This window comes from Rhodocyclus tenuis (assembly GCF_014197755.1).
Classification (GTDB): Bacteria; Pseudomonadota; Gammaproteobacteria; order Burkholderiales; family Rhodocyclaceae; genus Rhodocyclus; species Rhodocyclus tenuis.
On the sequence record NZ_JACIGE010000004.1, the window covers coordinates 1 to 230,686 of the forward strand.

The window sequence follows — 230,686 nt, forward strand, 5'->3', positions numbered from 1 at the left end:
CTGTTCTTCGGTAAAGCGCTTCTTCATGTCCAATCTCCTTGTCGTCGTGGATTGGACTCTAAAGTCACGCGCTACTCAATTCGGGGGGGACGTCGAGGGACTCAAATGCAAACGCCCCCAAGAGTCATTCTGGGGGCGTTTGTATTTGGGGAGTCCAGAAAATCTGGGTTAAGAATTCTTCGCGATGACGCCTTTGCCCGGATGGTTCCTGTCGCCGGCAACGGGCGGGCCTTGGACGCATATGTTCCGGGTGACGGGCCGGTGCGGGGCAGGCTTACCCGCGCATTGCTGAATGAGTTGGCCAACAGGACCAAAGGCCGAATTCTGGACTCTGTGAGCGACAACAGGCTGCTACTCGGCCTTTGCGGACGTCCGCTTAGACCATCGACACCGTCGGCTAACGTCCTGAAAACTGACATGCAGGCAACCTGGTTTCGATCTACTGGTTGGCCTGTAACTCCGGCTCATTCAGTACGAATTCTGATTGATTGCCAAGCCGATCAAGCGCGAATTCAATAAACCGACGAACTCGTGCCGGTTGGGCACGGCGGCTACCGTAGTAGAGGTAGACCCCCATATGGTCGGTCATGTGCTGAAGAAGCAAAGGTCTGAGTCTTCCAGCCCGGATATGCGGCGCTGCCGAGATCGCCGACAACTGCCCGATCGCCTGACCGTCCAGCACCGCTCGCAGTTCGAGTTCGATGTCGTTGGTAGAAATTGCGGGCGGCAGGTCGCGGCTGACTAACTCGCCATCGACTTTCACGTACCACGGATAGACCTTCCCGGTCGCCGGATGGCGAAAGACGCTACACCGATGCGCGGCCAGGTCTTCAAGGCGCAGTGGCAAGCCATGCCGCTCCAGATAGGCCGGCGATGCACAGATGATCAACTGGATGGGGAAGAGCTTTCGGGCAATCAAGCCTTCTTCGGGGGGCGCACCGATCCGGAAGCCAACATCGGCCCGCTCCAGCACCCAGTTGCTGATGTGATCATCGAGATGCAGGTCGGGCTGTATCTCCGGGTATTGCTCACAGAACGCATTGAGTACCGGCCATATCACCGGAACAAAGCCCGAGCGGGGTGCGGCGATGTGGAGTGGCCCGGCGATTTCGTCCTTGGCGCTGCGGACGCGTTGCAGGGCTCGCTCCAGCATCGCCAAGGCGGGCTGCGTAGCCTCCAGGAGTTGCTGCCCTTCGTCGGTCGGGGAAATGCTGCGGGTCGTGCGATGCAGCAAGCGGACGCCCAGACGCTGTTCCAGTTGCGACAAGGCCTGACTGGCTGCCTGCGGACTCATGCCTTGAGCGGCGGCGGCCTTGCGCAGGCTACCCAGTTCGACGGCCTTCGCAAAGATTTCCATCGCCCGTAATTCGTTGATTGGCACCGTAGCTCAAGAGGTTGTTCAGAACAGGTCGATTATCAACTTTTAATTGCTACTGGTTCAAGCTTTTTGACCCTATTAAATGGACAGTGAGATGGCTAATCTTCAGCCCAACAGATGAGCACCACGGAAAAGCCGGCACGGCGGAACCGCAACCAAGTATGGCAAAGGACTAGGGCGATGAACTGCACAGATCAAAACGATCGCCAGGATATATCACCGGGGCGCCGGGACTTTCTGACGGCGTCAATGCTGCTGGCAGCCATGACGCTGGTTTCAGGCAATGTGACCGCGGCCGGTAGGGCGGCCCGTGCGCGCAAGCTCGAAATGCCGATGCGTCAGTTGGGCGCCCTCAGGGTCTCGGCGATTGGCTTGGGCTGCATGAACGTGGCCTGGGGTTTTGCGCCGCCGATTCCGAAACCCGATGCCATTCGCCTGATCCAGGACGCCTATGAACATGGAGTCACATACTTCGATTCGGCCGAGGTCTATGGTCCCTACATCAGCGAGGACTATGTCGGCGCCGCGCTCAAACCGGTACGCGACAATGTGGTGATCGCCAGCAAGTTTGGCTTCGATATCGACAGTGCTGGCCAGATTCGTGGTCTTAACAGCCGGCCGGAGCATATCCGAACGGTGGTCGAAGCCTCGCTCAAGCGCTTGGACACCGATGTCATCGACCTGTTGTACCAGCACCGCGTCGATCCCAATGTGCCGATAGAAGACGTGGCGGGCGTGGTCAAACAGCTGATCCAGGAAGGCAAGGTGAAACACTTTGGTCTGTCGGAAGCGGGGGCGGCGACGATACGCCGTGCCCATGCCGAACAACCGGTGGCTGCTGTCCAGAATGAATACTCCATCTGGTCGCGTGACCCAGAGGGCGAAGTGTTGCCGGTCTGCGAGGAATTGGGCATCGGCCTGGTCGCCTGGGGACCACTCGGCAAGGGCTATCTGACAGGAAGCATCCCGGCCTCGGCAACTTTTGCCAAGGGTATCGACCTGCGCGCCACCATGCCACGCTTTACCCACGAAGCGATGATCGCTAACCGGTCCGTGATCGCATTACTGGAAAGGGTCGCAGAACGCCATGGCGTTCTGCCCGGCCAGATTGCGTTAGCCTGGTTGCTCGCCCGGAAGCCATGGATCGTTCCCATTCCCGGCACAACCAAGATCGCCCACCTCCGGGAAAACGTAGCGGCAGTCCAGGTCAAGCTTACTGCCAAGGACGTTGAGGACATCGACACGGGCTACGCCAGTCTCAATATCGTCGGCGAGCGTTCCGCGGAAGCCGTGATGGGGCTGATCGACATCGGCGCCCGTGCCGGTACCTCTTCCGTTGGCGGACACGGCATTTCCCCGCTCCGCCAAACATCGTCCGCGAACTAGGAACAAGGAGAAAGCCATGAGTGAGCAAAACAACGTAAGCGGGGCGCCCATCGAAAGCGTTGGCCGTCGTCAATTCATGGCTGTTGGTCTTGCCATGGCCATGGCAACGATGCCAATCGCTTCGGCTCAGGCTGCTCCCAGTCGTCCACAGGGCCGCATGCCAAAGAGAAAGCTCGGCACTCTGGAAGTGTCCGCGATTGGCCTCGGCTGCATGACCATGAATGGAGGGCAGTACAACCCGCCGAAGGATACGCAGGAGATGATCGCCCTGATTCATCAGGCGGTTGAACGCGGGGTGACCTATTTCGACACAGCCGAGGTCTATGGCCCCTTCGTTAATGAAGAACTCGTTGGCAAGGCACTGGCCCCGTTCAAGGGCGATGTGGTGATCGGGACCAAATTCGGCTTTGACATCGACGCGAACGGGCGTCGGACCGGCGCTCTGAACAGCCGCCCGGAACATATTCGTCAGGTAGTCGATGACTCCTTGAAGCGTCTGAACGTTGAGGCCATCGACCTGCTGTACCAGCATCGCGTCGATCCCAAGGTGCCCATCGAGGATGTGGCTGGTACGGTCAAAGACCTGATCGCCCGCGGCAAGGTCAGGCACTTTGGCCTGTCGGAACCCGGCATGAAAACCCTGCGCCGGGCACATGCCGTTCAACCCGTGACAGCAGTGCAAAACGAATACTCGCTGCTGTGGCGAGGCCCGGAACGGGACGAGTTGTCCATCTTCGAGGAACTGGGCGTTGGACTGGTGTCTTGGAGTCCACTGGGACTGGGCTTCCTGACCGGCAAGCTTGGCCCTAACTCCCGTTTTGACGGTCCTGGCTATACCGACTATCGAAGCTTCAACCCGCGCTTCACCCCGGAAAACCTCAAGGCGAACATGCCCTTGGTCGAAATGTTGCAGTCCTGGGCCAAGCGCAAGGAAGCGACTCCCGCTCAGGTGGCGCTCGCCTGGTTACTGGCCCAACGCCCCTGGATTGTGCCGATCCCAGGTACAACCAATCCGGCCCACCTGGATGAAGACTTGGGAGCGCTGTCGGTACATTTCACGCCTACCGAACTGCATGAGTTCAATACCGCGTTCGCATCCATCACTGTTCATGGTGAGCGCTTGCGCAAGGAATTGCTGGTCATGTCGGGCCAAGAAGCTCCAACCAAGGAGTAATCCCCATGAAAAACATCATTGCCACCGTGGCCACGGCTGGCTTGATTGCAAGTGCTGCTGGTGCCGAAGAACTGGCGGGCGTTCAAGTCACCCACATTGGTACGCAAGCGTCTGCCGCCGGCCCCACCGAGTTCTTTTCAGGGGTTGTCCGCATTGACACCCCTTTCAAAGGCAGCGGCCAGGCACGTATCAGCGGTGCCACCGTCACCTTCGAGCCTGGTGCGCGAACTGCCTGGCACACCCATCCGCTAGGACAGACCCTGATCGTGACCGCGGGCTCAGGGAGGGTACAGCAATGGGGTGGCCCGGTGCAGGACATCCGGGCCGGCGATACGGTCTGGATTCCACCCGGGGTCAAGCATTGGCACGGTGCTTCTGGCAGCACCGCGATGACGCATATCGCCATCGCCGAAGTGCTCGATGGCAATGTCGTCGAATGGCTGGAAAAGGTCAGCGACGACCAGTTCGGAAGTCGATAGGCCAAGCTGAATAACGAAAGGAACACATCATGGGCAAAGTTGTTGTCGTCATTGGCCCGGGTTCGATTGGCCAAGCCATCGCAAGAAGGGTTGGAGCGGGCAAGAAAGTTCTGCTGGCCGATCTGCGTGAAGAGAATGCTCTGGCTGCAGCCAAGACTCTCCACGATGCCGGGTTTGAGGTCAGCACCGCCGTGGTCGATGTTTCGTCACGGCAGTCAATCCATGAGTTGGTCGAGCAAGCGCAGGCACTTGGTGACATCAGCGGGCTGATTCATGCCGCGGGTGTCTCGCCAACGCAGGCATCTCCCGAAACCATCCTGAAGGTGGATCTGTACGGTACTGCCGTCGTGCTGGAAGAGTTCGGAAACGTGATTGCCCGGGGTGGTTCCGGTGTCGTTATCGCCTCGCAATCCGGCCATCGTCTGCCGGCATTGACCGACGAACAGAACAAGGCGCTGGCGCTTACCCCAGCCGATGAACTACTGACGCTGCCGATGCTTCAGCCGGATCAAGTGAGCGATCCACTCCGTGCCTATCAGTTATCCAAACGCGCGAATTCGCTACGGGTCATGGCCGAGGCGGTTCGCTGGGGCAAGCGTGGCGCCCGGATCAACACGATCAGCCCCGGAATCATCATCACACCGCTCGCCAGGGATGAACTCACGGGCCCGAGAGGGCCGGGCTACCGGCGGATGATTGACCTGTGTGCCGTCGGCAGAGCCGGAACGCCGGATGAAGTAGGCAACGTCGCCGCCCTGCTGATGGGGCCGGATGGCGCGTTCATCACTGGCAGTGATTTCCTGATGGATGGCGGCGTCACGGCTGCCTACTGGTTTGGTGAACTGGCCCCCGCCACATGAAGCTCGCTCTTGCGAAATTAACCGACAGAAACAACGGAGGAATCAACATGGAAAACTTCACCTTCTTCAATCCGACCAAGATCGAGTTCGGCACGGGCAAGGAGCAGCTGATTGGCCAGATTCTGGCCGGGCATGGCATCAAGAACGTCCTGCTGTGCTACGGCAGCGACCGGATCAAGCGCGACGGACTGTTTGCGACGGTGAGTGACAGCCTGAACGAGCGTGGCGTGCGATACGTCGAATGCGGCGGAATTGTCAGCAACCCGGTGCTTTCCAAAGTCCGCGAAGCCATTGCGCTGGCCCGCACGCATCAGGTCGATGCCGTCCTCAGCGTGGGCGGCGGCTCGGTGCTCGACAGCTCCAAGGCCATCGCCGCCGGCGCGCTTTACGCTGGCGATGTGTGGGACTTGTTCATCGGCAAGGGCAGCATCGAGGCTGCTCTGCCGGTTTTCGACATCCTGACGCTGGCAGCTACCGGCAGCGAAATGAACAACGGCGCTGTGGTCACCAATGAGCAAACCAAGGAAAAGTTTGCCATCAGCTCGGTACACACCTTCCCCAAGGTTTCCATCGTCAATCCCGCGCTGATGCAGACGGTGTCGCGCGACTATCTGGTGTATTCCGCTGCCGACATCATCGCGCACGCGATCGAGGGCTATTTCACCGCTACGGAGCAGCCCAGATTTCATTCGCGCATGGTCGAAGCCATCATCAACACGGTGATCGAAACGACCGAGACCCTGCTCGAAAACCCGCAGGACTATCACGCCCGCGCCGAATTCGCCTGGGCCTCCACACAAGCCCTGAACGGTCTGATCTATGCCGGCACGGCCGGATTTAGCTACCCCAACCACATGATCGAGCACTCCTTGTCGGCGCTCTTCAATGTGCCACATGGCGCCGGCCTGTCGGTGGTCATCCCGGCCTGGATGAAGTGGTATCACAGCCGCAATCCGCAGCAGTTCCAGCGTTTTGCCCAACACGTATTCGGCGTGGATACCCCCGAACAGGGTATCGCTGCGCTGGAGGCGTGGTTTGACAAGATCGGCACACCCACCCGTCTGTCCCAGTTGGGGATTAGCGAGGCTGACTTGCCGAAGACCATCGAAAACATCCTCGGCAACGCCCAGTGGTTCGGCATCGCCGAGATTTACACGCGCGACGTCGTTACCACCATTCTCAACCACGCACGGCAATGAGCCTGAACGTATTGATCCTGGGTGCCGGTGGCCAGATCGCGCGGGTGGCCACCGAGCTGTTTCTAAAGACAAGTGATGCCCACCTGACGCTGTATCTGCGCCAGGCGCAACGTCTGGGTCGGGCAAATACAGACCGTGTCCGCGTAGTGGAGGGCGACGTGCTCGATCTACCGGCCCTCACGGCAGCCATGGCTGATCAGGATGTGGTCTACGCCAATCTGGATGGACCTTTGGAACAGTTGGCGCTGAATATCGTGGCGGCCATGCGTGAAACCGCGGTGCGTCGCGTGATCTTCGTCAGTTCGATGGGCATCTACCGCGAAGTCCCCGGGGAGCACTACCGCAGCATTCTTGACCCGTACCGCGACGGTGCAGCGGTCATCGAGGCGTCCGGGCTCGACTACACCATCATCCGGCCAGCGTGGCTCAACAACCGGGATGAAGTCGCTTACGGCACAACGCAAAAAGGTGAGGCCTTCAAGGCCAAGGATGAAACCGTATCGCGCAAGAGTGTCGCCCACCTGATCATCAAGCTGGCGACCACGCCTGGACTCGAAATCGGCAGCAGTCTGGGTGTCCACCGAGAAGACAATTAATGCGAATACTCGACATGAATACACCAATGCAAACACGCAAACTTGGCAGTAGCGGACTTGAAGTATCGGCCCTCGGTCTGGGTTGTATGGGCATGAGCATGGCCTACGGCCCTCCGGCCGAGAAACGGGAAATGATTTCTCTAATCCGCCACGCCGTCGAATGGGGCATCACCTTCTTCGACACGGCGGAGCTCTACGGCCCTTATGTCAATGAGGAACTGGTGGGTGAAGCGCTAGCTCCCTTCAAGGGAGAGGTGGCAATTGCAACAAAATTCGGTATCCGTATGGAGGGTGGTCAGCAAATCCAGTGCAGCCGTCCCGAGCAAATTCGCCTGAGCGTCGAAGGTTCTCTGAAACGACTGGGCGTCGAAGCCATCGACCTTTACTACCAGCATCGCGTCGATCCTGATGTGCCGATTGAGGAGGTTGCAGGCACGGTTAGACAACTGATTCTTGAAGGCAAGGTCAGGCATTTCGGAATGTCGGAGGCAGGTGTCAATACCATCCGCCGTGCTCATGCCGTTCAGCCGCTGACTGCGGTTCAAAGCGAATACTCCTTGTGGTGGCGTCGTCCGGAAGAAGAACTGCTGCCGACGCTGGAAGAGCTGGGTATCGGCTTCGTTCCGTTCAGTCCGCTCGGCAAGGGCTATCTGACCGGAACGATTGATGAAAACACCCACTTTGACAGCTCTGACTTCCGAAACCTCGTGCCTCGATTTGCGGTTGATGCGCGCAGGGCAAATCGCTCGTTGGTTGATCTGCTGAAGGGGATTGCCGTGGCGAAAGATGCAACACCGGCACAGATTGCCTTGGCCTGGCTGTTGGCAAGGAAACCTTGGATCGTTCCGATACCAGGCACCACCAAGTTGCGGCGTCTGGAAGAAAACCTGGGGGCAGCCTGGGTGGGGTTGACGCAGAGTGATCTGGCTCGAATTGACGCCGCGGCTGCCAACATCCCCATCCAGGGTGAGCGCTACCCAGAGGCACTTGAAAAACGGACAGGACTTTGAGCAGCAAGCAACTTCAGTCGGCTACTGCCGTCACTGACTCAACCGAAGACAAAGGGCTCAGGGTGCTCGTCATCCTGAGTGCCTTGATGTCTTTCGCGTCAATCTCGACCGACCTTTACCTTCCAGCCCTGCCGGCCATGGGCGAGTCGCTGCATGCTGATGCCGGCTCGGTCGAGCTGACTATTTCCGGCTATCTGATCGGTTTCAGTATCGGTCAGCTTTTCTGGGGACCTATCGGTGACCGTTACGGTCGGCGCCTGCCGATCACCCTCGGCTTGCTGCTGTTTATCATCGGTTCGGCCGGCTGTGCCATGTCGGACAGTGTTCCGACGATGATTGGATGGCGCATGGTGCAGGCTGTCGGGGCCTGTGCCAACGTCGTTTTGGCCAGGGCAATGGTTCGTGATCTTTACGTGGGTCACCAGGCGGCCCGGATGCTGTCCGTTCTCATGACGGTGATGGCGATAGCCCCGCTGATCGGGCCCAGTGTAGGCGGCATGATTCTCCACCTGTCGTCATGGCATGCCATATTCTGGACGCTGGTCGGTGTCGGCATGGCTACCCTATGGGCGCTAACCATCCTGCCCGAAACCTTGCCACCCGAGCGGCGTAATCCGCAGTCGATCACGTCGGCTGTCCTCGGCTACGGGCGGCTACTTCAGCAACCTCGTCTTCTGGCCTATGCCGGCGTCGGTGGGAGTTTCTATGGGGGAATGTTTGCCTATGTGGCGGGCACGCCTGTTGCCTACATCTCACACCACCACGTTTCTCCTCAACTCTATGGCCTTCTATTCGGACTGGGAATTGTCGGAATCATGGTTGCCAACCAGATCAACGCCAAGTTGGTTTGCCGCTTTGGTATTGATCGAATGATCAGCTTCGGGGCTGGCCTGGCCACCTACGCTGGAATTGTTGCTGCCCTTAATGCTTGGCAGGACTGGGGCGGACTATGGGGCCTGGTTGTGCCACTGTTCTTCTTTGCGTCCGCAACGGGCTTTATCGTGGCCAATGCCATTGTAGGGGCAATGGACGGATACCCTGAGCAAGCTGGTGCGGTTTCCGCACTGATCGGAGCCATTCAGTACGGCACGGGAATCCTTGGTTCGGCGTCTGTCGGTTATTTCGCCAACGGCACGCCATTCCCGATGGGAATAACCATTGCCTGCTTCGGTATAGGGAGCCTGTTTTTTTCCTTCGGGCTTAAATCACACCGCAAACCGCTAGCCAATACCGCTTGATTCAAATTCAATGGGATTTATTGGGAGCAGGCAGCGCACTTCGACGCTTACGACTTAAGTAATTCTGAGGCAATACCACGGGTATCTTTTGGCCTTCCGCGCCACCACTCTACGGGAAGTGAAGATGTTTTTTCAGACGAACATAAAAATCAATGGCATGGCCTGCGTGGCAGCCGCTATTGGACTTTTTTCGGGGACTATCATGGCCGCAGACTACACGAAGAATCCGTTCACTTTGGCGTATGACGGAGCAATCACGGAGAATGTCAAGGGCGCCGTAAATATCAATCCGGTCAAGTACAAGCTCAACGGACTGGATATCGCCGCGAATGTATATACCCCGGCCAACTACGACCCAAACAGGAAATATCCGGTGATCGTAGTCGCGCATCCTAACGGTGGCGTCAAGGAGCAGGTGGCAGGCCTGTACGCGCAGCGCTTGGCTGAACAAGGCTACATTACGATCACCGCGGATGCGGCGTACCAAGGGGCAAGCGGCGGGCTGCCGCGCAGCGTGGACAAGCCTGCGAACCGTATCGAGGATATCCATGGCATGGCCGATTTCATTACTCAGTATCCCGGAGTCGATGCGAAACGCCTGGGGCTCCTCGGCATCTGCGGCGGCGGTGGCTACTCCTTGGCCGCTGCGGCAACCGACAAGCGGTTCAAGTCGATCAGCACCGTAAGCATGTTCAACTCCGGACGGGTTCGTCGCAATGGCTACGTCGATTCCCAACTTGGCAGCATCCAACAGCGCTTGCAGCAGGCTGTCGACGCCCGCGCTCAGGAGACGGCTGGAGGGGAAGTGCTTTATTCCGGCGACGCCAATCTGACGGATGAGCAGATCGCCAAATTGCCGTTCGACCTTTATCGACAGGGTTATGCGTACTACTGGAAGACGCATGCGCACCCCAACTCGACGTTCAAGTACACCACGAGCAGTCTGCTGGACCTGATGCGCTTCGACGCTACCGACCACCTCGAACTGATTCAGCAGCCGTTGCTGATGATCGCAGGCAGCAAGGCCGATAGCCTGTACATGAGCGAGGATGCGTTTGCCAAAGCCACCGGCACGAAGGACAAGGAATTGTTCAGGATCGATGGTGCGACACACATCGAAACGTACTGGGTTCCGAAGTATGTCGATGCAGCCCTTACCAAGCTGACGGCGTTCTACGCGAGAACCCTGTAAACCTTGGTGCGCTTTGCTTCAGCTTGTCACCATCAGATGAGAGGGAGTTGTCGATGTGTCACGTAACGTTGAACAACGGAATTGCGATGCCGATCCTTGGCTTTCGCGTGCCTTGGAAGAGGCGCATCGAGAAGGCAAGCTCCGCGTGATCGGTGTGAGCAATTTTCAGCCGGACCGCCTGATGGACATCATTGCGTTCAACGAGATTCGCCCTGCGGTCAATCAGATCGAAGTCACCCCTTCCACCAGCAAGCCGAAAGCCTGTTATTCATGGGCGAGAATGATGTACAGGCGGAAGCGTGGGCTCCGTTTGCCGAGGGCCGTAATAGCCTCTTCCAGAACGAACTGCTCGCCGCCGTTGGTGAAAGCATGGCAAATCTGTTGGCCAAGTGGTTCTGCGCTGGTTGATCCGGCGTGACATCGTGACACTCGCCAAATCGGTACGCCGTGAACGCATGGCTGAGAACCTGAATGTGTTCGATTTCACGCTGGACGAGAAAGACATGGCCAGCATTGCCACGCTTGAGACGGGCACCTGCAGCTTCTTTTCGCACCGTGATCCGGCAATCGTCAAGTGGATGCAGGAGCGTCAGCTCGACATTTGAAGCAGGACGGCCATTTCAGCATGTTCGTGAGGGAGCCAGCACAACTCGGCCATCAAGTCGTAGTTTGCGGCTCACTACTGGTCGCTTTCGTTGTGCTCAGTGTTGCGCGAAATGGCCCCTGTTGAAGTTCCGAACTGGTGGGTTAGGGGCGGAAGTATGCGCCCGCCGGAACTGGGAGCGGACGTTCAATCGTCCAGTACTGACATTGTCAGCAACCCGACCGCATTGCAGACGTAGCTCGGTAGGTGCGCCAACGTCCGCACTGGCCGAAATCCGGCCTCATGCTGTGACAATAGGCAGTTCCTGGGCCAAAGCGAATACTCGACGCGATGATCATCGCTGCAGTTAAGGCGAATGCTTGGGCCCAAAAAAATCCCCGGTGCGCAGTTGATCACCGGGGATTCTTTACTTATGCGCCAACGCACAGCACATCGGCGCATATTGCCTCGATAAGTCTAGCCGCAGGCACCGACTGCGCCGCAGGCGGTGCAGAAGTCGCAGCCGTCCTTTCGGATCACGGTGTGGTTGCCGCACTCGTTGCACAGCTTGCCGGCGGTCGGCTTGGCGGCGGTGCTTTCCTTCGGCGTTTCGAGAATGCCCATCTGCGTGATCGGCAGGCCGTTTTCGTCGAGGATGCCGAGCATGGCGTAGCGGTGGATGATCAGGTGCGCGAGGTAGGCAACGGTCGACGGGTAGGTCTGCTGCTTGCGCGTGCCGGGGACGAAGGCCATGAAATCGCCGAGCGGTTCCGGGTAGTCGAGCAGCTTCCTGAGCTTCATGCCGATCCACGCCGGATCGACGACGCGCATGTCGAGCGACAAGAGCTTGGTCAGGCCGTCGAGCGAGCGCGGGTAGTTGCCGGAGAGCCACACCGAGTAGGGGCGGGTGACGCCGTCGGGCAGCGTGATTTCCTTGAGGCCGAGGACGAAGTCTTCGCCGGTGGCCGGGTTGAAAACGTCGACCGTCCACGACAGCGTGCCGTCGGTGCCGGTCTTCGGTTCCTTGAGGCTGAACAGCGCGTCGAGCACCGGCGTCGGGCCGTCGTTGCGGAAGGTGCCGATCTGTTCAACGCGGTACTGGATCAGCTGCGCCAGCGCGGCGACGATCGAGGGCATGCGCTTGTGCTCGCCGTGCGGCGGGAAGGGCATGTCGAAGCCTTCGTCGCTCGCCGTCTTGGCGAGCGATTCGAGCTTGAGCTTAAGCCAGCCCGAATCGTTGGCGCGCATGTCCATCGACAGCGTCTTGGCGACGGCGCCGAGGCCGCGCGGTGCGGCCGGGCCGTTGACCCAGACTTCGAAGGGCCAGGCGCGGCCTTCCTGCTCGACATGGCCGACGAAGAGCGCGAACTTGCCGTGCGGCTGGTCAATCATGTAGGTCCACGCCAGGTTGCCGTCGGCGAGGTTGGGGCGGTTCGGCCAGCGCAGGCTGGAGAGCACCGGTGCCGGCAGCGTCTTGATCGTCAGGCGACGGTTGGCGTCGCCATTGACGAAGTCCTGCGGCTGCTTCTTTTCTTCGGCCTGCTTCTGCGATTCGACCGAGAGCACCGAGCCGAGCACGCTGTTCGGACGGTAGGTGGCGAGCCCCTTGAGGCCCGACTTCCAGGCGCTCATGTAGAGATCCTGGAAATCCTCGTAGGGGTAGTCGCCCGGCACGTTGACCGTCTTGGAAATGGCGGTGTCGATGAACGGCGCGACGGCGGCAACCATGTCCTTGTGCGCCTGCGCCGAGATTTCCAGCGCGGTGACGAAGAAATCGGGCAGCTTTTCAACGTCGCCGCCGGTGTGCTTGTACAGACGCCACGCGTAATCCTCGACCGCGTATTCCTTGAGCGTGCCGTCGGGCATGCGCTTCTTGCGGTTGTAGGTCCACGAGAAGGGCGGTTCGATACCGTTCGACGCGTTGTCGGCAAAGGCCAGCGAGATGGTGCCGGTCGGCGCGATCGACAGCAGGTGCGAGTTGCGCAGGCCGTGCTTGCGAATCTCGGCCTTGATCTCGGCCGGCAGGCGCGAGGCGAAGTTGCCGCCGGAGAGATACAGCTCGGCGTTGAACAGCGGGAAGGGGCCACGTTCCTTGGCCAGCTCGATCGATTCGAGATAAGCCGTGTCGCGCAGGAATTCGGAGATGCGCGAGGCCATCGCCATCGCTTCCGGACGGTCGTAACGCAGGCGCAGCATGCACAGCGCGTCGCCCAGACCGGTGAAGCCGAGGCCGATGCGGCGCTTGTTGGCGGCTTCTTCGCGCTGGCGATCGAGCGGCCAGGCGGTGACGTCGAGCACGTTGTCGAGCATGCGCGTCGACACGCGGATCACCTCGGCAAAGCCGGCGAAGTCGAACTCGGCGCGGTCGCTGAAGGCGTCCTTGACGAACAGCGTCAGGTTGATCGAGCCGAGGCAGCAGCAGCCGTAAGGCGGCAGCGGCTGTTCGGCGCAGGGGTTCGTGGCCTCGATCAGCTCGCAGTAGTAGAGGTTGTTGTCCTTGTTCATGCGGTCGAGGAAGAGGATCCCCGGCTCGGCATGGTCGTAGGTGGAGCGCATCACCTGATCCCAAAGGTCGCGCGCGCGCACCTTGCGATAGACCCACAGGCCGTCTTCACGCTGGTAGGCGCCGGCGCGGCGCATGTCGGCGTTCGGCTCGGCGCGATGCGTCAGCTCGATTTCGGCGTCGGCTTCGACCGCCTGCATGAACGGGTCGGTAACGCCGATCGAGATGTTGAAGTTGGAGAGGTCGCCCTTGTCCTTGGCGTGGATGAACAGTTCGATGTCCGGATGATCGCAGCGCAGCACGCCCATCTGCGCGCCGCGGCGGGCACCGGCCGATTCGACGGTTTCGCACGAGCGGTCGAAGACGCGCATGTACGACACCGGGCCGGAAGCACGCGACTGCGTGCCCTTGACGCGCGCGCCCTGCGGCCGGATCGACGAGAAGTCGTAGCCGACGCCGCCACCGCGACGCATGGTTTCGGCGGCCTGCGCCAGTGCGGTGTAGATGCCCGGCTTGCCGTCGACGACCTCGACGATCGAATCGCCGACCGGCTGCACGAAGCAGTTGATCAGCGTTGCCGCCAGATCGGTACCGGCGGCCGAGTTGATGCGTCCGGCCGGGACGAAGCCGGTTTCCTGCGCCCACTGGAAGCGCGCTTCCCAATGCGCGCGCTGCTTTTCGTTTTCGTTCGCGGCGAGCGCGCGGGCGACGCGGCGGCGCACGTCATGGACGCTGTTTTCCTTGCCTTTGGCGTACTTCTCGATCAGTACCTCGACCGAAATTTCCTGTTCCGGCAGTGGCGCGAATTTGGGGGCTTCGGGGATGGCGGTCAGGGACAACTGCTGTGCTTCGTGGCTCATGTGCGGCTTCTCCGTATTCGGGGTGGGGCGGGCGTCGCGGCGAGGCGACGGGCGCCGGGAAACTGTGCTGCGCTCCGGGCTCGCGTGGCATGGCGAGAAGCGGGCAGGGGTCGTGTGGACGCTGACTAAGCTACTACAGGTAGTGTTGTTGCGCAATCGGTTGACTAGATGTAGTTTTTTTGTGTGTCGCTTTCCGGTGCCGGGAAATGCCGAAAAATCAAGTCATAGCGTGCAACCGTATGTTTTCGCGCCATGAAAAAGACGCCCCGCGGGGCGTCTCTTTTTTGTTGCACCAGCGCTGGTTTTCAGAGGCCGAGCAGCGTCTGTGCGTGGTAGGCGATCATCCATTCCTCGTTGGTCGGGATGACCAGAACGTCGACACTGCTGTTGTGCGCGCTGATGCGCAGGTCATGGCGGGCGTTGGCCTCCGGATTGAGGTAGATGCCCATCCAGGCGCAGTGCAGGCAGACGCGGCGGCGGACTTCGGCCGCGTGTTCGCCGATGCCGCCGGTAAACACCAGCGCGTCGATACCGCCGGCGGCAGCGGCCAGCGAACCCAGTTCGCGCACGATGCGGTAGCAGAACAGATCGACCGCCTGCTGCGCTTCCGGCTTGTCGCTGGCGAGCAGGGTGCGCATGTCCTGCGAGATGCCGGAAACGCCGAGCAGACCGGAATCCTTGTACAGCATCTGCGTCATTTCCTTGACGCCGAGACCCTTGGTTTCCATGAGGTGCAGGACGACACCGGGGTCGAGCGTGCCAACGCGGGTGCCCATCACCAGACCGTCGATGGTCGAGAAGCCGAGCGTCGTCGCGACGCTCTTGCGTCCGACCAGCGCCGCCATGCTGGCGCCGTTGCCGAGGTGGGCGACGACGACGCGGCCCTCGGCGCGCGAGGAGTGCGTCGCCAGCGTGCGCGCAATGTACTCGTAGGAGAGGCCGTGAAAACCGTAGCGCTTGATGCCTTCGGCGCTGATCGAGCGCGGCAGGCCGAAAAGCTGCGCGATTTCCGGTTGGCTGCGATGGAAGGCGGTATCGAAGCAGGCAACTTGCGGCACTTCGGGCAGCAGCGACTGGATGGCGCGCACACCGGCGACGTTATGCGGCTGATGTAGCGGCGCCAGCGGAATGTAGCGCGTCAGTTGCTCAAGCGCCGCTTCGTCGAGCCTGACCGGTCGCGAATAGCGGTCGCCGCCATGGACGATGCGGTGGCCGACGCCGACGATGGTCCATTCCGCCTGGCTGGCGGTGAACCAGCGCAGCAGCTCAGCGAAGGCTTCGGTGTGGCTGGCATGGGCGCCGGTCAGCGTGTGGTCGGCGACGCTGTCACCGGCGTGGTTCTTCGCCTGCAGCCGGATTTCGGCGGTACCGATGCCGTCGATCTGGCCGCAAACCGCCGCTTCCCGCGCCAGCGGGTGGGTGTGCGGAAAGAGCGCGAACTTGATCGACGACGATCCCGCGTTGATGATCAGGATGCCCTGTTTCATTCGGTGACCGGCTGCTTCTGGCGGTTGGCGTGGGCGATGAGCACGGCGACGACGCACGAGGCGAGGCGCGTTTCGGTGGTGTCGGCGCGGCTGGTCAGCACGATCGGCACCTTGGCGCCGAGGACGATGCCGGCGGTGAGCGCGTTGGCCAGGTACTCGAGCTGCTTGGCGATCATGTTGCCCGACTCGATGTCGGGGACGACGAGAACTTCGGCACGGCCCGCTACCGCCGAATGGATGCCCTTGGTCTTGGCGGCGACGATCGACACGGCGTTGTCGAAGGCGAGCGGACCGTCGAGTACGCCGCCCTTGATCTGGCCGCGGTCGGCCATCTTGCACAGCGCCGCGGCGTCGAGCGTCGACTGGATCGCCGGATTGACCGTCTCGACCGCCGAGAGGATCGCCACCTTCGGTTCGGGAATGCCGATCACGTGCGCGAAGTCGATCGCGTTCTGGATGATGTCGACCTTGTCCATCAGCGTCGGCGCGATGTTGATTGCTGCGTCGGTGATCAGGATCGGGCGCGGGTAGGTCGGCACGTCCATCAGGAAGACGTGGCTGATGCGCCGCGCGGTACGCAGGCCGCTGGCGCGCGCCACTACTTCGGCCATCAGTTCGTCGGTATGCAGGCTGCCCTTCATCAGCGCTTCGGCGTCGCCGTTGCGGATCAGCGTCACCGCCATCGCCGCCGCCTCGTGACTGTGGCGGACGTTGACGATGCGGTGCAGGCCGAGATCGAAGCCGTTTTCGGCGGCGACGGCGCGGATCTTGGCTTCCGGACCGATCAGGATCGGATCGATCAAACCGGCGTCGGCCGCCGCCAGCGCGCCTTTCAGCGATTCGCGGTCGCAGGGATGGACGACAGCCATGTCGATCGGCGGCAGTCCGCGCGCGCGCGCCAGCAGTACCTGCAGCCGGGCGTAGCGGTCGGACAGCGGTCCCGGCGGCAGTTCGACCTTGCGCGTACGGTATTTCTCCGGCGGCGCCATCACCTCGGTCGTGCCATGCACGACTTCGAGGTCTTCCTGGTTGGTGCAGCTGCAGTTGAAGATGATGTGCTTGTTGTGCTCGAACTTCTGCTTGACGGTGAGCGTGATGGTGACGGTGTCACCAATGCTCACCGGCCGCGAGAAGTGCAATGCCTGGTCGACGAGGATCGTTCCCGGCCCGGGAAACTGCGTACCCAGCGTCGTCGAGATCAGCGATGCGCTCCACATGCCGTGCGCGATGACTTCCCGGAACATGCCGCTGTGCGCGAATTCAGCGTCAGCGATGGCCGGGTTGCCGTCGCCGGACATGATGGCGAACAACTGGATGTCCTCGGGGCGCAAGGTGCGCGTCAGCGTCGTCGAATCACCGACGTGGATTTCCTCGTAGGTATGGCTTTCGAGGTATTGCTGGGTTTCCTGGGTCATGAGCGAACCTCTGTTCCCGTCAGGCGACGATGTTGTAGCCGCCGTCGATGAAGATCGTACCGCCGGTGAGCGAACGCGCCAGATCACTGACGAGGAAGGCCGACAGCGCGCCGATGTCGTCGGTCGACACCAGTTTGTGCAGCGGTGCGCGCTCGATGGCGTCCTTCATCAGTTCATCGAAGTGCAGGATGCCCGAGCCGGCACGCGTTGCCAACGGTCCCGGCGAGATGGCGTGCACGCGGATGCCGTGCGTGCCGAGTTCCGAGGCGAGGTAGCGCGAAGCCGACTCGAGCGCGGCCTTGACCGGGCCCATGATGCCGTAGTTTTCAACGACTTCGTCGGCGCCGTGGTAGCTCATGGTGAGCAGGCAGCCGCCATCCTTCATCAGCGGTTCGGCAAGCTTGGCCAAGCGGATCAGCGAATGGCAGGAAATGTCCATGGCGCGCAGGAAGCCGTCCTTGCTCGAGTCGACGACGCGTCCGTGCAGGTCGTCACGCGGCGCGAAGGCGATCGAGTGCACGACGAAATCGAGCTTGCCCCACTTCTTGTCGATGGCCTCGAAGACTGCCTCCATCTGGCCGTCGATTTCGACGTCGAGCGGCAGGATCAGTTGCGAGCCAAGCAGTTCGGCGAGCGGCCGGACGTAGGATTCGGACTTCTCGTTGAGGTAGGTGATGGCGAGTTCGGCACCGCAGACATTGAACGCCTTGGCGCAGCCGTAGGCGATGCTTTTGTTGTTGGCAACGCCGACGACGAGTCCCTTTTTGCCGTGAAGATTGAACATTTATTGCTCCCGATAGAGACGATTGGATTTCCGGTTGCTGCCACGCAGCAATCAACGATGTGCCATTAAATCAGCAATGAGGGCGTTTGTGGTGAATGATTTGTTGCACTGCACCCAAGTATTTTCGGGCATGGCACCATTTGCCGCCGCCGGCGTATAATCTGCCTATTTACTGACTCTTCGGTCATTAGCGAGGCTTCGTATGACATTCCCGTTTTCCCGTGGGCAGTGGCTGGTGGCGCTGGCCGTCGCTGGAGTTGTCGCCGTGGCGCTCTATTTCCTTGCCCGGCCGGCGGCTTTGCCACCGGGTTTTGTCAGTGCCAGCGGACGTCTTGAGGCAACCGAGGTTGATGTCGCGACCAAGATCGCCGGCCGGCTGGTCGCGCTGAAAGTGCGCGAAGGCGATAGCGTGCAGGCGGGCGACATCGTCGGCGAGTTCGACGCGGTCGATGTCGATGCGCAGTTGCGCGCAGCGCAGGCGCAGGTGCTGCAGGCACAGGAAACGGTGCGCGAAGCGCATGCCGGCGTGCGCAAGAGCGAGTCCGACGCCGTTCTCGCCGGCCGCACGCTGGCGCGTTCGCAGGAACTGGTGCAGCGCGGTTTCGTCAGCGGCGACCGGCTCGACCGTGACCGCAGCGCGCAGGATGGCGCGACGGCAGCGCTGAGCGCGGCGCGCGTGCGCGTCGCCGAGGCCGAAGCCGGCGTTGCCAGCGCCGTGGCGCGCGCCGACAGCTTGCGTGCGACCGTCGGCGAAACGACGCTGAAGGCGCCGATCACGGGCCGTGTGCTCTATCGGCTGGCCGAGCCCGGCGAGGTGCTGGCAGCGGGCGGCAAGGCGCTGACGCTGCTTGATCTTGGCGACGTCTATATCAACGTCTTCCTGCCCGCCAACGACGCCGGGCGCATCACGATCGGCAGCGAGGCGCGCATTGTCGCCGATGCCTGGCCCGACGAACTCGTTCCGGCGCACGTCAGCTTCGTTTCGCCGAGCGCGCAGTTCACGCCGCGCGAGGTGGAAACGCGCAACGAACGCGAAAAGCTGATGTTCCGCGTGCGGCTCAAGGTCGACCCGGCGTGGCTGCAGGCCAAGGCGCAGCGCATCAACGTCGGCATGCCCGCAGTCGCCTGGCTGCGCCTTGACCCGGCGCAAGCCTGGCCGGAGCGTTTCGGAAAACGCTAGTGGCCGCCTCGGGAGCCCCGCAGATGTCGGCCACCGGCGACAAGCAGCGCCTGGATGGCACGCCGGCGCCGGTCGTGCGCATCGTCGGCGTCAGTCAGCGCTACGGCGCGACGGCTGCGCTCGAGCAGGTGACGCTCGATCTGCCGGCCGGCGGCATGCTCGGCCTGATCGGCCCGGACGGCGTCGGCAAATCGACGCTGCTGGCGCTGATCGCCGGCGCGCGCGTCGTGCAGGCCGGGCGTGTCGAGGTACTCGGCGGCGACATCGGCGACCGCCATCACCGCGCCGCGGTGCAGCCGCATATCGCCTACATGCCGCAGGGCCTTGGCCGCAATCTGTATCCGACGCTGTCGGTGTTCGAGAACGTCGATTTCTTCGGTCGCCTGTTCGGCCAGGATCGCCACGAGCGCAGCGCGCGCATCGACGATCTGCTGCAGAGTACCGGGCTGACGCCCTTCCGCGACCGGCCGGCGGCGAAGCTCTCCGGCGGCATGAAGCAGAAGCTCGGCTTGTGCTGCGCGCTGATCCACGATCCCGACCTGCTCATCCTCGACGAGCCGACCACCGGCGTCGATCCGCTCTCAAGGCGGCAGTTCTGGGAGCTGATCGACAGCATCCGCGCGCGCCGGCCGGGGATGACCGTGCTTGTCGCCACCGCCTACATGGAGGAGGCGGCGCGCTTCGACTGGCTGGCGGCGATGGACGCCGGCCGCGTCATCGGCACCGGCGCGCCGGCGGCGTTGCTCAAGCAGACCGGCGAGACGACGCTCGAAGGCGCGTTCGTCGCGCTGCTGCCGGAAGAAAAGCGGCACGACCACCATACGCTCGCCATCCCGCCGCGTCCGCCGAGCGCCGAGGGCGCAACGCTGGCGATCGAGGCCGACGGGCTGACGCAGCGTTTCGGCGATTTCACCGCCGTCGATCACGTCAGTTTCCGCATCGGGCGCGGCGAGATTTTCGGCTTCCTCGGCTCCAACGGCTGCGGCAAGACGACGACGATGAAGATGCTCACCGGCTTGCTGCCGCCAAGCGAGGGCCGCGCGCTGCTGTTCGGCCAGCCGGTCGACGCGCGCGACATCGAGACGCGCAAGCAGGTCGGCTACATGTCGCAGTCTTTCTCGCTCTACGGCGAGTTGTCGGTGCGCCAGAACCTCGATCTGCATGCGCGCCTGTTCCACCTGCCCGAGTCCGCCATTGCGCCACGCGTCGACGCGCTGGTCAGTCGCTTCGACCTGACCGCCTATCTCGATGCCGCCGCCAGCGAACTGCCGCTCGGCATCCGTCAGCGCCTGTCGCTGGCCGTCGCGGTGGTACATGAGCCGAAGCTGCTGATCCTCGACGAGCCGACTTCCGGCGTCGATCCGGTGGCGCGCGACGAGTTCTGGGCCTTGCTGATCGAGTTGTCGCGCCAGCAGGGCGTCACCATCTTCATCTCGACGCACTTCATGAACGAGGCCGAGCGTTGCGACCGCATCTCGCTGATGCACGCCGGCCGCGTGCTTGCCAGCGATACGCCGGCCGCGCTGTGCGCGGCGCGCGGCATGGCGACGCTGGAAGACGCCTTCATCAGCTATCTCGAGGAAGCCAGTGGCATCGGCAGCAAGCCGGCTGCGCCGGCGGGCGGCAAGGCTGTAGCGGCAGACGTGGCAGAGGATGGTGCGCGCGCGCCGGACGAAGGCGAGGGATCGTCGGCCACCGCGGATGCCGGTTGCGCCGGCAAGGGCGGTGCCGGGTCGCCGGCGCAGCCACCGCCGTGGTTCAGCCTGCGCCGGTTGCTTGGCTATTCCTACCGCGAAGCGCTCGAACTGCGCCGCGATCCGATCCGTCTGGTGTTCGCGCTGCTCGGTTCGGTGCTGCTGATGTTCGTGCTCGGCTTCGGCATTTCCTTCGACGTCGAGGGACTGCGTTTCGCTGCGCTCGACCGCGACCAGACGCCGGAAAGCCGCGAATATCTGCACAACATCGCCGGCTCGCGCTACTTCATCGAACAGCCGCCGCTACGCGATCAGGCTGATCTCGACCGGCAGATGCAGCGCGGCGAACTGGCGCTGGCGATCGAGATCCCGCCGGGATTCGGCCGCGATCTGCGGCGCGGTCGCGCCACCGAGATCGGCGTCTGGGTCGACGGCGCGATGCCCTACCGTGGCGAGACGATCCGTGGCTACGTCGAGGGCATCCATCGCCAGTATCTCGCCGCGCAGGTGTTTGCCAAAACCGGTGCTGAAGCGCCGGCGGTGGCGAGCATCGAATCACGTTACCGCTACAACCAGGACGTGCGCAGCATCTACGCGATGGCGCCGGCGGTGATTCCGCTGCTGCTGATCTTCATTCCGGCGATCCTGATGGCGCTCGGCGTCGTGCGCGAGAAGGAACTCGGTTCGATCACCAACCTCTACGTGACGCCGGTGACGCGGCTCGAATTCCTGATCGGCAAGCAGTTGCCCTACATCGCCATGTCGATGCTCAGCTTCTTCCTGCTGGTCCTGCAGGTGATCGTCTTCTTCGACGTGCCGGTGAAGGGTAGCTTCCTCGCGCTCAGCGTCGGTGCGCTGCTCTACGTGACGGCAACCACCGGCATCGGCCTGCTGATTTCGACCTTCACCAACACGCAGATCGCCGCGCTGTTCGGCACCGCGATCCTGACCATGTTGCCGACCGTGCAGTTTTCCGGGCTCACCTCGCCAGTGAGTTCGCTCGAAGGGCTCGGCTACTGGATCGGCCAGTGCTTCCCGGCGACCTATTTCCTGATCATCAGCCGTGGCGTGTTCACCAAGGCGCTCGGTTTCAGCGAGCTTGGCACGCAATTCCTGGCGCTGGCCGCGTTCATCCCGGTGCTGACGCTGGCCAGCCTGGCGCTCTTGCGCAAGCAGGAGAAATGATGAAGCCGAGCCCCACTTTTTCCAGCCGTTTCCTCGGCCACTTGTCGAACATCTATCGCCTTGGCCTCAAGGAGCTGCGCAGCCTCGGCGCCGACAAGGTCTTGCTGATCCTCATCGCCTGGGCGTTTTCCGGTGCCATCTACGAGGCGGCGACCGGAACCTCGCTCGAACTGCGCAAGGCGCCGGTGGCCGTGGTCGACCTCGACCAGTCGCCGCTGTCGCGGCGGCTCGCCGACGCGCTCTATCCGCCGTACTTCCGCGCGCCGGACAAGATCACGCTGGAAGAGGTCGATCCGGCGATGGACCATGGCCGCTACTCGTTCACCATCGTCATCCCGAGCAATTTCCAGCGCGACCTCGTCGCCGGCCGCCAGCCCGAGGTGCAGCTCAACATCGACGCGACGATCATGAGCCAGGCCTTCATCGGCGCCGGTTACATCCAGAACATCGCCGCAGCCGAAATCGGCGAGTTCCTCACCGGCCGGCGTGACGGTAGCGAGGCGGCGATCAAGGTGGTGACGCGCGCGCGTTTCAATCCCAATCTCAACGGCTTGTGGTTCGGCGGCGTCATGGAGGTGATCAACAACATCACCATGCTGACGATCATCCTGGTTGGCGCGGCGCTGATCCGCGAGCGCGAGCACGGCACCATCGAGCATCTGCTGGTGATGCCGCTGGCGCCTTTCGAGATCATGCTGGCGAAGATCTGGGCCAACGGTCTGGCGGTACTTGCCGGCGCAAGTTTCGCGCTGTTCGTCGTCGTGCAGCAGGTGCTGCAGGTGCCGATCGCCGGCTCGACGCTGCTTTTCCTGGCCGCGGCGGCGCTCTACCTGTTTGCCGCGGCGTCGATCGGCGTTTATCTGGGGACGGTTGCGCGCTCGATGCCGCAACTGGGTCTGCTGATCATCCTGGTGATCATCCCGCTGCTGCTGCTGTCCGGCGGCGTGACGCCGCGCGAGAGCATGCCTGCGGCAGTGCAGGACCTGATGCTGCTGGCGCCGACGACCTATTTTGTGCGTCTGGCGCAGGCGATCCTCTACCGTGGTGCCGGCCTGACGGCGGTCTGGGTCGATCTGTGCGCGATGCTGGCACTGGGCAGCGTGTTCTTCACGCTGGCACTGCTGCGTTTCCGCCGCTCGGTGACGCAGACACAGGTCTGAGCGGCGGGTCCGGCGATGAATTTTCGGGATTAGCGATAGACGAGAACCGGGATCTTCGAATGCGTCAGTACCTTGTTCGTTTCACTGCCGAGCAGCAGGCCGCTGAAACCGCGCCGGCCGTGCGAGGCCATGAAAATGAGGTCACAGCCACTGCGCGTTGCCGCTTCGATGATCGCTTCGTAGGGAACGTCGCTGGTCAGCGACAGCGTCTGGCAATCAACGCCGGCTTCGGCGGCGATCTGCTCGACAAAGGCGAGATTCTCGCGCGCCTGCTGTTCGGCGAGCTCGGAAAATTTTTCCGGCGAGGTCGGGTCGATCAGCGCCCCTTCGCCGTAGTAAGTTACCGGGTAACCGGGTTTGGCGAAGAAAGCAGTGATACGCGCGCCGGTTTCCTTGGCGAAAGTAACAGCACGACGGGCGTTTTCCTGCGACAGCGCGGAACCGTCCGTGGGAACGAGGATGTTTTTGAACATGGCGTGAATTCCTTGTCTGGGAGAGCGGCGGCAAGCCGCAGGGGAATGCTACGCCTGGCAAGGGCCGGCCTACAACCGGGCAGGCTTTAGGGGCGCTCAATGGGCGCAGCAATGCAGCGAAGTGTGCATTGAAGGGAGAGCAAATAATGAAAATCACGTTTCACGGTGCCGCCGGCGAGGTGACCGGCTCGTGCACGCTGATCGAGAGCGCGACGGCGACCTTTCTCATCGATTGCGGCATGTTCCAGGGCGGCGGTGAGGCTTACGCCAAGAATCTGCGCGCGCTGGCCTTCGATGTGCGCCGGCTCGATTTCGTCATCCTGACACACGCGCACATCGACCATTCCGGTCTGCTGCCGCGGCTGGCGATGCTCGGCTATCGCGGGCCGATCTACACGACGCCGGCGTCGATCGACCTGGTCGAAGTGCTCCTGCTCGACAGCGCGCACATCCAGGAGAAGGAAGCCGAATGGCAGCTACGGCGCCGTCACCGCAAGGGCAGCCCGGCGCGTGTCGCGCAGCCTCCGCTGTACACGGTGACGCAGGCGCAGGCCTGCCTGACGCAGGTGCGTCCGGCCGAATACGACGAGACCTTCTCGCCGGCAACCGGCGTGCGCTGCCGCCTGCGCGACGCTGGACACATCCTTGGTTCGGCGATTGTCGAAGTGTGGCTGGAAGAAGCCGGCCGCACGCGCAAGCTGGTGTTTTCGGGCGACCTGGGTCAGCCCGGTCGGCCGGTGCTGAACGACCCGAAGCTGATCGACGACGCCGATGTGCTTTTCGTCGAATCGACCTACGGCAACCGTCTGCACCGGCGACTCGACGAAACCGAGGACGAGATCGTTGATCTCTTCCAGCGCACGCTGCACCAGCGCCACGGCAACGTCATCATTCCGGCTTTTGCCGTCGGCCGCACGCAGGAAATGCTGTTTGTCCTTGCCGATCTGGTGCGGCGTGGGCGGCTGGCGCCGCTCACCGTGCATGTCGATTCGCCGATGGCGAGCAAGGCAACGCAGATCACGCTGCGCCACGAAGAGTTGCTTGATGGGCCGACGCTCGATCTGCTCGACTGGCAGCGCGCGCATCCGGAGCGGATGCGTGTCGAGTTTGTCGCCGACGCCGAGGAATCGATCCGCCTCAACGAAGTCCGTTCGGGCGCGGTCATCCTTTCGGCGAGCGGCATGTGCGACGCCGGACGCATCAAGCACCATCTGCGCTACAACCTGCCGCGTGCCGAGTGCGCGGTGCTGATCACCGGTTTTCAGGCGGCGGGAACGCTCGGTCGGCGGCTGGTCGATGGGGCGCGTCTGGTACGCCTGTTCGGCGAGCCGACGCCGGTACGCGCCGAAATCTGCACCATCGGCGGCTTGTCGGCGCACGCCGACCAGGCGGCGCTGCTCGGCTGGCTCGGTGGCTTCAAGCGGCCGCCCGGACGCACCTTCATCATGCACGGCGAGGCGGAAACCGCGGCGCTGTTCGCTACCGTCGTTCGTCAGCAGCTCGCTTGGGAGCAGGTGGAAGTTCCCGCCTTGCTGCAGAGTTTCGTACTTTGAAGCACGGCGTATGATGCAGCTTGCCCGCATCCACTTAGCATGGAGAGTGAAATGAACACGCCCGATTTTTCTGCACGGAATCATCACGGAATTGATGTTGCCGGTGCCAGCTTTCTTGAGAGCGTCAATACCGCGGTGCAGGAGCGTATTGACCCCTTCGGGCTGAGCAGCTCGATCGTCAATGCCTATGCGGCGTGGTTGTTGCATCCGCTGGAGCTGTCGCGCGCGCTCAGCGGCCTGTCCGGCGACCTGCTCGCGCTGCAGACGCATATCGCGTGCCGCTCGCTCGGTCTGCCGGCCAGCGACGTGGTGACGCCGCATGCCGACGACACGCGGTTCAGTGATCCGGTCTGGAGCGAAGTGCCGACCTGGGACATCGTCAAGGAAACCTATCTGGCGCTGACGCACCGCCTGCAGGACATGCTTTTCGCCACCCCCGGCCTGTCCGAAAAGGAGCGTCGGCGTGCGGCTTTCTGGGTGCGCGAATGGCTCAATGCGGTGTCGCCGACCAATTTTTTCTGGAGCAATCCGGTTGCGCTGAAAAAATTCGTCGATAGCCGCGGCGAGAGTCTCAATCGCGGCTTCGCCGCCTTTCTCGACGACGTCAAGGCGAAGAACATCCGCATGGTCAACGAGAACGCGTTCAAGGTCGGCGTCGATCTGGGACTGACGCCCGGTCGCGTCGTGCTGAAGAACCGCCTGCTCGAACTGATCCACTACACGCCGACGACTCCGACCGTGCATGCGACGCCGATTGTCATCGTCACGCCGTGGATCAACAAGTACTACATCCTCGACCTGACGCCGAAGAAGAGTCTGGTCAAGTTCCTCGTCGACCAGGGCTACACGGTCTTCATCACCAGCTGGAAGAACCCGACTGCCGACATGTCCGAGGTGCGCTTCGATGACTACCTGCTCGAAGGCGTCGATCAGGTGGTGCAGGCGGCGCAGCGCTTCTGTGCCGTCGACCAGGTGCATCTGGTCGGTTACTGCATCGGCGGCACGCTCAGCGCGACCTACATGGCGTGGGCGAAACGGCAGTACGGCGAGGAGAAGAACCCGGTCGCGCACTGGACGCTGTTCGCGACGCTGACCGACTTTTCCAAGCCGGGCGATATCGACGTCTTCATCGACGAGCCATGCATCCGCGCCATCGACGAGATGATGGCGAAAAAGGGCTACCTCGACGGCAGCGAGATGGCCTCAAGCTTCCGCCTGCTGCGCTCGAACAGCCTGATCTGGCATTACTTCGTGCATAGCTATCTCTACGGCGAACCGCCGCCCGACTTCGACGTGCTGTTCTGGAACGTCGACGCGACGCGCATGCCGCGGGCGATGCATTCGTTCTACCTGCACGAGATGTATCTCAAGAACAACCTGATGAAGCGCGACGCGCTCTCCATCGCCGGCCAGCCGATCGACCTCGACCGCATCGACCAGCCGCTCTACGCCGTCACCGCCGAGGACGATCACATCGCGCCCTGGCAGCAGTGCTACCGCATCCGCAAGTTCGTCAACGTCAAGGCGCCGGTGCGCTTCGTCCTGTCGTCGTCAGGACACATCCTCGGCATCGTCAATCCGGTCGTCAATCCGCCGAAACGCAGCTACCACGTCGCTGCCGCCGAACGCAACGAGCACTTCGAGCACTGGCAGGCGCGTGCCGAAGCGCACAAGGGCTCGTGGTGGGAAGACTGGCTGGTCTGGCTGGCGCCGCAATGCGGTGAACAGGTGGCGCCGCCCGACGGTGTCGCGGCGGGATTCGCCGATCTCGGCCCGGCACCGGGCAGCTACGTGCTCGAACGCTAGCGCATATGGGCCAAGTGCGGGCCAAGTGCGGACCGGGCGCGGCGCCGGGCTGTTCGCTCGTGTCTTGCCGGCTCCCCTTGCTGCGGGCAGCAGAAGCGGAATTCTCCGGCCTGGATCATGGTCTAGCGCTGGCTTTGGCAGCGAGCCCGAATACTGATACCGGATCTCTGTTGGTTCTATAAAATGGAATCATTGCTGCCAATAATACGAATTTACTTGAGTGCTTGATGCTTGTAGAGTCGCCCGCTCGCGTTGAGCCGTTTTGCCAACACCTGTTTTGCCAAGGAGGTCGTTCATGAACACGCAAAGACAGTCACCCCTGTCGCTCGCCCACTCTGCTGAAAGCGCGCGTCCGTCGCTGCTGGCGACGCACCGCGTGCTGCGCAACACCTATGCGCTGCTGGCAATGACCCTGCTTTTTTCGGCCGGCGTCGCCGGCTTGAGCGTTGCGCTGCGCTTGCCGAATCCGGGAATCATCCTGACGCTGATCGGCTATTTCGGCCTGCTTTTCCTGACCACCAAGCTGCGTGACAGCGGCTGGGGCCTGCTCGCCGTCTTCGGCCTCACCGGCTTCATGGGCTACACGCTCGGCCCGATCGTCGGCCACTACCTCTCGCTGCCGAACGGCGGCCAGACCGTGATGCTGGCGATGGGCGGCACCGGCGCGATCTTCCTCGGCCTGTCGGCGTATGCGCTGGTCAGCCGCCGCGACTTCAGCTTCATGGGTGGCTTCCTCTTCGTCGGCATGCTGACGGTTTTCCTCGCCAGTCTGGCCGGCGTATTCCTGCAGATTCCGGCGCTGTCGCTGGCGGTCTCGGCGGCCTGCGTGCTGCTCATGTCGGGGATGATCCTGTTCGAGACCTCGCGCATCGTCAATGGCGGCGAAACGAACTACATCATGGCCACCGTCAGCCTGTTCGTGAGCATCTACAACCTGTTCATCAGCCTGCTGCAGCTCACCGGCGCCGTCAGCGACGACTGATACCCGCTGCCAGCGTCCTCAAAGATGAAACGGCGCGCCTTCATGGCGCGCCTTTTTTTTTGCGGGTTCGCAAGGCAGAAGCGCCGATCGTAAATTTCTTGATTCGGCTCAAAGCCCAGCGGTCGCCTGCTTGCCGACAATGGGCGCTCTTTTCAAGGGAGTTCTCACATGCTGTCAATCCGCGATTTCATGAGCAGTGACCATCGGCATTGCGACGATCTCTTCGCCGCCGTCGAAGCAGTACTCGAACACGCGCAGGCTGAGCGACTGCCGGCGGCGCAGGCGGCTTTTGCCTCGTTCGCTACGGCGATCGAGGCGCACTTCACGGCCGAGGAAACGCTGCTCTTTCCCGCTTTCGAGGACGCCAGCGGCATGCGTTTCGGCCCGACTGCAGTCATGCGCGATGAGCACGAACAGATGCGCGAGCAAATCCGGCTGGCCGGCGACGCGCTGGCGGCGGGCAGCGCCGATGATTACGCCGGCGAGGCCGAAACGCTGCTGATCCTGATGCAACAGCACAACGTCAAGGAGGAGGGAATCCTCTATCCGATGTGCGACCGTCAGCTCGTCGCGGGGGCTGAGCGGCTGGTCGGGCAGATCGCCGGCTGCATGAGTGGAGCCGGGGCATGAGCGCAGCGGACGAGAAACCCGCGGTGCCGAGCTGCGCCGACTGCTTCGCCGAACCGGCGGCACCGGCCGCGGCCGAACTCAGCTGTGCCGAGGCCTTTGCGCTGGCTGGCGGGATTCTGCCGGGCGTCACTGCCGACCCGGCGGCGGCCTACCCCGGCGTCGACCTCGTCGTTGATGCCTGTGGACTGGAGCCACCCGAGCCTTTCGTTCGCGCCATGGAAGGGCTCGACGCTTTGCCGCCGGGCGGGCGCTTGATGCTGCTGCTGCCGCGGGTGCCGCATCCGCTGTACCGCGTGCTCGCCGAGAACGGCTATGCCTGGCAATGCACGGCGACGCCGCGTGGCGTCTTCGAAATCCTCATCTGGCAAGCGGCCTGAGCATGGCAGTCATTCTCTCGCTCGAGCAGGCGCCGCCTTTTGCCGCTCCGCTGCGTTTCTTTCTCACCGCGCCGCTGTTCGGCATGGCTGTCGCCGCGCTCGTCGTAGTCAGCGGCGAAGAGCTGTTTGCCTCGCGCTGGACGCCGGCGGCGCTGGCGGCAACGCACCTGATCACCGTCGGTTTCATGCTGCAGATCATGATTGGCGCGCTGTTCCAGCTGCTGCCGGTGGTCGCTGGTGCACAGATGCGGCGGCCGCTGGCCACGGCGCGCGTTGTGCACGCGCTGCTCGCCGCCGGAGCCCTGCTGCTCGCCGCCGCCTTTCTCACGCAGCAGGCGCAGCTGTTCGTGCTGGCCGGTGCTTTGCTCGGCGGCGGTGTGCTGCTGTTCGTTACCACCGCGCTGTTCGCCCTGCGCGGACTCGGCGCCGATAGCGCCAGCGTGCGTGACATCCGGCGGGCGCTGTTCGGGCTGACGGTGACGCTCGCTTTCGGGCTGATGCTGGTCGGCGGTTTGGCCGGCGCGTTCGCGGTGCCGTTGCCGCAGGTCGCCGACATCCATCTGAGCTGGGGGCTGGTCGGCTGGGGCGGTGTACTGCTGGCGGGCGTCGCTTATGTCGTCGTGCCGATGTTTCAGCTGACGCCGTCGTTTCCGGGCTGGTTCGAACGGCATTTCTCGCTGGCAGTGCTCGTTTTCCTGATCGCGTGGAGCGTTCTCGATCTGGCCGGCTGGTCGCTGGCGGCGCGCCTGTTTGCCTCTGTCGTCGCGCTGGCGGGTGGCGTGCTGGCAGCGATCACCCTCCGGCTGCAGACGCAAAGCAAACGCGCGAAACTGGACAGTACACAGCAATGCTGGCGCTTCGCCATGGGCAGTGCGCTGGCCGCGGCGATTCTGTGGCTGACGATGTCGGCACTGGTGCTTGCCGGCGATTCGCGGCCGGCGTGGTTTTCGTCACTGTTGGAGGAAACACCGGCGCCGACGCAGTTTGTCGATGGCTCGGGCTGGGTGCTGCTCTGCGGCGTGCTCGTCCTTGTCGGCGCTTTCATGACGGCGATGAACGGCATGCTTTACAAGATCGTTCCCTTTCTCGTCTGGCTGCATGCGCGCAATGCCGGCGGTCGCGGCACGCCGGCGCCGAACATGCGCCAGGTGCTAGGCGAGCCACTGATGCTGCGCCAGGCGCGGACGCATTTCCTTGCCTGCGCCTTGCTGGTGCTGGCGGCGTTCGGGGTGCCGTTCTTGGCGCTCGCCGGCGGTGTCGCGCTGTTCGTCGCGCAGGCGCTGCTGCTTGCCAACCTGCTCAAGGCGGCGGGCGTCTATCGCCGTCATCTACGCGCCAGCATGGCGGCGGCAGCGGCTTAGCGGGAAGGGCCGCGCTACGGCCCGGCGGTTCGTGTGCGGGGGCTCAGCCGCGCTGATGCGACATCAGCTTCTTCAGCCCAGCCGTATCGAGGATGCGCACGTATTTCTGCTGCACGGCGATCAGGCCTTCTTCCTGGAAGCGCGAGAAGGCGCGGCTGACGGTTTCCAGCTTGAGCCCCAAGTAGCTGCCGATCTCGTCGCGCGTCATGCGCAGGTAGAACTCGGCCGGCGAGTAGCCGCGCGCGGTGAAGCGCTGGGAGAGATTGAGCAGGAAGGCAGCGAGGCGTTCTTCGGCGCGCATCGTGCCTAGCAGCATCATGACGCCGTGGTCGCGCACGATCTCGCGGCTCATCACCTTGTGGAAGTGGTGCTGCAGCGTGCGGATTTCGCGCGACAGTCCTTCGAGGTGCGAGAAGGGGATGACGCAGACTTCGCTGTCCTCGAGCGCAACGGCGTTACACGAGTGCGTCTCGGTGCTGATGCCGTCGAGACCGAGCAGTTCGCCGGTCATCTGGAAGCCGGTCACCTGGTCGCGGCCGTCCTCGATCAGCACGTCGGTCTTGAAGAAACCGCTGCGGATCGCGTAGATGGCGTCGAAGCGCTGACCGGCGCGGTAGAGGTGTTCGCCACGGCGGATGCGGTGGCGCGCCGAGACCATTTCGTCGAGCTTTTCCATCTCGCGATGGTCGAGGCCGAGCGGCATGCACAGCTCGCGCAGGTTACAGTTGGAACAGGCGGTCTTGACGACCTCAAGCATCACTTTGTTCGTCGCGCTGCGCTGCGGCATGGTTTTCCTCAAGCAATCCTGGCGAACGAGCCGGTTTGATCCACGTCAAACCCGCTGTTTACGGTTAGTCGCATACTGCGCCCCACTCAGGCAGGCCTGATTCAGGCCGCCGATCCCCGCGAGCAAGACCCAGATTAACGCGCAGAGAGACGCTATGAACAACCCCGTTGCCAACGTAGTTTTCGATCCCGACATGCTCCGCCGCTTCGACGTGAACGGCCCGCGCTACACGTCCTACCCGACGGCTGACCGCTTTGTCGAGGCTTTCGACCCCGAGGCCTACAAGGCCTGGCTCGGCAAGCGCAACATCGGCGGTGTCAAGAAACAGCTCTCATTATACTTTCACATCCCCTTCTGCAACACGATCTGCTACTACTGCGGCTGCAGCAAGATCATCACCAAGGATCACAGCCGTTCGGCCAAGTATCTCCAGTACCTCGACAAGGAGATGGCGTTGACCAAGCAGTACCTTGAAGACGGCGACAACGAAGTGGCGCAGCTGCACTGGGGCGGCGGTTCGCCGACCTTCCTCAACGACGAGGAAATCGCGCAGCTGATGGGCAGCATCAAGAAGCATTTCAAGCTGATCGACGACGGCGAGTACTCGATCGAGATCGACCCGCGCAAGGTCTCGCGCGAAACCGTCGAATTGCTCGGCAAGCTCGGCTTCAACCGCATGAGCATCGGCGTCCAGGACTTCGACGAGGACGTGCAGAAGGCGGTCAACCGCATCCAGAGCGAGGAAGAAACGCTCAACGTGATGCAGGCGGCGCGTGACAACGGCTTCAAGTCGATCAGCGTCGACCTGATCTACGGCCTGCCCAAGCAGAACGTGATCAGCTTCAACCGCACGCTCGACCGTGTCCTCGCCATGAGCCCGGATCGTTTCTCGATCTACAACTACGCGCACCTGCCCAGCCTGTTCAAGCCGCAGCGCCGCATCCTGCAGGAAGACCTGCCGAACGCCGACCAGCGCATGCAGATCCTGGCGCTGGCGATCCGTCGCCTGACCGAAGCCGGCTATGTCTTCATCGGCATGGACCACTTTGCCAAACCCGACGACGAGCTCGCCGTCGCGCAGCGTCAGGGCCGTCTGCACCGTAACTTCCAGGGCTATTCGACGCACGCCGATTGCGACCTGCTCGCCTTCGGTGCCACTTCGATCGGCAAGGTCGGTCCGACCTACAGCCAGAACGTCAAGACGATCGAGGAGTATTACGACCGTCTCGACAACAACATGCTGCCGGTGCTGCGCGGCATCGAGCTGAACGCCGACGACATCCTGCGCCGTTCGATCATCCAGTCGCTGATGTGCCACTTCGAGCTGTCGCTCGAATCGATCGAAATCGCCCACCTGATCGACTTCAAGAAGTACTTCGCGCAGGAACTCGAAGACCTGCGCGAGCACGAAAAGGCCGGTCTGGTACGCATCGACGACAAGTGGATCACCGTGCTGCCGGCTGGCCGCATGCTGGTGCGCGCGATCTCGATGGTGTTCGACCGCTACCTGCGCGCCGACCGCCAGCGCACGCGCTACTCGAAGGTGATCTGACGACGGATCAGCGTCCGCCGTAATGGCCGATCACGGCCTGCTGGCGCTGTTTCTCGTCGGCCTGCTCGGCGGCGGGCACTGCGTCGGCATGTGCGGTGGCATCGTCAGCGCGCTGGCGCTCGGTGCCACCGGCAAGGATTCCACCAGCGGCGGTGATGCCGGACAGAAGCTTCCTCCGCACAGCCAGCCGATCGGCTTTGCCCCGGCAGCGGCAGGAACGTTCTCGGTCTTGCCGCTGCACCTCGCTTACAACGCCGGTCGCATCAGCAGTTACGTGCTGGCCGGCGCAATTGCCGGCGCGCTCGGCGGCGCCAGTCTGGTGCTGGCCGGGCAGTTGCCGCTGCGCCTTGTCCTCGCGGCGCTAGCCAGCCTGATGCTGATCGCGCTCGGCGCGCATCTGGCCGGCATCAGCAGCGTCCTCACCCGCGTCGAACAACTCGGTCAATCATTGTGGCGGCGGATCAGCCCGCTGACGCGACGTTTCCTGCCGGTGCGCAGCGTCGCGCAGGCTTTCCCGCTGGGCCTGTTGTGGGGCTGGTTGCCTTGCGGGCTGGTTTATAGTGCACTGGTAACTTCGCTCGGCAGCGGTTCGGCCGTAAACGGCGCGCTGTCGATGCTCGCTTTTGGTCTGGGGACGCTGCCCAACCTGCTGCTCGCCGGACTGCTGGCGGCGCGTCTGCGCCACTGGCTGAGCCAGCGGAGCGTCCGCGTGGCGGCCGGTCTCGTCGTCGCCGGCTTCGGCATTTCCGGGCTGCTTGGCGTCTGGCGGCTGTGGCCGGCCCTTTAGGAGAAAGCCATGAAGGTCTTGCTTCCCGTTGATGGTTCAGCGCATTCGCTGCACGCGGTCGAACAATTCATCACGTTGGCAAACGAACTCGCCGCTGCACCGGAAGTGCATCTGCTGCACGTGCATCCGCCGGTGCCGGTCGGCGGCGTGCAGAAACATCTCGATCACGGCGCGCTTGACGCCTACTACCGCAGCGAGGGCGAAGCGGAACTCGCTCCTGCGGCGGCGCGGCTCGACGCCGCGGGGCTTGCCTTCCAGCGCCACCTGCATGTCGGCGAGCCGGCGCTGGTGATCGGCCATCTGGCGCAGGAACTCGGCTGCACGCTGGTCGTCATGGGTTCGCATGGCCGCGGTCGTGTGGCGACGGCGCTGCTCGGCTCGGTGGCCGCCGAGACCTTGCGCCACTGCGCCTGTCCGGTCCTGCTGACGCGATGAGCGCGCCGGCCGGCCGCAGGCGCCGGCTCGATCTGCCGGTGAGCGGCATGAGTTGCGCCGCCTGCTCGGCGCGGCTGGAGAAAGTGCTCAACCGCCTGCCGGGCGTGCAGGCATCGGTCGATCTCGCTAGCGAGCGAGCGCGAGTTGATCTGCTTGTGCAGGAGGAGGGCGCGGCGCCGTCGAGTGACAGCGTGGCGACGCCGCAGCAGGTGCTCGATGCGGTCGCCGAGGCCGGTTTCAGCGTTCCCGAGCAGACGATCGAACTCGGCGTCGAAGGCATGAGCTGCGCCGCCTGCTCGGCGCGGCTGGAGAAGGTGCTCAACCGCCTGCCGGGCGTGCAGGCGTCGGTCGATCTCGCCGGCGAACGCGCGCGCATCCGTTACGTGCCGGGGCTGGCCGATCCGGCCAGTCTGGCGCTGGCGATCGGCGGTGCCGGTTTCGTCGGCCGCGTGCTCGACGCGCATTCCGGACGCGCGCGCGCCGAGGAAAAGGCGCGCAAGCTCGCCGTCTGGCGTGGCGAACTGCAGCGTTTCTGGATCGCCGTCGTGCTTTCCGTACCGCTGGTCGCGCCGATGCTGCTGATGCCTTTCGGCGGCAGCGCGCACGAGGAATGGCTGCCGCGCTGGCTGCAGCTGGCGTTGGCAACGCCGGTGCAGTTCTGGATCGGCTGGCGCTTCTATGCCGGCGGCTGGAAATCGCTGCGCGGCGGCGGCGCCAACATGGACGTGCTGGTGGCGCTCGGGTCGACGATGGCCTGGGCGTTCAGCGCCGTCGTCACGCTGCTCGGGCGGCACGATCTGCACGTCTACTTCGAAGCGTCGGCGGCGGTGATCACGCTGGTGCTGCTCGGCAAGCTGCTCGAAGCGCGCGCCAAGCTGCGCATGTCCGAGGCGATCGAGGCGCTGCTGCGCCTGCAGCCGAAAACGGCACGCGTCGAGCGCGACGGTCGCCTGCTCGAGATCGACGCCGGCCTGCTCATTCCCGGCGACATCTTCGTCGTCCGCCCCGGCGAGAGCGTTCCCGTTGATGGCGAGGTGATCGACGGCGCCTCAAGCGTCGATGAAGCGATGCTCTCGGGCGAGAGCATGCCGCTGGCCAAACGTGCCGGCGACCGCGTTTTTGCCGCCACCGCCAACGGCGAAGGCATGCTGCGCTGCCGCGCCACCGGCGTCGGCGAACACACGCTGCTCGCCGGCATCATCCGCCGCGTTGCCGAGGCGCAGGCGTCGAAGGCACCGGTACAGGCGCTCGCCGATCGCATTTCGGCGGTGTTCGTTCCCGTCGTCTGCGTGCTGGCGCTGCTCACCTTCGTCGGCTGGCTGATGGTCGCCGGCGATCTGGCGCAGGCGCTGGTCAATGCCGTCGCCGTGCTGGTGATCGCCTGCCCCTGCGCGCTCGGGCTGGCGACGCCGACCGCGGTTGCCGTCGGCGTCGGCCAGGGCGCCCGCGCCGGCATTCTGGTGCGCGACGTCGGCGCGCTCGAACGTGCCGCCGATCTTTCGGTACTGGTCGTCGACAAGACCGGCACGCTGACGCGCGGCGAGCCGGAACTGAGCGATATCGTGGTGCTGGGGGCTGGCGAAGCAGCCGGCGCGGCCGGAGAAAGCGGGCCGACGCCGCTTGTGGCTGGCGCCGCAGGCGAGGAAACGGATAGCGTCGCTGGCCGGGATGGAGGGGATAGTGTCCTTGGTCGCGAGACTGCGGGCGCCGCCACTTCGCTGGCGCCAGCTGCGCGCGCCATGCTCGGGCTGGCCGCTGCGCTCGAACAGGGTTCAGAGCATCCGCTGGCGCGTGCGGTGTTGCGCCGCGCCGCAGCCGAGGGCCTGCGCCTGCCGCCGGTAAGCGAGTTCCTCGCCGTTCCCGGTCGTGGTATCGAAGCGCGCATTGACGGGCGCCGGCTGCGTCTTGGTGCGCCGGACTGGTTTGCCGCGAGCGAACTGCCGCAGGCGCAGATCGACGCACTCGCCGCCGGCGGCAAGACCGTCGTCGTGCTGGCTGACGACGCGCAGCTGCTGGCTCTGTTCGCCGTTGCCGACGCGCTGCGCGAAACCTCGCGCGCCGCCGTCGCGCGGCTGCGCGCGACGGGAATCCGCGTCGTCATGCTCACCGGTGACAATGCGGCGACGGCGGCGGCGATTGCCGCAGCGGCCGGCATTGATGAATTCCGCGCCGGCGTGCTGCCCGGCGACAAGGCGGCCGCCGTCGAGGCGCTGAAAGGCGGCGGCTCGCTCTGCGTCGGCATGGTCGGCGACGGCATCAACGACGCGCCGGCACTGGCCGCTGCCGACGTCGGTTTCGCCATCGGCGCCGGTTCCGACGCGGCGATCGAGGCGGCCGACCTGACGCTGGTACGCAACGATCTTGGCGGCGTCAACGACGCGATCCTGCTGTCGCGCGCAACGCGGCGCAAGATCCGCGAAAACCTGTTCTTCGCTTTCATCTACAACGCGCTCGGTCTGCCGCTGGCGGCCTTCGGTTTCCTCAATCCGGTCGTTGCCGGTGCGGCGATGGCGATGAGCTCGCTGTCGGTGCTCAGCAATTCGCTGCTGCTGCGCCGCTGGCACCCCTGAGGCGCGGCCGGGGCGGGCGGCGCTGGCAAGTGCTGCCGCGCATTGCCGGGATTCGTTGCCGGCGGGTCGGACAGGCCGGCGGGGCAACGCCAGCGCGGCACCGCCGACGGCGTTCGCGTTATGATTGCGCCTGCGTCGACCGGGCGTCCCCGGCGGCTGGTAACCGAACTGGAGTCTGACTGAAAATGGCAACTATCACCCTGGCTGTCGAGGGAATGATCTGCGATACCTGCGTCGCCAACCTGAACGGTGTCATGCGCGCAATGGCCGGCGTCAATCATCTGCATGTGACCCTGCATCCCGGTCAGGTCGAAATCGATTACGACCCTGACATCACCGGTCTTGATGACTTCCGCGAAGCCATCGAGATGGCTGGTTTCGAGCTCGGCTGAGGGCGGGCGGCGGCCGGTGCCTGCGCTTCTCCGGCCTTGACTGCCCACTTCAGCCGCTCAGCCCATGCGCCGCAGAACGCCACCCCTCATTCCCGGAAAAGTCGAGTCGGCCTGGCTGACGACTGCGCTTTCGGCCACTGACGGCGCGTCTGCGACCGCGGCGACGGTGAGGGAACAGCGCGCCACGGCCCTCATCAGCGATGGCGACGCCCTGTCGCTGGCCGGTGATCTTGTGCAGTTGCTGCGTTTTCCGGGATCGCTGCCGGAATTGCCGCCGGATGCGCTGCCCAGACTGATGCATGAAACCGCGGCAACGGTGCTGGCCGCACCCGCCGGCGAAGGGCGGGCGGCACGGCCGGTCACCATCGGCGGTTTCGGTTCGCTGCTCCTTGCCGCTGCCTGTCTGCCGCTGCTGCCGGAGGCGCCGGCCGCTGTCGGTGGTATTGTCGCGACGCAGGCCCTGTCGGCGGTACTTGGCCTCGGCGTACGGCCGATGCTGGTGCTGGCCGGAACCGCGAGCGATCTGCCCGAAGGCATGCGCGAGCAGATTGTTGCCGGCGCGCGCGCACCGTGCGCGGCCTCGTCGCTGGCGCTGGCCAGCGGGCGTCGCCTGCAGGCGGGAAGCCCGGCCTGCGTGGTCCTGGCGGTGGGCTACGTGCCGCCGGCGCGTTTTGGCTGGCGCGGCGCCTTGCCCGGTGACTGCCTGATCGTCGCCAAGGCGCTCGGTACCGATCTGCTGCTCGCTGCCTGGCGTGCCGGCAGATTGTCGCCGCAGGAACAGGCGCTGCTGCTGGCGACGGCGACGCAGCCGCTGACGCCGGGGCCCTTGCTCGCTTGCCTCGAGCGCGTTCACGCGCAAGCGGTCGCCGGCCAGCGCGGTTTGCTTGGCGCACTGCTCGAGCTGTGCAGCGATGCTTCTCTCAGCGTTGGCGCGTTGATCAACATCACGGCCTTGCCGGTGCTGCCCGCTGCACATCCGCTGGCCGCTGACGGGGTGGATGGCGCTGCGCGGCGTAATCTCGAGCGCGACGGTGCCCGGCTTGCGGTCGACGCGGCCTGGTCCTGCGCCGCGAAGGATGCTGCCGGCGATGGCGATGGCGCCGTGGCGGCTGCGCGCCTCTTCCTCGCCGGTGCAGCGCCGGGTGGCAACCTGCTGGTTTGCTGCGCAGCCGAGGCTGCGACCGAGGTATTGGCGGCATTGCTCGAATACGATTTCGGCAACGCCGCGGTGATTGGTCAGATCGTCGCCGGCGAGCGCCAGGTGACGCTTGCCGGCACGCGCGCCGGGTGGTGCTGACTAGCGCGGACTACTGCGGCGGCGCCGCGCTTCTGCGGGTTTCCGGGCTGCTCACCGCCGCTGGCAGGAGGCTGCCGGGCGCGCTCGTTAGCGGCGCTGGCGAGCTCACCGGCGGAAGTGCGGTTGGCGCAGCAGACGGCGCCGGCGGAAGCGGCAAGGCTGCTGACGGCATTTCTTCCACCGTTTCTGCCTGAACCTTTTTCGCTGGATCGGTGACGATGCTGTCGATCGTCTGAAGAATCAGGTAGGTCAGCGAGGCAAAGACGGTGAATATGATGACCAGCGTCGATTTGCCGGGATTGTTTGCATGGAACTGCTTCAGTGCGCTGCCGATGCCCATCGTTTTTTCCGGGAGAGAGTGGTGGGCGCCTGCGTGCTGCGCCGGCGCCAGCGGTGGCGGACGCCGCCGTTGGCGCCGATTCTATCGCTGACGCCCGCGCGCGTCACCGCCGCGACTATTCCCTAGACTCCGCCCGTCGTCTTGTGGATGAAGCTGGCGCGTTCGATGTCGGTCATCCACACTAGTCCATCACCGATGTGGCCCGTCTGCGAAACGCGCACGATGGCATCGACAATCGCCTCGGCGACATCGTCGGGAGCGACGATCTCGATGCGCACCTTGGGCGTGAAGTCGGTCAGTTCCTCGCGGATCGAGTTGGGCGCGTGACGCGAAGGCGCCGAGCAGCCCTCGGCCTTGCTCACGGTCATTCCAGGAAAACCGGGAATGCCGCGCAGCGATTCGCGCAGGGTGGTCAGCTTGTTCGGGCGGATGACCGCCTTGATTTCCTTCATGGGGTTTCCTTTACGCTTCGGCCGGTTCTTCGTCGAACCAGCGGTAGAGCGTCGGCAAGACGACGAGGGTGAGCAGGGTCGAGGTGATCAGCCCCCCGATGACGACAATGGCGAGCGGTCTTTGCACTTCCGAACCGGGGCCGGTGGCGAAGAGGAAGGGTATCAGGCCGAGCATGGCAACGGTGGCCGTCATCAGCACCGGACGCAGACGCAGGCGCGTACCTTCGATTACTGCCTCGCGGATGTTGCGGCCTTCATGGCGCAATGAGCGGATGCAGGTGATGAGCACGACACCGTTGAGCACGGCGATCCCCCATAGCGCGATGAAGCCGACCGACGCCGGCACCGACAGGTATTCGCCCGAGATGAACAGCGCCACCAGCCCGCCGATCGAGGCGAAGGGCAGCACGGTGATGATCAGCGTCGCGTAGCGGATCGAGCCGAAGAGCAGGAAGAGCAGGAAGAAGATCGCGCCGATGGTGATCGGGATGATGATCGCCAGATGCGACAAGGCGCGTTCCATGTTCTGGAACTGGCCGCCCCACTCGAGGTAGTAGCCTTCGGGCAGTTTGACGCGCGCGTCGACCTTCTGCTGCAGTTCGGCGACGAAACCGCCAAGGTCGCGGTCCTTGACGTTCACGCCGACGACGATGCGCCGCTTGGCCGTTTCGCGCGAGATCTGCGCCGGGCCGTCGGCAACGCTGATGTCGGCGATGTCGGTCAGGCGCAGCTGCGCGCCGTTGGCCGCCGAGACAAGAATGTCGCCGATCGCCTCGACATCGTTGCGGAAGTTCGGCGGCAGGCGGACGACGGCGTCGAAGCGGCGTTCGCCTTCGAAGATCTGTGTCGCGCTCTTGCCGCCGACCGCCGTCTCGATGACGTCGTTCACGTCGGAGACGTTGAGTCCGTGGCGCGCGATCGCCTGACGGTCGATGACGATCTGCAGGTATTGCTGGCCGCTGACGCGTTCGACGCGCAAGTCCTGCGCACCGCGTACCGATTGCGCCAGACGCGAGATTTCCTCGGCCTTCTTCTTCAGCGTGTCGAGGTCGTCGCCGAAGATCTTGATGGCGACGTCGGAACGCACGCCGGTGACCATTTCGTCGACGCGGTCGGAAATCGGTTGCGCCATGACGATCTGCACGCCGGGCAGCGTCGCCAGCTTGGCGCGGATCTCTTCGGCGATGGTGTCCTGCGTCCAGCCGTCGGGCCACTCGCTACGGTCCTTGAGACTGACGATCGGCGTCGACTCGTTCGGCCCCTGCGGGTCGGCCGGCGACTCGCCGCGACCGACACCGGAAACGGCCGATTTGACGCCGGGCACCTGCATCACGCGGCGCATCGCCTCCATTTCCATCTTCACCGACTCGTCGAGCGAGATATTGGCGACGCGGTTGATGCCGGGGACGATCGAGCCTTCCTTCATCTCCGGGATGAAGGCGGTGCCGAGGAAGGGGAAGAGCGCCAGCGCGCCGACGAAGGCGGCAACCGCCAGAAGCACGGTACGGCGTTCATTGTCGATTGCCAGCGTCAGCATGCGGCTGAAGACAGGCTTCACCTTGGCGATCAGCCAGGTGTCGTGTTCGGCGCCGCCCTTGAGCAGGTAGGACGAGAGCACCGGCGTCAGCGTCAGCGACAGCAGCAGCGACATGGCGAGGGCGATGGCGATGGTGTAGGCGAGCGGCGCGAACATCTTGCCTTCCATGCCCTCCAGCGTCATCAGCGGCAAGAAGACGAGAATGATGATGCCGATACCGAAGATCACCGGCGTCGCCACTTCGACGACCGAGCGCAGGATGATGCGGATCGGACTCTCGCCCGAGTCCTTGCGGTGGCCGAGATGCGCGAAAGCGTTCTCGACGACGACCACCGAGCCATCGACCATCAGGCCGATGGCGATGGCCATGCCGCCGAGCGACATCAGGTTGGCCGACAGCCCGTAGCGGTTCATCACCAGGAAGGTGAGCAGCGGCGTCAGTACCAGCGTGGCGACGACGATCAGCGACGAGCGCACGTCGCCAAGGAAGAGGAAGAGTACGACGACGACCAGCAGCACGCCTTCGATCAGCACCTTGATCACGGTCCACATCGCCGCATCGACCAGTTCGGAACGGTCGTAGTAGGGGACGATCTGCAGGCCGCCCGGGAGTATTCCCTTCTCGTTGATTTCCTTGACGCGTTCCTTGATGCGGCCGACGATTTCCTTGGCGTTGCCGCCGGCCATCATCATCACCACGCCGCCGACCGATTCGGTGACGCCGTTCTTGATCAGCGCGCCCTGCCGCACGTCGTGGCCGAAGTCGACGTTGGCGACGTCGCGCACATAGACCGGAACGCCACCGACTTCCTTGAGCACGATCGAGCGGATGTCGTCGAGGTCGCGCACCAGACCGACGCCGCGGATCAGGTACTGCTCGGCGTAGTGCGGCAGCACGCCGCCACCGGAGTTGGCGTTGTTGCGGCCGACCGCCTGATAAACGTCCTGCACGGTCAGCTTGTAGTAGCGCAGCTTGTCGGGATTGACCAGCACCTGATACTGCTTGACGTAGCCGCCTTGCGAGTTGATTTCGGCGACGCCCGAGATCGAGCGCAGCAAGGGGCGCACCACCCAGTCCTGCGCGATGCGGCGCTGCATCAGTTCCTCGACGCTGAGCGTGCGGTCGCCGTCGTCGGGCCGGTCGAGCGTGTATTGATAGACCTCGCCGAGGCCGGTCGACACCGGGCCGAGTACCGGCGTGACGTTTGCCGGCATGCGGCTGCCGACTTCAAGCAGGCGTTCCATCACCAGCTGGCGCGCGAAATAGACCTTGGTGTCGTCGGTGAACACCAGCGTGATCAGCGACAGCCCCGGCTTGTTCAGCGAACGCATCTCGGTCAGACCAGGCAGGCCGGTCATGCCGATTTCCAGCGGCGCGGTGATGAAGCGCTCGATTTCCTCGGGCGAACGGCCGGGCGATTCGGTGGCGATCTGCACCTGCACGTTGGTTACGTCGGGGAAGGCATCGACCGACAGCTTGCGTGCCGCGTCGAAGCCGAAAACGAGCAAGGCCGCGGCGACGACGATGACGATCAGGCGCTGCTTGAGCGCCGCACGGATCAGTGATTCGATCATGAGCCTTCCAGCTCCTTGCGTTTGCGCTCGTTGTTCAGATGGAAAGCGCCGTCGACGACGATGCGCTCACCGGGCTTGACGCCGGAGAGTACCGCCCGCTGGCCGCCGCTTTCCGGGCCGAGCGATACCGGTGTCAGGCGGAATTCGATGGCGGTGGGCGCCTTTTCGGCAGCACCGGCGGGGGCGGCCGCCGGGGGCTTGGCGTCGCCGGCGCTGCTGCCATCGCCGCCAGTGGCGACAAAGACATAGTCGGCGTCGTTCTCGCGTACCACCGCGGCGTTCGGCACCACCGGTCGCTCGACCGGCTTGCCGGCGATGAGCATGGTGGCGAGCATCGCCGGCTTCAGCCGCCGGTCGCTGTTGTCGAGTTCGGTACGCACGAGCACGGTGCGTGTCTCCGGATTGACCGTTTCGCCGACATGGATCAGCCGGCCGGTGATGCGCTCGCTGTCGAGCGCCGGCACTTCGATGCTGACGCTCTGCCCGGCCTTGACCTTGCTGGCCTGTTCTTCCGGCACTTGCGCGACGGCCCACAGCCGCGACAGGTCGGCGACGGTGAACAGGGTATCGGTCGGTCCGACGACCTGGCCTTGGGTGACGCGGCGGTCGACGACTATACCGGCGATCGACGAAACAACCGGGCTCAGCGAGTTGATTGCGCCCTGCTCGTCGAGGCGGCGGATCGACGCCACCGGCAGGCCGAGAACGCGCAGCTGGTCGCTGGCGGCACGCCGTTCGGCGGCGGCAATCGATTGTTCGCTTTCGCGCCGTTGCAGTTCGGCAGCGCCGATGACGTCGCCCTCGAACAGCGAACGCGCACGCTCGGCGGCGCGGGTGGCCAGATCGGCCTGCGCGCGTGCCTTCAGGTAGGCCAGCTGCGCGGCGCCGAGCTCGGTACTGTTGAGCATGGCCAGCGGTTCGCCGGCGCGGACCGCCTTGCCCGGTGCGGCGATCAGTTCGGTGACGCGGCCGGTAACGGTGGCGCCGATGCGCGCCAGCCGCTGTTCGTCAAAGTCGATCTTGCCGGCGACGCGAACCATTTCCGAAACCGCCGCCGTATGTACCGGCTCGATTTTCAGTTGCGGCAACAGGGTCGCCGGGGCCACCACCAGCATCGGGTCTGCCGGCGCCTGTGCGGCGGTGGATGTCTCTTCCTTGTTGCAGGCGGCAAGCAAGGCCAGCGAGCAGAGCAGCAGCGGCAAGTGGCTGATTTTCATCGGGTCTATTCTCATTTGATCGTCGGTTGATGCAATGTAATCAATGGCTTGCGCGCAGTCGTTCGATCTCGATGCGCGCCGCGGCGAGTTCGAAGCGGGCGCTGATCAGTTCGTTGCGCGCGGCGCGGTAAACGCGCTGTGCGTCGAGGTAGTCGAGAATGCCGCGCTCGCCGAAGCGGTAAGCCGCCTCGGCGACGCGCAAAGCCGCTTCGGCCTGGCGGATGATCCCGGCCTCCAGCGCATTGACCTGCGCCGCGGCGATCTCGTACTGGCGGTAAGCGGCTTCGACCGACTGCGTCAGCGCGAACTCCTGTGAAACCAGGGTGTTGCGCGCGCGCGCGAGCTGCGCGGCGGCTTCGCCGACCGGCCCGCTGCGCTGGTCCCAGAGGGGAACGGTGAGGACGACACCGACGCGCGATGAATTCAGTTCCGGGTCCTGCTCCTTGCTTGCGCGCACCGCCAGTGTCGGCAGGCGCAGGCTGCGTTCGAGCGACAGCTGCCGTTCGGCGCGCTGCGTCTCGGCGCGCGCGCGCGCCAGCTCCGGGTTGCGCGCGAGCACCTCTTCGCGCAGCGTTGCCAGTGCGGGGAGCGGGCTGCTGCTGGCGGCGGGAGCGCCGCCGTCGAGCTCGCCGCGAACGCGGAAGCTGGCCGGCAGCGCTTCGCCGACCGCCTGACGCAGCGCGGCACGCGCTTGCTGCGCACGGAATTCGGCGCTGGCCGCCACCTTGCGCGCGTTGAGCAGCTCGGCGTCGGCCTTGATCAGCTCGTAGCGTGGCGCTTCGCCGGTGGTCACGCGCAATTCGATGCGCTTGCGGATCTGCTCGGAGAGCGCTGCGTCTTCCTGCGTGGCGCGGATTTCGGCGTCGCGGCGCAGCACATCGTAAAAGCCGAGTTTGACGCGCGCTGCGGTTGCGGCTTCGAACCCGGCGAGATCGGCACCGACCGCGTCGGCGACCGCTGTCGCCGCCTCTTCGCGCAAGCCACGCTGGCCGGGCAGTGGCAGTGGCTGCGTAACCGTGATGGTGCGCAGATCGCCGGCGTTGGCACCGATCTGGCGCGCGCGCGATTGCCCGGAGAGGTACTCGATTTCGGGGTTGGGGAAAGCACCGGCGGTGCGGATGCCGGCACGCGCAGCTTCCAGCTGGTTGCGTGCGGCAAGCACGGCGCGGTTATCGCTGTTGGCCATGCGCAGCAACTCGTCGAGCGTGTAGGCGTTTTCCGCGAGCAGCACCTGCGGCGCCAGGCCGATGGCAAGGGCGGCAAGCAGGGCCTCGCGGCCCGGGAAGCGTCGCCGGGGCGTGGCGACCGGGTGCGGGGTTTTACACGAGCTGAATAACCGGGACAGCGGCGAGAACATTACCGTTCTTTCTAAATTGCGACCGGCGCCGGAGCGACCTGCCGCGAGGTTGACTTCATGGCGCGGCGATGACGCCGGCGCCCTGCATTGAGCGCGGCCGCGCGCCCGTCGTGAGCGGCACTGCCATCGTCAGAGCAATAGCCGTTCCATCGCCGAGCGCCGGCCGTGCCCCCGTCAGCCGGGTGCCGGCCAGTGCCAGCGCGCTTCTCAGTCCGATGGCCAGCAGCGCAGCAAGGGCGAGCATGCGCATCAGGTCTTCGGGCGGGGCGAAGTCGGCCAGCAGCAGCGCGCTGGCGAAATCGCCGGGCAGTGCGAGCAGGACGACGGGATCAAGCATTCTTGTTCAGCTCCGTGCGGCCTGCAGAGCGGCGATGCGCGCTTCGATCGGCGGGTGCGACATGAACAGCGCGGCCAGACCACCGGTCGTCTTGCCGGCGATGCCGAAGGCCGCCATCTGCGCGGGCAGCGCTTCCGGCTGCGCGGCGCCGAGACGCCTGAGCGCGCCGATCATCTTGTCACGACCGGCCAGCGCCGCCGAGCCGGCGTCGGCGCGAAACTCGCGCTGACGGCTGACCCACTGCACGATGATCGTCGCCAGGACGCCGAGCACCAGTTCGGCGACGATGCTGGCGACCCAGTAACCGGCGCCATGACCTTCTTCGTTCTTGAGAATGACGCGGTCGACGAAGTAGCCGATGATGCGGGCGAAGAAGAAGACGAAGGTGTTAACCACGCCCTGCACCAGCGCCAGCGTGACCATGTCGCCGTTGGCGACGTGGCTGACTTCGTGCGCGAGCACGGCTTCGACCTCGTCGCGGCTCATGCTGTGCATGAGGCCGGTGCTGACGGCCACGAGCGCCGCGTTGCGGCTCATGCCGGTAGCGAAGGCGTTCGGCTCGGGGCTGTCATAGACTGCCACTTCCGGCATCTCGATGCCGGCCGCCGTGGCTTGCCGGCGCACGGTGTCGACCAGCCAGCGTTCGGCTTCCGAGGTTGGCGTTTCGATGACGCGGGCGCCGGTCATGCGCTTGGCCGACCACTTCGAGATGGCCAGCGAAATGAACGAGCCGCCAAAGCCCATCACCAGCGCAAAAACCAGCAGCGAGCCGAGGTTGAGGCCGTTGGCGCTGAGGTAGCTGTCGACGCCGAGCAGGCGCAGCGAAATGCTGAGCACGGCGACGATCGCGAAGTTGGTCAGCAGGAAGAGGAAGATCCGTTTCATTTTTTGCTTGCTCCTGTCGGAAGAGTTCCGGTGCCGCGCATCATAGAACGACCATTTGTTAAAATAAAATCGTATGTTTGGATGAAAAGAATCCAGAAAACAGAACAGTCGCCGGGTCCGTGTGCCGCAGCTTGGGCAGCGGCCGGAAAGGAGCGTTCATGAATTTCAAGCATCTGCACTACTTCTGGGCAGTCGCCAAGTGGGGCGGCATCGCCCGTGCCGGCGAGCGCCTGCATCTGACGCCGCAAACCCTGTCGACGCAGCTGCGCCAGTTCGAGGAGCGTTGCGGCGTCAAGCTGTTCCGTCCGGCGGGCAAGGGAATCGAGCTGACCGAGGCGGGGCGGATGGCATTTTCCTACGCCGACGAGATGTTTTCCATCGCCGGTGAACTGTCCGACGCACTGCACAGCCTGCCGGCCGACCGGCCGCGCAGCTTCCGTGTCGGTGTATCCGACGTCGTGCCGAAAAGTCTGACCTATCGCATTCTCGCGCCGGCGCTCGCCGGCGCCGAGGCGCTGCGCTTCGTCTGTCGCGAAGGCAAGCTGGAAAGCCTGCTCGCCGACCTGGCCTTGCACCGCCTTGATCTGGTGCTCTCCGACAGGCCCTTGCCGGCAGGGATCAATGTGCGCGGCTACAACCACCGCCTTGGCGAGAGCGGCACCGGTTTCTTCGCAACGCCGGCGCTGGCGCAGCAGCTGGCGGCCAGCCCGTCACCTTTTCCGCAGTCGCTGCACGGCCAGCCGCTGCTGCTGCCCGGCGACGACTCGGCGCTGCGGCAGCGCCTGCTGGCCTGGTTCGAGCGCGAGCGCATCGTGCCGCGCGTGGTCGGCGAGTTTGACGACAGCGGGCTGATGAAGGCTTTCGGGCGCGCCGGTGCCGGCGTCTTTCCGGTGACGCTGGCGGTGCGCGAGGAAGTGATCGCCAATTACGGCGTCGAACTGGTCGGCACGACCGACGCCGTGCGTGAGAGCTATTTCGCGATTTCGGTCGAACGCCGCGTTACCCATCCGGCGGTGCGCGCGGTCATCGATGGCGCTTCCGCCCGTCTGGACGGGCCGGCGTCGAAAGCCTGAGGCGCCGCTGCCGGGCGCTCTCTTGCGCTGTTCCGCGGGCGCTGGCGCAGCGCTTATTTCGTCAGGATCAGCTTGCCTTGGCGGGTCTGGCGCAGGCGATACTCGGCACCCATGTGGCGGATGACGATTTCGTCGCTGTTGCCGAGTAGCAGGCGGCTGTCGATCGCCTTGCGCTCGGCTGCGAGTGCGCTCACGGCGGGCAGCGGGAGGGTCGATTCAGGTGCGGGCGTCATGGTGGCTTGGCATCCGGTCAAAAGAGGTGGCGAGTTGCGCGAGCGCCAGCGCGAACGCGGCCTGATCCTGCGCCGGCAGGCGCAGGCAGGGTTTGCCGGCGAGCGAGCAATGGCGCTGCAGGAGACGGCCGGAGCTGCCTTGCGCCTGCCCTTCCTCGCTGAGAACCGCATCGGCGCAGCCGAGCAGCGCCGGCAGCGTTTCCGGTGCAACGGCTCCCGGCGCCTGATGCAGCAGACGAAAGCCCAGACGGCGGGCCAGCGCGCGGTAGTGCACGAGTTGCGGTGCGCAGGGGGCGGCATCGCTGCTTAGGTAGAGCAGGCAACGCGTGCTGTCTTCATTGACGCACTGATCACAATTGCCGCTGCAGTCGGAGACAGGCTCACTGTGCAGTTGCGCCAGCGCCGCGCATTCGCTGGCCAGGCGGTCACGCTCTGCTGCCAGCGTGAGTGCCTCGCGATGCGCTTCGCGCAGCGCCTTTTCCAGATGCCAGCGCTGTTGCGCGGCTTCACGCAGCGGGGCGACGACGGCTTCCAGTTCGTGCAGGCGCCGTCCGGTTTCACGAAAAACTTCTCCTGATTCGAAGGCCTGCAGGCGCTGACGCAAGGCCGTGGCCTCGCTCGCCTCCAGCCGCAGCTGATCGCAGCGCTGCTGCAGGTGTTCGATGCGCGTGCGCAGCGCTGTTTCGCTGCGCACGCGCCGCCAGCGTTCGCGCGCCAGTTGCGCACGCAAGCGCGTGATTTCGGCGTGGCTGCCTGACGCGTTCGCGGCAGTCGCCAGCGCCATGTTCTCGGCGCTGCTGATGGCGTTCATAGCGAGTGCTCCAGTGGCGCCTTGCTGCTGGCCGTAGCGCAGGGCGCGGTATTCCTTACCCTGATCGCGCCAGCTTCGGCGAAGGCGGCCAGTTGTGGATCGGCGTCGAGAATCTCGGCCAGTTGTCTGGCGTGCTGACGCAGATGGACATCGGCACGGGCGTCGCTTGCCAAGCGTTCGAGCAACATCGCCGCCAGTGCGCCTGAGCGCTGGCAGCCGGTCTGCATGTGCTGCGCCAGATAGGCAAGTGCCGCGGTGATCAACGCGGATGGAGAGTCGGCGCCGCCGACTGTTGCTTGCGTGCCACCGCTCACTGCGTTTTCCTGCGGCAAGGACTGGTCGTTGCTGGCAAAGCTCATGGCGGCTCCTGCTGACGGTTGAGGTATTGGCGGAATGTTTGCGCGGGTGCTCGGGCGGGCCTGGACTCAGTGTCTGTCGCTCGGGTCGGTGACGAAGCCGATGCGCGTCAGTCCGTGGCGGGCGGCCTCGGACATCACCTGTGCGACCTTCTCGTACGGCGTGCTGCGTTCAGCGCGGATGTGCAGTTCGGGTGCCGGCGTGATCGCTGCCGACTGCGCCAGACGCTCGCTGAAGGCCGCCGCGTCGACGCTCTCGCCGTTCCAGAACAGCTGTCCTTGCGCGTCGATCGCCAGTTGCACGTTTTCGGCGCGCGTTTCGTTCGGCGCCGAGGCGGCGCGCGGCAGTTCGACCTTGACCGCGTGCGTGAGCAGCGGCGCTGTGACGATGAAGATGATCAGCAGCACGAGCATCACGTCGATCAGCGGCACCATGTTGATTTCGGCGAGCGGTGCGTTTTCGTCGCTGCTGTCGAGACTGGCGAAGGCCATCGTCGTCTCCTAACGCAGCGCGAAGCTGGAATGGGCGGGATGGCTGGCGTCGCTGCGCGTCATGGCGATCACTTTCTCGCTGGTGGCGCGCGCGTCGGTCAGCATCGGCGAGGTCTTGACGCCGGTGGCCATGAAGGCGAACACGTCGTAGGCGAAGGCATTCAACTGCGCCAGCGTGTTGCGGTTGGCGCGGGCGAAGGCGTTGTAGGCGATGGCGGCGGGAATCGCTGTTGCCAGGCCGATGCCGGTCATGATCAGCGCCTCGCCGACCGGGCCGGCAACCTTGTCGAGCGTCCCCTGGCCGGAGACGCCGATGGCGATCAGCGCGTGGTAGATACCCCAGACGGTGCCAAACAGGCCGACGAAGGGCGCGCTTGAGGCGACCGTGGCGAGGAAGGTCTGGCCGAATTCGAGGCGGCTGCGGTCTTCGTCGATGGCGCGCTTCAACGCGCGGGTCAGCAGATCGTCGGGCGCGCCGGCCTCGATCAGGCTCGGCGCCTCGCCACCGATGTGGCGGCGTTTGTATTGTTCGATAGCGGTGAAGCCGTGGTGCACCAGATGCGCAAAGGGCTCGGTGGTGCCTTTTTCGCGGATGCGCGAAGCGACCGCTTCGAGGTTGGGCGCGTCCCAGAAGGCATTGATGAACGAGGCACTCTCGCGCTGCATGCGCAGGACGCGGACGCCCTTGCTGAAGATCAGGTACCAGGTGCCGATCGATGCCACCAGCAGCAAGCCGATCACCACGTAGGCAACGGCGTCGGCATTGTTGATGAAGTGGGCCAGGCCCATCGGGTTTTCCATATCAACCTCGCAAATTGAAAACGATAGGAACCAGCACCCAGGCGCCGACGCTGTCGTCGCCGCGGCGTGCGGCAACGAAGCTCCAGCGCCAGACGGCTTCCTGCGCGGCGGCATCGAGGCGCGCCGATCCGCTGCTGCTGTTCAGTTCGATCTGGGCCGGGCGGCCGGTGGCGTCGACGAAGACGCGCAGCATGACGCGGCCTTCCTCGCCCATACGTCGGGATAGCGCCGGATAGACCGGCGCCGGGTTGTGCAGATAGTCGGCGTCGAAGCGTGGCGGCGAGACCGCGGCGGCCTTGGCGCTGCTCGGCGCTGCGGCAGGTGCCGCCGGCTCGCTCGGCTTGCTGCTGTCGACCGTTGCGGTCGGCGCCTCCGTTTGCGCAGCGAGCATCGGCGCCTGCACGCGCGGCGGCTGCCGCGGCGTGACTGGCGCCGGTTTTGCCGTCGCTGGGGTCGGCGGTTTTTCCGCGGCTACCGGCTGCACTGCCGCCGGGATCAGGTCGACCGTAAGCGTTGCCATCGACGCTCTGATCGGTGTCACGTCGAGCGTCGCCAGCAAACCGAGCAGGGCGGCATGAGCGAGGGCAATGCCGATTACGCCGCGCCCGGAAATGCGCGGCATTGCCGGGTAGCTCGACCGTAGCCCGCATGCTGATCCAGAGCTTGAAACGGACATCTTGGCTTTCATTTAACGCGAACGAATCGCATTATAAATGAAACCGGTTCGCAATAATAGATTTCAGGCGCTATTGGACCTGAGTTTCGACTCGGCCGAGTACTTCAGTCGTGGTTTGCATTTGCGGCACAAGGCATCGCTGCCAGACCGCGAGGCAGATCGCAGCGATGTTGCCTCGGTAGCAGCGAGCGGCCGGACGCTGGTTCCGCTCTTTCGCCGTTTCAGTGACGCCGGCCGGGCGAACGTTTGTTCTCTTCGCAGTGAACTTCGCTCTCGGATTCCTGCGGGCCGTCGCCGGAGAGCATGCTGCAGCAGAGCAGTGCACAGATGAGGACGATCAGCGAAACGCCGGCGGCCGCGGGCTGGCCGACGACGATGAGAGTGATCGGCAAGACCGAGATGCCGCAGGCAAAAAAACCCGAAAGCTCGTCGGCACTGCGCCAGCCGAGCTGCTTGGCGAGTTGGCGGAGGAGGCGAATAGTCATGACTTCTCCTGATTTCCGGAACACCGTTCTGCCCGCGGTCTGCCGGTCCGGGGGGGGCGTGCGCCCTGCCTGCGCTGCTGCCATCAGTTGTCTCCCCGGGCGTTCTGCTTTGGCAGTGGGCGCGCGAGCCGCTTCTTTATAGCAGCTTCATTCTGTCCCGCCAGGCAGCAGCGGGAGGGGCAGGAAAACCGACGCGAAGAGCATTCGCTGCCGTAGGTTCAACGCCAGCCTGCGCGCGTTCCGCGCTATCATTCGCCCCCTGCGATCAATACAAATCATCAATGTCGGCTGGCCGCGAGGGGCGTGGTCAATGCGCGTTCGGTGATGAACGGGGAAGAGTGTTATGAAGCGTGTGGATGACTTCCGTCTGAAGCTTGGCGGCAAGGAACTGGTGCCGATCATGATCGGTGGCATGGGCGTTGATATCTCGACCGCCGAACTGGCGATCGAGGCGGCACGGCTGGGCGGGGTGGGCCACATTTCGGATGCGATGATCAAGACGGTCGCCGATCGTCGCTTCAACACCAAGTACATCAAGGAAAAGGCGCAGCTTTACAAGTTCAACCTCGACAATTCCGACAAGTCGATGATCCGTTTCGACCTCGGCCGCATCGCCGAGGCGACGCGCATGCACGTCGCCAGCACCATGGAAGCGAAGCGTGGCGATGGCATGATCTTCATCAACTGTATGGAAAAGCTGACGATGAACGCGCCGAAGGAGACGCTGCGCGTTCGCCTGCACGCGGCGCTCGACGCCGGCATCGACGGCATCACGCTGGCCGCCGGGCTACACATCGGCTCCTTCGCGCTGATGGAAGATCATCCGCGCTTCCGCGACGCCAAGCTCGGAATCATCGTTTCCTCGTTGCGCGCACTGATCCTGTTCCTGAAGAAGTCGGCGCGCACGCACCGCCTGCCCGATTTCATCGTCGTCGAAGGTCCGCTGGCTGGCGGCCACCTAGGTTTCGGTCTCGACTGGGCGAACTACGATCTGGCGAAAATCTTCACCGAAATCCGCGACTATCTGGCGGCCGAACAGCTCGACATTCCGCTGATCCCGGCCGGCGGCATCTTCACCGGCAGCGACGCGGCCTTCTTTCTCGAGAATGGCGCCGGCGCCGTGCAGGTGGCGACGCGGTTTACGGTGACCGAGGAGTGCGGCCTGCCGGAAGAGGCGCAGCAGGAATACTTCATGGCCAAGGAGGACCAGATCGTCGTGAACATGATTTCGCCGACCGGCTACCCGATGCGCATGCTCAGCAACAGCCCGGCGATCGGTTCGGGAATCCGGCCGCAGTGCGAGCCTTACGGTTATCTGCTCGACGGCAACGGTGGCTGTTCGTACATCGACGCGTGGAACCGCGAAAAGCTCGCGCATCCCGACGCGAAGAAATTCCAGGTCTTCGACAAGACCTGCCTATGCGTACACATGCGTAACTTCGACGTGTGGACCTGCGGCCATTACACGTACCGTCTCAAGGACACGACACATCAGCTGTCCGACGGCAGCTATCAGCAACTCACTGCCGAGCACGTGTTCAACGACTACCTCTACAGCACCGACAACAAGATTGCGTTGCCGGCCTTGCAGGAAGTCGAGGACTAGCGCTCCAGCACCTGCCGGTGCCCGGCGTCAAGACCGGCCCGGCGGTGCAAGCCGCCCACCATGCTTAGCTATCGTCACGCCTTCCACGCCGGCAACCATGCCGACGTGCTCAAGCACCTCGTCCTCGTCCAGCTGGTCGCCTATCTGGCGCAGAAGGACAAGCCCTTCTGGTATATCGACACGCACGCCGGTGCCGGCGCCTATGCGCTCGATTCCGGCCATGCGCAGAAGCTCGCCGAGTATCGCGAAGGTGTCGGTCTGCTCTGGCAACGCAAGGATCTGCCGGCGGCGGTGGCGGCCTATGTTGCCGAAGTGCGCCGTTTCAACGGTGAGGGCGCGCTGCGGCGTTATCCGGGGTCGCCGCTGATCGCCGCGCAGACGCTGCGCGAGCAGGACAAGCTGCGCCTGTTCGAGCTGCATCCGGCCGACTCACGCCACCTGCAGGCGACTTTCGCCGACGCCGGCAAGCGCGTCACGGTCGATGCCAGCGACGGTTTTGCGGCGTTGAAAGGCCTGCTGCCGCCGGCAACGCGACGTGCGCTGACGCTGATCGATCCGCCCTACGAGGAAAAGCGCGACTACGAACGCGTCGTCATCGCCTTGCGCGATGCGCTCGAGCGTTTCGCCACCGGCGTCTACGTCGTCTGGTATCCGCAACTGGCGCGACGCGAGGCGCAGGAGTTGCCGGATCGGCTGAAGCGCCTCGGTGCCAAATCCTGGCTGCATGCGACGCTGCGCGTGGCGACGCCGGCGGCGGATGGCTTCGGCATGCACGGCAGCGGCCTGTTCATCGTCAATCCGCCGTGGACGCTGCAGGCCAGCCTGCAGGAAACGCTGCCCTATCTCGCGCATGTGCTGGCGCACGATGCTGGCGCGGGTTTTACGCTCGAGTTGTCGGAAGACTGAGTTTTTACGGCGGCGCGGCGCCGGGCATCGCCTGCGCTTGCTCAGTTGGCATCGCTTGCCGCAGCCGACCTCGTCGCCGGAGCAGGACGGGTGCTGCTGCGCTCGTCGCCATCGCAGCCGCCATTGCCAGCCGGGCCCTCGGCAGCTCCTGCGGCGATTGCTGCGCGGATTTCGGTGTATTTGCGGCGTGAGCCGCGACTGAGTTCGACCGGATACTTCGCGGCGTTCTTGCGCAGTTTGGCGCGCGCCGCTGCGTCGAGATCGATACCGGCGCGATCGGCGATCAGCAGCAGGTAGAGCAGCACGTCGGCGCATTCGTCGGCGAGCGCTTCCCGCTTCCGGGCGTCGGTCTGCGGATCGGCAAGCGCTTCGACTTCGGCGTCGCTCTGCCATTGCGTCAGTTCGAGCAGTTCGCCGGCTTCGAGGTTGAGCGAGACGATCAGGTTGCGCAGGGTATGGAACTGCGCCCAGTCGCGCTCGTTGCGAAAGCGCAGGACGGCTTCGCTCAGTGCGCGCAAGCTCATTGCGGCGCGAAGAAACGTTGCCTGGCGAGTGCCGGCAGCGTCATGCCGGCGACCTGCGCACGTTCGAGCAATTCCCACCAGTAGCGGTACGAGGCACGGTCGTGCAGCTTGCCCTGATGGCGGACCGGTCCCCAGTCGGCATCCTGCGCGGCACAGAGGATTTCGCTCGCCGTCTCGACCGCGGAATAGTCGGGGCGCATCGCTTCGACGATCGGCACGATCTGGTTCGGGTGAATGCTCCACATGCGCAGAAAGCCGAAGGCGTTGCGCGCGCGTTCGGCGTCGGCGCGGATCAGCGCCAGGTCGGCGAGTTCGGTGGTGACGTTGTGCGCCGGCACGATGCCGTTGGCTAGCGCCGCTGCGGCGATCTCGCTCTTGGCGCGGACGATCAGCGGATGCTCGAACTGTCCCGGGCTGGTCATCGCGCTCGCCGGAATGGCGCCGCGGTGCGCGCTGACGAAGTCCATCAGGCCGAAATCAATCGATTCGACGCCCGGCAGCGCGGCGATTTCCCACACCTCGCGCAAGGCACCGTGCGTTTCGATCAGTACATGTACCGGAATGGAGCGGCCGGTGGCGTGACGGACTTCTGCCGCGCGCAGGGCGTCGATCTGCACCGAAACGTCGGCCACCCCGCGCGCTTTCGGCAGCGTCAGGAAAGCGAGACGCTGACCGGCCGCAGCGATCAGCAGCTCGATGTCTTCCTGCCAGTGCGCGTGCGTGATGTCGTGGATGCGTGCGCCGACACGGCCGTGACGATTCTCGTCCGAGGCGATCAGGGTGCCGGCCATGCGGGCATGCTCTGCCTCGGCGCCGGCGGCGGCGCCGTCCTCGCAGTCGCAGGTGACATCAAAGACCGGGCCGAACTGCTGCTGCAGGGCCAGCGCCTTGCGCATCAGCTTTTCGGAGCCGGCGTAATGGTCGACCGCCGGCAGGATCGGAAACGGCTTTTCGCCGGAGAAGAGAACGTCGTTCGGATGGCGCATGGTGGGGCTGACAGGGTGGTTGCAGGCGTGCGGCGAGTGAGCATTGTAGCCGCCCCGTCGCCATTGCGCGGATGCGGCGCGTCTTGGTCGAGGGCAGACTGCGCGGCGGCGTCGATGAGCACGCCAGTCAACGAAAAAGGGCCTCCTTGCGGCGGCCCCTTGCACTGCTGATGACGCCTGGGCGATCAGAGCATGCTGGCGACTGCGGCACGCTCGTCTTCGAGCTCCTTCAGCGTCAGGTTGATCTTGCCGCGCGAGTATTCATCGATTTCCAGACCCTGGATGATCTCGTACTTGCCACCGCTGCACTTGCACGGGAAGCCGAAGACGATGCCTTCTGGAATGCCGTAGGAGCCGTCGGAAGGAACACCGAGCGTGACCCATTCGTCGGAGCCGAGCACCCAGTCACGGATGTGGTCGATGGCGGCGTTGGCGGCCGAAGCGGCCGACGACAGGCCGCGCGCTTCGATGATGGCGGCGCCGCGCTTGCCGACGGTCGGCAGGAAAACGTCGTTGTTCCACACCGGATCGTTGATCAGCGCCTTGACGCTGTCGCCGTTCGAGGTGACGAAACGGTAGTCGGCGTACATCGACGGACTGTGGTTGCCCCAGACGACCAGTTGCTTGAGCGAGGAAACCGGACGGCCGGTCTTCTGCGCCAGTTGCGTCAGCGCGCGGTTGTGGTCGAGGCGCAGCATGCCGTGGTAGTTCGCCGGATTGGTGCGGCCGACCTTGATCGCCGCAGCGCGGGCGATGTAGGCATTGGTGTTGCACGGGTTGCCGACGACCAGCACCTTGACGTCTTCCTTGGCGTTTTCGGCGATGGCCTTGCCCTGGACGGTGAAGATGGCACCGTTGGCGGTGAGCAGGTCGGCACGTTCCATACCCTTGCTGCGCGGACGAGCACCGACCAGCAGGCAGACGTCGGCATCCTTGAAGGCAACGGCCGGGTCATCGGTGGTGAAGGCGCCAGCGAGCAGCGGGAAGGCACAGTCGTCGAGCTCCATGATCACGCCCTTGACGGCCTGTTGCGCCTGCGGCAGATCGAGCAGCTGGAGGATGACCGGCTGATCCTTGCCGAGCATTTCGCCGGAAGCGATGCGGAAGAGCAGGCTGTAACCGATTTGGCCGGCGGCGCCGGTAACGGCAACGCGCAGGGGGGCTTTTGACATGGTGCTGACTCCTGATGGAAAGCGACGGGTGAAAACGTTCATGTTAGGAGCGATGGACAGAATCTGTCAATTCTGGGCGCCTGGTCTTATATAAGACATCAGTAATAGGATAGACGTCTGCCACAAATTGTGCTGAAATTGAACCCATGAACCGTCCGCCGCCGCGACCCGCGTCGCCATCGCCAACCTTCAGTCCGCTCTACCGGCAGATCAAGGATCTGATCCTCGCCAGCCTTGAAGCGGGTGAGTGGGGCCCCGGTGACGCCATTCCCAGCGAGTCGGAACTGGCGCAGCGCTTCGGCGTCAGTCAGGGGACGGTGCGCAAGGCGATTGACGAGATGGCCGCCGACAATCTGCTGGTGCGCCGTCAGGGCAAGGGCACTTTCGTCGCCACGCACAACGATCCGCGCTCCTTCTTCCGTTTCCTGCGGCTTGCCGCCAACGATGGCGATCTGCCGCCTTCGCGCAGCGTGCCGCTCGAATGCTGGCGCGCACGCGCCGGTGCCGATGTCGCGCGCACGCTGGGCCTTGAGCCGGGGGCGTCGATCATCATCTTGCGCCGCGTGCTCTATTTTGGCGACAAGCCGGTCGTCTTCGACGAACTGTATCTGCCGGCCGAACTGTTTCCCGATTTTTCGATGGACGTGCTCAACGCCAATGACGAGTCGCTCTACAGCCTGTTCGAGGGACGTTACGGCGTGCGCATGATCCGTGCTGACGAGCGTCTGCGCGCGGTTTCGGCCGATCGGGTTAGCGCTGCGGCCTTGTCGGTTGCCGAAGGCTCGCCCTTGCTGCTGGTCGAGCGCGTGGCCTTCACCTATGGCGACAAGCCGGTTGAATGGCGGCGCGGTTTCTACTCGACCGAAAATCACCATTATCACAATGAACTTGGCTGAGCCTGTGCCGGAAAGGCGCTGGCCGGCCGCGTTCGAGGAGGACCGGGACCGTTTGAATCGTCTATAATCGAGGCCCGCAGCATCCGTTTATCAGGCCCCCTCGATCTTTGTTTTTCTCCGGATGGTTTTCATCATGCCGTCCGTTGCATTGGCAATTTTCAGGTTGTCCGGGGGGGCGAGTGAGGCCGACGTGAGGCGCTTCAGAGATGCGCCGATGGTTGGCCTTTTTGTCTTCTGGCGTTTGTTTCCTGCTGCCACCAGGGGCGTCGTTGCGCACAAGAATGGACTGTCCGCTGGCAGTTCAATTCTCGTCAGGCGACAGGCTGGAAGCGGCTGCTGTGGATGCGCTGCACTTCCGCGTTGCTGATGCGGGTTGCAGTGGTGGTGCGCTGCTATATGGCCGGCGCACTTTGGGGGTTTGGGTGGCAAGGGTGTTAAGTGCCCGCCTTGATTGACTCAGGCAGGCCGGGATTCACCTGCGCTTGGTCGTAATGAAGCGACCGCGTAATTCGAGGAATGATCTTCATGGCTGATACCGCTATCAGAACGAAAAAACGTCCGAAGAATCTGGACATCATGTCGATCCGGCTCCCGCTTCCCGGGGTGCTGTCGATCATCCACCGGCTTACCGGCGCCGCCTTGTTCATTTTGTTGCCGGTCTTCCTCTGGTTGTTCGAGCGGAGTCTGGCGACACCGGAAACCTTTGCCGAGGTCAAGGCGCTCGGCAATCACCTGATCGTGAGGCTGATCCTGCTCGGCTTCATCTGGTTTTACATCCAGCATTTCCTCACCGGCCTGCGTTATCTGCTGATCGACCTGCACAAGGGTGTCGAGCTTGAGGCGGCCCGCTTCTCCACCAAGGTGGTGTTTGCTGCCAGCACAACGCTGATGCTGGTGATCGGAGCGTTCATCCTATGATCAAACGTAAACTCGTTGGCGCCCACTACGGATTCGGCGACTGGCTGCTGCAGCGCGGTACGGCGCTGGTGATGGCGCTCTACGCCACGCTCATTCTCGTCATCATGGCGGTGGTGCAGCCGTCGACCTATCTCGAATGGCGCGGCATTTTCGACAACCGCGTCATGGCCTTCCTGACCTTCATCTATCTGGTCGCGCTGTTCTGGCACGCCTGGATCGGTGTGCGCGACATCTGGCTGGACTACGTCAAGAACACCGGGGTGCGCCTGCTGCTGCTGATGGCGACGCTGGCCGTGACCATCGGCTACACCGGCTGGGCCGTGCAGATTCTGTGGAGAGTGTAAGTGAGCTATTCGAATATTGCGGTACGCAAGTTTGATGCGGTGATCGTCGGTGCCGGTGGCGCCGGCCTGCGCGCCGCCATCCAGTTGTCAGAGTCCGGCCTCAAGGTGGCGGTGCTGTCGAAGGTGTTTCCGACGCGCTCGCACACCGTTGCGGCGCAAGGCGGTGTTTCGGCGTCGCTCGGCAATTCCGAGCCCGATCACTGGACCTGGCACATGTACGACACGGTCAAGGGATCCGACTGGCTCGGCGACCAGGACGCGATCGAGTTCATGTGCCGCAAGGCGCCGGAAGTCGTCGTCGAACTGGAACACTTCGGCATGCCCTTCGACCGTACTGACGAGGGCAAGATCTACCAGCGCCCGTTCGGCGGTCATATGTCGAACTTCGGCGAGAAGCCGGTGCGCCGCGCCTGTGCCGCCGCTGACCGCACCGGCCACGCCATGTTGCACGCGCTCTATCAGCGTAACGTGCGTGCGCGCACGCAGTTCTTCGTCGAATGGATGGCACTCGACCTGATCCGCGATGCTGAAGGCCACGTGCTCGGCGTCAGCGCGCTGGAAATGGAAACCGGCGAAGTCTCGATCTTCCACGCCAAGGCGACGATCTTCGCCACCGGCGGCGCCGGCCGCATCTTCGCCTCGTCGACCAATGCCTTCATCAACACCGGCGACGGTCTGGGCATGGCGGCGCGCGCCGGCATCCCGCTCGAGGACATGGAGTTCTGGCAGTTCCACCCGACCGGCGTCGCCGGTGCCGGCGTGCTGATCACCGAGGGCGTGCGTGGCGAAGGCGGTATTCTGCGCAACGCCTCCGGCGAGCGCTTCATGGAACGCTACGCGCCGAACGCCAAGGATCTCGCTTCGCGCGACGTCGTCTCGCGCGCGATGACCACCGAAATCAACGAAGGTCGTGGCTGTGGTCCGAACAAGGACTTCGTCCTGCTCGACATCACCCACCTGCCGCCGGAAACGATCATGAAGCGGCTTCCCGGCATCCGCGAGATCTCGATCCAGTTCGCCGGCGTCGACCCGATCAAGGCGCCGATTCCGGTGGTGCCGACCTGTCACTACCAGATGGGCGGCATCCCGACCAACTACAAGGGTCAGGTCGTCGTTCCCGTTGGCGACGAGCCGAACGTGCCGGTTCCCGGCTTCTACGCCGCCGGCGAGTGCGCCTGTGCTTCGGTGCACGGCGCCAACCGGCTTGGTACCAACTCGCTGCTCGATCTGCTGGTCTTCGGCAAGGCCTCCGGTGAAACGGTGGTCGAGGATCTCAAGCAGATGCCGGCCGAACATCGCTCGCTGCCGGCCGATGCCATCGAGCGCACGCGCGAGCGCCTCGAACGACTCGATGCGCGCAGCGGCGGCGAGAGCGAGTACGAGACGCGACTGGCGCTGCAGCGTGTGATGCAGGCGCATTGCGGCGTTTTCCGCTTCAAGGACAAGCTCGCCGAAGGCGTCGAGAAGATTCTCGAGGTCGAGCAGCGCGTCGGCAAGGTTGCGATCAAGGACAAGTCGAAGGTGTGGAACACCGCCCGGGTCGAAGCGCTGGAACTCGACAACCTGATCGAAGTGGCCAAGGCGACGATGATCTCGGCCAACGCCCGCCTCGAATCGCGCGGCGCCCACGTGCGCGATGACGCGCCGGATACCGCCGAGCGCCCGAACGGCCGCAACGATACGGAATGGCTGAAACACACCCTGTGGAGTCGCGACGGTAACAGCCTCGCCTACAAACCGGTGAAGCTCGAACCGCTGACCGTCGAATCCATCGCGCTGAAGACGCGATCCTACTGAATCGCGTCGCAAGGAGTTGATAAGAATGACGAACCGTACGCTCCAGTTCAAGATTTACCGCTACGATCCGGACCGCGACGACGCGCCGCGCATGCAGGATTACTCGGTCGAAGTGAACCCGGTGACCGACCGCAAGTTGCTCGACGTGCTGGTCAAGCTCAAGTCGCAGGACGATTCGCTGTCCTTCCGCCGCTCCTGCCGCGAAGGCATCTGTGGTTCCGACGCGATGAACATCAACGGCAAGAACGGTCTGGCCTGTCTGACCGAGGTGTCCACGCTGAAGTCGCCGGTGGTGCTGCGTCCCTTACCCGGCCTGCCGGTCATCCGCGACCTGATCGTCGACATGACCCAGTTCTTCAAGCAGTACCACTCGATCAAGCCTTACCTGATCAACGACACGCCGCCGCCCGAGCGCGAGCGTCTGCAGTCGCCGGAAGACCGCGAGGAACTCAACGGCCTCTACGAGTGCATTCTGTGCGCCTGCTGCTCGACCGCGTGCCCGTCGTTCTGGTGGAACCCTGACCGCTTCGTCGGTCCGGCCGGCCTGCTCAACGCGTATCGCTTCATCGCCGACACGCGTGACCAGGCAACCAGCGAGCGCCTTGACGACCTCAACGATCCTTACCGCCTGTTCCGTTGCCACACGATCATGAATTGCGTCGACGTCTGTCCGAAGGGGCTGAACCCGACCAAGGCGATCGGCAAGATCAAGGAACTGATGGTTCGGCGTGCGATCTGACGGGGCGCCGACCTTGCATCACGATGATTTGAACCGTTTGCGCTGGCGTTGCACGCGGCGGGCATTTCTTGAACTCGACCTTTTGCTGGGTGAATTTCTCGACCAGCGCTTTAATGGATTGACTGAAGAGCAGGCACGCGCCTTCGCCGTGCTTGCCGATCTGGACGACCATGAACTCTGGCCGCTGGTCAATGGCAGCCAGACGTGTGACGACCCGCAGCAGGCCGCCGTTCTGGCCATGCTGCGCGAGAGCCGGGAAAACCCGGCCTGAGGCGGAAGTGGAGACGACGCCGGCAGCAAACTCGTGAAATCATCCATCTCAACAGGGACCCAACCATGAGCACCGAACGCAAGGCAAGTCTGATCCTCGAAGGCAGCGCCCCCGTCGATTTCCCGATCCTCAAGCCGACGCACGGTAACGACTGCATCGACATCCGCACGCTGGGCGGCAAAACCGGCCTGTTTACTTACGATACCGGCTATCTGTCGACCGCCAGCTGCGCCTCGAAGATCACCTACATCGACGGCGACAAGGGCGAGCTGCTCTACCGCGGTTACCCGATCGAACAGCTTGCCGAGCAATGTAACTTCCTTGAAGTCGCCTATCTGCTGAAGAACGGCGAACTGCCCAATGTCGGGCAGAAGAACGGTTTCGAGAAGACGATCAAGAGCCACACGATGGTGCATGAGCAGCTGGTGAAGTTCTACCAGGGCTTCCGTCGTGACGCGCACCCGATGGCGGTGCTCGTCGGTGTCGTCGGCGCGCTGTCGGCGTTCTATCACGATGCGATGAACTTCTACGATGCCGAGCATCGCAGCATCAGCTTCAACCGCATCGTCGCCAAGATGCCGACGATCGTCGCCATGGCCTACAAGTACTCGATGGGCGAGCCCTTCATGTACCCGCGCAACGATCTGGATTACACCGCCAATTTCATGCACATGATGTTCGGCACGCCGTGCGAGAAGTACGAGCCGAATCCGGTGCTGGTGCGCGCGCTCGACATCATCTTCACGCTGCATGCCGACCACGAGCAGAACGCCTCGACCTCGACGGTGCGTCTGGCTGGTTCTTCGGGCGCCAACCCCTTCGCCTGCATCTCGGCCGGCATCGCCTGCCTGTGGGGGCCGGCACACGGTGGCGCCAACGAAGCCTGCCTGAACATGCTCGAGCAGATCGGCGACGTGTCGCGCGTCGGCGAGTACATCACCCGCGCCAAGGACAAGAACGACAGCTTCAAGCTGATGGGCTTCGGTCACCGCGTGTACAAGAACTTCGATCCGCGCGCCAAGTTGATGCGCAAGGTCTGCGGCGACGTGCTCAGCGAGCTCGGCCTGGAAAACGATCGTCTGTTCAAACTGGCGCTGGCGCTCGAGAAAATCGCGCTCGAAGACGATTATTTTGTCGACAAGAAACTTTATCCGAACGTCGATTTCTACTCCGGCATCGTGCAGAAGGCGCTCGGTATTCCGACCTCGATGTTCACCTGCATTTTCGCGCTGGCACGTACCGTCGGCTGGATGTCGCAGTGGGAAGAAATGCTGATCGATCCGGAATACAAGATCGGTCGGCCGCGTCAGCTGTACATTGGTGCTGCCCGTCGCGACGTCGTCAGTCTCGAACAGCGCTGAGTTTCAGATCCGGGGTGACGCAGGGCGCCCCGGATTTGTTTGCCACGTCGGCTGCTGCGCCGGCCGGCGTGGAGTTGCTTGCTCGCGCAGGCGTTTTCCGACTGCAGGTGTAACTCATGATGAAGCAGCTGTCAGGCAATTCCTACCTCTTCGGTGGCAATGCTCCGTTCGTCGAGGAGCTCTACGAGCGCTACCTCGACAACCCGGCGACCGTTCCAGAAGAATGGCGGGCGTATTTCGACCAGTTGGCGCAACAACCTGGCGCTGCCGCCCACGATGTTGCGCACACCCCGGTCATCAACGCCTTCGCCGATCTGGCCCGGCAGGGCGGTTACCGCAACGCTGCCGCAGCACCGGTCGATGACCGCAAGCAGGTCGGCATCCTGCAGCTGATCAATGCCTACCGCTTTCTCGGCGCACGCTGGGCCAATCTCGACCCGCTCAAGCGGCAGCCGCGCCCGGACATTCCGGAACTCGATCCGGCGCATCACGGCCTCGGCGACGCCGATCGCAACACCGTCTTCAACGCCGGCTCGTTCCGCGGCGTCGAGGAGCGTGCCAGTTTCGGCAAGATCATTGATGCGCTGCGCGAAACCTACTGTAGCTCGATCGGCGTCGAGTACATGTACATGAACAACATCGCCGAGAAGCGCTGGCTGCAGCAACGCCTCGAGCCGATTCACTCGCTCGGCGGTCATGCGCCCGAGCAGAAAAAGCGCTTTCTCGAACGTCTGACCGCCGCCGAGACCCTTGAGCGTTACCTGCACACCCGCTACGTCGGACAGAAACGTTTTTCGCTCGAGGGCGGCGAGTCGACGATCGTTGCCATGGACGAACTGGTGCGCGTCGCCGGTGCCGGCGGCGTCGACGAAATCGTCATCGGCATGGCACACCGCGGTCGCCTCAATGTGCTCGTCAATATCCTCGGCAAATCGCCGGCGATGCTGTTCGAGGAATTCGAAGGCAAAAAGGCGCAGGATCTGTCTTCCGGCGACGTCAAGTACCACATGGGTTACTCGTCGGACGTGTCGACACCGGGAGGGCCGTGCCGGTTGACGCTGGCGTTCAACCCCTCGCACCTCGAGATCGTCAATCCGGTGGTGGTTGGCGCCGTTTTCGCCCGCCAGTGCCGGCGCGGCAAAGTCGGGCGCGACAAGGTTTTGCCAGTGGTCATTCACGGCGATTCGGCCGTTGCCGGCCAGGGCGTCAACCAAGAAATGCTCAATTTCGCGCAGACGCGCGGCTATGGTGTCGGTGGCACGGTGCATCTGGTGGTCAATAACCAGATCGGTTTCACCACCTCCGACCCGCGCGACCTGCGTTCCTCGCTCTACTGTACCGACATCTTCAAGATGGCCGACGCGCCGATCTTCCACGTCAATGGCGACGATCCGGAAGCGGTGGCGCTGGTGACGCGCATCGCCATCGAGTTCCGCCAGACCTTCAAGAAGGACGTCGTCGTCGACATCGTCTGCTACCGCAAGCTCGGCCACAACGAACAGGACGAGCCGATGGTGACGCAGCCGCTGATGTACCGCAAGATTGCGGCACATCCCGGAACGCGCAAACTCTACGCCGACCGCCTCGCCGCCGAAGGTGTGGTGCCTGACGACGGACCCGAACGCATGATCCGCGATTACCGCGCCCACCTCGACCGCGGTGAACTGCTCTACAACCCGGTGATCGCCGGCTACAAGCATCCGCTGACCATCGACTGGGCGTCGTTCCTGCCGAAGAAGTACATCGAGAACGTCGATACGCGCGTTCCCGAAAGCGAGATCCGTCGACTTTCCGAGCGGCTGACGACGATTCCCGAGAACATGGTCCTGCACAACCGCGTCAAGAAGATCATCGACGACCGGCGCGCGATGGGTGAGGGCAGACAGCCATTCGACTGGGGCATGGGCGAAAACCTCGCCTACGCGACGCTGCTCGTCTCCGGTTACGGCGTGCGCATCTCGGGCGAGGACGTCGGTCGCGGTACCTTCTTCCACCGCCACGCGGCCTTGCACGACCAGAACCGCGAGAACCGCGAGGAAGGCATCTATTTTCCGCTTGAGCATCTGCAGGAGAAGCAGTCGCGCTTCCAGTGTTTCGATTCGGTGCTGTCGGAAGAAGCTGTGCTCGCTTTCGAATATGGCTACGCCAGTTCGACGCCTTTCGATCTGGTCGTCTGGGAAGCGCAGTTCGGCGACTTCGCCAACGGTGCGCAAGTGGTCATCGACCAGTTCATCGCTTCCGGTGAGACCAAGTGGGGACGCGCCTGCGGCCTGACGCTGCTGTTGCCGCATGGTTACGAAGGTCAGGGGCCCGAGCACTCGTCGGCGCGCATCGAGCGCTTCATGAACCTGTGCGCCGAAATGAACATGGAAGTCTGCCAGCCGACGACGCCGTCGCAGATCTTCCACCTGCTCCGTCGCCAGGCGGTCCGGCCGCAACGCAAGCCGCTGGTGGTGTTCTCGCCGAAATCGCTGCTGCGGCACAAGGACGCCGTGTCGACGATGGACGAGATGGTCAACGGCGAATTCCGCCGCGTCATTGGTGAAGTGGACGCGCTCGATCCGGCGGCGGTGACGCGCGTCGTGCTCTGCTCGGGCAAGGTCTATTACGAACTGATCGCCGCCCGGCGCGAACGCAAGATCGGCCACATCGCGATTGTTCGCCTCGAACAGCTCTATCCCTTCCCGGAAGATTCGTTCGCCGCCGAGATCGCGCGTTACCCGAACGCCAGCGAGATCGTCTGGTGCCAGGACGAGCCGCGCAACCAGGGCGCCTGGTACTGGATCGCCTCGCGCCAGCATCTGTCGGGTCCGCTCAGCGACAAGCAGCGCTTGCTGCTGGTATCGCGGCCGGCTTCGGCGTCGCCGGCAGTTGGCTATCTTGCCAAGCACAATGCCCAGCAGCGCGCGCTGATCGATTCGGCGCTCGGCGCAATCGACTATTGAGTCTTTACCGAACGAAAAGCGAATCCGTTTCTGAACATTTCCATGGACGCGCCCCGCGGGGCGCACTGCAATCCCCTCACCCCAGATAGCGTATCGGAGCGAGCATGATCATCGACGTCAAAGTTCCCCAGTTGTCCGAATCGGTCGCCGAAGCGACGCTCGTCGCCTGGCGCAAGAAGGCCGGCGAGGCCGTTGCCCGCGACGAAAACCTGATCGACATCGAAACCGACAAGGTTGTGCTTGAACTGCCGGCGCCGGCGGCGGGCGTTCTCGTCGAAGTCGTCAAGAATGACGGCGACACCGTCGTCTCCGGCGAACTGATCGCGCGCATCGATACCGAAGCGCAGGCTGCCCAAGCCGCGCCAGCGCCGGCCGCTGCCGCACCGGCGGCTAAAGCTGCTCCGGTAGCCGCTGCCGGTGCCGTTGCCATGCCGGCAGCGCGCAAGATTCTCGAAGAAAAGGGGCTCACGCCGGCCGACGTTCTCGGCAGCGGCCGTGGCGGTCGCGTCACCAAGGCCGACGCGCTTGCCGAGCCGGCCAAGCCGGCACCGGCGGCGGCGCCGGTGCGCGCTGAAATTGCCACGCCGGTCGTGCCCTCGGGCGATCGTCCCGAGCAGCGTGTGCCGATGTCACGCCTGCGCGCGCGCATTGCCGAGCGGTTGGTGCAGTCGAAGAACGAGAACGCGATCCTGACGACCTTCAACGAGGTCGACATGAGCCACATCATCGCGCTGCGCAAGCAGTACGGCGAGAAGTTCGAAAAGACGCATGGCGTGCGCCTCGGCTTCATGGGCTTCTTCGTAAAGGCGGCGGTCGCTGCGCTGCAGAAGTATCCGGTGCTCAACGCCTCGGTCGATGGCTCCGACATCGTCTATCACGGCTTCATCGACATCGGCATCGCCGTCAGCGCGCCGCGTGGACTGGTCGTGCCGATCCTGCGCGACGTCGACCAGATGAGCGTCGCCGACATCGAGAAGAAGATCGTCGAATACGGGCAGAAGGCCAAGGAAGGCAAGCTGACGCTGGAAGACCTCACCGGCGGCACCTTCTCGATCTCCAACGGCGGCGTCTTCGGTTCGATGCTGTCCACTCCGATCATCAACCCGCCGCAGTCGGCGATCCTCGGCATTCACGCCACCAAGGACCGGCCGGTGGTGGTCGACGGTCAGATCGTCATCCGCCCGATCAACTATCTGGCGCTGTCCTACGACCATCGCATCATCGACGGCCGCGAAGCGGTGCTCGCTCTGGTGGCGATGAAGGAAGCGCTCGAAGATCCGACCCGCCTGCTACTCGGCGTATAAGTCAGCACCTGCCGCTGCGGCGGCAGGCAGTACCGCGTGCAGACGCTGGTTATTGAAAAATAACGTAATTAAAATAAATCCTGATGTGGCGCTTGCGTCCGCATGAGGATTCTGGGAGCGATCATGTCCAAGCAATTTGACGTACTGGTCATCGGCGGCGGCCCCGGCGGCTACGTGGCCGCCATCCGCGCCGCACAACTCGGTTTTTCGGTCGCCTGCTGCGAAGACAAGGCTTACGCCGATCCCAAGGGCGAACCGCGCCTCGGCGGCGCCTGCCTCAACGTCGGCTGCATTCCGACCAAGGCCCTGCTGCATACCTCGCATCTGTTCGAGGAGGCAGCGCACAGTTTTGCCGAACAGGGCATCCGCGTCGGCACGCCGGAAATCGACGTCGCGCGCATGCTCGAGCGCAAGAACACCATCGTCGGCCAGCTCACCGGCGGCATCCGTGGCCTGTTCAAGAAGAACAAGGTCAGCTTCCTGCCCGGTCGCGGCGCCTTCATCGGCCGCAACGGTGCCAACTGGCAGATGAAGGTCGGTGACGAGAGCGTCGAAGCGACGCAGGTGATCATCGCCACCGGCTCGCGCGCACGCCATCTGCCGGGTGTTCCGGTCGACAACCGCATCGTCTGCGACAATGTCGGCGCGCTCGACATCGACGCCGTGCCGAAGAAGCTGGCGATCATCGGCGCTGGCGTCATCGGTCTGGAAATGGGCTGCGTGTGGAGCCGCCTCGGTGCGGAAGTGACGCTGCTCGAGGCGGCGCCGCAGTTCCTCGCCAGCGCCGATGCCGATGTCGCCCGCGAAGCGGCCAAGTCCTTTGCCAAACAGCGCCTGAACATCCGGCTCGGCGTGCGTATCGACAGCGTCAAGGCCGCTGCTGACGCGGTGGCGATCGAGTACACCGATGCCGAAGGCAAGGAACACAAGCTCGACGCCGACCGCCTGATCGTTTCGGTCGGTCGCGTGCCGAATACCGACGGCCTCAACGCCGAAGTCGTTGGCCTGGCGCTCGACGCCAGCGGCCGCATCAGCGTCGACGATCGCTGCCGTACCAACCTGCCCAATGTCTGGGCGGTCGGCGACGTGGTACGCGGTCCGATGCTGGCGCACAAGGCGATGGAAGAGGGCGTCATGGTCGCCGAGCTGATGGCCGGGCAGGCCGGACACTGCAACTTCGACACCATTCCGTGGGTGATCTACACCAGCCCCGAAATCGCCTGGGTCGGCAAGACCGAACAGCAGCTCAAGGCCGACGGCGTCGCCTACAAGGTCGGCAAGATTCCGTTCATGGCCAACGGCCGCGCGCTGGGCATGGGCGAGACCACCGGTTTCGTCAAGATGCTCGCCTGCGCCAAGACCGACCGCGTTCTCGGCCTGCACATCGTCGGCGCCAACGCCTCCGAGCTGATCATGGAAGGTGTGACGGCGCTTGAGTTCGGTGCTTCTTCGGAGGACATCGCGCGCATCTGCCACGGCCACCCGACCTTGTCGGAAGCAGTGCATGAAGCCGCGCTGGCTTGCGACAAGCGCGCCTTGCACTTCTAGACGGAGCCACTGCGCGCATCCGCGCGTCAAGCTCTCTCCGCGGACAGGGGTGCCAGTGCGGTGCCCTCTGTTTTTTGGAGCGGCGTGCGCCCTGGCTCGTCGACTGCCTGCCCGAGGCCGTCAGGGCGCAGCGCCGAGAGTTTTTTAACGCACATAAGGGAAGAAAGCCCGGTCAGCACTGAGGATGTGCTGGGTGACCACGTTCTGCGCGAGAAACTTGAACATTTCGCCGACGTCAAGCTGGCCGGAATGAAAGTGCTCGACAATCGCCACCGCCTCTTCGACCAGCTGGCGGTGGATCGCCTTGTGCCCGTCGCTGTCGGGGAAACCGGCGGCGGTGAAGATCGCCTCCTCGTCCTTGAAGTGCTGAACCAGATCTTGCATCAGTGCGTCGATCTGTGCGGCCAACTGCGTTTCCTGGTGGCCGGTGAGAATATTCGTCAACAGCCTGTTGGCGGCAGCGACGAGGGCCCGGTGCTGATCATCAATCAGGCGGTTGCCGCATTCGTAGTCGGGCGACCAGTTGAGATGAATCAGCTTCCCGGCGAGTTCGTCGGTCGTTGTCGCTGGCACAGCGGTTTCGGGATAAAACCCGATCGCGTTGCGACCTGATTCCTTGGCGGCGTACATCGCCTTGTCGGCGCGCTGGAGAATCTCGTCCGGGTAACTGTCCGGGTGCTTGAACAGCGTTACGCCGATGCTCGCCGTACAGTGATGTTCAACGAACGATGCCTCCCCGCCATCCTCGCTCAACGGCAGCACGTAGGTTTCGGCAAGCAGCGAGCGGATCTTTTCGGCAACGAGCTGTGCTTCGCGTCGGCACAGTGCTGCGTCCGCGTTCAGTCCGGTCAGTACGACCACGAACTCGTCGCCGCCGAGGCGCGCCACGGTATCGACTTCGCGTACGCTGGCGCCAAGGCGGCGCGCAACTTCGATCAGCAGCAAATCGCCCAGCGCGTGTCCGTGCTCGTCGTTGAGCGGTTTGAAATTGTCGAGGTCAAGCAGCAGCAGTGCGCCATGCAAGCCGTTGCGTTTGTTGCCTGCCAGCGCCAGCGTCAGGCGGTCGCGCAGCAGACGACGGTTGGGCAAGCCCGTCAAGGTGTCGCAGTAGGCAGCCTGCTCGAGTTGCCGCTGTTGCTCTTTTTGCTGGCTGATGTCGGAAAAGAAGGCGACGAACTGATTCGCGGCTCCTGTATCGTCGCGTACGGCGCTGACCCTGAGGAATACCGGGTAGCTATCGCCATTCTTGCGGTAATGCGTCTTTTCACCTGACCAATAACCGACCGCAAGCAGAGCGCGCTGGGTTGCTTCGAAAACGTCCTGCGCGTAGCGGAACGCTTCGAGTTCACTGACCCGCCTGCCGATGACTTCCTCGCGCAGATAGCCCGTAATGCGCGTGAAGGCGGGATTGACATCAATGACCGTGGTGCCGGAATCGACATCACAGAGCACGATGGCTTCCTGGGCGTGGGTGAACACGTTTTCGGAGAGGCGCAACTGCTCTTCATCCCGTTTGCGCGCGCTGATGTCGGTGCTGGTGCCGATCATGCGCAGCGGTTTGCCGTCGGCGCCGTGGTTGATGATCATGCCGCGGCTGAGAATCCAGCGGTACTGGCCATCCTTGCAGCGCAGGCGCAGTTCGGCGAGAAAACGGGGTGTCTTGCCAGCAAGGTGCTCACGCACCGCCGCGGCAACGCGCGTGTGATCGTCGGGATGAATGAGCGCCTGCGATTGAGCACGGCCTGGCAGGATATCCTCCTCGTCGTAACCGAGCATCTCGCGCCAACCCGCCGAATAGCGGATTTCCCCGCTGGGCACGTCCCAGTCCCAGACGCCGGCACCGGCGCCTTCGAGTGCCGACTTCCAGCGGAATTCGTTGGCGCGCAGGGCCGCGTCGGCGATCCCGGCGTTGCTGATGCGGCGATGAATGTTCATCGCTCCGGCGACTACCGCAGCCGACATCAGCGAGGCAAATAGCAGCAACCACAGCGTGTTGCGCCGCCACTTCGCCAGATAGTCTTCCTCGGCAACGCCGACCAGCAGGTAGTACGGGAAACCCTCGACCCAGCGAACCGTCGCCAGACGGTCGACAGCATCTACCGGCGAACGGTATTCGTACTGGGCGATACGGGCGCCGGAGCGGATGATTTCCAGGAAGCGCGGATCCAGCTTACCGTCGAAGCTCAGTTCGTCCGAGCGCTCGACTTCAGGGAAGCGTGCGGCCAGACCGGCATCCGCGTGCGCCAGTAATACTTCGCCCTTGCTGCCCATGTCCACTTTGGCGAAGTTCTCGGACAGGACCTTGGTCGGTATCGAGCAGATCACGACCCCGGCGAAGGAGCCGTTGGGGTTCGAGATCCTGCGCGATACCGATACCCGCCACGTATGCGTCGTCAGACCGAACTCCGCCGGGCCGACCAGCAGGCCGGAATCGGCATTGTCGCGGTGCGCCATGAAGTAATTGCGCTGCGCGATGTTGCCGTAGGGCTGGGCAAGATTGGCCGAGCCTGCCTGCAGCGCACCATCGGCGCCAAAGATGCGAAAGCCCAGCGTTTCGCGCAGGCGGGAGTTCTGCCTGTCGATGGTGGCTGCGAGTGCCGCCGCGTCGATGCGAGCACTTCTTTTCTGGCGAGCCATCTCGTCGATGATGGCGAGCAGCCCCAGGTCAATCTGCCTGACACTGCTGGTGAAATTGTCCGCGAGGATCTGCGCGACGTTGGCGCTGGCAAGTACTGCCGCGCGTCGGGCATCGGCTCGCTCTTCGAAAATGGCCCAGCCGGTCAGCGCGATGATCACTGCCACCATGAACAGGCAGCTGGCGAGTAAAGGAGCGAGATGCGATCGGCCCTTCCGCAGCGTGCTGAATTCCTGCGAACTATCCGTCCCGTGCAATTTGCCTGCGTCCTTTCCGGAAGAGCGGCGGCATCGCCAGTCGTCGACAAAGCCTGACTGGAAAACCGGTCTGAGGATCGTCGCAACAAAGCTCCGTCATCGACAATGGCGAATTCTATTGAAGCCAATGCTGGCTGTGTAAGCGAATGCGCAGGACTGCGCCATGCGTCGAGCAAGCGTCGGTATTTACAAGCTTGCCGACATGCTGCCCATGCTCCTGTTTTCGCACAAAGAGCGCGCTCGGGTCATTGACCTGTCATCAGCGAGGAAAGTGCCATTGAGCGAGCGTGCGCCAGCGAATATTTCGCACCAGGCTGTCCGCCGGGGCGGCACGAGTCATTCGCTTGCCGGCGCACGACGTGAGCCAGCCGGCAAAGTGGCAATCGACGGCGTCGACTGCCGGATCAGCAAGACCGGGGGCGGCGTCCGCAGACACCGCCCCTGGTCAGCCGAGAATCTGGCCGTGCTCGCGCGACGCGTGGAAGCCGACCTTGCTCCACTTTTCGCGCGTGACGTCGAGGTTGTAGCGCGTGCTGGCGAGATAGACGATGTTGCCGTCCACGTCGCGGCCCATGCGGTGCTGCTGCTCGCGCTCGAAGTTGCGTCGCGTCGTTTCGTCGGGGAAGGTCAGCCAGCGCGCGGTGTAGATGTCGGCCGCCTCGAAGATCGCATCGACCTTGTATTCGGTCTGCAGACGCTGCGCCACGACTTCGAACTGCAGCTGACCGATGGCGCCGAGCAGCAGCGCACCGCTGGCCAGGTTTTCGAAGACCTGGATGGCACCTTCCTCACCCAGCTCCTGCAGTCCCTTCTGCAACTGCTTGCTCTTCAGCGGGTCGCGCAGGCGCGCCTGACGGAAGAGTTCGGGCGAGAAGTACGGAATTCCCTTGAAGCCGAGTGTTTCGCCCTCGGTCAAGGTGTCGCCGATGTGCAGCTGGCCGTGGTTGTGGATGCCGATGATGTCGCCGGCGACCGCATCTTCCATCAGCACGCGCTCGTTGGCCATGAAGGTGAGCGCGTTGGCGAGCTTGATCTCGCGGTCGAGGCGCACGTGCTTGACCTTCATTCCCGACGAATAGCGACCCGAGCAGACGCGGAAGAAGGCAATCCGGTCGCGGTGGCGCGGGTCCATGTTGGCCTGGATCTTGAACACGAAACCGGTGAACGCCGGTTCGGCCGGTTGTACCTGACGCGCGCCGCCATCGCGTTCGAGCGGTGCCGGCGCCCAGTCGAGCAGCGCCTGCAGGATTTCCTGAACGCCGAAGTTGTTGATGCCCGAGCCGAAGAAGACCGGCGTCTGCCGCCCGGCGAGGAAATCGTCAAGGTTGAACGGGCTGCTCGCGTCGCGCAGCAGCTCGACATCCTCGCGCAGCTTGCCGACTTCGAGCGGGAACTGTGCGGCGAGCAGCGGGTTGTCGATACCGTCGAGCTTCTCCGCTTCGCTCCTCTTTTCCTCGCCCGGGGCGAAGCGCAGCAGCGAGTCTTCGCGCAGGTGATAGACACCACGGAAGGTCTTGCCCATGCCGATCGGCCAGGTGATCGGCGCACATTCAATGCCGAGCACCGCCTCGATTTCCTCGAGCAGCTCGAAAGGTTCGCGCACTTCGCGGTCGAACTTGTTCACGAAGGTGATGATCGGCGTGTTGCGCATGCGGCAGACTTCGAGCAGCTTGATTGTCTGCGCTTCGACGCCTTTCGCCGCGTCGATGACCATCACCGCCGCGTCGACCGCGGTGAGCACGCGGTAGGTGTCTTCCGAGAAGTCCTCGTGCCCCGGCGTGTCGAGCAGGTTGACGACGTGCTCCTGATACTCGAACTGCATCACCGAGCTGGTCACCGAAATGCCGCGCTGCTTTTCTACTTCCATCCAGTCGGAAGTAGCGTGCCGCGCGCTCTTGCGTGCCTTGACCGTGCCGGCGAGCTGGATGGCGCCGCCGAACAGCAGCAGCTTCTCGGTCAGTGTCGTCTTGCCCGCGTCGGGGTGAGAAATGATGGCGAAGGTGCGGCGACGCGCGACATCGCGCAGCAGTTCGGGCGGATAGGGCAGGGCGTTCATCAACAGTCCGTGCGGCGACGCCGCGCATAAAAACAACGCCGCCGAACACGCGGGGCGCTCGGCGGACGAGGGGCGCAGTCGCCGGCAAGGCGCCTGCGCAAGGCAGGCCGAACTATAGCAGGAGTCGCCTGCAGGCGGAATTTTCCGGCGCATTCATGGCCCATGCCTATGTTATTTGAGCGAATCGATAAGCAGGTTAGTATGTCCGTCAATTCAAATTCTTGGCAGTCAACCGGGTCGTGCCGGAAATGTCATCTTCATCGATCGGGCCAGCGCAAATTACCGCGTCGTCAGGCTCTGCTCCGGCGCCAGTGCTTGGCGTTCGCCTGCAGAACTCGGCGCGCGCACGCGTCACGCTGATCGCGCTGGCTGTACTGATCTTCGCGCTGTGGGGATCGGCGCTGTTCGCCAGCCATTTCCTGCGGCAGGACATCGAGCGCATGCTCGCGACGCAGCAGTTCTCGGCGGTTTCGTTTGTTGCGGCGGATCTCGATCGCGAGCTGAACGAACGGCAGCGTGCCCTGCAGGCGGTCGCCAAACGCATGAGTGCGCCGCTCCTGTCCCGGGATGCGGCGGCAAACGCGCAGAGCGTGCTGGAAGAGCGCATCGCACTGCGCACCATGTTCAACTGGGGCTTGTTCGTCGTCGGCCGCGATGCGACGGCAATCGCCAGTGTTCCGGCCGAGCTCGGACGCACCGGCGGCGACTACAGTTCGTTTGCGGATGTCCGCGCGGTGCTCGACAGTGGCCAGCCGCGCATCACCGATCCGTTGACCGGCAAGCGAACGGGACAACCTGTCATCTCCATCATCGTCCCGATCGACGATCGCCAGGGCAAGGTGATCGGCGCATTGATCGGGGTGACGCATCTGGGCTTGCCGAATTTCTTCGATGACTTGACGGCGCATCGCTACGGCGAGGGCGGCGGCTATCTGGTCATTGCGCCGAAGAGCGCTGTTTTTGTCGCGGCGACTGACCGGTCACGGGTGATGCAGGCCATTCCGCCACCGGGGAACAACGCCAATCATGATCGCTTCATGGCCGGCGCGGAAGGTTCGGGCGTCGCCATCAACTCGCAAGGGGTCGAGGAGCTCGCTTCGGCGCGCAGGCTTTCCGCTGTGAACTGGTTGGTGGTCGCGGTGTTGCCGACGGCCGAAGCTTTCGTTCCGGTTCACGAAATGCAGCAACGCCTGTTCGTCATCGCCACGCTGCTGACCATCGTTGGCGCCCTGATTGCCTGGCTGGTGCTGCACTATGAGCTGGCGCCACTGGCTGCGATTTCCCGCCGTCTGCGCGCGATGAGTCGCGGCGAGGTACCGCGGCAAGCCTTGCCGATTGCGCGCAACGATGAAATCGGCGACCTTGCGGCCAGCGTAAACGCACTGATCGCGTCGATCGAGTCGGTTGAAGGCGCGCTGCGCGAAAGCGAGGCACGTTTCCGCGAACTCGCCGACGCGGCACCGGTACTGATCTGGATGGCGGCGCTGGACAAGCGTTGTGACTATTTCAATCGCGCCTGGCTCGAGTTTACCGGTCGCACTTTCGCGCAGGAGTTTGGCAACGGCTGGGTCGAAGGCGTGCATCCGGACGATGTCGAGCGCTGTTTCAGCACCTATGAAAGTGCATTCGACGCCCGGCGTCGCTTCACCATGGAGTACCGCCTGCATCATCACGACGGCTCTTACCGCTGGTTGCTCGATAACGGCGCGCCGCGTTTTGACGGGGCCGGCAATTTTGTCGGCTATATCGGCAGCTGCGTCGATATCGATGCCCTGAAACGCGCCGAGCAGGGGCTGCGCGCCAGCGACAGCCTCAACCGCAGCATCCTCGATTCGTTCAGCGAATGTGTCTGCGTGCTCGACGCCGACGGCACCATCATTCGCGTCAATGATGCCTGGCGGCGCCTGGCCGACGGACCGTCGCTGGTGGGGGCGGCGGCACCACTGTTCGGCGACAGCCTTGGCGCCGACTATTTTTCGCTGTGCCCGAACGGCTTGCTCTGTGCCAGCGATGCCGAATGTGAACGCGAGGCCGTCACCGCCATCGCCGACGTGCTTGCCGGTCGCTGCCAGTCGGCACGCATCGAATACGTCTGTTCCGGCCGCCAGCACGAAGCCGGGCATGGCGAGAACCACTGGTTTGAATTGCGCGTCCGCCGTCTCGACGACCGCGAAGGGGCGGTGATCGCCCATGACGAAATAACGAGCATCAAGCGCGCCGACGAGCTGCAGATTGCGGCGGCGGCGTTTCAGACACAGGAAGGCATCATCATCACCGATGCGGCGCGGCAGATCATCCGCGTAAACGACGCATTCACCCGCCTGACCGGTTACAGCGCGGCCGAGGCGATCGGCCAGACGCCAACGCTGCTCAAGTCCGGGCGTCATGATCAGGCCTTCTACCGCGAGATGTACGAGACGCTGGCCGCCAGCGGTTTCTGGCAGGGCGAGATCTGGAACAGGCGCAAGGATGGCAACATTTATCCGCAGTGGATGACGATCACCGCGGTGTTTTCCGCCGCTGGCGGCATCAGCCACTACGTCGGTGCTTTTTCCGATATCAGCGAGCGCAAGCAGGCGGAAGCGCAGATCCACAGTCTGGCCTTCTTCGATCCGCTCACCGGTTTGCCCAACCGGCGCCTGCTGCGCGACCGGCTGGCGCAGGCGCTGGCGGCCAGTGCGCGCCATGGGCGCTGGTCGGCACTGATGTTCCTCGACCTCGATCACTTCAAGCTGCTCAACGACACGCGTGGGCACGAAATCGGCGACCAGTTGCTGAGCGAGGTGGCGCGTCGCCTCGATGACGGCGTGCGCGAGGGCGATACGGTGGCCCGCCTGGGTGGCGACGAGTTTATCGTCATGCTCGAAGACCTCGACAGCGAGCCCGACCGCGCGGCGAACAAGGCCGAGGCTGTCGCCGAAAAACTGCGTTTGTCCATCGCCCAGCCATTCCTTCTGCGCGCGCCGCCGCGCCAGTCCGCTGACGCGCCGAGCGCCGCTGCTACGCTGTCAGCGGCAGTGCCCGAGGATATCTACCATTGCACCTGCAGCATCGGCTTGACGCTGTTCCAGGGCAACGAGGCGAGCATCGACGACCTTCTCCGTCATGCCGACGTCGCCATGTATCAGGCCAAGGCTGCCAGTCGCAACACGGTGCGCTTTTTCGATCCGCAGATGCAGGCTGCGCTTGATGCGCGCACACGGCTTGAAGCAGGCTTGCGGCGCGCGATCGCGCAGGGCGAACTGCGTCTCCACTACCAGTGGCAGGTGAATGCAGATGGCCTGCCGATCGGCGTCGAAGCGCTGGCCCGCTGGCAGGATCCGGAACGCGGCATGGTTTCCCCAGCCGAGTTCATCCCGCTGGCTGAAGAAACCGGCCTGATCATCCCGCTCGGCGAATGGGCTTTGCGCGAGGCCTGCCGGCAACTGGTCGTCTGGTCCGCGGCTCCGGCGATGCGTGCGCTGTGCGTCTCGGTGAACGTCAGCCGTCGCCAGTTTCGTCAGGCCGGATTTGCCGACGTGGTGCGGCGGGCAGTGACCGGCGCCGGCGCCGATCCGGCCCGGTTGAAACTGGAACTGACCGAAAGCGTGCTTGACGACGTTGATGCAATAGCAGCGAGCATGCGCGACATCGGTGCCATTGGCGTCGGCTTCTCGCTTGACGATTTCGGCACCGGTTACTCGTCGCTTTCCTGTCTCCGCCACCTGCCTCTCGATCAGCTGAAGATCGACCAGTCTTTCGTTCGCGGACTCGGCAGCGATGACGATTCTGCGGCAATCGTGCGTGCGGTCATCGCGCTCGGGCAGGGGCTGGGGCTCGAAGTAATCGCCGAAGGCGTCGAGACCGAGGCGCAGTACCGGCTGTTGGTCGAATACGGCTGCACCGCTTTTCAGGGCTACCTGTTCGGCAGGCCGCAAGCCGCCGAGAATTTCTGAGTGCCAGGCCAGGCACCGACGCCGTATTGGCGTGACGGCAGGCCGAGCGGACTGATTTCCTGCAGCATCGATGGTTCGTGGAATTCCGGCTGCCAACGCTTGTCTCTCTGGGGCTGCACCTGGTCGACGCCTCTGCTTTCATGCAGCATGAGACGGTACCATCGACGCCTAGGACACGGAAAGGAGCCGAAGATTGAGTCGAACTGATCAAGCGAACATGAGTTCCCTGCAACTGCGGGCGGCCGCCGAGGAACGCTTTGCCGGTTCGACACAGAAGGAGTCGCTCGACTTTGCCGCTGACGAACTGATGTATGAACTGCAGATGCGGCGAATCGAGCTGGAACTGCAGAACGAGTCGCTGCGCGAATTGCAGCACGAGCTTGAGGAGTCACGTAATCGCTATCGTGACTTGTACGAGTTCGCCCCCGTCGGCTATCTCACGCTCAGCGAAGCCGGGTTGATCGTCGATATCAACCTCAAGGGCGAGTCGCTCCTCGGACGAACCCGCAGCCGCCTGCTGCAGCACGCCTTTGCGCGCTTCGTTGCGCCGACGGACACGGGCCGCTGGCACACTTACTTCAACGAACTGCTGCATACCGACGAGCGCCTTGAATGCGAGCTGGCGCTCAGGCGAAAGGCTGATTCGCCGGTTTTCGTTCGCGTGGACAGCTTGCGCCTTGAGCAGCATGGCCGGCCGACCGTGTTGCGTGTCGTCATGACCGACATCAGCGAGCGCAAGCGTGCCGAGCTGGCACGTGAAAAAAGTGAGCTTTTCGTCCGCACCATCGCCAACAGCATTCCCGGTCTGGTGGCTTACTGGACGAGTGCGCTTCGCTGCACCTTTGCCAACGATGGCTATCTCTCCTGGTTCGGGCGGAGCAAGGAGCAGATGATCGGCGTTCATATGGCGGACTTGCTTGGTGCCGAGCTGTTCCGGAAAAACGAGGCCTATATCCAGGCGGCGCTGCGCGGGGAAGACCAGCAGTTCGAGCGGATGCTGGTGAAGACCAATGGTGAAACCCGCTGTGCCTGGGCCCAGTACATCCCGCACGTAGTCGATGGCGAGGTCTTGGGCTTTTTCGTTCTTGTGACCGATATAACGGCTGTCAAAAGGGATCAGGAGCAACTGCGCGTCAGCGACGTCGCCCTGAAGGCGGTTTCCCAGGGCGTCATCATTACCGGCGCTGATCGACTGATCGTGACGGTAAATGACGCCTTCCTTTCCATTACCGGTTACGCAGCGGCGGAGGTTTTCGGTCAGAGTTGTCGCTTTCTGCAAGGCCCCCTGACCAGCGAACAGACCGTCACTGCCATCCGGCTGGCGCTGCAGAATGGCGAAAAGTTCTCGGGCGAGATTCTCAACTACCGCAAGGATGGAAGCGCTTTCTGGAACGACCTGAGTATTTCGCCGGTGTTCGACGAACACGGCAAGCTGACCCACTTTATCGGCATCACCCGTGACGTTACCGAACGCAAGATTGCCGCGGATGAACTGCTGATCGCTGCCGCAGCCTTCGCTTCGCAGAACGGCATGGTCATTACCGACCCGAACGGGGTGATTCTGCGCGTCAATCCCGCTTTTACCCGGCTCACCGGTTACTCGCCCGAAGAGGTGATCGGGAAAACGATGTCAATCCTCAACTCCGGCCGTCAGGATCGCGAGTTTTTCCAGCGCATGTGGGGGCAGTTGCGCGAAAAAGGATTCTGGAAGGGCGAAATCTGGAACCGGCGCAAGAATGGTCATATCTACGCCGAGCTGCTGAGCATTACGGCGGTGACGACCCCTGATCGCGGTACGACGCATTTCGTCGGCAGCTTCTCCGATATCACCGACGATCGCGAGGCCGTTGCCGAAATCCATCGCCTGGCGTATTACGATGCGTTGACCCGCCTGCCCAACCGCCGGCTGCTGCAGGACCGGCTGGCGCAGGCCGTCGCCGCAACGGCGCGCAGCGGGCATTGCGGCGCCATCTGTTTCATCGATCTCGACAACTTCAAGGCGCTCAACGATACCCGCGGTCATGACGTCGGTGATCTGCTGCTGGTCGAGGTGGCACAACGCCTGCGCGCGACGGTACGCGAGAGCGACACGGTCGCGCGTCAGGGTGGTGACGAGTTCGTTGTCCTGCTTGAGGATCTGGGGGCCGATTCAGGCGAAGCGCTCGTGCTCGCACGCTTGCTGGCCGAGAAGTTGCGCGAGTCGATCGGCAGGCCCTTCCTCTTGCAGGGCTACGAATACCATTGCGGGATCAGCATCGGCGTCGGCATGTTCCACGAGCGGGATACCGCCGAAAACCTGTTCAAACACGCCGATCTCGCGCTCTACCATGCCAAACGCCTCGGGCGGAACACCCTGTGCTTCTTCGATCCGAGCATGCAGGCAGCCCTTGATCTGCGCAGCACGCTCGAGACCGAACTGCGTCAGGCGCTGAAGGGCGGGCAGTTACGCCTGTTCTTTCAGCCGCAGGTCGACGTGGCGCGTCAGGTGATCGGTGTCGAAGCCCTGTTGCGCTGGCAGCATCCGCAGCGTGGCCTGGTGCCGCCGGGCGATTTTATCCCGCTCGCCGAAGAGAACGGCCTGATCCTGCCGATCGGATTGTGGGTGCTCGACAGCGCCTGCGCCTTGCTCAAGGCGTGGCAGAAGGATCCGCTGCTGCGCGATTTGCCGATTGCCGTCAATGTCAGCGCCAGACAGTTCCGGCAGCCCGATTTCGTCGCGCAGGTCCAGCACATTCTCGAAACGCACGCGACCCATCCGGGACGCCTGAAGCTCGAACTGACCGAAAGTCTGGTGCTTGAGGATGTCGAGGACTCGATTGCCAAGATGGCGTCGATCAAGGCGCTTGGCGTCAGGTTTGCGATGGACGATTTCGGAACGGGTTATTCGTCCTTGTCCTATCTGGCCACATTGCCACTCGACCAGCTGAAGATCGACCAGTCTTTCGTCCGCAATCTGCCCGGCAAGAAGAACGATGAAACGATCGCGCGTACGATCATCACCATGGCGCAGGGACTGGCGATGGAAGTGATCGCCGAGGGCGTGGAAACCGAGGTGCAGCGGACTTTCCTCGAAGCACACGGCTGCGTCACCTACCAGGGCTACCTGTTCAGCCCGCCTTTGCCGCTTGAGGCGTTGTACGAGTTTCTGCGGCGCTCGAATGCCGTTGCTGGCCAGGGGCGCTGACTCAGATCAGTCCGCGACTGCCGAGTTCGTCCTTGAGCCAGGCGTAGCAGATCGGCGCGGCAACCAGCCCGGCGAGGCCGAAAACACTTTCCATCACGATCATCGCGCTGAGCAGCTCCCAGGCGCGGGCGTGGATGTGCGCGCCGACGATACGCGCGTTGAGGAAGTACTCGAGCTTGTGGATGATGACGAGGAAGAGTAGCGAGCCGATCGCCACCGCCGGCGAGTGCGCCAGGCTGACGACGACAATCGCCGTGTTCGAGATCAGGTTGCCAACGACCGGCAACAGGCCGACGACGAAGGTGACGACGATCAGTGTCTTGACCAGCGGTAGATGAATGCCCAGCAGTGGCAGCAGCAGTGCCAGATAAAGCGCGGTCAGTCCGGCGTTGATTGCCGAAATGCGCACTTGGGCGAAAACGACGCGGCGGAAAGCCTCGGCCAGACGTGTCGTGCGCTCGCCGAGCACGCGGGCGAGCGGTCCGCCGATGTCGCCAGCGACGACTTCGCGCAGTGAGACGAGAACGCCGATGATCATGCCGATCAGCAGATGGGCGACCAGTCGGCCGGTCTCGCCGCCGATGTGACGCAGTTCGGCGGCGTGTTCGCGCAACCAGGCGGTCAGCTGCGCGCGCAGTTCTTCGGCATTGTCCGGCAGCGGCAGTGCCAGCCAGTCGGGCAATTGCGAGCGCGAGCTGTCGATGATGTCGGCCATGCGTGCGAGCAGTCCGGACAGACTGCCGCCCTCGCTGCGCATCAGTGCGATGACGCCGAATGCGGCCAGCGTGACTGCGCCGACGACGGCCAGTCCGACCAGCGCGACGGCGATGCCCTTGGCGCTGCCGCCGGAAACCCGGCGCGCGAGCAGGGGCACCAGCATGCGCATCACCTCATGCACCAGCAGTCCGGCGAGCAGTGCCGGCAGCAGGTGCGCCGTGATGATGAGCAGCATCGCCAGTGCCGCGAGCAGCCAGCCGGCAATGTCGTAGCGGCTCACAACTGCGAGGTTTTGTCGCTGGCTGCTCATCGAGCCGGTCTTTCGCGCAGCCACTTCGCTGCCCCCAGACCGGCGGCGCGGCCGCTGGCGAAGCAGCCGGTGAGCAGATAACCGCCGGTCGGTGCTTCCCAGTCGAGCATCTCGCCGGCGCAGAAAACGCCGGGTAGCGTTTGCAGCATCAGCTTGTCGTCGATCGCTTCGAACAGTACGCCACCGGCGCTGCTGATCGCTTCGTCCAGTGGGCGCGTCGCCCGCAGCGGTAATGGCAGCGCCTTGATCGCATTTGCCAGTCGCCGGGGATCGGTCGTGGCGGCGGCGAAAACCTCGGCGGCCGTGCATTCGTGCAGCAACGCTGCCTTGACGCCTTTCAGTCCGAGGCGCGAGGCGAGGTGGCTGGAGAGCGAGCGGCGGCCGCGCGCATGCGCGATTTCGGCGGTGACCTGCTCGACGCTGCGCTCGGGCAGCAGATCAAGCCACAAGGTCGCGCCGCCGTCGCGCTCGATGGCGGCGCGCAGCGGCGCGGCCAGCGCGTAGATCAGCCCACCCTCGACGCCATGCGCGGTGATGATGAATTCGCCGCGTCGGCGGCTTCCGTTGCCTTCAGCGGCCAGCGCCGCGTCGCGTGTGCCGGCCTCGATATCCGGGCGTTTGCCGGCGGCGCCGTCGCGGCGGCCGGCCGACTTGCCGACCCACGCCGCGATGTTCTTCACCGCTTCGCCGGCAAAACGCGAGCGCAGGAATTCGCTCCAGCCGACGTCGAAGCCGCAGTTGGCCGGGCGCAGCGGCGCCACCGGCACGCCGGCCGCCGTCAGCCAGGATAGCCAGCGGCCGTCGGCGCCAAGCTTCGCCCAGCTGCCACCGCCGAGTGCCAGAATCGCCGCGTCGGCTGTGACCATGTGTTCGCCTGCCGGGGTCTGCAGGCGCAGGCGGACGCGATTGCGATCACCTGCCGGCGTCGATTCGACGCCGAGGCAGCGATGACGCATGTGCAGCTTGACGCCACTGGCGCGCAAGCGCCGCAGCCAGGCGCGCAGCAGCGGCGCTGCCTTCATGTCGAGCGGAAAGACACGTCCCGAGCTGCCGACGAAGGAATCGATGCCGAGGCCGCGCATCCAGTCGCGCAAGTCGTCCGGGCCGAAGGCGTCGAGCAGCGGCGTCATTTCGCGCTGGCGCGCGCCGTAGCGCTGGCGGAAGGCTGCGGCAGCCTCGCTGTGCGTGATGTTGAGGCCGCCTTTGCCGGCGATCAGCAACTTGCGCCCGATCGAAGGCAGGGCGTCGTAGAGATCGACCGCGAGGCCGCCGGCCGCCAGCGTTTCGGCGGCCATCAACCCGGCCGGCCCGCCGCCGACGACGGCAACGCGATTGCCCTCTGCGGCGCTGCTGGAAGACGGTCTCGTTGCGCTGCTGTTCATGGCGTCCGGCATGTTTACACCTCGACTTTTCGCGCCGGCAGCGCAAGGCGCTGGCCGAGCCAGCCAAGGCCGAGCGCCGGCAGCGCCGCCTGCAAGCGTTCCGGGCTGGCGCTGGCGAGGAGTTCGAGACGACCGCTGCCGTGCGTGTTGCTGCCGGCCAGACGCACGCACTGGCGCGCGACGGCGTCGGCGACTTCGACCAGACGCGCGCGCCCGGCGACGATCTCGAGCAAGCTTGGTGCGAGAAAGGCGTAATGCGTGCAGCCGAGAACGATACGGTCGGCGCCAGCGGCGAGCAAGGGTTCCAGTCGCGCGCGGGCATCGGCGACAAACGCGGGATCGTCGAGCTGCAGCGCTTCGACGCGCGTCGCCCAGCCGGGGCAGGCTTCGACATCGACGCGCACCTGCGCGGCATGGTCACGGATCAGCCGTGCCAGGCGCTCGCTGCGCGCCGTCGCGGCGGTGGCAAGTACGGCGATGTGGCGCTGCGCCGAGTCGGCGGCAGCCGGTTTGACGCCGGGTTCGACGCCGACGACGCGGGTGCGCGGAAAGCGCGAACGGCAGGCGGCGACGGCGGCGGCAGTTGCCGTATTGCAGGCGACGACGATGACACCGCAGCCGCGGTCGACCAGATGCTGGCCGATCGCCAGCGCGCGCGCGCGGATGAAGGCGTCGTCACGCTCGCCGTAGGGCACATGCGCGCTGTCGGCGAGATAGCACAGGTCGGCATGCGGCAGCGCGCGGGCGATGGCGGCGAGCACCGAGAGGCCGCCAAGGCCGCTGTCGAAGACGCCGATCATCGCGGCTGCCGGCGCCGGTTGAAGCAACGCTCAGCCGATTCCGGCCGGCAAGCATCGTCGGCCCGGGCGCAGAGTCCTCGCGCCCTCAGGCGACGACGACGGGAATCTTGCCGATCCTGGCGTGCCATTCGTGCGGGCCGGTTTCATGCACCGAGGTGCCGTTGGCATCGACGGCGACGGTGACCGGCATATCCTTCACTTCGAATTCGTAGATCGCTTCCATGCCGAGGTCGGCGAAGGCAACGACGCGCGCCGCCTTGATCGCCTTGGCCACGAGGTAGGCGGCACCGCCGACGGCCATCAGGTAGGCCGAGCGATGCTTCTTGATCGCGGCAATCGCTTCGCGTCCGCGTTCGGCCTTGCCGACCATCGAGATCAGGCCCGTCTGGCCGAGCATCATCTCGGTGAACTTGTCCATGCGCGTCGCCGTCGTCGGGCCGGCCGGGCCGACCGCCTCGTCGCGCACCGGGTCGACCGGGCCGACGTAGTAGATGACGCGGTTAGTGAAGTCGACCGGCAGTGCTTCGCCGTTGGCGAGCATCTGTTGAATGCGCTGGTGCGCAGCATCGCGGCCGGTGAGCAACTTGCCGTTGAGCAGCAGCGTCTGACCCGGCGTCCACGCGGCGACCTGCTCGCGGGTCAGCGTGTCGAGATCGACGCGCGTTGCCTTGTCGAGATCGGGTAACCAGTTCACCTGCGGCCAGTCCGACAGGGGGGGCGGCACGAGGTGCGCCGGGCCGCTGCCGTCGAGATGGAAGTGTACATGGCGGGTGGCGGCACAGTTCGGGATCATCGCTACCGGCAGGCTGGCGGCGTGCGTCGGGTAGTCGAGAATCTTCACGTCGAGCACGGTGGTCAGGCCGCCGAGACCCTGCGCGCCGATGCCGAGCGCGTTCACCTTCTCGTACAGTTCGAGGCGCAGTTCCTCGACGCGCGTGAGCTTTTCGCCGGCCTTGGCGCGTGCCATCAGTTCATGGATGTCGACCGGCGCCATCAGCGATTCCTTGGCCAGCAGCATCGCCTTTTCCGGTGTGCCGCCGATACCGATGCCGAGGATTCCCGGCGGACACCAGCCGGCACCCATGTGCGGTACCGTCTTCAGCACCCAGTCGACGATCGAGTCGGAGGGGTTCAGTGCGACGAACTTGCTCTTGTTCTCCGAGCCGCCGCCCTTCGCCGCGCAGATCACTTCAAGGCCATCGCCGGCGACGATCTCGACGTGCAGCACCGCCGGCGTGTTGTCCTTCGAGTTCTTGCGTGCGCCGGCCGGGTCGCGCAGCACCGAGGCGCGCAGCGGGTTGTCCGGGTTGGTGTAGGCGCGGCGCACGCCTTCGTCGACCATTTCCTGAACGGACATGGTCGCGTCCCACTGCACGTTCATGCCGACCTTGAGGAAGACGACGCCGATCCCGGTGTCCTGACAGATCGGCCGGCGGCCTTCAGCGCACATGCGGCTGTTGGTCAGGATCTGTGCGATCGCGTCCTTCGCCGCCGGACTTTCTTCGCGCTCGTAGGCTTCTGCGAGCGCTTTCAGATAGTCGAGCGGGTGGTAGCAGCTGATGTACTGAAAGGCGTCGGCGATGCTGTCGATGAGGTCTTGCTGACGGATGACGGTCATGGGCGGGTCTCCAGTGCGGTGCCCGGCGGGCGCCGTCGCTCCTCAAGCAGAGGAGGAGATGCAGGGAAAGTGAAAAAATTTACGCGCAGAGCGCAATGAATTTGCGGCGCTGCAGCATGCCGCTGGCGCGCTCTCAGTGGTGGTCTTTCGAGAGCAGCAGCGTCTGGTTCATGATCTTGTCGACCCACACCATGGCCATCGCCGAGACGAGGAAAACCAGGTGGATGATGACCTGCCACTTGATCGCATGCTCGCTCATGTTGGCGGCGTTGATGAAGGTCTTCAGCAGGTGGATCGACGAGATGCCGATGATCGCCGTCGACAGCTTGATCTTGAGCACGCCGGCGTTGACGTGCGACAGCCACTCGGGCTGATCGGGGTTGTCTTCGAGATCGAGCCGCGAAACGAAAGTCTCGTAGCCACCAATGATGACCATGATCAGCAGGTTGGCGATCATCACCACGTCGATCAGGCCGAGAACGACGAGCATGATCGCCGTTTCGTTGACATGGCCGCTCTCGAAGACGTCCTGCACGAGATGCGTTAACTCGACCATGAACAGGTAGACGTAAACCGCCTGCGCGACGATCAGACCGAGATACAGCGGTGCCTGCAGCCAGCGGCTCCAGAAAATCGTCTTCTCAAGCCGGCTTTCGAATGGATGCTTCGTCATTGATCGAGCGATGTCCTGTGCAATAAAAGGAGCCTGATCGCGCCAAAGCGCGCAAGGAGCGGCGATTCTAGCACCATTCTTTCGCCTCTCGCCCGTGCTGCCGGATGTTGCGCTGCAGCGTTTTTGTGTAAGCCGACTGTAAGAAAGAGGGCGTCAAATCGCGCTCCATTCGCTTCGCGTCCGTGCATGCCGAAGGTATCATCAGACCCCGGCAACGATGCGAAGCTGCCTCATGCAGCACCGCAAGCAAGGAATATTTGTGCACTGTCCTTGCGCTGTCGTTGGCCGTTTTGCAGCCCATCACGATTCACGCTTTGTTCAGGAGACAAACGATGTCTGATACCCAGTCCTTGCAGGTTTTCCAGCCGCCCGCCGATTTTGTCAGCCAGGCGGCTATTTCCGGCATGGAGGCCTATCGCGCACTTTGTGCCGAGGCCGAGCGCGATTACGCGGGTTACTGGGCGCGGCTTGCACGCGAGCACCTCAGCTGGAAAGTGCCGTTCACGCGCACGCTTGACGAGTCGCAAGCACCGTTCTTCAAGTGGTTCGACGACGGCCGTCTGAACGTTTCCTACAACTGTATCGACCGCAACATCGAAGCGGGTCTCGGCGAGAAGACTGCGATCATCTTCGAATCCGACGACGGTACGGTTTCCCGCGTCAGCTACAAGGACCTGCTCGTCCGTGTCTCGCGTTTTGCCAATGCGCTCAAGGCCTCCGGCGTCAAGAAGGGCGACCGCGTCGTCATCTACCTGCCGATGTCGGTCGAAGGCGTCGTTGCCATGCAGGCCTGTGCCCGCATCGGCGCTACGCACTCGGTCGTCTTCGGCGGTTTCTCCGCGCAATCGCTGCGCGACCGCATCAACGACGCCGGCGCCGTTCTGCTGATCACCTCCGACGGTCAGTGCCGTGGTGGCAAGTCGCTGCCCTTGAAACCGATCGCCGACGAAGCGCTGGCGCTGGGCGGCTGCGAATCGATCATGAAGGTTGTCGTCTGGCAGCGTACCGGCGCCGAGTGCGCCATGCAGGCGGGTCGCGACGTCTTCTGGCAGGATTTTGTTGCCGGCCGGGCGGATTTCTGCGAGCCCGAGTGGGTCGAGGCCGAGCACCCGCTGTTCCTGCTCTACACCTCGGGTTCGACCGGCAAGCCGAAGGGCGTCCAGCATTCGACCGGTGGCTACCTGCTGCACGCCGTGCTGACGATGAAGTGGACCTTCGACCTGAAGCCGAACGACGTTTTCTGGTGCACCGCCGACATCGGCTGGGTCACCGGTCACACCTACATCGCTTACGGTCCGCTCGCCTGCGGCGGCACGCAGATCGTTTTCGAAGGCGTGCCGACCTTCCCGGATGCCGGCCGTTTCTGGAAAATGATCCAGGAGCACAAGGTTTCCGTCTTCTACACGGCGCCGACGGCGATCCGCTCGCTGATCAAGGCGGCCGAGGCGACGGCGACGGTACATCCGCGCAACTACGACCTCTCCTCGCTGCGTCTCCTCGGTTCGGTCGGTGAACCGATCAATCCGGCGGCGTGGATGTGGTACTACGAGAACATCGGCGGCAGCCGCTGCCCGATCGTCGATACCTTCTGGCAGACCGAAACCGGCGGCCACATGATCACGCCGCTGCCCGGTGTGACGCCGCTGGTGCCAGGTTCGTGCACGCTGCCCTTCCCGGGAATCCAGGCGGCGATCGTCGACGAGACCGGTACCGAGCTCGACTGGGGCAAGGGCGGCATCCTTGTCGTCAAGCGTCCGTGGCCGTCGATGATCCGCAATATCTGGGGCGACGCCGAGCGCTTCAAGAAGTCCTACTACCCGGACGATTTCAACGGCCAGCTCTACCTCGCTGGCGACGGTGCGACGCGCGACGCGCAGACCGGCTACTTCACCATCACCGGCCGCATCGACGACGTGCTCAACGTCTCCGGTCACCGCATGGGCACCATGGAAATCGAGTCGGCGCTGGTGTCGCATCCGCTGGTCGCCGAAGCGGCCGTCGTCGGCCGTCCCGATGACCTTACCGGCGAAGCGATCTGCGCGTTTGTCGTGTTGAAGGGAATCCGCCCCGAAGGCGACGCGGCGAAGAAGATGATCAAGGACCTGCAGGATCACGTCGGCAAGCAGATCGGCCCGATCGCCAAGCCGAAGGACATCCGTTTTGGCGAGAACCTGCCGAAGACGCGTTCCGGCAAGATCATGCGCCGCCTGCTGCGTTCGCTGGCCAAGGGTGAGGAAGTGACGCAGGACACCTCGACGCTGGAAAACCCGGCGATTCTCGATCAATTGCGCCGCGGCGTTTAAGCCCAGGCAGCGCCGGGGCAGCGTCCGCAGGGCGGTGCTCCGGCAAGATTTTGGAGTGGCAGGAGACAGATCGCTGCGTTCCGTTACGGTCGGACAGGCGGTCGTGAAAATTGGCGAAAAGCGGCCAGCAAGGTCGCGCCCGGGCCGGCGGTTACGAACTGCCGGCCTGTTCATTTTCTTCGCCGGGTGACGGTGCCGGAAACAGGAGAAGCAGCGGATGAGCAACAGCGCCACGCAGATGCTGGTCACCGCGACGAGCGAGTTCCTGCGCCGTTTCCCGCCTTTCGACCGGATGGAGGCGGAGGCGATGCAGTATCTCTGCGAACGCCTCAAGCTGGCCTATTACGCCAAGGACACGCCGATCGTCACGCCCGACATGGGCGTCCTGCAGCACTTCTACATCGTCCAGCGCGGCAAGGTACTGGCGCGCGGGCGCGGTGAAGTCGGCGTCATCGACTATTCGACGATGAGTCTCTCGCCGGGCGAGGCTTTCCCGATCGGGTCGGTGACCGCACAGCGTCCGTCGACCAATACTTACACCGCGGTCGAAGACGTTTTCTGCTACGAACTGCCGGTCGATGACTACTTTGCGCTGATGCGCATGAGCCCGACCTTCAACGCTTTCTGCACGCAGTACATCGCCAGCCTCCTCGGTCAGTCACGGCAGCAGCTGCAGGCCGAGTTTGCGCAGCGTGCGGCTGAACAGCAGACGATGAACTCGCCGCTGTCGTCGATCATCAAGAAGGAGCCGGTGTTTGCCCGCCCCGAGACGAGTCTGCGCGAGGTGATCGGCATCATGGCTGCCGGGCACATCGGCTCGATCATCATCGTCGACGACGAGCAGCGGCCGACCGGCATCTTCACCCAGTCGGATGTCCTGAAGCGGGTCGTGCTGCCCGGCGTTGCGCTCGAAGCGCCGATCGCCGCGGTGATGTCGCCCGATCCGCACACGCTGCCGGTAGCGAGCACGGCTTACGACGCGGTGCTGGCGATGGCGCTCTACGGCATCCGCCACGTGCTCGCCGTCGATGAAGGCGGGCGACTGAAGGGCGTTGTTTCCGAGCGCGATCTGTTCGCGCTGCAGCGCGTCGGCCTGCGCCAGATCCGCCAGTCGATCGAGACAGCGCCGGATATCGGCCTGCTCTGCCAGGCGGCGAAGGACGTCCGCCAGCTGGCGCTGAACATGCTGGCCCAAGGTGTCGGCGCCGAGCAGCTGACGCAGTTCATTTCGGCGCTGAACGATACGCTGACGCGACGCGTCATCCAGCTCAATCTCGACCGGCACGATCTCTACGGCATCGACTGGGCCTGGCTTTCGTTTGGTTCGGAAGGTCGCGACGAGCAGACTTTCAGTACTGACCAGGACAACGGTCTGCTCTTCATCTGTACCGACATCATGGATCGTGAACAGACGCAGCTGCGCCTGCTCGACTTCGCGCGCGACGTCAATGCCGATCTCGACCGCGTCGGCTTCCCGCTTTGCCGCGGCAACATCATGGCGAGCAATCCCGAGCTGTGTCTGACGCTCGAGGAGTGGGAGGAGAAATTCCTCGGCTGGATCCGCACGCCCGATCCGAAGGCGCTGCTCAACGCGTCGATCTTCTTCGACTTCCGGCCGCTGTTCGGGCAGTTTCATCTCGCGCACCGGCTGCGCCTGACGCTGCTCAAGGCAACGCAGGACAACCGTCTGTTCCTGCGCATGATGGCGCAGAACGCGCTGAGCGTGCTGCCGCCGCTCGGGCGGATTCGCGATTTCGTCACCGACGCCGACATCGAACATCCGGGGACGATCGACCTGAAGAAATTCGGTGCCCGCCTGTTTGTCGACGCGGCGCGCGTTTTCGCGCTGTCTTCCGGCGTCGCGGCGACGAATACTGCGCAGCGTCTGCGCCTGTCGGGCGCCGCGCTGAAGGTATCGAGCGACGAATCCGCCGGCGTCGTCGAGGGCTTCAACTTCATCCAGTTGCTGCGCCTGCGTCACCAGAACTTCGAGCTCGAACACGGGCGTGCCGGCGATAACCGGCTCGACCCGGATCAGCTCAATGAGGTCGAGCGGCGTATCCTGAAGGAGGCATTCCGTCAGGCGCGCAAACTGCAGCAGCGGCTCAAACTCGATTACCAGACCTGAGCAAGGTGTCAGCTTCCCGCCTCAGCCCGCGCGGTCGGGCCCCGGAGAGAACGTCATCCGTCGCTGACGGAGGCGGCCGATGAGCTGGCTGTCACGCCTCTTCTCATCGCGTAAGTCGGCCGCGCAGCTCGATCTGGCAGAGGCACAGCAGCAGGCGCTGGCGGCGTGGCGGGCGCTGCCGGCGCCCGACCTGACGCGCCCACATTACCAGACACGCTATATCGTCGTTGACGTCGAGTCGAGCGGGCTCGACATGAATCATGACCGGCTGATCTCGATCGGCGCCGTCGCCGTCGTCAACGGCGTGATCGACTTCCAGGACGTCTTCGAGACCATCCTGCGCCAGGACGAGGTAAGCACCACCGACAACATCCTCATTCATGGCATCGGCGGTTCGGCGCAGCGCGCAGGCATTGATCCGCCGGACGCCTTGCTCGCCTTCCTCAACTACTGCGCCAAGGCACCGCTGGTCGCTTATCACTCGGTCTTCGACCAGACGATGATCGAGCGCGCGCTGCAGCGCTATCTCGGCGTTGCGCTGCAGGCGACGTGGATCGACCTTGCCTGGGTGATGCCCGACCTGTTCCGCGAACGCATCGATGCCCAGGTCTCGCTCGACAACTGGCTCGAACTGTTCGCCATCGAGAACATCCAGCGGCACAACGCTGTTTCCGATGCGCTGGCAACGGCGATGCTGCTGCAGGCCGCGATTTCGCGCGGTGGCGGGCGCGGCGCGAAGACACCGGCGAGTTTCGTCGATACCGAGAAATCGCGCCGCTGGATGCGTCGCTACGGTTGATCGGGACGACGCAATGCGTGATGTGTTCGATGTGTCGATCCGCCTGCGCCGCTATTTCACGCTGTATACGGGCGTCTTTGTGGCGCTCGTACTGGTGCTCGGCGTTCTCGAGCATTTCGGTCTGCCGCCGCGCTGGATCGGCTATTCCTTCCTATTCCTGACGATCATCCTCTACGCGACGATCGGTGTACTGGCGCGCACCGCCAACGTGTCCGAGTATTACGTCGCCGGCCGGCGCATTCCGGCCATTTTCAACGGCATGGCGACCGGCGCCGACTGGATGAGTGCCGCCTCGTTCATGGGGCTGGCCGGCACGCTCTATCTTTCTGGCTATCAGGGGCTGGCCTACGTGATGGGCTGGACCGGCGGCTACGTCCTCGTCGCCCTGTTGCTGGCGCCCTACCTGCGCCGTTTCGGGCAGTACACGATTCCCGACTTCCTCGGCGAACGTTACGGCGGCAATGCGGCGCGGCTGGTCGGCGTTGCCGCCGTCGTGCTAGCATCTTTCGTTTACGTCGTCGCGCAGATCTACGGCGTCGGGCTGATCACCAGCCGTTTTGTCGGCCTGCAGTTCGAGGTTGGCGTCTTCGTCGGACTCGCCGGCATTCTCGTCTGCTCATTCCTCGGCGGCATGCGTGCGGTGACCTGGACGCAGGTTGCGCAGTACGTGATCCTGATCGTCGCCTACATCGTGCCGGTGGCGATGCTGTCTTACAAGGCAACCGGCTTGCCCCTGCCGCAGTTCGTTTATGGCGAGGTGCTGGCCAAGGTTGAGGTGCTGGAGACGCGGCTGTTCGACGATCCGGCCGAACTCGAGGCACGGCGCCTCTATCGTGAGCGCGCCGACGCCATTTACGAGCGCATCCTCAATCTGCCCGATTCGCTGCATGAAGAACGGCAGCGCCTGTCGCAGAAAATCAACGAGCTGAAGAACGGCGACGCGCGCATGCGCGACATCGTCGTTTACGAACGACAGCGCCGCGAACTGCCGCAGAACGCCGACGAGGCGCGCGATCGCTGGGATTCGGCGATGCACGTCGCCGCCGAGCGCGGTGCGACACCGACACATCATTCGACCGCCTATCCCGGCAATGACGAGAGCGAGCGCAATCTGGCGCGCGTGAACTTCCTCGCGCTGGTGTTCTGCCTGATGCTCGGTACCGCCGCGCTGCCGCACGTGCTGATGCGCTACTACACGACGCCGACGGTGCGCGAGGCGCGCAATTCGGTGTTCTGGTCGCTGTTCTTCATCCTGCTGCTTTACTTCACGGCGCCGGCCTACGCGGTTTTTGCCAAGTTCGAGATCTATTCGGGGGTGATCGGCAGCAGCATCGCCGAACTGCCGGCGTGGATCGCCGCCTGGAGCAAGGTTGGTCTGGTAGCGATCGAAGACATCAACGGCGACGGCTTGCTGCAACTCGCCGAGCTGACGCTCAATCCCGACGTGATCGTTCTGGCAACGCCGGAAATCGCCGGCTTGCCCTACGTCATCTCCGGGCTGGTTGCCGCCGGTGCGCTGGCCGCTGCGCTGTCGACCGCCGACGGCCTGCTGCTGACCATTGCCGGCGCGCTGTCGCATGACGTCTATTACAAGATCTACCGGCCGCAAGCGTCGACGCAATGGCGCTTGCTGGTGTCGAAAACCCTGCTGCTGGTCGTCGCCGTGCTCGGTGCGACGGTGGCGGCGCAGAAACCCGCGAGCATCCTGTTCATGGTCTCGTGGGCGTTCTCGATCGCCGCTGCTGCCTTTTTTCCGGCGCTGGTCTGCGGTATTTTCTGGAAACGGGCGAACCGTGCCGGCGCGGTCAGCGGCATGCTCGTCGGCATGTTGCTGACGATCTACTATCTTGTTCGTGTGCAGTTCGATTCGATTCCCTGGCTCGGCATCCACGGCATCGGCATGGCGCCCTGGTTCGGCATCCAGTCGGTATCGGCCGGTGTCTGGGGCGTTGCCGCCGGCTTTGTCACGATTGTCGTCGTCAGTCTGCTGACGCCGCCACCGGCGCGATCAATCCAGGAGTTTGTCGAGCAGGTGCGTTATCCACAGATGAGGGTCTGATTGCTTTGCATCCAGTCTTGCCATGGCGTTTTCCCGTTTTTCGGGTGCGGCGCCGGGGCGGAGAAATACATATGCCGTTGACGCGAAAACAGGAGGCTTACTGGCGCCGGAATCTGACGGTGAGCGCGGCCTTGCTGACGATCTGGTTTGTTGTGAGCTTCGTCGCCAGCTTTTTCGCGCGCGAGCTCAACGAGTTCACCGTGTTTGGTTTTCCGCTCGGTTTCTACATGGCGGCGCAGGGTTCCTTGATCATCTATGTTTTCATCGTCGGCTATTACGCGTACTGCATGAACCGCCTCGACCGGGAGTACGGTGTCGATGAGGAACACCGCTGAAAATCCGCACCATGCACCTCGAAATTTTTCTGCTCGGGATCCTGCGCGCGCTGGTCGAAGTGGCCGTGCTGTCGCTGCTCGCGCAGGGAGTCGTCGGCCTGCTTGCCGGCACTGCGCGCCACGACAACCCCGTTTATCGCGTTTTCGCGATCATTACCCGGCCGGCGCTCGGCGCGATCCGTTTCCTCACGCCGCGCCTGATACGTGACGAGCATGTTCCGCTGCTCGCGTTCTTTCTGCTCTTCTGTCTGTGGATACTGCTCGCCTACCTGAAACGCACGCTGTGCCTTGCCAACGGGCTGATCTGCTGAGCTTGCCCCGGCCGGCGCGACATTCAGGCCGGCCTGCGTTAGAATCAGCGAGTCGCTCGTCCGCGTTCGCGGCGGGCTTTTTTTTGGGCTGACATGCGCATTCTGCTGAGCAACGACGACGGTTATTTCGCGCCGGGGATCGAGCATCTGGCGCGCGCACTGCGCGATCTGGCCGACATCACCGTCGTTGCTCCCGAGCGCGACCGCAGCGGCGCCAGCAATTCGCTGACGCTCGATCGTCCCCTATCGCTGCGCCGCGCCGCCAACGGCTTCTATTTCGTCAACGGCACGCCGACCGACTGCGTACACCTCGCCGTCACCGGCATGCTCGACGAACTGCCCGATATGGTCATCTCCGGCATCAATCACGGCGCCAATATGGGCGACGACACCATCTATTCGGGGACGGTGGCGGCGGCGACCGAAGGCTATCTGCTCGGCGTGCCGTCGCTGGCCATTTCTCTTGCCAGTCGCCACTGCGAGCACTTTGCGACGGCGGCGCAGGTGGCGCGGGAGATCGTCGCCGATCTGCTGCAACGCCCCTTTGCCGAGCCGATGCTGCTCAACGTGAACGTCCCCGACCTGCCTTACGCCGAACTGCGCGGTCGCGTCGTCACCCGCCTCGGCAAGCGGCACAAGGCCGAACCGGTGGTGCGCATGCAGACGCCGCGCGACGAGACGGTGTATTGGGTCGGCGCTGCCGGCGAAGCGCAGGATGCCGGCGAGGGTACCGACTTTCATGCCGTGCGCCAGCAGCGGGTTTCGATGACGCCGCTGCAGATCGATCTGACACATAACGCGCAACTGGCGAGCCTGCGCGACTGGATGGGCGAGTGAATACCGCGGTCGGTATCGGCATGACCTCGGCGCGAACGCGTGCACGCATGATTGACCGCCTGCGCGAACGCGGCATCCGTGACGAGCGCGTGCTCGCCGCGCTGGCCGCCGTGCCGCGCCACCTCTTCGTCGAAGAGGCGCTGGCCTCGCGCGCCTACGAAGATACCGCGCTGCCGCTCGGTAGCTCGCAGACGATTTCGCAACCTTATGTTGTCGCGCGCATGATCGAAATCCTGCGCGCCGGCGGCCGCGAACTGGGCAAGACGCTGGAAATCGGTGCCGGCTGTGGTTATCAGGCGAGCGTGCTGGCGGAACTGGCCGATGAGGTCTATGCCGTCGAACGCATCGGCGTGCTGGTCGAGCGCGCGCGCCTGAATCTGCGCCGCGCCGGGCAGCTCAAGGTGCGTCTGCAGTATGCCGATGGCCAGTTCGGGCTGCCCGAAGCAGCGCCCTTCGATACCATCATCCTGGCTGCGGCGACGCCGCAACTGCCGCCAGCGCTCTTGTCGCAACTGGCGCCGGGCGGCAGAATGATCCTGCCGCTGGGGGCCAGCGAGCAACATTTGTCATTGATCGAACGGCGTCCCGAAGGCTTTGTCGAAAGTCGTCTGGACGATGTCCGTTTTGTTCCGTTGCGTCAGGGAGTCGAATGAATCCGCAACCCCGTCGTCGCCTGCCGAGCCTTGTTGCGGCTGCCGTGGCGACCCTGCTTCTCGCCGCCTGCGTCAGCAAGACGCCGGCGCCTGTGGTCGAACGCGCTACGCCGACGGCGAGTGCTGCCGCAGCCGTCGCCGTGATTCCGGCCAAGGACCTGTACACCGTCAAGAAGGGCGACACGCTGTACAGCATTGCGCTCGACAATGGTCTCGACTACCGGGAGCTGGCCGGCTGGAACGGCATCGACAATCCGCACCGCATCCTGATCGGCCAGCAACTTCGCGTCAAAGCGCCGGCGGCAGCTGACGGTGGATCGTCGGAAGTGGCGCAGGCCAGACCGATAACGTCGGCGCAGATTGTCGAAAAGCCGGTGTTGGCCGGCAATACGGAAATGCTCAAGCGCGAGCCGAAGGCCGGCAAGGAGGCCTACTCGGAGCACGCCTTGGCGCAGGCGCAGGGACAGCCGCCCGTGAAAACCGTCGAGCCGGCGCCCGCTGCCACGCTTGCTCCGGCCGCTGCCGCGAGTGCCCCGCCGGCCAAGCCGGCCGAAGCGCTGGGTCCCGACGAGATCGTCTGGTTGTGGCCGGCTGGCGGCAAGGTGATCGCGACTTTCAGCGAGGGCGCAAACAAGGGCGTCGATATCGCCGGCAAGTCAGGCGAAGCGATTCTCGCCGCCGGTGACGGCAAGGTTGTCTACAGCGGCTCCGGCCTGCGCGGTTACGGCAAGCTGGTGATCGTCAAACACAACGGCACTTACCTTTCGGCCTACGCGCATAACCGCAATGTCCTGGTCAAGGAAGGGCAAGCGGTGAGCAAGGGGCAGAAGATCGCCGAGATGGGCGACAGCGACGCCGATCAGGTCAAGCTGCACTTCGAGATCCGGCGTCAGGGCAAGCCGGTCGATCCCTTGAAGTACCTGCCACCACGCTGACGATGGAAGATCCGCGCGACGCCGCCGAAGACGATACTCCCTTGCTGGAGTCGGAGGCGGACGGCGCGCTGGATGCAGTTTTTGCCGGTGACGAGCCTGAGCTGCCGCTCGATGGCGCCAAGCCCGAACCCAATGGCGGTCTGGCGACGGCCGAAGTCGAGCTGCTCAACGACGTCACACTGATCTACCTCAACGCGATCGGCGCCAAGCCGCTGCTGTCGCCGGCCGAGGAGCTCGCCTGCGCGCGGCGTGCCCACGCCGGCGAATTCGCTGCACGGCAGACGATGATCGAGCGCAACCTGCGTCTCGTCGCCAACATTGCCAAGCGCTATCTCAACCGTGGACTGCCGCTGCTCGATCTGATCGAGGAAGGCAACATCGGCCTCATCCACGCGCTGGAGAAGTTCGATCCGGAACGTGGTTTCCGTTTCTCGACCTACGCCACCTGGTGGATCCGCCAGAACATCGAGCGCGCGATCATGAACCAGTCGCGCACCATTCGCCTGCCGGTGCATGTGGTCAAGGAGCTCAACGTCGTGCTGCGTGCGGTGCGCCGGCTAGAGGCCATTTACGGGCGCGATGTCGGCATTGAGCGCATCGCGGCGCAGATCGACCGCCCGGTCGAGGAAGTGCGGCGGGCGCTGGCGCTCAACGAGCATGTCGCCTCGCTCGACGCGCCGCTCGATTTCGACGGCGAACACAGCATCGTCGATGCCGTCGCCGACGAGAATTCGCCTGACCCCGAAGACATCCTGCGTTCGGCCGAGATCGGTGGCCTGCTTGATCGCTGGGTCGGCCAGCTCGACGAACGCCATCGCGCGGTGATCGAGCGGCGTTATGGACTGGGCGGAATCGACGTGAGTACGCTGGAGACGATCGCTGCCGAGCTCAAGCTGACACGCGAGCGCGTCCGCCAGATCCAGATCGAAGCGCTCGACCAGCTGCGGCGCATGATCAAGCGCGCCGGTCTCGGGCCGGACAGTCTGCTCTGAGCGAACGGGGCCGGCTTCAGCGTTCGCTGGCTGGCAGCAGTGGCGCGTTTGCCGCGCGCAAGGCTTCCGCCAGCTGGAAGACCGCCATCGCATAGAAACTCGAGCGGTTGTAGCGCGTGATCACCCAGAAGTTGTCGAAAGCTGCCCAGTACTCGGTCGCCTCGTCGGGCGTCACCAGCTCGACCAGCGCTGCCGGGCGCATCTCGTTGCCGCTCACGGTGGTGAGAATTCCCCGGTGCGCCAGTTCGGCGAGCGTCAGCGTCGGCTTGATTCCCGCCGCAAGCAGGGGCGCCGGGTCGCCTTCGACCAGCGCCGGCAACGCCACTGGCGCAGCGGCTTGCCAGCCATGGATCGCAAGATAGCGGGCGACGCTGCCGATGGCGTCGGCCGGGCTGTGCGCCAGATCGATACGCCGGTCACCGTCGTAATCGATGGCGAAGCGCCGGATGCTGCTCGGCATGAACTGCGCAATGCCGCCGGCGCCGGCGTAGGAGCCGCGCAGCGTGAGCGGATCGGCGCCGGCGTCGCGTGCGTTCACGAGCAGGGCGGCGAGTTCGTCACGAAAGAAGGCGGCACGCGGCGGGTAGTGGAAGGCGAGCGTCGCCAGCGCTTCGAACAGTCCGAAGCGGCCGGTGTTGGTGCCGTATTCGGTTTCGACGCCGATGATCGCGACGACGATCTCCGGCGGGACACCGTAGTCGGCTTCGGCGCGGCGCAGGCTCACGGCGTTTTCCTGCCAGAAACGCAGTCCGCCGTCGATGCGTCGGGCGTTCACGAAACGCGCCCGGTAGCGCTGCCAGGAGCGCTGCTGCTCTGGCGCTGCCGCCGGTGCGATGGCGCGCAGCACCTGCTCGTTCGGATGAATCGAAGCGAACAAGCGCTGCAACTCTTCGCTGTCGAAGCCGTGCTGCGCATGCATGTCGGCGATAAAGGCGGCGACGGCGGTTTCGGCGCCGAAGGGGACATTGCTGCGGTGGGCAGGCGCCTGATGCGCTTTGGCGATGTGGCGGGAGTGCGCTGCTGACGGTCTGTGCTGCTGACTGCTGGCGTCGGCGCTGTTGGCGAAGGCGAACAGAACGGCGTAGCTAGCAGCGAGAATCGGGGCGTGCAGTTTCAAATGCTGGTCTCCGCGAAAAGACGGGCGGGAGCGTGCGCGGCGTCGCGTACGCATTGGCGCAGACCGACCAGATTGTCTGCGTTTCCGTGGCCGTAACGCAGCACAGCGTAATGGCCGGCGGCGGCGGTGGTCAAGGCGGCGAGTTCAGGTCGTTCATCGGCAACGCGTGCAGCGAAGGCCAGTGGGCCTTCCCAGTCGGCGCGGATCAGCCCGCGCCGACGCAGTTGCCGGCAGAAGCGCTGCCATTCGTGCTCGGCCGGATCGAGTGGCCTGCCTCGCCGGAAACCGGCTAGCGTCAAAGCGGTGAGCGCAATGCCGGCTGCTGCTCCCAGCGCCAGCGTCAGTGTTCGCCAGTCGGCCTTGCCGAGCCCGAGTCGCGCCAGCGTGTCGCGCTGGCGTTCGGGCGTATAGCCGAGCACCCACTGGTTCCAGCTGTTGTTGACCGCTTCCCAGCGGTAGCGCAGCGCGCGCATCCATTCGGCGTCAAAGCGCATCGCCAGTGGTAGCTCTTCACCGGCGGGCAGCGCCGAGGCGACGCCCTGCTCGACGCGCGCTGGTGCCACCGCCGCTGTCGGATCGACACGCTGCCAGCCGCGTCCGGCCAGCCACACCTCGGCCCAGGCATGCGCGTCGGACTGACGAACGACCAGATAGCCGTCGACCGGGTTCTCCTCGCCCCCCTGATAGCCGGCGACGACGCGCGCGGGTACGCCGGCAGCGCGCATCAGGAAGACGAAAGCGCCAGCGTAGTGCTCGCAGAAGCCGCGCCGCGCCGCAAAGAGGAAGTCATCGACCGCGTCGCGGCCAAGCAGTGGCGGCTGCAGCGTATAGGCAAAGGACTGCTCGCCGAAGAAGCTCAGTGCGCGGTTGATGATCTGCCCGGGGGCTTCGCCACGCCAGCCGGCGGCGAGGGCGCGTGCGCGCGGGTTGAAGCCCTCGGGCAGCTGCAGCGCTTGTTGCAGGACTTCCGGAGCCTCGTCGCGGTTGGCAACGAAGTCGAGCGTCGAGCTGAAGTTGTAAAGCCCGCGACTGCGTACCGGCTCGCGCGCGATTGCGGCAAGGCGGCCGGAGAGTTCGGCGCCTGCAGGCAGCGTCGTTGGCAGGTCGAGTGCCAGCAGCCAGCGCTGGTTGTGCGCTTCGAGCGTGCTTGCATAGCTGACGCTGCGTGCGTCGGCGGCGATGGCCACCGTGGGCGCTGCCGACGCTCTGCCGGCCGGGGCCGGCAGAGCACGCCAGGTCTGTCCGTCGTAGTCGTCAAACACCGGGCCACGCCAGTAGAGATCGGACTGTGGAGGAATGGCGCCGGCAAAACGCACGCGCATGGCGATCGCCCCAGACTGGATCAAGGAACTGATCGAGCCCGGTGCCATGCGCTCGGACAGTCCGCTGACGCCGGCGTGCGCATCCTGCGGCAATCCCCACAGGGGGCCGGCAACGCGCGGGAAGAGCAGGAAGAGCAGCAAGCTCAGCGGCAAGGCCTGCAGGCTGATTTTCGCAGCCAGACTACCGATGCTGCGTGGTGTTTGCGCGCCGCCGTAGAGGCGGATGAGCACAGCCGAGAGCAGCGTCGCCGTCGCCAGCAGCCAGGCGCCGACGGGGATGCTCTGCGCGTAGAAGAAATGCGTCAGCAGCAGGAAATAGCCGAGCATGACCAGTACTAGCGCGTCGCGGCGCGTGCGCATTTCCATCGGTTTGGCGGCCATGAAGAGAAAGAGCAGGGCAACGCCGGCGTCCCGGCCGAACAGCGTGCGGTATTGCCAGCCGATGGCGGCAACGCCGGCGAGCGTGAGCAGTGCCAGCAGCCAGCGCGGCGGCAGGGAGGCGTTCTGTCGCCACAGCCAGACGCGCCAGAGCAGCAGCGCGCCGGCGAGCAGCGAGAGCCATACGGGCAGGTGCCCGGCATGCGGCGCGGCAGTGGCGAGCGCGGCGGCGAGCAGCCAGGGCAGGGCGCCGCGGTCGACCGGCGCTGGCTCAGCTTTCGCCATACAGGGCCAGCGCCTCCAGACAGGCGGCGCGATGCGCTTCGCCAGCGGCCGGAGGGATTGCTTGTCCAGGCAGGCGCAGGCCGTAGGCTGTGCCGGCCCGCTCGGCGGCGAGAACCCAGCCAGCCAGCTGCGACAAACGGGCTTCGACGTCATTCGTGGGAGTCGTCTGCGTCCATTCAAGCCAGCGCTCGCCAGCCCCGTTACCGGCAAACTGCTTGACCAGCAAGGAAGCTTCGCCTCCATCGCGCGCTGCCACTTTCCACGCCACGTGACGCAGCGAGTCGCCGGGCTGCCTCTGGCGCAGACCGGCGAAGTCATCGTCGCCAATCTCACCACCAGCGCCGCGCGGCGCGGCGTTTGCATTGCTCAGGCCGGGCAGTGGCGACATCTGCGGGCGCGGATAGACGAGACAGGAGAGCGGCGGATGCGGGTAGCTCCAGGCGCGCAGCAGGCCGAGCGGGTAACGCGTCGTCAGGGTCAGGCGGCCGGGGTCGAGAAGGCCGCGCCGGTGGGTCGGCAAGCTCACGCTGACGGAGCGTCGCTCAGTGGCCGCGAGGTCGAAGACGACGGCGGCAGCCTTGCCGAAAGCCATCTCGAGCGCTTGCCGCGGCCGCGCCGTCGGGTTGTCGACATGGATGACGAAGTGCGCGCTGTCGCCGGCGAAGACCGCTTCGCTGCGGCCGGGGCTGATCTCGAGCGCGACCAGGTTGCGGAAGGTGTGCAGGATGGTGACGACGCCGATCGACGCGAGCAGGAAGACGAGCGCGTGGCCGAGGCCGAGTTCGTAGTTGATCGCGCCGATCAGCATGATGGCGAGGACCAGCGCGAACATCACGCCAGCGCCGCTCGGTACGATGAAGATGCGGCGCTGCGTGAGTACCACCGGCAAACGCTGCTCCTGCCCGAAGCGGAACAGCCGCTGGCGCATGGCTTCGACAAACGGGAGGGATGCCGCCGGCAGACGCATCGGAGTGGCGGGCTCGGTCCGTCGCTTCAGGAGAGCGGCGTTCGCTGGACAAGCTCGGCGATGTCGTCGCTGCCGGCGCCGCTGCCCGTCTGCGCCAGGCGCAGACGATGGCGAGCGATCGCCGGTAGTACGGTCTGCACGTCTTCCGGCAGCACCATCGCGCGGCCGTCGATGAAGGCCCAGGCACGCGCCGCGGCGAGCAGCGCCAATGCCGCGCGCGGGCTGAGTCCATGCACGAAGCGTGGCTCGTCGCGCGTTGCCGCAAGCAAGGCTTGCACATAGTCGAGCAGGGCCGGGGCGACGTGGACTGCCGCCGCCTGACTCTGCAGCTGCGCCAGCATCCCCGGCGCCAGACAGGCGCTGACGCTGGCGGCCGATTCGCGACGGCCGCCGCCTTCGAGCAAGGCACGCTCGGCGGCATGGTCGGGGTAACCGAGGGCGATACGCATCATGAAACGGTCAAGCTGCGATTCGGGTAGGGGATAGGCGCCGATGTGATGCGAGGGATTCTGCGTGGCGATGACGAAGAACGGATCGGGCATCGGCCGCGTTTCACCTTCGCTGGTCACCTGGTGTTCCTCCATCGCTTCGAGGAGCGCGCTCTGCGTTTTCGGCGTGGCGCGATTGATTTCGTCGGCAAGGACGACATGCGCGAAGATCGGCCCGGGGATGAAGCGGAAGGAGGAGCGCTCGCGCTCGAAGATCGAGATGCCGATGATGTCCGCCGGCAGCATGTCACTGGTGAACTGGATGCGCGAAAAACGCATGCCGAGCACTGCCGCCAGCGTATGCGCCAGCGTCGTCTTGCCGACACCGGGCAGATCCTCGATCAGCAGGTGACCGCGGGCCAGCAGGCAGGCAAGCGCCATCCGGATTTCGCCATCTTTGCCGAGGATGACCCGGTTGGTGGCATCAAGAATCTCCGCAAGCGGCGATTCCTTGCGCAGCGGGGCGGGAGCTTGTGTGGGCATGGCTTGTCGTTGGAGCGGCAAAGGGACGATAATGAAGTATAAGCAGATCGATCCATTCGACGCGCTTGGCATGGGGCCGTTCCGTCGTTTTCGGCTGCCGGCGCTTTCTCTTCCGTATTCGACTTCCGCTTCGCCTGCGCCTGCCTTGCCAGCGGGACGCCGGTTCCAGCCCTTGCGCACCGTCCGAGAAAGGTCAGCGTGACCAGTACAGCATTCATCTCTCACCGCGACTGCTACCTGCACGATATGGGTTCGTATCACCCGGAGTCGCCGGCGCGGCTCAGTGCAATCAGTGACCACCTCATCGCGCAGGGACTCGAGGCCTACTTCGTGCACCACGAGGCGCCGCTGGCGACGCTGGAACAGCTTGCACGCGTTCATCCCGCTGCGCATCTCGAACACCTCAAGCGCAAATCGCCGCAGCTCGGCATTGTCCATCTCGATCCCGATACGGCGATGTGCCCGCACACCTGGCAGGCGGCGTTGCGTTCGGCCGGAGCCGGCATCGAGGCGGTTGATCTGGTGATGCGCGGCGAAGTGGAGAATGCCTTCTGCGCCGTGCGTCCGCCCGGTCACCACGCCGAGCGCGAGAATGCGATGGGTTTCTGTTTCTTCAACAACATTGCCGTCGCGGCGGCGCATGCGCTGGCGGCACATGGCCTCGAACGCGTGGCCATCGTCGATTTCGACGTACACCACGGCAACGGTACTGAGGATGCATTCCGCAACGATCCGCGCGTGTTGATGACGAGCATCTTCCAGCACCCGTTCTTCCCCTACTGCGGTGCCGACTCTCACGCCGACAACATGCTCAACGTACCCTTACCGGCGGGTGCTGACAGCGAGCAGTTCCGTGCCGTCGTCAGCGAGCAGTGGCTGCCGCGTCTGCGCCAGTTCCGACCGCAGATGGTATTGATCTCGGCGGGTTTCGACGCGCATGGCGAAGACGAGATGGGCAATATGCGCCTGACCGAGAAGGACTTCGCCTGGGTGACCGACGAGGTGCGCCGTATTGCCAAGGAAACGGCGCAGGGGCGCATCGTTTCCATGCTTGAAGGCGGCTATTCGCTCTCTTCGCTGGCGCGCAGCGTCGCCGCGCATTTGCGCGCGCTGGCTGATCTCTAGGGCGATCTGTAAGCAGTCTTTGCATGACGGCCGTTTTCATAGGCAGGTCATGCGCCTTCGGTTAGAATTCCCCGCTCACTTTTCCTGACGGATCCCGCACCATGATTACCGGATCGATCGTTGCGATTGTCACCCCGATGCAGGAGGATGGCAGCCTTGATTACGATGGTTTGCGCCGCCTGATTGACTTCCATGTGCAGGAAGGCACCGACGCCATCGTCGTCGTCGGCACTTCCGGCGAGTCGCCGACGGTCACTGTCGACGAACACCACGCCTTGATTCGCGTCGCGGTTGAACATGCTGCCGGACGTATCCCGGTGATCGCCGGCGCCGGCGCTAATTCGACCGCCGAGGCCATTGCGCTGACCCGTTTTGCCAAGGAAGCCGGCGCTGACGCTGCCCTGTCGGTGACGCCTTACTACAACAAACCGACGCAGGAAGGCCTCTACCGCCACTTCGCGGCGATCGCCGAAGCCGTTGACCTGCCGATCATCCTCTACAACGTTCCCGGTCGTACCGTCGCCGATCTGGCGAACGACACGGTCTTGCGGCTGGCGCAGATTCCGAACATCGTCGGCATCAAGGACGCCACCGGCAACATCGAACGCGGCCTCGATCTGATCGCGCGTGCGCCCGCTGACTTCGCTGTCTATAGCGGTGATGACCCCAGCGCCTGCGCGCTGATCCTGCTCGGCGCCAAGGGCGACATTTCGGTCGTTGCCAACGTCGCGCCACGGCTGATGCACGAGATGTGCGCGGCTGCGCTGGCCGGTGATCTGGCTCTTGCGCGCGAACTCAATTTCCGCTTGCTCGGTCTGCACCGCCAGCTCTTCTGCGAAGCCAACCCGATTCCCGTCAAGTGGGCATGTGAGCAACTCGGCCTGATCGGTGGTGGCATCCGTCTGCCGCTGACACCGCTGTCGGCCGCGTGCCACGAACGTGTGCGCGCTGCGCTGCGCCAGGCGGGGCTTGCTGCATGAGCGCCAATGTTGCCCTTGGTGTCCACTCCACGATGAAAGTCTCAGATTCCCGCATGAAATCGATAGTCTTTCGTTGTACGCCGGTCTTTCTGGCGATGGCGCTGGCCGGTTGCGCCGGTACCATCTTCGAGTCGAAGAAAATCGACTACAAGACCAGCGCCACGGCCAAGGTTCCCCGGCTGGAAGTTCCCCCCGATCTCGTTGCGCCTTCGCGCGATGACCGCTTCTCGGTGCCCGATATCGCGGGCAAAGGCGGTGCCACGTTCTCGGCCTACAGTGCCGAACGGTCGCCACAGGCAAAGGCGGCACAACAGAGCGAAGTGCTGCCCGACGTCGACAAGACGCGCATCGAGCGCTCGGGAACACAGCGCTGGCTGGTTGTCGCCGAATCGCCCGACAAGGTATGGGAAGTCGTCAAGGATTTCTGGCAGGAAACGGGCTTCATCGTCAATCTGGAGTACCCCGAAGCCGGCGTCATGGAAACCGACTGGGCCGAGAACCGGGCCAAGATTCCGCAGGACATGCTGCGCAGCTTCCTCGGCAAGGTGCTCGACTCGCTCTACTCGACAGCCGAACGCGACAAGTTCCGCACGCGTCTGGAACCTGGCAGCACGCCGGGAACGACCGACATCTTCATCAGCCATCGCGGCATGTACGAAACCTTCGTCACCGAAGGCAAGGACCAGACGCGCTGGCAGCCGCGTCCGGCCGATCCGGATCTCGAAGCCGAAATGCTGCGTCGCTTGATGGTGCGCTTCGGCACCGACGAAAAGCGTGCGACCGCAGCAATGGCCGCGGCGCAAGGCAAGCCGGCTGAAAAGGCCAAGCTGGCACGCGGCAACGACGGCGTCGGCAGCCTTGAGGTTGACGAAGCCTTCGATCGTGCCTGGCGTCGTGTCGGCCTGGCACTCGATCGCGTCGGCTTTACGGTCGAGGATCGGGATCGTTCCAAGGGTCTCTACTTCGTTCGCTACGTCGATCCCGAAGTCGATAACCAGAAGAAGGATGATGGCGTGCTGTCGAAGCTCGCTTTCTGGAAAGGCAAATCGGGCGACGCCGACGCGAAAACGCAGTACCGCATCTACGTTCGCGACGACGGCGCCATCTCGACCGTGCAGGTGCTGTCGCGCGAAGGTGGCGTCGACCGCTCGGAGACGCCGCGCAAGATCCTGTCGCTGCTCTACGAACAGTTGAAGTAGGCGCCAGACTTCCCGTTTTTCTGGCAGGCAAGAAAAAAGAGCCCGGAGTTTTCCGGGCTCTTTGCTTTGCAGCGGCAGCGTCTGGGTTCAGGCGGCAGCGAGCGCCTGTTCCAGATCGGCGATCAGGTCGTCGATGTGCTCGATGCCGATCGACAGACGGATCATGTCTGCGGAGACGCCGGCGCGTGCCAGTTCGTCGGGAGACAGCTGGCGGTGCGTCGTCGACGCCGGGTGGCAGGCCAGCGACTTGGCGTCGCCAATATTGACCAGCCGGGTGAACAGCTTCAGCGCATCCTGGAAGCGTGCGCCGGCCTCGCTGCCGCCCTTGACGCCGAAGGTGAGGATGCCGGAGGCCTTGCCTCGCATGTATTTGCTCGCCAGCGCATGGTCGGGGTGAGTTGCCAGTCCGGCGTAATTGACCCAGTTGACCTTGCTGTGCTGCTGCAGGAACTGCGCGATCTGCTGCGCGTTTTCGCAGGTGCGCTCCATGCGTAGCGGCAGCGTTTCGATTCCCTGCAGGATGAGGAAGGCGTTGAAAGGTGAAATTGCGGCACCCATGTTGCGCAGCGGCACGACGCGCGCGCGGCCGATGTAGGCGGCCGGACCAAGCGCCTCGGTATAGACGACGCCGTGGTAGGAGACGTCGGGTTCGTTGAGCCGGCGGAACCTCTCCTTGTGCGCCGCCCACGGGAACTTGCCGCTATCGACAATGGCGCCGCCGATCGATGTGCCGTGTCCGCCCAGGTACTTGGTCAGCGCGTGCACGACGATGTCGGCGCCATGCTCGAACGGGCGGCAGAGATAGGGCGAGGGGACGGTGTTGTCAACGATCAGCGGAATGCCGTGCCGGTGCGCGATTTCGGCCAGCGTTTCGAAGTCGGTGATATTGCCGAGCGGGTTGCCGATCGACTCACAGAAGATGGCTTTGGTGCGCGCGTCGATCTGCCGCTCGAAAGCACCGGGGTCGCGGTAATCGGCAAAACGCACGTCAATGCCGTACTGCGGCAGCGTATGCGCGAACAGGTTGTAGGTGCCGCCGTAGAGCGTCGACGAGGAGACGATGTTGTCGCCGGCTTCGGCGATGGTCTGGATGGCGTAAGTGACCGCCGCCATGCCCGAGGCCAGCGCCAGCGCGGCGATGCCGCCCTCAAGCGCGGCGACGCGCTTTTCCAGCACGTCCTGAGTCGGGTTCATGATGCGCGTGTAGATATTGCCGGGGACCTTGAGGTCAAACAAGTCGGCACCGTGTTGCGTGTCGTCGAAGGCGTAGGAGGTGGTCTGGTAAATCGGCACGGCCGCCGCGCGCGTGGTCGGATCTGGGCTGTAGCCGGCATGGACGGCAAGGGTCTCGAGTTTCATGGCTTCTCTTTACGTTGAGTGTGGATGAGTCATCCTAGTCGCTGGGCAAATCTTAGCATCCCGGAAAGTGCCGCGTCTTTCATGGCAGAGCTGCCAGAAGCGCCTGGCTTGTCGGGCCAAGCCAGTTAAATAATCGAAAAATGCTCGCGTCTTGCGTCGGCTTGCTCATCCATTTGCTAAGATTGCTCCCAGAAGATGCTGATTTTTACCTGAATTGGCACTGTCAGTGCCGATCGCTGCCAAAAGACAATCATGACCATCAATTTTCCGGCAATCGTGAAGCGGGGCGCAGCGGCAGCCAGGCGCGATGCGTTGCAGACGCGTTGCCGGCGTTTTTCGAGTCGTTCCTTCCTCGGCTTCCTGTGTCTGGGCGCGGCGCTGAGTGCCATGCCGGCGCTGGCCGAAGAGATTGCCGAACCGCTCGTCAGCGGCCTTTCGCTACGCGGTTTCGGCACGCTCGGCATGGCGCGTTCGTCCACGGATCAGGCTGAGTACATTCGCGATCTGACGCAGCCCGGGGGCCTCAACCGGAGCTGGTCGGCGAAGGTCGACACCGTGGCCGGTGTTCAGGCCAACTATCAGATTCGCGACGACCTTGAGGCCGTGGTTCAGGCAGTCAGTCGCTACCGTTACGATGGCTCGTTCCGTCCGGAGCTGACCTGGGCTTTCCTCAAGTTCGACCCGAACCCGCAACTCAGCTTGCGCCTTGGCCGCGTCGGTACCGAGTTCTACATGCTTGCCGACTCGCGCATGGTCGGCTACTCCTACCTGCCGATCCGGCCGCCGGTGGATTACTTCGGCAGCCTGCCGATTTCCTATGTCGACGGAGGCGATGTCGTTGCCGCTGCGCCTTTCGCGAGCGGCTTGCTGCGCGGCAAGCTCTACGGCGGCTTGATGCGGGAACAGACCCCGATCAGCTACGAGAGCTTTGATCTTGGCGGTTCGCTGGTGGCGGGAGGGCATGTCGACTACCAGCAGGGGGCCTGGCTGTGGCGTGTGGGCTATGCGCAATTGCGCTTCAAGGGCGAACTGCCGGCACCAGTTTCAGACTTGCGCAGCGGGCTGGCGGCAAGCGGCATTCCGCAAGCGCAGGCGGTTGCCGATGCGCTTTCGGTCGACGGCAAGCTTGCCCGCTTCTATTCGGCCGGTATCAGCTACGACCAGGGGCCCTTGCAGGTGCAGTTGATGGCCAGCCGGACGAAGTACGACACCGCGGCGTATCAGGATTCGCGCTCGGCATATGTCATCGCCGGCTATCGTCTGGGCGATCTGACGCCCTTTGTTGGTCGCTCCTACAGCCATTCAACGGCGAAGCCGCTCTCTGCCGGTCCCCTCATGGCGGCGCTCCAGCCCGAGATCGACTCGCTTTCGGCCGCGACGGGAACCGACCAGTTCACCAGCTTTGTCGGCGTGCGCTGGGATTTCCGGCGCGACATGGCCTTGAAGGCGCAGGTCGATTTCGTGCGAGGCTCTGCGGACTCGCGATATCTGGTGCGCTGGCGTCAAGCCGACTACGACGGCCGCATGAACGTGTTCAGCCTCGCGCTCGATTTCATCTTCTAGCCATGGCACGCAGACTTCTACCCCTTCTGCTTTGTCTCGGCGCGCTGCTGCTGCCAGCCCGCGAGTGCCTGGCTGAACTGGTGGTCATTGCCAACGCGAAGAGCGGCGTCGAGCGTCTCGGCCGCGAAGAGGTGGTCAATATTTTTCTCGGGCGCTTCCGGCAGTTGCCCTCGGGAATGACCGCACTACCCGCTGACCTGCCCGCCGGCAGTGCGGAAAAGGAAGCCTTTTACCGGCTGCTGGTGAACAAGGACCTCGCCGACATCAATGCGTACTGGGCCCGACTGGTCTTTTCCGGGCGAACCTCGCCACCGCGGCAGATGCGTGGCGAAGCCGATCTCTTGCGCTTCGTCAGCGAGACGCCGGGAGCTGTCGGTTATCTTGAGCGCGCGCATCTCGATTCGCGCGTCCGTGTTGTTTTCGAGTTTTCCGCTGAACGATGAAAACGCTACCCCTCGGCAAAGGACACAGCATCCTCTACATCGCGGCGGTGGCGGTCGTTTCCAGCGCGATCGGGGTGGGACTGATCTTCATCGGGATCACTGCCTGGGTGACTCATGAGCGGGCTCAGCAACAGACTTCCCAGCGCCTCGGTGAGTTGCTCGGTACGGTGGAAAGCACCGCCAGCATTGCCTGTTTTGTCGAAGATCAGGCGCTGGCGCGCGAGCTTGCCCGCGGCCTGCTCAAGAACAGCGAGGCGCTGGCGGTCGTCATCCGCAGCAATTCGGGCGAGTTGGCCAGCGCCCGGCGCAGCGGTGTCGGTGAAATCGCGCTGGCGCGCGCGGCCGAAGCGCGCATACGCCGGCCGATCGTCTCGCCTTTCAACAGCGCGCTGACAGTGGGCGAGATTCTGCTTGATCCCGACCCCGAGGCGGTGGAACGCACCGTCATCGAAGAGGTGCGCTTCATCGGCATTCTGCTCTGGCTGCTGCTCGCCGCGCTGGTGTCGGTGATTGCCTTCGTCATGCTGCGTCAGATCGTTCGGCCGATTCAGGGCCTGTCGCTGCAACTGCACCGCATGGACGCCGCCGCCGGTGACCGTCTCGCCATCGGCCGGGTCGATCCGGGCGCCGAGCTGGGTGGTCTGGTCGCCGACGTCAACGCGCTCGCCGATCAACTGGTCGCATCGCTCGACGACGAGCGCAAGTTGCGCATCCAGCGCGAATTCGACGAGAAGAAATACCGCGCGATCTTCGATAATGCCGAGACCGGCATTTTCATCGCCAGACGTGACGGCGTGGTTGAATCGCGCAACCCGGCGCTGGCCCGCCTGTTCGAATTGCCGGCCTATCTGTCGGTCGATTCGGCGGGAATCAGCCTGCTCACCCTGCCTTGGCAGCAGCCCTCAAGCTTGCCGGAACTGCTTGCTCGCTGTGTCGATGAAAATCTGACGCTCGCGGCTGATCTCGAGTTTCTCCATGGCGACGGCAACACCCGCTGGTTGAATGTCGTGCTCAGCCCGATTGGCGACGAGCGCGTTCAGGGCGTCGTCAGCAACGTCACCGAACGGCGGCAAGCCGAGGATTCCGCACGCCATCAGGCGGTCACCGATCCGCTGACCGGTATCGCCAACCGCCCCGGGCTTGAACAGCAGTTGCAGGCTGAGATGCAGCACTGCACAAGCGGCAGCGAAAATGGTTTTGCCTTTCTGCTGATTGATCTCGATGGTTTCAAGCGCATCAACGACGCCCTCGGTCTGCCGGTCGGCGACAGCATTCTCAAGGCTGCGTCGTCGCGCATCCTTTCCTGCCTGAAGGACTCTGACATCGTTGCGCGTATGGGCGGCGACGAATTTGCGGCAATCCTGCCGCGTATCGACGATGAAGCACTGGCGGCGAGCGTTGGCGAGCGCATCGTCCGCGCCCTGCGCCGCAGCTACGACGGCCATGGCACACCGATCCAGCTCGGCGCCAGCATCGGCATCACGCTGTTTCCCGGCGACGGTGCCGACCTGCCGACGCTGTTGCGCAATGCCGAGCTGGCGCTTGATCGCGCCAAGGCAAGTGGTGGTGGACGCTTCAGCTTCTTTGATCCCGCCATGGCAGAAACCGCCGAACGTCGGCGGACGCTGGAAACCGACATGCAGCTCGCGCTGCGGCGCAACGAGTTCAAGCTGTTCCTGCAGCCCGTCGTCGATCTGAGCGGCAAACGCGTGGTCGGCGCCGAAGCACTGATCCGCTGGCAGCATCACGAGAAGGGACTGATCGTTCCCGATGCCTTCATCCCGCTGGCCGAAGAAACCGGACTCATCGTCGACATCGGCCTGTGGTGTCTGGAAGAGGCCTGTCTGCGTCTGGCCGAGTGGCAGCGCGAGGGACGCGACCTCTACCTGTCGCTCAACATATCGGCACGCCAGATTCCCGAAGGCTTGCCGCCGGCCGTCGTGCTTGACGCAGTTCGCCGCCATGGCGTCGACGCGTCACGGCTGGTTCTCGAAATCACCGAAGGCGTTCTGCTTGCCGACGTTGGCCGTTCGCAGTCCTGGTTGCGGGAGCTGCGCGAAAGCGGCTTCCGCATTTACCTTGATGATTTCGGCACGGGCTATTCATCGCTGTCCTACCTCAAGCGTTTCCCGGTCGATACGGTGAAGATCGACAAGTCCTTCATCCGCGACCTGAACCGCAACGAGAACGACCGTGCCCTGGTCGAGGCGATCATCGCCATGGCGCGCAGCCTGCGCCTGCAAGTGGTCGCCGAAGGCGTCGAAGACGCCGAACAACTGGCGCAGTTGCGGCAGATGGGCTGCAACTACATCCAGGGCTACCATTTCTCGATGCCGGTCTGTTCCGCCGACTTCGCGGCAGCGGCAGAGTCGATTGCCCGGTCGTTTTTGCCGGAAAACGCCTAATAGGCGCTGATCTGCCCGTTTGTCACCCTGACGTGATCGCCGATCTGCCATGAGGGAGCCTGGTTCTGGGTGAGGACACGCGCGCTGCCATCTTCAAGTCGTACGATGATCTGGTATTGGCGCGTACTGCGCAGGTTCTTCTCGGTGGCATTGCCGGCGAATGCGCCACCGAGCGCACCGACTACCGTTGCCACATCGCGGCCCCGGCCGTTGCCGATCTGATGGCCGATCACTCCACCGAGAACGCCGCCAGTGACGGCACCCAAACCACTGCCCTGAGCTTCCTGCCCGATTTCGCGCACGCTCTCCACCGTCCCGCAATCCAGGCAGATCGGCGGCGCTGGCGGGTAGCCGGCGGCCGGGGTGGCGTCGATGACTTCGCCTGCGTTATTGCGAGCTGTTTGCTGCGTTCTCGCGTGTGCCGGCGTCGAGATGTCGGCCTGCGCCTGGCTGACGCGATGGCGCGGCGCGCTGGCAGGGCTGGCTGGATTGGCGGCAGTCGGCTGTGTCGTTAAGTTTGGCGTGACAGCGCTTGCCGGCGCCGCCGACGTGAGCGGCGCATTTTCCGCAGCGGCGCTGGCGACGGCAGCTGCCGGCTGCGCTGATGGCAACCAGCCGGCAAAGTGGGCGATGCCCGTCAGGCTGGCAGCAATCACGGCAATGGCCGCGCCGAGAACGAGCGGATGTGTCGAATGCGCGGCGGCGACGGCAGGAGCCTTGCTGGGGGTGTTCATTGCGCGGATTCCCGGTGCGTTGGTGATCCCCGAACAACGCGGAGGCAAGCGGCTGAGCCGACTGTTGCAACAGAAGCTTACAAAGCCCGCTGCCTGCCGCCGGTCGCGCCCGATCTTTCAGGGACGATGGGCACGCAGCATTTCGCGCTTGCCGGAGAAGCCGGGCAGTTTCTCGATCTGCCAGCCGCTGTCAGTCAGCGCCTGACGCACGCCGGAAGCTACCGACCACGTGGCGAGCGTCGCACCGGGCGCTGCCAGACGGGCAAGTTGGCTGAGCAGGCTGGCGTTCCAGAGTTCCGGATTCTTCGCCGGCGAGAAACCGTCGAGGTAAAAGGCGTCAGCCAGTTCCGCCTGCTGTGTCAGTTGTGGCAGCGCGTCTCTGGCGTCGGCGAAGACAAGGCTCAGCCTGACTTGCGCCTGATCGAAGTGCAGCTCATGCCGCCCGGCAACGGTCGGGGGCCAGACGCTTTGCAGATCGAGAGCGAGTTCGCCGAGCGCAGTATCGGCTGTGCCGGTCTCGCAGCAGTGGCGCGTTGCCGCTCGCTTGTCGTCTGCCATCGGCGGCTGCGGCTTGCTTGCCGGCGCGTCGAGCAGCGCAGAGTACGCCGTGGCCAGGTCGGCGACAGCAAACGGGTGCTTCTCGAAAGAGATGAAATGCAGCTGCGTGCAGCGTTGCGGATCGGCGCGCCACGCGGCCCAGGTGGCGAGGAAGTTGATGCCCAGCCCGAAGCCCGTCTCGACGATGGTGAAGCGGCAACGCCCCTGCCAGCGCTGCGGCAGGCCGTTGCCGCCGAGAAAGACGTGTCGCGCCTGACCGATCCCGCCGCTGCGCGTGTGGTAGACGTCGCCGTAGGCCTCCGAAAAAGGAATGCCTTCGGGCGAGAAGCTGAGCTGCGCCGCTTCGATCACGATGACTGGGCTGGATCAGCAGGTAAGCAAGGTCTTGCAAGCCCACCCAAACCTCACGACCGAGCGAGCGCCGCTCAGGCAAGGCGCGCGCCGCCGCCGCATGGCAGCGCCATGCAAGGGGGCGCGCAACGCCGCATGAGCAAGCGCAGCCGGTCGCCGCACTACTCGGGGCGCATCTGGGGGAAGAGAATCACGTCGCGGATGTTGGCACTGTCGGTGAGCAGCATCACCAGCCGGTCGATGCCGATGCCGCAGCCGCCGGTCGGCGGCAGGCCGTATTCGAGCGCGCGGATGTAGTCGGCGTCGTAATACATCGCCTCTTCATCGCCGGCGTCCTTGGCCTTGACCTGCTCGAGGAAGCGCGCGGCCTGGTCCTCCGGGTCGTTCAGTTCGGAGAAGCCGTTGGCGATCTCGCGGCCGACGATGAACAGCTCGAAGCGCTCGGTGATCTCCGGGTTGCTGTCGCTGCGCCGCGCCAGCGGGCTGACCTCGGCCGGGTAGTCGATGATGAAGGTCGGCGACCACAGCTTCGCTTCAGCGACTTCCTCGAACATCATCAGTTGCAGCGCGCCGAGTCCCATGTCCGGACGCGTCGCGACCTTCATCGCCGCCAGCTTGGCGCGCAGCCAGTCGGCGTCGGCGAGCTGTTCGAGCGTGATGTCGGGGCGCTCCTGACGGATCGCCTCGACGATGGTCAGGCGAGCGAAGGGTTGCGACAGGTCGAGCGTACGACCCTGATACTCGAACACCTCGGTGCCGAGCGCTTCGCGCGCGGCGTGGCGCAGCAGGCCTTCGGTGAAGTCCATCAGCTTCTTGTATTCGCTGTAGGCCTCGTAGAACTCCATCATCGTGAACTCGGGGTTGTGCCGCGGCGACAGCCCTTCGTTGCGGAAATTGCGGTTGAGTTCGAACACCTTCTCAAGACCGCCGACGACCAGGCGCTTGAGGTAGAGCTCGGGCGCGATGCGCAGGAACATTTCGAGGTCGAGCGCGTTGTGGTGCGTCTTGAACGGACGCGCCGCGGCGCCGCCGGGGATCGGGTGCATCATCGGCGTCTCGACTTCGAGGAAGCCGTGCGTGCTCATATAGTTGCGGATCGACTGCACCAGCCGGCTACGCGCGATGAAGGTGTTGCGCGAGTCGTCGTTGGTGATCAGGTCGAGGTAGCGCGCGCGGTACTTCTGTTCCTGGTCGGTCAGGCCGTGGAATTTCTCGGGCAGCGGGCGCAGCGACTTCGACAGCAGGCGCAGTTCGGAACACTGCACGGTCAGCTCGCCGGTGCGCGTGCGGAAGAGCACGCCGACGGCGCCGACAATGTCGCCGATGTCCCAGCGCTTGAAGTCGGCCAGCGTCTCGGCGCCGACGCGGTCGGCGGCGACGTAGATCTGGATGCGGCCGGAGAGGTCCTGCAGCGAGGCGAAGGCGGCCTTGCCCATCACTCGCTTGAGCATCATTCGCCCGGCGATCTTCACTTCGACCGGCGTCGCTTCCAGCTCTTCGCCGGTTTTCTCGCAGTAGGCGTCAAGGATGACGCCGGCGGTGTTCTCGCGCGCGAAGTCGTTCGGGTAGGCATGGCCCTGCGTGCGCCATTCGGCGAGCTTGGCACGGCGTTCGGCAATGATGTGGTTTTCGTCGGCGGCAGCGGTCGGCGAGGGCGAGGGCGTTTGTTCGGTCATGGCGGGGCCTGGTCGATGAGCGGTTGCAGTGATGTTCGGAATGGCAGTTCGGGCAGATTCGGGGTTTCGTGATACGGCAATGGCGTCGCGGTGGTGCGGAGGGCAGGGCCTGCGGCGGGCTCAGCCCACCGTCCGGCCGCTGCTTTTACACGCCCTGTTTCAGGCTGGCCTCAATGAAGATGTCGAGGTCGCCGTCGAGGACGCCTTGCGTATTGCCGACTTCGACGTTGGTACGCAGATCCTTGATGCGCGACTGGTCGAGCACGTAGGAACGGATCTGGTGGCCCCAGCCGATGTCGGTCTTGGCGTCTTCGAGCTTCTGCTGTTCGGCCTGACGCTTGCGCAGTTCGGCTTCGTACAGGCGCGACTTCAGCATCGCCATTGCTTCGGCGCGGTTGCGGTGCTGCGAGCGGTCGTTCTGGCACTGCACGACGATTCCCGAGGGGATGTGCGTGATGCGCACCGCCGAGTCGGTCTTGTTGATGTGCTGTCCGCCGGCACCCGAGGCGCGGTAGGTATCGACGCGCAGGTCCGCCGGATTTACCTCGATCTCGAAGGAGTCGTCGATTTCCGGGTAAGCGAAGACCGAGCAGAAGCTGGTGTGGCGACGTGCGTTCGAGTCGAACGGCGATTTGCGTACCAGCCGGTGGATACCCGACTCCGAGCGCAGCATGCCGTAGGCGTACTCGCCGGAGAGCTTGATCGTCGCCGTCTTGATGCCGGCGACTTCGCCTTCGGATTCTTCCAGCACTTCGACCGTGAAGCCCTTGCGCTCGCCGTACTTGAGGTACATGCGCAGCAGCATCGACGCCCAGTCCTGCGCCTCGGTGCCACCGGCACCGGCCTGGATGTCGATGAAGGTGTTGAGCGGGTCGGCCGGGTTGTTGAACATGCGGCGGAATTCGAGACCACCGACGTCCTTCTCGATGCCGTCGATGTCGGCGGCGACGGCGAGCAGCGTGTCGTCGTCGTCTTCATCACGTGCCATGTCGAACAGGTCCTTGGCATCAACCAGACCGGAGGCGACACGGTCGAGGACGAGGACGACGCCTTCGAGCGCTTTCTTTTCCTTGCCGAGTTCCTGCGCCCGCTCCGGGTTGTCCCAGACCTTCGGGTCTTCGAGTTCGCGGCTGACTGCGATCAGTTGGTCGTGCTTCTGATCGTAGTCAAAGATACCTCCGCAGTTCGTTCGCGCGCTGGTCGAGGTCGGCGAAGCGGTTGGCAAGGGCGTTGAGCTGTTCGGCTTCCATGATCGTGTCGGTCCCGCTTGAATAAAAGCGCGATTATACCCGTCAGTCGCTCTGCCGCTGGCCCCGGCTGGTCGCCGGATGTTTGCCGCAGCTGCCGATCAATGCCATGGAAAGAACGGCTTGCGGCAATTGTCCTCGCTGCGCGCCGGGCGTGGCCGGTGCGCAGCGGCCCGGCGTCGCGCACTGCCGCGGGTAAATTGACCACCGTCGCCGGCTGTGGTTTAATTCGCGCCTCTTCTCTATCGGGCGGTTAACTCAGCGGTAGAGTGCCACCTTCACACGGTGGAAGCCACTGGTTCGATCCCAGTACCGCCCACCAAAAACGCATAAAATTCAACGGTTTTTCGGGGTTTTGTGGAAGATCCGCTGCCCGCGGAAGCGTGGATTGATAATGACGGGACCTGCGGGTCCCGTTGTCGTTTCTTGCTTTGTGCGCGTGCCGGCTGTCGCTCTCTCGCGTCAGCGCAGCGCGAAGAAATGCACAAGCGCCGGCAAGCCGGCGTGTTTCAGTGGGCCAGCAATATGAGCCGCGCGCTACTGGGCGAGCGCCAAGGGTGACTTTCTTCGCAGGCGCAGCGCGGGAAAGTCGCTAAGATGATTCCGCTTGGCCCGACGGCCTGGATAGAGAGAAAGAGAGCTTCGATGGAACTCATGAGCTGCATCGTCTCCGCCGACGAAGACGAATATCCCGAGATTGCCGCATCGCCGTCGCCGCTGAAGGAGTGGAGCGGCATTGAAGTGCCGGGCCTCGATACCGTCAAGCTGGCGACGCTGCATTCGCTGGTCACCGGCGATTCCCTGCAGGCGGCACTCGATTATTACGAGCCGATCTACGTCGAGGAAGGCGATAGCGAGACCATCATCCTGCGCATCGACGGCGAGTTCTTCGATGCACTGGTGGCGCTTGACGAAGACGATGTCGAGAATCTGGTCGGTGAGCTTGCCGCGACCGAAGCGTATGAAAATGAATCTTATGATGTGGATGACATCTATGCGTACGTTGTCTCGCTGATCGATCTGGCACAACTGGCTGAATCGCAGGCGCAGTTGCTGTTCGTGTGGATCAGGGTGGTCGAGAACTGAGCTACGGCTGCAGATTCCTCGCCTGTTGCCGTTCGTTATCCGCCGGTGCCGTCAAGACCAATACCCGACTGTCAGCATGAACACTAAGGACGCGCAAACCGCTCGCCAACAGCGGATCCGTTCGCTGTTCGACGAGTACATCGAGATGTACTCGTCACGCGATGATCGGCTGACCGCGCGTTTCAGCAGCAACTTCAGTGGCTACACGGGCGGCGGCGATTTTCTCGTCAAGGATTGTGCCGAGTGGCAGAAGATCACGCGTCAGGACTTCGCGCAGGTTCCCGGCCGACTGCGCATCGAGATGCTGGACCTCTCCTTGCAGGACATCAGCGACGACGTCGTCGTTGTCGCCGCTTTTTTCCACATCCATCTGCCCGTGCCGGATCAGATCCTGTCGCGGGAAACGGCGCGCCTGGTGCTGATTTTCCGGATCGAAGACGCCGACTGGAAGATCGTGCACAGCGGGATTTCGATTCCCTACCATCTGGTCGAGAGCGGCGAGGTTTATCCGCTCAAGGGTTTGCACGAGCGTAACAGCCAGCTGGAGACGCTCGTTGAGGCGCGTACGCGCGAACTGGAAGAGGCGAATCTCAAGCTTGAATTGCTGAGTAATACCGATGGACTGACCGGGATTGCCAATCGGCGCAGCTTCGACCATGTTTTCCTGCAGGAATGGCAGCGAGCGCAGCGCTCGGGTAACCCGCTGGCGCTGATCATGCTCGATGTCGACCACTTCAAGCTGTTCAACGACCGCTATGGTCATCTGGTCGGCGACGATTGCCTGCGCTCGCTGGCGCAGGTCTTGTTGAAGGAAGTGCGTCGCTCCGGCGAACTGGTGGCGCGCTACGGCGGCGAGGAGTTCGTCGTGCTGCTCCCCGACAGCGACCTGCATGCCGCTGCGGATACCGCTAGGCGAATTCAGGAAGCCGTACGGGCACTGGCGATTCCGCACGCCGACGTGCCGTCCTGGATCGTCAGCTTCAGCCTCGGTGTCGCCAGCCTGACGCCCAACCGCGAACAAGTCCCCGATGACTTGCTGAGCAAGGCCGATGCTGCGCTTTACCACGCAAAAAATCTCGGCCGCGACCGCGTCGAACTGGCGCCGCTCTGATTTGGTGTAACGGACGCTATCAGCCGCATCGCATGGCGGTGCGATGGGCGCTGTGATCGCTGCCTGCGTGCTTGGCCGAGGGTGAGTCACCGTCGATGCCTGTGATAATGTTTGCCGCTTATAAGCAAAAATTACGTGTCGCCGATGACAACGAGCCTCTCAGACTGCAAACTGCGTGGTCTTTTGCCGGGGAAGCGCATTCCCCGCGCAAGTTTCCGCTTCTTACGGTACTGACAAATGCAAAGATCCCGAATGCTGGCGCTGCTCGTGGCGGCGGTGATCCTTGCCGGTGCCGGCTACTGGTATCTGGGCGCGCACAAGGCCGTGCCGGGCAGCGAGGTGAAAGCTGCCGCGCCGGTACCGGTAAGGCTGGCGCAGGCGAAAATCGCCGACATCCCGGTCCTGCTTGAGGTCGTCGGCCGTGCCGAAGCCTACGAGAGCGTCACGCTGAAATCGCGGCTCGACGGACAGGTGGCGGCGGTGAGCTACAGCGAAGGACAGCATGTCAGGCAGGGCGACGTGCTGCTGCGGCTCGATCCGGCCGATTTTCAGGCGCGCCTGCAGCAGGCAGAGGCCAATCTGGCGCGCGACGAGGCGCAACTCGCCAAGGCGCGCGCCGACGTGCAGCGCTACGTGGCGCTCAATGGTCGCGGCTTCGTTTCCGAAGAAAAGGTCAATGAAGTGCGGACCGCCGAAGCGGCGGCACAGGCGAGCTTGCGCGCCGACCAGGCAGCGGCAGAACTGGCGCGCCTGCAGGTCTCCTACACGACGATTCGCGCGCCGTTTGCTGGCGTCGTCGGTGCGCGACTGGTTTTTCCGGGCACGGCGGTGAAGACCAACGACACTGCGCTGGCGGTGGTCAATCGCGTACGCCCGCTGTACGTGACTTTCTCCGTTCCCGAAAAGCATCTGCGGAAATTGCGTGCCGCGCTCGCCGCCGGTCCGCTGCCGGCGAGCGTGACGCTGCCGGGCAACAAGGAAGAGCGATTCGAGGCGCTGATCGGTTTCATCGACAACGCCGTCGACGCGACGACGGGCACCATCCAGGTGAAGGCGCGCCTCGACAACCAGGACGAGAAGCTGACGCCGGGGCAGTTCCTCAACGTCGCCCTGGCGCTCGACACTCTGACCGCTTCGGTGGTGGTGCCGGTTGAGGCGGTGCAGCAGGGGCCCGAAGGCAATTTCCTCTACGCCGTGCGTCAGGACAACAGCGTCGAAGTGCGCAAGATCGAGGTGCTGGCGAACTATCGCGGCCTCGCCGCGATCGGCAAGGGCGTCGCCGACGGCGAAACGGTCGTCACCGACGGCCAGCTCCGACTGAAAGCCGGTGCAACGGTGCTGGTGAAATCGCCGGCGCCAGAGGCCGGCGCGGAGCCGGCGAAGGCAGCGGTGACGCCTGCGGCGGCAGCGAAGTGACAGCCGGGATCAGCGCCGGGATGCGCGCCGGCAGGAGTTTTGTAGCAGGCGCTGAATCGCCGCCCGCAGCTAGCGACGCGGAAACGGGCGGCGGCGCATGAATCTGCCCGAACTGTGCATCCGCCGCCCGGTGATGACGACGCTGCTGATGGCTGCCTTCCTCATCTTCGGCATCATCGGCTACCGCGCACTGCCGGTGTCGGAACTGCCGAGCGTCGACTTTCCGACCATTTCGGTGAGCGCCAGTCTGCCCGGTGCCTCACCGGAGACGATGGCGGCGGCGGTGGCGACGCCGCTCGAAGGGCAGTTCTCGACCATCGCCGGGCTGGATTCGATGAGCTCGACCAGCGCCCAGGGATCGACCTCGATCACCCTGCAGTTCTCGCTCGACCGCGACATCGACGCCGCCGCGCAGGACGTGCAGTCGGCGATTTCGACGGCCTTGCGCAAGCTGCCGCCGAACATGCCGGCGCCCCCCTCGTTCCGCAAGGTGAACCCGGCCGATTCGCCGATCTTCTACATCGCGCTGTCGTCGCCGACGCTGCCGCTGCCGCTGGTCAACGAGTACGCGGAGACGCAGCTGGCGCAGCGTCTGTCGACCATCGCCGGCATCGCGCAGGTGCAGGTCTACGGCTCGCAGAAATTCGCCGTGCGCGTGCAGGCCAACCCCGATCAGCTCGCCAGTCGCGGCATCGGCCTCGACGAACTGCAGCAGGCGCTGGCGCAGAACAACGTCAACCAGCCGGTCGGTCAGCTCGACGGCGCCCGGCAGACCTTCGCCATCAAGGACGGCGGTCAGCTGACCACGGCCGTAGCCTACCGGCCGCTGATCGTCAGCTGGAAAAACGGCGCGCCGGTGCGGCTGGAAGAGGTGGCGACGCCGATCGACGGCGTCGAGAACGCGCGCATCGCCAGCTGGAACGTGGACAAGCGCGCCATCGTGCTGGCCGTGCAGCGCCAGCCGGGCGCCAACACCATCGAGACGGTCGATGCGATCAAGCGCGTGCTGCCATCGTTCCAGGCCAAGCTGCCGGCGGCGATCGAGATGACCGTGCTCTACGACCGCAGCGTGTCGATCCGCGAGGCAATCGAAGACGTGCAGTTCACGCTGATCCTCGCCGGCTTCCTGGTCATCCTCGTCATCCTGCTCTTCCTGCGCAATCTGTCGGCGACGCTGATCCCGAGTCTGGCGCTGCCGATCTCGGTCGTCGGCACCTTCGCGCTGATGTCGGTGCTCGGCTACAGCCTCGACAACCTCTCGCTGCTGGCGCTGACGCTCTCGGTCGGCTTCGTCGTCGACGACGCAATCGTGATGCTGGAGAACATCGTCCGTCACGTGGAAGAGGGCGAGCCGCCTTTCGAGGCGGCGATCAAGGGCGCGCGCGAGATCGGCTTCACCATCGTGTCGATGACCGTGTCGCTGATCGCGGTGTTCATCCCCGTGCTGTTCATGAGCGGCATCGTCGGCCGTCTGCTGCACGAGTTTGCCGTCACCATCTGCGCGGCGATTCTTGTTTCCGGGCTGGTCTCGCTGACGCTGACGCCGATGTTGTGCAGCCGCTACATCAGGCCTGCCGATGTGGCAACGCATGGCCGCGTTTTCATGCTGTTCGAGCGCTTTTTCGCGGCGCTGCTCGCCGCCTACGAACGAACGCTGCGCGTGGCGCTGGCGCATCCGCGCGCGGTGCTGGCGAGCTTTGTCGCGACGCTTGCCGCGACCGGGCTGCTGTTTACCTTCGTGCCCAAGGATTTCCTGCCGAGCGGCGACAGCGGCCAGATCATTGCCTTCACCGAAGCCGCTCAGGACGCGTCGTTTGCCTCGATGGTCGAGCACCAGCGCGCCGTCGCCGAAATCGTCGCACAGGACCCGGACATCCGCTCGTTCATGTCGGCGGTCGGTGCCGGCGGCGCCCGGCCGACGGCCAATACCGGAACGATCTTCATGGTATTGAAACCGCGCGAGGAGCGGCAGGCGTCGGCCGACGAGATCATCCAGCGCTTGCGGCCAAAGCTCGCTGCGGTGCCGGGAATCAAGACCTACATGCAGAATCCGCCGACCATCCGTATCGGCGGTCAGGTGACGGCGGCGCAATACCAATACACGCTGCAGGACACCGATCTCGACGAGCTCTACCAGTGGGCGGCAAGCTTGACTGAACGCACCCGGCAGTTGCCGGGCTTTGTCGACGTCACCAACAACCTCAACAATCTCAGCCCGGTGGTCGCGCTCGACATCGACCGCGACAAGCTGGCCAGCCTCGGCCTTAGCTACGGCCAGGTCGAGGATGCCCTGCAGAGCGCGTTCAGCGCCCGCCAGGTGTCGACCATCTACGGCTCGACCGCGCAGTATCAGGTGATTCTCGAACTCGCCCCCGAATTCCAGTCTTCACCGGAGACGCTGTCGCGGCTCTACGTGCGCAGCAGTAGCGGCAAGCTGATTCCGCTCGATACCGTGGCGCGCTTCAGCCGCAAGACGCAGTCGCTGACGGTCAATCACCAGGGGCAGCTGCCGTCGGTGACGATTTCGTTCAACCTCCTGCCCGGCGTTTCGCTCGGCGAGGCGGTCGACCGGATCAAGGCGCTGGAGCAGGAAGTGCGCGTGCCGGTGTCGCTCAACACCAGCCTGCAAGGCACCGCGCAGGCCTTCCAGTCGTCGCTGGGCGGTCTCGGCGGTCTGCTGCTGGTGGCGATCCTCGTCGTCTACCTGATCCTCGGCATCCTCTATGAGAGCTTCATCCACCCACTGACGATTCTCTCGGGCCTGCCGGCCGCGGCGCTCGGCGCGCTGCTGACGCTGCTCGTTTTCGGCGTCGACCTCAGTCTCTACGCCTTCGTCGGCATCATCATGCTGATCGGTATCGTCAAGAAGAACGCGATCATGATGATCGACTTCGCGCTGGAGCGGCAGCGCGGCGAAGGCATGGCCGCTGCCGAGGCGATCTACCAGGCCTGCGTCATCCGTTTTCGGCCGATCATGATGACCACCATGGCGGCACTGGTCGGCACGCTGCCGATCGCCATCGGCCTCGGCGCCGGCGCCGAGGTGCGGCGGCCGCTCGGTCTGGCGGTCGTTGGTGGCCTGTTGCTGTCGCAGTTCCTCACCCTCTATCTGACGCCGGTCATCTATCTCTACCTCGAGCGTTTTTCCCGACCGGGCGCGGCGACGCAAAAGGTCTGAGCAAACAAAACGGGCCGGAACATGTCCGGCCCGCGAGTTCAGGCGTGACGCCGTGCAGTGCAGTGTCGATTACTCGACGGCACCACAGCACTGCTTGAACTTCTTGCCGCTGCCGCAGGGGCAAGGGTCGTTGCGGCCGACTTTCGGCACCTCGCGGCGCTGCGTGCCGGTACCGCGCTTGGCCAGCCAGAAGCGGTAGATTTCGCTCGCGGCGTAAGGCAGGTTCTCCTCGCACTCGCGTTCCATCTTTTCGAGCTCTTCGCCGCTCGGCCACTCTTCGCCGTGCTCGCGTGCCGCCGTTTCGGCTTCGCCGGTGAGCAGCATCATCGGGAACAGGCGTTCGTCGAGGTAATCGAGTTCGTCCTGTGCCGTTTCGGCCGCCGGGTCGTTGCCTTCGGCTTCGCTTTCGAGCGCTTCGAACCAGTCTTCGGGCGAAGCGTCGACGGCAAAGAGATAGGCCTCACACCAGGGGCTGAAATCGTTCGGCGCCGCTTCCTCGCCGTCGCGCGCGTAGAGCAGCAGCGTCGGCGGTTCGCCGCTGGCGAGCACGGCTTCAAGTTCCTGCGTGAAGCGGCGCAGCAGATCGCTGGCTTCGCGACCGACTTCGCTGGCGACGGCTTCCTCGCTGCCGAGGATTTCGGCGAGGCGCTCTTCCTCGGGCACCGCTTGCGGACCGGACAGCGCCGCGCACAGGTAGCCCTGGATTTCGTCGAGGCGCATCGGTTCGGGCAGGCTCGGGTCGTCGAGCAGGATCTCGAGGCGGTCGAGATCAGCCTCGCTGAGCGGGAGGAGGGTGTTGGTCGCAGACATCGGTTCAGCCCCGGGTATTGGATTGGATTGCGAATTCGGCGAGCTCGACCTTTTCGGCCGGTTGCCAGCCCGGCTTGCGGTGTTCGGCGACGACGTTGGTGAAGATGCCGCCGCGCACGTAGAAGCGCGCGGTCAGGCGCATGAAGCGCGGCTTCACCGCGGCGACCAGATCGTCGAGGATGCGGTTGGTGACGGCTTCGTGAAAACAGCCTTCGTTGCGGTACGACCAGACGTAGAGCTTGAGACTTTTCAGCTCGACACAGAGCTCGTCGGGGACATAGTCGAGCACCAGTGTGGCGAAGTCGGGCTGGCCGGTTTTCGGGCACAGGCAGGTGAATTCCGGAATCTCCATGTGAATCTGGAAATCGCGTTGCGGTGCCGGGTTGGCAAAGGTCTCGAGGGTCTTTGTGGGCTCGGTGGTCATGAGGTTTCCGTGAGTTTGCGGGGCGCGGAGGGCGCGGTCGAGGTGCTATTATAGGCGGCCCTCGGCGCCAGTGCGGCGTCATGCCTTGTTCTTCCGCGTCTTCATCTGTGCGCCGCTGCGGGCGGCGCGCTTCATTTCATGCGTCTGACCAAGCTCAAACTCGCCGGCTTCAAGTCCTTCGTCGACCCCACCACCATCGCCTTGCCGGGGCAGTTGGTCGGCGTCGTTGGTCCCAATGGTTGCGGCAAGTCGAATGTCATGGACGCGGTGCGCTGGGTGCTCGGCGAGTCGAAGGCCTCGGAACTGCGCGGCGAGTCGATGCAGGACGTGATCTTCAACGGCTCGGGCGAGCGCAAGCCGGTGTCGCGCGCCTCGGTCGAGATGATCTTCGACAACTCGCTCGGCCGCGTCGGCGGCCAGTGGTCGCAGTACGCCGACCTCTCGGTCAAGCGCGTGCTGACGCGCGCCGGCCAGTCCGAGTACTACATCAACAACCAGCACGTGCGGCGCAAGGACGTCACCGACCTGTTCCTCGGTACCGGCCTCGGCCCGCGCGCCTACGCCATCATCGGCCAGGGGATGATCTCGCGCATCATCGAGGCGCGCCCCGACGAGCTGCGCGTCTTCCTCGAGGAAGCGGCCGGCGTCACCAAGTACAAGGAGCGCCGGCGCGAGACCGAGAACCGCATCGCCGACACGCGCGACAACCTGTTGCGCGTCGAGGACATCCGCCAGGAACTCGCCGGCCAGATGGATCGGCTGGAAGCGCAGGCGGCCGTGGCGCGGCAGTACCGGCAGTTCAGCGAGGATCTGGTGCGTCGCCAGCAACTGCTCTGGCTGTTGCGGCGCAACGAGGCACAGGTCGAGCGCGAGCGCCTCGCTGCCGAACTCGGCCGTGCCGCCGCCGATCAGGACGAGCGTGTTGCCGCCTTGCGCCAGACCGAGGCGGTGCTCACCGCAACGCGTGAGGCGGTTTTTGCCGCCAGCGACGCGCTGCAGCAGGCGCAGGCCGGGCTGTTCGAGGCCAACGCCGAAGTGGTGCGCCTCGAGGCCGAAATCCGGCATCGGCGCGAAGCGCGCCATGAATACGAAAACCGGCTGACGCAGCTGGCCGACGACCGCGAGCACTGGCGCGAACAGGTTGACAAGCTAGCCGCCGACGAAAAACGCTGGCGCGGACTGGCCGCTGCTGCTGCCGAGCGCGTCGAGGAAGAATCGATGCGCGTCGAGATGCTGCGCGAGCGCCTGCCGCAGGCCGAGGCTGCCCACGCCGCAGCACGCGATCTGGTCGGCCGCGAACGCGCCGGACTGTCGGCGCTGGAACAGCGCCTGCACGTCGAGCAGGCCAACCTTGGTCACGCGCAGCGCTCGCTGCTCATGCTCGCCGGCCGCCGTGAGCGGCTGCAGCAGGAGCGCGCCGCGCTGCCAACGCCGGACGCCGACGAATATGCGCTGCATCAGGAGATGCTCGGCGAGCTGAAGCTGCGCGTCAGCGATGCGCAGGACGAACTGGCGGCGTTGCAGCAGCAGCTGCCGCAGCTCGAACAGGCGCGGCGCGCGGCCTTTGCCACCGTGCAGCAGGCGCAGAAGGAACGCGCCGACACCAGCGCACGCCGCGCCGCGCTCGAACAGCTGCAGCAACGCGTTGCCGGCAGCGGCGACCGTGCCGGCTGGCTGCGCCGTCACCATCTTGAAGGGCGAGCGCCGCTGTGGAAATCGCTGCACGTCGATGCCGGCTGGGAAGACGCGGTCGAAGCGCTGCTGCGCGAGCGCCTGTCGGCGATCGTCGCCGATCAGGGCGACGCCGCCTGGGCCAAGGACCGGCCGCCGGCGCGGCTGGCCCTGTTGCTGCCCAGGCAGGCGGCGGCCGACGAGGCCGATGGTAAGGCGGATGTCGATGCCGAAGGCGCGGCCGGCGCAGTCCGTGAGCCGCTGGCGGCGCATGTCCACTGCACTGATCCGGCGCTGGCCGGCATCCTCGCCAACTGGCTCGCCGACGTCGGCAGCGCGCCCGACCTGGCAACGGCCCTGGCGCGACGCGCTGCGCTTTCCGGCCGTGCCTGTATCGTCACGCCGGCCGGCGACATCGTCAGCCAGTCCGGCGTCGTGCTTTTTGCGCCCGACGCCGGTGAACACGGTCTGCTCGAACGGCAGCGCGAGATCGAAGCGCTGGCCAGACAGCTCGACGAGCGGCAGGCGGCGGTCGAAGCCGCACAGGCGGCGCTGGCCGAAAGCGAAGCGCAGCTGCTCGAAACGCAGCAGTCGGTACAGTCCGCGCGCGCGCGGCTCGACCATGCGCAGGACGAAGCGCACGCGCTGCAGGTCGAATCGCTGAAACTGGCGCAGGCAATCGAGCGGCACCGCGAACGGCAGGCGCAGATCGACCAGGCGCTCGCCGAAATGGCCGAGGAAGAGGAAGGCGAGCAGGAACGCCGCTTCATCGCCGAACAGGCGATCGACGAAGTGCGCGCGCAGATGGACGACGCGCAGGCGCTGCTCGACGCGGCGCGCGCCGCCTTCGAAGACGCCGAGCGGCGCTTCCGCGACGAACGCGAACAGGTCGCCGGCGGCGAACGCGAGTTGCGCGAGGCACAGTTCCGCGAACGCGAGTGCCGCAACAAGCTCGACGAGATCGCCGGTCAGCAGGATCTGGCGCAGACGCAGCTCGAACGCATCGACGACGAAGTGGCGCGCTGCACCGAAAGCGTCAGCGCGCAGCACGCCGAAGACCTCGAGCCGGCGCTGCAGACAGCGCTGGCCGCGCGCGTTGCCGCCGAGCATGCGCTGGCTGCGGCGCGCGACGCGCAGGAAGCGGCCACCGGTCGGCAGCGCGAACTTGAAGAGTCGCGGCTCGCCATCGAGCGCAGTCTCGATCCCTTGCGCGAGCGCATCGGCGAACTGCGCCTCAAGGAGCAGGCCGCCGCGCTCAACGCCGCGCAACTCGCCGAGCAACTGCTCGAATCGGGCGCCGACGAAGCCGCGCTGCTGCCCGAACTGGCCGGCGCCCGCGCCAACAGTCTGCAGAACACGATCAACCAGCTGCAGAAAGCGATCGACGCGCTTGGCGCGGTGAACCTCGCCGCGCTCGACGAACTCGAGGCGGCGCGCGAGCGCAAGGGCTACCTCGACGCGCAGGCGGAAGACCTGACGCAGGCAATGACGACGCTGGAAAACGCCATCCGCCGCATCGACCGCGAAACGCGCGAACTGCTGCAGAACACCTTCGATTCGGTGAACGCGAGCTTCGGCGAACTGTTCCCGCGTCTGTTCGGCGGCGGCGAAGCGCGGCTGATCATGACCGGCGACGAAATCCTCGACGCTGGCGTGCAGGTGATGGCGCAACCGCCGGGCAAGAAGAATTCGACGATCCAGCTGCTTTCGGGCGGCGAGAAGGCGCTGACCGCCATCGCGCTGGTGTTCGCCATCTTCCGCCTCAACCCGGCGCCGTTCTGCCTGCTTGACGAGGTCGACGCGCCGCTCGACGATACCAATACCGAACGCTTCTGCGAACTGGTCCGCCACATGTCGTCGCAGACGCAATTCCTGTTTATCAGCCACAACAAGATCGCGATGGAAATGGCGCAGCAACTCGTCGGAGTGACCATGCAGGAGTCCGGCGTTTCGCGCATCGTCGACGTCGATATCGCCGAAGCCTTGCGCATGCGCGAGCAGCTTGGCTAGGAGCCGCGATGAACGAACTGCAACTTGGAATGCTCGGTCTCGGCGTCGCTGCCGTTGCCGGCGTCGTGTTTTTCAACAAATGGCAGGAACGCAAGCAGCGGCAGGTCGCCGAACGCGTGCTCGAACGTGGCCACGCCGACGTGCTGCTTGACGCTGCACCGGCGACAACGGCCGGGTCTGCCAGCGCCGTGCCGGGCTTTGCCGCCGACATGGACGCTTTCGCGCCGAAGGACGATGCCACGATTGACTCCTTTTCGGCGATCGACGATGTCGATCCCGCCGACAGCGGACTCAGCTTTGGCGCCAACGACGCGCCTGCCGCAGCGGCAACCGCAGCGGCCGTGGTGCTGCCGGCAGCGCTGACGGCGACCGACGGGCGAATCGAACCGAAGCTTGGCACTGCCGACGTCGCAGCGACCGGCGCGACGCTCTCAAATGCGGCGCTCATCGCCGAGCGCGGCGCAGAACACCCGGCGGCGGCCGGTCTGGCGGGGCGTCAAGGCGATCCGGCAGCGCTTGCCTCTGCGCCACCTTCCGCACCGGCGAGCGCTCCCCAGTTCGCCACGGCGAATCCCCCGGCCACACTCGCCGTTGCCGGCGCAGCGAAAGACCGCAGCGCTGCTCCCGTAGTCGCGGCGCGCGACAATGCCGCCCCCGCCCCCGCCCCGGTGCCGGCGGCGCCAAGCCCGGCAAGCCTTGCCGCGCGCGAAACGGCTTCCGCGCAGCTATTGCTCTCGCCGCTGGTCGATTACATCGCCGTCATCGACGCCGCCGACCCGGCTTCGGCCAGCCAGTTGCTGCGTTCGCAGCGCGCGGCACTGGCGCGGCTGCGCAAGCCGGTGCGCTGGCTCGGCTGCAATGAACGCACGCGTGAATGGGAGCCGCTGCGCGAGGATTCCGTAGCCGAATACCGGCGCCTGCGCGTCGGCTTGCAGCTGGTCGACCGGCGCGGACCGGTCAATGAGGTGGAACTGGCGATCTTTCAACGCGCCATGCAGGATCTTGCCGACGAACTGATCGCGGTGATCGATCTGGCACCGGCGCAACCGGCGCTCGAGGCGGCAGCCAGTCTCGACGGCTTTTGCGCTGACGTCGACATCCAGATCGGCATCAACGTCATCAGCCAGGGGCTGCCGTTTCCCGGTTCCAAGCTGCGCGCGCTCGCCGAGGCGGCGGGGATGCTGCTTGACGGCGAGGGTCGTTTCGTCCGTCGCGACGACGACGGGCAGGCCTTGTTCGTTCTCAGCAACCAGGAGTCGGGCGGTTTTCCCGGCGAGGAACTGAAGACGCTGACGACGCACGGTGTCACCTTCCTGCTCGACGTGCCGCGCGTCGCGCACGGCGACCGCGTCTTCGCGCAGATGCTCGAACTGGCGCGGCGCTTCGCGGCAACGCTGCACGGAGCGCTGGTCGATGACAACCGCCGGCCACTGGCCGAAGGCGCGCTCGAGCCGATCCGGCGCGCCATTGCGCAAAGCCAGGCGGCGATGGCCGCGCGCCAGGTTCCTGCCGGCAGTGCGCTGGCGCAGCGTCTGTTCGCCTGAACGAGCGAAGCACGGCATGGCAGACGGCTTCAATCCACTTGAGCGCGCGCGCTGGCTGCGCGCCGAGATCGAGCGGCATAACCGCGCTTACTACGAGCTCGACTCGCCGCTCATCAGCGACGCCGAGTACGACGCGCTGTTCCGCGAGTTGCTGGCGATCGAGGACGCCGATCCGGCGCTGCGGACTCCCGATTCGCCGACGCAGCGCGTTGGTGGTGCGCCGCTGCCCGAGTTTTCGCCGGTTCGCCACGCACAGCCGATGCTGTCGATCCGTACCGAGACCGATTTCGGCGAAGGCGGCGCGCTGGCCTTCGATGCGCGTGTGCGCCGCGAGCTGAAACTTGCCGACGACGCGCCGCCGGTCGAGTACTGCGCCGAACTCAAGTTCGACGGCCTGGCGATGAACCTGCGCTACGAGCATGGTGTGCTGGTACTGGCGGCGACGCGTGGTGACGGTGAAACCGGCGAGGACGTGACGCAGAACGTGCGCACCATCCGCGAGTTGCCGCTGCGCCTCAAGGGCGAGGCGCCGGCGGTACTTGAAGTGCGCGGCGAGGTGTATATGCGCCACGACGACTTCGCACGTTACAACGCCGCGGCCACAGAGCGCGGCGAGAAAACGCTGGTCAACCCGCGCAACGGCGCCGCCGGCAGCATCCGCCAGCTCGACCCTCGGATCGCCGCCAGCCGGCCGCTCTCATTCTTTGCCTACGGCCTTGGCGAAACGCAGGGCTGGACGCTACCGGCGACGCACGCCGGCATTCTCGACGCGCTGGCAGACTTCGGTATTCCGGTTTGCGGCGAACGCGTCATCACCGCCGGTGCCGATGGCCTGGTGGCGTTTCACCGGCATGTCGGCGAGGCGCGGGCGACGCTGCCTTTTGCCATCGATGGTGTCGTGTACAAGCTCAATTCGCTGGCGCTGCAGGAGCAGCTCGGCTTCATCACGCGCGAGCCGCGCTGGGCGGTGGCGCACAAATTCCCGGCCGAGGAGGCGACGACCACGGTGCTGGCGATCGAGGTGCAGGTCGGCCGCACCGGCGCGATCACGCCGGTGGCGCGGCTGGCACCGGTCTTCGTCGGCGGCGTCACTGTCACCAACGCGACGCTGCACAACGAGGACGAGGTCTGGCGCAAGGACGTTCGTGTCGGCGACACGGTGATCGTTCGCCGCGCCGGCGACGTGATTCCCGAGGTGGTCGGCGTCGTTGTCGAGCGCCGGCCGCCGGGCGCGGAAGCTTTCAGGATGAAAGATACCTGTCCGGTCTGCGGCGCGCACACGGTACGCGAACCGGGCGAAGCGGTGACGCGCTGTTCCGGCGGCTTCTCGTGCCGTGCGCAGCGTATCCAGGCGATCCTGCATTTCGCCGGCCGCCGCATGATGGATATCGAGGGTCTGGGCGAGCGCTACGTCGAGCGCCTGGTCGAGTTCGACTACGTGCATGGCGTCGCTGACCTGTACCGGCTTACGCTCGGCGACCTGCTGGAAATGAAGCAGCGCGCCGACGAGCGCGACGGCACGGTGCCGGAAACGGTCAAGGCCGGGCAGACGCCGACGCGCTGGGCCGAAAACCTGCTTGCCGGCATCGCCGCCAGTCGCCGGCCGACGCTGGCGCGCCTGCTGTTCGCTCTCGGCATCCGCCACGTCGGCGAGTCGACGGCGAAGACGCTGGCCGACTGGCTCGGCAGTATCGAGCGCGTGCGCCGCGCACCGGCGCCGCTGCTCGCCGTCTTGCCGGACATCGGCGCCACGGTGGCGGCGGCGATTGCCGATTTCTTTGCCGAAGAACGCAATGTGCGTGCGGTCGACGAGCTGTTGTGCCCGGAAATCGGCGTTGCCCCGGCCGACGAGCACGCGCCGCGACCCGGCCTGGGCGAACGCCTGGGCTGGGCCGAACTCTATGCCGTTCTCGGCGTGCCGCGCCTGACGCCGCTGCGCGCCAAACAACTCGCCGCCGTCGTCGACGGCGCGACGCTTGCGCGCGAGGGCGTCAACGAGCCGCTACTGAGCGACGCGGGCCTTCCCGCCGACGTCCTCGCGGCGCTCGCTGACTGGCTGCAGGGGCGCGGTCACCGTGGCCTGCTTGCCGCCGTCGCGGCCCGGCGCGACGAACTACTCGCCGCCTTGCCGCCCGCGTCGGCACTGTTGCCGGCTGCTGCACCACTGGACGGCAAGACATTCGTCCTTACCGGAACCCTGCCGACGCTGACACGCGACGAGGCGAAGGCGCTGATCGAGGCGGCGGGCGGTCGTGTCAGCGCTTCGGTATCGAAGAAGAGCGATTACGTCGTTGCCGGCGCCGAAGCCGGCAGCAAGCTCGAGCGCGCGCGCGAACTCGGCGTTGCCGTCATCGATGAGGCCGCGCTGCGCGATCTCCTCGCCCGGCAGCAATCCCCGCAGTTGCCCGGAGAAACTGTGGAACAGGCAGCGGAACGGGCAGAGCATTCATGAAACCGCCGGCAGGGCGCCAAGCCAGGGCGATGGCGCCGCCGCCGGCTCCGATTATCTTCACCACCTCGACTGAGACATTGATATGGGAAACAAGAAGACTCCCGAGGCGATCCTCGCCTCGGCCGAACTGGTTCATTCCGCCGAGACAGTCAGCGCCGCGGTCAGCCGCGTTGCTGCCGAAGTGACGGCGAAGCTCGCCGACACGCATCCGCTGCTGCTCTGTGTGATGAGCGGCGGCGTGCCCTTCGCCGGCCAGCTGATGACGCAGCTCAACTTTCCGCTCGATTTCGATTACCTGCACGTCACGCGCTATGGTCAGGACACGGCCGGTGGCGCGCTGTCCTGGCGCGCCGCGCCGTGGACGCCGGTGAAGGGGCGTACCGTGCTCATCGTCGACGACATTCTTGACGAAGGGCTGACCCTCGCCGCGGTGCGCGAGCGCATGCTGCAACTCGGGGCGACCGCGTGCTACACGGCGGTGGCGACGGAAAAGGAAAACGGCAAGGACAAGCCGATCCGCGCCGATTTCGTCGCGCTGAGCGTTCCCGATCGCTTCGTTTTCGGCTATGGCATGGATGCCTACGGTCACTGGCGCAATCTGCCGGCGATCTACGCGATGGGAGACGACTGAGATGCTGGCAATCATTGGTGGCAGCGGCCTGACGCAATTCGCGCATCTTGGCGTTTCGCGCCGTGAAGTCGTGCGCACGCCTTACGGCGAGCCTTCGGGTGCGATCACTTTCGGCGAGCTGCGCGGGCAGTCGGTGGCCTTCCTCGCCCGTCACGGTTACGGGCACACGATCCCGCCGCACGAGATCAACTATCGCGCCAACCTGTGGGCGCTGCGCGAATGCGGCGCGCGCGGCATCATCGCGGTCGCCTCGGTCGGCAGCATCCGTCCCGACCTGAAGCCCGGCGACATCGTCATTCCGCACCAGATCATTGACTACACCTGGGGGCGCAAGTCGACCTTCCATGAGGGCACCGACTGCACGGTGACGCACATCGACTTCACCGAGCCTTACGATCGCGATCTGCGTGCGCGCCTGATCGCCGCCGCTGCCGCGGTCGGCGTTGACGCCAGCGACTCGGGCGTCTATGCGGCAACGCAGGGCCCGCGTCTGGAATCCGCTGCCGAAATCAACCGCTACGAGCGTGATGGCGCCGATCTGGTCGGCATGACCGGCATGCCGGAAGCGGCGCTGGCGCGCGAACTTGATCTGCCGTACGCGGCGATCAACGTCGTCGCCAATCTGGCTGCCGGTCGCGGCGACAGCAGTGAAGGCATCAGTTTCGAAGCCATCCAGGCCGTGCTCGAAGTGTCGATGGGGCAGGTGCGCGCGATCATCGAACACATGGTTGCCGGCGAAGCGCCGCTCGGCGCCTGATTTTGCTGGCGGGGGGCGGCTTGCGCTCGGTTCCCGCCAGCGCTTCGATCGCGGGGCCGCTTGCTGTCGGGTGGCCTGGCGTCGCTTTGCCAAAGTGGATCACGGTGCGGCAGGCACCAGCGCGCCAGCCGGATCGGCGCGGCCGCTAGATGCGCAGCTGGTCGACGAGGTCGGTTTCCAGACGGATGCGGCCGCTGCTCTCACTGAGGTCGCCGCCACTGACCAGGAAAGTATCCTCGACGCGCTCGCCGAGCGTCGAAATCTTTGCCGTGTGCAACTGCGCGCCGTGTGCGGCGAGCGTCATCGCCACGCCGTAGAGCAGCCCCGGCCGGTCGGCGGCACTGATCGACAGGATGTAGCGCGCGCCACGGTCGTCGGCCTTGATGCCGACGCTCGGTTCGATCGGGAAATGCCGGACCTGCCGCGAAACACGCCCCGACGCCGGTGCCTCGGGTGGTCGCTGCACGAGCAGCAGCGCCGCCAGCTCGTGCTCGATGTAACCGATCATCTCGCGGTCGCTGTCCCGGCCGCTGACGTCCTGCATGATGAAGCTGTCGAGCGCGTAGCCGTGGCGGGTGGTGTGGATCTTGGCGTCGAGAATCGTATAGCCGGCGCGGGCAAAGAAGCCGACCAGCCGCGCGAACAGATCGGGCTGGTCGTGCGTGTAGACCATCACTTCCAGTCCGACGCCTTGCGCATTCAGGCGCGCCTTGACCACCGGCTTGTGCTCGTCGATGCGGTAATGCAGCGAGCGCGTGTGCCAGGCAATTTCGTCCGAGGAATGGCGCAGGAAATAAACGGTGTCGAGCTGTTTCCACAGGCGCTCGTGCACCGTGTCGGAGAGGGCGAAGTAGCGCAGCAGACGCATTGCGTCCTGTTGCCTTTCCTCGATGATGCCCTGCGCCGGTCGGGCTTCACCGCCGTTGGCCAGCAGTTTGCGTGTGGCACTGTAGAGCTCTTCCAGCAGCTGGCCTTTCCAGGCGTTCCAGACCTTCGGGCTGGTGCCGCGGATGTCGGCGACGGTAAACAGATAGAGCGCCGTCAGATGCCGTTCGTCGCCGACGACGGCGGCGAAGGCGGCGACCGTATCGGGGTCGGAGACATCCTGTTTTTGCGCCACGTGCGACATCAGCAGATGCCGGCGCACGATCCAGACGATCAGCTCGCTGTCTTCCGGGCCAAGGCCGTGACGATCGCAGAACTCCTGTGCGTCAACCGTGCCGAGTTCGGAATGGTCGCCGCCACGGCCTTTGGCGATATCGTGGAAGAGGGCGGCGATGTAGAGCAGCCAGGGGCGCTCGAAGTCGCTGATCAGGCGGCTGCACACCGGGTATTCATGCGCGAACTCGTGCATGGTGAAGCGGCGCAGGTTGCGGATCACCTGCATGATGTGCTGATCGACGGTGTAGACGTGAAACAGGTCGTGCTGCATCTGGCCGACGATCTGGCCGAAATTCGGCAGGTAGCGCCCAAGCACGCCGAGCCGGTTCATGCGCCGCAACTCGTGCACCAGTCCGCGCGGCTGCTGGAATATCTGCAGGAAGTTGGCGCGGTTGTGCGCATCGGCGCGGAAGTGTTCGTCGATCAGCTCGTTGGCGCGCCACAGCGCACGTAGCGTACGTGCCGTCATCGCCTGCAGCTCGGCGTGCTGCTCCATGAGCAGGAAACTCTCAAGGATCGCGCCCGGCGTTTCGTCGAAAACAGCTTCATGCACGATGTCGAGCAAATCACCGCGCGCCTGGAAACGCGCGTTGATCGGCTGCGGCGTCTGTTCCACAGCCGGCAGCAGTACGGCGGCGAGGTTGAGCAGCAGGATGGTGTTGAGTTGGGTGACGTTCTTCGCCGTGCGGTAATACGCCTGCATCAGCTCTTCGCTCGGGCGCCGTGTCGCCGAGCCGCTGAAACCGAGTTCGCCGGCCAGCGCAGTCTGGTAGTCGAAGAGCAGGCGGTCTTCGCGCCGGCCGAGTTGCAGGTGCAGGTGGATGCGCAGGCGGCGCAGGAAACCTTCGCAGCGTTCCAGCCGGCGTTCTTCCTCGCGCGTGATCAGGCCGTGCCGTTCGAGTTCGCGCCAGTGGCCGCCGTAGCCGGCCGCCTGCGTGATCCACAGGATCATCTGCAGGTCGCGCAGTCCGCCGGGGCTTTCCTTGCAGTTCGGTTCAAGGCTGTACGGCGTCTCCTGGAAGCGCTGGTAGCGTTCTTCCTGCTCGAGACGCTTGGCGCGGAAGAAGGCAGGCAGATCAAGCGCGTTGGCGAAGTGCTCGCGGAACTCGCCGAACAAGGTTTCGTCGCCGCTGAGCAGGCGCGCTTCGATCAGGGCGGTGCGCACGGTGACGTCGGCTGCCGCTTCGGCCAGACATTCGTCGAGCGTACGGACGCTGTGCCCGATTTCAAGGCCGATGTCCCAGAAGAAACCGACCAGACGTTCGATCTGCGCCTGCAGGTCGGCGTCGGGCGTTTCCGGCAGGAGCAGCAGCAGATCAATGTCGGAGGCCGGGTACAGCTCGCCCCGGCCGTAGCCGCCGACGGCGATCAAGGCCAGTGAGGCGGGCAGTTCCAGTTCGTGCCATAGGTCGCGGAGAATGTCGTCGACCAGCCGGCAGCGCCGTTGCAGCAGGCGCCGCGCGTCGTTATCGACACGAAAGCGCTCGCAGATGATCTGCTGGCCTTCACGCAGGCGCGCTTTGTAACGCGGCAGCGGGACTTGCCGCGACGGCTGGTTCATGCTCGGGGCGTTTTCAGAGTCCGTCGGGCTTGGCGCGAGCGCCGGCGGACAGGGTCAGCGGCTCAAAACCGGTCTCGGTGACCAGGATCGTGTGTTCCCATTGCGCCGACAGGCTGTGATCCTTGGTGACGACCGTCCAGCCATCGCCGAGCTGGCGTATCGCCGCCTTGCCGGCGTTGATCATCGGTTCGACGGTGAAGATCATCCCCGGCTGCAGCACCGGTCCGGTACCCGCCTTGCCGTAATGCAGCACCTGCGGGTCTTCGTGGAAGCGAGCGCCGATACCATGGCCGCAAAACTCACGCACCACCGAAAAGCCGGCTTTCTCCGCATGGCGCTGGATGGTGGCACCAATGTCGCCGAGATGCGCGCCCGGTCGCACGCAGCTGATGCCCAGCCACATGCACTCAAAAGCAACTTCGCACAGGCGGCGGGCAATGATCGAGGGCTCGCCGATGATGAACATGCGGCTGCTGTCGCCGTGGTAACCGTCCTTGATCACCGTGATGTCGAGATTGATGATGTCGCCGTTCTTCAGCTGCCGATCACCCGGGATGCCGTGGCAGACCTGATGGTTGATCGAAGTGCAGATCGACTTGGGGTAGGGCGAGTAGCCGGGCGGCGCGTAATTCAACGGCGCCGGGATCGAGCCCTGCACCTTGACCATGTATTCGTGGCAGAGTCGGTCGATTTCACCGGTGGTGACGCCTGCCGTGACGAAGGGGGTGATGTAGTCGAGGACTTCCCCGGTCAGGCGTCCGGCGACCCGCATCTTTTCGATTTCGGCGGGGGTCTTGATCAGAATGCTCATTTTTTGCGGCCAGTACGAAAGGGCGAAGGATAATGTAAGGGAGAAGGCAAGGCAATTTTGGTCGTGAGCAGGCGCTTGCGCGGACTCTTCCGTGCTTTCGGGTTTGAACTGGTAGTCTTCCCGGTGGTATACTCGCCGGGTTTTGCCGGCACCCCGTCGGTGAAATCGACTGCGCACCATGTCGGTGCGCGGGCGCCGCGATGGAAATTTCCGTCGAAGCGTCTATCTCGCACGCTCGTCTATTCAAGGGTGTCCGCCGTTTTGTCGGCGGGCTGCAGCTGGATGAGCGGCGGTTCAACCCTTATGGAGTTATCTGTATGTCCACGACCATGCGTCAAATGCTGGAAGCCGGTGTCCACTTCGGTCACCAGACCCGTTTCTGGAATCCGAAGATGGCGCAGTACATCTTCGGTGCGCGCAACAAGATCCACATCGTCAACCTGGAAAAGACGCTTGCCAAGTACGACGAAGCAATGGCTTTCGTGCGCAAGCTGTCAGCCAACAAGGGCACCATCCTCTTCGTCGGTACCAAGCGCCAGGCGCGCGAGATCGTCGCCGAAGAAGCTTTCCGCTCCGGCTCGCCTTTCGTCGACCAGCGCTGGCTGGGCGGCATGCTGACCAACTTCAAGACGGTCAAGCAGTCGATCAAGCGCGTCAAGGAAATGGAAGCACAGGTTGAAGACGGTTCGATCGAGCGTCTGGGCAAGAAGGAAGCCCTGGTGCACCAGCGCGAACTCGAAAAGCTGCAGAAGTCGATCGGCGGCATCAAGGAAATGAACACGCTGCCCGACGCGCTGTTCGTCATCGACGTCGGCTACCACAAGATCGCCATCACCGAAGCGAAGAAGCTCGGCATTCCGGTGATCGCCGTGGTTGATACCAACCATTCGCCCGAAGGCATCGACTACGTCATTCCGGGCAACGATGACTCGTCGCGTGCCATCCGTCTGTACGCCCGCGGCGTCGCCGACTCGATCCTCGAAGGCCGCAGTCTGGTCGTTCAGGAAATCCTGGCTGGCGAAGGCGACGAGTTCGTCGAAGTCGTCGAAGTGGCCGAATAAGCTTTGCTTCGGGAATCGGTGGCTGCGCAATCCCGCTGGCGGGTGCGCGGCGACCGCTGATGTTTGAATCTGGCGCGGCCGGCGATCCCGGCCGCGTGCGCAAGTGGAGAAGAAAATGGCGGAAATTACCGCAGGCATGGTGAAGGAACTGCGCGAGAAGACCGACGCGCCGATGATGGAATGCAAGAAGGCCTTGACCGAAGCCGCTGGCGACATTGTCAAGGCAGAGGAAATCCTGCGCGTCAAGCTCGGTACCAAGGCGAGCAAGGCTGCCAGCCGCGTGACGGCCGAAGGCGTCGTCGCGATCGTGATCGAAGGCGGCAAGGGCGCCATCGTCGAAGTCAATTGCGAGACCGATTTCGTTGCCAAGAACGACGACTTTCTCAAGCTGTCGCATGACGCCGCCGCGCTGGTCGTCAGTGCTGCACCGGCCGACGTCGCCGCTCTCGCGGCGCTGCCGCTGGGCGATGGCACGGTCGAGTCGACGCGCTCGGCGCTGGTCGGCAAGATCGGCGAGAACGTTTCGATTCGTCGTTTCGTTCGCGTCGAGGCCAAGGGTCAGCTGTTCTCGTACATCCACGGTGGTGCCAAGATCGGCGTGCTGGTTGATGTCGTCGGTGGCGACGAGCAACTGGGCAAGGACCTGGCGATGCACATCGCCGCCGGCAAGCCGAAGGCGCTCGACGCCTCGGGTGTTGCCGCCGACCTGATCGATTCCGAGCGTCGCGTCGCGATCGAAAAGGCCAAGGAAGCGGGCAAGCCGGAAGCGATGATCGAGAAGATCGCCGAAGGCTCGGTGCAGAAGTTCCTGAAGGAAGTGACGCTGCTCGGCCAGGTCTTCGTCAAGGCCGAAGATGGCAAGCAGACGATCGAACAGCTGCTCAAGGCCAAGGGTGCATCGGTCGCCGGCTTCACGCTGTTCATCGTCGGCGAAGGCATCGAGAAGAAAGTGACCGACTTCGCCGCCGAAGTGGCCGCCCAGGCTGCCGCTGCTGCTCAGAAGTAGGAATTCCGCTGCATGACGACGACCGGAGCCAGCATGACCGAGCCAAAGTACAAGCGCATTCTGCTCAAGCTGTCGGGTGAAGCCCTGATGGGCGGCGACGCTTACGGCATCAATCGCCAGACCATTGCCGAGATCGTTGCCGAGATCAAGGCGGTGGTCGACCTCGGCGTGCAGGTCGGCGTCGTCATCGGTGGCGGCAACATCTTTCGTGGTCTGGCGCACGCGTCCAACGGCATGGACCGCGCGCAGGCCGATTACATGGGTATGCTGGCGACGGTGATGAACGGCCTTGCCCTGCAGGACGCCATGCGCGCGGCGGGAATCGTCTCGCGCGTGCAGTCGGCGCTGAATATCGAGCAGGTGGTCGAGCCGTACATCCGCGGCAAGGCGATCCGTTACCTCGAACAGGGCCGCACCGTCATCTTTGCCGCCGGTACCGGCAACCCGTTCTTTACGACGGACACCGCGGCGGCATTGCGCGGTGCTGAAATCGGCGCCGAGATCGTGCTCAAGGCGACCAAGGTCGACGGCATCTACTCTGCCGATCCGAAGAAGTTCGCCGATGCGGTTCGCTATGATCGCATCAGCTTCGACGATGCCATCGCGCAGAATCTCGCGGTGATGGACGCGACCGCGTTCGCGCTCTGTCGCGACCAGCGCCTGCCGATCAACGTGTTTTCGATCTACAAGCCGGGCGCGCTGATGCGCGTCGTTCTCGGTGAGAATGAAGGCACGCTGGTCGTTTGCTGAGGGAGAAAAAATGTCTGTAGCCGAGTTGAAGAAAAGCATCGAACACAAGATGGGACGCTCTCTCGAGGCGCTCAAGGTCGATCTGGCCAAGGTGCGCACCGGACGTGCCCACACCGGTCTGCTCGATCACGTGCAGGTCGAGTACTACGGTTCGCTCGTGCCAGTGAATCAGGTGGCCAACATCACCTTGATCGACGCGCGTACGATTGGCGTGCAGGTCTGGGAAAAGCCGATGGCGGGCAAGGTCGAGCGCGCCATTCGCGATTCCGACCTCGGTCTGAACCCCTCGTCGATGGGCGAGCTGATCCGTGTGCCGATGCCGGCGCTGACCGAGGAGCGTCGTCGCGATCTGACCAAGGTGGTCAAGAGCGAAGGCGAGGCAGCCAAGATCGCCTTGCGCAATCTGCGCCGTGATGCCAATACGACGCTCAAGGACCTGCTCAAGGCCAAGGAAATTTCCGAGGACGACGAACGGCGTGCGCAGGACGACATCCAGAAACTGACCGACCGCTTCGTTGCTGAAGTAGACAAGCAACTGCAGCAAAAAGAAGCCGAGCTGATGGCGGTCTGAGCCCGGTTTTACCGGAGCGCCTCTGATGCCGATTTTTCCCAGTTCCACGCAGACGATCCCCGACGCGGGCGCGGTTCCGCGCCATGTGGCGATCATCATGGACGGCAACGGACGCTGGGCACGTCGGCGCTTTCTTCCGCGCGTCGCCGGCCACCACCGCGGGGTAGAAGCGGTACGCGAGACGCTGAAGACCTGCCTTGATCGTGGCATCCGCTATCTGACGCTGTTTGCCTTCAGCTCGGAGAACTGGCGGCGCCCCGAAGAAGAAGTGACGCTGCTCATGCAGCTCTTCGTCCGTTCGTTGCGCAATGAGCTGACGCGCATGGAAAAGAACGGCGTTCGCCTGAAGATTGTCGGCGACCTGTCGCGTTTCGATGCCAAGTTGCAGGCGATGATCGCCGCTGCCGAGGAGCGTACCGCCGGCAACGAACGTCTGACCCTGACGGTGGCCGCCAATTACGGCGGCCGCTGGGACATCCTGCAGGCGGCCAACCGCCTCGCGCTCGCCCGTCCTGAACGCGTCGGCGCATGGCAGGAAGAAGATCTGGCGCCTTACCTGTCGATGGCTTACGCGCCCGAGCCCGATCTGTTCATTCGCACCGGTGGCGAGGAGCGGATCAGCAACTTCCTGCTTTGGCAACTCGCCTATTCCGAGTTCTATTTCACCGATACGGTCTGGCCCGATTTCGACGCGGCTGCGCTGGATGCGGCGATCGCTTCTTACCGCAAGCGCGAGCGACGCTTCGGTCGCACCAGCGAGCAGCTCGGTGGCACCGAGTTGACGGCTGCGCAGGCGACTTCGCCCATGGGGTCTGTCGCCGCCGACGGGCAGCAATCGCCCGCAGACGGCCGGCGCTATGCTTAAAACGCGGGTTCTCACCGCGCTCATCCTCCTCGCCGCCTTCCTGCTGGCCTTGTTCGGCTTGCCGCCGTTCGGCTGGGCGGCCGTGGCAGGGCTGATCGCTGCCGTCGCGGCGTGGGAGTGGGGGGCCTTGCTGCGCTGGTCAACGCCGGCACGTGCCGCGCTCGGCGCCATCACGCTCATTGTTTGTGACGCGCTGGCCGTGCTGATGCCGGCGCCGCTGGGGCTCGGCGATCTGTTTCCGCTGTCGCTGGCCTGGTCTTTCGGCAGCTGGTTCTATCAGCCGGCGGCAGCTTTCTGGCTGTTGCTGGTGCCGCTGTGGCTGTGGCGGCGCTGGCCGCTGCCGGGCGGCGCGCTCGGTCTGGCCGTCGGCGCCGTCGTCATCTTCCCGACCTGGCTTGCCTTGCTGCATTTGCGCCAGGGCGGTGCCGTTTTCCTGCTGGCGATCATGGCGCTGGTGTGGGTTGCCGATATCGCCGCCTATTTCAGCGGTCGCGCTTTTGGCAAGCACAAGCTGGCGCCGTCGATCAGTCCCGGCAAGACCTGGGAGGGCGCGATCGGCGCTGGCCTGGCGGTGCTGCTCTACGGCTATCTGCTGTCAGACTATCTGCCGCCGGCCTTGCGTGATTCCCCATTGCGCCTGATTCTGGTGATGTTCGCCCTGACCGCGGTCAGTGTCGTCGGCGATCTTTTCGAGTCGCTGCTCAAGCGTCATGCGGGGCTGAAGGACAGCAGCAACATCCTGCCCGGCCATGGCGGCGTTCTTGATCGAATTGATAGCCTGACGTCTACCCTGCCGCTCGTCACCCTGGTCTGGCTGGCGGCCCAGCTTTGAATCCACCTGCGAGAAGCGTCATGCAGAATCTCACCATTCTCGGTTCCACCGGTTCGATCGGCGTCAGCACGCTTGATGTTGTTCGCCGCCATCCGCAACGTTATCGTGTGCTGGCGCTCTGTGCGCATCGCCAGGTTGACAAGCTGTTCGCGCAATGCATTGAATTTCAACCGCGTTTCGCGGTTGTTGCCGATCTCTTGCTGGCTGGGCAGTTGCGCGAGCGGCTGCTGGCTGCCGGTTGTACGACGATGGTGGAGTTTGGCCCGGAGGCGTTGTGCCGCCTCGCCAGCCTGCCCGAAGTCGATGCGGTGATGGCGGCGATTGTCGGCGCGGCCGGACTCGAGCCGACGCTCGCCGCGGTGCGCGCCGGCAAGAAGGTGCTCCTCGCCAACAAGGAAGCGCTGGTGATGGCCGGCGCCGTGTTCATCCGCGAAGTGCGCGAAAGCGGCGCGGTACTGCTGCCGATCGATTCGGAGCACAACGCGATCTTCCAGTCCTTGCCGGCAAACTATCGCGGCGACATGGCCGAGAGCGGCGTCAGCGGTCTGCTGCTGACCGCATCCGGCGGACCCTTCCGGCGTACACCGGTGGCTGATCTGGTGCACGTCACGCCCGATCAGGCGTGTGCGCACCCCAAATGGTCAATGGGGCGCAAGATCTCGGTCGATTCGGCGACGATGATGAACAAGGGCCTCGAGATGATCGAGGCGCGCTGGCTGTTCAACGTTCCGGCTGACAACATTCAGGTGGTGATCCACCCGCAGAGCGTGATTCATTCGCTGGTGCAGTATGTCGACGGATCGGTGCTGGCCGAACTCGGTAATCCCGACATGCGCACGCCGATTGCGCACGCGCTGGCGTATCCGGAGCGGATCGCTTCCGGCGTTGCGCCGCTCGATCTTTTCGCCATTGCGCGCCTCGAATTCGAAGCGCCTGATTTCGAACGTTTCCCCTGCCTGGCGCTGGCCTATCGTGCGCTGAAAGCCGGCGGCAGCGCGCCAGCAACACTCAATGCCGCCAACGAAGTCGCCGTCGAAGCCTTCCTCGACGGGCGCATCGGCTTCACCGAGATTTCGCGCATCATCGCCGGTGTGCTTGAGGCCTTGCCCGCGGTTGACGTGGCGACGCTCGAGTCGGTGCTCGCCGCCGACCGTGCGGCGCGCGCACTGGCACAGACGCTGGTGGCCGCGGCCGTAGTGGCGTGAGCAACCTGCTGACGACGCTGGCAGCCTTTCTGCTGGCGATCGGTCTGCTGGTCGTCGTCCACGAGTTCGGCCACTACTTCGTCGCACGCCGGCTCGGCGTCAAGGTTCTCAGCTTCTCGCTCGGCTTCGGCAAACCGCTGTGGTCGCGGCGCTGGGGCGCTGACCGGACAGAGTGGGTCATTGCCGCGCTGCCGCTCGGTGGTTTCGTGCGCATGCTCGACGAGCGCGAGGGTGAGGTCGACCCGGGCGAGCGCCATCGTGCCTTCAACCGGCAGTCGCCATGGCGGCGCATGGCGATTGTCGTTGCCGGCCCGGCGGCCAATTTCCTGCTCGCCATCCTGCTTTACTGGGGAGTATTTGCCACGGGCGTCGAGGAGCCGCGTGCCTGGCTCGGCACGCCGCCGGCGGCCAGTGCCGCCGCCGATGCCGGCGTGCGCGCCGGCGAACGCGTACTCAAGGTCGGCGATGTGGCGGTCGATACCTGGCAGGATGTGCGCTGGTCGATGTTGCAGCAATCGCTTGAGCGCGACAGTGTCGATCTGGAAGTCATCGACGAGCACGCGCGGATCTCGATCCGGCGCATTGATATGCTGGTGGTGCGCGAAGCCGGTTGGGAGGGCGATCCGCTCGGGCGCGTCGGCCTGATGCTCGGGCATCCGCGCACGCCGCCGGTACTCGGCAAGGTCGCAGGCAACAGCGCGGCGGCAAAGGCTGGATTGCTCGCCGGCGATCTCATTGTCGCAGTCGACGGCCAGCCGCTTGACGACTGGTCCGAGCTGGTGAATGTCATTCGCGCGGCACCCGGACGCACCTTAAGGCTTGATTTCCGCCGTGACGGCGTGCCTCTCGCCACTTCGGTGACGATTGCCAGCGAAACACGCAATGGCAAGGAAATCGGTCGCATCGGCGTCAACGTGCTGAGCGACGGAGCGGAAAAGGACGCCTGGCTGACGACCGTCCGCTATCCGCCAGCCATTGCGCTCGGTAAGGCAGTCATGGAAACCTGGGAGAAATCGGTTTTCAGCCTAGTCATGATGGGACGCATGCTGACCGGCGACGTTTCCTGGCGCAATCTCAGCGGGCCGGTGACCATCGCCAACTACGCCGGGCAATCGGCGAGGCTCGGCATCGACTATTACGTCCGCTTTCTGGCGCTGGTGAGCCTCAGTCTCGGCGTGCTCAACCTGCTGCCCATCCCGATATTGGACGGTGGGCATTTGTTGTATTATCTTGCGGAACTTATCAGGCGGGCGCCGGCTTCCGAACGCGCCACGGAAATCGGGCAGCGCATCGGCATCGCCTTGATGTTTCTGCTCATGGTGTTCGCCTTCTACAACGACATTTCCCGACTGGTTTCCGGCTGACCCCTATGAAGAAAAACCTGCTTGCAGGTCTGATCGCTGCTGTTTTCGCCTCCGGCGCTTCCGCCTTCGAGGCCTTCACCGTCAAGGACATTCGCGTCGAGGGGATTCAGCGTACCGAAGCCGGGACGGTATTCAGTTATCTTCCGGTCAAGGTCGGCGAAACAATGACCGATGAGAAGGCGGCGCAGGCAATCAAGGCGCTTTTTGCCACCGGCTTCTTCAAGGATGTGCGGCTCGAAATCGACAACGATGTGATCATCGTCCTGCTCGAAGAACGACCCGCGATCGCGCAGATCGACTTTGTCGGCCTCAAGGAATTCGACAAGGATCAGCTAAAGAAGGGGCTCAAGGACGTCGGCATCGCCGAGTCGCGCATCTTCGACCGTGCCACGCTGGAGAAGGCCGAGCAGGAACTGAAACGGCAGTACCTGTCGCGAGGCAAGTACAGCGTCGCCATCACGACGACCGTGACGCCGCTCGAACGCAACCGGGTGTCGATCAATTTCGGCATTGACGAAGGCGAGGCGGCGAAGATCAAGGAAATCAATATCGTCGGTGCCAAAGCCTTCCGCGACAAGGAACTCCTTGAGATCTTCCAGCTGCAGCCGCCGAACTGGATCAGTTGGTACACCAAGAACGATCAGTATTCGAAGCAGAAGCTTTCTGCTGACCTGGAGGCCTTGCGTTCCTTCTATCTGAATCGCGGCTACCTCGAATTCAATATCGAGTCGACTCAGGTGTCGATCAGTCCGGACAAGAAGGATATCTACATCACGGTCAGCCTGAGCGAGGGCGATCGTTACGTCGTCTCTTCGGTCAAGCTCGCCGGTGACCTGCTGCTGCCCGAAGCCGATTTCCGCAAAGCCATGCGGGTCAAGCCGGGCGATGTTTTCTCGCGCGAAAAGCTCAACGAGAGCACCAAGGCAATTTCAGACCGGCTCGGCGCGCTCGGCTACGCCTTCGCCAACGTCAACGCTGCGCCGGAAGTGGACAAGGAGAAGCGCCAGGTGGCGTTTACCATCTTTGTCGATCCGGGCAAGCGCGCTTACGTCCGCCGCATCAACGTCGTCGGCAACACCAAAACGCGTGATGAGGTTGTCCGTCAGGAAATGCGCCAGATGGAAGGCGCCTGGTACGACGCCGACCGCGTCACGCTGTCGCGTCAGCGGATCGACAAGACCAACTACTTCAGCGAGGTCAGCGTTGAGACACCGCCGGTGCCGGGAACGACCGACCAGGTCGATGTCAACGTCAAGGTGGCTGAAAAATCGACCGGCAACATCTCGCTGGGTGCCGGTTTCGGTAGCGGTCAGGGCCTGATCCTGTCCGGGTCGATTGCCCAGGCCAACCTCTTCGGCAGCGGCAAGTTCGTTTCGGTGCAGCTCAACACCAGCAAGATTTACCGGACGATCGGGCTCTCCTACACCAATCCCTACTTTACCGTCGATGGTATCAGTCAGGGCTTCGACGTTTATCACCGGACGATGACGCCGTCGTCGAGCTACAGCTATCTGACCTACAAGACGCAATCGACCGGCGGTGGTATCCGCTTTGGCTATCCGATCGCCGAGAAGGAGTCGCTGAGCTTCGGTCTGGGCATCGACAGCACGACGGTAACGGTCTTTCCGGACGTCGCCGCAAACAATGGTACGGTTGTCCCGGCGCGCTACCAGAAGTTCGTCAACGATTACGGCGACGGGACGAGCGCGACGAACATGACCCTGCCGGCAACCGTGAGCTGGGCTGCTGATAGCAAGGACAGCGCCATCTATCCGACCAGTGGCGGCGTCCGCCGCGCCGGTCTTGAAGTGGCGATTCCCGGTGGTTCACTGAAGTACTACCGGGCGACCGCGCAAATTCAGCAGTATTTCCCGATCAACAAGAGCCTGACGCTGATGCTCAACGGCGAACTTGGCTATGCCGATGCCTTCGGTGGCAAGGACATGCCGTTCTACAAACGCTTCTACGCCGGTGGTGTCGGGTCGGTTCGTGGTTACGATACGGCCAGCCTGGGGCCGGTAGACACGACGGCGACCGATCAGCGCCTCGGCGGCAATACGCGGGCGGTGTTCAACGCCGAACTGCTGTTCCCCATACCGGGCTTCGGTGTCGACAAGTCGGTGCGCGTCGGGACCTTCTTCGACGCGGGGCAGGTCTGGGACAAGGACGACCAGAAGGCGCTCAGTGATTTGCGCGCCTCGGCGGGTCTTGCCGCAGTGTGGACTTCACCCTTCGGTCCGCTCAAATTCAGCATTGCCCAGCCTTTCAACACCAAGGAAGGTGATAAACTTCAACGCTTCCAGTTCCAGATGGGAACTACCTTTTAATCGGGAGAAACAGCTTGAACAAGAAGATTTCCACGTTGCTGCTGGCCCTGTCGGTGTCGCTGCCGGCAATGCTGCCTGTTTCGTCTGCATCGGCGTCGGAACTCAAGCTCGGCTACGTGAACACCCAGCGCATCTTTCGCGATGCACCGGCCGCGGTGAAGGCAGCGAAGAAGATCGAGCAGGAATTTTCCAAGCGCGATCAAGATCTGCAGCGACTGGCCAAGCAGTTGCAGTCGATGCAGGAAGGGCTTGAGAAGAACGCGGTAACGATGGCCGACTCCGAGCGCCGCGGCAAGGAAAAGGAACTCAACGAACTGTCGCGCGAATTCCAGCGCAAGCAGCGCGAGTTCCGTGAAGACCTCAACCTGCGTCAGAACGAAGAAAACGCCGCGATCATCGAGAAAGCCAACAAGGCCATCAAGCAGATCGCCGAGAGCGAGAAGTTCGACCTGATCCTGCAGGACGTCGTCTGGGTCAATCCGCGTCTGGATGTCACCGACAAGGTGATCAAGGCGCTGTCCGAAAACAAGGATGCCAAGTAGTAGGCGTGTCGGTGCAAGCAGGAGTGCGTCTTGACGAAATCGTCGCTCGTCTTGGTGGAACACTGGCTGGCGACGGTTCGATCATAGTCAGCCAGGTCGCGACGCTGGCGTCTGCCGGTCCCGGGCAGATCGCCTTTCTGGTCAATCCCAAGTATCGGCAGCAACTGCAGACAACGCGCGCCGCGGCGGTGATCCTGTCGCCGCAGTTCGCCGATGCAACTGATCTGCCGCGACTGATTCACCCGAATCCCTACGCATGCTATGCACGCGTCGTTGGCTTGCTCAATCCCCAGCCGGCTCGGCCGACCGGTGCGCACGCCTCGGCGGTGGTGCATTCGCCGCTGCCGGCATCGGTGAGCGTTGGCGAGAACGCGGTGGTCGGCAGTGCTGTCGTTCTCGGCGAAAACGTCGTCATCCATGCGGGCTGCGTCATCGGCGACGGTGTTGCCATCGGCGACGACTCGGTTCTCTATCCGAACGTCGTGATTTACCACGACTGTCAGATCGGCCGGCGCGCGGTCATCCAGGCCGGCGCGGTGATTGGTGGCGACGGTTTCGGTTTTGCCCGAGAGGGCGAGCGCTGGCTGAAGATTCCGCAGATCGGTCGCGTCATCATCGGCGACGATGTCGAGGTTGGCGCCAATACCTCGATCGACCGCGGCGCGCTCGACGACACGGTGATCGGCGACGGTGTCAAGCTCGACAACCAGATCCAGATCGCGCACAACGTAGTCATCGGCGAGAACTCGGCGATGGCCGGCTGCGTCGGTATCGCCGGCAGCACCAAGATCGGCCGGCGCTGTACCGTCGGCGGCGCCGGGATGATCATCGGCCATCTGGAACTGGCCGACGACACGCACGTGTCGGCGGGATCGCTGGTCAGCAAGAGCTTGCGCAAGCCCGGCCAGTACACCTCGATCTATCCGCTCGAAGCACACGCCGACTGGCTGCACAATGCCGCGCAGATCCGTCGGCTGGGCGCGCTGGCCGAGCGCGTCGCCGAACTCGAAAAAGCCCTGGCGCGCGTCAGCGCCTCGTCGCCTGGCAGCGACGCCGGCCAATCCGAATAATTCCCGAAGAATAAGTGCGGGCCGCCGCCCGCAACATTGGAGATACCCGCTTGAGCTCAATGGAAATCAAGGAAATCCTCGAACATCTGCCGCACCGCTATCCTTTCCTGCTGGTCGATCGGGTGGTCGAGTGCGTTCCGGGTGAGCGCATTCACGCCTACAAGAACGTGAGCATCAACGAACCCTTCTTCGTTGGCCACTTCCCGCACCATCCGGTGATGCCGGGAGTGCTGATCATGGAAGCGCTGGCGCAGGCGGCGGGCATCCTGTCGTTCAAGACGATGGGCAGCAAGCCCGATAACAATTCGGTCTTCTACTTTGTCGGCATCGATGGCGCGCGTTTCAAGAAGCCGGTCAGCGCTGGCGACCGTGTCGACCTGCATGTCGAGATCGTTCGCCAGATGCGTGGCATCTGGAAGTATCGGGCTGTCGCCAAGGTGGATGGACAGGTCGTCGCCGAAGCTGAACTGATGTGCGCGCAACGCGATGTGGTGTGAGGACAGCATGATTCACGCAACTGCAATTGTTCATCCGGGTGCCCGGATTGACGAGAGCGTCAGCATCGGCGCCTATTCGATCATTGGCGAGAACGTTGAAATCGGTGCCGGCACGACGGTTGGACCGCACGTCGTCATCAAGGGCCATACGCGCATCGGTCGCGACAACCAGATTTTCCAGTTCGCTTCGCTCGGCGAAGTGCCGCAGGACAAGAAGTACGCCGGCGAACCGACGCGTCTGGAAATCGGCGACCGCAACACCATCCGCGAGTTCTGTACCTTCAATCTTGGTACGGCGCAGGATATCGGCGTCACGCGCATCGGCGACGACAACTGGATCATGGCCTACGTGCACATCGCGCACGATTGCCAGGTCGGCAACAAGACGATCTTCGCCAACAACTCGCAGCTGGCGGGGCACGTCCATGTCGACGACTGGGCAATTCTCGGCGGTTTCACCGGCGTGCATCAGTTCTGTCGCGTCGGCGCGCACTGCATGACGGCGGTCGGCACTGTCGTTCTGCAGGACATTCCGCCCTATGTGACGGCGGCAGGCAACACCGCCAGCCCCTTCGGCATCAACGCGGAAGGCCTGAAGCGTCGCGGTTTCTCGTCCGAATCGCTGCTCGCGCTGAAACGCGCTTACCGCACGCTCTACAAGTCCGGTCTGCTGCTCGAAGAAGCGCGTGCGAAGCTGGAAGAGGACGCTGCTGCACATCCCGAAGTGCGGCCGATCCTTGAGTTTCTGGCAGCGTCGAAGCGCGGCATCATCCGATGAGCCGAGCGCTTGTGCGCATCGCCATTGTTGCCGGCGAAGCGTCGGGCGACCTGCTGGCGAGTCACCTCATTGCCGCCTTGCGTGCGCGCCTGCCTCAGGCCGAGTTCTACGGCATCGGCGGGCCGAAGATGCAGGCGCAAGGTTTCGATGCCTGGTATCCGCTGGAAAAGCTGGCGGTACGCGGCTACGCCGAGGTGCTGCGCCATTACCGCGAGATTTCCGGAATCCGCAGTCAGCTGCGCGCGCGCCTGCTGGCCGATCCGCCCGATGTGTTCATCGGTGTCGATGCGCCCGATTTCAATCTGGCGCTGGAAAAGTCGCTGAAGCGCCGTGGCATTCCTGCGGTGCACTACGTCAGTCCGTCGATCTGGGCATGGCGCGGCGAGCGTATCCGCAAGATCGGCGAATCGGTGACGCGCATTCTGGCGCTGTTTCCGTTCGAACCGGCGCTCTACGAGGCGCGCGGCATACCGGTCAGCTACGTCGGCCATCCGCTGGCCGACGTCTTGCCGGTCGAAGATGGCCGTGTCGCAGCGCGCGAACTGCTCGAGATTTCGCCGACGCGGCCGGTATTCGCGCTGCTGCCGGGCAGCCGCCAGTCGGAACTGCAGTACATGGCGGATACCTTCATCCGCACCGCTCGGCAGCTGAGCGCAAGCCTGCCGGAGGCGTTCTTTCTCGTGCCGCTGGCAACGCGCGAGACGCGGCTGTTGTTCGAGCAGGCGATCTATCGCTGTGAGGCGCGCGACCTGCCGATCCGCATGCTCTTCGGTCACGCGCACGACGCCATGGCCGCCGCCGACGTGGTTCTCGTCGCCAGTGGCACGGCAACGCTCGAGGCGGCGCTGCTCAAGCGGCCAATGGTCATCGCCTACCGCATGTCGTCCTTCTCCTACCGCATGATGAAGCGCATGGGCTACCTGCCTTACGTCGGACTGCCCAACGTGCTCGCCGGGCGCTTCGTCGTTCCCGAATTCATTCAGGACGACGCGACGCCGGAGAATCTGGCGCAGGCGATGCTCAATCTGCACGCTGATCGCGACAACGCCGCGCGTATCGGTGAGGTGTTCCGCGACATCCATCTGCAACTGCGGCAGAACACTGCCGAGAAGGCTGCTTCGGCGATCCTCGACTGCCTGCCGGCGGAGGTACGCGCGCATGCCATTGCCGCTGCCTGAGGGCCTCGTCTGCGGCGTTGACGAAGCCGGGCGCGGGCCGCTCGCCGGCCCGGTCGTCGCGGCGGCGGTCATTCTTGACCCGGCACGGCCGATTCCCGGCCTCAACGACTCGAAGAAGCTCTCCGCCAGACGGCGCGAGGCGCTGGCCGTTCTCATCCGCGAGCAGGCGCTGGCCTGGGCGGTGGCCGAGGCCAGCGTCGAGGAAATCGACCGCATCAACATCCTGCAGGCGAGCCTGCTCGCCATGCAGCGCGCCGTCGCCGCGCTGGCCGTTCGGCCGCAGTTGGCGCTGATCGACGGCAATCGCTGCCCACGGCTTGCTTGTCCGGCCGAGGCGCTGGTCGGTGGTGACGGGCGTTCGGCGCCGATCGCCGCGGCGTCGATTCTCGCCAAGACGGTGCGCGACGAGCTCATGCTCGCGCTGCATGCGCGCTTCCCGATGTACGACTTTGCCAGGCACAAGGGTTACCCGACCGCCGCTCACCTCGCGGCGCTGCGCGAGCATGGCCCGTGTAGCGAGCATCGGCGCAGTTTCGCCCCTGTGGCGCAGCTGTCGCTGTGGACGCCTGCGGAGCGCTGAGCGTGTCACTGAAACACATCGTCTCGCGCGAGAATCCGCGTTTCAAGGCGCTGAAAAAGCTCTGCCAGAGCGGGCGCGAGCGGCGCCGTGAAGGGCTGGCGCTGCTCGACGGCATGCATCTGATCGAGGTGTTTGCCGCGCGTGGCGGCGCGATCGAGTCACTGATCGTCAGCGACAGCGGCGCGCTGCGTGGTGAAATCGCCGGCTATCTGGCGGCCTTGCCGCCGACTGCCGAAGTGCTGCAGTTTGCCGATCCGCTGTTCGCCGATCTTGCTGCCGTCGACACGCCGAGCGGAATCATGGCCTTGATCGGTCAGCCGCGACCGGCGCACATGCTCGATCAGGAAGCCGACGCCGTGCTGCTCGACGGCGTGCAGGACCCCGGCAACGTCGGCTCGATCCTGCGCAGCGCCGCCGCCGCCGGTTTCCGGCAGGTGTTGCTGTCGGCCGACTGTGCGCAGGTCTGGTCGCCGAAAACGCTGCGTGCCGGCATGGGCGCGCATTTCGCGCTTGACCTCTTCGAAAGCAGCGATCTTTGCGCTTTTCTCGCCGGCTACCGCGGCGTGTCGCTGGTGACGGCGCCGGCGGCGAGCGCTTCGCTGTTCGCCACCGATCTGCGCCGGCCGCTGGCGTGGATTTTCGGCAGCGAGGGCGCTGGCGTGCGTCCAGAGACGGTAGCGGCGGCGCAACTGCAGCTGAGCATTCCGATGCCCGGAAGCGCCGAGTCGCTGAACGCCGCGGCGGCAGCGGCGGTCTGCCTGTTCGAGACCGTCCGCCAGCGTTTGCCCTGAGAGATTTAGTCCGGCACTAGAACGAATTCCGTTCGAGCTGGATCTCCTGCATGATCGTCGTCGAGATTTCCTCGATCGACTTGGTCGAGGAATCGAGCCAGCGGATGCCTTCGCGGCGCATCAGACGTTCGGCTTCGGCGACCTCGTAGCGGCAGTTGTCGAGCGCCGCGTAACGGCTGTTCGGGCGCCGTTCGTTACGGATTTTCTGCAGGCGCTCGGGCTGGATGGTCAGGCCGAACATGCGCTGGCGAAAGCGCTCGAGCCCGTCGGGCAGGTGGCCGCGCTCGAAATCCTCGGGAATCAGCGGGTAGTTGGCGGCCTTGATGCCGAACTGCATTGCCAGATAGATGCTGGTCGGCGTCTTGCCGCAACGCGACACGCCAACGAGGATGACATTCGCCTCGTCGAGTCCGCTCATGGTGACGCCGTCGTCGTGCGCCAGCGCAAAGTTGATCGCTTCGAGACGATCCTGGTAGTCGCTGTTGTCGTTGAAACTGTGCGAACGGCCGATGGTGTGCGTCGACTTGACCCCAAGCTCGGCTTCCAGCGGCGCGATGAAGGTCTCGAACAGCGAGATGCAGAAACCCGGCGATCCTCTGAGAATGCGGTTGAGTTCGGGCTCGACCAGCGTCGTGAACACGATCGGCCGCGAACCGTCCTCACGTGCCGCCTGCTCGATACGGCTCGCCGCTTCGCGCGCCTTCTCGGCCGAGTTGACGAAGGGGATACGCAGCTGGCGGAAGTGCACGCCTTCGAATTGCGTGAGCAGGCTGTGGCCGAGCGTTTCGGCGGTGATCGCGGTACTGTCCGAGATATAGAAGGCGCTGCGCAGCGGAGCGGTTTCTGGCATGAGGAGTGTCTTTCGGTCAGGATAGGGCCCGTTGCCGGGAAGTATCAGCTTAGCTCGGGCGAGGGCGGCTCAGCCGCTGTTGCGCAGGCCGGCGGCGATGCCGTTGATGGTGATGTGGATGCCGCGGCGGCTGCGCTCCTCGGCGGGGTCGGTCTTGCTGGCGTCACCGCCGCTGCGGTGCCGGCGCAGGAGCTCAATCTGCAGGTGGTTGAGCGGGTCCATGTAGGGGAAACGGTTGCGGATCGAACGGCGCAGCTGCGGGTTGTCGGCGAGCAGTTCGTCCTGCTCCTCGATCGCCAGCAGCCAGCGGCACGTGCGCGCGAATTCGTCGGCGATGCGTTGGAACACTGAACTGCGCAGCTCCACGTCGCTGACCAGTTCGGCGTAACGCGAGGCGATGGCGATGTCGGCCTTGGCCAGCACCATGTCCATATTGGAGAGCAGCGAGCGGAAGAAGGGCCAGGTGGCGTAAAGCCGACGCAGCGTTGCCAGCCCGTCGGGCTGTTCGGCGAGGAAGGCCTCGACGGCGCTGCCGAAACCGTACCAGCCCGGCAGCATCAGCCGGCACTGTGCCCAGCTGAAGACCCAAGGAATCGCGCGCAGATCCTCGATGCGCTGCGAGGGCTTGCGCGACGCCGGGCGGCTGCCGATGTTGAGTTCGGAAATTTCCGACAGTGGCGTCGACTCGCGGAAGTAGCGGTCGAAACCGGGCGTTTCATAGACCAGATTGCGGTAGGCCGCGAAAGCGTGCTGCGACAGGCTTTCCATGACGGCGCGGAAAGCCTCGGGGTCGGTGTCGTGTTCGCGTTTGAGCAGCGTCGCTTCGAGCGTCGCCGCGACGAGGATCTCTAGGTTGCGCCGACCGACTTCCGGGTTGGCATACTTCGAGGCGATCACTTCGCCCTGTTCGGTGATGCGGATCTGGCCGGACACGGCACCATCGGGCTGCGCCAGGATCGCCTGATAGCTCGGACCGCCGCCGCGTCCGACCGAACCGCCGCGGCCGTGGAACAGGCGCAGACGCACGCCATGACGGGCGCAGGTTTCGGCCAGCGCCACTTCCGCCTTGTACAGTTCCCAGCCCGAGGTGAGGAAGCCGCCGTCCTTGTTGCTGTCCGAGTAGCCGAGCATTACCTCCTGTTCATCCTGACGCGCAGCGATCAGCGCGCGATAGACGGGCAGGGCGAACAGCCGCTCCATGACGCTGGCGCTGCGGCGCAGGTCGTCGATGGTCTCGAACAGCGGGATGATGTTCACCGCCAGGCGTGGTGCGCTGCCGGGGACGAGCAGTCCGGCTTCCTTGAGCAGGACGGCCACTTCGAGCAGGTCGGAGGCGCCGTCGGCCTTGGAAATGATCACGTTCGGCAGCGCCGCTGCGCCGTAACGGGAACGCAGCTCGCGTGCGGCGAAGAAGATCGCCAGTTCGCCGGCGCTCTCCGGCGAGAGTTCGCTGCCGTCGAGCAGCGGCGAGTAGAGCGGTCGTGCGTTTTCGATCTCGCCGGCAAGCAGGGCAATCCGCTCGTCTTCGGCGAGCGCCGCGTAGTCGGCGGCGGTGGACAGACGCCCGGCGCGGGCCAGCAGCTCGGCGACGCAGCGCTCATGGACGTCGGAGTTCTGGCGCAGGTCGATCGGCGCCAGATGGAAAGCAAAGACCTGTACGGCACGGATCAGCCGGCGCAGACGGCCGCCAGCGAGCAGGGCGGCGCCATGCGTCTGCAAGGAATCGGCGATCGTCTGCAGGTCGCTCGCCAATTCGCCACTGTCGGCGTAAACGGGCGCATCGCCGAGCGCGTGCCTTGCCGCGTCGTACTGGTCGAGGGCGTGCGCGGTCGCGGCGAGGCGGGCGTAGATGCCGGTCAGCGCACGCCGGTAGGGCTCGTCGGCGCGGTGTGGCGAATGGTCGGGTGAGCGCTCGGCCAGTTCGGCCAGCGCTGGCGACACAGGAACGAGCAGCTGCGACAGCGACAGCTCGGCGCCGAGCGCATGCACTTCACGCAGATAGAAGTCGAGCGCTGCCGTCGATTGCAGCTTGAGCGCGGTACGCAGGATGTCGGCGGTGACGAAGGGATTGCCGTCGCGGTCGCCGCCGATCCAGCTGCCGACACGGAAGAACGAAGGCAGCTGCCAGTCCTCGCCTGGAAAGCGCTGCGCGAGCAGGTCTTCGAGCTGGCCGTAGAGGCGCGGCAACTCGGCAAAGAAGGTTTCGTCGTAGTGGCTGATGCCGTTGTTGATTTCGTCGACGACGGCCAGCCGGTTGGGGCGCAGCATGCGCGTGCGCCACAGCGTCAGCACGGCGCGGCGCAGCGCCAGATCGTGCTCGGCCGCTTCTTCGGCGGTCAGTTGCATGCGGTCGCGGCGGTCGAGCAGCGCGGCGATTTCGTGTTGCGACTGCAGGATGCACTTGCGGCTGACCTCGGTCGGGTGCGCGGTCAGCACCGGCGAGACCAGCGCGCGGGCAAAGAACTCGCGCAGCTCGGGCAGCGGCGTACCGGCGTCGACGAGGCGTTCGAGCGCGCGCGCGAGGCTGCCGTCGCGCGCTGCTGAGCCCATCAGTTCGTGCGCGCGCCGCCGACGGATGTGATGCTGGTCCTCGGCGATGTTCGCCAGATGCAGGAAGTAGCTGAAAGCGCGCACGACCGAGAGCATGGTCTCGCGCGGCAGCGTGTTGAGCAGTTGTGCCAGCTCATCGCGTGTCGCCGGGTCGCGTTCGGCCGTCGCGGTTTCCCGGTCGAAACGTACCGAAGTCTGGCGGATGCGTTCGATTGCCGCGAAGACCTCGTCGCCTTCCTGTTCGCGCACGGTGTCACCGAGCAGGCGGCCGAGCAGGCGGATGTCGTCGCGTAGCGGCAGATCCTTGTCGTCCGCAGTATCGTTCGGGGGTGTCGTTGTCATCAGGCAGTCCTGCTTTCGCGAGCTTCGGTAAGGGCCGGATTATCTCTGATTCGAAGGCAGGTCGGGCAATTGCCGGTCTTTCCGGGGATGTATGCAAGGGCGCCGGGCGAATGTCTGACCTTGCCGCGCCAAGCCAGGTGCCGACTGGCTTGTCTGGTTCTGGCGCCGCTGCCGGCGTGGCTCCCGCTGCGCCGTCGTCATTGGGCTGCGCTGTGGCGTTTGTCCGCGAAAGCGGGCTTAACCAGCAGGAAAAGTGCCGTGAAAAGTGGTAATGTTGCGCTTTTTTTCGACCGGCGATCCGCACTTTGCGGCTTGGCGCGTCGGCTTTCTTTTGATCAGGGGCGAAATACGGTGGCAACGAACGAATATGTGATCAGCTTCGAGCAACTGCGCATGAGCGATGTCGAGCGTGTCGGCGGCAAGAACGCCTCGCTGGGCGAGATGATCAGCCAGTTGGCGAATTCCGGCGTTCGCGTTCCCGGCGGCTTTGCGACGACGGCGCAGGCTTACCGTGATTTCCTGGCGCACGAGGGGCTGGCGGCGCGCATCGAAGAGGAACTGTCGACGCTCAATGTAGATGACGTGAACGCGCTGGTCGCCAGTGGTGCGCGCATCCGTCAGTGGATCATCGACACGCCGCTGCCGCCGGCACTCGACGCAGCGATCCGCGAACACTACACCGCGCTGGTTGCCGATTCGGGCGAAGGAATGAGCTTTGCCGTGCGTTCGTCGGCCACCGCCGAGGATCTGCCCGACGCGTCCTTTGCCGGTCAGCAGGAAACCTTCCTCAACATCGAAGGCTTCGACAACATCCTGCACGCGATCAAGGAAGTCTTTGCCTCGCTGTATAACGACCGCGCCATCGCCTACCGCGTGCATAAGGGTTTCGTGCACGCCAACGTCGCCCTGTCGGCCGGTGTGCAGCGCATGGTCCGTTCCGATACCGGCGCCGCCGGCGTCATGTTCACGCTCGATACCGAGTCGGGCTTCCGCGACGCGGTGTTCGTCACCTCGTCCTACGGCCTCGGCGAAACCGTCGTGCAGGGCGCGGTCAATCCCGACGAGTTCTACGTGCACAAGCCGATGCTCGCCGCCGGCAAGCATGCGGTGATCCGCCGCAACCTCGGTTCGAAGCTGATCAAGATGATCTTTGCCGGCGAGAAGGTCGCCGGCCGTTCGACACGCACCGTCGATGTGCCCGAAAGCGACCGTCACCACTTCTCGATCAACGACGCCGAAGTCGAGGAACTGGCGCGTTACGCGATGATCATCGAGAAGCACTACCAGCGGCCGATGGACATCGAGTGGGGCAAGGACGGCCGCGACGGCCGCATCTACGTGCTGCAGGCGCGTCCGGAAACGGTCAAGTCGCAGGAAGGCGCCGGCCGCCTGCAGAAATTCCGCCTCAATAGCTACTCCAAGGTGCTCGCTTCCGGTCGTGCCATCGGCCAGAAGATCGGCGTTGGCCCGGTGCGCATCGTGCATGACCCGCGTGAAATGGACAAGGTGCAGCCCGGCGACGTGCTCGTTGCAGACATGACCGACCCGAACTGGGAGCCGGTGATGAAGCGCGCCTCGGCGATCGTCACCAACCGCGGCGGTCGTACCTGCCACGCGGCGATCATCGCGCGCGAACTCGGCATTCCGGCGATCGTCGGCTGTGGTGACGCGACCGAGACGCTGGGCGAGGGCGATCTGGTCACCGTTTCCTGCGCCGAAGGCGATACCGGTCACGTCTATCGCGGCCGCCTCGATTTCGAAGTCATCTCGCGCGACATTTCGGCGATGCCCGAGGTGCCGGTGAAGGTGATGATGAACGTCGGCAACCCCGAACTGGCCTTCGAGTTTGCGCAGCTGCCGAACGCCGGCGTCGGCCTTGCCCGCGTCGAGTTCATCATCAACAACGTCATCGGCGTGCATCCGAAAGCGATCCTCGACATCGACCGCCTGCCGGCTTCGCGGCGCGAGGAAATCGAGCGCCGTGCGCGCGGCTACGCCGATGCCAAGACCTTCTTTGTCGAAAAGCTGGTCGAGGGCGTGTCGACCATCGCCGCCGCTTTCTGGCCGAAGCCGGTGATCGTTCGTCTCTCGGACTTCAAGTCGAACGAATACCGCAAGCTGCTTGGCGGCGATGTGTACGAGCCGGAAGAAGAAAATCCGATGCTCGGCTTCCGCGGCGCTTCGCGCTACATCGCGCACAGCTTCCGCGACTGTTTCGAGCTCGAATGTCTGGCCATGAAGAAGGTGCGCGAGGAAATGGGCCTGACCAACGTGCAGCTGATGGTGCCTTTCGTGCGCACCGTCGGCGAAGGCGCGGCGGTCGAGCAGCTGCTCGCCGAGCATGGCCTGAAGCGCGGCGAGAACGATCTCAAGCTGATCATGATGTGCGAGATTCCGTCGAATGCGTTGCTCGCCGACGAATTCCTCGAGCACTTTGACGGCTTCTCGATCGGCTCGAACGATCTGACGCAGCTGACGCTCGGTCTCGACCGCGACTCCGGTCTGGTCGCGTCCCTTTTCGACGAACGCGATCCGGCGGTGAAAACGCTGCTGGCGATGGCGATTGCCGCATGCAACCGGCAGGGCAAGTACATCGGCATCTGCGGCCAGGGCCCGTCGGATCACCCCGATCTGGCCGAATGGCTGATGGATCAGGGAATCAGCAGCATCTCGCTCAACCCCGATACCGTGGTCGATACCTGGACGCGCCTGGCGGCGCACCGCAACTGAGTGCAGTGATTGCCTGGTTTGCATGCGCCAGCACGGCGCATGCAGCAAGGAAAGCCCGCCGCAGCAAACGGCGGGCTTTTTTTACGACGGGGCGTTGAAAGTCGGCAGGCGGATGCGGAAACGGATCGCCGCCGCGCGCAGCACGAGAATGACCGCCATCGCCACCCACGCGGCAGTCGTGCCGTCGACACCAAGCTCCTGCAGGCCGATCAGCGTCAGCGCGCCGACCCAGGCAACGGTCGCGTAAAGCTCGCCGGGCAGGAAGATCAGCGGCACCTGGTTGCAGAACACGTCGCGCAGCACGCCGCCGAAAACACCGGTGACGACGCCCATCACCGAGGCGACGAGCCAGGGGGCGTGCCATTGCAGCGCCGCCTGCGCACCGACGACGCTGAACAACGCCAGACCGACGGCATCCGGGTAGAGGAACAGCTGTTCGGAGATCGGCCGCTGGCGTGCCCAGAAGAAGGTGAGGACCGCCACCGCGATGGCGGTCGCCAGATAGGCCTGATCGGCTACCCAGAACACTTCGCGGTTGAGCAGGACATCGCGTAGCGTGCCGCCGCCGATTGCCGTCGCCGTGGCGACTGTGATCGCGCCGACCATGTCCATGTGCTTGCGTTCGGCTTCGAGCACGCCGGTGATCGCATTGACCGCAACGGCGGCCATGCCTGCCCAGTAGAGCAGCGCTTCCATCAGACCTTGACGCGGATCAGGCGCTGCTTCTCGCGCTCCCAGTCGCGTTCCTTTTCGGCATCGCGCTTGTCGTGCATCTTCTTGCCCTTGGCCAGACCGATCGCCGCCTTGATGCGTCCGCGCGTGTAGTGCAGATCGATCGGCAGCAGTGTATAGCCGGCGCGTTCGACCTTGCCGATCAGCTTGCTGATTTCCTTGGCGTGCAGCAGCAGTTTGCGCGTCCGCGTCGGGTCGGGGCTGACGTGCGTCGACGCCGCCAGCAGCGGCGTGATGTGCATGCCGAAGATGAACATTTCACCGTCGCGGATGACGACGTAGGATTCCTTGATGTTCGCGCGGCCGGCGCGGATCGCCTTTACTTCCCAGCCGGCGAGCACGATTCCGGCCTCGAACTGTTCTTCGATGAAGTAATCGTGGAAGGCTTTCTTGTTGGCGATGATGCTCATCAGTGCGGTGCTTTCGCGGGGTTTTGCGCTAGAATCCGCGATTCTACAGGATTGGCAAGGCGCGGCGGAGGCGCGGGGACAGATGGCATTGGTCGAAAAATCGGTCCTGATCGAGCGTTCGGCGCGGCAGATGTTCGATCTCGTCGATGCTGTCGAACACTATCCGGCTTTCCTGCCCTGGTGCAGTCAGACGCAACTGAAGTTCCGCGACGAGAAGAAAACGGTCGCCACGCTGTTCATCAATTATCTGAGCGTGAAGTCGCATTTCACGACCGAGAACGACAAGGAAATCCCGCTCTGGATGAACATCAAGCTGGTCGACGGCCCGTTCCGCCGGCTTGAGGGGATGTGGCGCTTCAAGCCGCTTGGCGAAACCGCGTGCAAGGTCGAGTTCCAGCTCTCCTACGAGTTTTCCAGCAAGATGTTTGAGAAAGTGATCGGCCCGGTGTTCAGCCAGATCATCAACACCTTCGTTGATGCCTTCGTCAGGCGCGCTTCGGTCGTTTATGGAAACGAAAATGACGGCAAGTAATCCGGCGGGTGTCCGTGTCGAAGTCGTGTACGCACTGAGCGAGCGGCAGGAGCTGGTGCCGCTGAGCCTGTCAGAAGGGGCAACCCTGAAGGACGCGCTCGAGGCTTCCGGCCTGCTGCAGAAGTATCCGGAAATCGATCTGGCGAAGAACAAGTTCGGTATCTACGCCAAACTGTCGAAGCCAGATACGCTGCTGCGCGACCGCGACCGCATCGAAATCTACCGGCCGCTGATTGCCGACCCCAAGGAAATGCGCAAACAGCGTGCTTCCGAAGGCAAGGTCATGAAAAAGGGCGCCGGCGAAGCTGACGCTGCCTGAGCGAGGAAGCCTCGGCGCTACTTGCAGAGCGACTGCACGGCCTGCCGCGCGCGCACGATTTCCTGCTCGCGTTGCGCGTCATCGAGGAAATAGCGCTCGCCCTGACTGTCTCGCAGTGCGACGCGCTCACCTGATTCGAGTACCTGCAGCTGACTGCGTGCGCGTTCGCAATTTGCCTTGTTTTCGCTGGCTTCGGCCTGTGCGCGCTGGTCCTTCTCGGCTTTTTCCTGCGTTTCCTGGCGCCGTTTGCGGAAAGCGAGCTCGCGGTCGGCGGCGGATGCCGGCGCCGTACTGGCCGATGCCGGTGCTTCGGCGTCGATCTTGCGCACCTCGCGCTGCACGCTGGCCGGCGGCTTGTCCGACATCACCGTGCGCCCGTTGGCGTCCTTCCACTGGTAGATTTCCGCGCTGGCACCGGTGACTGCCAGACAGGTGGCGATGCAGAACAGGGTGCGTTTCATGGTCATCCAAGGGCAACAAAGCTTGCTGTATAATACGTTTTTGTAAGCTCGGAACAAAGGCCATGCGTTTAATCCAAAAGGCGTTGACGTTCGATGACGTTCTGCTGGTTCCTGCACACTCTGCAATCCTCCCCCGCGATGTCAGCCTGAAGACACGGCTGACGCGCAACATCACACTTGATCTGCCGCTGGTGTCCGCCGCCATGGACACCGTTACCGAAGCCCGGCTGGCCATCGCGCTGGCGCAGGAAGGCGGCATCGGTATCGTGCACAAGAATCTCAGCCCGAAGCAGCAGGCGGCCGAGGTGTCGAAGGTCAAGCGCTTCGAGTCGGGCATTCTCAAGGATCCGATCACCATCCCGCCGAACATGTCGGTGCGCGAGGTGCTGGCGCTGACGCGCATGCACAAGATTTCCGGCCTGCCGGTGGTCGATGGCAAGCTCGTCGTCGGTATCGTCACCAACCGCGACCTGCGTTTCGAGACCAATCTCGACCAGCCGGTGTGCAACATCATGACGCCGCGCGAGCGTCTGGTGACGGTGAAGGAGGGCGCTTCGGTTGCCGAAGGGCAGGCGCTGATCCACAAGCACCGGCTCGAACGCGTTCTCGTCGTCAATGACGATTTCGAGCTGCGCGGCCTGATCACGGTCAAGGATATCTTGAAGTCGACCGAACACCCGAACGCCAGCAAGGACGCTTCCGGCCGCCTGCGCGTCGGCGCCGCGATCGGCGTCGGCCCGGGTACCGAAGAGCGTGCAGAACTGCTCGCCGAGGCCGGCGTCGATGCGCTGGTGGTGGACACCGCGCACGGTCACTCGCAGGGCGTGCTCGACCGCGTGCGCTGGGTCAAGCGCAATTTCCCGCAGGTCGAAGTCATCGGCGGCAACATCGCCACCGCCGAAGCGGCGCTGGCACTGGTCGAATACGGCGCCGACGGCGTCAAGGTCGGCATCGGCCCCGGTTCGATCTGCACCACGCGGATCGTCGCCGGGGTTGGCGTGCCGCAGATCACTGCCATCCAGAACGTCGCCGAAGCGCTGCGCGGCACTGGCGTTCCGGTCATCGCCGACGGCGGCGTGCGCTACTCGGGCGACATCGCCAAGGCGATCGCCTCCGGTGGCGATGTCGTCATGCTCGGCGGCCTGTTCGCCGGTACCGAAGAAGCGCCCGGCGAGGTCGAGCTGTTCCAGGGCCGTTCGTATAAGTCCTACCGCGGCATGGGCTCGATCGGCGCCATGGCTGCCGGCGCTGCCGACCGCTACTTCCAGGAAACGACTGCCAACGTCGACAAGCTGGTGCCGGAAGGTATCGAAGGTCGCGTGCCTTACAAGGGCTCGGTGCTGGCGGTGATCCATCAGCTGATGGGCGGTTTGCGCTCGTCGATGGGCTACCTCGGTTGTGCGACGATCAGCCAGATGCATGCGCAGGCGACTTTCGTCGAAATCACTTCCGCCGGTGTCCGTGAGTCGCATGTGCACGACGTGCAGATCACCAAGGAAGCGCCGAACTACCACGTGGACTGAGCGGCGTCACTGCTCGTCCGGGGCGGCCTTCGGGTCGCCCTTTGTTTTAAGTTGTTCCCGAAAACTTCCGTCGTTTCCGATACTGTTTTCGATATCCGTTTCCGATCCCTTTTCCGAGGCGTCCATGGCCCACAAGAAGATCCTCATCCTCGATTTCGGCTCGCAGGTCACGCAGCTGATCGCCCGCCGCGTGCGCGAACAGCAGGTCTATTGCGAACTGCATCCCTTCGACGTCAGCGACGAGTTCATCCGCGACTTCGGCGCCAGCGGCATCATCCTCTCGGGCGGCCCGAACTCGGTCTATGAAGCGGCTGACTGGCGGGCGCCGCAGGCGGTCTTCGAGATCGGCGTGCCGGTGCTCGGCATCTGCTACGGCATGCAGACAATGGCGGCACAGCTGGGCGGCAAGGTCGAAGGTTCGGCAACGCGCGAGTTCGGTTACGCGACGCTCGAAGCGGCTGCCGATTCGGCGCTGTTCCGCGGCCTCGCCGACAGCCACACGGCTGATGGCCAGCCACAGCTCGAGGTGTGGATGAGCCACGGCGACAAGGTGGTCGAGCTTCCGGCCGGCTTCCGCGTCACCGGCAGCAACGCGTCGACGCCGATCGCCGCGATGGCCGACGAAGCACGCCAATTTTACGCTGTGCAATTCCACCCGGAAGTGACGCACACGCTCAAGGGCCGCGAGATGATCGCGAACTTCGTGCACGACATCTGCGGCTGTGGTCGCGACTGGACGATGCCCGGCTACATCGACGAGGCCGTCGCGCGCATCCGCGAGCAGGTCGGCAGCGACGAGGTGATCCTTGGCCTCTCCGGCGGCGTCGATTCGTCGGTTGCCGCGGCGCTGATCCACCGCGCCATCGGCGACCAGCTCACCTGTGTCTTCGTCGATAACGGCCTGTTGCGCCTGAACGAGGCTGAACAGGTGATGCAGACCTTTGCCCGCAACCTCGGCGTTCGCGTCATCCACGTCGACGCGACGGCGCAGTTCATGGGTCACCTCCAGGGCGTTTCCGACCCCGAGGCGAAGCGCAAGATCATCGGCCGCGAGTTCGTCGAGGTCTTCCAGGTCGAGGCGCAGAAGCTGCCGGCGGCGCGCTGGCTGGCGCAGGGAACGATCTACCCCGACGTGATCGAGTCGGCCGGCGGCAAGACCAAGAAAGCGCACACGATCAAGAGCCACCACAACGTCGGCGGCCTGCCCGAAACGCTCAAGCTCAAGCTGCTCGAACCGCTGCGCGAGCTGTTCAAGGACGAAGTGCGCGAGCTCGGCGTCGCGCTCGGCCTCGCGCACGAAATGGTCTATCGCCATCCCTTCCCCGGTCCGGGCCTTGGCGTACGCATCCTCGGTGAAGTGAAGAAGGAGTTCGCCGACCTGCTGCGTCGCGCCGACGCGATCTTCATCGACGAACTGCGTGCCGCCGACTGGTACGACAAGACCAGCCAGGCCTTCGCCGTCTTCCTGCCGGTGAAGAGCGTCGGCGTCATGGGTGACGGCCGCACCTACGAATACGTCGTCGCGCTGCGTGCTGTCGAGACGCAGGACTTCATGACCGCGCGCTGGGCCGAACTGCCGCACAGCCTGCTCGGCAAGGTGTCGAACCGCATCATCAACGAAGTGCGCGGCATCAACCGCGTCGTCTACGACATCTCGGGCAAGCCGCCGGCGACGATCGAGTGGGAATAGGCGAGCATTGTTGCCAGCCTTAGCTAGGCGCGAGGAACAAAAAAGCCCCGAATTCCGGGGCTTTTTTCATTTCTCGATGGCCGCGGTGCGCAGGCATTTCACTTGGTGCGAGAATAGCCGCACAGCGCTCCGCTCAAGCCAGTTGCATAGTCCGCGTGCGTGCGGTGGCGTGCCGCTCCCTTGGAGAAGTCCGCTTCTCTTGTAGTCCTGCATCCGTTGAGAGGTTCCGTCATGCCTGAACGAGGAAACTACGACATTCCCGCGCTGCGCGAAAAGATGCACGAACACCTCGCGGAAAACGCCGAGGCCTATCCGCTGCAACTGGAGCTGCGTTTTCCGCAGATTCTGGCCAGACTGGTCGAACTCTGGGGAACGGCTGATCTCGATCATTACCTGAACAGCCTGATGGTTGCCGACCGTTCGGATCGCCAGGGCTTTCCTTCCGACGCGGCGCGCGAGATTTTCCGCCTGTCGGTGATTCACGGCGCGCTCGGGCTGGCGCCAAAGCCTTCCGGTACGGGCTGGATGGGCGTTGGCGACCTTGAGATCGACCGCTATTTCGAGAAGAAACACAGCGTGTAAGGCTGATGGCGGGTCGTTGCCGCCTTTGCTCCGGCGCTATTTCTCGCGGATCGGGAAATACCGGTCGTAGGCCAAGTTAAAGAGCAGCGCATAAACCGTGTAGGCGATCGCCAGCCCGATGTCGGCGATCAGCGCTTCGAGCCAGCCCATGCTCGTCCACCAGACGATCACCGGCAAGGTCATGATCAGCAGGCCGCCTTCAAAGCCGATCGCGTGCAGCAGACGCAGCGGCCAGGGCCGGCGGTCGGCGGTGCGCCCGGTCAGGCGCCCCTCGCTCCAGTCGAAAGCGGTGTTATACGCGCCGTTCCACAGCGAGGCCATCAGCGCCAGCACGGCGAGCAGGCCGATCGACTCGGTGAGCGGAACGCCGCTGGCCCAGGTAAAGGGCGGCGTGATCAGCAGCAGGCCGCCGACTTCAAACAGGGCAATCTGCCGCAGTCGGTCGGCGAAGGAACGCAATACAGGTTTTTTGTGCACGGGCAATGCTTCGGTTTGGTGAGGAGAGGTTTGGGAGCGGGTGAGCGGGTGAAAGCGCGAAAGGGCGCAGGATAAACGCAAAAAGCCTGCAGCTTGCGCTGCAGGCGTGCTCTGCCGTCGGGAAGCGGCTGGCGGCGTCGCTTAAAGCGGCGCCGAACTGCGGATCAGGTGGTCGAAGGCCGACAGGCTGGCCTTGGCGCCTTCGCCCATGGCGATGATGATCTGCTTGTAAGGAACCGTCGTGCAGTCGCCGGCGGCGAAAACGCCGGGCAGCGAGGTCTGTCCCTTGGCGTCGATGACGATTTCGCCGTGCTTCGACAGTTCGAGCGTTCCCTTGAGCCAGTCAGTGTTCGGCAGCAGGCCGATCTGCACGAAGATGCCTTCGAGTTCGAGTCGGTGTGCCTCGCCGCTGGCGCGGTCCTTGTACAGCAGCGCATTCACCTTCTGTCCGTCGCCGGTGACTTCGGTCGTTTGCGCCCCCTTGATCACCGTCACGTTGGGCAGGCTGTAGAGCTTCTTCTGCAACACCGCGTCGGCGCGCAGTTCGTCCATGAACTCGATCAGCGTCACGTGGGCGACGATGCCGGCGAGATCGATCGCTGCCTCGACGCCCGAGTTGCCGCCACCGATCACCGCCACGCGCTTGCCCTTGAACAGCGGGCCGTCGCAGTGCGGGCAGTAGGCGACGCCCCTGGTGCGGTACTCGGCTTCGCCGGGAACGTTCATTTCGCGCCAGCGCGCGCCGGTGGCGAGGATCACCGTCTTGCTCTTCAGTACGGCGCCGCTTTGCAGGCGCACTTCGAGCGGGCCGCCATCGGCACCGGCTTGCAGCGCTTCGGCACGCTGCAGGTTCATGATGTCGACCGGGTATTCGCGCACGTGCTGTTCGAGTGCCATGGCAAGCTTCGGTCCCTCGGTTTCCTTCACCGAAATGAAGTTCTCGATGCCCAGCGTGTCAAGCACCTGGCCGCCGAAGCGCTCGGCGACGACGCCGGTGCGGATTCCCTTGCGCGCAGCGTAGATCGCCGCCGCTGCGCCGGCCGGGCCACCGCCGACGACGAGCACGTCGAAGGCGTCCTTGGCGCCGATCTTTGCCGCCTCGCGCGCCGTCGCGCCGGTGTCGAGCTTGGCGAGGATTTCCTCGGCGCTCATGCGTCCCTGGCCGAACAGTTCGCCGTTCAGGTAGATCGCCGGCACGCCCATGATCTGGCGCTCCTCGACTTCTTTCTGGAACATGCCGCCGTCGATCATCGTCGCTTCGAAGGCCGGGTTGAGCACGACCATCGTGTTCAGTGCCTGCACCACGTCGGGGCAGTTGTGGCAGGAAAGCGAGATGAAGGTCTCGAAACTGAACTTCCCTTCGATCGCCTTGAGCTGCTCGATCACCTCGGCGTCGAGCTTCGGCGGATGGCCGCCGGTCTGCAGCAGTGCGAGCACCAGTGAGGTGAATTCATGCCCCATCGGGATTCCGGCGAAGTGGATTCGCGGCACTTCGCCGCGGCGGGCGATGCCGAAAGAGGGGCGGCGGGCGTTGTTGCCGTCTTCGCGCACACTGACCTTCTCGGAAAGCGCGGCGATATCGTGCAGCAGGCCACGGATTTCCTGCGCCTTGGTGCTGTCGTCGAGCGACGCCACCAGCTCGATCGGCTGGACGAGGCGGGTCAGGTAGGCCTGTAACTGGTTCTTGATGGTGGTGTCGAGCATGGTTTTCTCCCTTGTGCGTTCTTGCATCGAATCGTAATGAAAAGGCGCCAGGACTGGCGGTGCTGGCGCCTTTGCGCTGCGATCCGGGCCGCCCGCAGGCGGCCGCGGAAATTGAGTCGTCCTAGATCTTGCCGACCAGATCCAGCGACGGGGCGAGCGTGGCGTCGCCTTCCTTCCACTTGGCCGGGCAGACTTCACCCGGGTGGCTGGCAACGTACTGCGCCGCCTTGACCTTGCGCAGCAGTTCCGAAGCGTCGCGGCCGATGCCGCCAGCGGTGATTTCGATGATCTGGATCTTGCCTTGCGGGTCGATGACGAAGGTGCCGCGGTTGGCGATACCGGCTTCCTCGATGAGCACTTCGAAGTTCTTCGAGATGGCATGCGTCGGGTCACCGACCATCACGTACTCGATCTTGCCGATGGTTTCCGAGCTGTCGTGCCAGGCCTTGTGCGTGAAGTGCGTGTCGGTCGACACGGCGTAGATCTCGACGCCGAGCTTCTTGAATTCGGCGTAGTTGTCGGCGAGGTCGCCGAGTTCAGTCGGGCAGACGAAGGTGAAGTCGGCGGGGTAGAAGAAGACGACCGACCACTTGCCCTTCAGGTCGGCGTCGGAGACGTCAACGAACTTGCCAGCGTGGAAAGCGGTTGCCTTGAACGGCAGGATTTCGGTGTTGATCAGCGATGACATGGTGCATTCTCCTTGCATGGGTTTGGGGGAAATGGCCTGAAAAACTTGGTGTTGCGGCTGCCACGGGTTGAATAATAAGGGGCGCGCGAAGATTGTTCCAATGGATTGATTTGATCGGTGCAATAGCTTTTCGCTATTTACCTTGCTGCAGAATCAGTCCAGCGTCTTGCGGAAGGTCTTCACTCCAAGTGCAAGGACGGCGGCGATGAACGCGAACAGCGGCCACAGATGCGGCAGCAGCGTCTCGATGCCGTTGCCCTTGAGCAGGATGCCACGAACAAGGATGAGGAAGTGCGTCAGCGGCAGGCAGTTGCCGATCATTTGCGCCCAGTCGGGCATGCCGCGGAAGGGGAACATGAAGCCGGAGAGCAGGATCGACGGCAGGAAGAAGAAAAACGTCATCTGCATCGCCTGCAACTGGTTGCGCGCCAGCGAACTCAAGGTGATGCCGAGCGTCAGGTTGGCGCAGATGAAGATGAAGACGATCGCGTAGAGCAGCAACAGGCTGCCTTCCATCGGCACCATGAAGATCCAGCGCGCGGCGAGCAGCACCAGCGTCACCTGCAGCAGGCCGATCAGGATGTAGGGGACGATCTTGCCGGTCATGATCTCGAACGGCGTCGCCGGCGTTGCCAGCAGGTTTTCGAAGGTGCCGCGCTCGCGCTCGCGCGTCATCGCCAGCCCGGTCATCAGCACCATGGTCATGGTCAGGATAACGCCGATCAGTCCGGGGACGATGTTGTACGAGCTCTTGCCCTCGGGGTTGTAGCGCTTGTGAACGCGCAGTTCGACGCTCTTGCCCGCTGGCGGCCGGTAGCCGGGCAGCAGCGGCGTGAACACCTCGTCGCCGAGTTTCTCGAGAACGCTGGTGGCACCGCCGGCGGCGATCGGGTCGGTGGCGTCGACCTCGACCAGAATCGGCGGCCGCTCGCCGCGTACCAGCGCGCGCTCGAAGTCGGGCGGGAAACTGACGACGAACTGCACCTCGCCGCGCGCCAGCATTTCACCGGCCTCTGCTTCGCCAAGAGGACGCTCGCTGACTGCGAAATACTCGCTGTTCTTCATCGCCGCCACCCAGGCACGCGCCAGCGGCCCGGCGTCGCTGACGACCACCGCCGTTGGCAGATGTTTCGGATCGGTATTGATGGCAAAGCCGAACAGCAGCAGCTGCAAGATCGGAATGCCGACGATCATGCCGAAGGTCAGCCGGTCGCGGCGCAGCTGGATGAACTCTTTGATGATGATGCCGAACCAGCGGCGCAGCGAGGCGGAGGCGGTGTTCATGGCGGTCTTCCGCTCAGGCCGCCAGCGGATCGCTGGTGTTTTGCATCAGGTCGATGAAGGCGTCTTCGAGCGAGGGCTTGCCGTGCGCGACGGCCAGCCCGTTGGCCGCGGCGAAGCGCGCGAGTTCGCCGCCGAGGCCGTTGTCGGCACCGCCGCTGACATGCAGTTCGGCGCCGAAGCTGGCGACCAGGCGCACGCCGGGCAGCGCGCGCAACGCGCTGCTGTGGCGCTGAACGTCGTCGCCGCGGACGATCCAGGTGGACAGCCCACGTGCGCTGACGATTTCGGCCGGCGTGCCGGTTGCCAACAGCTGTCCCCAGGCCAGGTAGGCGAGGCGGTGGCAGCGCTCGGCTTCGTCCATGTAGTGCGTCGACACCAGTACGGTGATGCCGGCCGCCGACAGCTGGTGAATCTGCTCCCAGAAATCGCGGCGCGCTTTCGGGTCGACGCCGGCGGTCGGCTCGTCGAGCAGCAGCAGGCGCGGGCTGTGCAGCAGGCACGCAGCGAGCGACAGGCGCTGTTTCCAGCCGCCCGAGAGCGTGCCGGCGAGCTGCTTCTGCCGGCCGTCGAGGCCGAGCGTGGCGATCGCCTGCGCGACGGCAGCGCTACGCTCGGCAACGTCGAACATGCGCGCGACGAAGTCGAGGTTTTCGGCAATGGACAGGTCGTCCCACAGCGAGAACTTCTGCGTCATGTAGCCGACCTGGCGCTTGATGCGCGCGCTCTCGCGCAGAACGTCGAAGCCGAGGCACTGGCCTTCGCCCGAATCGGGACGCAGCAGGCCGCACAGCATGCGGATCGACGTTGTCTTGCCGCTGCCGTTGGGGCCGAGAAAACCGAAAATCTCGCCTTCCTCGACCTGCAGGGCGAGGTCGCGGACGACGTGGCGCTCGCCGAAGTGCTTGTTCAGCCCGCGCACGTCGATCGCCGGCGCCATGTCACTGCTCCAGCGCGCGCACGTCGAGTGGCTGGCCCGGGCGCAGGCGCACGGCGTCGGCCGCCGCCGGCCGGGCCTCCACGCGGAAGACCAGCTTCTCGCGTGAATCGCGGCTGTAGATCACCGGCGGTGTGAACTCGGCGCGTGGCGAGATGAAGTCGATGCTGCCGCGGATCGGCGTTGCGCAGCCATCGCAGCTCGCTTCGACCGTTTGTCCGGGCTTGAGCGTGGCGATCTGCGCTTCCGGCACGAAGAAGCGGATTCGCCGCCGATCGTCGGGCAGCAGGCTCGCCACCGGCTGCCCGGCGGCAACCCACTCGCCGGGGCGGTAATAGGTTTCGGCAATCTCGCCGGCGGCCGGCGCGCTGACGTGCTTCTGCGCCATCTGCCAGCGTCGACGCTCGGCTTCGGCTTGCGCCGCGCTCGCTTCGGCAGCGGCACCGCGCACTTCCGCGGCGCGGCCCAAGCTCGTGCGGGCATTTGCCAGATCCTGGCGCGCGGCGTCGCTCGCTGCGGCATCGCGCGCCTGCGCAGCACGCGCTTCGTCGAGGCGCGTTGGCGCGACGAAGCCCTTCGCAGCCAGCGCCTGTTGCTGCGCCAGCTGCGTTTCGGAGAGGCGCTGGCTCGCTTCGGCGGCGCGCAGACGCGCGGCCAGCGCCTCGATTTCGGGCGTGCGTCGCGGCGTATCGAGGTTCTTCAGCTTTTCGGCCGCGGCAGTGACACGCGCGTCGGCTTCGGCGACCGACTGCCGGTCGGGGTCGGCGGCGAGCGAAAAGACCGGCGCGCCAGCGGCGACGCGTTCGCCGCGTGGCGCGTCGAGCGTCGCCAGATAGCCGGCGGCCGGTGCCGACAGGTAGAGGTATTCGCCTTCGGCGTAGCCGGTGAACTGTCCGGATGGCGTTTTCTCGCAGGCGGTGACGAACAGCGTCGCGCAGAGTGCGAGGGTGAGTCGGCACCGGATCGCCCGCGCGCGTCGCGACGGTGGCACGGCGCGCCCGTCAGGCAAGGCCGCCAGTGCTGCCGGTCGTGCTTCAGATGAATGGATCATGATCGTTCCCCATTGCGGTTCGGCCCGCCGGCAGCAGGCCTTGCAGCAGGGCAGCGACGCCGTGACTGACTTCGCGCTGCGAAGTCTCGTCGAGTCGTGCCTGATGCATCACGGCAAGTCCGACAAGACTGGCGTGGAAGAGCAGGGCGCTGTCTTCGTCGTCCGCCAGGCCGGCGCCGGCGAGCAGCCCGCGAACATGCTGGCGCATGCGGCCGACGAAAGCGCGCAAGGCGATGCGGATTTCCGGCTCGGCGTCGGCAGCGACGATCAGCCCCAGTATCGCGCGCGGCGGCACGCCTTCGACGATCCGCTCGCTCAGCACGCTGGCGAGTGTCGATGCCGAAGCGGCAGCGGATTTGCCGGCGGTGGCGGCTGCCGGCGGCGCGGCTGGCGTGCTTCTGTCGCTGGCTGGCACCGCCTTCGGCGGCGTCGCCAGAGCCTCTTCCATGCCGAGGATGGCGTGTTCGGCGATGGCCAGCAGCAGATCGGTGCGCGTTGGAAAGTAATAGGTGAGGTGGCTCTGTTTCAGGCCGGCACGCTGCGCGACGCGGGTCTGTGTCAGGGTCGAGATGCCGCCATCGCGCAGCAGCGCGACGCCCGCATCGAGCAGTGCCGAGCGTGTCGAGCCGGCGCCGGTGCGCGGCTGTAGCCTTGGCGGAACGATCTTCTTCTGCATGATTTGGTAATCTTACCAAGCAATTCCGGGTGCGCGCGACAAGGATCGCTTGGTAGTCGCTTGAGCGCCTTCTTCTGGCGGCGCTCCGGGCCTGCGGGCGTTGCTCCCGGGCCTGCCGATGCAGCACTGCGATCGATGGCGAAATGTCTGTATTTGAAACGGATATTGAATGTTCTGTTAGAGTTTCCCCTGCCCTGAAAAATCCCTTCGGGATAGGTCGCGTGCTGCAGCTGTTTGGCCCGGTCGCGTTGCGTAGCCGTCGGCCCGGCAGAATGTCCCTGTGGAGAACCGATGCTTTCAGACTTGAACGCCGCGGAGACTTCCTCAACGAGAATTCTCGTTGTCGATGACACTCCGGATAATCTCGCCGTACTCGGCGAACTGCTCGCGCCGCACTATCAGGTGCTGGTCGCGAACTCCGGTCCACGCGCGCTGCAACTGGCAGGCATGACGCCCAAGCCCGAGCTGATCCTCCTGGACGTGATGATGCCCGGGATGAGTGGTTACGAAGTCTTCGACATACTCAAGTCGGACCCGGAAACCGCTGATATTCCGGTGATTTTTGTGACCTCGCTGGCAAGCGTCGAGGAAGAGGAACACGGACTTGATGTCGGTGCTGCCGACTACATCAGCAAGCCCGTCCGGCCGGCAATCGTGCTCGCCAGAGTGCGGTCGCAACTGCAGCTCAAGCGCGCGCGCGACCAGTTGCGCAAGCAGAACAGCTTCCTCGAAGGCGAAATCACGCGGCGCCTGTCCGACTACACCGCCGCCCAGGATGTCAGTATCCACGCGCTGGCGCGTCTGGCCGAAAAGCGCGATCCGGAAACCGGCAACCATCTGATGCGCACACGCGAATACGTGCGCTGTCTGGCGGAAGGACTGCGTCATCACCCGCGCTTTTCGGCTTTTCTCACCGAACGCAACATCCAGATGCTGCCCAAGTCGGCGCCGCTGCACGATATCGGCAAGGTCGGCATTCCCGACCATATCCTGCTCAAGCCGGGCAAGCTGACGCCCGAAGAGTGGGAGGTCATGCGCACACATGCCAAGATGGGCAGCGACGCCATCGAGGCGGCCGAACACGACGCCTTGCAGTCGGTCGAGTTCATGATGCTGGCCAAGGATATTGCGCATTACCACCACGAGAAGTGGGATGGCAGTGGTTATCCGGACGGGCTCGCCGGCGACGCCATTCCGATTGCGGCGCGTCTGATGGCACTTGCCGACGTTTTCGACGCGCTCATCTCGCGCCGGGTCTACAAACCGCCGATCGCTTTCGACAAGGCGCGCGACATCATCATTCACGGCCGCGGCAGCCACTTCGATCCCGATGTGGTCGAAGCTTTTACGACGGCTTTTGAAGAGTTCTGTGCGATCGCCGGGCACTATTCGGACAGCGACGAGATACTGCGGGCGAACGAAGAACTTGTTCGTACTCTGGCTGAGCGCAAGAAAGATCAATGATGGAAGCGACTGAGTGGTCGCGGGCCGGCCTTGCGGCCTGGCCGCTCAAGCTCAAGCTCGCGCTTTTCAGCGTCGCCATTTTCGTGCTCGGCATCGCCTCGCTGGCCTGGTACGTTGTCGAAGGGCTGCGCAAGGATTTCAGTTCGCTGATCGCGGCAGAGCAGCAGACCACGGTGAATTTCGTCGCGCGCACGCTCGAACGCGAGATCGACTTGCGGCGCAATGCCCTGCTTGCCCTGTCAGACCAGGTGTCGACCATCCTGCGCGAGGATCCGGGACGCCTCGACGAATTCATGGCCTCGCGCGTCGTGTCGACGACCATCTTCACGCGCGACGTCTATGTCATCTCGCGCCGGGGTATCCGCATCAGCGAGGTGCCGGCGCGCGGAGCAAAAGGCAGCAGCTACGTCGACACCGACTATTTCAAGGAGGTACTGGCGACCGACAAGCCGGTGATCACTTCGCGCATCGGGCGTTTCGCCAAAACACCGGTGATCATCGTCGCCGTGCCGGTTCATGATGCGTCCGGAGAGATCATTGCCGTGCTTTGCGGTTCGGAACTGATCGCCAAAGGCAGCGCTTTCCATTTTCCCGGCGAAGTGCGTAACGGCGAGACCGGCGGTTTCCACGTCATGTCGCTCAAGGACGGCGTCTTTGTCGCCAGCACCGACGCCAGTCGCGTCCTGCGGCCACTGCCGAAGGAGGGCGAAAGTCCGCTGTTTGATCGGCGTCGTCAGGGCTATCTCGGCCCCGGAATGGCAGTCGATTCAAAGGGCGTGGAGATATTCAGCCACGCCAGTCGCGTTCCGGGCGCCGAATGGCTGGTCATCGCCTATCTGCCGACCGCCGAAGCGCTGGCCCCCGTGCAGAACGTTGGCGCCCGCATCTATGGCGGCGCCGTGCTGGTCGCGCTGCTGGTTGGGCTGCTGACCTGGCTCTATCTGCGCCGCGAACTGGCGCCGCTGGAAAACGCCGCCGAACGGCTTTCCCGGCGAGGGATGGGGGCGCTTGCGGCCGAGTCATCCGCAGCCGACGACGGGGCAGCGGCGGAGGCGATCGATTCGGGCGAACTGCAACTCGAGCCGCTGGTAATCGACGGCAGCGGCGAGATCCGTCTGCTGCTGTCGAGCATCAACCTGCTGCAGTCACGTGTCTCGTCACAGCATGCGCTGATCCGGCACGAGCGCGACCAGCTTGAGGCGAAGGTCGCCGAACGCACGCACGAACTGGTCGCACTCAATGCCGACCTCTATGCCCGTTCGCTGGAAATCGAGGACCTGTACAACCATGCGCCCTGCGGCTACCACTCGCTCGATGCGCAAGGCGTCGTTCAGCGCATCAACGATACCGAGCTTGCCTGGCTGGGCTACACGCGCGAGGAAGTGGTCGGCAAGAAACGTTTTTCCGATCTGCTGACGCCGGCCGGACGCCAGCTGTTCGCAGAGAACTTCCCGCAGTTCAAGCGGAGCGGTTTTGTGCGCGAACTCGAATTCGAGTTGCAGCACAAGGACGGCAGCCATCGCTCCGTGCTGGTCAGCGCCATCATGATCAGCGACGCCGAAGGCAACTTCTTATCGACGCGCTCGATGGCTTTCGACAACAGCCAGCACAAGCGCCTGCAAGCCGCCTTGCGCGAGAGCGAGTCACGCCTGAGCCGGATCATCGAGCAGGCGCCGATCGGCATGGCCATCGCCGACACGACGACGCGCTTCCGCATCGTCAATCGCGCCCTGTGTACGATGTTCGGCTACGAGCGCGACGAACTGCTTGGCCTGTACATGGCCGACGTGACGCATCCCGAAGATCGGCAAATGTTGAGCGGATCCGCGCAAAGTCTGCTCGAAGGGCGCACCGATGCCTATGTCGAGGAGCGCCGCTACCTGCGCAAGAATGGCGAAATCATCGAAGGGATGGCAACGGTGTCGGTCGAACGCGATGATTCCGGCAAGCCGCGACATCTGATCGGGCAGATCCAGGACATCTCGGCGCGCAAGGCCTGGGAGCGCAAGATCGCCGCGCTGAATGTCGAACTGGAAAGGCGCGCCGAGGAGGCCGAGATTGCGACGCGCGCCAAGAGCGTGTTCCTCGCCAACATGAGCCACGAAATCCGCACGCCGATGAATGCCATCATCGGCTTTGGCCATCTCGCCGAGCGCAACGCCGAAGACCCCAGACAGCGCGAACTGCTGCACAAGATATCGCTGGCCTCGCACCATCTGCTGCAGGTGATCAACGACGTTCTCGACATCTCGAAAATCGAAGCCGGCAAGCTGGTTCTCGAGAAAGTCGACATCGAGATGGAGCACCTGCTCGATGACGTCTGTGCGCTCGTTCTGCAGCGCGCTCAGGAGAAGGGGCTGGAACTCGTTCTCCGCCTGGATCACGGTCTCTATCGCGTACTGCGCGGCGACCCGACGCGGATCAGGCAGGCCCTGCTCAATTACGCCGGCAATGCGATCAAGTTTACCGAGCGCGGTTCGGTCATTCTCTCGGGGCGGATACTCGAAGAGACTGCTGCTGACATGCTGGTGCGTTTCGAGGTGCGTGACAGCGGCATCGGCATCGCAGCCGACTCGCAGGAACGGCTTTTCAGCGCCTTTGAACAGGCGGACGGATCGACGACGCGCAGGTTCGGCGGCACCGGTCTTGGCCTGGCGATCAATCGGCGTCTGGCGGAACTGATGGGTGGCGAGGTCGGTGTCGAAAGTGCGCCCGGCGAAGGCAGCACTTTCTGGCTGACGGCAAGGCTGGAGAAGAGCGAACGCAAATTGTCGCGACCACTGGTGTCCAGCCTGCGCGGCGCGCGCGCGCTGGTCGTTGATGATCTTTCCGAGGCGCGGACGACGCTCGCCGACATGCTCACTGCGCTTGAGCTGCAGGCTGATGTTGCGGCCTCAGGCGAAGAAGCGCTGCCGATCATCATCGAAGCCGACGCGGCGGGAAGGCCCTACGATCTCGTCGCACTCGACTGGCGCATGCCCGGGCTCAATGGTCTGCAGACCGCACAACGCATTGCCGAAGCGGGCTTGCGTCGCCGACCGGCCTATTTGCTGGTCACCGCCTATGACGAAGCCACCATTCGCGAAGAAGCGCCACGGGCGGGCTTTGACGCCATCCTCGTCAAACCGGTGACGCAGTCTTCGCTGCACGACACGCTGCTCCGCGTTGTCAGCAGGAGCGACGAAACGAGCCCCGTGCCGCCGCACGCGGCGTCGTCGGCCGAGCGCCTGCTGGCGAGGCACTGTCGTGGCGCGCGCATCCTGCTCGTCGAGGACGACGAGACCAACCGCGAGCTTGCCCTGCGACTGCTGCAGTGTGCCGGCCTGCAGGCGGACATTGCCGTTGATGGCGGTCAGGCCGTGGCCATGGCCGGGAAAGATGCCTATGACCTGATCCTCATGGATGTGCAGTTGCCCGAGCTCGATGGCTATGAAAGCACGCGGGCCATCCGTGCCCTGCCCGGGAACGCGCAAACGACCATCATCGCCATGACCGCCAGCACTTTCAGCGAGGACAAGCAGCGTTGTGCGGAAGCCGGCATGAACGATCACATCGGCAAGCCGCTGGAGCCGGCGCTCATGTTTGCCAGGCTGCTGCACTGGTTGCCGCGTACTACCGACGACCTGTCCGCCGGCGGCGATGACCCGGCCGCGCCAGCGGCAGGCGCAGTGTCCGCGCATGAACCGGCGGTGACTGCTGCGCTGTCCGGCAAATCCGCGCGGACGTCGTCGCCGCCGGACGACGCGACGGCAAGCCCGGCGAGTGCGCTGGCCGCTTGGCCGCAGCTTGAGCAGGATCTGCTGCGACTCGAACTCCTGTTGGGCTCGGGCAGTTTCGAGGCGACGCAAGTCGCGCGCGATCTCGCCGCGCCACTGGCTGTCATCCTCGGCGAGTCCGGCAGAGAATTTGCTCACCGCATGGCGCGCTTCGATTTTGAAGGCGCCCGCCGCTTGCTCGCCCGTTACTGGCAGGCGGAGAACGATCCGGCACGCTAGTGTTGATCGTCGCTTGCTGCTGGCTGCCGGCGACTGGTGAAGGATCGTAAGACCTGCAGCCAGCAACGGCGCTCAGCGAATACAGCGGATTCATGCCGAAGGAATTTTTCTGGCAGGGCTGTCGCCGGTGTCGGCGTGGCGGGGCTTTTTATTGAGAATGGCTTGCGCTAAGGTGTCGCCTCGACAGCCCCTTCCGTTTCGCAGCATGAAGCTCCCACGCAAGCGCCTCATCAGTGCCCTGTTCAAGAATTACATCAGAATGTACGCCGCACGCGATGCGCGTCTGATCGAGCATTTCAGCGAGAATTTCAGCGGCTACACCGGTGGCGGCGACTTCATTGTCGGTAATGCGAGCGAATGGGCTGACATCACCCGGCTCGATTTCGCCCAGGTTCCGACACGCATCCGCATCGAAATGCTCGATCTGCTGCTGCGTGACCTGAGCGACAGCGTCGTCCTCGCCACCGCCTTGTTCCACATCCATCTGCCGACGCCGGAGCCGATTCTCTCGCGCGAGGCGGTGCGCCTGTCGCTGGTATTCGTGCAGGAAGACGGCGACTGGAAAGTCGCCCACAGCGGCATTTCCGTTCCCTACTTCCTCGTCGGGAAAGGCGAGGTCTACCCGATCAAGGGCCTCTACGGACAGAATCAGGAACTGGCGCTGTTGCTCAAGGAGAGCAAGCGTGCGCTGGCCGAAGCCACGCGTCAGCTGGACGCCCTCAAGCAGGTCAGTCATCAGGTGCGCGCCTATCTCGAGACCTGCCTCGAAAGCGACCCCGACATCGAAACCGTCGCCGATGTGCTCGGTTATTCCCGGCGGACGCTGACGCGCCGGCTCGGTGAGGAAGGCAGCAGCTTCCTGCAGATCAAGGATTGCCTGCGCCGCGCGCTGGCACTGCAATTGCTGGCGACCGGCCGCTGGTCGGTCGAAGCCATCTCGGCGCGCGTCGGCTTTGCCGACCTGACGACCTTTCATCGCGCCTTCCGCAAGTGGACGGGAACCACGCCGCTGGGCTATCAGCGCTCAAGCGCGTAGCGCTCGCGCCGGCCAGATGCGGCGCCGTCGATCGGCATAAATCAAGCGAATTGAGGTTTTCCGCGATTCTGGCCTGAATTGCCAATGAACTGGCCTGAAATGCTAAGCATGGCAGCGTTTCGGCGGGTAGACTCCGCAGCCTTCATCGAGGCCGGAACAGCCCGTTCCGGTCGTTTCCTGTTGCGAACAGACCATGCCAAAACAGTTTTTTCAGTCCGGGCCGCAACAATGCGCGCCGCAACTCGCCATCAAGCCGCTGGCGCTGGCCGTGTCGCTGCTGTTTCTGGGGGCGGCGCAGTCGCTGGCCCACGCCGCCGATGGCTTGACCGAGCTGGAAGCAGCGTCCGAAGATGATGGCCCCCGCGTCAGCGGATCGGGGGATGTCGTGGTCGGCGGCGGCTACCGCGGCGCCAACGGCAATGGCCTTCCGCAAGCCTTTATCTGGACGGCCGCCGGCGGGATGCAGGAGCTGGGAACGCTGAGAGCGGACCGGAGCGGCAGGTCGGCGGCCTTGGGCGTCAACGCGACGGGTAGCGTGGTGGTCGGGCTGGCCGACAACGACACCGTCGGCACAAAGCGTGCATTCCGCTGGACCGCGGCGGATGGCCTGATGAGCAGCCTGGGGGTCTTGCCCGGCGGCGAGTCGGGGAGTTCGTGGGCCCGCGGTGTTAACGCGGCGGGGGATGTGGTTGTCGGTTGGTCCGACATCAGTGGTGGCGATCAGCATGCCTTTCGCTGGACGCTCAACGCCGGCAGCACGACGGCAGGCACGATGACCGACCTCGGCACGCTGAAGAGCGACAATACCGGTTCATCGGCTGCGTGCGGCGTCAATGCGAATGGCGACGTGGTTGTCGGCGAGGCCACTACCGCAAGTGGCGACTCCCACGCCTTCCGCTGGACGCTCAATGCCGGCAGCACGACGGCAGGCACGATGACCGACCTGGGCACGCTGGCGGGCGGCAATACCCGCGATTCGGTTGCGCTCGGCGTCAATGCGGCGGGCACCGTGGTGGTCGGCCGGGCCGAGATCGATAACGGTGACCGCCACGCCTTCCGCTGGACGCTCAATGCCGGCAGCACGACGGCAGGCACCATGAGCGACCTGGGGACACTGCGGGCCGACAATGCAGGTCTGTCGTTTGCCTACGGCGTCAATGCCGCCGGTGACGTGGTCGTCGGTGGTGCAGAGACGGACAGCGGCGTTCGAGCGTTCCGCTGGACCGCAGCGGGCGGGATGCAGTCGATCGAAAGCTGGCTTGCCGCCAATGGCGTCAGCGTCAGCGACAGCGCGGCAAAAACCGCCGCTGCTACTGGCGTCAGCGCCGACGGCAGGGTGGTGGTCGGTCTGCTCCAAAATGCGCACGCCTTCATCGCCCGCGTTGGCGGTGGCGCGGGCCTGATCGACCAGGTGGAGAATGCCAGGAGCCTGACGGCGACGTCGGCCAGCGTGCCGTCGCGGACGCTGCAGGAATCGAGCATGGTGATGCACGGCGCGCACGGTAGCCCGATGCGCGGCCTGCCCGGAGCCGGCAAGCAGAACGTCTGGCTCACCGGCGACCTGGGGCGCAGCAAGCACCAGGGCAATGACGGGCTGCAGGGCGCCGGCGAGTTCGGCTACGCGCGCGGATTGAGCGAGGCGCTGACGCTCAAGCTCGCCGTCGGCCAGACCTACAGCAAGCAGGACACGGCGTTCGGTGGCAACACCAGGGTCGATGGCAGCTATTTCATGCCGGAAGTCGTTGCCCGGCTCTACGGCACGGCGCTGCACGCCACCTTCAGCGGCTACTACAACCGCGGCGAAGCGCGCATGACGCGAGGCTACGACAACGCCGGCGTGCGCGAATACACGCAGGGCGAGGCCGATGTCGAGACCACCGCGGTGCGTGCCCGGCTCGACTGGCTGAACGCAGTCGAGTACGGCAATACCGCGTTCACGCCGTACGCCAGCGTGACGGACACCCGCACCACGGTGGCGGCCTATCGCGAAAGCGGCGGCGCGTTCCCGGCCAACTGGGCGGGCCGCGTCGAGCAATCGACCGAATCGCGCCTCGGGGTCGATGCCGTGCATCGCCTCGATGACAAGCTCAATCTGCTCGGCCGGCTGGAAAGCGCACACCGCTTCGAGGACACGGGCGCGCCCAGCACGGGCGATGTGGCGGGGCTGTACAGCTTCTCGCTGCCCGGACAGCGCTACAAGCGTGACTGGTGGCGCGCTGCGGTCGGCGTCGAGGGCGCGCTCGCTCAGGGCACGCTGTCGCTGATGCTCAACGGCAGCACGCAAGGCGAATCGACCGAGTACTGGGTGGCGGCGAGCTATCGCGTCGCGTTCTGAACGGCCGGGTGCGCCGCTATTGCTCAGGCGGATGTCGATGAGCGGCGCTACTCGAGCAGCGCCTCTTCAAACAGCGAACGGATGAGCACCCTGCGGATTTCCGGGCGGTCGGGCAGCTGGTAGAGCACCGGCGAGAGCATTTCCTCGAAGATGCCGCGCAGGCTGCGCGCGCCGACCTGGTATTCGCTCGCCAGCTCGGCGATCTGGTCGAACACCGGCGCTTCGATGCACAGTTCGACGCCCTCGTGTTTGAGCATCTCGCGGAACTGCTGATAGATCGAGTTGCGCGGCTCGACCATGATCTTCGCCAGCGCGTCGCGCGACAGTTCGCCAAAGCGCGCGATGATCGGCAGGCGGCCGGTGAATTCGGGAATCAGGCCGAACTCGATCAGGTCGGTCGGCTTGGTGCGTGCGTTCAGGCGGTCGAGCACGCTCTGGCTCTGCCCGGCCGAGGTCGAGATGAAGCCGTAGCTGTGGCTGCGCGCGGCGATCTTGTCGAGCCCGACGAAAGCACCGCCGCCGATGAAGAGAATGTCGGAGGTGTCGATGTCGCGACCGCCGCCGAGCTTGATGCGCGAACCTTCCATGATCTTGAGCAAGGCATGCTGCACGCGCACGCCGGCGCTGCCCTCGATCTGGCCGGCGGAGCTTTTCAGCTTGTCGATCTCGTCGATGAAGACGATGCCGCGCTGTGCCTTCGCCATGTTGCCGTCGGCGCGGTCGAGCAGACGCAGCAGAACGGCTTCGATTTCCTCGTTGACGTACTTCGACTGCGCCAGCGAGGTGGCGTCGGCGGTCACGAAGGGCAGGCCTAGCCCGCGCGACAGCGTTTCGCAGAGCAGCGTCTTGCCTGAGCCGGTGGGGCCGATGAGCAGGATGTTGCTCTTGGCAATGTCGAGGCCGGCTTCGCGCGCCTTCGCCAGCTTCTGGTAATGCGAATAGACGGCGACGGCGACGGTCTTCTTCGCCGCCTCCTGGCCGACCATGTACTGGTCGAGATAGCGCACGATCGAACTCGGGGTCATGCGCCTGGCCGGCGCAGCGGCATTTGCGGGCTTGGGATCGTCCATTGCGTCAGTGGGCTCGGCTACGGGCGCCAGCTGGCTGGCGCTTCTCCGTCATCGCCGGAAAGGGTTGTCGAGAAAGCTGGTCGAGAAAGGGGCCGTACTGCCTCAGTGCGCAGTGCCGTGCGGAATCAGCGGCTGAATGATATCGCCTGCGTGTTTCTTTGCCTGCTTCGCTGCCTTCTTTTCCTTGGCATTGTGCAGCGGTTCCTTCTTCGCTTCCTTGTTGCTCTGTCTTTGCTTGCCCATGATCGTACTCCCGGAAATCGCCGAAGAAATGTTCGGTGAATATCGAGTATAGGCCGATCGGCCAGCCGTGCCGGGCATTCGGAGAATTTGCCTGATCACTGCCGGCCGAGTGTTCGACAGCGCACAGAGGCCTTTGCGGCCAAAGAAGACAATCTGCGCAACGTTTGCGTTGCCCCCGGCGCCCGCCGGGAAGGACTGGTAAATCATGAGGATTCGAGTGCTGCCCTTCCTTGCCGTGCTGTTTGCCGGCATGGCAGCATCCGCTGTGCCTTCGCTTGTGCCGCCGTTGCGCGCTGCCGAGTTGATCACTGCCGGCGGCATCCGTTTTCAGTGCTCGCCATCGCTGCTGGCGCAGGCCGCGCAGGAGATGGACGCTTTGCTCGACGAGCTTGCCATTCCGGCGGATCTGCTCAGCAAGAGCTCATCGGCATCCGGCACGCAACTGAGCTACCGCTTGCGCACGCCAGAGCACGATACGTCGACGCTCGATCTGGTCGATCGCCGGGAATATGCGCTGGCCCGCGAGGCGATCAGCTTGCCGGCGGTGCGCGGCATGCGTGTCGTGAACACCGTATCGCGCAAGGAAATCCTGCTCGCCCTGTTGCAGCATGGCCGGCTCACCGAGATGACGGGGGGATCATGCAGCGTCGCGGCGCTGCGTGAAATGATCGGCATCCGCCAGAACGTCGTTGCCTGGGCCGAGCATCTGGAGTGGATATGGCCGAACGGCGGGCCGGCGCGCTGGAACACGAAGTACTGGAAGGAAGGAACGCCGGTATCGACGCAGCCGCTCGCCGACGCTTTCCTCGACATGTTCCTGCAGCAGCAGCGCTACACCATCGGCTGCTACACGGCGACCAAAGTCGTTTACGTGCACGCGCTGCTCGACTACCACCGCCGGGTGAATCCGGATGCGCAAAAGCTGCGTTTGCTGGAAAGCCGCCTGCTCGCCGACGGCGAGCCGCTGGTCGACGTCGAACCGGCCGGCATGTGGTCGTTCGAGGATGATTTCGACCCGGCCGGACTGTCACGCCCGGGCAAGCTGCTGCGCCTGCACGCCGATGTGGCGATGCGGAATTTCGTACCGGGAGACTGGGTTTATCTGCTCAACACCGATCCGGTATCGCGCAGGAAAACGGGTTACGAGGGTTCGAACGCCATCTATCTGGGTGGCGGCAGGTTCGACGATTACTACAACGACCACCAGCACGCCTACGCCTACGAGGAAAAGCTCGACGAGGTGTATCAGTGGCGGCACGGCGTCTTCAATCGCCGACGCGATGCGCAGAAGCGGCAGGTGCTGTCGGCACCCGCGATGGCGCGTCTTTCCGAGTCACCGGCGCGTGGCGGCCTGGTCTTCGGATTCCGCGTCGTTCCGGGCGACGTCGATCTGACGCTGCCCGGCAGCACGCGCCTGCCACAGCAGCTTGCCATTGGTGATCGCGAGAACTGAAATAAAAAATATAAAAATCATATACATGGCGATACTCGGCGGGCTCGCTGCCTTGTGGCTTCTGGCCGACCCGGTATGGTCGGCGCCTTACGAGTTCTTCACGCTGCGTGCTGCGCTGGTCAATTTGAGCGGCATCGTCGGTATCGCGCTGATGAGCGTCGGCATGATGCTGGCGCTCAGGCCGGTGAGCATCGAGCCCTTTGTCGGCGGACTCGACAAGACTTACCGCTTGCACAAGTGGCTCGGCATTACCGGGCTGGTCTTCTCGATCATCCACTGGCTGTTGGCTAAAGGACCAAAATGGGCAGTCGGCTGGGGCTGGCTGGAACGGCCGGTGCATGGGCCGGCCGCCGAACAACCCGTCGCCATCTTCCGTTTTTTCTCGAGCCAGAAAGACCTGGCCGAGGCGCTTGGCGAATGGACCTTCTACGCGCTGCTGCTGCTGCTCGCGCTGGCCTTGCTCAAGCAGTTTCCTTACCGCTATTTCTTCAAGACGCACCGGTTGCTGGCGCTTGTCTATCTGCTGCTGGTCGCCCATTCGCTGATCCTGATGAAGTTCAGCTACTGGGGCGAGTTGCTCGGCCCGGTGTTGGCGCTGCTGATGGCCGGCGGCACGATCGCCGCCGGCGTTTCGTTGTTGCGCCGCGTTGGCTATCGCCATCGGGCGGTCGGCGTCATCGAGTCGGTCTTTCTGCACAGCGATAACCGTGTGCTGCGGGTCGCCATCAAGCTCAAGGACCGCTGGCCCGGTCATCAGGCCGGGCAGTTTGCTTTTGTCACTTTCGATCGCGACGAAGGTCCGCATCCATTCACGATCTCATCGTCGTGGGATGGTGACGGGCGCATGTTCTTCCTGATCAAGGGGCTTGGCGATTACACGAATTTCCTGCCGGAGATGTTGCAGCCAGGCGATCTGCTTCAGGTGGAGGGCCCCTACGGTCAATTCGAGTTCAACTCGGGCAAACTGCAGCAGATCTGGATCGCCGGCGGTATCGGCATTACGCCCTTCATCGCGCGCATGCAGGCGCTGGCCGATCATGCGGATGGCAAGCGCGTCGACCTGTTCTACTGCACCAGGGAACCCGACGAGGGCTTCATCAATCGGCTGCGTCTGCATGCGCTGGCTGCAGGCGTGCGCCTGCACGTGCGGGTGGATGCGGTCGACGGCCGGCTGGATGCGCAAGGCCTGATCGACGCGGTGCCCGACTGGTGCTCGGCCGATATCTGGTTCTGCGGACCGGCAGGCTTCGGCCAGTCCGTGCGCTCAGCGCTGCTCGGACGCGGGTTCGCCGGTGCCGATTTTCACCAGGAATTGTTTGCCATGCGTTAGCTCCCCCAGGGCTTTCGCAGCCGGACCTCATGGAGGCTTTCTCTTGTCTAAGCGCTGTTGCCGCGAGTCTGCTGTCGAACATGTCCCGCATTAAAAACCAGGCCTCAGGCAGCAAAAGCTAGGCGGCGTGCACCACTCCCACCGGGCAGGCGACGCCGTCTTCGGACGGCAGTTCCTGGCGTCACGGGAGTTCTTTCAGCAACAGTCTCCTGCCCTGGCGGGAGGCGATCAGGGTGGAGTGATCATGCGAATGACATCGATACAAGGGCGGATTGCACTGGTTGCGGGTGCGTGTCTGTTGGGATCTGCCCTGTTGCTGGTCAGTTACAGCCTGTTTTCAGCCCGGAGCACCCAGAATCTCGTCGCTGGACGCGTCGGCGCCCTGATTCAGAACGACACCGCCGATATCCTGAAGAACCTAGCCTGGGCGCGCGCCGGCGTGATCCAGGCGAAATTCGATCTGGCGCTTGATGCGGCGCGCACCATGGCCCACACCTTTGCGCTGGCCAAAGACAACGACAGCGGGATCAATCTCGGGCGAAACCAGCTCAACGCAATCCTGAAATACGTTCTGGAAAACAATCCCGAGTTCAACGGCACCTATTCCTGCTGGGAGCCCAATGCGCTGGACGGCCGCGACTCGGATTTCCGCACCGGCGAACAAGGCAACAACAAGCAGACGGGGCGTTTCACCCCCTATTGGAATCGCGGCGAAGGTGGAAAGATCGCCGTTCAACCGCTGGTCGAATACGACACCACGGACAAGCACCCCAACGGCATCCTCAAGGGCGGCTGGTACATCGGTCCGCGCGAGAACCACCAGGAAAGCGTGCTCGATCCCTTTCCCTACATCGTTCAGGGCAAGCAGGTCTGGCTGACGACGCTGTCGGTTCCGGTCATGGTGCGCGACAGGTTTGTCGGCGTTGCCGGCACCGACTACAACCTTGATTTTGTCCAGAAGCTGGCAGAACAGGTCGACCGGGATCTGTTTGGCGGCGCGGGCGAGATCGCCATCGTCAGCTACGCCGGTCTGGTGGTCGCCGACAGCGAGCATCCCGAGCTGATCGGCAAGCCTTTCAACTCGGTGGTCGGCGACAAGAATGTTGATGAGATCCTCAGCGACATCAAGGCCGGGAAGCTGCGCGCCTGGAACGACGAGGCCGACAACACGATCAACGCGATCGCGCCGATTGCCTTGGGACGTACCGGCAAGCCCTGGACGGTACTCGTCAAGGTGCCGAAAAATGTCATTCTGGCGCAGGCGCAACAGCTCGACCAGGACATTCAGCAGCAAGGGACCACGAACGCGCTGTGGCAAGTCTTTGTCGGACTCGCCGTCGCGGCAGCCGCCACTGTCGTGCTATGGATCGCTGCCGGCGGCATCGCGCGCCCGATTCGCGCCGCCGCCGAACTTGCCAAAGCCATCCGGGCGGGCGATTTTTCCCGGCGCATCAAACACGACAGCGCCGACGAGGTCGGCCAGCTTGCGCATGCGCTTGACGCCATGTCGCAAAGCCTGCAGGCCAAGGTGGAACTGGCCGAGCGCATCAGTGAAGGCGATCTGGACGTCACCGTCGCGATGGCTTCGGACAAGGACCAGCTCGGACGGGCGCTGCAGCGGATGGTCGATAGCCTGAATCAGCTGGTCACCGAACTGCAGACCGGGGTGGGCCAGATCACCGGGAACGCCAGCCAGGTCGCCGAACTCAGCCAGCGCCTCTCCAGTGGCGCAACGCAGTCCGCCGAATCGATTACCGAGATCAGCTCGACGATGGCGGCGATGACCGCACAGACCAAGGGCAACGCGGAGAGCGCCAGCCAGGCCAACGAGCTTTCGCAAGAGTCCCGGGACGCGGCCAGCCTGAGCAGTCAGCACATGGACGACATGATCAAGGCGATGGCTGAAATCAAGAACTCCGGCGACGGCATCAACAAGATCATCAACGCGATCAACGAGATTACCGCCCAGACCAACCTGCTGGCGCTCAATGCTGCGATCGAGGCTGCACGCGCCGGTGAAACGGGACGCGGTTTTGCCGTTGTCGCCGACGAAGTGCGCAAGCTTGCCACCAGCAGCGCCAACGCTGCGGGCGAGGCGGCAACGCTGATTGCCGAATCGACGCAAAAGACGCATGCCGGAATGGAAATCGCAAACCGGACTGCGCTGGCGCTGAACGCGATCCTGGCCAGTTCGACCGAGGTATCGACGATCGTCGCCCGCATCGCCACGGCGTCGGAAGAACAGGCTGGCGGCATCGACGAGGTCAGCATTGGTCTGCAGCAGATCGATGGCGTCACCCAGCGCACCAGCGGGGATGCTGGCGAGTGCGCCCACGCGGCGAACGAGCTGACCGCCCAGGCCGCCCGCCTCGACAGCCTGATCAGCCGTTTCAAGGTCAAGCGGATGACGTGAGCGGCGCAGTTGCGGATTGAGCGCGCCGCGGCAGGCGGTCCGCCGCATCCGAGCCGCAGCGCGACACGCTTCCGTTCGGTCAACGCTGGTTCAGCGGCCGCCGGAACCCTGATACACGGGGTGTTCAGCGGCGGCGGACCCGCCGCGGTTGCGATTTACACGATTCACGGTATGCGAAAGACGCGCTCTGAGTATTTTGCGGCGCCGCCTTGCTCGTTAGGCTCCAGCTGTCGACGGGGGCACGGATTCCGTAGCGATAAATCGGCCGGGGAGGGCAGCGGGTGCAAGCGTCTCTTGAGTTCTATCCCGACTTTGCCGAGGACTCGCCATTCGCTCCGCTCACCGACGGCGAGCAAAGCAGTTTCGGCATCCTGCTCTGCGATGGACGTGGCCTGATCGTCAATTGCAGCAGCGAGGGTGCGCGCATGTTCGGCCGACAACTCGCCGATCTGATTGGATGCTCGCTCTGGTCACTGCTGCCCGGCATCACGCACAGCAGCGCGTCGCCGAGCTACCGGGCGCGCTACATGGCGTATCTGAGCGCCAACGCCTGCTGGCGGCGTCTGCAGGCGATCGATGCCAGCGGTCGCGAATTTCCGCTTGATCTGGCGATGTCAAAGCACTCCGCCGCTGGCGAGACGCAGTTCCTGGTGCACCTGCGCTACGCCGTCGATGTCTGAGCGCTGGCGGCGGCCTGTCGAGGTTTGTCGTCTGCCGCCCGTGTCGGCGTTTCCGACCCTCAGCGGCCCGCCCAGGGCATCACCGGTACCGTCGAAATGCTGTTGGACGGTGCGCCGTCGATCAGTTTGCGGCTGATCGCCAGATAGACGAGCGTATTGTGCTCGTCATCCCACAGGCGGACGACGCGCGTTTCCTTGAACAGGATCGAGGTGTCTTCGCTGAAGATCGTTTCGTCGCGCGGCAGCTTGGCCGGCAGCGTGATCGGCCCGGTTTGCCGGCAGGCGAGCGAGAACTGCGAGGGGTCCTGCGCCAGCCCGAGCGTGCCGGAAACGCCGCCGGTGCGCGCTTGACTGACGTGGCAGGTGACGCCGGGCACTTTCGGGTCGGCGAAGGCTTCGACACAGACCTTGTGGTTGGCGCCGATCAGTTTCCAGGCGGTGGTGACGCAACCGATGGTTTCGGCGGCCGCCGGCAGCGCAGCGGCAAGCAGCGGCAGCAGGGCGAGGGCAGGCAGGAGTTTTCCGGAGCGCATGGTGGTTCTCGGTGGTGATCGCAAGCGCCTGATCATGCCAGCCGCCTGCCCCTGGCGGCAAGCGGCCCGCGACGGAATCGTCTACTTGAACGGAAAGGCGATGATTGCCTTGGCGATCCAGCCGTCCTCGGCGTTCTTCATGCCGTGGCCGATACCGAAATTGATGTCGATCCCCGCGACTTCGGCATCAATGATCGCGTACAGGTTGTGCGTACGCTCGGGGGCCGCCGTCAGGTGGTGCAGCGGACCGTATTCGCCGTAATACTCGAAACCGGCGTGAACATCCTCGGCAATCCGTCGCGTGACCTTGACGCCGGGCTCGAACACCGGGCGCCGACTGACCTTGTTCGACAGGTCGGCGTTGACGATCGGGTTGAAGGCGAACAACCAGTGTTCGTCGCGGTAGCCGATGATCGGGCGCACCTCGATACCGGCGGCGCTTTCGGAGATGCGGTGATTGGAATAGCCAAGTTCGGTGTTGAGACCCCAGAAGAAATGATCGTTCTCTTCACGCGGGGCGATGTACTTCAGGCGGAGACGCAGACCGTTGCCGAACAGTTCGCCGCTGCTGCTCATCGCTAGCGGCAGATAGAGGCCGGCTTCGAGCGTCTTGCTGATGCCGTAGGAGATTTCCGGGGTGACCTGCAGGCGATGCTGCGAGGCCATTTCGCCCGGATAGGACGGCTCGGTACGTCCGCGCATCACCTGATTGACGTGCAGTTCAAGGCCGAACTCGCCGGGTTCGTCCATTTCTTCAGTGTAAACCTGGATCTCGTCGGGGGCCGCCTGGACGGCGGGGCTGAGCGCGAGCAGGCAGGAAGAGGCGATGGCTGCTGCCCAGTGCAGGCCGGCTGGCGTGCGTTGAAACGACATCGTGGAGCTTTCGCGAAAAGACAATCGAGGGCGGTTTTTATCTGTAGACGGCAGTGAAGGCAATTATTTCCTGACCGGCAGGAGGGTTTTGCCTGCTGACTGTGGTGCTTTTGCCCATTGCGCGAGCATTGCCTCAGCCCAGTGCTGCTTCGGGACGCAGCCAGCGGTCGAGATCGGCAGCGGCGATACCGCCCTCGGCAAGCGCGGCCGCCTTCAGCGAAATGCCTTCACGGTGGGCGCGGCGGGCAATCGCCGCGGCGCGGTCGTAACCGATATGCGGCACCAGCGCGGTGACCAGCATCAGCGAAGCGGCGGCCAGTTCGCCGATGCGCGTGCGTTCGGCGGCAATGCCGCGTACGCACCAGCGCTCGAAGCTGTCCATGCCGTCGGCGAGCAGGCGCAGGCTGTGCAGGAAGTTGCGCGCGATCAGCGGTTTGTAGACGTTGAGCTCAAAGGCGCCCGAGGCGGCGCCGATGGTGAGCGCGACATCGTTGCCGAAGACCTGACAGCAGAGCATGGTCAGCGCTTCGCACTGCGTCGGATTCACCTTGCCCGGCATGATCGAGCTGCCCGGCTCGTTTTCCGGCAGGCGCAGTTCGCCAAGGCCGCAGCGCGGGCCGGAGGCGAGCCAGCGCAGATCGTTGGCGATCTTGCTCAGCGCCGTCGCCAGCGTCTTCAGGGCGCCGTGCGCGGCGACCAGCGGCTCGTGCCCGGCCAGCGCGGCGAATTTGTTGCCGGCGCAGACGAAGGGCAGGTCAAGGCGGCCGGCCAGCTTAGCCGCGACGCGTTCGCCGAACTGCGGATGCGTGTTCTGGCCGGTACCGACGGCGGTGCCGCCGATCGCCAGTTCGTACAGCCCCGGCAGTGTGGCGACGATGGCACGCTCGGCGAGATCGAGCTGCGCGACATAGCCCGAGAATTCCTGCCCGAGCGTCAGCGGCGTCGCGTCTTGCAGATGCGTGCGCCCGATCTTGACGATGTCGGCGAACTCCGCCGACTTTGCCGCCAGCGCCGCGCGCAGGCGGGCGAGGGCGGGCAGCAGCTCGCGCACGAGGCCGAGCGCCGCAGCGACATGCATGGCGGTGGGGAAGACGTCGTTCGACGACTGTCCGTGATTGACGTCGTCGTTCGGGTGCACGCGCCGTCCGCCAGCGAGCAGGCGGGTCGCGCGATTGGCGAGCACCTCATTGACGTTCATGTTGCTCTGTGTGCCCGAACCCGTCTGCCAGACCGACAGCGGGAACTCCTGCGCATGCTGGTCGGCGAGGACTTCCTCGGCTGCCGTGGCGATGGCCGCGGCCTTGTCAGCGTCGATCAGCCCGAGTTCGCCGTTGACCAGTGCCGCGCAGAGTTTCACTTCCGACAGGGCCATGATGATTGCCTGCGGCATGCGCTCGTCGCCGATGCGGAAGTGTTCGAGCGAGCGCTGCGTCTGCGCTCCCCACAGGCGATCGGCCGGAACTTCGATACGGCCGAACGAGTCGGACTCGTATCTCATGCCGGCTGCGACATGGGCTTCCGGTGGTCTGTCCGTTTTGGCGTGCGGCGGGCCCGCGGGCAATGACTCCGGGATGGGGCTTGCAGATGTGATGTTCATGGCCGATCCTTCTCTCGTGCTTGTGCGCGAATGCTGATCGCGGCTTGCGGCGCATCGATTCGACGCTTTCTCCGGCGTCTTTCCCCGCCGGCTACGCGTTCCTCCTTTGGGTAAGCGAGCGGCGGCAACGTTCCCTTACCGGCAAGCATGCAGCGCAGCCGCCGCTTGCGCGTAGCGTCGTCACACTCATCAGCGAAGGACGATCATGAACGAGCATTTGCCAAGGGCCGGCGCCTCCCTTTCCGACCCGGACACGCCGCACACTGTCAGTGTGAAAGCCGACAAGCCTGACGATTTCGTGCGTGCCTTCGCTCCTGCGCCCGGCCTTGCGGGACGCCTGGTCTCGCTGGCGGCGTTCGCCGCTGCCGGCCATCCGGGCGTTTGCCGGCTGCCGGTGTCGCTGCGCATCGTCCTCGAGTCGCTGCTGCGCAACTGCGACGGGCGCAAGATCACCCTCGATCATGTGCGCGAACTGGCCGGCTGGCAGCCGAACGCGGCGCGGACCCGCGAAATTCCCTTCCTGCCGGCGCGCATCGTCCTGCAGGATTTCACCGGCGTGCCGCTGCTCTGCGACCTTGCCGCGATGCGCAGCGTCGCCGCGCGCTTCGGCCGCGATCCGGGAATCGTCGAACCGCTGGTGCCGGTCGATCTGGTCGTCGACCATTCGGTGCAGGTCGACGCCTATGCCTCCGACAAAGCGCTCGATCTCAACATGCGCCTCGAATTCCAGCGCAATGCCGAGCGTTACCGCTTCATCAAGTGGGGAACGCAGGCTTTCGCCGGCTTCCGCGTTGTGCCACCGGGCCTGGGCATCGTCCATCAGGTGAATCTGGAGACGCTGGCGCGCGGCGTGCTGCACCGGCCCGACGCCACCGCTGTCAGCCAAAGCGCCCGCAGCGCTGCCCGTGGCGATCTGTACTTCCCGGATACGCTGGTCGGTACCGATTCACACACGACGATGATCAACGCGCTGGCTGTCGTCGGCTGGGGCGTCGGCGGCATTGAGGCCGAAGCCGGCATGCTCGGCCAGCCCCTGTACTTCCTGACGCCCGATGTCGTCGGCGTGCATCTGCACGGTCGTCTGCGCGCCGGTGTCACGGCCACCGATCTGGTGCTGCGCGTCACCGAATTGCTGCGCGCGGCCAAGGTGGTTGGCAAGTTTGTCGAATTCTTCGGTGAGGGCGCCGCCTCGCTCGCGATTCCTGACCGCGCGACGCTGGCCAACATGGCGCCCGAGTACGGCGCGACGATGGGCTTTTTTCCGCCCGACCAGGAAACCGTGCGCTATCTGGCCGCCACCGGCCGCAGCGACGCCGAAGTGGCGGCCTTTGCCGCGTATTGGAGTGCGCAGGGCCTGTTCGGCATGCCGCAGGCGGGCGACATCGACTACAGCGCGACGATCGATCTCGACCTGTCGTCGGTGACGCCGGCCGTCGCCGGGCCGAAGCGGCCGCAGGACCGGATCGAGCTGGCGGCGATGGCGCAGCGCTTCGCCGAGGTCTTTGCCCGGCCGGCGGGCCTTGGCAGGGTCGGCACGAGCGCAAGCGAGCGCGACCGCGTCGAGATGGCCGACCACGCGCGTTTCGCCACCGATCCGGCGGCCGCGTCGGCGAACGACGCTGCCGGCGTGATCGACCACGGCAGCGTGCTCATCGCCGCGATCACCTCCTGCACCAATACCTCCAATCCCGGCGTGATGCTGGCGGCCGGCCTGCTGGCGCAGAAGGCCGTCGCGCGCGGGCTGCGCGTGCCGGCGACGGTGAAGACCTCGCTGGCGCCCGGTTCGCGCGTCGTCAGCGAATACCTGCGTGCCGCCGGCCTGTTGCAGCCGCTGGCGGCGCTTGGCTTCGACGTCGTCGCCTACGGTTGCACCACCTGCATCGGCAACTCCGGGCCGCTCGATCCGGCGCTGGAAGCGGCGATCAATGCGCGCGAACTCGTCTGTGCGGCGGTGCTGTCGGGAAACCGCAACTTCGAGGCACGTATTCACCCAGCGCTAAAGGCCAACTATCTGATGAGTCCGCCGCTGGTCGTCGCCTTCGCGCTGGCCGGACGCGTCGATATCGACCTGACGAGTTCGCCGCTCGGCCACGATGCGCAGGGCACGCCGGTCTATCTGGCGGAACTCTGGCCGAGCGCCGAAGAGATCGCGGCCTTGATGCCGCATGCGCTTGATCCGGCGCTCTATCGCCGGCTCTACGCTGACTTTGCCGCCGGCAACCCCTTGTGGAACGCGATTCCCGGCGGCAGCGGCGCGCTTTACGACTGGTCGGGTGGCAGCAGCGAGGCGGCGACGATGGAAGACGCGCCGCCTGTCCAGGCATCGACCTACATCGCCGAACCGCCGTATTTCGCCGATTTCGGTCTGGAACCCGAAGCTGCCGAGGAACTCGCGGGTCTGCGCGCGCTGGCGCTGTTCGGCGATTCGGTGACCACCGACCATATCAGCCCGGCCGGATCGATCAAGGCCGATTCGCCGGCCGGGCTGTGGCTGCAGGCGCGTGGCGTCGCCATCGGCGATTTCAACAGCTACGGCTCGCGTCGCGGCCACCATGAGGTGATGATGCGCGGCACCTTTGCCAACGTGCGTCTGCGCAACCTGATGTTGCCGCTGCTGGCAGACGGCACGCCGCTGCTCGGCGGGCAGACGCTGCTGCAGCCCGACGGCGTGCAGATGTCGATCTTCGACGCGGCGATACGCTACCAGGCGCGCAACGTGCCGACGATCATCTTCGCCGGCGCCGAATACGGCACCGGCTCGAGCCGCGACTGGGCGGCGAAGGGCACGTGCCTGCTCGGCGTGCGCGCCGTCGTTGCGCAGAGTTTCGAGCGCATCCACCGTGGCAATCTGGTCGGCATGGGCGTGCTGCCGCTGCAGTTCATGGACGGCGACTCGATCGCCTCGATCGGCATCGTCGGCGACGAGGAATTCGCGTTGCTCGGCCTCACCGGCGAAATCGTCCCGCAGCAGCGGGTGATGCTGGATATCCGCAGTCCCGATGGCACACAGCGCCGCCTGCCGCTGCGTCTGCGCATCGACACGCCGGTCGAGGTCGATTACCTGCGTCACGGCGGCATCCTGCCCTACGTGATGCGCGAACTGCTGGCGCATTGAGTTCGCGGCAGACGCCAATGGCCTACCGACACCGCGAACGCCACCGCACCGAGCGCATCGGCTGGCTGCGCGCGTCGGTGCTCGGCGCCAACGACGGCATCGTGTCGACCGCCAGCCTGGTCATCGGCGTCGCTGCTGCCAAGGCCTCGCCCGAGGCGCTGATGCTCACCGGCGTTGCCGGGCTGGTCGCCGGCGCGATGTCGATGGCTGCTGGCGAGTACGTTTCGGTACGCTCGCAGGCCGATGTCGAGACCGCGGAACTCGCGGTCGAGCGCCGCGAGATCGAAACCGATCCGGCGGCCGAGCACCGCGAACTGAGCGCGATCTACGTGGCGCGCGGGCTTGCGCCGGATCTCGCCGCGCAGGTGGCGACGCAACTGATGGCGCAGGACGCACTCGGCGCGCATGCGCGCGACGAACTGGGTATTACCGAAGTCCTCGCCGCACGGCCGGGGCAGGCCGCGCTCGCCTCCGCCGCGAGCTTTGCCGCCGGTGCCGCGCTGCCGCTGCTCGCCGTTGCGCTGATTCCAGCGTCGCCAGTCGTGGCGATAGCCGGCAGTTCGCTTGTCTGCCTTGCGCTGCTCGGTGCTGCCGCCGCACGTGCCGGTGGGGCGCCGCTGCTGCCGGCAACGCTGCGCGTCGTTTTCTGGGGCGTCGCGGCGATGGGCGTGACCGCTGCCGCGGGCAGTCTGTTCGGTGCCGCTTAGGGCTCAGGAGGTCATCATGTATTACGGCGAACGCTTCAATGCCATCAGCCATCTTGCCGGCGCGCTGCTGGCGCTGACCGGCGGCATTTTCCTGCTGCTGCGTGCAGCGCATGGTGGCGACGCGCTGGCGATCACCTCGGTCGCCGTCTATGGGGCAACGCTGGTCCTGCTCTACAGCGTGTCGACGCTGTATCACAGCTTCCGCGGCCGCGCCAAGGCGATCCTGCAGAAGCTCGATCACCAGTCGATCTACCTGCTGATCGCCGGCAGCTACACGCCCTTCTGTCTGGTGACCTTGCGCGGCGAGAGCGGCTGGTGGCTGTTCGGCGTCGTCTGGTCGCTGGCGCTGATCGGCATGCTGCAGGAAATCCGTCCGCGTTCGCAGGCGCGCGTGCTCTCCTTGCTGATCTACGTGGTGATGGGCTGGGCCGCCTTGTTCGCGATCGAACCACTGCTCGAGGGCCTGGGTACTGCCGGCTTTGCGTGGCTGGCGGCCGGCGGCCTGTCCTACACCATCGGCATCATTTTCTATGCGTTCGACAGCCGTTTCCGGCACTGGCACGGCATCTGGCACCTGTTCGTTCTTGGTGGCAGTGCCATGCACTATGCGGTGGTTTTTTTCTACGTTCTCTGAAGCGCACTCCGGCCCAAGCGTTCGGGCCGGAGCGGGCATGCTCAGCTGATTCCGCCGAGCAGCCCTAGCTCAGCGCGCGTAGTTGCCGGGGCCGGGCCCCATGCCGCCGCCGCCCGGGCCCATCCCTCCCATGCCACCCTGACCCATTCCGCCAGCGGGGCCCATGCCGCCACCGCGCGGTGGCGGCGCGTCGGGCAGCGAGAGGCCGCGTTCAGCGGCGCGTGCCTTCATCGCTTCGTGGTGCTCAAGACGGATGTTTTCGCGTTCATCCGGGGTTTTTGCGTTGCGCATGCGCAGTCGATAGTCCTGGCGTTCCTGTGGCGTCATCAACTGGCTGCCGAAGATCGGCGGCTTGGCTTTGCTGGCGGCAGGAGCCGGTGGCGCAGCTGGTGCAGCCGGCGGTTCGGCCGCCTGAACCAGCGCAAAACTGCCGCAAAGACAGAGCGGGGCGAGTATCCGATTGAGGATCTTGTTACGCATTTGAGTCTCCTTTTTGTCCGGGAAAGCCTATGCTTGCGCAAATTGCGCAGGCGATTTGCCGCCCTCAGGCAGTTTCGCCGGGCGGGTTTCTCATTCACTATAGGCCTTGCAGAACTGCGCGCAGCTTTGTTTCTGGTTTGTTCGTCGCCGTCGAGCTGTCACTTATTCGTCATCGTTGCTTAATGTGCGCCAGCGCACGGCAGTGGCAAGATGGCGTCCGGCATCCTTTCGTGAATAGCGCGCAAACCATTCCCTGACCGTCGCTTTTGCCGACGCTGCCCCTTCATTTTCCGGAGTTGCAATGACCGAATTCATCACCCCTGCGGCCGAGCCCGCGCCGCTTTCAGCCGAAGAGCTCGAACACCTTGACGCCTGGTGGCGCGCCTGCAATTACCTCGCCGCCGGCATGATCTACCTGCAGGACAATCCGTTGCTGCGCGAGCCCTTGCTGCCGCAGCACATCAAGGCGCGCCTGCTCGGCCACTGGGGCTCCGATCCCGGCATGACGATGCTTTATGTGCATCTCAATCGCCTGATCCGTCGCTGCGATCTCGACATGATCTTTCTTGCCGGCCCCGGCCACGGCGCACCGGCAGTGCTGGCGCCGGCCTATCTCGAAGGCACTTACAGCGAAATCTATCCGGACAAGAGCGAGGACGTCGAAGGTCTGCGCCGCTTCTTCCGCCAGTTTTCCTTCCCCGGCGGCATCGGCAGCCATGCGACGCCGGAAACGCCGGGGTCGATCCACGAGGGCGGCGAGCTCGGCTACAGCCTGTCGCACGCGCACGGCGCCGCTTTCGACAATCCCGATCTGATCGTCGTTGCCGTCGTCGGCGACGGCGAGGCCGAAACCGGCCCGCTCGCCGCTTCCTGGCATTCGAACAAGTTCATCAACCCGATCCGCGATGGTGCCGTGCTGCCGGTACTGCATCTGAACGGCTACAAGATCGCCAACCCGACGATCCTCTCGCGCATCAGCCATGAGGAACTCGACTACCTGTTCCGCGGCTACGGCTGGACGCCGTACTTCGTCGAAGGCGGCGATCCGGAACTCGTCCATCGCGAGTTGGCGGCGACGCTTGAGCGCGCCGTTGCCCAGATCAAGACGATCCAGCATGAGGCGCGCGTGAGCGGCGTCGCCAGCCGTGCGCGCTGGCCGATGATCGTGCTGCGTACGCCGAAGGGCTGGACCGGGCCGAGCAGCGTCAATGGCCATCGCGTCGAGGGTTCCTGGCGTTCGCACCAGGTGCCGATCGCCGACGTGGCGAGCAATCCGCAACATCTGGCCGATCTCGAAGCCTGGCTGAAGAGCTACCGACCGGAAGAGCTGTTCGATGCCGACGGCCGCCTGCTGCCGCAGCTGCGCGCGCTGGCGCCGCTCGGGCATCGGCGCATGAGCGCCAACCCGGTGGCCAACGGTGGCCTGCTGCGCCGCGAGCTGCGTCTGCCCGATTTCCGCGACTACGCGGTCAGCGTTGAGCGGCCGGGCGGTTCGCGTGCGGACAACACGCGCCCGCTCGGCTCGCTGTTGCGCGACACGATGCGGCTGAACATGCGCAACTTCCGCGTCTTCGGTCCGGACGAGACGGCCTCGAACCGGCTCGACGCGATCTACGAGGTGAGCGGCAAGACCTGGATGGCTGAAAAACGGCCCGAGGATGACGATGGTGGTTATCTGGCGGTCGACGGGCGGGTGATGGAAATTCTCTCCGAACACACGCTCGAAGGCTGGCTCGAAGGCTATCTGCTTACCGGCCGGCACGGCTTCTTCGCGACTTACGAGGCTTTCGCTCACGTCATCGACTCGATGTTCAACCAGCACGCCAAGTGGCTCGACATTAGCCGGCGCGAGGTGCCATGGCGGGCGCCGGTGTCGGCGCTCAACATCCTGCTGTCGTCGACGGTATGGCGCCAGGATCACAACGGCTTCTCGCATCAGGACCCGGGCTTCCTCGATCTGGTGACCAACAAGAGCGGCGAGGTGACGCGCATCTACCTGCCGCCGGACGCCAATTGCCTGCTCGTCGTCGCCGACGAGTGCCTGCGCAGCAGCGACCGGATCAACGTCATCGTCGCCGACAAGCAGAGCCATCTGCAGTATCTGTCGATGGAAGAGGCGATCCGCCATTGCGCCAAGGGCATCGGTATCTGGGCGTGGGCCGGCAACGACGATCACGGGCCCGAACCGGATCAGCCCGACGTGGTCATGGCCAGCTGCGGCGACGTGCCGACGCTGGAGGCGCTGGCCGCGACGGAGATCCTGCGTCGCGAGTTTCCGACGCTGCGCGTGCGTTTCGTGAACGTCGTTGATCTCTTCCGCCTGGCGCCGCCGGCCGAGCATCCGAACGGCCTCTCCGATGCCGATTTCGACACGCTGTTTACGCCTGACAAGCCGGTGATGTTCAATTTCCACGGCTATCCGTGGCTGATCCACAAACTGACTTACCGGCGCACCAACCAGGCACGCATCCACGTGCGCGGTTACAAGGAGCAGGGCAGCATCAACACGCCGCTCGAGCTGGCGATCATCAACCAGGTGGACCGCTTCAATCTGGTGATCGACGTCATCGACCGCGTACCCAAGCTGCGTTCCGCCGCCGCCTACGTCAAGGAACGCATGAAGAACGAAATCATCGGTCATACGCAGCAGGCGCACCGCTACGGCATTGACCGCGCGGAAATCCGCGACTGGGTGTGGCCGGAATAGGACATGACCATGACCGATCATCTGACATCGCTGAAACGCTTTTCCACCATCGTCGCCGATACCGGCGATCTGGCGTCGATCGCCCGCCTCAAGCCGCAGGACGCGACGACCAATCCTTCATTGCTGCTCAAGGCTGCGCGCGACGCGAAAACGCGTGAACTCGTCACCGCGTCGCTGGCGCGTTCGGCGGCGCGCGGCGACGATACGGCGCTGGCCATCGAGCAGCTCGCGGTCGATATCGGCTGCGAAATCCTCAAGCTCGTTCCCGGCCGCGTGTCGACCGAAGTCGATCCGCGCGCGAGTTTTGACACGGCAGAGACGCTGCGCCGTGCGCACCGCCTGATCGAGCGCTACGAGGCCGCCGGCATCGGCCGCGAGCGCGTGCTGATCAAGGTGGCGAGCACCTGGGAAGGCATCCGCGCCGCCGAGCAGCTGGAACGCGAAGGTGTGCATTGCAACCTGACGCTGCTCTTTTCCTTTGCGCAGGCGGTAGCCTGCGCCGATGCTGGCGTGACGCTGATCTCGCCTTTCGTCGGCCGCATCTACGACTGGTACTGCAAGGAGCGCGGTGTTGCCGACATCGCTGCCGACGCCGATCCAGGTGTTGCTTCGGTGACGCGCATCTACCGTTACTACAAACGGCACGGCTACGCCACCGAGGTGATGGGCGCGAGCTTCCGCAAGGTCGAGCAGATCGAGCGGCTCACTGGCTGCGACCTGATGACGATCAGCCCGGACCTGCTCGACAAGCTCGCTTCCACGCCCGGAGAACTTGAGCGCGTGTTGCGTCCCGACGACGTGGCGAGCGCCGACGCGCGCCAGCCGCTTGACGAGGCCAGCTACCGCTGGCGGCATAACGAGGACGCGATGGCGGTCGAGAAGCTCGCTGACGGCATCCGCAAGTTCGACGTCGATGCGCGTGCGCTGGAACGGGAACTGGCGACGATTCGCGCCTGAACGGTGTCCGGCCTCGTCACTGCGCTGGCGGCAGCGCAGGGCGGGCGCCGAACACCGGTGATCGCAAGCCACTGACGGAGATTGGGAATGGCTGCGCAGCTGAACGGAAAAACCCGGAAAACAGCCCTGCGTGGCGGACTGCACACCGGACTGAGCTTGGAGCGCTTTCCCCTTTTCGGCTATCATTCGGCTTTCCCGCAGCCAGTCTTTCCATGACCAAATACGTCTTCGTTACCGGCGGTGTGGTGTCCTCACTCGGCAAGGGCATCGCCGCCGCCTCGCTGGGCGCGATTCTCGAATCCCGCAGCCTGCGCGTCACCCACCTCAAGCTCGACCCTTACATCAACGTTGATCCTGGAACGATGAGTCCGTTCCAGCACGGCGAAGTCTTCGTCACCGAAGACGGCGCCGAGACCGATCTCGATCTTGGCCATTACGAGCGCTTCACCAGCGCCAAGATGAAGAAGAGCAACAACTTCACCACCGGCCAGATTTACGACTCGGTGATCCGCAAGGAACGCCGCGGCGAATATCTCGGCAAGACGGTGCAGGTGATTCCGCACATCACCGACGAGATCAAGGCACACATCAAGCGCGGTGCCGATGGCGCCGACGTGGCGATCGTCGAAGTCGGCGGCACAGTCGGCGATATCGAGTCCCTGCCTTTCCTTGAGGCGATCCGCCAGATGGGGCTGGAAGAAGGGCGCAACAACGCCTGCTTCATCCACCTCACGCTGCTGCCCTACATCCCGACCGCCGGCGAACTGAAAACCAAGCCGACGCAGCACTCGGTCAAGGAATTGCGCGAAATCGGCATCCAGCCCGATGTGTTGCTCTGTCGTGCCGACCGGCACATTCCGGAAGACGAAAAGAAGAAGATCGCGCTGTTCTGTAACGTGCAGCGCGAGGCGGTGATCGAGGTGCTCGATGCCGACTCGATCTACAAGGTTCCGGGGATGCTGCATGACCAGATGCTCGACGAGATCGTCTGTCACAAGCTCGGCATCCTGGCACGTGCGGCCGATCTGACCGTCTGGAAGAAGCTCGTTGATGCGCTCGACCATCCGCAGCACGAACTGAAGATCGCTTTCGTCGGCAAGTACGTCGACCTGACCGAGTCGTACAAGTCGCTGACCGAGGCAATCAAGCACGCCGGTATCTACACGCGTAGTCGCGTCGAGATCGTCTATATCGACTCGGAAGACATCGAACAGAAGGGCACCGCCGCGCTGCGTGCGATGGACGCGATTCTCGTTCCCGGCGGCTTCGGCAAGCGCGGCACCGAAGGCAAGATCGCGGCGATCCGCTATGCCCGCGAAAGCGGCACGCCTTATCTTGGCATCTGCCTCGGCATGCAGCTCGCCGTCGTCGAGTTCGCGCGCGACGTCGCCGGCATGGCCGGCGCGCACAGCACCGAGTTCGACACGGCGACGCCGTATCCGGTGATCGGCCTGATCACCGAATGGCAGGACGCTTCGGGCCGCATCGAGAAGCGCGACGAAAACTCCGACCTCGGCGGCACCATGCGTCTCGGCGGTCAACTGTGCGAACTGCGTGACGGCACGCTGGCGCGGCAGATCTACGGCAAGGCCGAGATCATCGAGCGCCACCGCCACCGCTACGAAGTCAATAACACGCTACTGGCCGATCTGGAAGCGAAGGGACTGATCGTCGCCGGCCGCGCGCCGGGAACCGATCTGTGCGAGATGATCGAACTGCCGCACGAAGGGCCGCTGGCGCATCCGTGGTTCGTCGGCTGTCAGTTCCATCCCGAATTCACCTCTTCGCCGCGCTCCGGCCACCCGCTGTTCACGTCTTTTGTACGCGCGGCTCTGAATCGTCGGGCGAAAGCATGAAGCTCTGCGGCTTCGAGGTCGGTCTCGACCATCCCTTCTTCCTGATCGCCGGTCCGTGCACCGCCGAGTCGCTCGAGCTGTGTGTCGACGTCGCCGGGCAGATGAAGGAAGTCTGCGCGCGTCTCGGCATTCCCTACATCTTCAAGGCCTCGTACGACAAGGCCAACCGCAGCTCGGGCGTTTCGCCGCGCGGGCCGGGACGCGACTCGGGGCTCAAGCTGCTCGACGAGGTGCGTCGACAGGTCGGCGTGCCGATCCTCACCGACGTGCATGACGAGCGCGATGTTGCTGCGGTAGCTTCAGTGGTCGACGTGCTGCAGACGCCGGCTTTTCTCTGCCGGCAGACCGATTTCATCCACGCCGTCGCCGCCACCGGCAAGCCGGTGAACATCAAGAAGGGCCAGTTCCTCGCGCCCGGCGACATGAAGAATGTCGTCGCCAAGGCGCGCGAGGCCAACGCCGGTGCCGACACGCTGATGGTCTGCGAGCGCGGCGCGTCCTTCGGTTACAACAATCTCGTCTCCGACATGCGCAGCCTCGCCATCATGCGCGACACGGCGTGCCCGGTCGTTTTCGACGCGACGCACTCGGTGCAGCTGCCGGGCGGGCAGGGCACTGTCTCCGGCGGTCAGCGCGAGTTCGTGCCGGTGCTGGCACGCGCTGCGATCGGCGTCGGCATCGCCGGCCTGTTCATGGAAACGCATCCGTGTCCGGAAAAGGCACTGTCCGACGGCCCCAACAGCTGGCCGCTGGCGCGCATGGAAAGCCTGCTGCGCACCTTGCAGGCACTCGATCGGGCGGCGAAAAGCGCCGGTTTCGAGGAACTGCGCTGATGGCGGCCTACCTCGTCGTCGAGGCCAAGGTACAGGACGCACAAGCTTACGAGATCTACAAGAAGCTGGCGCAGACGGCAATTGCGGCCTACGGTGGTCGTTATCTGGTGCGCGGTGGTCCGGTAGAGACGATCGAAGGTGACTGGACGCCGCCCGAGCGGCTGGTCATTGTCGAGTTCGACTCGGTCGAAGCGGCGAAGCAGTTTTACGATTCGCCCGAGTACCGGGCAGCGCGCCTAGCGCGCGAAAATGCGGCGAGCATGAATATGCTCGTCGTCGGGGGCGTTTGAACGCCGTGGCAGGAGAGGCGACGCAGTCTGACTGCACAAGTCGCTCACCGCTGCGGTCCGGTTTTCTTGATTGAAAGGGGTTTTTCATGAGTTCTGTCGTTGATGTCGTTGCCCGCGAGATTCTTGATTCGCGCGGCAATCCCACCGTCGAGTGCGATGTGCTGCTCGAATCCGGCGTCATGGGCCGCGCTGCGGTGCCGTCCGGTGCCTCTACCGGTTCGCGCGAAGCGATCGAACTGCGTGACGGCCACCCCAACCGTTACCTCGGCAAGGGCGTCCTGCAGGCGGTCGAGAACATCAATACCGAGATTTCCGAAGCGATCATCGGTCTCGACGCACAGGAACAGGCGTTCATCGACAAGACGTTGATCGACCTCGACGGTACCGAAAACAAGTCGCGCCTCGGCGCCAATGCCATCCTCGCCGTGTCGATGGCCGTCGCCAAGGCCGCTGCTGAAGAAGCCGGGCTGCCGCTCTACCGCTACTTCGGCGGTTCCGGTTCGATGCAGATGCCGGTGCCGATGATGAACATCATCAACGGCGGCGCGCACGCCAACAACAGCCTGGATATCCAGGAGTTCATGGTGATGCCGGTCGGTTTCGACAGCTTCCGCGAAGCGCTGCGCTGCGGTGCCGAAATCTTCCACGCGCTGAAGAAGCTGCTCGACAAGAAGGGCTTCTCCACCGCCGTCGGCGACGAGGGCGGCTTTGCGCCGAATCTCGGCAGCCACGCCGAAGCCATCCAGCTGATCCTGCAGGCGGTCGAAAATGCCGGCTACACGCCCGGTACGCAGGTGCTGATCGCGCTCGACTGCGCTGCCTCCGAATTCTTCAAGGACGGCAAGTACCAGCTGGCCGGCGAGAATCTGCAGCTGACCTCGGCGCAGTTCGTTGATTACCTCGCCAACCTCGCCGAGCAGTTTCCGATCGTCTCGATCGAGGACGGCATGGCCGAAGGCGACTGGGAGGGCTGGAAGTTGCTCACCGACCGCCTCGGCAAGACGGTGCAGATCGTCGGCGACGATCTCTTCGTCACCAACACCAAGATCCTCAAGGAAGGCATCCAGAAGGGCGTTGCCAACTCGATCCTGATCAAGATCAACCAGATCGGAACCCTGACCGAGACCTTCGCTGCGATCGAGATGGCCAAGCGTGCCGGCTACACTGCGGTGATTTCGCACCGTTCGGGCGAGACCGAGGACAGCACCATCGCCGACATTGCCGTCGGCATGAACGCGCTGCAGATCAAGACCGGCTCGCTGTCACGTTCCGACCGCATCGCCAAGTACAACCAGCTGCTGCGCATCGAGGAAGATCTCGGCGACACCGCCGGCTACCCCGGTCGCGACGCTTTCTACAACCTGCGTTGATGCTGCTGCGGCCGGCGGCGTACCCGGGCGCCAAGCCCGTCGGCGCCGCCAGCCGCGTTTCGTCGAGGGTGGGCTGAATGCGCTGGTTGTCGCTCTCCCTGCTGGCACTGATCGCGCTGCTGCAGTATCCGTTGTGGATCGGCAAGGGCGGCTGGTTGCGTGTCTGGGACGTCGACAACCAGCTGCAGATGCAGAAAGAAGCCAACCAGAAGCTGGAAATGCGCAACAACGGCCTCGACGCCGAAGTGCGCGACCTCAAGCAGGGCTTCGACGCGATCGAGGAACGCGCCCGCTTCGAACTCGGCATGATCAAGCAGAACGAAGTATTCGTGCAGATCCCGGAGAAGGCAGCGGCCGGTACGCCGGCTGCCTCCGCCGAAAACCCCTCCGGCAGTGCCACAGGCAGCAATCTGCTGCGCGATGGCAGTGCCCGCGCAGCAACGCTTCCGGCGGGCAAGGCACGTTGAGCGGCCAACCTTTTTTCACTCGCTCATTCGTCCTTGTGGTCAGCGCCGCCGCGCTTGGTTAGAATCTCCCCGCCTTGCCCGAACCTGGGCAGGGAAGTCCTGGAGGAGAGTCAGCATGCTGAAGGCTGGACAGACGGCGCCGACTTTCGAACTGCCCGATGCGGATATGGAAGTTGTCAATCTCGCGTCGTTTCGTGGCAAACAGCATGTACTGCTGTATTTTTACCCCAAGGACAACACGCCGGGCTGCACCCTGCAGGCCACCGACTTTTCCGATCATGAGGATGCCTTTGCGCGCCTCGGCTACACCATTCTCGGTGTCAGCCGCGACGACTGCCTGCGTCACGCGGATTTCCGCGACAAGCACGGCATCTCGGTTCGCCTGCTCTCGGATACGGAAGGTTCGGTCTGCCATCAGTACGGCGTGTGGCAGGCGAGGGAAGTCGACGGTGCGAGAAAATTCGGCATCGTTCGCTCGACCTTCGTCATCGACAAACAGGGCGTCGTGCGGCTCGCACTCTATGGCGTCAACGCCAAGGGCCACGCGCTCGAAATGCTGCGCGCAGTTAAGGAATTTGAGTCATGAACATGACAGTGGAAAAAAATACGGTCGTCACGCTCGACTACAACGTCACCGATCCCGATGGTGTGCTGGTCGACGCCGGTGAAGATCCCATCGTCTATCTGCACGGTGGGTACGACGACGTTTTTCCGATGATCGAAGAGGCGATTCACGGCAAGAAGGTTGGCGAGTCGGTGACGGTGAAGATGCAGCCAGCCGACGCGTTCGGTGAGTACGACGCCGATCTCATCCAGATCGAGCCGCGCGACGGTTTCCCCAAGGAACTGCAGGTCGGCATGCAGTTCGAGGGCGCCCCCGACGGCAGCGATGACGACGATTACCAGATCTATCGCGTTACCGAAATTGCCGCCGACAAGGTTGTGCTTGACGGCAACCATCCGCTGGCCGGTCTGGCGCTGATCTTCACCTGCACGGTGACTGCCGTGCGTCCGGCGAGCGCCGCCGAGATCGAGCGCGGCGGCATTGCCGACGAAGACGAGGACGACGAAGAGTAATCACCTCTGCCGGGGTCCTTCTGCGCGCTCCCGGCGGGCGCAGGCTTTACGCCGCGCTGCTGCCGGGAACCGCGCTCCAATCTCAGGCGTGCGCTGCGCTGACGCGGCCGCCGGTCCGGTGCTCAGTCAGGGCTCAGCGCAGCAGCTTGCCCTGGCGGTTGAGGATGGTGATGTCCACGTAATGCGAACCGAGGTGGCGCGTCGGGGCAAAATCGATGACAACGCCGCCGGCATCCCAGGAATGCAAGGAATCGAGCGCATCGCGCAGTTTCCTCGGGCTCGGGTTCGGGCCGCTGCGGCGTAGCGCCTCGACCAGTACCTTGCCGCCCAGGTAGCCTTCGGCGAAGGTCTCGTTGAGCAGTGCATCCTTGGCCGCGAACTTGCGGAAGTTTTCCTGGATTTCCTTGCCCAGTGACGTCGACCGGCTATCCGGCGACGGTACGACCTGCGTCAGTGCGAGACCGTGCGCTGTTTCGACGCCGATCAGTTTGACGACCTGCGCCGCGTCGGTGACCGATAGCGCGACGTATTGCGCCGTATTGCCGGCAGCGCGCGACTGGCGCAGGAATTCGGCGCTGGCGGCGGTGTTGGAAATCATGATCACCGTCTGCGGATTGGCGGCAGCGATGGCCTTGACTGCATTTTCGACGTGGGTGGTGTTCTTCTCGTAGGCGCCACGCGCGACGACCGTGCCTCCGGCTCGCTTGATCGCCGCTTCGGCTGCCGGCAGAACGTCGCGGCCGAAGGCATCGTCCTGATAGAACAGCGCGAAGTTCTGCGTGCCGGTGCTGGCGTACTGCTCGACGATCTTCTGCACTTCCTCGGCGTAGCTTGCGCGCGTCAGGAAGACGTAGGGGTGGTTGCGTGCGACCACCGAGGCCGCGCCGCTGCGCACCGTCACCAGCGGGACCGCCGCCTGATCAAGCACTTTCTCGTCGATCAGTGCCAGCACGTTGCCGGTGCCGACGACACCGAACAACGCCAGCGGTTTCACTTCGCGCAGCAGTTCGCGTACCAGACGCACGGTGTCTTCACTGCGATAGCCGTCATCGCGTGTCACCAGCTTGAGGCGCGCGCCATTGATGCCGCCGCCGGCATTGACGGCATCGAAGTAGAGCCGTGCGCCGGCATGCAGCTGCGATCCTGTCGGCGCCAGCGGTCCGCTGAAGGCGGCGACCTGGCCGATGATGATTTCGCCGTTGCCTGCTTCCGGCGAGTGCGCGGCCGGTTTGCCGGCGGCAAGAACGCTCAGCGAAAACGCGGCGGCAAAAATGCCGACGAGGAGGCCAAAGCCGCTGCCGGCGAAGCGGCCGGATGCCTGCGCCGTGCTAACGGTGAAAAACGGGGCAAACAAAGCGCGTCGGGCGAAGAAAGTCTTCACGGGCAAAGGTTCCGGGCAGTGGTGTGACCGAAATCTAGCATCCGTCATGATCGGCGTCGAGAAGCGCTTTCAATGCGTAGAGGGCATCGAGTGCCTGTCGCGGCGTCAGCGCATCCGGATCGGTTGCCGCCAGACGGAGCAGCGCCGGATGCGGCGTGCTTGTTGCGGGTGCCGATTCGCTCGTCTCGATGCTGCCGCCACTGAACAGATCGGGTTGCAGCGGGTTGATTGCCGCGCGTTCCTCGAATTCGCGCAACTGGCGGCGCGCCGCGCGCAGCACAGGTGCCGGGATGCCGGCCAGCGCGGCGACCTGGATGCCGTAGCTCTGGTTGGCCGGGCCTTCCTCGACGGCATGCAGGAATACGATGCCTTCACCGTGCTCGACCGCGTCGAGGTGCACATTGGCGAGTTCCGCATATTCGTTGGCGAGCAGCGTCAGCTCGAAGTAGTGCGTGGCGAACAGCGTCAGGCAGCGGTTCTTCTCGATCAGCCTGCGGCAGATTGCGTAGGCCAGCGCCATGCCGTCGAAGGTCGAGGTGCCGCGGCCGATCTCGTCCATCAGCACCAGACTCCTGTCGCTGGCGTGGTGCAGGATCGCTGCCGCTTCGGTCATTTCGACCATGAAGGTCGAGCGCCCGGAAGCCAGATCGTCGGAGGCGCCGATTCGGGTGAAGATGCGGTCGAGCGGTCCGAGCACGGCGCGGCTTGCCGGAACGAAGCTGCCGATGTGCGCGAGCAGCGCGATCAGCGCATTCTGCCGCATGTAGGTCGATTTGCCGCCCATGTTCGGGCCGGTGACGAGCAGCAGCCGGCGCGACTCTTCCAGGCGCAGGTCGTTGGCGATGAAGGACTTGCCGTCGACGAGCTGACTCTCGACGACCGGATGACGGCCGCCTTCGATGAGCAGTCCGGGCGCGTCGCTGAACTGCGGCTGGCAGTAGTTGCGCGCCAGCGCCACCTCGGCAAAGGCGCCGAGCATGTCGAGCAGGGCGACCGCGCGCGCGATGCGCGCCAGTTGCGGCAGCGCCTGCTGCAACTCGGAGAGCACGCCGTCGAAGAGCATCTTCTCACGCGCCAGCGCCCGGTCCTGCGCCGACAGTGCCTTGTCCTCGAAGGCTTTCAGTTCGGGCGTGATGTAGCGCTCGGCGTTCTTCAGCGTCTGCCGCCGGCGGTAGTCGTCGGGCGCGCGTTCGGCGTTGGCTTTGGAGAGTTCGATGTAGAAGCCGTGCACGCGGTTGTACTCGACCTTGAGCGTGCTGATGCCGGTCCGCTCGCGCTCGCGCGTTTCCAGCGCCAGCAGGAAGGCGCCGCAGTCGTCGTTGATCGCGCGCAGTTCGTCGAGCTCGGCGTCGTAGCCGCTGGCGATGACGCCACCTTCGCGCAGCAGCGTCGCCGGCTCCGCGGCGATGGCGCGCGTGAGCAGATCGAGCGCTGCGGCTGGCGTGTCGAGATCGGCGCAGATCGCTGCCAGCAACGGCGCCGGCGCAACGGCCAGGATTCCGGTCAGTGGTGCTTGCAGCGCCGGCAGCCGGGCGAGGCTGTCGCGTAGCGCCGAGAGGTCGCGCGGTCGCGCCGAAAAAAGCGCGATGCGGCCGGCGATGCGTTCTATGTCGCCAATGCCGGCGAGTGTCTTGCGCAGCAGTCCGAGTTGCCGTTGCGGCGCGTTTCCGTCTTCAAGCAGTGCGGCGACGGCGTCGTGCCGCGCTGCCGGTATCTCGGGCGAGCGCAGCGGGTGGTGCAGCGCATGGCGCAGGCAGCGCGAGCCCATCGCCGTGACGCAGACGTCGAGCAGGCTGAACAGCGTCGGTGCCGGCTGGCCGCGCAGGGTTTCGGTCAGTTCCAGATTGCGCCGCGTGGCTGCGTCGAGGCCGAGATACGTTTCGTCGCTCTCGACGACGAGCGCGCGCAGGTGCGGCAACGCGCGCGCCTGCGTTGCCTGCGCATAGCGCAGCAGGGCGCCGGCGGCACCGAGCGCCGGTTTGAGGCCGTCGGCGCCGAAGCCCGCCAGAGAGGTGGTGCCGAAATGCGCGCACAGCTCGCGCGTTGCGGCGGCTGCGTCGAAATGCCAGTCCGGGCGCCGGGTCAGCGCGGTGCCCTCGGCTACCGGTGCCGTCAGCCCTTCGGGCAGGACGATTTCGGCGGCGCGGATGCGTTCGAGTGTGGCCGGCAATTGCTCGATGCCGACCTCACTGACGCGGAACTCGCCGCTGGCAAGGTTGAGCCAGGCCAGCCCAGCGTGCTTGCGTTCGACGCACAGCGCGAGCAGCAGCGTGTCGCGCTTCTCGTCGAGCAGCGCCGCGTCGGTCAGCGTTCCCGGCGTGATGACGCGGGTGACGGCGCGTTCGACCGGTCCCTTGCTCGTCGCCGGATCACCGATCTGCTCGCAGATCGCCGCCGATTCGCCGAGTCGCACCAGTTTCGCGAGATACTGTTCGAGTGAATGGTAGGGAACGCCGGCCATCGGAATCGGCCGGCCGGCCGACTGGCCGCGCGCGGTGAGCGTGATGTCGAGCAGTCGCGCCGCCTTTTCGGCGTCCTCGTAGAACAGCTCGTAGAAGTCGCCCATGCGGTAGAGCAGCAGCGTATCGGGGTGCTGCGCTTTCAGGCCCAGGTACTGGACCATCATCGGCGTGTGCTTTGCTGCGGGCTCGGTGGTGCCGGCGCTCGCCGTGCTTTCCGGTGTGCGTGTCATGTCGTTCTTTATGGGCCAGAGCCTTCTTGTCGCCGTCGGGCCGGCGGTTTCGGCGAACGCGCATTATCCAATGGATTCGACGTCCGCACGTCCGTCGACATCAGCCTTAAGCACGCGCAGACGTCTCGGAAAACGATCGCCCGGAAGTCTTTCTGGTGCTTCTTGCCAGGAATGAGGCAAGACGCTCCGTGACAGGCTCGGCCCGTGATCTGCCGCTGCAGCGCAAGCATGGCGCCTCGGTGCGGGTACGGCCTCGGAAGCAGCGAGGCGCAGTCCGGCCGCCGCTTGTCGCAGCGGATCGCGCCTGGCGGGGATTTGATCCCTGCCGGCTTTACGCGGGCAGGCTTGCTGAACGGAAGGGCGCGACGATCTGCAGCAGCTGCGCGAACACCTTCGGGGTGCCGGCGATGAGGTTGCCGCTGTCGAGGTAGTTCGCTTCGCCGGTGAGGTCACCAACGAGGCCGCCCGCTTCGGAAATGAGCAGCGCACCGCCGGCCATGTCCCACGGCGACAGGCCGAATTCGAAGAAGCCGTCGAGACGGCCGCAGGCGACCCAGGCCAGATCGAGCGAGGCAGCACCCGGACGGCGCATGCCGGCCGTTTTCTGCATCAGTTCGCGGAAGATGCCGAGGTAGGCGTCGGCGTGTTCGAAGGCGCGATAGGGGAAGCCGGTGCCGATCAGCGCGTCTTCCAGCTTCAGGCAGCGCGAAACGCGGATACGCCGGTCGTTGAGGAAGGCACCGCCGCCCTTGCTGGCGGTGAACAACTCGTTGCGTACCGTGTCGTAGACCACCGCCTGCGTCAGCACGCCCTTGTGCCGCAGCGCGATCGAGACGGCGTATTGCGGTACGCCATGAATGAAGTTGGTGGTGCCGTCGAGCGGGTCGATGATCCACTCGTACTCGCTGTCGGCGTCGCGGCCGGCTGAGTGCCCCGACTCTTCTGCTAAAATTGCGTGCTCCGGATACGCTTCGCGCAGGGTTTCGATGATCGCGGCCTCGGCGGCACGATCGACTTCGGTGACGAAGTCGCTCTGTTGCTTGCGCGTGACCTGCAGGCGTTCGATGTCCTGCGAAGCGCGGTTGATGATCTGGCTGGCGCGGCGCGCGGCCTTGATGGCGATGTTGAGTGCTGGATGCATGTCTGATTGAGAACCCGAAGGGCGGCGCAGGCCGCCCGTTTCGTTTGTCCCTGTTGATTGAATCGAGCATTTTATATGAAGCCGTCGCCAGCGTCTGCGCCGAGTTCGTCTCCTGCCGCCAGCCTCTCTCCCGAGCAGGCGCTGGCGCGCGTGCGTATCGTGCTGTCGCACCCGAGCCACCCCGGCAACATCGGCGCCGCGGCGCGGGCGATGAAGACGATGGGCATTGCCGAACTGGTACTGGTGCAGCCGAAGCGTTTTCCTGACGACGAAGCGACGGCGCGTGCTGCCGGCGCCGACGACATCCTTGCCGGTGCGAAGATCTGCGCGACGCTCGACGAGGCGCTCGGCGGCGCGGTGTTTGCCGTTGCCGTCACCGCGCGCCGGCGCAACCTCGGTCCGGCGCCGCTGGCGGCGCGCGAGGCGGTGCCGCAGCTGCTTGCTGCCGCCGCCGACGGGCCGGTGGCCTTCGTTTTTGGCAACGAGACCGCAGGTCTTGCCAACGATGAAGTGCAGCGCTGCCAGTGTTGCCTGCACATTCCATCGGTTCCGGAGTTCCAGTCGCTGAATCTCGGCGCTGCGGTACAGCTGGTTTGCTACGAACTGCGTCTGGCGGCTTTTTCCGGCGAACCGCCGGTGGCGTCACCAGTCGTCCCCTTCGCTTCCGCACCGGCGACGATCGAGGAAAACGAGGGATTTTTCGCGCATCTCGAACGCGTCATGATCGACACCGGCTTTCACGACCCGCGTCAGCCGAAGCGCCTGCTGCCGAAGTTGCGCCGGCTGTTCGGGCGCGCCGGGCTGGAGCGCGACGAGATCAACATCCTGCGCGGCATCCTCGATGCGGTCGAGCGGCGCATTGCGCGCTGATTTTCGGCTGCCAGCGAAGCGCGTCGCGGCATTGCAAGCCGTTTCCTTGCACCTTGTGCTTGCTTTCACGTGCGTGCAGCCGCTTTTGCGTGTCGTCGGCTGCCGGCGCTTGCTTAAAGTTGATCGGAAAAGTCGGGTATTCTAGAATCCGTCCATGCCTGTGCCCGGTCGTCGGCGCCGCGACGATCAGGTCAGTCCGTGAAATTGCCCGCCGGGCATTCACGGTTCTCTGATCCCGGCGAGTTTGTGGAGTCCTGTTTTCATGTTCAGCCGCCTGCGCGAAGACATTCGCTCGGTTTTTGACCGCGATCCTGCCGCCCGCTCATCCTGGGAAGTCCTTACCTGTTACCCGGGCGTGCATGCCGTCATCTTCTATCGCATGGCGCACGGTTGCTGGCAGGCGCGCCTGTACTGGCTCGGTCGCTTCATCTCGCATCTCGGGCGTTTCTTTACAGGTATTGAAATCCACCCCGGCGCGACGATCGGCCGCCGTTTTTTCATCGACCACGGCATGGGGGTGGTCATCGGTGAAACCGCGGTGATCGGCGACGACGTCACGCTGTACCACGGCGTCACCCTGGGCGGTACCTCGTGGAACAAGGGCAAACGCCATCCGACCTTGTCCGACGGCGTGGTCGTTGGTGCCGGCGCGCAGGTACTTGGGCCGATTACCATCGGTGCCGGCGCCAAAGTCGGCTCGAACGCGGTGGTGATCAAGGATGTTCCTCCCGGCGCCACCGCCGTCGGCAATCCGGCGCGCATCATCGACAGCGAACTGGCGCACAAGCGCGAGGAGAAGGCTGGCAAGCTCGGCTTCTCGGCGTATGCGCTGGCGGGTGCGCAGGATGATCCGCTATCCAAGGCCATTCACGGTTTGCTCGATCATGCGGTCGAAACCGACCGCCGCCTTGAGGTGCTGCTTGAGCGACTGGAGCAGGCCGGCGTCAGTGTCGAGGACGATCTTGCCGTTGCCGACCGCTTCGATCCGAAATACCTGAGCAAAATTGTTGACTAATCGCGACGCGTTCTCCTATAGTTCGATAAATAGTTGACGGAAATAATCGGGTATAGACGGAGGCGAACTGATGAGACTGACGACCAAAGGACGTTTTGCGGTAACGGCGATGATCGATCTTGCGCTCAACGGCAGTGATGGCCCGGTGACGCTCGCCGGCATCAGCGACCGGCAGAAGATTTCTCTGTCCTACCTTGAGCAACTGTTCGGCAAGTTGCGCCGCGGCGGCCTGGTCGACAGCGTGCGCGGACCGGGCGGCGGTTATTGCCTGGCGCGGCCGCAATCCGGTGTTTCGGTCGCCGACATCATCCGCGCCGTCGACGAGCCGCTTGATGCCACGCAATGCGGTGGTTTCGAGAATTGCCGTGACGAAGATCGCTGCATGACGCACGAACTTTGGACGACGTTGAACGTCAAGATGTACGAGTATCTGAGTTCGGTGTCGCTCGGTGATCTGGTCGAACGGCACCAGCGCAAGCAGGCTCCGGCGTCTACAGCAGAAACGCGGCGTATCGTGCCGACGCTGTCCCGGATCAATCCCTCCGCGGCACTCTGAAAACGCAATACAAGCAGATGTTCGCGCCCGTCTATTTCGACCATAACGCGACGACGCCGCTCGATCCGGCGGTGCGCGCGGCGATGCTGCCCTGGCTCGGCGAGCGCTTCGGCAACGCTTCGGCGCGCCACGAGTACGGGCGCGACGCCAAGCGCGCGCTGGACGTCGCGCGGGCGCAAGTGGCGGCCGCGGTCGGTGCCGAAGCCGACGAGGTGGTATTCGTCAGTGGCGGCTCGGAAGCGAACAATCTTTTCATCAAGGGGCTGGCCGGCCGTATGCCTCCGGCGCTGCTGGCCGTCGGTGCCACCGAACATCCGAGCATCCTGCGGCCGGCTGCACAACTGGCAAGGCAGGGCTGGCAGTTGCGCCGCATCACCGTCGATGGCGATGGCCGTATTGACCGTGAAGACTGGCGCGACGTCGTCTCGCGTCGCCCGGCGCTGGTTTTGGTGATGAGCGCCAACAACGAAACCGGCGTCGTTCAGGACATCGCGGCGCTGGCCGCAGCTGCCGCTGGCATTCCCTTTCATACCGACGCCGTGCAGGCGCTCGGGCGTATCGCGCTCGACTTTCGCAGCCTCAATGTCGCCGGCGTGCGCGCGATGACGATTTCGGCGCACAAGATCGGCGGCCCGCAAGGCGCTGCGGCGCTGATTCGCGATCGTCGCCTCGACCTTGAACCGCTGATCGCCGGCGGCGGTCAGGAGGGCGGCCTGCGTTCCGGCACCGAGAATATTGCTGCGATCGTCGGTTTTGGCGTCGCTTGCGAACTGGCGGCAGCGCGACGTGTCGAAACGGCGGCGCATCTGCAGGCGCTGCGTTTGCGGCTGGAGGCGGCGTTGGGCGGTCTTGGCGCGACGATTTTCGCTGCCGGCGCCGAGCGCCTGCCGAACACCTGCTATTTCGCACTGCCCGGCATCGATGGCGAGACGCTGGTGGCGCGCCTTGACCGTGCCGGTTTCGCGGTCGCGAGCGGCAGTGCCTGTTCAAGCACCGAGATCGGTCCGTCGCCGACCTTGCTGGCGATGGGTATTGAACCCTCGTTGGCACAGGGCGCGCTGCGCGTCAGCCTGGGGGGGACGAACAGTGCCCGCCAGATAGATGATTTCGTATTTGCGCTGAAGACAATGGCGCTCAACCTGCGGCGGCTCGGAGCGGTCGCGTATTCCGGTTGATCCGGTCAATGACGGTTTGCCGTGCTGGTGCGTGGCAGACCGATGGATGGAGTAGAAGATGACGCTGAAACTGCCGATTTACCTCGATTACTCGGCGACCACACCGGTCGATCCGCGCGTCGCGGAAAAGATGATTCCTTACCTTGTCGAGAAGTTCGGCAATCCGGCTTCGCGTTCGCACGCCTTCGGCTGGGAAGCCGAAGCCGCGGTCGAAGACGCACGGGCGCAGGTGGCGGCGCTGGTCAATGCCGATCCGCGCGAAATCGTGTGGACTTCGGGCGCGACCGAATCGAACAATCTGGCGCTGAAGGGCGCGGCGAACTTCTACGCCGGCCGCGGCAAGCACATCATCACCGTGAAGACCGAGCACAAGGCCGTACTCGACACCGTGCGCGAGCTTGAGCGTCAGGGCTTCTCGGCGACTTACCTCGATGTGCAGGAAAATGGCCTGATCGACCTTGAAGTTTTCAAGGCGGCACTGCGACCGGACACGATTCTCGCTTCGGTGATGCTGGTGAATAACGAAATCGGCGTCATCCAGCCGATCGCTGAAATCGGCGCCGTCTGCCGCGAGCGCAATGTCATTTTCCATGTCGATGCGGCGCAGGCCACGGGCAAGGTGGCCATTGACCTGGCCAGCCTGCCGGTCGATCTGATGAGCTTCTCGGCGCACAAGACCTACGGACCGAAAGGCATCGGCGCGCTCTACGTTCGGCGCAAGCCGCGCATCCGTCTTGAGGCGCAGATGCACGGCGGCGGTCACGAGCGCGGCTTCCGCTCGGGAACGCTGGCGACGCACCAGATCGTCGGCATGGGCGAGGCCTTCCGCATCGCCCGCGAAGAGATGGCGACCGAGAATGAACACGTCCGCGCGCTGCGCGATCGCCTGCTGGCCGGACTGGCTGATCTGCCGGCGACCTACGTCAATGGCGACGTCGAGCAGCGTGTGCCGCACAATCTCAACATCAGCTTTGCCTATGTCGAGGGCGAGTCGATGCTGATGGCGATCAAGGATCTGGCGGTGTCTTCGGGATCGGCCTGCACTTCGGCATCGCTCGAACCGTCCTACGTGCTGCGTGCGCTCGGCCGCGACGACGAACTGGCGCATAGCTCAATCCGTTTCACCATTGGCCGTTTCAATACCGAGGAAGAAATCGACTTCGCCGTGAAACTGCTGCACCAGAAGATCGGCAAGTTGCGCGAACTCTCGCCCTTGTGGGAAATGGTGCAGGAAGGCGTCGATCTGTCGACGGTGCAGTGGGCGGCGCACTGAGTCCGGCCGGCAGGCGGGCGACAATTTAAGGCCGGCTGCGGGCATTGCAGCGCAACGAAACAACAGGCAGCAAGCGAAGGAGATTTATCATGGCATACAGCGTCAAGGTCCTCGACCACTACGAAAACCCGCGCAACGTCGGTTCTTTCACCAAGGAAGAAGAGGGTGTCGCTACCGGCATGGTCGGTGCTCCGGCTTGCGGTGACGTGATGAAGTTGCAGATCAAGGTCGGCAAGGACGGCATCATCGAGGACGCGCGTTTCAAGACCTATGGTTGCGGTTCGGCGATCGCCTCGTCGTCGCTGGTCACCGAATGGGTCAAGGGCAAGTCGCTCGACGAAGCGCTGGCGATCAAGAACACGCAGATTGCCGAGGAGCTGGCCTTGCCGCCGGTGAAGATTCATTGCTCGATTCTGGCCGAAGACGCGATCAAGGCGGCGGTTGCCGACTATCGCAAGAAGCAGGCAGAGTAGGGCGGTTCCATATTTCAGACTAGGATCAGGGAGATCGAGCCATGGCGGTAACGCTGACCGAAAGAGCGGCAAAGCATGTGAGCAAGTACATCGACAAGCGCGGACGCGGCATCGGCCTGCGCCTTGGCGTGCGCACCAGTGGTTGCTCGGGAATGGCGTACAAGCTTGAGTTTGCCGACGATGTCGCCGCCGACGACATCCAGTTCGAATCGCATGGCGTGCGCGTTCTTATCGATCCGAAGAGCCTGCCCTATCTCGACGGCACCGAACTCGACTACGCGCGCGAGGGACTCAACGAAGGCTTCAAGTTCAATAATCCGAACGTAAAGGATGCTTGTGGCTGCGGCGAGAGCTTCAACGTCTGATGGCTGCGGGCTCCGCAAGCCAATCCGGCGCGGCAGCGGCCGGCAGCAGCGCCAGCGCCGGTTTTGGCAGCGAGCGCTTCGCGCTCGATCATTTCGCGCTGTTCGATTTGCCGCAGGATTTTCGCGTCGACAGCAACGCGCTTGATGCGCGCTATCGCGCGTTGCAGGTCGAGATGCATCCCGACCGCTTTGCCACGGCGGCAGATGCCGAACGGCGGCGCGCACTGCAGTGGGCGACCCACATCAACGAAGCCTACCAGACGCTGAAAAAGCCGCTGTCGCGAGCGCGCTATCTGCTTGGCCTGCTCGGCGGAGAATGCGATTTCGCGCGCGATACGTCCTTGCCGATGGATTTTCTCGTCGCGCAGATGGAACTGCGCGAAACCGTCGCCGATGCCGCCAGCGCCGGACGCAGCGAGGAACTCGACAGCCTGCGTGATGATCTCGTCCGCCAGCGGCGTGCCCACTACGAAGAACTTGCCGGCATTCTCGCGCTGGCGGCCAACGAGCAGGCGCAACGCACAAGCGCGCTGGCGCGGGCGGCCGATGCCTTGCGCCGGCTGATGTTCGAGGAAAAGCTGATGGCCGACATCGACGATGCGCTGGCGGCGCTCGATGAGTTGAACTAAGGGCAGCGACTGACGCTCATTCCCTGCGCATGAGCGATGCAAGCAGCGTGCCGCAACACTGAAAACGCCGGCCAAGCGCCGACCGACTCCCTTCTTACCGGAAACCCTGCTTCATGGTCCTTCTTCAAATTGCTGAACCCGGCCAGTCGGATGCGCCGCACGAGCGTCGCCTGGCCGTCGGGATCGATCTTGGCACCACTAATTCGCTCGTCGCCACCGTCCGTTCCGGCCTGGCCGTCGTGCTCAACGACGAACTTGGCCGTTCCCTGCTGCCTTCGGTCGTCCGCTATACCTCCGATGGCTGTGCAACCGGCTACGAAGCGCAGACGTACCAGGCGAGCGATCCGCGCAACACCATCTGCTCGGTCAAGCGCTTCATGGGGCGCGGCCTGCACGACATTGCGCACCGCGAGTCGCTGCCTTACAAGTTCGAGGATGCACCGGGGATGGTGCGCATCAATACCGCTGCCGGCATCAAGACGCCGGTCGAGGTCTCCGCCGACGTGCTGCATGCACTGCGTGCACGCGCCGAAGCGGCGCTCGGCGGCGAACTGGTCGGCGCGGTGATCACCGTGCCGGCCTACTTCGACGACGCGCAACGGCAGGCGACCAAGGATGCCGCCAAGCTCGCCGGTATCAACGTGCTGCGTCTCTTGAACGAGCCGACCGCCGCGGCGATCGCCTACGGTCTCGACAACGGCTCGGAAGGCGTTTTCGCGGTCTATGACCTCGGCGGCGGTACCTTCGACATTTCGATCCTCAAGCTGTCGCGCGGCGTTTTCGAAGTGCTGTCGACCGGCGGCGATTCGGCGCTCGGCGGCGACGATTTCGATCAGCGCATCTTCTGCTGGATTCTCGAAGCGGCGAAGTTGAAGCCGCTGTCGCACGAGGACTCGCGCCTGCTGCTCAATCGCGCGCGTGAAGGCAAGGAATACCTGACCTTTCATGGTGTTGCTCCGATCACCGCGCGCCTGTCGTCGGGCGAGGTCGTCGATCTCAAGCTGACCACCGAAATCTTCACCGAAATCACGCGCACGCTCGTCGCCAAGACGATGCAGGCGGTGCGCAAGGCGCTGCGCGACGCCGGGCTGGCGACCGATGAGGTCAAGGGTGTGATCATGGTCGGCGGCGCGACGCGCATGCCGCAGATCCAGCGTGCGGTCGGCGAATTCTTCAAGCAGGAACCGCTGAACAATCTCGACCCGGACAAGGTCGTCGCGCTCGGCGCCGCCAAACAGGCCAACCTGCTCGCCGGTAACCGCACCGGCGACGACTGGCTGCTGCTCGACGTGATTCCGCTGTCGCTCGGTCTCGAAATGATGGGCGGACTGGTCGAGAAGATCGTGCCGCGTAACTCGACCATTCCGATCGCGCGGGCGCAGGACTTCACCACTTTCCGCGACGGGCAGACGGCACTCGCCGTGCATGTCGTGCAGGGCGAACGCGAGATCGTCAGCGACTGTCGCTCACTGGCGTGCTTCGAGCTGCGTGGCATTCCGCCGATGGTCGCCGGCGCGGCGCGCATCCGCGTCACCTTCCAGGTCGACGCCGACGGCCTGCTCTCGGTGTCGGCACGCGAGCAGAGCTCGGGTGTCGAGGCCAGCGTCGTCGTCAAGCCTTCATATGGTCTGTCCGACGACGAGATCGCCAGCATGCTCAAGGGCTCGCTCGAACATTCGCGCGACGACGCTTTCCGTCGCGCGCTGAAGGAAGCGCAGGTCGAAGCGCAGCGCCTGATCGAGGCCGTGCAGTCGGCGCTGAAGAGCGACGGCGAACTGCTCTCTACCGAGGAGCGTGTTCGCGTCGAAACGGCAATCGCCGCGCTGCAGGCGGCGGCACTCGCCGAGAACCGTCGCCAGATCACGGTGACGATGGACGCGCTCGACGCCGAAACGAAGGCTTTCGCCGCCCGGCGCATGGACAAGAACATCCGCCGCGCGCTGGCCGGACGGAGTATCGATGAACTGGCCGGAGAAGATCAGTCATGACGCAAATCATCGTCCTGCCGCACGCCGAACTCTGTCCAGACGGCGCGCTGATCGAGGCGGAGGCGGGTAAATCGATCTGCCAGACACTGCTCGAGAACGACATTCCGATCGAGCACGCCTGCGAGATGTCCTGCGCCTGTACCACCTGCCACATCGTCGTGCGCGAAGGTTTTGCCTCGCTGGGCGAAGCCGACGAACTCGAGGAGGACATGCTCGACAAGGCCTGGGGGCTTGAACCGACCTCGCGCCTGTCTTGCCAGGCAACGGTCGGCGAGACTCCGCTGGTGATCGAGATTCCGCGCTACACCATCAACATGGCGAAGGAGGGACATCGATGAAATGGACCGACATCAACGATATCGCCATCGCGCTTGCCGATCAGCACGCCGATATCGATCCGCTGAGCATCAATTTCGTTGACCTGATGCGGCTGGTGCAGTCCTTGCCGGACTTCGCCGACGACCCCAAGCGTTGCAGCGAGAAGATCCTCGAAGCGATCCAGGCAGCGTGGATCGAGGAGGCCGAGTGAAATCGCCTGACTTCGGCGGCCACGGTCAGCGCAACGTTCTCGGCGGGCCACTGGCCAGTTGCAGCGAGCGGCCAATGACCGGCTTCTTCCGTGACGGCTGCTGCGCCACTGCCGACGATGACTTGGGCAGCCACACCGTTTGCGCCGAGATGACCGAGGAATTCCTCGTTTTTTCAAAGTCGCGCGGCAACGACCTGTCGACACCGCGCCCGGAGTTCGGCTTCCCCGGCCTCAAGCCCGGCGACCGCTGGTGCCTTTGTGCCGCGCGCTGGCGCGAGGCGCTGCACGCCGGCCACGCACCACGTGTGGTGCTCAGCGCCAGCAACGAGGCGGCGCTTGAGATCGTCAGTCTTGACGACTTGAAGCGTCACGCCAGCGATCTGCGCTGAAGCGTGATCCCGGCTGCATGGCCGGATAAGCGGCTTGTTCCCAGATTCGTTCTCGCGTTGACTCGCTGAGTTGCGGAGCCCGTTTCAGGCGGACGGCAGGCGCAGTAAAAAGCGCGTGACGCCATTCGCCGAGCTGACCGACGCATCGCCACCATGCGCCAGCGCGATCGAGCGCACGATGGCGAGGCCCAGCCCCAGACCTGCTCCCAAACTTCCCGGATCACTGCCGGCAGCGTTCTCGCCAGTCGCCGCCGTTCTGCTTCCGCCGCCATCGGCGACACGCTTGCGAGCCGCATCGGCGCGGTAGAAACGGTCGAACAGTCGCGGCAGCTGTTCAGCCGGAATGCTTTCACCGCTGTTTTCCACCGCCAGCGTTACGCCCGTCATGCTCTCTTCGTTCCCGTCGTCCCGTTCGCACACTCCTCCCGCCGCGCCGATGCGTACGGCGATTTCGCCGCCGTCCGGCGTGTGCTGCAGCGCATTGGCGAGCAGATTGCCGAGCGCGCGCTGCAGCATCAGCCGGTCGCCCCGCACCGTCGCTGCACCCGCCAGCGTCAGACGAATATGCTTTTCCTCGGCCAGTGCGGCGTAGAACTCGAGCAACTTGCTGGCCTCCTGGTGCAGGTCGATCGTCTCGCGCTGCGGAACAAGCTGTTCGTTGTCGGTTCGCGCGAGAAACAGCATGTCGGCGACCATGCGCGACAGGCGCTGGCATTCCTCGGCGTTTGACGCCAGCACCTCCCGGTACTCCTCGACGCTGCGTGCCTTGCCGAGCGTCACCTGCGTCTGTGTCAGCAGATTGCTCAGCGGCGTGCGCAGCTCGTGCGCCAGATCCGAGGAGAAATCGGAAAGGCGGCGGAAGGATTGCTGCAGTCGCGCCAGCATGCCGTTGAGCGTTGCCGCCACCTCGGCCAGTTCGGCCGGGATCTGCTCGACCGCCAACCGCTGATCGAGCCGGCTGGCGGTGATGTCGGCGGCGCGTTGCTGCATCTCCCGAAGCGGCGCCAGGCCGCGGCGCGCCGCCAGCCAGCCGAGAAATCCGCTCAACAAGGCCGCCAGCGCGACGACCGACCACAGCGCGACGCGGAAGGTGTGCATGAAATGCTCGTGATGCGCGATGTCGGTGGCGACGGCGACGACAAGGGCGGGCTGGCCGCTGATCTTCGTTGTGGCGAACGCGGCGATGCCGCGGAATTGCCGGCCGTCGCTGTTGGCCCAAAGCCTTGGCGTCGCGGACCGTGTGCCAGCGTCGGCAAGCAATGCTTCCGGGAAAACGACTTCGCTGCTCGAGAAAAGCGGCTGACCGTCAACGGCAGACACCGTCACTGCCAGCCCGTGGTGCCCGATCAGCGAATCGTCGAGCTGTTCGGGCAGCGCTGCCAGTTCGCGCGCCGAGCCGGTTTTCGCCAGCACGTGCTGAACCGCGTGCAGTTTGCCCGCAAGCAAATCAAGGTCGAGTTCTTCGAAGTGTTCCTCGACCAGCGCGCCGATCAGCAGACCGAGCAGCAACAGGACTGTCGTCGATACCGAGGCGAAGAGCAGCGTCAGGCGGACGGTGATCGACTGTCCACGATTCACGCGCACGCCGGCACCTCAAGCACGTAACCCATGCCGCGCACGGTATTGATCAGCTTCATCTCGAAACCTTCGTCAACCTTGCTGCGCAATCGGCGGATGGCAACGTCGATGACGTTGGTGTCGCTGTCGAAGTTCATGTCCCACACCTGCGAGGCAATCAGCGAGCGCGTCAGCACCTCGCCCTGGCGGCGCAGCAGCAGTTCAAGCAGGGCGAATTCCTTGGCGGTGAGATCGATTTTCCGGCCGGCACGCAGCACCCGCCGGCGCAGCAGGTCGAGTTCGAGATCGGCTGCGCGCAGCACGTCCGGCTCCTTGGCCTTGCTGCCGCGGCGCAGCAGTGTGCGCACGCGGGCGAGCAGTTCGGTAAAGGCGAAGGGCTTGACGAGATAGTCGTCGGCACCGAGTTCGAGTCCCTTGACGCGGTCTTCCACCTCGTCGCGTGCCGTCAGGAACAGCACAGGCAACTCCTTGCCGGCCGCGCGTAGCGTCTGCAGCAGCTGCCAGCCGTCGATCCCCGGCAGCATGACGTCGATCACCGCCAGATCGTAGACCTCGCTCAGCGCGAGATGCAGGCCGTCGACGCCGTTGCGCGCCAGGTCGACGACGAAGCCGGCCTCGCTCAGCCCCTGCTTCAGGTAATCACCTGTTTTCGGCTCATCTTCAACGACGAGGATTTTCATCATCCTGCTCCTGGCGATGCCTGTTGCCGCCAATTTTGCCCCGGCGGCCGGGGCTGCTGGCGAAGATTACTGAAATGTAATGCGCAGGTCAGCGTTTTGTCGGCGGCGAAAAGCCAGACTTCGCCTGATGCCAGCAGCGGCGGAAGGATTGCGGCCCCGACGAATCGGGCGAGAAGGCGTTCGTTGGCGCCCGCTGCCACCCCTCGGCGTCCGTCGTCGTCCGCACCAGAGCGCGTCGAGCCGGCAGCACCGGCTGCTGCGCAGTCATCCATTCAAGCTCAGAGGAATCCGAAGATGAAGAAACTGCTTGTCGCTACCGCCATCGCCTGCGTCAGCGGCGCTTTCACCGCGCCGCTCATGGCCGCCGATATGGCGCACATGGAGCACGGCACCATGCACGCAGCGCCCGCGGCGCAGCTTGCCGACGGCCTGGTGAAGAAGGTCGACAAGGCGGCGGGTACCGTCACCCTCGCGCATGGCCCGCTCAACGGCATGCCGGGGATGACCATGGCTTTCCGAGTCAAGGAGTCGGCCTGGCTCGATCAGCTCAAGGCCGGCCAGAAGATCCGCTTCGCCGCCGAAGAGCTGAAGGGCGCGATGACCGTTGTCCGCATCGAAGTCGCGCAGTAAGCGCCACTTGATGAAGATCGCCGGCAAAGCGCAGGTGACTCAGTGACCGCAGGTCAATCAGCGAAGACACGGGCCGGTGCCGCAGGGCGGCAGCTTGCCGTGCTGGTCGCCATGCTCGCTGCCGGCGTGGGTGTTCCAGTGCTGGCCGACGACGCGCTTCCGGGCCGCGACGTGCAGTCGCTGCTGGCCTTCGCCCGTGAGCACAATCCCGAATACGCCGGCCTGCGTTACGAGGCCGACGCCGCCGCCGAGCGGGTGGCGATCGCCGGTGCCTTGCCCGATCCGAAATTGCGTACCGAATTGATGGACATCACCCGCGGCGGCGAGCAGAGCGCCAGCCTGTCACCGAGTCGCGTCGGCAGCACGCGCTATACGCTGCTGCAGGAGCTGCCGTGGTTCGGCAAGCGCGATCTCAGGGGCGAGATTGCCGAACTGGAGGCAGAAGGCGCGCAGGGCCGGGCCTTCGGCGGCTGGGCGGACATCGCCGCCCGGATCAAGACCGCCTACGCGCAGCTTTACTACCTTAGGCAGAGCGAGCGGCTGACGCAGGAAATCCTCGACCTGATGCGCCGGCTGGAAAAAGTTGCGCAGATCCGCTACGCCAGTGGACTTGCCGCGCAACAGGATGTCATCCGCGCCCAGGTCGAACAGACCGGCATGCACGGCGAACTGATTGCGCTGGAAACCGAGCAGCATCACCTGCAGTCGCGGCTGAATGCCTTGCTCGGGCGGCCGGCGCACGCTGCGCTGGCCAGCCCTGAGCAATTGCGCGCCTTGCCCGATCCGGCCCGGCTCGATTTTTCCGCGCTCGAAGAGAAAGTGCGCGTGCGCAATCCGCTGCTGCTGGCCGAGGAGTCGCGCGTCAAGGCTACCGGCAAGAGTCGCGAGTTGGCCTACAAGAACCGCTATCCCGACTTCACCGTCGGTTTCGTGCCGAACCAGTTCCAGAACGCGGTGCGGCAGTGGGACCTGATGGTCGAACTGAACATCCCCTTGCAGCAGTCGACGCGTCGCGCCCAGGAGCGCGAAGCCGAGGCGCTGCTGGCGGCGGCGCAATCGCGCCTGAGCGCGACGGCGACGCAGCTGCTCGCCGAACTTTCCGAAAACCTTGCCGGGCTCGACGCCGCGCGGCGCAACGAGGACCTGCTCGCCAACAGCCTGCTGCCGCAGGCGGAAGCGACGTTCCGCTCGGCGCTCGCCGCGTATGAGAACGGCAAGGTCGATTTTGCGACCTTGCTCGACGCGCAGCGGCAAATCCGCCAGGCCCGGCAGAGCCGCATCCGCGCGCTGGCCGAAGGGCAGGCACGCCTTGCCGAGGTGGAACGCCTGCTTGGAGAAGACCTGTGAAATCAGCCGCAAACCTCGTCATCGGTGCGGTGCTGCTCGCTGTGCTCGCTGCGGCCGGCGGCTACTGGCTCGGCAATCAAGGTGCCGAGCGCGCCAGCTCGTCGGTACAAACGACGGTGCCCGCGGGCGCTGCGGCCACGCCGGAGCGCAAGATTCTCTACTATCGCAACCCGATGGGCTTGCCCGACACCTCGCCGACGCCGAAGAAGGACCCGATGGGGATGGACTACCTGCCGGTCTATGCCGACGCGGCGGACGAGGATGAAAAGAGCGGAGGGGGCGCTGCAGCTGCCGGGCAGATCAGGATCAGCAGTGAAAAGCTGCAGAAGCTCGGCGTGCGCAGCGAAGCGGCGAGCCGGCGCGCGCTTGAGCGCAGCGTTCGCGCTGCCGGCCGCATCGAGGCCGACGAGCGTCGTCTGCACACCATCACGGCGAAGTTCGAGGGTTACGTCGAACGTCTGCACGTCAGCACCACCGGTCAGGCCGTGGCCAGAGGACAGGCGCTGTTCGAGGTGTATAGCCCGGAACTCGTATCCGCGCAGCGCGAATACACCATCGCCAGCGAGGCCGTCACGGCGCTCGGCAGCGCCGGCGGCGACGCGCGCAGCGGCATGCAGCAGCTGGCCGAAGCGAGCCTGCTGCGCCTGAAGAACTGGGATATTTCGGAGGCGCAGGTGAAGGCGCTCGCCCGCTCGGGCGAAACCCGGCGCACGCTGAGCTTCCGCTCGCCGGTGAGCGGCATCGTCACCGAGAAGAAAGCCGTGCAGGGAATGCGCTTCCTGCCTGGCGACGTGCTCTTTCAGGTGGCCGATCTGTCCGCCGTCTGGGTCGTCGCCGACATCGCCGAGCAGGACATCGGGCTGATCAAGACGGGTGCGAGGGCACAGCTCAGGATCGACGCCTATCCGGACAAGGTGTTCAGCGGCACCGTCGGCTACGTCTATCCGACGCTGAACAGCGAAACACGAACGGTGCCGGTTCGTGTCGAACTCGCCAACCCCGGCATGCTGCTCAAGCCGGGGATGTTCGCCGAGGTCGAACTGGCGCTGGCCGCGAGGGACAAGGCCGTCACCGTGCCCTTGTCGGCGGTGATCGACAGCGGCACGCGGCGCGTCGTGCTGATCGACTCCGGCGAAGGCCGCTTTGTGCCGCGCGAAGTGAAGCTCGGCGCGCACAGCGAGTCTTTCGTCGAGGTCCTTGACGGGGTCAGGGAAGGCGAGCGTGTCGTCGTTGCCGCCAATTTCCTGATCGACGCCGAAAGCAATCTGCAGGCGGCGCTCTCCGGTTTCGGCAAGGCCGGCGCTGGCAAGCCGGCGCCAGGCGAAGCCGCTGCCGGCAAGGCGGCTGCGGTGCCGGTTGCCAACCATGCCGAAGGCCGTGTCGATAGCGTCGATGACGGGAGCGGTGCGGTGACGATCAGCCACGGCCCGGTGCCGAGCCTGAAATGGCCGGCGATGACGATGGAGTTCGTCATTGCCAACGACGCCTTGCGTCAGCACTTGAAGCCGGGCGCATCGCTCAGCTTCGAGTTCGTCGAGCGTGGGCCGGGCGAATGGGTGATCACCGGCGTGAAACCGGCCACCGTGGCCCCCAGCAGCACGCACGCCGGTCACTGAGCGGGCAGGGGAGCTGATCGTCATGCTGGCCAGGATCATCGAGTGGTCGGGCAGAAACCCGTTGCTGGTACTGCTGGGAACGCTGTTCGTCATCATCGGTGGTGTCGTCGCCGTCGTGAAGACGCCGCTTGATGCGCTGCCCGATCTCTCCGACGTGCAGGTCATTGTTTATACGGAGTATTCCGGTCAGGCGCCGCAGGTGGTCGAGGATCAGGTCACCTATCCGCTGACGACCGCCATGCTCTCGGTGCCGAAGGCGAAGGTGGTACGAGGCTTTTCCTTCTTCGGCGCGTCCTTCGTCTACGTGATTTTCGCGGATGGCACCGACATCTACTGGGCGCGTTCGCGCGTGCTCGAGTATCTGAGTTCGGCGTCCGGGCGCATGCCCAAGGGCGTGACGCCAGCGCTTGGCCCCGACGCCAGCGGCGTCGGCTGGGTCTATCAGTACGCCGTGCTGGCGAAGGAGCGGACGCTCGCCGAACTGCGCACGTTGCAGGACTGGTATCTGCGCTACCAACTGGCCAAGGCGCACGGCGTCGCTGAAGTGGCGTCGCTTGGCGGTTTCGTGCAGACCTACCAGCTCACCGTCGATCCGCTCAAGCTGCGCGCTTACGGCATCCCGCTGGCGAAGGTGTCGCAGGTCGTCCGCGAGTCGAACCGCGACGTTGGCGGCCGCGTCGTCGAGATGGCCGAGACCGAATACATGGTGCGCGGCAAAGGCTATCTGCGCGGCATCGCCGACATCGAGCAGCTTGTCGTGAAGAGCAGCAACGGGCCGGGCGGCGGCACGCCGGTACTGGTGCGCGATATCGCCCGCGTCGAACTGGTTCCCTACGAGCGGCGCGGTCTGTCCGAGCTGAACGGCGAAGGCGAGGTGGTTTCCGGAATCGCCATGGCGCGCTACGGCGAGAACGCGCTGCAGGTCATCGACAACATCAAGGCGAAGATCGCCGAGATCTCGCCCGGCTTGCCCGAAGGCGTCAGCATCGAGGCCGTCTATGACCGCTCGCAGCTGATCCAGCGCGCCATCGCCACCCTGCAGCGCACGCTGTTCGAGGAAGCGCTGATCGTCGCGCTGGTCTGCGTGGTCTTCCTGCTGCACCTGCGCTCGGCGCTGGTCGCCATCCTGATGCTGCCGGTTGGCGTGCTGATCGCCTTCATCGCCATGCGCCTGCTCGGCATGAACTCGAACCTGATGAGCCTCGGCGGCATCGCCATCGCCATCGGTGCGATGGTCGACGCGGCGGTCGTCATGATCGAGAACGCGCACAAGCACCTGGAGCGCCTCAAGGAAGGCGAGTCGCGTGCCGCGGCGGTGATCGCCGCCTGCAGGGAAGTTGGCCCGGCGCTGTTCTTCTCGCTGCTGATCATCACCGTCTCGTTCCTGCCGGTGTTCACGCTCGAAGCGCAGGAGGGCCGGCTGTTCTCGCCGCTGGCGTATACCAAGACCTTTGCCATGGCCGGCGCGGCGCTGCTCTCGGTGACGCTGGTGCCGGTGCTGATGCTGCTGTTCATTCGTGGCCGGATCACGCCGGAAGCAAAGAATCCGGTGAATCGCGCGCTGATCGCCGGCTACCGGCCGCTCATCGCCTGGGTGCTGCGGCGCAAGGCGCTGACCATCGGCGCCGCGTTGCTGGTGCTGCTGCTGTCGATCTACCCGGCGAGCCGGCTCGGTTCCGAATTCATGCCGACCTTGAATGAGGGAACGCTGCTCTACATGCCGGCATCGTTGCCCGGCATGTCGATGACCAAGGCTGCCGAAGTGCTGCAGACGCAGGACCGGATCATCAAGAGCTTTCCCGAGGTGGCGTCGGTCTATGGCAAGGCCGGTCGCGCCGGCACCGCCACCGATCCGGCGCCGACCGAGATGTTCGAGACGGTGATCAACCTCAAGCCCGAGGCAGAGTGGCGCGCCGGCATGACGACCGACAAGCTGATCGCCGAGATGGACAAGGCGCTGCAGTTTCCCGGCATCGCCAACGCGTGGACGATGCCGATCAAGGCGCGCATCGACATGCTGTCCACCGGCATCCGCACGCCGATCGGCATCAAGGTCTTCGGCAAGGACCTCGCCGAGCTGGAACGGCTGTCGCGCGCCATCGAGGCAGTGGTGAAGACCGTTCCGGGAACGACGTCGGCCTACGCCGAGCGCATCACCGGCGGCTATTACCTGAACATCGAGCCCGACCGGCAGCAGCTGGCGCGCTATGGATTCTCCGTCGGTGATCTGCAGGACGTGATCGGCGGCGCACTCGGCGGCGAGACGCTGACGACCACCGTCGAAGGCCGCGAACGCTTCGCGGTGACGGTGCGCTACCCGCGCGAACTGCGTTCAGATCCGCAGCAGATCGCGCGCGAAGTGCTGATGACGACGGCTGGCGGCGCAATGATTCCGCTCGGCCAGCTGGCTCGTATCGACATCGCCCAGGGCGCGCCGGCGATCCGCACCGAGAACGCGCTGCTCTCGGCGTACATCTTCGTCGACATCCGCGAGCGCGACATCGGCGGCTACGTCGCCGAAGCCCGCCAGGCCGTCGCCGCGCAGGTGAAATTCCCTCCCGGCTACTACGCCACCTGGAGCGGCCAGTTCGAATCGATGCAGCGCGCTGGCGAGAAGATGAAGCTGGTCATCCCGCTGACGCTGCTGATCATCTTCGTGCTGCTCTACCTCAACTTCCGGCGCCTCACCGAAACGCTGATCGTCATGCTGTCGGTACCTTTCGCGCTGGTCGGTGGCGTCTGGCTGATGTGGGCGCTCGGCTACAACCTGTCGGTCGCCGTCGCCGTCGGCTTCATCGCGCTGGCCGGCGTCGCGGCGGAAACGGGCGTGGTCATGCTGATCTACCTCGACCGCGCCTGGGAAGAGCTCAAGGCGAAGTGCCGCGCCGCCGGCAGCGAGCCGGGACTTGCCGACCTCTACGCGGCGGTGTTGGAAGGCGCCGTCGAGCGCGTGCGACCGAAGATGATGACCGTCGTTGCCATCATGGCCGGGTTGCTGCCGATCATGTGGGGCAGCGGCACCGGTTCCGAAGTGATGCGCCGCATCGCCGCGCCGATGGTCGGCGGCATGCTGTCATCGACGCTGCTGACGCTGGCGGTGATTCCGGCGATTTACGCGCTGGTCAAGCAATGGCGCCTGCGTCGCGGAATGGAATGAGCAAGCAATGAGAAGCGAATGAGCGGCGCGGCAAAGGCTGGCGATCGGGCCAGACCTTGCCGCGTCGCTTTTCAGCCGAGCAGTTCGACGATGCGGTCGAGTCCGCCGAAGTTGAGCGCGGCGTCGGCCTTGGCGCGCGTTGCCGGTTTGGCGCGGAAGGCGACCGACAGCCCGGCTTCGGCCATCATCAGCAGATCGTTGGCACCGTCGCCGACGGCGATGACCTTGTCGCGGGCGATGCTGAACTCCTCGCGCAGCCGGCGCAGGTGTGCGGCCTTGGCCGCGGCGTCGACCACTTCGCCGAGAACACGGCCGGTGAGGCGGCCGTTGGCGATTTCGAGCGTGTTCGAGGTGGCGAAGTCGAAGCCGTGCTCGATGCGCAGGCGCTCGGTGAAGTAGGTGAAGCCGCCGGAGAGGATTGCCGTGCGCAGGCCGGTGGCGCGCACCGCTTCGAGCAGTTCGAGCGCTCCCGGCGACAGTTGCAGCCGTTCGCTGAAAACGCGCGCCAGCACGCGTGCGTCGAGCCCGGCGAGGACGGCGACGCGGCGGGCGAGGCTTTCGCGGTAGTCGATTTCGCCGCGCATCGCCGCTTCGGTGATCGCCGAGACTTCGGCCTTGCGGCCGGCAAAATCTGCGAGTTCGTCGATGCACTCGATGGTGATCAGCGTCGAGTCCATGTCGAAAACGATGAGGCCGAAGTCAGCGAGCTTGCGTCCGCTGTCGACGAAGGCCCAGTCGAGCTTTTCCTGGAAGAGCAACGGGGCGACGGCCGCGTCGAATTCGGGCGTGCGCGTCGCGCCGTGCAGGCGAACGGCCTGCGGCGGCCGCGGTTCGACGCTGCTGGCGCCGGTGGCGGCAGCAGCGCGGTCAAGCAGGAAGGTCGGCAGCGCAGCGCCGAGGATGATCAGATCCTTGCTCATTCAGCGGCGTCCGGGCAGCACGTCGCGCAGCAGATCGGCAGCGTTGCGCAGCGCCTGCTCGGTATCGTCCCAACCGACGCAGGCGTCGGTGACCGAGCAGCCATAGGCCAGCTTCGACAGGTCTTCGGGAATCGGCTGGTTGCCGGCGACGAGGTTCGACTCGATCATCGCGCCGACGATCGAACGGTTGCCGAGGCGGATCTGGTTGACGACGTTTTCCAGCACCATCGGCTGCAGTTCGGGCTTCTTGTAGCTGTTGGCGTGCGAGCAGTCGACGACGATGTTGACCGGCAGTCCGGCCTTGGCCAGCGCGTCGCCGGCGATCTGTACCGACACCGTGTCGTAGTTCGGGCGGCCATCGCCGCCGCGCAGCACGAGGTGGCCGTAACGGTTGCCGTGCGTGCGTACGATCGACGACAGGCCCTGCGCGTTGATGCCGAGGAAGCTGTGCGGGCGCGAGGCGGAGACGATGGCGTTGATGGCGATGCCGACGTCACCGTTGGTACCGTTCTTGAAGCCGACCGGCGTCGACAGTCCTGACGACAGTTCGCGGTGCGTCTGCGATTCGGTGGTGCGCGCGCCGATCGCCGTCCAGCTGATCAGGTCGCCGATGTATTGCGGCGAGATCGGGTCGAGCGCCTCGGTGCCGGTGGGCAGGCCGAGTTCGGCAATGTCGAGCAGGAAGCGGCGCGCCCGTTCCATGCCGTAGTCGATGCGGAACGAGTCGTCCATGTCCGGATCGTTGATGAAGCCCTTCCAGCCGGTGGTCGTGCGCGGCTTCTCGAAATAGACGCGCATGACGATGAACAGCGTGTCGCTGACTTCATCGGCGAGTGCTTTCAGGCGGCGCGCGTAGTCAAGCCCGGCAACCGGGTCGTGGATCGAGCAGGGTCCGACGACGACGAGCAGGCGCGGGTCGCTGCGGTCGAGAATCGCGCGCAAGCTGGCGCGGCCGGCGCGGACCGTCTGCGCGGCATTGGCGGTGATCGCTTGCCGCTCGAGAATTTCGTCGGGAGTCGGCATCGGGTCGAAGGATGCGACGTTGATGTTGTCGATATCGGGTGTGGTCATGGGCGGAAGAGAGCAGGGCGCAACGCGTCGTCGGTGTCGGCTGGGCTAAGGATCGCCAAAACGGGATCGGGTGCCCCGAGTTTACCTGCTTCGCCGGCATTGCGGCGCAGCAATCTGTACCGTCGCGGTCAATGCCAGCGCGCTTTTTGCCGGCGGCGCGCCGCGCGGCGGCCAAGCCTGATTGAGCGCGGCTGCGCTTGTCGGGTATAGTCG

General features: G+C 64.4%; 195 protein-coding genes, 1 tRNA gene and 1 pseudogene. 125 read left to right on the forward strand and 72 right to left on the reverse strand.

The annotated features are described in order from the left end of the window. Nucleotides 1-439: 439 nt before the first annotated feature. The gene (locus GGD90_RS06535; protein ID WP_153115473.1) at nt 440-1,381 is read right to left on the reverse strand and encodes a LysR family transcriptional regulator; all 942 of its coding nucleotides are present in this window, start codon (nt 1,379-1,381) and stop codon (nt 440-442) included. A 177-nt stretch (nt 1,382-1,558) separates the two neighbouring features. On the opposite strand from GGD90_RS06535, the gene GGD90_RS06540 reads away from it, so the two are divergent. The 11 genes from GGD90_RS06540 to GGD90_RS17815 all read left to right on the forward strand — a co-directional run bounded on the left by GGD90_RS06540 (nt 1,559) and on the right by GGD90_RS17815 (nt 11,117). Beyond that, complete coding sequence (locus GGD90_RS06540) at nt 1,559-2,764, forward strand: aldo/keto reductase (protein WP_221227682.1); 1,206 nt, start codon at nt 1,559-1,561, stop codon at nt 2,762-2,764. Nucleotides 2,765-2,780: 16 nt separating this feature from the next. Continuing rightward, on the forward strand, nt 2,781-3,938 hold the full coding sequence (locus GGD90_RS06545) for an aldo/keto reductase (RefSeq protein WP_153115474.1): 1,158 nt from the start codon (nt 2,781-2,783) through the stop codon (nt 3,936-3,938). 5 nt (nt 3,939-3,943) lie between these two features. Next, nucleotides 3,944-4,417 (forward strand): (R)-mandelonitrile lyase, encoded by a 474-nt coding sequence (locus tag GGD90_RS06550; protein WP_153115475.1) that lies wholly within the window; start codon nt 3,944-3,946, stop codon nt 4,415-4,417. A gap of 29 nt (nt 4,418-4,446) precedes the next feature. Then, nucleotides 4,447-5,277, forward strand: a complete 831-nt coding sequence (locus tag GGD90_RS06555; protein WP_153115476.1) for an SDR family oxidoreductase — start codon at nt 4,447-4,449, stop codon at nt 5,275-5,277. Between the two features lie 47 nt (nt 5,278-5,324). Next, a complete protein-coding gene (locus GGD90_RS06560; RefSeq protein WP_153115477.1) occupies nt 5,325-6,476 on the forward strand; it encodes an iron-containing alcohol dehydrogenase in 1,152 nt (383 codons plus the stop codon). Beyond that, nucleotides 6,473-7,072 (forward strand): NAD(P)H-binding protein, encoded by a 600-nt coding sequence (locus GGD90_RS06565; RefSeq protein WP_153115478.1) that lies wholly within the window; start codon nt 6,473-6,475, stop codon nt 7,070-7,072. Before GGD90_RS06560 ends, GGD90_RS06565 begins: the two co-directional genes overlap by 4 nt. Before the next feature lie 26 nt (nt 7,073-7,098). Then, nucleotides 7,099-8,082 carry an aldo/keto reductase gene (locus GGD90_RS06570; protein WP_153115712.1) on the forward strand — a complete coding sequence of 328 codons (984 nt, stop codon included), beginning with the start codon at nt 7,099-7,101 and terminating at the stop codon, nt 8,080-8,082. Next, nucleotides 8,079-9,320, forward strand: a complete 1,242-nt coding sequence (locus GGD90_RS06575; RefSeq protein WP_221227683.1) for a multidrug effflux MFS transporter — start codon at nt 8,079-8,081, stop codon at nt 9,318-9,320. Before GGD90_RS06570 ends, GGD90_RS06575 begins: the two co-directional genes overlap by 4 nt. Nucleotides 9,321-9,444: 124 nt before the next feature. Continuing rightward, complete coding sequence (locus GGD90_RS06580) at nt 9,445-10,512, forward strand: alpha/beta hydrolase (RefSeq protein ID WP_153115479.1); 1,068 nt, start codon at nt 9,445-9,447, stop codon at nt 10,510-10,512. 55 nt (nt 10,513-10,567) lie between these two features. Further along, complete coding sequence (locus GGD90_RS17810; RefSeq protein ID WP_221227684.1) at nt 10,568-10,930, forward strand: aldo/keto reductase; 363 nt, start codon at nt 10,568-10,570, stop codon at nt 10,928-10,930. 4 nt (nt 10,931-10,934) lie between these two features. Continuing rightward, the gene (locus GGD90_RS17815; protein ID WP_265589147.1) at nt 10,935-11,117 is read left to right on the forward strand and encodes a hypothetical protein; all 183 of its coding nucleotides are present in this window, start codon (nt 10,935-10,937) and stop codon (nt 11,115-11,117) included. A 455-nt stretch (nt 11,118-11,572) separates the two neighbouring features. Here GGD90_RS17815 and GGD90_RS06590 read toward each other — a convergent pair whose 3' ends face one another. The 4 genes from GGD90_RS06590 to fabI all read right to left on the reverse strand — a co-directional run bounded on the left by GGD90_RS06590 (nt 11,573) and on the right by fabI (nt 18,144). Then, nucleotides 11,573-14,458, reverse strand: coding sequence for an adenosylcobalamin-dependent ribonucleoside-diphosphate reductase (locus tag GGD90_RS06590; protein ID WP_153115480.1), 2,886 nt, complete (start codon nt 14,456-14,458; stop codon nt 11,573-11,575). Between the two features lie 305 nt (nt 14,459-14,763). Next, on the reverse strand, nt 14,764-15,945 hold the full coding sequence (locus GGD90_RS06595; RefSeq protein WP_153115481.1) for an acetate/propionate family kinase: 1,182 nt from the start codon (nt 15,943-15,945) through the stop codon (nt 14,764-14,766). After that, entirely contained in the window at nt 15,942-17,360 is a 1,419-nt protein-coding gene (locus tag GGD90_RS06600) for a bifunctional enoyl-CoA hydratase/phosphate acetyltransferase (RefSeq protein WP_153115482.1), read from the reverse strand. The genes GGD90_RS06595 and GGD90_RS06600 overlap by 4 nt, the downstream gene beginning before the upstream one ends. Nucleotides 17,361-17,379: 19 nt before the next feature. After that, a complete protein-coding gene (gene fabI / locus GGD90_RS06605; RefSeq protein WP_153115483.1) occupies nt 17,380-18,144 on the reverse strand; it encodes an enoyl-ACP reductase FabI in 765 nt (254 codons plus the stop codon). Between the two features lie 202 nt (nt 18,145-18,346). Here fabI and GGD90_RS06610 point away from each other — a divergent pair, with 202 nt between their 5' ends. The 3 genes from GGD90_RS06610 to GGD90_RS06620 are packed head-to-tail and all read left to right on the forward strand — an operon-like array spanning nt 18,347 to nt 23,363. Next, on the forward strand, nt 18,347-19,324 hold the full coding sequence (locus tag GGD90_RS06610; protein ID WP_153115484.1) for an HlyD family secretion protein: 978 nt from the start codon (nt 18,347-18,349) through the stop codon (nt 19,322-19,324). Between the two features lie 23 nt (nt 19,325-19,347). Next, nucleotides 19,348-22,203 (forward strand): ribosome-associated ATPase/putative transporter RbbA, encoded by a 2,856-nt coding sequence (gene rbbA, locus GGD90_RS06615; protein WP_153115485.1) that lies wholly within the window; start codon nt 19,348-19,350, stop codon nt 22,201-22,203. Continuing rightward, a complete protein-coding gene (locus GGD90_RS06620) occupies nt 22,200-23,363 on the forward strand; it encodes an ABC transporter permease (protein ID WP_228273650.1) in 1,164 nt (387 codons plus the stop codon). Before rbbA ends, GGD90_RS06620 begins: the two co-directional genes overlap by 4 nt. Nucleotides 23,364-23,392: 29 nt before the next feature. On the opposite strand, the gene GGD90_RS06625 is transcribed toward GGD90_RS06620, so the two are convergent. After that, entirely contained in the window at nt 23,393-23,836 is a 444-nt protein-coding gene (locus tag GGD90_RS06625) for a universal stress protein (RefSeq protein WP_153115486.1), read from the reverse strand. Between the two features lie 146 nt (nt 23,837-23,982). Here GGD90_RS06625 and GGD90_RS06630 point away from each other — a divergent pair, with 146 nt between their 5' ends. From GGD90_RS06630 to GGD90_RS06655, 6 genes are all read left to right on the forward strand, one after another. Further along, nucleotides 23,983-25,389 carry an MBL fold metallo-hydrolase gene (locus tag GGD90_RS06630; RefSeq protein WP_153115487.1) on the forward strand — a complete coding sequence of 469 codons (1,407 nt, stop codon included), beginning with the start codon at nt 23,983-23,985 and terminating at the stop codon, nt 25,387-25,389. Nucleotides 25,390-25,440: 51 nt separating this feature from the next. Next, entirely contained in the window at nt 25,441-27,195 is a 1,755-nt protein-coding gene (locus tag GGD90_RS06635) for a PHA/PHB synthase family protein (protein WP_153115488.1), read from the forward strand. Between the two features lie 295 nt (nt 27,196-27,490). Further along, a complete protein-coding gene (locus tag GGD90_RS06640; protein WP_153115489.1) occupies nt 27,491-28,177 on the forward strand; it encodes a Bax inhibitor-1/YccA family protein in 687 nt (228 codons plus the stop codon). A 168-nt stretch (nt 28,178-28,345) separates the two neighbouring features. Beyond that, entirely contained in the window at nt 28,346-28,807 is a 462-nt protein-coding gene (locus GGD90_RS06645; RefSeq protein ID WP_153115490.1) for a hemerythrin domain-containing protein, read from the forward strand. Continuing rightward, on the forward strand, nt 28,804-29,184 hold the full coding sequence (locus GGD90_RS06650; protein WP_153115491.1) for a DUF2249 domain-containing protein: 381 nt from the start codon (nt 28,804-28,806) through the stop codon (nt 29,182-29,184). The genes GGD90_RS06645 and GGD90_RS06650 overlap by 4 nt, the downstream gene beginning before the upstream one ends. 2 nt (nt 29,185-29,186) lie before the next feature. Continuing rightward, the gene (locus tag GGD90_RS06655) at nt 29,187-30,545 is read left to right on the forward strand and encodes a hypothetical protein (protein ID WP_153115492.1); all 1,359 of its coding nucleotides are present in this window, start codon (nt 29,187-29,189) and stop codon (nt 30,543-30,545) included. A 43-nt stretch (nt 30,546-30,588) separates the two neighbouring features. Here GGD90_RS06655 and fnr read toward each other — a convergent pair whose 3' ends face one another. Next, nucleotides 30,589-31,332, reverse strand: a complete 744-nt coding sequence (fnr, locus tag GGD90_RS06660; RefSeq protein ID WP_153115493.1) for a fumarate/nitrate reduction transcriptional regulator Fnr — start codon at nt 31,330-31,332, stop codon at nt 30,589-30,591. 154 nt (nt 31,333-31,486) lie between these two features. Between fnr and hemN the strand changes: the two genes are divergently transcribed. From hemN to GGD90_RS06690, 6 genes are all read left to right on the forward strand, one after another. Continuing rightward, nucleotides 31,487-32,884, forward strand: coding sequence for an oxygen-independent coproporphyrinogen III oxidase (gene hemN / locus GGD90_RS06665; protein WP_153115494.1), 1,398 nt, complete (start codon nt 31,487-31,489; stop codon nt 32,882-32,884). A gap of 22 nt (nt 32,885-32,906) precedes the next feature. Further along, complete coding sequence (locus GGD90_RS06670; protein ID WP_153115495.1) at nt 32,907-33,671, forward strand: sulfite exporter TauE/SafE family protein; 765 nt, start codon at nt 32,907-32,909, stop codon at nt 33,669-33,671. A gap of 9 nt (nt 33,672-33,680) precedes the next feature. Beyond that, a complete protein-coding gene (locus GGD90_RS06675; RefSeq protein WP_153115496.1) occupies nt 33,681-34,106 on the forward strand; it encodes a universal stress protein in 426 nt (141 codons plus the stop codon). After that, nucleotides 34,103-36,676, forward strand: a complete 2,574-nt coding sequence (locus tag GGD90_RS06680) for a heavy metal translocating P-type ATPase (protein WP_228273651.1) — start codon at nt 34,103-34,105, stop codon at nt 36,674-36,676. Before GGD90_RS06675 ends, GGD90_RS06680 begins: the two co-directional genes overlap by 4 nt. Nucleotides 36,677-36,861: 185 nt before the next feature. Then, a complete protein-coding gene (locus GGD90_RS06685) occupies nt 36,862-37,068 on the forward strand; it encodes a heavy-metal-associated domain-containing protein (RefSeq protein ID WP_153115497.1) in 207 nt (68 codons plus the stop codon). Nucleotides 37,069-37,132: 64 nt separating this feature from the next. After that, nucleotides 37,133-38,365 carry an AIR synthase-related protein gene (locus tag GGD90_RS06690; protein ID WP_153115498.1) on the forward strand — a complete coding sequence of 411 codons (1,233 nt, stop codon included), beginning with the start codon at nt 37,133-37,135 and terminating at the stop codon, nt 38,363-38,365. Between the two features lie 10 nt (nt 38,366-38,375). Here the strand turns inward: GGD90_RS06690 and GGD90_RS06695 are convergent, their stop codons facing one another. From GGD90_RS06695 to GGD90_RS06730, 8 genes are all read right to left on the reverse strand, one after another. After that, nucleotides 38,376-38,705, reverse strand: a complete 330-nt coding sequence (locus GGD90_RS06695; protein ID WP_153115499.1) for a hypothetical protein — start codon at nt 38,703-38,705, stop codon at nt 38,376-38,378. A gap of 122 nt (nt 38,706-38,827) precedes the next feature. Next, nucleotides 38,828-39,157 (reverse strand): P-II family nitrogen regulator, encoded by a 330-nt coding sequence (locus GGD90_RS06700; RefSeq protein ID WP_153115500.1) that lies wholly within the window; start codon nt 39,155-39,157, stop codon nt 38,828-38,830. Between the two features lie 10 nt (nt 39,158-39,167). Continuing rightward, complete coding sequence (locus GGD90_RS06705) at nt 39,168-42,269, reverse strand: efflux RND transporter permease subunit (RefSeq protein ID WP_153115501.1); 3,102 nt, start codon at nt 42,267-42,269, stop codon at nt 39,168-39,170. Continuing rightward, complete coding sequence (locus GGD90_RS06710; protein WP_153115502.1) at nt 42,266-43,486, reverse strand: efflux RND transporter periplasmic adaptor subunit; 1,221 nt, start codon at nt 43,484-43,486, stop codon at nt 42,266-42,268. Before GGD90_RS06710 ends, GGD90_RS06705 begins: the two co-directional genes overlap by 4 nt. Nucleotides 43,487-43,526: 40 nt before the next feature. Beyond that, a complete protein-coding gene (locus GGD90_RS06715) occupies nt 43,527-44,843 on the reverse strand; it encodes a TolC family protein (RefSeq protein ID WP_153115503.1) in 1,317 nt (438 codons plus the stop codon). Between the two features lie 55 nt (nt 44,844-44,898). Next, on the reverse strand, nt 44,899-45,180 hold the full coding sequence (locus GGD90_RS06720) for a hypothetical protein (protein ID WP_153115504.1): 282 nt from the start codon (nt 45,178-45,180) through the stop codon (nt 44,899-44,901). A 6-nt stretch (nt 45,181-45,186) separates the two neighbouring features. Beyond that, complete coding sequence (htpX, locus tag GGD90_RS06725) at nt 45,187-46,065, reverse strand: protease HtpX (protein ID WP_153115505.1); 879 nt, start codon at nt 46,063-46,065, stop codon at nt 45,187-45,189. Then, nucleotides 46,062-46,238 carry a hypothetical protein gene (locus GGD90_RS06730; RefSeq protein WP_153115506.1) on the reverse strand — a complete coding sequence of 59 codons (177 nt, stop codon included), beginning with the start codon at nt 46,236-46,238 and terminating at the stop codon, nt 46,062-46,064. The genes htpX and GGD90_RS06730 overlap by 4 nt, the downstream gene beginning before the upstream one ends. Here GGD90_RS06730 and nhaR point away from each other — a divergent pair. Then, nucleotides 46,224-47,138 (forward strand): transcriptional activator NhaR, encoded by a 915-nt coding sequence (gene nhaR / locus GGD90_RS06735; RefSeq protein WP_153115507.1) that lies wholly within the window; start codon nt 46,224-46,226, stop codon nt 47,136-47,138. The genes GGD90_RS06730 and nhaR overlap by 15 nt on opposite strands. Nucleotides 47,139-47,191: 53 nt before the next feature. Here the strand turns inward: nhaR and hemP are convergent, their stop codons facing one another. The 7 genes from hemP to GGD90_RS06770 form a co-directional block, all read right to left on the reverse strand. Then, a complete protein-coding gene (gene hemP / locus GGD90_RS17995) occupies nt 47,192-47,332 on the reverse strand; it encodes a hemin uptake protein HemP (protein ID WP_228273652.1) in 141 nt (46 codons plus the stop codon). Nucleotides 47,333-47,354: 22 nt separating this feature from the next. Continuing rightward, nucleotides 47,355-48,182 (reverse strand): hypothetical protein, encoded by an 828-nt coding sequence (locus tag GGD90_RS06745; RefSeq protein ID WP_153115509.1) that lies wholly within the window; start codon nt 48,180-48,182, stop codon nt 47,355-47,357. After that, a complete protein-coding gene (locus GGD90_RS06750) occupies nt 48,179-48,541 on the reverse strand; it encodes a hypothetical protein (protein WP_153115510.1) in 363 nt (120 codons plus the stop codon). The genes GGD90_RS06745 and GGD90_RS06750 overlap by 4 nt, the downstream gene beginning before the upstream one ends. A 66-nt stretch (nt 48,542-48,607) precedes the next feature. Then, nucleotides 48,608-49,030, reverse strand: a complete 423-nt coding sequence (locus tag GGD90_RS06755; protein ID WP_153115511.1) for an ExbD/TolR family protein — start codon at nt 49,028-49,030, stop codon at nt 48,608-48,610. A gap of 9 nt (nt 49,031-49,039) precedes the next feature. After that, a complete protein-coding gene (locus GGD90_RS06760; RefSeq protein WP_200383941.1) occupies nt 49,040-49,819 on the reverse strand; it encodes a MotA/TolQ/ExbB proton channel family protein in 780 nt (259 codons plus the stop codon). 13 nt (nt 49,820-49,832) lie between these two features. Then, nucleotides 49,833-50,453, reverse strand: coding sequence for an energy transducer TonB (locus GGD90_RS06765; RefSeq protein WP_228273653.1), 621 nt, complete (start codon nt 50,451-50,453; stop codon nt 49,833-49,835). A 275-nt stretch (nt 50,454-50,728) separates the two neighbouring features. Next, nucleotides 50,729-50,992, reverse strand: coding sequence for a hypothetical protein (locus tag GGD90_RS06770; protein ID WP_153115514.1), 264 nt, complete (start codon nt 50,990-50,992; stop codon nt 50,729-50,731). Nucleotides 50,993-51,335: 343 nt separating this feature from the next. Between GGD90_RS06770 and GGD90_RS06775 the strand changes: the two genes are divergently transcribed. Both GGD90_RS06775 and GGD90_RS06780 read left to right on the forward strand, forming a co-directional pair. Further along, nucleotides 51,336-52,598, forward strand: a complete 1,263-nt coding sequence (locus GGD90_RS06775) for a nitronate monooxygenase (protein ID WP_153115515.1) — start codon at nt 51,336-51,338, stop codon at nt 52,596-52,598. A 60-nt stretch (nt 52,599-52,658) separates the two neighbouring features. After that, a complete protein-coding gene (locus GGD90_RS06780; RefSeq protein WP_153115516.1) occupies nt 52,659-53,504 on the forward strand; it encodes a 23S rRNA (adenine(2030)-N(6))-methyltransferase RlmJ in 846 nt (281 codons plus the stop codon). Between the two features lie 41 nt (nt 53,505-53,545). Here the strand turns inward: GGD90_RS06780 and GGD90_RS06785 are convergent, their stop codons facing one another. From GGD90_RS06785 to GGD90_RS06795, 3 genes are all read right to left on the reverse strand, one after another. Beyond that, complete coding sequence (locus GGD90_RS06785; protein ID WP_233448528.1) at nt 53,546-54,022, reverse strand: nucleotide pyrophosphohydrolase; 477 nt, start codon at nt 54,020-54,022, stop codon at nt 53,546-53,548. A gap of 2 nt (nt 54,023-54,024) precedes the next feature. After that, the gene (locus tag GGD90_RS06790) at nt 54,025-55,014 is read right to left on the reverse strand and encodes an HpcH/HpaI aldolase/citrate lyase family protein (RefSeq protein WP_153115518.1); all 990 of its coding nucleotides are present in this window, start codon (nt 55,012-55,014) and stop codon (nt 54,025-54,027) included. A gap of 185 nt (nt 55,015-55,199) precedes the next feature. Then, nucleotides 55,200-56,186, reverse strand: coding sequence for a malate dehydrogenase (locus tag GGD90_RS06795; protein WP_153115519.1), 987 nt, complete (start codon nt 56,184-56,186; stop codon nt 55,200-55,202). Between the two features lie 146 nt (nt 56,187-56,332). Here GGD90_RS06795 and GGD90_RS06800 point away from each other — a divergent pair, with 146 nt between their 5' ends. Continuing rightward, nucleotides 56,333-57,082, forward strand: coding sequence for a GntR family transcriptional regulator (locus GGD90_RS06800; protein WP_153115520.1), 750 nt, complete (start codon nt 56,333-56,335; stop codon nt 57,080-57,082). 90 nt (nt 57,083-57,172) lie between these two features. Here GGD90_RS06800 and GGD90_RS06805 read toward each other — a convergent pair whose 3' ends face one another. Continuing rightward, a complete protein-coding gene (locus GGD90_RS06805; protein ID WP_153115521.1) occupies nt 57,173-57,340 on the reverse strand; it encodes a hypothetical protein in 168 nt (55 codons plus the stop codon). A gap of 267 nt (nt 57,341-57,607) precedes the next feature. Between GGD90_RS06805 and sdhC the strand changes: the two genes are divergently transcribed. The 9 genes from sdhC to lpdA all read left to right on the forward strand — a co-directional run bounded on the left by sdhC (nt 57,608) and on the right by lpdA (nt 68,309). After that, on the forward strand, nt 57,608-58,000 hold the full coding sequence (gene sdhC / locus GGD90_RS06810) for a succinate dehydrogenase, cytochrome b556 subunit (RefSeq protein ID WP_153115522.1): 393 nt from the start codon (nt 57,608-57,610) through the stop codon (nt 57,998-58,000). Then, nucleotides 57,997-58,344, forward strand: coding sequence for a succinate dehydrogenase, hydrophobic membrane anchor protein (gene sdhD / locus GGD90_RS06815; protein ID WP_153115523.1), 348 nt, complete (start codon nt 57,997-57,999; stop codon nt 58,342-58,344). Before sdhC ends, sdhD begins: the two co-directional genes overlap by 4 nt. Then, nucleotides 58,345-60,141: a succinate dehydrogenase flavoprotein subunit gene (sdhA, locus tag GGD90_RS06820; RefSeq protein ID WP_153115524.1), complete on the forward strand. Its 1,797-nt coding sequence runs from the start codon at nt 58,345-58,347 to the stop codon at nt 60,139-60,141. 25 nt (nt 60,142-60,166) lie between these two features. Beyond that, entirely contained in the window at nt 60,167-60,880 is a 714-nt protein-coding gene (locus GGD90_RS06825) for a succinate dehydrogenase iron-sulfur subunit (RefSeq protein WP_153115525.1), read from the forward strand. Between the two features lie 13 nt (nt 60,881-60,893). Beyond that, nucleotides 60,894-61,151: an FAD assembly factor SdhE gene (locus tag GGD90_RS06830; protein WP_153115526.1), complete on the forward strand. Its 258-nt coding sequence runs from the start codon at nt 60,894-60,896 to the stop codon at nt 61,149-61,151. A gap of 65 nt (nt 61,152-61,216) precedes the next feature. Next, nucleotides 61,217-62,512 carry a citrate synthase gene (gene gltA / locus GGD90_RS06835; RefSeq protein WP_153115527.1) on the forward strand — a complete coding sequence of 432 codons (1,296 nt, stop codon included), beginning with the start codon at nt 61,217-61,219 and terminating at the stop codon, nt 62,510-62,512. A gap of 116 nt (nt 62,513-62,628) precedes the next feature. Continuing rightward, nucleotides 62,629-65,457: a 2-oxoglutarate dehydrogenase E1 component gene (locus tag GGD90_RS06840; RefSeq protein ID WP_153115528.1), complete on the forward strand. Its 2,829-nt coding sequence runs from the start codon at nt 62,629-62,631 to the stop codon at nt 65,455-65,457. Nucleotides 65,458-65,561: 104 nt separating this feature from the next. Beyond that, nucleotides 65,562-66,761, forward strand: coding sequence for a 2-oxoglutarate dehydrogenase complex dihydrolipoyllysine-residue succinyltransferase (odhB, locus tag GGD90_RS06845; protein ID WP_153115529.1), 1,200 nt, complete (start codon nt 65,562-65,564; stop codon nt 66,759-66,761). A 123-nt stretch (nt 66,762-66,884) separates the two neighbouring features. Beyond that, nucleotides 66,885-68,309 carry a dihydrolipoyl dehydrogenase gene (gene lpdA, locus GGD90_RS06850; protein ID WP_153115530.1) on the forward strand — a complete coding sequence of 475 codons (1,425 nt, stop codon included), beginning with the start codon at nt 66,885-66,887 and terminating at the stop codon, nt 68,307-68,309. A 144-nt stretch (nt 68,310-68,453) separates the two neighbouring features. On the opposite strand, the gene GGD90_RS06855 is transcribed toward lpdA, so the two are convergent. Then, nucleotides 68,454-71,114: a bacteriohemerythrin gene (locus tag GGD90_RS06855; protein WP_153115531.1), complete on the reverse strand. Its 2,661-nt coding sequence runs from the start codon at nt 71,112-71,114 to the stop codon at nt 68,454-68,456. 532 nt (nt 71,115-71,646) lie between these two features. Beyond that, complete coding sequence (locus tag GGD90_RS06860) at nt 71,647-73,257, reverse strand: peptide chain release factor 3 (RefSeq protein WP_153115532.1); 1,611 nt, start codon at nt 73,255-73,257, stop codon at nt 71,647-71,649. 248 nt (nt 73,258-73,505) lie between these two features. On the opposite strand from GGD90_RS06860, the gene GGD90_RS06865 reads away from it, so the two are divergent. Beyond that, entirely contained in the window at nt 73,506-77,192 is a 3,687-nt protein-coding gene (locus GGD90_RS06865; RefSeq protein WP_153115533.1) for an EAL domain-containing protein, read from the forward strand. Between the two features lie 217 nt (nt 77,193-77,409). Continuing rightward, on the forward strand, nt 77,410-80,376 hold the full coding sequence (locus tag GGD90_RS06870) for a sensor domain-containing protein (protein WP_153115534.1): 2,967 nt from the start codon (nt 77,410-77,412) through the stop codon (nt 80,374-80,376). Between the two features lies 1 nt (nt 80,377). On the opposite strand, the gene GGD90_RS06875 is transcribed toward GGD90_RS06870, so the two are convergent. The 5 genes from GGD90_RS06875 to GGD90_RS06895 form a co-directional block, all read right to left on the reverse strand. Beyond that, nucleotides 80,378-81,403: an AI-2E family transporter gene (locus tag GGD90_RS06875; RefSeq protein ID WP_153115535.1), complete on the reverse strand. Its 1,026-nt coding sequence runs from the start codon at nt 81,401-81,403 to the stop codon at nt 80,378-80,380. Then, a complete protein-coding gene (locus tag GGD90_RS06880) occupies nt 81,400-82,797 on the reverse strand; it encodes a TIGR03862 family flavoprotein (protein ID WP_411841041.1) in 1,398 nt (465 codons plus the stop codon). The genes GGD90_RS06875 and GGD90_RS06880 overlap by 4 nt, the downstream gene beginning before the upstream one ends. Before the next feature lie 2 nt (nt 82,798-82,799). Beyond that, nucleotides 82,800-83,585, reverse strand: coding sequence for a glutamate racemase (murI, locus tag GGD90_RS06885; protein ID WP_153115537.1), 786 nt, complete (start codon nt 83,583-83,585; stop codon nt 82,800-82,802). Nucleotides 83,586-83,670: 85 nt separating this feature from the next. Further along, the gene (locus GGD90_RS06890; protein ID WP_153115538.1) at nt 83,671-85,203 is read right to left on the reverse strand and encodes a fumarate hydratase; all 1,533 of its coding nucleotides are present in this window, start codon (nt 85,201-85,203) and stop codon (nt 83,671-83,673) included. Between the two features lie 133 nt (nt 85,204-85,336). After that, entirely contained in the window at nt 85,337-85,876 is a 540-nt protein-coding gene (locus GGD90_RS06895) for a TIGR00645 family protein (protein ID WP_153115539.1), read from the reverse strand. A gap of 332 nt (nt 85,877-86,208) precedes the next feature. Between GGD90_RS06895 and acs the strand changes: the two genes are divergently transcribed. From acs to rpoS, 10 genes are all read left to right on the forward strand, one after another. Continuing rightward, nucleotides 86,209-88,179 (forward strand): acetate--CoA ligase, encoded by a 1,971-nt coding sequence (acs, locus tag GGD90_RS06900; protein ID WP_153115540.1) that lies wholly within the window; start codon nt 86,209-86,211, stop codon nt 88,177-88,179. 217 nt (nt 88,180-88,396) lie between these two features. Beyond that, a complete protein-coding gene (locus tag GGD90_RS06905) occupies nt 88,397-90,307 on the forward strand; it encodes a DUF294 nucleotidyltransferase-like domain-containing protein (RefSeq protein WP_153115541.1) in 1,911 nt (636 codons plus the stop codon). 79 nt (nt 90,308-90,386) lie between these two features. Beyond that, a complete protein-coding gene (locus GGD90_RS06910; RefSeq protein ID WP_153115542.1) occupies nt 90,387-91,106 on the forward strand; it encodes a 3'-5' exonuclease in 720 nt (239 codons plus the stop codon). Nucleotides 91,107-91,119: 13 nt separating this feature from the next. Continuing rightward, nucleotides 91,120-93,165 carry a sodium:solute symporter family protein gene (locus GGD90_RS06915; RefSeq protein WP_153115543.1) on the forward strand — a complete coding sequence of 682 codons (2,046 nt, stop codon included), beginning with the start codon at nt 91,120-91,122 and terminating at the stop codon, nt 93,163-93,165. Between the two features lie 71 nt (nt 93,166-93,236). After that, nucleotides 93,237-93,500, forward strand: a complete 264-nt coding sequence (locus GGD90_RS06920) for a DUF4212 domain-containing protein (protein WP_153115544.1) — start codon at nt 93,237-93,239, stop codon at nt 93,498-93,500. Between the two features lie 11 nt (nt 93,501-93,511). Continuing rightward, entirely contained in the window at nt 93,512-93,811 is a 300-nt protein-coding gene (locus GGD90_RS06925) for a hypothetical protein (RefSeq protein ID WP_153115545.1), read from the forward strand. Between the two features lie 93 nt (nt 93,812-93,904). Next, nucleotides 93,905-94,648, forward strand: a complete 744-nt coding sequence (gene surE / locus GGD90_RS06930; protein WP_153115546.1) for a 5'/3'-nucleotidase SurE — start codon at nt 93,905-93,907, stop codon at nt 94,646-94,648. 20 nt (nt 94,649-94,668) lie between these two features. Next, entirely contained in the window at nt 94,669-95,301 is a 633-nt protein-coding gene (locus GGD90_RS06935; RefSeq protein ID WP_153115716.1) for a protein-L-isoaspartate(D-aspartate) O-methyltransferase, read from the forward strand. After that, on the forward strand, nt 95,298-96,236 hold the full coding sequence (locus tag GGD90_RS06940) for a peptidoglycan DD-metalloendopeptidase family protein (protein ID WP_153115547.1): 939 nt from the start codon (nt 95,298-95,300) through the stop codon (nt 96,234-96,236). The genes GGD90_RS06935 and GGD90_RS06940 overlap by 4 nt, the downstream gene beginning before the upstream one ends. 2 nt (nt 96,237-96,238) lie before the next feature. Further along, on the forward strand, nt 96,239-97,228 hold the full coding sequence (gene rpoS, locus GGD90_RS06945; RefSeq protein WP_153115548.1) for an RNA polymerase sigma factor RpoS: 990 nt from the start codon (nt 96,239-96,241) through the stop codon (nt 97,226-97,228). Between the two features lie 16 nt (nt 97,229-97,244). Here rpoS and mltB read toward each other — a convergent pair whose 3' ends face one another. The 4 genes from mltB to GGD90_RS06965 are packed head-to-tail and all read right to left on the reverse strand — an operon-like array spanning nt 97,245 to nt 102,268. Next, nucleotides 97,245-98,345, reverse strand: coding sequence for a lytic murein transglycosylase B (gene mltB, locus GGD90_RS06950; protein ID WP_228273654.1), 1,101 nt, complete (start codon nt 98,343-98,345; stop codon nt 97,245-97,247). Next, a complete protein-coding gene (locus GGD90_RS06955; protein ID WP_153115550.1) occupies nt 98,342-100,330 on the reverse strand; it encodes a transglutaminase TgpA family protein in 1,989 nt (662 codons plus the stop codon). Before GGD90_RS06955 ends, mltB begins: the two co-directional genes overlap by 4 nt. After that, complete coding sequence (locus tag GGD90_RS06960; RefSeq protein WP_153115551.1) at nt 100,317-101,297, reverse strand: DUF58 domain-containing protein; 981 nt, start codon at nt 101,295-101,297, stop codon at nt 100,317-100,319. Before GGD90_RS06960 ends, GGD90_RS06955 begins: the two co-directional genes overlap by 14 nt. A gap of 26 nt (nt 101,298-101,323) precedes the next feature. After that, a complete protein-coding gene (locus tag GGD90_RS06965) occupies nt 101,324-102,268 on the reverse strand; it encodes an AAA family ATPase (RefSeq protein WP_153115552.1) in 945 nt (314 codons plus the stop codon). 198 nt (nt 102,269-102,466) lie between these two features. Here GGD90_RS06965 and GGD90_RS06970 point away from each other — a divergent pair, with 198 nt between their 5' ends. From GGD90_RS06970 to bamC, 3 genes are all read left to right on the forward strand, one after another. Next, nucleotides 102,467-103,393, forward strand: a complete 927-nt coding sequence (locus tag GGD90_RS06970; protein ID WP_153115553.1) for a histone deacetylase family protein — start codon at nt 102,467-102,469, stop codon at nt 103,391-103,393. Nucleotides 103,394-103,494: 101 nt separating this feature from the next. Continuing rightward, on the forward strand, nt 103,495-104,373 hold the full coding sequence (dapA, locus tag GGD90_RS06975; RefSeq protein WP_153115554.1) for a 4-hydroxy-tetrahydrodipicolinate synthase: 879 nt from the start codon (nt 103,495-103,497) through the stop codon (nt 104,371-104,373). A 53-nt stretch (nt 104,374-104,426) separates the two neighbouring features. Continuing rightward, the gene (gene bamC / locus GGD90_RS06980; RefSeq protein ID WP_153115555.1) at nt 104,427-105,572 is read left to right on the forward strand and encodes an outer membrane protein assembly factor BamC; all 1,146 of its coding nucleotides are present in this window, start codon (nt 104,427-104,429) and stop codon (nt 105,570-105,572) included. A gap of 87 nt (nt 105,573-105,659) precedes the next feature. Here the strand turns inward: bamC and GGD90_RS06985 are convergent, their stop codons facing one another. Beyond that, nucleotides 105,660-106,931, reverse strand: coding sequence for a bifunctional O-acetylhomoserine aminocarboxypropyltransferase/cysteine synthase (locus tag GGD90_RS06985; RefSeq protein WP_153115556.1), 1,272 nt, complete (start codon nt 106,929-106,931; stop codon nt 105,660-105,662). Nucleotides 106,932-107,183: 252 nt separating this feature from the next. Here GGD90_RS06985 and GGD90_RS06990 point away from each other — a divergent pair, with 252 nt between their 5' ends. From GGD90_RS06990 to GGD90_RS07000, 3 genes are read left to right on the forward strand one after another with little or no spacing between them, the layout of a single operon-like run. Beyond that, entirely contained in the window at nt 107,184-108,494 is a 1,311-nt protein-coding gene (locus GGD90_RS06990) for a porin (protein ID WP_153115557.1), read from the forward strand. 2 nt (nt 108,495-108,496) lie between these two features. Then, nucleotides 108,497-108,937, forward strand: coding sequence for a type 2 periplasmic-binding domain-containing protein (locus GGD90_RS06995; protein ID WP_153115558.1), 441 nt, complete (start codon nt 108,497-108,499; stop codon nt 108,935-108,937). Then, the gene (locus tag GGD90_RS07000; protein ID WP_153115559.1) at nt 108,934-111,342 is read left to right on the forward strand and encodes a putative bifunctional diguanylate cyclase/phosphodiesterase; all 2,409 of its coding nucleotides are present in this window, start codon (nt 108,934-108,936) and stop codon (nt 111,340-111,342) included. The genes GGD90_RS06995 and GGD90_RS07000 overlap by 4 nt, the downstream gene beginning before the upstream one ends. Here the strand turns inward: GGD90_RS07000 and GGD90_RS07005 are convergent. The 4 genes from GGD90_RS07005 to prfB all read right to left on the reverse strand — a co-directional run bounded on the left by GGD90_RS07005 (nt 111,339) and on the right by prfB (nt 115,911). Next, nucleotides 111,339-112,076, reverse strand: coding sequence for an outer membrane lipoprotein (locus GGD90_RS07005; protein ID WP_153115560.1), 738 nt, complete (start codon nt 112,074-112,076; stop codon nt 111,339-111,341). The two genes, GGD90_RS07000 and GGD90_RS07005, sit on opposite strands and share 4 nt — an antisense overlap. 117 nt (nt 112,077-112,193) lie before the next feature. Then, complete coding sequence (gene mnmD, locus GGD90_RS07010; protein WP_407690628.1) at nt 112,194-112,985, reverse strand: tRNA (5-methylaminomethyl-2-thiouridine)(34)-methyltransferase MnmD; 792 nt, start codon at nt 112,983-112,985, stop codon at nt 112,194-112,196. 161 nt (nt 112,986-113,146) lie between these two features. Then, nucleotides 113,147-114,661, reverse strand: a complete 1,515-nt coding sequence (gene lysS / locus GGD90_RS07015) for a lysine--tRNA ligase (RefSeq protein ID WP_153115562.1) — start codon at nt 114,659-114,661, stop codon at nt 113,147-113,149. 145 nt (nt 114,662-114,806) lie between these two features. After that, a protein-coding gene (prfB, locus tag GGD90_RS07020; RefSeq protein ID WP_153115563.1) for a peptide chain release factor 2 occupies nt 114,807-115,911 on the reverse strand; the annotation gives its coding sequence in 2 pieces (ribosomal slippage) (nt 114,807-115,829 and nt 115,831-115,911; 1,104 coding nt in all). 244 nt (nt 115,912-116,155) lie between these two features. Here prfB and GGD90_RS07025 point away from each other — a divergent pair. The 5 genes from GGD90_RS07025 to GGD90_RS07045 all read left to right on the forward strand — a co-directional run bounded on the left by GGD90_RS07025 (nt 116,156) and on the right by GGD90_RS07045 (nt 122,699). Then, nucleotides 116,156-116,230 (forward strand) — tRNA-Val (locus tag GGD90_RS07025). Between the two features lie 323 nt (nt 116,231-116,553). Next, the gene (locus tag GGD90_RS07030) at nt 116,554-116,994 is read left to right on the forward strand and encodes a hypothetical protein (RefSeq protein ID WP_153115564.1); all 441 of its coding nucleotides are present in this window, start codon (nt 116,554-116,556) and stop codon (nt 116,992-116,994) included. 76 nt (nt 116,995-117,070) lie between these two features. Beyond that, nucleotides 117,071-118,105 carry a GGDEF domain-containing protein gene (locus tag GGD90_RS07035; protein ID WP_153115565.1) on the forward strand — a complete coding sequence of 345 codons (1,035 nt, stop codon included), beginning with the start codon at nt 117,071-117,073 and terminating at the stop codon, nt 118,103-118,105. A 237-nt stretch (nt 118,106-118,342) separates the two neighbouring features. Next, nucleotides 118,343-119,521 carry an efflux RND transporter periplasmic adaptor subunit gene (locus GGD90_RS07040; RefSeq protein ID WP_153115566.1) on the forward strand — a complete coding sequence of 393 codons (1,179 nt, stop codon included), beginning with the start codon at nt 118,343-118,345 and terminating at the stop codon, nt 119,519-119,521. A 97-nt stretch (nt 119,522-119,618) separates the two neighbouring features. After that, nucleotides 119,619-122,699 carry an efflux RND transporter permease subunit gene (locus GGD90_RS07045; protein ID WP_153115567.1) on the forward strand — a complete coding sequence of 1,027 codons (3,081 nt, stop codon included), beginning with the start codon at nt 119,619-119,621 and terminating at the stop codon, nt 122,697-122,699. A gap of 69 nt (nt 122,700-122,768) precedes the next feature. Here GGD90_RS07045 and GGD90_RS07050 read toward each other — a convergent pair whose 3' ends face one another. Together GGD90_RS07050 and queF are read right to left on the reverse strand one after the other, a co-directional pair. Next, nucleotides 122,769-123,509, reverse strand: a complete 741-nt coding sequence (locus tag GGD90_RS07050; protein WP_153115568.1) for a YecA/YgfB family protein — start codon at nt 123,507-123,509, stop codon at nt 122,769-122,771. 4 nt (nt 123,510-123,513) lie between these two features. Continuing rightward, nucleotides 123,514-123,933 carry a preQ(1) synthase gene (gene queF, locus GGD90_RS07055; RefSeq protein ID WP_153115569.1) on the reverse strand — a complete coding sequence of 140 codons (420 nt, stop codon included), beginning with the start codon at nt 123,931-123,933 and terminating at the stop codon, nt 123,514-123,516. 138 nt (nt 123,934-124,071) lie between these two features. On the opposite strand from queF, the gene smc reads away from it, so the two are divergent. From smc to GGD90_RS07080, 5 genes are all read left to right on the forward strand, one after another. After that, complete coding sequence (gene smc / locus GGD90_RS07060; protein WP_153115570.1) at nt 124,072-127,614, forward strand: chromosome segregation protein SMC; 3,543 nt, start codon at nt 124,072-124,074, stop codon at nt 127,612-127,614. Between the two features lie 8 nt (nt 127,615-127,622). Further along, nucleotides 127,623-129,158, forward strand: coding sequence for a cell division protein ZipA C-terminal FtsZ-binding domain-containing protein (locus GGD90_RS07065; protein ID WP_228273655.1), 1,536 nt, complete (start codon nt 127,623-127,625; stop codon nt 129,156-129,158). 16 nt (nt 129,159-129,174) lie between these two features. Continuing rightward, nucleotides 129,175-131,610, forward strand: a complete 2,436-nt coding sequence (gene ligA, locus GGD90_RS07070; protein WP_153115571.1) for an NAD-dependent DNA ligase LigA — start codon at nt 129,175-129,177, stop codon at nt 131,608-131,610. A gap of 82 nt (nt 131,611-131,692) precedes the next feature. Further along, nucleotides 131,693-132,241 carry a hypoxanthine-guanine phosphoribosyltransferase gene (locus tag GGD90_RS07075; RefSeq protein WP_153115572.1) on the forward strand — a complete coding sequence of 183 codons (549 nt, stop codon included), beginning with the start codon at nt 131,693-131,695 and terminating at the stop codon, nt 132,239-132,241. 1 nt (nt 132,242) lies between these two features. Next, nucleotides 132,243-132,998 carry an S-methyl-5'-thioinosine phosphorylase gene (locus GGD90_RS07080; RefSeq protein ID WP_153115573.1) on the forward strand — a complete coding sequence of 252 codons (756 nt, stop codon included), beginning with the start codon at nt 132,243-132,245 and terminating at the stop codon, nt 132,996-132,998. Nucleotides 132,999-133,143: 145 nt separating this feature from the next. Here GGD90_RS07080 and GGD90_RS07085 read toward each other — a convergent pair whose 3' ends face one another. Together GGD90_RS07085 and map are read right to left on the reverse strand one after the other, a co-directional pair. Further along, a complete protein-coding gene (locus tag GGD90_RS07085) occupies nt 133,144-135,720 on the reverse strand; it encodes a [protein-PII] uridylyltransferase (RefSeq protein ID WP_153115574.1) in 2,577 nt (858 codons plus the stop codon). 13 nt (nt 135,721-135,733) lie between these two features. Continuing rightward, a complete protein-coding gene (map, locus tag GGD90_RS07090; RefSeq protein ID WP_153115575.1) occupies nt 135,734-136,531 on the reverse strand; it encodes a type I methionyl aminopeptidase in 798 nt (265 codons plus the stop codon). 317 nt (nt 136,532-136,848) lie between these two features. Between map and rpsB the strand changes: the two genes are divergently transcribed. The 16 genes from rpsB to GGD90_RS07170 all read left to right on the forward strand — a co-directional run bounded on the left by rpsB (nt 136,849) and on the right by GGD90_RS07170 (nt 151,948). Then, nucleotides 136,849-137,592, forward strand: a complete 744-nt coding sequence (rpsB, locus tag GGD90_RS07095) for a 30S ribosomal protein S2 (protein WP_153115576.1) — start codon at nt 136,849-136,851, stop codon at nt 137,590-137,592. A 115-nt stretch (nt 137,593-137,707) separates the two neighbouring features. Continuing rightward, nucleotides 137,708-138,598: a translation elongation factor Ts gene (gene tsf, locus GGD90_RS07100; protein WP_153115577.1), complete on the forward strand. Its 891-nt coding sequence runs from the start codon at nt 137,708-137,710 to the stop codon at nt 138,596-138,598. Between the two features lie 33 nt (nt 138,599-138,631). Further along, nucleotides 138,632-139,348, forward strand: a complete 717-nt coding sequence (pyrH, locus tag GGD90_RS07105) for a UMP kinase (protein ID WP_153115578.1) — start codon at nt 138,632-138,634, stop codon at nt 139,346-139,348. Between the two features lie 10 nt (nt 139,349-139,358). Continuing rightward, the gene (frr, locus tag GGD90_RS07110) at nt 139,359-139,919 is read left to right on the forward strand and encodes a ribosome recycling factor (protein WP_153115579.1); all 561 of its coding nucleotides are present in this window, start codon (nt 139,359-139,361) and stop codon (nt 139,917-139,919) included. A gap of 25 nt (nt 139,920-139,944) precedes the next feature. Continuing rightward, nucleotides 139,945-140,784 (forward strand): polyprenyl diphosphate synthase, encoded by an 840-nt coding sequence (uppS, locus tag GGD90_RS07115; protein ID WP_153115580.1) that lies wholly within the window; start codon nt 139,945-139,947, stop codon nt 140,782-140,784. After that, a complete protein-coding gene (locus GGD90_RS07120; RefSeq protein ID WP_153115581.1) occupies nt 140,777-141,616 on the forward strand; it encodes a phosphatidate cytidylyltransferase in 840 nt (279 codons plus the stop codon). Before uppS ends, GGD90_RS07120 begins: the two co-directional genes overlap by 8 nt. A 20-nt stretch (nt 141,617-141,636) precedes the next feature. Continuing rightward, nucleotides 141,637-142,821, forward strand: coding sequence for a 1-deoxy-D-xylulose-5-phosphate reductoisomerase (gene ispC, locus GGD90_RS07125; RefSeq protein ID WP_153115582.1), 1,185 nt, complete (start codon nt 141,637-141,639; stop codon nt 142,819-142,821). Next, nucleotides 142,818-144,185, forward strand: coding sequence for an RIP metalloprotease RseP (gene rseP / locus GGD90_RS07130; protein ID WP_153115583.1), 1,368 nt, complete (start codon nt 142,818-142,820; stop codon nt 144,183-144,185). The genes ispC and rseP overlap by 4 nt, the downstream gene beginning before the upstream one ends. Nucleotides 144,186-144,190: 5 nt before the next feature. After that, entirely contained in the window at nt 144,191-146,512 is a 2,322-nt protein-coding gene (bamA, locus tag GGD90_RS07135; RefSeq protein WP_153115584.1) for an outer membrane protein assembly factor BamA, read from the forward strand. A gap of 68 nt (nt 146,513-146,580) precedes the next feature. Beyond that, entirely contained in the window at nt 146,581-147,054 is a 474-nt protein-coding gene (locus GGD90_RS07140) for an OmpH/Skp family outer membrane protein (RefSeq protein WP_153115718.1), read from the forward strand. Between the two features lie 23 nt (nt 147,055-147,077). After that, entirely contained in the window at nt 147,078-148,124 is a 1,047-nt protein-coding gene (gene lpxD, locus GGD90_RS07145) for a UDP-3-O-(3-hydroxymyristoyl)glucosamine N-acyltransferase (RefSeq protein ID WP_228273656.1), read from the forward strand. Between the two features lie 59 nt (nt 148,125-148,183). Then, the gene (gene fabZ, locus GGD90_RS07150) at nt 148,184-148,621 is read left to right on the forward strand and encodes a 3-hydroxyacyl-ACP dehydratase FabZ (protein ID WP_184415013.1); all 438 of its coding nucleotides are present in this window, start codon (nt 148,184-148,186) and stop codon (nt 148,619-148,621) included. Between the two features lie 7 nt (nt 148,622-148,628). Then, the gene (gene lpxA / locus GGD90_RS07155; RefSeq protein WP_153115585.1) at nt 148,629-149,399 is read left to right on the forward strand and encodes an acyl-ACP--UDP-N-acetylglucosamine O-acyltransferase; all 771 of its coding nucleotides are present in this window, start codon (nt 148,629-148,631) and stop codon (nt 149,397-149,399) included. After that, nucleotides 149,396-150,577, forward strand: a complete 1,182-nt coding sequence (gene lpxB / locus GGD90_RS07160; protein WP_153115586.1) for a lipid-A-disaccharide synthase — start codon at nt 149,396-149,398, stop codon at nt 150,575-150,577. The genes lpxA and lpxB overlap by 4 nt, the downstream gene beginning before the upstream one ends. Next, a complete protein-coding gene (gene rnhB / locus GGD90_RS07165) occupies nt 150,558-151,157 on the forward strand; it encodes a ribonuclease HII (protein WP_153115587.1) in 600 nt (199 codons plus the stop codon). Before lpxB ends, rnhB begins: the two co-directional genes overlap by 20 nt. A 2-nt stretch (nt 151,158-151,159) precedes the next feature. Next, nucleotides 151,160-151,948 (forward strand): TrmH family RNA methyltransferase, encoded by a 789-nt coding sequence (locus GGD90_RS07170; protein WP_322741688.1) that lies wholly within the window; start codon nt 151,160-151,162, stop codon nt 151,946-151,948. 16 nt (nt 151,949-151,964) lie between these two features. On the opposite strand, the gene ppsR is transcribed toward GGD90_RS07170, so the two are convergent. Both ppsR and ppc read right to left on the reverse strand, forming a co-directional pair. After that, nucleotides 151,965-152,798 (reverse strand): posphoenolpyruvate synthetase regulatory kinase/phosphorylase PpsR, encoded by an 834-nt coding sequence (gene ppsR, locus GGD90_RS07175; protein WP_153115588.1) that lies wholly within the window; start codon nt 152,796-152,798, stop codon nt 151,965-151,967. A 69-nt stretch (nt 152,799-152,867) separates the two neighbouring features. Continuing rightward, entirely contained in the window at nt 152,868-155,690 is a 2,823-nt protein-coding gene (gene ppc / locus GGD90_RS07180; RefSeq protein WP_153115589.1) for a phosphoenolpyruvate carboxylase, read from the reverse strand. A gap of 351 nt (nt 155,691-156,041) precedes the next feature. Here ppc and ppsA point away from each other — a divergent pair, with 351 nt between their 5' ends. Further along, nucleotides 156,042-158,420: a phosphoenolpyruvate synthase gene (gene ppsA / locus GGD90_RS07185; protein ID WP_228273657.1), complete on the forward strand. Its 2,379-nt coding sequence runs from the start codon at nt 156,042-156,044 to the stop codon at nt 158,418-158,420. 81 nt (nt 158,421-158,501) lie between these two features. Here the strand turns inward: ppsA and GGD90_RS07190 are convergent, their stop codons facing one another. Both GGD90_RS07190 and smpB read right to left on the reverse strand, forming a co-directional pair. Further along, complete coding sequence (locus GGD90_RS07190) at nt 158,502-159,116, reverse strand: trimeric intracellular cation channel family protein (RefSeq protein WP_153115590.1); 615 nt, start codon at nt 159,114-159,116, stop codon at nt 158,502-158,504. After that, nucleotides 159,116-159,565, reverse strand: a complete 450-nt coding sequence (gene smpB / locus GGD90_RS07195) for an SsrA-binding protein SmpB (protein WP_267904051.1) — start codon at nt 159,563-159,565, stop codon at nt 159,116-159,118. The genes GGD90_RS07190 and smpB overlap by 1 nt, the downstream gene beginning before the upstream one ends. 79 nt (nt 159,566-159,644) lie before the next feature. On the opposite strand from smpB, the gene GGD90_RS07200 reads away from it, so the two are divergent. Then, nucleotides 159,645-160,094 carry a type II toxin-antitoxin system RatA family toxin gene (locus tag GGD90_RS07200; RefSeq protein WP_153115592.1) on the forward strand — a complete coding sequence of 150 codons (450 nt, stop codon included), beginning with the start codon at nt 159,645-159,647 and terminating at the stop codon, nt 160,092-160,094. Further along, nucleotides 160,081-160,413 carry an RnfH family protein gene (locus GGD90_RS07205; protein ID WP_153115593.1) on the forward strand — a complete coding sequence of 111 codons (333 nt, stop codon included), beginning with the start codon at nt 160,081-160,083 and terminating at the stop codon, nt 160,411-160,413. The genes GGD90_RS07200 and GGD90_RS07205 overlap by 14 nt, the downstream gene beginning before the upstream one ends. Before the next feature lie 17 nt (nt 160,414-160,430). On the opposite strand, the gene GGD90_RS07210 is transcribed toward GGD90_RS07205, so the two are convergent. Then, on the reverse strand, nt 160,431-160,874 hold the full coding sequence (locus GGD90_RS07210) for a DUF4124 domain-containing protein (protein ID WP_184414993.1): 444 nt from the start codon (nt 160,872-160,874) through the stop codon (nt 160,431-160,433). Between the two features lie 62 nt (nt 160,875-160,936). Here GGD90_RS07210 and guaB point away from each other — a divergent pair, with 62 nt between their 5' ends. The 3 genes from guaB (at nt 160,937) to GGD90_RS07225 (ending at nt 164,669) form a co-directional block, all read left to right on the forward strand. Continuing rightward, nucleotides 160,937-162,397: an IMP dehydrogenase gene (gene guaB, locus GGD90_RS07215; RefSeq protein WP_153115595.1), complete on the forward strand. Its 1,461-nt coding sequence runs from the start codon at nt 160,937-160,939 to the stop codon at nt 162,395-162,397. Nucleotides 162,398-162,521: 124 nt separating this feature from the next. After that, nucleotides 162,522-164,087, forward strand: coding sequence for a glutamine-hydrolyzing GMP synthase (gene guaA, locus GGD90_RS07220; RefSeq protein WP_153115596.1), 1,566 nt, complete (start codon nt 162,522-162,524; stop codon nt 164,085-164,087). A 231-nt stretch (nt 164,088-164,318) separates the two neighbouring features. Next, on the forward strand, nt 164,319-164,669 hold the full coding sequence (locus GGD90_RS07225; protein ID WP_153115597.1) for a hypothetical protein: 351 nt from the start codon (nt 164,319-164,321) through the stop codon (nt 164,667-164,669). 36 nt (nt 164,670-164,705) lie between these two features. Here the strand turns inward: GGD90_RS07225 and GGD90_RS07230 are convergent, their stop codons facing one another. From GGD90_RS07230 to GGD90_RS07260, 7 genes are all read right to left on the reverse strand, one after another. Next, nucleotides 164,706-165,146, reverse strand: coding sequence for a PACE efflux transporter (locus GGD90_RS07230; RefSeq protein WP_153115598.1), 441 nt, complete (start codon nt 165,144-165,146; stop codon nt 164,706-164,708). 141 nt (nt 165,147-165,287) lie between these two features. Further along, nucleotides 165,288-166,850 carry an alkyl hydroperoxide reductase subunit F gene (gene ahpF / locus GGD90_RS07235; protein WP_153115599.1) on the reverse strand — a complete coding sequence of 521 codons (1,563 nt, stop codon included), beginning with the start codon at nt 166,848-166,850 and terminating at the stop codon, nt 165,288-165,290. Nucleotides 166,851-166,971: 121 nt separating this feature from the next. Further along, on the reverse strand, nt 166,972-167,538 hold the full coding sequence (ahpC, locus tag GGD90_RS07240; RefSeq protein ID WP_153115600.1) for an alkyl hydroperoxide reductase subunit C: 567 nt from the start codon (nt 167,536-167,538) through the stop codon (nt 166,972-166,974). Nucleotides 167,539-167,691: 153 nt separating this feature from the next. After that, complete coding sequence (locus GGD90_RS07245) at nt 167,692-168,822, reverse strand: ABC transporter permease (RefSeq protein ID WP_153115601.1); 1,131 nt, start codon at nt 168,820-168,822, stop codon at nt 167,692-167,694. Between the two features lie 13 nt (nt 168,823-168,835). Further along, on the reverse strand, nt 168,836-169,759 hold the full coding sequence (locus GGD90_RS07250) for an ABC transporter ATP-binding protein (RefSeq protein WP_153115602.1): 924 nt from the start codon (nt 169,757-169,759) through the stop codon (nt 168,836-168,838). Between the two features lies 1 nt (nt 169,760). Then, nucleotides 169,761-170,807: an HlyD family secretion protein gene (locus GGD90_RS07255; protein WP_153115603.1), complete on the reverse strand. Its 1,047-nt coding sequence runs from the start codon at nt 170,805-170,807 to the stop codon at nt 169,761-169,763. Continuing rightward, nucleotides 170,791-171,483 (reverse strand): TetR/AcrR family transcriptional regulator, encoded by a 693-nt coding sequence (locus GGD90_RS07260; RefSeq protein WP_153115604.1) that lies wholly within the window; start codon nt 171,481-171,483, stop codon nt 170,791-170,793. Before GGD90_RS07260 ends, GGD90_RS07255 begins: the two co-directional genes overlap by 17 nt. 291 nt (nt 171,484-171,774) lie before the next feature. Between GGD90_RS07260 and GGD90_RS07265 the strand changes: the two genes are divergently transcribed. From GGD90_RS07265 to GGD90_RS07280, 4 genes are all read left to right on the forward strand, one after another. Beyond that, on the forward strand, nt 171,775-172,947 hold the full coding sequence (locus GGD90_RS07265; RefSeq protein ID WP_153115605.1) for a response regulator: 1,173 nt from the start codon (nt 171,775-171,777) through the stop codon (nt 172,945-172,947). Next, on the forward strand, nt 172,944-176,942 hold the full coding sequence (locus tag GGD90_RS07270; protein ID WP_153115606.1) for a response regulator: 3,999 nt from the start codon (nt 172,944-172,946) through the stop codon (nt 176,940-176,942). The genes GGD90_RS07265 and GGD90_RS07270 overlap by 4 nt, the downstream gene beginning before the upstream one ends. 205 nt (nt 176,943-177,147) lie before the next feature. Then, nucleotides 177,148-177,978, forward strand: a complete 831-nt coding sequence (locus GGD90_RS07275; protein ID WP_184414995.1) for a nuclear transport factor 2 family protein — start codon at nt 177,148-177,150, stop codon at nt 177,976-177,978. A gap of 193 nt (nt 177,979-178,171) precedes the next feature. Then, a complete protein-coding gene (locus GGD90_RS07280) occupies nt 178,172-180,313 on the forward strand; it encodes an autotransporter domain-containing protein (protein WP_153115607.1) in 2,142 nt (713 codons plus the stop codon). Nucleotides 180,314-180,360: 47 nt separating this feature from the next. On the opposite strand, the gene GGD90_RS07285 is transcribed toward GGD90_RS07280, so the two are convergent. Beyond that, entirely contained in the window at nt 180,361-181,338 is a 978-nt protein-coding gene (locus tag GGD90_RS07285; RefSeq protein WP_228273658.1) for an AAA family ATPase, read from the reverse strand. A gap of 147 nt (nt 181,339-181,485) precedes the next feature. Further along, nucleotides 181,486-181,833, reverse strand: a complete 348-nt coding sequence (locus GGD90_RS07290; protein WP_153115609.1) for a hypothetical protein — start codon at nt 181,831-181,833, stop codon at nt 181,486-181,488. Between GGD90_RS07290 and GGD90_RS07295 the strand changes: the two genes are divergently transcribed. The 4 genes from GGD90_RS07295 (at nt 181,832) to GGD90_RS07310 (ending at nt 187,502) form a co-directional block, all read left to right on the forward strand. Beyond that, complete coding sequence (locus GGD90_RS07295; protein ID WP_153115610.1) at nt 181,832-183,079, forward strand: hypothetical protein; 1,248 nt, start codon at nt 181,832-181,834, stop codon at nt 183,077-183,079. The genes GGD90_RS07290 and GGD90_RS07295 overlap by 2 nt on opposite strands. Nucleotide 183,080: 1 nt before the next feature. After that, nucleotides 183,081-184,409 carry a ferredoxin reductase family protein gene (locus GGD90_RS07300; RefSeq protein WP_153115723.1) on the forward strand — a complete coding sequence of 443 codons (1,329 nt, stop codon included), beginning with the start codon at nt 183,081-183,083 and terminating at the stop codon, nt 184,407-184,409. A 298-nt stretch (nt 184,410-184,707) separates the two neighbouring features. Next, nucleotides 184,708-186,822 carry a methyl-accepting chemotaxis protein gene (locus tag GGD90_RS07305; protein WP_233448530.1) on the forward strand — a complete coding sequence of 705 codons (2,115 nt, stop codon included), beginning with the start codon at nt 184,708-184,710 and terminating at the stop codon, nt 186,820-186,822. Nucleotides 186,823-187,103: 281 nt separating this feature from the next. Beyond that, complete coding sequence (locus tag GGD90_RS07310) at nt 187,104-187,502, forward strand: PAS domain-containing protein (protein ID WP_184414999.1); 399 nt, start codon at nt 187,104-187,106, stop codon at nt 187,500-187,502. A gap of 59 nt (nt 187,503-187,561) precedes the next feature. Here the strand turns inward: GGD90_RS07310 and GGD90_RS07315 are convergent, their stop codons facing one another. From GGD90_RS07315 to fumC, 3 genes are all read right to left on the reverse strand, one after another. Next, a complete protein-coding gene (locus GGD90_RS07315; RefSeq protein WP_153115613.1) occupies nt 187,562-188,035 on the reverse strand; it encodes a CreA family protein in 474 nt (157 codons plus the stop codon). Between the two features lie 81 nt (nt 188,036-188,116). Then, the gene (locus GGD90_RS07320; protein ID WP_153115614.1) at nt 188,117-188,908 is read right to left on the reverse strand and encodes a hypothetical protein; all 792 of its coding nucleotides are present in this window, start codon (nt 188,906-188,908) and stop codon (nt 188,117-188,119) included. 133 nt (nt 188,909-189,041) lie between these two features. Next, the gene (fumC, locus tag GGD90_RS07325; RefSeq protein ID WP_153115615.1) at nt 189,042-190,406 is read right to left on the reverse strand and encodes a class II fumarate hydratase; all 1,365 of its coding nucleotides are present in this window, start codon (nt 190,404-190,406) and stop codon (nt 189,042-189,044) included. A gap of 304 nt (nt 190,407-190,710) precedes the next feature. On the opposite strand from fumC, the gene acnA reads away from it, so the two are divergent. Genes acnA through trhA form a run of 3 tightly spaced genes read left to right on the forward strand, consistent with a single transcriptional unit; the run spans nt 190,711 to nt 194,961 of the window. Then, nucleotides 190,711-193,620 (forward strand): aconitate hydratase AcnA, encoded by a 2,910-nt coding sequence (gene acnA, locus GGD90_RS07330; RefSeq protein ID WP_153115616.1) that lies wholly within the window; start codon nt 190,711-190,713, stop codon nt 193,618-193,620. Between the two features lie 17 nt (nt 193,621-193,637). After that, entirely contained in the window at nt 193,638-194,327 is a 690-nt protein-coding gene (locus GGD90_RS07335) for a VIT1/CCC1 transporter family protein (protein ID WP_153115617.1), read from the forward strand. A gap of 16 nt (nt 194,328-194,343) precedes the next feature. Beyond that, nucleotides 194,344-194,961, forward strand: a complete 618-nt coding sequence (gene trhA / locus GGD90_RS07340) for a PAQR family membrane homeostasis protein TrhA (protein ID WP_153115618.1) — start codon at nt 194,344-194,346, stop codon at nt 194,959-194,961. A gap of 69 nt (nt 194,962-195,030) precedes the next feature. Here trhA and GGD90_RS07345 read toward each other — a convergent pair whose 3' ends face one another. Both GGD90_RS07345 and GGD90_RS07350 read right to left on the reverse strand, forming a co-directional pair. Further along, nucleotides 195,031-195,441, reverse strand: coding sequence for a hypothetical protein (locus GGD90_RS07345; RefSeq protein WP_153115619.1), 411 nt, complete (start codon nt 195,439-195,441; stop codon nt 195,031-195,033). A 162-nt stretch (nt 195,442-195,603) separates the two neighbouring features. Beyond that, nucleotides 195,604-195,756 (reverse strand): hypothetical protein, encoded by a 153-nt coding sequence (locus GGD90_RS07350; RefSeq protein ID WP_153115620.1) that lies wholly within the window; start codon nt 195,754-195,756, stop codon nt 195,604-195,606. Here GGD90_RS07350 and GGD90_RS07355 point away from each other — a divergent pair. From GGD90_RS07355 to GGD90_RS07395, 9 genes and pseudogenes are all read left to right on the forward strand, one after another. Further along, nucleotides 195,743-198,148, forward strand: coding sequence for a phosphoketolase family protein (locus GGD90_RS07355; protein WP_153115621.1), 2,406 nt, complete (start codon nt 195,743-195,745; stop codon nt 198,146-198,148). The genes GGD90_RS07350 and GGD90_RS07355 overlap by 14 nt on opposite strands. 3 nt (nt 198,149-198,151) lie before the next feature. After that, nucleotides 198,152-199,105, forward strand: a complete 954-nt coding sequence (gene tal / locus GGD90_RS07360) for a transaldolase (RefSeq protein WP_153115622.1) — start codon at nt 198,152-198,154, stop codon at nt 199,103-199,105. 212 nt (nt 199,106-199,317) lie between these two features. Beyond that, nucleotides 199,318-200,961, forward strand: a complete 1,644-nt coding sequence (locus tag GGD90_RS07365) for a CTP synthase (RefSeq protein WP_153115623.1) — start codon at nt 199,318-199,320, stop codon at nt 200,959-200,961. Beyond that, nucleotides 200,958-201,794, forward strand: a complete 837-nt coding sequence (gene kdsA, locus GGD90_RS07370; RefSeq protein ID WP_153115624.1) for a 3-deoxy-8-phosphooctulonate synthase — start codon at nt 200,958-200,960, stop codon at nt 201,792-201,794. The genes GGD90_RS07365 and kdsA overlap by 4 nt, the downstream gene beginning before the upstream one ends. Beyond that, nucleotides 201,794-202,084, forward strand: a complete 291-nt coding sequence (locus tag GGD90_RS07375) for a DUF1330 domain-containing protein (RefSeq protein WP_153115625.1) — start codon at nt 201,794-201,796, stop codon at nt 202,082-202,084. The genes kdsA and GGD90_RS07375 overlap by 1 nt, the downstream gene beginning before the upstream one ends. 86 nt (nt 202,085-202,170) lie before the next feature. Then, complete coding sequence (gene eno, locus GGD90_RS07380) at nt 202,171-203,454, forward strand: phosphopyruvate hydratase (RefSeq protein WP_153115626.1); 1,284 nt, start codon at nt 202,171-202,173, stop codon at nt 203,452-203,454. A gap of 77 nt (nt 203,455-203,531) precedes the next feature. Next, nucleotides 203,532-203,801: pseudogene (gene ftsB, locus GGD90_RS07385) on the forward strand (cell division protein FtsB); the annotation flags it as partial. Between the two features lie 235 nt (nt 203,802-204,036). Next, nucleotides 204,037-204,507 carry a peroxiredoxin gene (locus GGD90_RS07390; RefSeq protein WP_153115628.1) on the forward strand — a complete coding sequence of 157 codons (471 nt, stop codon included), beginning with the start codon at nt 204,037-204,039 and terminating at the stop codon, nt 204,505-204,507. Continuing rightward, nucleotides 204,504-204,998 carry an FKBP-type peptidyl-prolyl cis-trans isomerase gene (locus tag GGD90_RS07395; RefSeq protein ID WP_200383348.1) on the forward strand — a complete coding sequence of 165 codons (495 nt, stop codon included), beginning with the start codon at nt 204,504-204,506 and terminating at the stop codon, nt 204,996-204,998. Before GGD90_RS07390 ends, GGD90_RS07395 begins: the two co-directional genes overlap by 4 nt. A 133-nt stretch (nt 204,999-205,131) precedes the next feature. On the opposite strand, the gene GGD90_RS07400 is transcribed toward GGD90_RS07395, so the two are convergent. The 3 genes from GGD90_RS07400 to GGD90_RS07410 form a co-directional block, all read right to left on the reverse strand. Further along, nucleotides 205,132-206,379: an ABC transporter substrate-binding protein gene (locus GGD90_RS07400; RefSeq protein ID WP_184415001.1), complete on the reverse strand. Its 1,248-nt coding sequence runs from the start codon at nt 206,377-206,379 to the stop codon at nt 205,132-205,134. Nucleotides 206,380-206,413: 34 nt separating this feature from the next. Then, nucleotides 206,414-209,071, reverse strand: a complete 2,658-nt coding sequence (mutS, locus tag GGD90_RS07405; RefSeq protein ID WP_228273660.1) for a DNA mismatch repair protein MutS — start codon at nt 209,069-209,071, stop codon at nt 206,414-206,416. A gap of 331 nt (nt 209,072-209,402) precedes the next feature. Beyond that, nucleotides 209,403-210,212, reverse strand: a complete 810-nt coding sequence (locus GGD90_RS07410) for an inositol monophosphatase family protein (RefSeq protein WP_153115630.1) — start codon at nt 210,210-210,212, stop codon at nt 209,403-209,405. 75 nt (nt 210,213-210,287) lie between these two features. Here GGD90_RS07410 and GGD90_RS07415 point away from each other — a divergent pair, with 75 nt between their 5' ends. The 12 genes from GGD90_RS07415 (at nt 210,288) to GGD90_RS07470 (ending at nt 219,474) form a co-directional block, all read left to right on the forward strand. Then, nucleotides 210,288-211,082, forward strand: a complete 795-nt coding sequence (locus GGD90_RS07415; RefSeq protein ID WP_153115631.1) for an RNA methyltransferase — start codon at nt 210,288-210,290, stop codon at nt 211,080-211,082. Nucleotides 211,083-211,344: 262 nt separating this feature from the next. Then, the gene (cysE, locus tag GGD90_RS07420; protein WP_153115632.1) at nt 211,345-212,097 is read left to right on the forward strand and encodes a serine O-acetyltransferase; all 753 of its coding nucleotides are present in this window, start codon (nt 211,345-211,347) and stop codon (nt 212,095-212,097) included. 70 nt (nt 212,098-212,167) lie between these two features. Continuing rightward, a complete protein-coding gene (gene iscR, locus GGD90_RS07425) occupies nt 212,168-212,653 on the forward strand; it encodes a Fe-S cluster assembly transcriptional regulator IscR (RefSeq protein WP_153115633.1) in 486 nt (161 codons plus the stop codon). A 17-nt stretch (nt 212,654-212,670) separates the two neighbouring features. Next, nucleotides 212,671-213,828, forward strand: coding sequence for a cysteine desulfurase family protein (locus GGD90_RS07430; protein ID WP_153115634.1), 1,158 nt, complete (start codon nt 212,671-212,673; stop codon nt 213,826-213,828). A 58-nt stretch (nt 213,829-213,886) separates the two neighbouring features. Then, nucleotides 213,887-215,101 (forward strand): IscS subfamily cysteine desulfurase, encoded by a 1,215-nt coding sequence (locus tag GGD90_RS07435; protein WP_153115635.1) that lies wholly within the window; start codon nt 213,887-213,889, stop codon nt 215,099-215,101. An 89-nt stretch (nt 215,102-215,190) separates the two neighbouring features. Next, nucleotides 215,191-215,574: a Fe-S cluster assembly scaffold IscU gene (gene iscU, locus GGD90_RS07440; RefSeq protein WP_153115636.1), complete on the forward strand. Its 384-nt coding sequence runs from the start codon at nt 215,191-215,193 to the stop codon at nt 215,572-215,574. A gap of 41 nt (nt 215,575-215,615) precedes the next feature. Beyond that, the gene (gene iscA / locus GGD90_RS07445) at nt 215,616-215,939 is read left to right on the forward strand and encodes an iron-sulfur cluster assembly protein IscA (protein ID WP_153115637.1); all 324 of its coding nucleotides are present in this window, start codon (nt 215,616-215,618) and stop codon (nt 215,937-215,939) included. Further along, on the forward strand, nt 215,939-216,568 hold the full coding sequence (gene hscB / locus GGD90_RS07450) for a Fe-S protein assembly co-chaperone HscB (protein WP_153115638.1): 630 nt from the start codon (nt 215,939-215,941) through the stop codon (nt 216,566-216,568). Before iscA ends, hscB begins: the two co-directional genes overlap by 1 nt. A 113-nt stretch (nt 216,569-216,681) precedes the next feature. Then, nucleotides 216,682-218,556: a Fe-S protein assembly chaperone HscA gene (hscA, locus tag GGD90_RS07455; RefSeq protein ID WP_153115639.1), complete on the forward strand. Its 1,875-nt coding sequence runs from the start codon at nt 216,682-216,684 to the stop codon at nt 218,554-218,556. Beyond that, entirely contained in the window at nt 218,553-218,894 is a 342-nt protein-coding gene (fdx, locus tag GGD90_RS07460; protein WP_153115640.1) for an ISC system 2Fe-2S type ferredoxin, read from the forward strand. Before hscA ends, fdx begins: the two co-directional genes overlap by 4 nt. After that, entirely contained in the window at nt 218,891-219,085 is a 195-nt protein-coding gene (iscX, locus tag GGD90_RS07465) for a Fe-S cluster assembly protein IscX (protein WP_153115641.1), read from the forward strand. Before fdx ends, iscX begins: the two co-directional genes overlap by 4 nt. Continuing rightward, complete coding sequence (locus GGD90_RS07470; protein WP_153115642.1) at nt 219,082-219,474, forward strand: DUF2237 family protein; 393 nt, start codon at nt 219,082-219,084, stop codon at nt 219,472-219,474. Before iscX ends, GGD90_RS07470 begins: the two co-directional genes overlap by 4 nt. An 84-nt stretch (nt 219,475-219,558) precedes the next feature. Here GGD90_RS07470 and GGD90_RS07475 read toward each other — a convergent pair whose 3' ends face one another. Both GGD90_RS07475 and GGD90_RS07480 read right to left on the reverse strand, forming a co-directional pair. Then, entirely contained in the window at nt 219,559-221,052 is a 1,494-nt protein-coding gene (locus GGD90_RS07475; protein WP_228273661.1) for a heavy metal sensor histidine kinase, read from the reverse strand. After that, nucleotides 221,049-221,732, reverse strand: a complete 684-nt coding sequence (locus GGD90_RS07480; RefSeq protein WP_153115726.1) for a heavy metal response regulator transcription factor — start codon at nt 221,730-221,732, stop codon at nt 221,049-221,051. Before GGD90_RS07480 ends, GGD90_RS07475 begins: the two co-directional genes overlap by 4 nt. Before the next feature lie 294 nt (nt 221,733-222,026). On the opposite strand from GGD90_RS07480, the gene GGD90_RS07485 reads away from it, so the two are divergent. The 4 genes from GGD90_RS07485 to GGD90_RS07500 are packed head-to-tail and all read left to right on the forward strand — an operon-like array spanning nt 222,027 to nt 228,482. Beyond that, nucleotides 222,027-222,362 carry a copper-binding protein gene (locus tag GGD90_RS07485; protein ID WP_153115644.1) on the forward strand — a complete coding sequence of 112 codons (336 nt, stop codon included), beginning with the start codon at nt 222,027-222,029 and terminating at the stop codon, nt 222,360-222,362. A gap of 42 nt (nt 222,363-222,404) precedes the next feature. Next, nucleotides 222,405-223,709, forward strand: a complete 1,305-nt coding sequence (locus GGD90_RS07490; RefSeq protein WP_228273662.1) for a TolC family protein — start codon at nt 222,405-222,407, stop codon at nt 223,707-223,709. Further along, nucleotides 223,706-225,325 (forward strand): efflux RND transporter periplasmic adaptor subunit, encoded by a 1,620-nt coding sequence (locus GGD90_RS07495; RefSeq protein ID WP_153115645.1) that lies wholly within the window; start codon nt 223,706-223,708, stop codon nt 225,323-225,325. Before GGD90_RS07490 ends, GGD90_RS07495 begins: the two co-directional genes overlap by 4 nt. Before the next feature lie 22 nt (nt 225,326-225,347). Next, nucleotides 225,348-228,482 carry an efflux RND transporter permease subunit gene (locus GGD90_RS07500; RefSeq protein WP_153115646.1) on the forward strand — a complete coding sequence of 1,045 codons (3,135 nt, stop codon included), beginning with the start codon at nt 225,348-225,350 and terminating at the stop codon, nt 228,480-228,482. Between the two features lie 71 nt (nt 228,483-228,553). Here the strand turns inward: GGD90_RS07500 and serB are convergent, their stop codons facing one another. Both serB and GGD90_RS07510 read right to left on the reverse strand, forming a co-directional pair. Then, a complete protein-coding gene (serB, locus tag GGD90_RS07505) occupies nt 228,554-229,402 on the reverse strand; it encodes a phosphoserine phosphatase SerB (RefSeq protein ID WP_153115647.1) in 849 nt (282 codons plus the stop codon). Next, nucleotides 229,403-230,473 carry a 3-deoxy-7-phosphoheptulonate synthase gene (locus GGD90_RS07510; protein WP_153115648.1) on the reverse strand — a complete coding sequence of 357 codons (1,071 nt, stop codon included), beginning with the start codon at nt 230,471-230,473 and terminating at the stop codon, nt 229,403-229,405. Between the last annotated feature and the right edge of the window lie 213 nt (nt 230,474-230,686).

Bases quoted from the DNA above. Each gene is read 5' to 3' on its own strand.
- GGD90_RS06600 (WP_153115482.1), bottom strand. From the start codon at position 17,360: ATGACCCAGGAAACCCAGCAATACCTCGAAAGCCATACCTACGAGGAA.
- iscU (WP_153115636.1), top strand. From the start codon at position 215,191: ATGGCATACAGCGTCAAGGTCCTCGACCACTACGAAAACCCGCGCAAC.
- lpdA (WP_153115530.1), top strand. From the start codon at position 66,885: ATGTCCAAGCAATTTGACGTACTGGTCATCGGCGGCGGCCCCGGCGGC.
- GGD90_RS07415 (WP_153115631.1), top strand. From the start codon at position 210,288: ATGAAGCCGTCGCCAGCGTCTGCGCCGAGTTCGTCTCCTGCCGCCAGC.
- GGD90_RS07255 (WP_153115603.1), bottom strand. From the start codon at position 170,807: ATGATCCATTCATCTGAAGCACGACCGGCAGCACTGGCGGCCTTGCCT.
- GGD90_RS07270 (WP_153115606.1), top strand. From the start codon at position 172,944: ATGATGGAAGCGACTGAGTGGTCGCGGGCCGGCCTTGCGGCCTGGCCG.
- iscA (WP_153115637.1), top strand. From the start codon at position 215,616: ATGGCGGTAACGCTGACCGAAAGAGCGGCAAAGCATGTGAGCAAGTAC.
- GGD90_RS06925 (WP_153115545.1), top strand. From the start codon at position 93,512: ATGCACCTCGAAATTTTTCTGCTCGGGATCCTGCGCGCGCTGGTCGAA.
- GGD90_RS06920 (WP_153115544.1), top strand. From the start codon at position 93,237: ATGCCGTTGACGCGAAAACAGGAGGCTTACTGGCGCCGGAATCTGACG.
- GGD90_RS06745 (WP_153115509.1), bottom strand. From the start codon at position 48,182: ATGAACGCCATCAGCAGCGCCGAGAACATGGCGCTGGCGACTGCCGCG.
- queF (WP_153115569.1), bottom strand. From the start codon at position 123,933: ATGACCACCGAGCCCACAAAGACCCTCGAGACCTTTGCCAACCCGGCA.
- GGD90_RS06635 (WP_153115488.1), top strand. From the start codon at position 25,441: ATGAACACGCCCGATTTTTCTGCACGGAATCATCACGGAATTGATGTT.
- GGD90_RS06840 (WP_153115528.1), top strand. From the start codon at position 62,629: ATGATGAAGCAGCTGTCAGGCAATTCCTACCTCTTCGGTGGCAATGCT.
- GGD90_RS07430 (WP_153115634.1), top strand. From the start codon at position 212,671: ATGTTCGCGCCCGTCTATTTCGACCATAACGCGACGACGCCGCTCGAT.
- GGD90_RS06755 (WP_153115511.1), bottom strand. From the start codon at position 49,030: ATGGCCTTCGCCAGTCTCGACAGCAGCGACGAAAACGCACCGCTCGCC.
- hscB (WP_153115638.1), top strand. From the start codon at position 215,939: ATGGCTGCGGGCTCCGCAAGCCAATCCGGCGCGGCAGCGGCCGGCAGC.
- acs (WP_153115540.1), top strand. From the start codon at position 86,209: ATGTCTGATACCCAGTCCTTGCAGGTTTTCCAGCCGCCCGCCGATTTT.
- GGD90_RS06680 (WP_228273651.1), top strand. From the start codon at position 34,103: ATGAGCGCGCCGGCCGGCCGCAGGCGCCGGCTCGATCTGCCGGTGAGC.
- GGD90_RS07345 (WP_153115619.1), bottom strand. From the start codon at position 195,441: ATGCGTAACAAGATCCTCAATCGGATACTCGCCCCGCTCTGTCTTTGC.
- ahpF (WP_153115599.1), bottom strand. From the start codon at position 166,850: ATGCTCGACACCACCATCAAGAACCAGTTACAGGCCTACCTGACCCGC.
- GGD90_RS07355 (WP_153115621.1), top strand. From the start codon at position 195,743: ATGACCGAATTCATCACCCCTGCGGCCGAGCCCGCGCCGCTTTCAGCC.
- GGD90_RS06750 (WP_153115510.1), bottom strand. From the start codon at position 48,541: ATGAGCTTTGCCAGCAACGACCAGTCCTTGCCGCAGGAAAACGCAGTG.
- GGD90_RS07205 (WP_153115593.1), top strand. From the start codon at position 160,081: ATGACGGCAAGTAATCCGGCGGGTGTCCGTGTCGAAGTCGTGTACGCA.
- GGD90_RS07265 (WP_153115605.1), top strand. From the start codon at position 171,775: ATGCTTTCAGACTTGAACGCCGCGGAGACTTCCTCAACGAGAATTCTC.
- GGD90_RS06825 (WP_153115525.1), top strand. From the start codon at position 60,167: ATGACGAACCGTACGCTCCAGTTCAAGATTTACCGCTACGATCCGGAC.
- bamC (WP_153115555.1), top strand. From the start codon at position 104,427: ATGAAATCGATAGTCTTTCGTTGTACGCCGGTCTTTCTGGCGATGGCG.
- GGD90_RS07005 (WP_153115560.1), bottom strand. From the start codon at position 112,076: ATGAACACCCCCAGCAAGGCTCCTGCCGTCGCCGCCGCGCATTCGACA.
- hemN (WP_153115494.1), top strand. From the start codon at position 31,487: ATGAACAACCCCGTTGCCAACGTAGTTTTCGATCCCGACATGCTCCGC.
- GGD90_RS07280 (WP_153115607.1), top strand. From the start codon at position 178,172: ATGCCAAAACAGTTTTTTCAGTCCGGGCCGCAACAATGCGCGCCGCAA.
- GGD90_RS06955 (WP_153115550.1), bottom strand. From the start codon at position 100,330: ATGGCGAAAGCTGAGCCAGCGCCGGTCGACCGCGGCGCCCTGCCCTGG.
- sdhC (WP_153115522.1), top strand. From the start codon at position 57,608: ATGGCTGATACCGCTATCAGAACGAAAAAACGTCCGAAGAATCTGGAC.
- GGD90_RS07375 (WP_153115625.1), top strand. From the start codon at position 201,794: ATGGCGGCCTACCTCGTCGTCGAGGCCAAGGTACAGGACGCACAAGCT.
- pyrH (WP_153115578.1), top strand. From the start codon at position 138,632: ATGACCGAGCCAAAGTACAAGCGCATTCTGCTCAAGCTGTCGGGTGAA.
- GGD90_RS07295 (WP_153115610.1), top strand. From the start codon at position 181,832: ATGAGGATTCGAGTGCTGCCCTTCCTTGCCGTGCTGTTTGCCGGCATG.
- GGD90_RS06875 (WP_153115535.1), bottom strand. From the start codon at position 81,403: ATGAGCAGCCAGCGACAAAACCTCGCAGTTGTGAGCCGCTACGACATT.
- GGD90_RS07510 (WP_153115648.1), bottom strand. From the start codon at position 230,473: ATGACCACACCCGATATCGACAACATCAACGTCGCATCCTTCGACCCG.
- GGD90_RS07485 (WP_153115644.1), top strand. From the start codon at position 222,027: ATGAAGAAACTGCTTGTCGCTACCGCCATCGCCTGCGTCAGCGGCGCT.
- ispC (WP_153115582.1), top strand. From the start codon at position 141,637: ATGCAGAATCTCACCATTCTCGGTTCCACCGGTTCGATCGGCGTCAGC.
- GGD90_RS06760 (WP_200383941.1), bottom strand. From the start codon at position 49,819: ATGGGCCTGGCCCACTTCATCAACAATGCCGACGCCGTTGCCTACGTG.
- fabI (WP_153115483.1), bottom strand. From the start codon at position 18,144: ATGTTCAATCTTCACGGCAAAAAGGGACTCGTCGTCGGCGTTGCCAAC.
- GGD90_RS07410 (WP_153115630.1), bottom strand. From the start codon at position 210,212: ATGCATCCAGCACTCAACATCGCCATCAAGGCCGCGCGCCGCGCCAGC.
- GGD90_RS06650 (WP_153115491.1), top strand. From the start codon at position 28,804: ATGAGCGCAGCGGACGAGAAACCCGCGGTGCCGAGCTGCGCCGACTGC.
- GGD90_RS06995 (WP_153115558.1), top strand. From the start codon at position 108,497: ATGGCACGCAGACTTCTACCCCTTCTGCTTTGTCTCGGCGCGCTGCTG.
- odhB (WP_153115529.1), top strand. From the start codon at position 65,562: ATGATCATCGACGTCAAAGTTCCCCAGTTGTCCGAATCGGTCGCCGAA.
- GGD90_RS07275 (WP_184414995.1), top strand. From the start codon at position 177,148: ATGAAGCTCCCACGCAAGCGCCTCATCAGTGCCCTGTTCAAGAATTAC.
- GGD90_RS06550 (WP_153115475.1), top strand. From the start codon at position 3,944: ATGAAAAACATCATTGCCACCGTGGCCACGGCTGGCTTGATTGCAAGT.
- GGD90_RS06695 (WP_153115499.1), bottom strand. From the start codon at position 38,705: ATGGGCATCGGCAGCGCACTGAAGCAGTTCCATGCAAACAATCCCGGC.
- smc (WP_153115570.1), top strand. From the start codon at position 124,072: ATGCGTCTGACCAAGCTCAAACTCGCCGGCTTCAAGTCCTTCGTCGAC.
- surE (WP_153115546.1), top strand. From the start codon at position 93,905: ATGCGCATTCTGCTGAGCAACGACGACGGTTATTTCGCGCCGGGGATC.
- trhA (WP_153115618.1), top strand. From the start codon at position 194,344: ATGTATTACGGCGAACGCTTCAATGCCATCAGCCATCTTGCCGGCGCG.
- GGD90_RS07000 (WP_153115559.1), top strand. From the start codon at position 108,934: ATGAAAACGCTACCCCTCGGCAAAGGACACAGCATCCTCTACATCGCG.
- GGD90_RS07320 (WP_153115614.1), bottom strand. From the start codon at position 188,908: ATGTCGTTTCAACGCACGCCAGCCGGCCTGCACTGGGCAGCAGCCATC.
- uppS (WP_153115580.1), top strand. From the start codon at position 139,945: ATGCCGATTTTTCCCAGTTCCACGCAGACGATCCCCGACGCGGGCGCG.
- GGD90_RS07290 (WP_153115609.1), bottom strand. From the start codon at position 181,833: ATGATTTACCAGTCCTTCCCGGCGGGCGCCGGGGGCAACGCAAACGTT.
- iscX (WP_153115641.1), top strand. From the start codon at position 218,891: ATGAAATGGACCGACATCAACGATATCGCCATCGCGCTTGCCGATCAG.
- GGD90_RS06570 (WP_153115712.1), top strand. From the start codon at position 7,099: ATGCAAACACGCAAACTTGGCAGTAGCGGACTTGAAGTATCGGCCCTC.
- dapA (WP_153115554.1), top strand. From the start codon at position 103,495: ATGATTACCGGATCGATCGTTGCGATTGTCACCCCGATGCAGGAGGAT.
- GGD90_RS06890 (WP_153115538.1), bottom strand. From the start codon at position 85,203: ATGACCGTCATCCGTCAGCAAGACCTCATCGACAGCATCGCCGACGCC.
- tsf (WP_153115577.1), top strand. From the start codon at position 137,708: ATGGCGGAAATTACCGCAGGCATGGTGAAGGAACTGCGCGAGAAGACC.
- GGD90_RS07260 (WP_153115604.1), bottom strand. From the start codon at position 171,483: ATGCAGAAGAAGATCGTTCCGCCAAGGCTACAGCCGCGCACCGGCGCC.
- GGD90_RS06690 (WP_153115498.1), top strand. From the start codon at position 37,133: ATGCGCCGCAGAACGCCACCCCTCATTCCCGGAAAAGTCGAGTCGGCC.
- GGD90_RS06775 (WP_153115515.1), top strand. From the start codon at position 51,336: ATGAAGCGTGTGGATGACTTCCGTCTGAAGCTTGGCGGCAAGGAACTG.
- GGD90_RS07435 (WP_153115635.1), top strand. From the start codon at position 213,887: ATGACGCTGAAACTGCCGATTTACCTCGATTACTCGGCGACCACACCG.
- GGD90_RS07390 (WP_153115628.1), top strand. From the start codon at position 204,037: ATGCTGAAGGCTGGACAGACGGCGCCGACTTTCGAACTGCCCGATGCG.
- rpoS (WP_153115548.1), top strand. From the start codon at position 96,239: ATGGAAGATCCGCGCGACGCCGCCGAAGACGATACTCCCTTGCTGGAG.
- gltA (WP_153115527.1), top strand. From the start codon at position 61,217: ATGAGCACCGAACGCAAGGCAAGTCTGATCCTCGAAGGCAGCGCCCCC.
- GGD90_RS07250 (WP_153115602.1), bottom strand. From the start codon at position 169,759: ATGGCGCCGGCGATCGACGTGCGCGGGCTGAACAAGCACTTCGGCGAG.
- GGD90_RS06630 (WP_153115487.1), top strand. From the start codon at position 23,983: ATGAAAATCACGTTTCACGGTGCCGCCGGCGAGGTGACCGGCTCGTGC.
- mutS (WP_228273660.1), bottom strand. From the start codon at position 209,071: ATGACACGCACACCGGAAAGCACGGCGAGCGCCGGCACCACCGAGCCC.
- rbbA (WP_153115485.1), top strand. From the start codon at position 19,348: ATGTCGGCCACCGGCGACAAGCAGCGCCTGGATGGCACGCCGGCGCCG.
- iscR (WP_153115633.1), top strand. From the start codon at position 212,168: ATGAGACTGACGACCAAAGGACGTTTTGCGGTAACGGCGATGATCGAT.
- GGD90_RS06545 (WP_153115474.1), top strand. From the start codon at position 2,781: ATGAGTGAGCAAAACAACGTAAGCGGGGCGCCCATCGAAAGCGTTGGC.
- nhaR (WP_153115507.1), top strand. From the start codon at position 46,224: ATGAATTTCAAGCATCTGCACTACTTCTGGGCAGTCGCCAAGTGGGGC.
- GGD90_RS07140 (WP_153115718.1), top strand. From the start codon at position 146,581: ATGCTGCCTGTTTCGTCTGCATCGGCGTCGGAACTCAAGCTCGGCTAC.
- GGD90_RS06620 (WP_228273650.1), top strand. From the start codon at position 22,200: ATGATGAAGCCGAGCCCCACTTTTTCCAGCCGTTTCCTCGGCCACTTG.
- GGD90_RS06730 (WP_153115506.1), bottom strand. From the start codon at position 46,238: ATGCTTGAAATTCATGAACGCTCCTTTCCGGCCGCTGCCCAAGCTGCG.
- GGD90_RS06940 (WP_153115547.1), top strand. From the start codon at position 95,298: ATGAATCCGCAACCCCGTCGTCGCCTGCCGAGCCTTGTTGCGGCTGCC.
- GGD90_RS06595 (WP_153115481.1), bottom strand. From the start codon at position 15,945: ATGAAACAGGGCATCCTGATCATCAACGCGGGATCGTCGTCGATCAAG.
- GGD90_RS07210 (WP_184414993.1), bottom strand. From the start codon at position 160,874: ATGAAACGCACCCTGTTCTGCATCGCCACCTGTCTGGCAGTCACCGGT.
- GGD90_RS06770 (WP_153115514.1), bottom strand. From the start codon at position 50,992: ATGACTATTCGCCTCCTCCGCCAACTCGCCAAGCAGCTCGGCTGGCGC.
- fumC (WP_153115615.1), bottom strand. From the start codon at position 190,406: ATGAGATACGAGTCCGACTCGTTCGGCCGTATCGAAGTTCCGGCCGAT.
- GGD90_RS07245 (WP_153115601.1), bottom strand. From the start codon at position 168,822: ATGAACACCGCCTCCGCCTCGCTGCGCCGCTGGTTCGGCATCATCATC.
- GGD90_RS07225 (WP_153115597.1), top strand. From the start codon at position 164,319: ATGCCTGAACGAGGAAACTACGACATTCCCGCGCTGCGCGAAAAGATG.
- GGD90_RS07080 (WP_153115573.1), top strand. From the start codon at position 132,243: ATGCTGGCAATCATTGGTGGCAGCGGCCTGACGCAATTCGCGCATCTT.
- GGD90_RS06935 (WP_153115716.1), top strand. From the start codon at position 94,669: ATGACCTCGGCGCGAACGCGTGCACGCATGATTGACCGCCTGCGCGAA.
- GGD90_RS06790 (WP_153115518.1), bottom strand. From the start codon at position 55,014: ATGCGCCATCCGAACGACGTTCTCTTCTCCGGCGAAAAGCCGTTTCCG.
- ahpC (WP_153115600.1), bottom strand. From the start codon at position 167,538: ATGTCATCGCTGATCAACACCGAAATCCTGCCGTTCAAGGCAACCGCT.
- cysE (WP_153115632.1), top strand. From the start codon at position 211,345: ATGTTCAGCCGCCTGCGCGAAGACATTCGCTCGGTTTTTGACCGCGAT.
- GGD90_RS06560 (WP_153115477.1), top strand. From the start codon at position 5,325: ATGGAAAACTTCACCTTCTTCAATCCGACCAAGATCGAGTTCGGCACG.
- GGD90_RS06540 (WP_221227682.1), top strand. From the start codon at position 1,559: ATGAACTGCACAGATCAAAACGATCGCCAGGATATATCACCGGGGCGC.
- GGD90_RS06865 (WP_153115533.1), top strand. From the start codon at position 73,506: ATGTCATCTTCATCGATCGGGCCAGCGCAAATTACCGCGTCGTCAGGC.
- ppc (WP_153115589.1), bottom strand. From the start codon at position 155,690: ATGACAACGACACCCCCGAACGATACTGCGGACGACAAGGATCTGCCG.
- GGD90_RS06565 (WP_153115478.1), top strand. From the start codon at position 6,473: ATGAGCCTGAACGTATTGATCCTGGGTGCCGGTGGCCAGATCGCGCGG.
- GGD90_RS07315 (WP_153115613.1), bottom strand. From the start codon at position 188,035: ATGCGCTCCGGAAAACTCCTGCCTGCCCTCGCCCTGCTGCCGCTGCTT.
- GGD90_RS07200 (WP_153115592.1), top strand. From the start codon at position 159,645: ATGGCATTGGTCGAAAAATCGGTCCTGATCGAGCGTTCGGCGCGGCAG.
- GGD90_RS06860 (WP_153115532.1), bottom strand. From the start codon at position 73,257: ATGAACGCCCTGCCCTATCCGCCCGAACTGCTGCGCGATGTCGCGCGT.
- GGD90_RS07065 (WP_228273655.1), top strand. From the start codon at position 127,623: ATGAACGAACTGCAACTTGGAATGCTCGGTCTCGGCGTCGCTGCCGTT.
- GGD90_RS06685 (WP_153115497.1), top strand. From the start codon at position 36,862: ATGGCAACTATCACCCTGGCTGTCGAGGGAATGATCTGCGATACCTGC.
- GGD90_RS06700 (WP_153115500.1), bottom strand. From the start codon at position 39,157: ATGAAGGAAATCAAGGCGGTCATCCGCCCGAACAAGCTGACCACCCTG.
- GGD90_RS06795 (WP_153115519.1), bottom strand. From the start codon at position 56,186: ATGTCAAAAGCCCCCCTGCGCGTTGCCGTTACCGGCGCCGCCGGCCAA.
- GGD90_RS06640 (WP_153115489.1), top strand. From the start codon at position 27,491: ATGAACACGCAAAGACAGTCACCCCTGTCGCTCGCCCACTCTGCTGAA.
- GGD90_RS06555 (WP_153115476.1), top strand. From the start codon at position 4,447: ATGGGCAAAGTTGTTGTCGTCATTGGCCCGGGTTCGATTGGCCAAGCC.
- GGD90_RS06670 (WP_153115495.1), top strand. From the start codon at position 32,907: ATGGCCGATCACGGCCTGCTGGCGCTGTTTCTCGTCGGCCTGCTCGGC.
- GGD90_RS07365 (WP_153115623.1), top strand. From the start codon at position 199,318: ATGACCAAATACGTCTTCGTTACCGGCGGTGTGGTGTCCTCACTCGGC.
- GGD90_RS07085 (WP_153115574.1), bottom strand. From the start codon at position 135,720: ATGAACCAGCCGTCGCGGCAAGTCCCGCTGCCGCGTTACAAAGCGCGC.
- lysS (WP_153115562.1), bottom strand. From the start codon at position 114,661: ATGACCGAACAAACGCCCTCGCCCTCGCCGACCGCTGCCGCCGACGAA.
- hscA (WP_153115639.1), top strand. From the start codon at position 216,682: ATGGTCCTTCTTCAAATTGCTGAACCCGGCCAGTCGGATGCGCCGCAC.
- GGD90_RS06645 (WP_153115490.1), top strand. From the start codon at position 28,346: ATGCTGTCAATCCGCGATTTCATGAGCAGTGACCATCGGCATTGCGAC.
- eno (WP_153115626.1), top strand. From the start codon at position 202,171: ATGAGTTCTGTCGTTGATGTCGTTGCCCGCGAGATTCTTGATTCGCGC.
- GGD90_RS07285 (WP_228273658.1), bottom strand. From the start codon at position 181,338: ATGACCCCGAGTTCGATCGTGCGCTATCTCGACCAGTACATGGTCGGC.
- rnhB (WP_153115587.1), top strand. From the start codon at position 150,558: ATGCCATTGCCGCTGCCTGAGGGCCTCGTCTGCGGCGTTGACGAAGCC.
- GGD90_RS06705 (WP_153115501.1), bottom strand. From the start codon at position 42,269: ATGATCGAATCACTGATCCGTGCGGCGCTCAAGCAGCGCCTGATCGTC.
- GGD90_RS07030 (WP_153115564.1), top strand. From the start codon at position 116,554: ATGGAACTCATGAGCTGCATCGTCTCCGCCGACGAAGACGAATATCCC.
- GGD90_RS06990 (WP_153115557.1), top strand. From the start codon at position 107,184: ATGACCATCAATTTTCCGGCAATCGTGAAGCGGGGCGCAGCGGCAGCC.
- frr (WP_153115579.1), top strand. From the start codon at position 139,359: ATGTCTGTAGCCGAGTTGAAGAAAAGCATCGAACACAAGATGGGACGC.
- GGD90_RS07050 (WP_153115568.1), bottom strand. From the start codon at position 123,509: ATGTCTGCGACCAACACCCTCCTCCCGCTCAGCGAGGCTGATCTCGAC.
- fabZ (WP_184415013.1), top strand. From the start codon at position 148,184: ATGGAAATCAAGGAAATCCTCGAACATCTGCCGCACCGCTATCCTTTC.
- GGD90_RS06715 (WP_153115503.1), bottom strand. From the start codon at position 44,843: ATGTTCTCGCCGCTGTCCCGGTTATTCAGCTCGTGTAAAACCCCGCAC.
- guaB (WP_153115595.1), top strand. From the start codon at position 160,937: ATGCGTTTAATCCAAAAGGCGTTGACGTTCGATGACGTTCTGCTGGTT.
- guaA (WP_153115596.1), top strand. From the start codon at position 162,522: ATGGCCCACAAGAAGATCCTCATCCTCGATTTCGGCTCGCAGGTCACG.
- GGD90_RS07040 (WP_153115566.1), top strand. From the start codon at position 118,343: ATGCAAAGATCCCGAATGCTGGCGCTGCTCGTGGCGGCGGTGATCCTT.
- GGD90_RS06870 (WP_153115534.1), top strand. From the start codon at position 77,410: ATGAGTTCCCTGCAACTGCGGGCGGCCGCCGAGGAACGCTTTGCCGGT.
- GGD90_RS06590 (WP_153115480.1), bottom strand. From the start codon at position 14,458: ATGAGCCACGAAGCACAGCAGTTGTCCCTGACCGCCATCCCCGAAGCC.
- GGD90_RS06895 (WP_153115539.1), bottom strand. From the start codon at position 85,876: ATGACGAAGCATCCATTCGAAAGCCGGCTTGAGAAGACGATTTTCTGG.
- GGD90_RS06610 (WP_153115484.1), top strand. From the start codon at position 18,347: ATGACATTCCCGTTTTCCCGTGGGCAGTGGCTGGTGGCGCTGGCCGTC.
- GGD90_RS07035 (WP_153115565.1), top strand. From the start codon at position 117,071: ATGAACACTAAGGACGCGCAAACCGCTCGCCAACAGCGGATCCGTTCG.
- GGD90_RS06915 (WP_153115543.1), top strand. From the start codon at position 91,120: ATGCGTGATGTGTTCGATGTGTCGATCCGCCTGCGCCGCTATTTCACG.
- fnr (WP_153115493.1), bottom strand. From the start codon at position 31,332: ATGCCGCAGCGCAGCGCGACGAACAAAGTGATGCTTGAGGTCGTCAAG.
- lpxB (WP_153115586.1), top strand. From the start codon at position 149,396: ATGAGCCGAGCGCTTGTGCGCATCGCCATTGTTGCCGGCGAAGCGTCG.
- GGD90_RS06710 (WP_153115502.1), bottom strand. From the start codon at position 43,486: ATGAAAATCAGCCACTTGCCGCTGCTGCTCTGCTCGCTGGCCTTGCTT.
- GGD90_RS06960 (WP_153115551.1), bottom strand. From the start codon at position 101,297: ATGCGTCTGCCGGCGGCATCCCTCCCGTTTGTCGAAGCCATGCGCCAG.
- GGD90_RS07350 (WP_153115620.1), bottom strand. From the start codon at position 195,756: ATGAATTCGGTCATTGCAACTCCGGAAAATGAAGGGGCAGCGTCGGCA.
- GGD90_RS06625 (WP_153115486.1), bottom strand. From the start codon at position 23,836: ATGTTCAAAAACATCCTCGTTCCCACGGACGGTTCCGCGCTGTCGCAG.
- rpsB (WP_153115576.1), top strand. From the start codon at position 136,849: ATGTCCACGACCATGCGTCAAATGCTGGAAGCCGGTGTCCACTTCGGT.
- GGD90_RS06655 (WP_153115492.1), top strand. From the start codon at position 29,187: ATGGCAGTCATTCTCTCGCTCGAGCAGGCGCCGCCTTTTGCCGCTCCG.
- GGD90_RS06965 (WP_153115552.1), bottom strand. From the start codon at position 102,268: ATGCCCACACAAGCTCCCGCCCCGCTGCGCAAGGAATCGCCGCTTGCG.
- GGD90_RS07045 (WP_153115567.1), top strand. From the start codon at position 119,619: ATGAATCTGCCCGAACTGTGCATCCGCCGCCCGGTGATGACGACGCTG.
- lpxA (WP_153115585.1), top strand. From the start codon at position 148,629: ATGATTCACGCAACTGCAATTGTTCATCCGGGTGCCCGGATTGACGAG.
- GGD90_RS06765 (WP_228273653.1), bottom strand. From the start codon at position 50,453: ATGCCGCGCATTTCCGGGCGCGGCGTAATCGGCATTGCCCTCGCTCAT.
- GGD90_RS07120 (WP_153115581.1), top strand. From the start codon at position 140,777: ATGCTTAAAACGCGGGTTCTCACCGCGCTCATCCTCCTCGCCGCCTTC.
- ligA (WP_153115571.1), top strand. From the start codon at position 129,175: ATGGCAGACGGCTTCAATCCACTTGAGCGCGCGCGCTGGCTGCGCGCC.
- GGD90_RS06910 (WP_153115542.1), top strand. From the start codon at position 90,387: ATGAGCTGGCTGTCACGCCTCTTCTCATCGCGTAAGTCGGCCGCGCAG.
- map (WP_153115575.1), bottom strand. From the start codon at position 136,531: ATGAGCATTCTGATCAAGACCCCCGCCGAAATCGAAAAGATGCGGGTC.
- GGD90_RS06580 (WP_153115479.1), top strand. From the start codon at position 9,445: ATGTTTTTTCAGACGAACATAAAAATCAATGGCATGGCCTGCGTGGCA.
- GGD90_RS06800 (WP_153115520.1), top strand. From the start codon at position 56,333: ATGAACCGTCCGCCGCCGCGACCCGCGTCGCCATCGCCAACCTTCAGT.
- fdx (WP_153115640.1), top strand. From the start codon at position 218,553: ATGACGCAAATCATCGTCCTGCCGCACGCCGAACTCTGTCCAGACGGC.
- GGD90_RS06905 (WP_153115541.1), top strand. From the start codon at position 88,397: ATGAGCAACAGCGCCACGCAGATGCTGGTCACCGCGACGAGCGAGTTC.
- GGD90_RS07335 (WP_153115617.1), top strand. From the start codon at position 193,638: ATGGCCTACCGACACCGCGAACGCCACCGCACCGAGCGCATCGGCTGG.
- GGD90_RS06880 (WP_411841041.1), bottom strand. From the start codon at position 82,797: ATGCCGGACGCCATGAACAGCAGCGCAACGAGACCGTCTTCCAGCAGC.
- ppsR (WP_153115588.1), bottom strand. From the start codon at position 152,798: ATGCCAGAAACCGCTCCGCTGCGCAGCGCCTTCTATATCTCGGACAGT.
- GGD90_RS07395 (WP_200383348.1), top strand. From the start codon at position 204,504: ATGAACATGACAGTGGAAAAAAATACGGTCGTCACGCTCGACTACAAC.
- GGD90_RS07500 (WP_153115646.1), top strand. From the start codon at position 225,348: ATGCTGGCCAGGATCATCGAGTGGTCGGGCAGAAACCCGTTGCTGGTA.
- kdsA (WP_153115624.1), top strand. From the start codon at position 200,958: ATGAAGCTCTGCGGCTTCGAGGTCGGTCTCGACCATCCCTTCTTCCTG.
- serB (WP_153115647.1), bottom strand. From the start codon at position 229,402: ATGAGCAAGGATCTGATCATCCTCGGCGCTGCGCTGCCGACCTTCCTG.
- htpX (WP_153115505.1), bottom strand. From the start codon at position 46,065: ATGAAACGGATCTTCCTCTTCCTGCTGACCAACTTCGCGATCGTCGCC.
- GGD90_RS07480 (WP_153115726.1), bottom strand. From the start codon at position 221,732: ATGAAAATCCTCGTCGTTGAAGATGAGCCGAAAACAGGTGATTACCTG.
- tal (WP_153115622.1), top strand. From the start codon at position 198,152: ATGACCATGACCGATCATCTGACATCGCTGAAACGCTTTTCCACCATC.
- GGD90_RS07075 (WP_153115572.1), top strand. From the start codon at position 131,693: ATGGGAAACAAGAAGACTCCCGAGGCGATCCTCGCCTCGGCCGAACTG.
- sdhD (WP_153115523.1), top strand. From the start codon at position 57,997: ATGATCAAACGTAAACTCGTTGGCGCCCACTACGGATTCGGCGACTGG.
- GGD90_RS06675 (WP_153115496.1), top strand. From the start codon at position 33,681: ATGAAGGTCTTGCTTCCCGTTGATGGTTCAGCGCATTCGCTGCACGCG.
- acnA (WP_153115616.1), top strand. From the start codon at position 190,711: ATGAACGAGCATTTGCCAAGGGCCGGCGCCTCCCTTTCCGACCCGGAC.
- bamA (WP_153115584.1), top strand. From the start codon at position 144,191: ATGAAGAAAAACCTGCTTGCAGGTCTGATCGCTGCTGTTTTCGCCTCC.
- GGD90_RS06780 (WP_153115516.1), top strand. From the start codon at position 52,659: ATGCTTAGCTATCGTCACGCCTTCCACGCCGGCAACCATGCCGACGTG.
- GGD90_RS07190 (WP_153115590.1), bottom strand. From the start codon at position 159,116: ATGGAAGCGCTGCTCTACTGGGCAGGCATGGCCGCCGTTGCGGTCAAT.
- GGD90_RS06985 (WP_153115556.1), bottom strand. From the start codon at position 106,931: ATGAAACTCGAGACCCTTGCCGTCCATGCCGGCTACAGCCCAGATCCG.
- murI (WP_153115537.1), bottom strand. From the start codon at position 83,585: ATGATCGGCGTCTTCGACAGCGGCCTTGGCGGCCTCTCGGTGCTCGCC.
- GGD90_RS06720 (WP_153115504.1), bottom strand. From the start codon at position 45,180: ATGCTTGATCCCGTCGTCCTGCTCGCACTGCCCGGCGATTTCGCCAGC.
- GGD90_RS06855 (WP_153115531.1), bottom strand. From the start codon at position 71,114: ATGGTGGCAGTGATCATCGCGCTGACCGGCTGGGCCATTTTCGAAGAG.